Annotated in this window: 201 protein-coding genes, 1 tRNA gene and 9 pseudogenes (1 of these 211 running past the window's edge); 91 read left to right on the top strand and 120 right to left on the bottom strand. The window is 70.8% G+C overall.

What is annotated here, in order from left to right; genetic code table 11:
• Positions 1 to 303: the start of an LLM class F420-dependent oxidoreductase gene (locus ACZ466_RS41980; protein ID WP_378291786.1), read on the bottom strand. 540 nt of this gene lie to the left of the window's left edge; 303 of the gene's 843 nt are visible here — the first part of the coding sequence; its start codon is at positions 301 to 303; its stop codon lies beyond the left edge, outside the window.
• A gap of 82 nt (positions 304 to 385) precedes the next feature.
• On the bottom strand, positions 386 to 817 hold the full coding sequence (gene paaI / locus ACZ466_RS41975) for a hydroxyphenylacetyl-CoA thioesterase PaaI (RefSeq protein ID WP_378291783.1): 432 nt from the start codon (positions 815 to 817) through the stop codon (positions 386 to 388).
• A 118-nt stretch (positions 818 to 935) separates the two neighbouring features.
• Here paaI and ACZ466_RS41970 point away from each other — a divergent pair, with 118 nt between their 5' ends.
• From ACZ466_RS41970 to ACZ466_RS41960, 3 genes are all read left to right on the top strand, one after another.
• Complete coding sequence (locus tag ACZ466_RS41970; RefSeq protein ID WP_378291781.1) at positions 936 to 1,337, top strand: nitroreductase family deazaflavin-dependent oxidoreductase; 402 nt, start codon at positions 936 to 938, stop codon at positions 1,335 to 1,337.
• 115 nt (positions 1,338 to 1,452) lie between these two features.
• The gene (locus tag ACZ466_RS41965; protein WP_378291779.1) at positions 1,453 to 2,514 is read left to right on the top strand and encodes a phosphotransferase enzyme family protein; all 1,062 of its coding nucleotides are present in this window, start codon (positions 1,453 to 1,455) and stop codon (positions 2,512 to 2,514) included.
• 114 nt (positions 2,515 to 2,628) lie between these two features.
• Positions 2,629 to 2,868: an NAD(P)-binding domain-containing protein gene (locus ACZ466_RS41960; protein WP_378291776.1), complete on the top strand. Its 240-nt coding sequence runs from the start codon at positions 2,629 to 2,631 to the stop codon at positions 2,866 to 2,868.
• Between the two features lie 160 nt (positions 2,869 to 3,028).
• Here the strand turns inward: ACZ466_RS41960 and ACZ466_RS41955 are convergent, their stop codons facing one another.
• Positions 3,029 to 3,172, bottom strand: coding sequence for a hypothetical protein (locus tag ACZ466_RS41955; RefSeq protein ID WP_378291774.1), 144 nt, complete (start codon positions 3,170 to 3,172; stop codon positions 3,029 to 3,031).
• 130 nt (positions 3,173 to 3,302) lie between these two features.
• Between ACZ466_RS41955 and ACZ466_RS41950 the strand changes: the two genes are divergently transcribed.
• Complete coding sequence (locus ACZ466_RS41950; RefSeq protein ID WP_378291772.1) at positions 3,303 to 3,536, top strand: NAD-binding protein; 234 nt, start codon at positions 3,303 to 3,305, stop codon at positions 3,534 to 3,536.
• 17 nt (positions 3,537 to 3,553) lie between these two features.
• On the opposite strand, the gene ACZ466_RS41945 is transcribed toward ACZ466_RS41950, so the two are convergent.
• On the bottom strand, positions 3,554 to 4,270 hold the full coding sequence (locus ACZ466_RS41945; RefSeq protein WP_378291770.1) for a histidine phosphatase family protein: 717 nt from the start codon (positions 4,268 to 4,270) through the stop codon (positions 3,554 to 3,556).
• 94 nt (positions 4,271 to 4,364) lie between these two features.
• On the opposite strand from ACZ466_RS41945, the gene ACZ466_RS41940 reads away from it, so the two are divergent.
• From ACZ466_RS41940 to ACZ466_RS41915, 6 genes are all read left to right on the top strand, one after another.
• Positions 4,365 to 4,751, top strand: a complete 387-nt coding sequence (locus ACZ466_RS41940) for a VOC family protein (protein ID WP_378291768.1) — start codon at positions 4,365 to 4,367, stop codon at positions 4,749 to 4,751.
• Between the two features lie 20 nt (positions 4,752 to 4,771).
• Positions 4,772 to 5,416, top strand: coding sequence for a class I SAM-dependent methyltransferase (locus ACZ466_RS41935; RefSeq protein WP_378291766.1), 645 nt, complete (start codon positions 4,772 to 4,774; stop codon positions 5,414 to 5,416).
• Positions 5,417 to 5,480: 64 nt separating this feature from the next.
• On the top strand, positions 5,481 to 6,716 hold the full coding sequence (locus tag ACZ466_RS41930; protein ID WP_464041890.1) for a hypothetical protein: 1,236 nt from the start codon (positions 5,481 to 5,483) through the stop codon (positions 6,714 to 6,716).
• A complete protein-coding gene (locus ACZ466_RS41925) occupies positions 6,713 to 7,819 on the top strand; it encodes a hypothetical protein (protein ID WP_378286789.1) in 1,107 nt (368 codons plus the stop codon). The genes ACZ466_RS41930 and ACZ466_RS41925 overlap by 4 nt, the downstream gene beginning before the upstream one ends.
• Positions 7,820 to 7,892: 73 nt before the next feature.
• Positions 7,893 to 9,371: a hypothetical protein gene (locus tag ACZ466_RS41920; protein ID WP_378286788.1), complete on the top strand. Its 1,479-nt coding sequence runs from the start codon at positions 7,893 to 7,895 to the stop codon at positions 9,369 to 9,371.
• Positions 9,368 to 10,729, top strand: a complete 1,362-nt coding sequence (locus ACZ466_RS41915) for an AAA family ATPase (protein WP_378286787.1) — start codon at positions 9,368 to 9,370, stop codon at positions 10,727 to 10,729. Before ACZ466_RS41920 ends, ACZ466_RS41915 begins: the two co-directional genes overlap by 4 nt.
• 9 nt (positions 10,730 to 10,738) lie before the next feature.
• On the opposite strand, the gene ACZ466_RS41910 is transcribed toward ACZ466_RS41915, so the two are convergent.
• Positions 10,739 to 11,554 (bottom strand): ABC transporter ATP-binding protein, encoded by an 816-nt coding sequence (locus ACZ466_RS41910; protein WP_378286786.1) that lies wholly within the window; start codon positions 11,552 to 11,554, stop codon positions 10,739 to 10,741.
• 154 nt (positions 11,555 to 11,708) lie between these two features.
• Here ACZ466_RS41910 and ACZ466_RS41905 point away from each other — a divergent pair, with 154 nt between their 5' ends.
• Positions 11,709 to 12,224: a hypothetical protein gene (locus ACZ466_RS41905; protein ID WP_378286785.1), complete on the top strand. Its 516-nt coding sequence runs from the start codon at positions 11,709 to 11,711 to the stop codon at positions 12,222 to 12,224.
• 208 nt (positions 12,225 to 12,432) lie between these two features.
• A complete protein-coding gene (locus ACZ466_RS41900; protein ID WP_378286784.1) occupies positions 12,433 to 13,122 on the top strand; it encodes a hypothetical protein in 690 nt (229 codons plus the stop codon).
• A 364-nt stretch (positions 13,123 to 13,486) separates the two neighbouring features.
• Here the strand turns inward: ACZ466_RS41900 and ACZ466_RS41895 are convergent, their stop codons facing one another.
• The 7 genes from ACZ466_RS41895 to hrpA form a co-directional block, all read right to left on the bottom strand.
• Positions 13,487 to 15,130 carry a coiled-coil domain-containing protein gene (locus tag ACZ466_RS41895; RefSeq protein ID WP_378286783.1) on the bottom strand — a complete coding sequence of 548 codons (1,644 nt, stop codon included), beginning with the start codon at positions 15,128 to 15,130 and terminating at the stop codon, positions 13,487 to 13,489.
• A 191-nt stretch (positions 15,131 to 15,321) separates the two neighbouring features.
• Positions 15,322 to 16,080, bottom strand: coding sequence for a sugar isomerase domain-containing protein (locus tag ACZ466_RS41890; protein WP_378286782.1), 759 nt, complete (start codon positions 16,078 to 16,080; stop codon positions 15,322 to 15,324).
• Positions 16,073 to 16,552, bottom strand: coding sequence for a PTS sugar transporter subunit IIA (locus ACZ466_RS41885; protein ID WP_378286781.1), 480 nt, complete (start codon positions 16,550 to 16,552; stop codon positions 16,073 to 16,075). Before ACZ466_RS41885 ends, ACZ466_RS41890 begins: the two co-directional genes overlap by 8 nt.
• A complete protein-coding gene (locus ACZ466_RS41880) occupies positions 16,549 to 16,851 on the bottom strand; it encodes a PTS sugar transporter subunit IIB (RefSeq protein ID WP_378286780.1) in 303 nt (100 codons plus the stop codon). The genes ACZ466_RS41885 and ACZ466_RS41880 overlap by 4 nt, the downstream gene beginning before the upstream one ends.
• An 87-nt stretch (positions 16,852 to 16,938) precedes the next feature.
• Complete coding sequence (locus tag ACZ466_RS41875; protein WP_378286779.1) at positions 16,939 to 18,384, bottom strand: PTS ascorbate transporter subunit IIC; 1,446 nt, start codon at positions 18,382 to 18,384, stop codon at positions 16,939 to 16,941.
• Positions 18,385 to 18,532: 148 nt separating this feature from the next.
• A complete protein-coding gene (locus ACZ466_RS41870) occupies positions 18,533 to 19,273 on the bottom strand; it encodes a GntR family transcriptional regulator (RefSeq protein ID WP_464041889.1) in 741 nt (246 codons plus the stop codon).
• Positions 19,274 to 19,419: 146 nt separating this feature from the next.
• The gene (gene hrpA, locus ACZ466_RS41865) at positions 19,420 to 23,382 is read right to left on the bottom strand and encodes an ATP-dependent RNA helicase HrpA (protein WP_378286777.1); all 3,963 of its coding nucleotides are present in this window, start codon (positions 23,380 to 23,382) and stop codon (positions 19,420 to 19,422) included.
• 225 nt (positions 23,383 to 23,607) lie between these two features.
• Between hrpA and ACZ466_RS41860 the strand changes: the two genes are divergently transcribed.
• Positions 23,608 to 25,059, top strand: coding sequence for a serine/threonine-protein kinase (locus tag ACZ466_RS41860; RefSeq protein WP_378286776.1), 1,452 nt, complete (start codon positions 23,608 to 23,610; stop codon positions 25,057 to 25,059).
• Here the strand turns inward: ACZ466_RS41860 and ACZ466_RS41855 are convergent.
• Positions 25,044 to 26,507, bottom strand: coding sequence for an NADH-ubiquinone oxidoreductase-F iron-sulfur binding region domain-containing protein (locus ACZ466_RS41855; protein WP_378286775.1), 1,464 nt, complete (start codon positions 26,505 to 26,507; stop codon positions 25,044 to 25,046). The genes ACZ466_RS41860 and ACZ466_RS41855 overlap by 16 nt on opposite strands.
• Entirely contained in the window at positions 26,504 to 27,226 is a 723-nt protein-coding gene (locus tag ACZ466_RS41850; protein WP_378286773.1) for a hypothetical protein, read from the bottom strand. Before ACZ466_RS41850 ends, ACZ466_RS41855 begins: the two co-directional genes overlap by 4 nt.
• A 200-nt stretch (positions 27,227 to 27,426) precedes the next feature.
• Between ACZ466_RS41850 and ACZ466_RS41845 the strand changes: the two genes are divergently transcribed.
• A complete protein-coding gene (locus ACZ466_RS41845; protein WP_378286772.1) occupies positions 27,427 to 28,899 on the top strand; it encodes a serine/threonine-protein kinase in 1,473 nt (490 codons plus the stop codon).
• Here the strand turns inward: ACZ466_RS41845 and ACZ466_RS41840 are convergent.
• The 7 genes from ACZ466_RS41840 to ACZ466_RS41810 all read right to left on the bottom strand — a co-directional run bounded on the left by ACZ466_RS41840 (position 28,853) and on the right by ACZ466_RS41810 (position 33,959).
• Positions 28,853 to 29,071 carry a DUF397 domain-containing protein gene (locus tag ACZ466_RS41840; protein WP_378286771.1) on the bottom strand — a complete coding sequence of 73 codons (219 nt, stop codon included), beginning with the start codon at positions 29,069 to 29,071 and terminating at the stop codon, positions 28,853 to 28,855. The genes ACZ466_RS41845 and ACZ466_RS41840 overlap by 47 nt on opposite strands.
• Positions 29,068 to 29,256, bottom strand: coding sequence for a DUF397 domain-containing protein (locus tag ACZ466_RS41835; protein ID WP_378286770.1), 189 nt, complete (start codon positions 29,254 to 29,256; stop codon positions 29,068 to 29,070). Before ACZ466_RS41835 ends, ACZ466_RS41840 begins: the two co-directional genes overlap by 4 nt.
• Positions 29,253 to 30,059, bottom strand: a complete 807-nt coding sequence (locus ACZ466_RS41830; protein WP_378286769.1) for a helix-turn-helix domain-containing protein — start codon at positions 30,057 to 30,059, stop codon at positions 29,253 to 29,255. Before ACZ466_RS41830 ends, ACZ466_RS41835 begins: the two co-directional genes overlap by 4 nt.
• Before the next feature lie 152 nt (positions 30,060 to 30,211).
• Positions 30,212 to 31,324 carry a hypothetical protein gene (locus tag ACZ466_RS41825; protein ID WP_378286768.1) on the bottom strand — a complete coding sequence of 371 codons (1,113 nt, stop codon included), beginning with the start codon at positions 31,322 to 31,324 and terminating at the stop codon, positions 30,212 to 30,214.
• A 48-nt stretch (positions 31,325 to 31,372) separates the two neighbouring features.
• Positions 31,373 to 32,212 carry an NAD(P)H-binding protein gene (locus tag ACZ466_RS41820; protein ID WP_378286767.1) on the bottom strand — a complete coding sequence of 280 codons (840 nt, stop codon included), beginning with the start codon at positions 32,210 to 32,212 and terminating at the stop codon, positions 31,373 to 31,375.
• A 74-nt stretch (positions 32,213 to 32,286) separates the two neighbouring features.
• Positions 32,287 to 33,195 (bottom strand): SDR family oxidoreductase, encoded by a 909-nt coding sequence (locus tag ACZ466_RS41815; protein ID WP_378286766.1) that lies wholly within the window; start codon positions 33,193 to 33,195, stop codon positions 32,287 to 32,289.
• Positions 33,192 to 33,959, bottom strand: coding sequence for an SDR family oxidoreductase (locus ACZ466_RS41810; protein WP_378286765.1), 768 nt, complete (start codon positions 33,957 to 33,959; stop codon positions 33,192 to 33,194). Before ACZ466_RS41810 ends, ACZ466_RS41815 begins: the two co-directional genes overlap by 4 nt.
• A gap of 67 nt (positions 33,960 to 34,026) precedes the next feature.
• On the opposite strand from ACZ466_RS41810, the gene ACZ466_RS41805 reads away from it, so the two are divergent.
• Genes ACZ466_RS41805 through ACZ466_RS41790 form a run of 4 tightly spaced genes read left to right on the top strand, consistent with a single transcriptional unit; the run spans position 34,027 to position 37,470 of the window.
• Positions 34,027 to 34,785, top strand: coding sequence for an enoyl-CoA hydratase family protein (locus ACZ466_RS41805; protein WP_378286764.1), 759 nt, complete (start codon positions 34,027 to 34,029; stop codon positions 34,783 to 34,785).
• A gap of 11 nt (positions 34,786 to 34,796) precedes the next feature.
• Complete coding sequence (locus tag ACZ466_RS41800; protein ID WP_378286792.1) at positions 34,797 to 35,672, top strand: CoA transferase subunit A; 876 nt, start codon at positions 34,797 to 34,799, stop codon at positions 35,670 to 35,672.
• Positions 35,669 to 36,409 carry a CoA-transferase subunit beta gene (locus ACZ466_RS41795; protein WP_378286763.1) on the top strand — a complete coding sequence of 247 codons (741 nt, stop codon included), beginning with the start codon at positions 35,669 to 35,671 and terminating at the stop codon, positions 36,407 to 36,409. Before ACZ466_RS41800 ends, ACZ466_RS41795 begins: the two co-directional genes overlap by 4 nt.
• Entirely contained in the window at positions 36,406 to 37,470 is a 1,065-nt protein-coding gene (locus ACZ466_RS41790) for an NAD(P)H-dependent flavin oxidoreductase (protein ID WP_378286762.1), read from the top strand. The genes ACZ466_RS41795 and ACZ466_RS41790 overlap by 4 nt, the downstream gene beginning before the upstream one ends.
• Here the strand turns inward: ACZ466_RS41790 and ACZ466_RS41785 are convergent.
• From ACZ466_RS41785 to ACZ466_RS41700, 18 genes are all read right to left on the bottom strand, one after another.
• On the bottom strand, positions 37,467 to 38,120 hold the full coding sequence (locus ACZ466_RS41785) for an SDR family NAD(P)-dependent oxidoreductase (RefSeq protein ID WP_378286761.1): 654 nt from the start codon (positions 38,118 to 38,120) through the stop codon (positions 37,467 to 37,469). The genes ACZ466_RS41790 and ACZ466_RS41785 overlap by 4 nt on opposite strands.
• A gap of 78 nt (positions 38,121 to 38,198) precedes the next feature.
• Complete coding sequence (locus ACZ466_RS41780) at positions 38,199 to 39,173, bottom strand: quinone oxidoreductase family protein (protein ID WP_378286760.1); 975 nt, start codon at positions 39,171 to 39,173, stop codon at positions 38,199 to 38,201.
• Positions 39,173 to 40,192: an aldo/keto reductase gene (locus ACZ466_RS41775; protein WP_378286791.1), complete on the bottom strand. Its 1,020-nt coding sequence runs from the start codon at positions 40,190 to 40,192 to the stop codon at positions 39,173 to 39,175. The genes ACZ466_RS41780 and ACZ466_RS41775 overlap by 1 nt, the downstream gene beginning before the upstream one ends.
• Before the next feature lie 106 nt (positions 40,193 to 40,298).
• Positions 40,299 to 41,162, bottom strand: coding sequence for a helix-turn-helix transcriptional regulator (locus ACZ466_RS41770; protein WP_378286759.1), 864 nt, complete (start codon positions 41,160 to 41,162; stop codon positions 40,299 to 40,301).
• Positions 41,163 to 41,185: 23 nt separating this feature from the next.
• Positions 41,186 to 42,076 carry an oxygenase MpaB family protein gene (locus ACZ466_RS41765; RefSeq protein WP_378286757.1) on the bottom strand — a complete coding sequence of 297 codons (891 nt, stop codon included), beginning with the start codon at positions 42,074 to 42,076 and terminating at the stop codon, positions 41,186 to 41,188.
• A gap of 134 nt (positions 42,077 to 42,210) precedes the next feature.
• On the bottom strand, positions 42,211 to 43,395 hold the full coding sequence (locus tag ACZ466_RS41760; protein ID WP_378286755.1) for a CaiB/BaiF CoA transferase family protein: 1,185 nt from the start codon (positions 43,393 to 43,395) through the stop codon (positions 42,211 to 42,213).
• A gap of 11 nt (positions 43,396 to 43,406) precedes the next feature.
• Positions 43,407 to 44,588 (bottom strand): acyl-CoA dehydrogenase family protein, encoded by a 1,182-nt coding sequence (locus tag ACZ466_RS41755; RefSeq protein WP_378286754.1) that lies wholly within the window; start codon positions 44,586 to 44,588, stop codon positions 43,407 to 43,409.
• A 66-nt stretch (positions 44,589 to 44,654) separates the two neighbouring features.
• A complete protein-coding gene (locus tag ACZ466_RS41750; protein ID WP_378286752.1) occupies positions 44,655 to 45,431 on the bottom strand; it encodes an enoyl-CoA hydratase/isomerase family protein in 777 nt (258 codons plus the stop codon).
• Positions 45,432 to 45,518: 87 nt separating this feature from the next.
• A complete protein-coding gene (locus ACZ466_RS41745) occupies positions 45,519 to 46,232 on the bottom strand; it encodes a GntR family transcriptional regulator (RefSeq protein ID WP_378286750.1) in 714 nt (237 codons plus the stop codon).
• Positions 46,233 to 46,296: 64 nt separating this feature from the next.
• Positions 46,297 to 47,124 carry an HTD2 family dehydratase gene (locus ACZ466_RS41740; protein WP_378286748.1) on the bottom strand — a complete coding sequence of 276 codons (828 nt, stop codon included), beginning with the start codon at positions 47,122 to 47,124 and terminating at the stop codon, positions 46,297 to 46,299.
• Positions 47,121 to 48,284, bottom strand: a complete 1,164-nt coding sequence (locus tag ACZ466_RS41735) for a CoA transferase (protein WP_378286746.1) — start codon at positions 48,282 to 48,284, stop codon at positions 47,121 to 47,123. The genes ACZ466_RS41740 and ACZ466_RS41735 overlap by 4 nt, the downstream gene beginning before the upstream one ends.
• A 42-nt stretch (positions 48,285 to 48,326) precedes the next feature.
• On the bottom strand, positions 48,327 to 49,490 hold the full coding sequence (locus tag ACZ466_RS41730; RefSeq protein ID WP_378286744.1) for an NADH:flavin oxidoreductase: 1,164 nt from the start codon (positions 49,488 to 49,490) through the stop codon (positions 48,327 to 48,329).
• Positions 49,491 to 49,497: 7 nt separating this feature from the next.
• Entirely contained in the window at positions 49,498 to 50,652 is a 1,155-nt protein-coding gene (locus ACZ466_RS41725) for an acetyl-CoA C-acetyltransferase (protein ID WP_378286742.1), read from the bottom strand.
• 31 nt (positions 50,653 to 50,683) lie between these two features.
• Entirely contained in the window at positions 50,684 to 51,310 is a 627-nt protein-coding gene (locus ACZ466_RS41720) for a TetR/AcrR family transcriptional regulator (protein WP_378286740.1), read from the bottom strand.
• 23 nt (positions 51,311 to 51,333) lie between these two features.
• Positions 51,334 to 52,110, bottom strand: coding sequence for an SDR family oxidoreductase (locus ACZ466_RS41715; protein ID WP_378286738.1), 777 nt, complete (start codon positions 52,108 to 52,110; stop codon positions 51,334 to 51,336).
• The gene (locus ACZ466_RS41710) at positions 52,107 to 53,288 is read right to left on the bottom strand and encodes an acyl-CoA dehydrogenase family protein (protein ID WP_378286736.1); all 1,182 of its coding nucleotides are present in this window, start codon (positions 53,286 to 53,288) and stop codon (positions 52,107 to 52,109) included. Before ACZ466_RS41710 ends, ACZ466_RS41715 begins: the two co-directional genes overlap by 4 nt.
• A gap of 33 nt (positions 53,289 to 53,321) precedes the next feature.
• Positions 53,322 to 55,130: a PP2C family protein-serine/threonine phosphatase gene (locus ACZ466_RS41705; protein ID WP_378286734.1), complete on the bottom strand. Its 1,809-nt coding sequence runs from the start codon at positions 55,128 to 55,130 to the stop codon at positions 53,322 to 53,324.
• Between the two features lie 169 nt (positions 55,131 to 55,299).
• Positions 55,300 to 56,061, bottom strand: a complete 762-nt coding sequence (locus ACZ466_RS41700; protein WP_378286732.1) for a serine hydrolase — start codon at positions 56,059 to 56,061, stop codon at positions 55,300 to 55,302.
• Positions 56,062 to 56,276: 215 nt separating this feature from the next.
• On the opposite strand from ACZ466_RS41700, the gene ACZ466_RS41695 reads away from it, so the two are divergent.
• Positions 56,277 to 56,350 (top strand) — tRNA-Pro (locus ACZ466_RS41695).
• Positions 56,351 to 56,447: 97 nt separating this feature from the next.
• Here ACZ466_RS41695 and ACZ466_RS41690 read toward each other — a convergent pair.
• On the bottom strand, positions 56,448 to 57,635 hold the full coding sequence (locus ACZ466_RS41690) for a tyrosine-type recombinase/integrase (RefSeq protein ID WP_378286730.1): 1,188 nt from the start codon (positions 57,633 to 57,635) through the stop codon (positions 56,448 to 56,450).
• Positions 57,636 to 58,230: 595 nt separating this feature from the next.
• Here ACZ466_RS41690 and ACZ466_RS41685 point away from each other — a divergent pair.
• Positions 58,231 to 58,447: pseudogene (locus ACZ466_RS41685) on the top strand (transposase); the annotation flags it as partial.
• A 212-nt stretch (positions 58,448 to 58,659) separates the two neighbouring features.
• Here the strand turns inward: ACZ466_RS41685 and ACZ466_RS41680 are convergent.
• From ACZ466_RS41680 to ACZ466_RS41655, 6 genes are all read right to left on the bottom strand, one after another.
• Entirely contained in the window at positions 58,660 to 60,495 is a 1,836-nt protein-coding gene (locus tag ACZ466_RS41680; protein WP_378286728.1) for an acyl-CoA dehydrogenase, read from the bottom strand.
• A gap of 13 nt (positions 60,496 to 60,508) precedes the next feature.
• Complete coding sequence (locus tag ACZ466_RS41675; RefSeq protein WP_378286726.1) at positions 60,509 to 60,904, bottom strand: Zn-ribbon domain-containing OB-fold protein; 396 nt, start codon at positions 60,902 to 60,904, stop codon at positions 60,509 to 60,511.
• Complete coding sequence (locus tag ACZ466_RS41670; protein WP_378286724.1) at positions 60,904 to 62,061, bottom strand: acetyl-CoA acetyltransferase; 1,158 nt, start codon at positions 62,059 to 62,061, stop codon at positions 60,904 to 60,906. Before ACZ466_RS41670 ends, ACZ466_RS41675 begins: the two co-directional genes overlap by 1 nt.
• Entirely contained in the window at positions 62,054 to 62,998 is a 945-nt protein-coding gene (locus tag ACZ466_RS41665; RefSeq protein ID WP_378286722.1) for an SDR family oxidoreductase, read from the bottom strand. The genes ACZ466_RS41670 and ACZ466_RS41665 overlap by 8 nt, the downstream gene beginning before the upstream one ends.
• Positions 62,995 to 64,818, bottom strand: a complete 1,824-nt coding sequence (locus ACZ466_RS41660) for an AMP-dependent synthetase/ligase (RefSeq protein ID WP_378286720.1) — start codon at positions 64,816 to 64,818, stop codon at positions 62,995 to 62,997. Before ACZ466_RS41660 ends, ACZ466_RS41665 begins: the two co-directional genes overlap by 4 nt.
• A gap of 278 nt (positions 64,819 to 65,096) precedes the next feature.
• Entirely contained in the window at positions 65,097 to 66,023 is a 927-nt protein-coding gene (locus tag ACZ466_RS41655; RefSeq protein ID WP_378286718.1) for a LysR substrate-binding domain-containing protein, read from the bottom strand.
• 325 nt (positions 66,024 to 66,348) lie between these two features.
• On the opposite strand from ACZ466_RS41655, the gene ACZ466_RS41650 reads away from it, so the two are divergent.
• The 10 genes from ACZ466_RS41650 to ACZ466_RS41605 all read left to right on the top strand — a co-directional run bounded on the left by ACZ466_RS41650 (position 66,349) and on the right by ACZ466_RS41605 (position 76,997).
• Positions 66,349 to 67,671 (top strand): MFS transporter, encoded by a 1,323-nt coding sequence (locus ACZ466_RS41650; protein ID WP_378286716.1) that lies wholly within the window; start codon positions 66,349 to 66,351, stop codon positions 67,669 to 67,671.
• A gap of 33 nt (positions 67,672 to 67,704) precedes the next feature.
• Positions 67,705 to 68,763, top strand: a complete 1,059-nt coding sequence (locus ACZ466_RS41645) for an LLM class flavin-dependent oxidoreductase (protein ID WP_378286714.1) — start codon at positions 67,705 to 67,707, stop codon at positions 68,761 to 68,763.
• Positions 68,760 to 69,776 (top strand): amidohydrolase family protein, encoded by a 1,017-nt coding sequence (locus tag ACZ466_RS41640; RefSeq protein ID WP_378286712.1) that lies wholly within the window; start codon positions 68,760 to 68,762, stop codon positions 69,774 to 69,776. The genes ACZ466_RS41645 and ACZ466_RS41640 overlap by 4 nt, the downstream gene beginning before the upstream one ends.
• Complete coding sequence (locus ACZ466_RS41635; protein WP_378286710.1) at positions 69,773 to 71,878, top strand: acetate--CoA ligase family protein; 2,106 nt, start codon at positions 69,773 to 69,775, stop codon at positions 71,876 to 71,878. Before ACZ466_RS41640 ends, ACZ466_RS41635 begins: the two co-directional genes overlap by 4 nt.
• A 19-nt stretch (positions 71,879 to 71,897) precedes the next feature.
• A complete protein-coding gene (locus ACZ466_RS41630) occupies positions 71,898 to 72,857 on the top strand; it encodes an acyl-CoA dehydrogenase family protein (protein WP_378286709.1) in 960 nt (319 codons plus the stop codon).
• A complete protein-coding gene (locus ACZ466_RS41625) occupies positions 72,854 to 73,984 on the top strand; it encodes an acyl-CoA dehydrogenase family protein (protein ID WP_378286706.1) in 1,131 nt (376 codons plus the stop codon). Before ACZ466_RS41630 ends, ACZ466_RS41625 begins: the two co-directional genes overlap by 4 nt.
• 15 nt (positions 73,985 to 73,999) lie before the next feature.
• Positions 74,000 to 74,788 (top strand): enoyl-CoA hydratase-related protein, encoded by a 789-nt coding sequence (locus ACZ466_RS41620; protein WP_378286704.1) that lies wholly within the window; start codon positions 74,000 to 74,002, stop codon positions 74,786 to 74,788.
• 90 nt (positions 74,789 to 74,878) lie between these two features.
• Complete coding sequence (locus ACZ466_RS41615; RefSeq protein WP_378286702.1) at positions 74,879 to 75,091, top strand: hypothetical protein; 213 nt, start codon at positions 74,879 to 74,881, stop codon at positions 75,089 to 75,091.
• A gap of 330 nt (positions 75,092 to 75,421) precedes the next feature.
• Complete coding sequence (locus ACZ466_RS41610; protein WP_464041888.1) at positions 75,422 to 76,519, top strand: integrase core domain-containing protein; 1,098 nt, start codon at positions 75,422 to 75,424, stop codon at positions 76,517 to 76,519.
• A complete protein-coding gene (locus ACZ466_RS41605) occupies positions 76,509 to 76,997 on the top strand; it encodes a hypothetical protein (RefSeq protein ID WP_378286700.1) in 489 nt (162 codons plus the stop codon). Before ACZ466_RS41610 ends, ACZ466_RS41605 begins: the two co-directional genes overlap by 11 nt.
• A 164-nt stretch (positions 76,998 to 77,161) precedes the next feature.
• Here ACZ466_RS41605 and ACZ466_RS41600 read toward each other — a convergent pair whose 3' ends face one another.
• A complete protein-coding gene (locus ACZ466_RS41600; protein ID WP_464041887.1) occupies positions 77,162 to 77,434 on the bottom strand; it encodes a hypothetical protein in 273 nt (90 codons plus the stop codon).
• 222 nt (positions 77,435 to 77,656) lie between these two features.
• Here ACZ466_RS41600 and lanKC (ACZ466_RS41595) point away from each other — a divergent pair, with 222 nt between their 5' ends.
• From lanKC (ACZ466_RS41595) to ACZ466_RS41575, 5 genes are all read left to right on the top strand, one after another.
• A complete protein-coding gene (lanKC, locus tag ACZ466_RS41595; RefSeq protein WP_464041886.1) occupies positions 77,657 to 80,197 on the top strand; it encodes a class III lanthionine synthetase LanKC in 2,541 nt (846 codons plus the stop codon).
• A 127-nt stretch (positions 80,198 to 80,324) separates the two neighbouring features.
• The gene (gene lanKC, locus ACZ466_RS41590; RefSeq protein WP_378286693.1) at positions 80,325 to 82,778 is read left to right on the top strand and encodes a class III lanthionine synthetase LanKC; all 2,454 of its coding nucleotides are present in this window, start codon (positions 80,325 to 80,327) and stop codon (positions 82,776 to 82,778) included.
• The gene (locus tag ACZ466_RS41585; RefSeq protein ID WP_378286691.1) at positions 82,775 to 84,013 is read left to right on the top strand and encodes an MFS transporter; all 1,239 of its coding nucleotides are present in this window, start codon (positions 82,775 to 82,777) and stop codon (positions 84,011 to 84,013) included. Before lanKC (ACZ466_RS41590) ends, ACZ466_RS41585 begins: the two co-directional genes overlap by 4 nt.
• A 25-nt stretch (positions 84,014 to 84,038) precedes the next feature.
• On the top strand, positions 84,039 to 85,073 hold the full coding sequence (locus ACZ466_RS41580) for a radical SAM protein (RefSeq protein ID WP_378286689.1): 1,035 nt from the start codon (positions 84,039 to 84,041) through the stop codon (positions 85,071 to 85,073).
• A 17-nt stretch (positions 85,074 to 85,090) separates the two neighbouring features.
• Complete coding sequence (locus tag ACZ466_RS41575; RefSeq protein WP_378286686.1) at positions 85,091 to 86,410, top strand: JmjC domain-containing protein; 1,320 nt, start codon at positions 85,091 to 85,093, stop codon at positions 86,408 to 86,410.
• Positions 86,411 to 86,974: 564 nt separating this feature from the next.
• Here the strand turns inward: ACZ466_RS41575 and ACZ466_RS41570 are convergent.
• Positions 86,975 to 87,700, bottom strand: coding sequence for an IclR family transcriptional regulator (locus ACZ466_RS41570; RefSeq protein ID WP_378286684.1), 726 nt, complete (start codon positions 87,698 to 87,700; stop codon positions 86,975 to 86,977).
• A 342-nt stretch (positions 87,701 to 88,042) separates the two neighbouring features.
• On the opposite strand from ACZ466_RS41570, the gene ACZ466_RS41565 reads away from it, so the two are divergent.
• Entirely contained in the window at positions 88,043 to 88,333 is a 291-nt protein-coding gene (locus ACZ466_RS41565; RefSeq protein ID WP_378286682.1) for a hypothetical protein, read from the top strand.
• 100 nt (positions 88,334 to 88,433) lie between these two features.
• Positions 88,434 to 89,222, top strand: coding sequence for a transposase family protein (locus ACZ466_RS41560; RefSeq protein ID WP_464044044.1), 789 nt, complete (start codon positions 88,434 to 88,436; stop codon positions 89,220 to 89,222).
• Between the two features lie 257 nt (positions 89,223 to 89,479).
• Here the strand turns inward: ACZ466_RS41560 and ACZ466_RS41555 are convergent.
• From ACZ466_RS41555 to ACZ466_RS41540, 4 genes and pseudogenes are all read right to left on the bottom strand, one after another.
• A pseudogene (locus ACZ466_RS41555) lies at positions 89,480 to 90,725 on the bottom strand (IS701 family transposase).
• A gap of 145 nt (positions 90,726 to 90,870) precedes the next feature.
• Positions 90,871 to 91,230 carry a hypothetical protein gene (locus tag ACZ466_RS41550; protein WP_378284096.1) on the bottom strand — a complete coding sequence of 120 codons (360 nt, stop codon included), beginning with the start codon at positions 91,228 to 91,230 and terminating at the stop codon, positions 90,871 to 90,873.
• Between the two features lie 65 nt (positions 91,231 to 91,295).
• A complete protein-coding gene (locus ACZ466_RS41545) occupies positions 91,296 to 91,622 on the bottom strand; it encodes a hypothetical protein (RefSeq protein ID WP_378284097.1) in 327 nt (108 codons plus the stop codon).
• A 48-nt stretch (positions 91,623 to 91,670) separates the two neighbouring features.
• Positions 91,671 to 96,803 carry an RHS repeat-associated core domain-containing protein gene (locus tag ACZ466_RS41540; protein WP_378284099.1) on the bottom strand — a complete coding sequence of 1,711 codons (5,133 nt, stop codon included), beginning with the start codon at positions 96,801 to 96,803 and terminating at the stop codon, positions 91,671 to 91,673.
• Between ACZ466_RS41540 and ACZ466_RS41535 the strand changes: the two genes are divergently transcribed.
• The gene (locus ACZ466_RS41535) at positions 96,759 to 96,869 is read left to right on the top strand and encodes a hypothetical protein (RefSeq protein ID WP_464044043.1); all 111 of its coding nucleotides are present in this window, start codon (positions 96,759 to 96,761) and stop codon (positions 96,867 to 96,869) included. The two genes, ACZ466_RS41540 and ACZ466_RS41535, sit on opposite strands and share 45 nt — an antisense overlap.
• A gap of 42 nt (positions 96,870 to 96,911) precedes the next feature.
• On the opposite strand, the gene ACZ466_RS41530 is transcribed toward ACZ466_RS41535, so the two are convergent.
• The 4 genes from ACZ466_RS41530 to ACZ466_RS41515 all read right to left on the bottom strand — a co-directional run bounded on the left by ACZ466_RS41530 (position 96,912) and on the right by ACZ466_RS41515 (position 100,949).
• The gene (locus ACZ466_RS41530) at positions 96,912 to 97,307 is read right to left on the bottom strand and encodes an IS3 family transposase (protein ID WP_464041885.1); all 396 of its coding nucleotides are present in this window, start codon (positions 97,305 to 97,307) and stop codon (positions 96,912 to 96,914) included.
• Positions 97,308 to 98,468: 1,161 nt separating this feature from the next.
• Entirely contained in the window at positions 98,469 to 98,669 is a 201-nt protein-coding gene (locus ACZ466_RS41525) for a hypothetical protein (RefSeq protein WP_378284102.1), read from the bottom strand.
• A 140-nt stretch (positions 98,670 to 98,809) separates the two neighbouring features.
• Positions 98,810 to 100,054 (bottom strand): MFS transporter, encoded by a 1,245-nt coding sequence (locus ACZ466_RS41520; protein WP_378284103.1) that lies wholly within the window; start codon positions 100,052 to 100,054, stop codon positions 98,810 to 98,812.
• Between the two features lie 103 nt (positions 100,055 to 100,157).
• A complete protein-coding gene (locus ACZ466_RS41515; protein WP_378284104.1) occupies positions 100,158 to 100,949 on the bottom strand; it encodes an alpha/beta fold hydrolase in 792 nt (263 codons plus the stop codon).
• A 149-nt stretch (positions 100,950 to 101,098) separates the two neighbouring features.
• On the opposite strand from ACZ466_RS41515, the gene ACZ466_RS41510 reads away from it, so the two are divergent.
• Complete coding sequence (locus tag ACZ466_RS41510; RefSeq protein WP_464041884.1) at positions 101,099 to 101,305, top strand: 2TM domain-containing protein; 207 nt, start codon at positions 101,099 to 101,101, stop codon at positions 101,303 to 101,305.
• A gap of 42 nt (positions 101,306 to 101,347) precedes the next feature.
• On the opposite strand, the gene ACZ466_RS41505 is transcribed toward ACZ466_RS41510, so the two are convergent.
• Both ACZ466_RS41505 and ACZ466_RS41500 read right to left on the bottom strand, forming a co-directional pair.
• Complete coding sequence (locus tag ACZ466_RS41505; RefSeq protein ID WP_378284106.1) at positions 101,348 to 104,527, bottom strand: BTAD domain-containing putative transcriptional regulator; 3,180 nt, start codon at positions 104,525 to 104,527, stop codon at positions 101,348 to 101,350.
• Positions 104,528 to 104,702: 175 nt separating this feature from the next.
• Positions 104,703 to 105,608, bottom strand: a complete 906-nt coding sequence (locus ACZ466_RS41500; RefSeq protein WP_378284107.1) for a bile acid:sodium symporter family protein — start codon at positions 105,606 to 105,608, stop codon at positions 104,703 to 104,705.
• 458 nt (positions 105,609 to 106,066) lie between these two features.
• On the opposite strand from ACZ466_RS41500, the gene ACZ466_RS41495 reads away from it, so the two are divergent.
• From ACZ466_RS41495 to ACZ466_RS41480, 4 genes and pseudogenes are all read left to right on the top strand, one after another.
• A complete protein-coding gene (locus ACZ466_RS41495) occupies positions 106,067 to 106,798 on the top strand; it encodes a hypothetical protein (RefSeq protein ID WP_378284108.1) in 732 nt (243 codons plus the stop codon).
• A pseudogene (locus ACZ466_RS41490) lies at positions 106,719 to 107,018 on the top strand (integrase core domain-containing protein); the annotation flags it as partial. The gene ACZ466_RS41495 and the pseudogene ACZ466_RS41490, both read left to right, overlap by 80 nt.
• 53 nt (positions 107,019 to 107,071) lie before the next feature.
• A complete protein-coding gene (locus ACZ466_RS41485) occupies positions 107,072 to 107,716 on the top strand; it encodes a substrate-binding domain-containing protein (protein ID WP_378284183.1) in 645 nt (214 codons plus the stop codon).
• Positions 107,717 to 108,989: 1,273 nt separating this feature from the next.
• Positions 108,990 to 109,943, top strand: coding sequence for a serine hydrolase (locus ACZ466_RS41480; protein WP_378284109.1), 954 nt, complete (start codon positions 108,990 to 108,992; stop codon positions 109,941 to 109,943).
• An 87-nt stretch (positions 109,944 to 110,030) separates the two neighbouring features.
• Here ACZ466_RS41480 and ACZ466_RS41475 read toward each other — a convergent pair.
• Both ACZ466_RS41475 and ACZ466_RS41470 read right to left on the bottom strand, forming a co-directional pair.
• A protein-coding gene (locus ACZ466_RS41475; protein WP_378284110.1) for an IS5 family transposase occupies positions 110,031 to 110,848 on the bottom strand; the annotation gives its coding sequence in 2 pieces (ribosomal slippage) (positions 110,031 to 110,498 and positions 110,501 to 110,848; 816 coding nt in all).
• A 221-nt stretch (positions 110,849 to 111,069) separates the two neighbouring features.
• A pseudogene (locus ACZ466_RS41470) lies at positions 111,070 to 112,173 on the bottom strand (IS701 family transposase).
• Between the two features lie 180 nt (positions 112,174 to 112,353).
• On the opposite strand from ACZ466_RS41470, the gene ACZ466_RS41465 reads away from it, so the two are divergent.
• From ACZ466_RS41465 to ACZ466_RS41445, 5 genes are all read left to right on the top strand, one after another.
• Entirely contained in the window at positions 112,354 to 112,689 is a 336-nt protein-coding gene (locus ACZ466_RS41465) for a YciI family protein (protein ID WP_378284111.1), read from the top strand.
• The gene (locus tag ACZ466_RS41460; RefSeq protein ID WP_378284112.1) at positions 112,686 to 113,903 is read left to right on the top strand and encodes an RNA polymerase sigma factor; all 1,218 of its coding nucleotides are present in this window, start codon (positions 112,686 to 112,688) and stop codon (positions 113,901 to 113,903) included. The genes ACZ466_RS41465 and ACZ466_RS41460 overlap by 4 nt, the downstream gene beginning before the upstream one ends.
• 115 nt (positions 113,904 to 114,018) lie before the next feature.
• Complete coding sequence (locus tag ACZ466_RS41455; protein ID WP_378284113.1) at positions 114,019 to 114,516, top strand: SRPBCC family protein; 498 nt, start codon at positions 114,019 to 114,021, stop codon at positions 114,514 to 114,516.
• Between the two features lie 30 nt (positions 114,517 to 114,546).
• Positions 114,547 to 115,941 (top strand): MFS transporter, encoded by a 1,395-nt coding sequence (locus tag ACZ466_RS41450; RefSeq protein ID WP_378284114.1) that lies wholly within the window; start codon positions 114,547 to 114,549, stop codon positions 115,939 to 115,941.
• Between the two features lie 29 nt (positions 115,942 to 115,970).
• On the top strand, positions 115,971 to 116,210 hold the full coding sequence (locus ACZ466_RS41445; protein WP_464041883.1) for a hypothetical protein: 240 nt from the start codon (positions 115,971 to 115,973) through the stop codon (positions 116,208 to 116,210).
• 502 nt (positions 116,211 to 116,712) lie between these two features.
• Here the strand turns inward: ACZ466_RS41445 and ACZ466_RS41440 are convergent.
• Positions 116,713 to 116,894: pseudogene (locus ACZ466_RS41440) on the bottom strand (hypothetical protein); the annotation flags it as partial.
• Between the two features lie 23 nt (positions 116,895 to 116,917).
• Between ACZ466_RS41440 and ACZ466_RS41435 the strand changes: the two are divergent.
• The 4 genes and pseudogenes from ACZ466_RS41435 to ACZ466_RS41420 all read left to right on the top strand — a co-directional run bounded on the left by ACZ466_RS41435 (position 116,918) and on the right by ACZ466_RS41420 (position 120,725).
• A complete protein-coding gene (locus ACZ466_RS41435) occupies positions 116,918 to 117,382 on the top strand; it encodes a hypothetical protein (protein WP_378284116.1) in 465 nt (154 codons plus the stop codon).
• Positions 117,383 to 117,567: 185 nt separating this feature from the next.
• Positions 117,568 to 118,427: pseudogene (locus ACZ466_RS41430) on the top strand (transposase); the annotation flags it as partial.
• A 535-nt stretch (positions 118,428 to 118,962) separates the two neighbouring features.
• A complete protein-coding gene (locus tag ACZ466_RS41425; RefSeq protein WP_378284117.1) occupies positions 118,963 to 119,382 on the top strand; it encodes a hypothetical protein in 420 nt (139 codons plus the stop codon).
• 5 nt (positions 119,383 to 119,387) lie between these two features.
• Positions 119,388 to 120,725: a reverse transcriptase/maturase family protein gene (locus ACZ466_RS41420; protein ID WP_378284118.1), complete on the top strand. Its 1,338-nt coding sequence runs from the start codon at positions 119,388 to 119,390 to the stop codon at positions 120,723 to 120,725.
• 402 nt (positions 120,726 to 121,127) lie between these two features.
• Here ACZ466_RS41420 and ACZ466_RS41415 read toward each other — a convergent pair whose 3' ends face one another.
• From ACZ466_RS41415 to ACZ466_RS41385, 7 genes are all read right to left on the bottom strand, one after another.
• Complete coding sequence (locus tag ACZ466_RS41415; protein ID WP_378284119.1) at positions 121,128 to 121,466, bottom strand: glycoside hydrolase family protein; 339 nt, start codon at positions 121,464 to 121,466, stop codon at positions 121,128 to 121,130.
• Positions 121,467 to 121,499: 33 nt separating this feature from the next.
• Positions 121,500 to 123,155, bottom strand: coding sequence for an AMP-binding protein (locus ACZ466_RS41410; RefSeq protein ID WP_378284120.1), 1,656 nt, complete (start codon positions 123,153 to 123,155; stop codon positions 121,500 to 121,502).
• A 91-nt stretch (positions 123,156 to 123,246) separates the two neighbouring features.
• A complete protein-coding gene (locus ACZ466_RS41405; protein ID WP_378284121.1) occupies positions 123,247 to 124,086 on the bottom strand; it encodes an LLM class flavin-dependent oxidoreductase in 840 nt (279 codons plus the stop codon).
• Between the two features lie 28 nt (positions 124,087 to 124,114).
• Positions 124,115 to 125,008 carry an LLM class flavin-dependent oxidoreductase gene (locus ACZ466_RS41400; RefSeq protein ID WP_378284122.1) on the bottom strand — a complete coding sequence of 298 codons (894 nt, stop codon included), beginning with the start codon at positions 125,006 to 125,008 and terminating at the stop codon, positions 124,115 to 124,117.
• Positions 125,009 to 125,087: 79 nt separating this feature from the next.
• Positions 125,088 to 125,867 carry an ester cyclase gene (locus ACZ466_RS41395; RefSeq protein WP_378284184.1) on the bottom strand — a complete coding sequence of 260 codons (780 nt, stop codon included), beginning with the start codon at positions 125,865 to 125,867 and terminating at the stop codon, positions 125,088 to 125,090.
• Between the two features lie 92 nt (positions 125,868 to 125,959).
• Complete coding sequence (locus ACZ466_RS41390) at positions 125,960 to 127,363, bottom strand: aldehyde dehydrogenase (protein ID WP_378284185.1); 1,404 nt, start codon at positions 127,361 to 127,363, stop codon at positions 125,960 to 125,962.
• A 148-nt stretch (positions 127,364 to 127,511) separates the two neighbouring features.
• Complete coding sequence (locus tag ACZ466_RS41385; protein ID WP_378284123.1) at positions 127,512 to 128,513, bottom strand: helix-turn-helix domain-containing protein; 1,002 nt, start codon at positions 128,511 to 128,513, stop codon at positions 127,512 to 127,514.
• Positions 128,514 to 128,679: 166 nt separating this feature from the next.
• Here ACZ466_RS41385 and ACZ466_RS41380 point away from each other — a divergent pair, with 166 nt between their 5' ends.
• Positions 128,680 to 129,495: a mycofactocin-coupled SDR family oxidoreductase gene (locus ACZ466_RS41380; RefSeq protein WP_378284124.1), complete on the top strand. Its 816-nt coding sequence runs from the start codon at positions 128,680 to 128,682 to the stop codon at positions 129,493 to 129,495.
• Between the two features lie 156 nt (positions 129,496 to 129,651).
• Here the strand turns inward: ACZ466_RS41380 and ACZ466_RS41375 are convergent, their stop codons facing one another.
• On the bottom strand, positions 129,652 to 130,461 hold the full coding sequence (locus ACZ466_RS41375; protein WP_378284125.1) for a nuclear transport factor 2 family protein: 810 nt from the start codon (positions 130,459 to 130,461) through the stop codon (positions 129,652 to 129,654).
• 450 nt (positions 130,462 to 130,911) lie between these two features.
• Between ACZ466_RS41375 and ACZ466_RS41370 the strand changes: the two genes are divergently transcribed.
• The 4 genes from ACZ466_RS41370 to ACZ466_RS41355 are packed head-to-tail and all read left to right on the top strand — an operon-like array spanning position 130,912 to position 136,055.
• The gene (locus ACZ466_RS41370) at positions 130,912 to 132,099 is read left to right on the top strand and encodes a thiolase family protein (RefSeq protein WP_378284127.1); all 1,188 of its coding nucleotides are present in this window, start codon (positions 130,912 to 130,914) and stop codon (positions 132,097 to 132,099) included.
• Complete coding sequence (locus ACZ466_RS41365; RefSeq protein WP_378284128.1) at positions 132,096 to 132,860, top strand: SDR family oxidoreductase; 765 nt, start codon at positions 132,096 to 132,098, stop codon at positions 132,858 to 132,860. Before ACZ466_RS41370 ends, ACZ466_RS41365 begins: the two co-directional genes overlap by 4 nt.
• Entirely contained in the window at positions 132,857 to 134,023 is a 1,167-nt protein-coding gene (locus tag ACZ466_RS41360) for an acyl-CoA dehydrogenase family protein (RefSeq protein WP_378284129.1), read from the top strand. The genes ACZ466_RS41365 and ACZ466_RS41360 overlap by 4 nt, the downstream gene beginning before the upstream one ends.
• Positions 134,016 to 136,055 (top strand): 3-hydroxyacyl-CoA dehydrogenase NAD-binding domain-containing protein, encoded by a 2,040-nt coding sequence (locus ACZ466_RS41355; protein ID WP_378284130.1) that lies wholly within the window; start codon positions 134,016 to 134,018, stop codon positions 136,053 to 136,055. Before ACZ466_RS41360 ends, ACZ466_RS41355 begins: the two co-directional genes overlap by 8 nt.
• Positions 136,056 to 136,150: 95 nt before the next feature.
• Here ACZ466_RS41355 and ACZ466_RS41350 read toward each other — a convergent pair whose 3' ends face one another.
• Entirely contained in the window at positions 136,151 to 136,696 is a 546-nt protein-coding gene (locus ACZ466_RS41350; RefSeq protein WP_464041882.1) for a MarR family winged helix-turn-helix transcriptional regulator, read from the bottom strand.
• Between the two features lie 484 nt (positions 136,697 to 137,180).
• Between ACZ466_RS41350 and ACZ466_RS41345 the strand changes: the two genes are divergently transcribed.
• The 8 genes from ACZ466_RS41345 (at position 137,181) to ACZ466_RS41310 (ending at position 144,530) form a co-directional block, all read left to right on the top strand.
• Positions 137,181 to 138,344: an ABC transporter substrate-binding protein gene (locus ACZ466_RS41345; protein WP_378284133.1), complete on the top strand. Its 1,164-nt coding sequence runs from the start codon at positions 137,181 to 137,183 to the stop codon at positions 138,342 to 138,344.
• 1 nt (position 138,345) lies between these two features.
• Complete coding sequence (locus tag ACZ466_RS41340) at positions 138,346 to 139,245, top strand: branched-chain amino acid ABC transporter permease (RefSeq protein WP_378284135.1); 900 nt, start codon at positions 138,346 to 138,348, stop codon at positions 139,243 to 139,245.
• On the top strand, positions 139,245 to 140,102 hold the full coding sequence (locus ACZ466_RS41335; RefSeq protein ID WP_378284136.1) for a branched-chain amino acid ABC transporter permease: 858 nt from the start codon (positions 139,245 to 139,247) through the stop codon (positions 140,100 to 140,102). Before ACZ466_RS41340 ends, ACZ466_RS41335 begins: the two co-directional genes overlap by 1 nt.
• A complete protein-coding gene (locus ACZ466_RS41330; RefSeq protein WP_378284138.1) occupies positions 140,099 to 140,908 on the top strand; it encodes an ABC transporter ATP-binding protein in 810 nt (269 codons plus the stop codon). The genes ACZ466_RS41335 and ACZ466_RS41330 overlap by 4 nt, the downstream gene beginning before the upstream one ends.
• Entirely contained in the window at positions 140,838 to 141,581 is a 744-nt protein-coding gene (locus ACZ466_RS41325) for an ABC transporter ATP-binding protein (protein ID WP_378284139.1), read from the top strand. The genes ACZ466_RS41330 and ACZ466_RS41325 overlap by 71 nt, the downstream gene beginning before the upstream one ends.
• Positions 141,582 to 141,911: 330 nt before the next feature.
• On the top strand, positions 141,912 to 142,571 hold the full coding sequence (locus ACZ466_RS41320) for a TetR/AcrR family transcriptional regulator (protein ID WP_378284140.1): 660 nt from the start codon (positions 141,912 to 141,914) through the stop codon (positions 142,569 to 142,571).
• 255 nt (positions 142,572 to 142,826) lie between these two features.
• Positions 142,827 to 143,795: a zinc-binding dehydrogenase gene (locus ACZ466_RS41315; protein ID WP_378284141.1), complete on the top strand. Its 969-nt coding sequence runs from the start codon at positions 142,827 to 142,829 to the stop codon at positions 143,793 to 143,795.
• Positions 143,796 to 144,293: 498 nt separating this feature from the next.
• Positions 144,294 to 144,530: a TetR/AcrR family transcriptional regulator C-terminal ligand-binding domain-containing protein gene (locus ACZ466_RS41310; RefSeq protein WP_464044042.1), complete on the top strand. Its 237-nt coding sequence runs from the start codon at positions 144,294 to 144,296 to the stop codon at positions 144,528 to 144,530.
• Between the two features lie 95 nt (positions 144,531 to 144,625).
• Here the strand turns inward: ACZ466_RS41310 and ACZ466_RS41305 are convergent, their stop codons facing one another.
• Positions 144,626 to 145,351 (bottom strand): TetR/AcrR family transcriptional regulator, encoded by a 726-nt coding sequence (locus ACZ466_RS41305; RefSeq protein ID WP_378284142.1) that lies wholly within the window; start codon positions 145,349 to 145,351, stop codon positions 144,626 to 144,628.
• Positions 145,352 to 145,781: 430 nt separating this feature from the next.
• Positions 145,782 to 145,955 (bottom strand): hypothetical protein, encoded by a 174-nt coding sequence (locus ACZ466_RS41300; protein ID WP_464041881.1) that lies wholly within the window; start codon positions 145,953 to 145,955, stop codon positions 145,782 to 145,784.
• On the opposite strand from ACZ466_RS41300, the gene ACZ466_RS41295 reads away from it, so the two are divergent.
• Complete coding sequence (locus tag ACZ466_RS41295; protein WP_378284143.1) at positions 145,884 to 146,096, top strand: hypothetical protein; 213 nt, start codon at positions 145,884 to 145,886, stop codon at positions 146,094 to 146,096. The genes ACZ466_RS41300 and ACZ466_RS41295 overlap by 72 nt on opposite strands.
• A gap of 446 nt (positions 146,097 to 146,542) precedes the next feature.
• On the opposite strand, the gene ACZ466_RS41290 is transcribed toward ACZ466_RS41295, so the two are convergent.
• From ACZ466_RS41290 to ACZ466_RS41255, 8 genes are all read right to left on the bottom strand, one after another.
• A complete protein-coding gene (locus ACZ466_RS41290; RefSeq protein WP_378284144.1) occupies positions 146,543 to 147,667 on the bottom strand; it encodes an NDMA-dependent alcohol dehydrogenase in 1,125 nt (374 codons plus the stop codon).
• The gene (locus tag ACZ466_RS41285; RefSeq protein ID WP_464041880.1) at positions 147,658 to 147,834 is read right to left on the bottom strand and encodes an aldehyde dehydrogenase family protein; all 177 of its coding nucleotides are present in this window, start codon (positions 147,832 to 147,834) and stop codon (positions 147,658 to 147,660) included. The genes ACZ466_RS41290 and ACZ466_RS41285 overlap by 10 nt, the downstream gene beginning before the upstream one ends.
• Positions 147,798 to 148,070 (bottom strand): aldehyde dehydrogenase family protein, encoded by a 273-nt coding sequence (locus ACZ466_RS41280; protein WP_464044041.1) that lies wholly within the window; start codon positions 148,068 to 148,070, stop codon positions 147,798 to 147,800. Before ACZ466_RS41280 ends, ACZ466_RS41285 begins: the two co-directional genes overlap by 37 nt.
• A gap of 89 nt (positions 148,071 to 148,159) precedes the next feature.
• Complete coding sequence (locus ACZ466_RS41275; RefSeq protein ID WP_378284147.1) at positions 148,160 to 148,612, bottom strand: hypothetical protein; 453 nt, start codon at positions 148,610 to 148,612, stop codon at positions 148,160 to 148,162.
• A 138-nt stretch (positions 148,613 to 148,750) separates the two neighbouring features.
• Positions 148,751 to 150,409 (bottom strand): class I adenylate-forming enzyme family protein, encoded by a 1,659-nt coding sequence (locus tag ACZ466_RS41270; protein WP_378284187.1) that lies wholly within the window; start codon positions 150,407 to 150,409, stop codon positions 148,751 to 148,753.
• A gap of 38 nt (positions 150,410 to 150,447) precedes the next feature.
• On the bottom strand, positions 150,448 to 150,849 hold the full coding sequence (locus ACZ466_RS41265) for a MaoC family dehydratase (protein ID WP_378284148.1): 402 nt from the start codon (positions 150,847 to 150,849) through the stop codon (positions 150,448 to 150,450).
• The gene (locus ACZ466_RS41260) at positions 150,846 to 151,295 is read right to left on the bottom strand and encodes a hypothetical protein (RefSeq protein ID WP_378284149.1); all 450 of its coding nucleotides are present in this window, start codon (positions 151,293 to 151,295) and stop codon (positions 150,846 to 150,848) included. The genes ACZ466_RS41265 and ACZ466_RS41260 overlap by 4 nt, the downstream gene beginning before the upstream one ends.
• Positions 151,292 to 152,458 (bottom strand): acyl-CoA dehydrogenase family protein, encoded by a 1,167-nt coding sequence (locus ACZ466_RS41255; protein WP_378284150.1) that lies wholly within the window; start codon positions 152,456 to 152,458, stop codon positions 151,292 to 151,294. Before ACZ466_RS41255 ends, ACZ466_RS41260 begins: the two co-directional genes overlap by 4 nt.
• 784 nt (positions 152,459 to 153,242) lie before the next feature.
• Here ACZ466_RS41255 and ACZ466_RS41250 point away from each other — a divergent pair.
• Positions 153,243 to 153,770: pseudogene (locus tag ACZ466_RS41250) on the top strand (TerD family protein); the annotation flags it as partial.
• 1,476 nt (positions 153,771 to 155,246) lie between these two features.
• Here the strand turns inward: ACZ466_RS41250 and ACZ466_RS41245 are convergent.
• Both ACZ466_RS41245 and ACZ466_RS41240 read right to left on the bottom strand, forming a co-directional pair.
• Positions 155,247 to 155,612, bottom strand: a pseudogene (locus tag ACZ466_RS41245) (ISAzo13-like element transposase-related protein); the annotation flags it as partial.
• 653 nt (positions 155,613 to 156,265) lie between these two features.
• A complete protein-coding gene (locus ACZ466_RS41240; protein ID WP_378284151.1) occupies positions 156,266 to 157,363 on the bottom strand; it encodes a serine hydrolase domain-containing protein in 1,098 nt (365 codons plus the stop codon).
• A gap of 484 nt (positions 157,364 to 157,847) precedes the next feature.
• Here ACZ466_RS41240 and mhpA point away from each other — a divergent pair, with 484 nt between their 5' ends.
• The gene (mhpA, locus tag ACZ466_RS41235) at positions 157,848 to 159,395 is read left to right on the top strand and encodes a bifunctional 3-(3-hydroxy-phenyl)propionate/3-hydroxycinnamic acid hydroxylase MhpA (RefSeq protein ID WP_378284152.1); all 1,548 of its coding nucleotides are present in this window, start codon (positions 157,848 to 157,850) and stop codon (positions 159,393 to 159,395) included.
• Positions 159,396 to 159,483: 88 nt separating this feature from the next.
• On the opposite strand, the gene ACZ466_RS41230 is transcribed toward mhpA, so the two are convergent.
• Positions 159,484 to 160,242, bottom strand: coding sequence for an IclR family transcriptional regulator (locus ACZ466_RS41230; RefSeq protein ID WP_378284153.1), 759 nt, complete (start codon positions 160,240 to 160,242; stop codon positions 159,484 to 159,486).
• A gap of 465 nt (positions 160,243 to 160,707) precedes the next feature.
• Between ACZ466_RS41230 and ACZ466_RS41225 the strand changes: the two genes are divergently transcribed.
• The gene (locus ACZ466_RS41225; protein WP_378284154.1) at positions 160,708 to 161,298 is read left to right on the top strand and encodes a VOC family protein; all 591 of its coding nucleotides are present in this window, start codon (positions 160,708 to 160,710) and stop codon (positions 161,296 to 161,298) included.
• Positions 161,295 to 162,224, top strand: a complete 930-nt coding sequence (locus ACZ466_RS41220; RefSeq protein WP_378284155.1) for a fumarylacetoacetate hydrolase family protein — start codon at positions 161,295 to 161,297, stop codon at positions 162,222 to 162,224. Before ACZ466_RS41225 ends, ACZ466_RS41220 begins: the two co-directional genes overlap by 4 nt.
• On the opposite strand, the gene ACZ466_RS41215 is transcribed toward ACZ466_RS41220, so the two are convergent.
• Positions 162,221 to 162,622, bottom strand: a complete 402-nt coding sequence (locus tag ACZ466_RS41215) for a carboxymuconolactone decarboxylase family protein (RefSeq protein WP_464041879.1) — start codon at positions 162,620 to 162,622, stop codon at positions 162,221 to 162,223. The two genes, ACZ466_RS41220 and ACZ466_RS41215, sit on opposite strands and share 4 nt — an antisense overlap.
• A 241-nt stretch (positions 162,623 to 162,863) precedes the next feature.
• Here ACZ466_RS41215 and ACZ466_RS41210 point away from each other — a divergent pair, with 241 nt between their 5' ends.
• A complete protein-coding gene (locus tag ACZ466_RS41210) occupies positions 162,864 to 163,976 on the top strand; it encodes an alpha/beta hydrolase family protein (RefSeq protein ID WP_378284157.1) in 1,113 nt (370 codons plus the stop codon).
• A 78-nt stretch (positions 163,977 to 164,054) separates the two neighbouring features.
• Here ACZ466_RS41210 and ACZ466_RS41205 read toward each other — a convergent pair whose 3' ends face one another.
• The 4 genes from ACZ466_RS41205 to ACZ466_RS41190 form a co-directional block, all read right to left on the bottom strand.
• Complete coding sequence (locus tag ACZ466_RS41205; RefSeq protein ID WP_378284158.1) at positions 164,055 to 164,456, bottom strand: hypothetical protein; 402 nt, start codon at positions 164,454 to 164,456, stop codon at positions 164,055 to 164,057.
• Positions 164,457 to 164,795: 339 nt separating this feature from the next.
• On the bottom strand, positions 164,796 to 165,920 hold the full coding sequence (locus ACZ466_RS41200; protein ID WP_378284189.1) for an AbrB family transcriptional regulator: 1,125 nt from the start codon (positions 165,918 to 165,920) through the stop codon (positions 164,796 to 164,798).
• A gap of 201 nt (positions 165,921 to 166,121) precedes the next feature.
• Complete coding sequence (locus tag ACZ466_RS41195) at positions 166,122 to 166,757, bottom strand: DedA family protein (protein WP_378284159.1); 636 nt, start codon at positions 166,755 to 166,757, stop codon at positions 166,122 to 166,124.
• A 327-nt stretch (positions 166,758 to 167,084) separates the two neighbouring features.
• Positions 167,085 to 167,777, bottom strand: coding sequence for a response regulator transcription factor (locus ACZ466_RS41190; protein WP_378284160.1), 693 nt, complete (start codon positions 167,775 to 167,777; stop codon positions 167,085 to 167,087).
• A 67-nt stretch (positions 167,778 to 167,844) separates the two neighbouring features.
• Between ACZ466_RS41190 and ACZ466_RS41185 the strand changes: the two genes are divergently transcribed.
• The 5 genes from ACZ466_RS41185 (at position 167,845) to ACZ466_RS41165 (ending at position 174,048) form a co-directional block, all read left to right on the top strand.
• A complete protein-coding gene (locus tag ACZ466_RS41185; RefSeq protein ID WP_378284161.1) occupies positions 167,845 to 169,155 on the top strand; it encodes a HAMP domain-containing sensor histidine kinase in 1,311 nt (436 codons plus the stop codon).
• Positions 169,156 to 169,527: 372 nt separating this feature from the next.
• Entirely contained in the window at positions 169,528 to 170,007 is a 480-nt protein-coding gene (locus tag ACZ466_RS41180; RefSeq protein ID WP_378284162.1) for a hypothetical protein, read from the top strand.
• Positions 170,004 to 170,699, top strand: a complete 696-nt coding sequence (locus ACZ466_RS41175; RefSeq protein ID WP_378284163.1) for an ABC transporter ATP-binding protein — start codon at positions 170,004 to 170,006, stop codon at positions 170,697 to 170,699. Before ACZ466_RS41180 ends, ACZ466_RS41175 begins: the two co-directional genes overlap by 4 nt.
• Positions 170,696 to 171,388: an ABC transporter ATP-binding protein gene (locus tag ACZ466_RS41170; protein ID WP_378284164.1), complete on the top strand. Its 693-nt coding sequence runs from the start codon at positions 170,696 to 170,698 to the stop codon at positions 171,386 to 171,388. Before ACZ466_RS41175 ends, ACZ466_RS41170 begins: the two co-directional genes overlap by 4 nt.
• Positions 171,385 to 174,048 (top strand): FtsX-like permease family protein, encoded by a 2,664-nt coding sequence (locus tag ACZ466_RS41165; RefSeq protein ID WP_378284165.1) that lies wholly within the window; start codon positions 171,385 to 171,387, stop codon positions 174,046 to 174,048. The genes ACZ466_RS41170 and ACZ466_RS41165 overlap by 4 nt, the downstream gene beginning before the upstream one ends.
• 295 nt (positions 174,049 to 174,343) lie before the next feature.
• On the opposite strand, the gene ACZ466_RS41160 is transcribed toward ACZ466_RS41165, so the two are convergent.
• Genes ACZ466_RS41160 through ACZ466_RS41145 form a run of 4 tightly spaced genes read right to left on the bottom strand, consistent with a single transcriptional unit; the run spans position 174,344 to position 179,170 of the window.
• A complete protein-coding gene (locus ACZ466_RS41160; protein WP_378284166.1) occupies positions 174,344 to 175,789 on the bottom strand; it encodes an ABC transporter ATP-binding protein in 1,446 nt (481 codons plus the stop codon).
• Positions 175,786 to 176,613, bottom strand: coding sequence for an ABC transporter permease (locus ACZ466_RS41155; protein ID WP_378284167.1), 828 nt, complete (start codon positions 176,611 to 176,613; stop codon positions 175,786 to 175,788). The genes ACZ466_RS41160 and ACZ466_RS41155 overlap by 4 nt, the downstream gene beginning before the upstream one ends.
• Positions 176,610 to 177,590, bottom strand: coding sequence for an ABC transporter permease (locus tag ACZ466_RS41150; protein ID WP_378284168.1), 981 nt, complete (start codon positions 177,588 to 177,590; stop codon positions 176,610 to 176,612). Before ACZ466_RS41150 ends, ACZ466_RS41155 begins: the two co-directional genes overlap by 4 nt.
• Before the next feature lie 38 nt (positions 177,591 to 177,628).
• Positions 177,629 to 179,170: an ABC transporter substrate-binding protein gene (locus ACZ466_RS41145; RefSeq protein WP_378284169.1), complete on the bottom strand. Its 1,542-nt coding sequence runs from the start codon at positions 179,168 to 179,170 to the stop codon at positions 177,629 to 177,631.
• 346 nt (positions 179,171 to 179,516) lie between these two features.
• Here ACZ466_RS41145 and ACZ466_RS41140 point away from each other — a divergent pair, with 346 nt between their 5' ends.
• The 5 genes from ACZ466_RS41140 to ACZ466_RS41120 are packed head-to-tail and all read left to right on the top strand — an operon-like array spanning position 179,517 to position 185,415.
• A complete protein-coding gene (locus ACZ466_RS41140) occupies positions 179,517 to 180,533 on the top strand; it encodes a TauD/TfdA family dioxygenase (RefSeq protein WP_378284170.1) in 1,017 nt (338 codons plus the stop codon).
• A 9-nt stretch (positions 180,534 to 180,542) separates the two neighbouring features.
• On the top strand, positions 180,543 to 181,559 hold the full coding sequence (locus ACZ466_RS41135) for an ornithine cyclodeaminase family protein (RefSeq protein ID WP_378284171.1): 1,017 nt from the start codon (positions 180,543 to 180,545) through the stop codon (positions 181,557 to 181,559).
• A complete protein-coding gene (locus tag ACZ466_RS41130; protein ID WP_378284172.1) occupies positions 181,556 to 182,920 on the top strand; it encodes a Y4yA family PLP-dependent enzyme in 1,365 nt (454 codons plus the stop codon). Before ACZ466_RS41135 ends, ACZ466_RS41130 begins: the two co-directional genes overlap by 4 nt.
• Before the next feature lie 30 nt (positions 182,921 to 182,950).
• On the top strand, positions 182,951 to 183,979 hold the full coding sequence (locus tag ACZ466_RS41125; protein ID WP_378284174.1) for a cysteine synthase family protein: 1,029 nt from the start codon (positions 182,951 to 182,953) through the stop codon (positions 183,977 to 183,979).
• A 5-nt stretch (positions 183,980 to 183,984) separates the two neighbouring features.
• Positions 183,985 to 185,415, top strand: a complete 1,431-nt coding sequence (locus ACZ466_RS41120; RefSeq protein WP_378284175.1) for an MATE family efflux transporter — start codon at positions 183,985 to 183,987, stop codon at positions 185,413 to 185,415.
• Between the two features lie 504 nt (positions 185,416 to 185,919).
• On the opposite strand, the gene ACZ466_RS41115 is transcribed toward ACZ466_RS41120, so the two are convergent.
• Entirely contained in the window at positions 185,920 to 186,243 is a 324-nt protein-coding gene (locus ACZ466_RS41115; RefSeq protein ID WP_378284176.1) for a hypothetical protein, read from the bottom strand.
• A 758-nt stretch (positions 186,244 to 187,001) separates the two neighbouring features.
• Here ACZ466_RS41115 and ACZ466_RS41110 point away from each other — a divergent pair.
• From ACZ466_RS41110 to ACZ466_RS41100, 3 genes are all read left to right on the top strand, one after another.
• Complete coding sequence (locus ACZ466_RS41110; protein ID WP_378284177.1) at positions 187,002 to 187,667, top strand: DUF6461 domain-containing protein; 666 nt, start codon at positions 187,002 to 187,004, stop codon at positions 187,665 to 187,667.
• Between the two features lie 887 nt (positions 187,668 to 188,554).
• Positions 188,555 to 188,926, top strand: a complete 372-nt coding sequence (locus ACZ466_RS41105; protein ID WP_378284178.1) for a hypothetical protein — start codon at positions 188,555 to 188,557, stop codon at positions 188,924 to 188,926.
• A 443-nt stretch (positions 188,927 to 189,369) separates the two neighbouring features.
• Entirely contained in the window at positions 189,370 to 190,098 is a 729-nt protein-coding gene (locus tag ACZ466_RS41100) for a D-Ala-D-Ala carboxypeptidase family metallohydrolase (RefSeq protein WP_378284179.1), read from the top strand.
• 391 nt (positions 190,099 to 190,489) lie between these two features.
• Here the strand turns inward: ACZ466_RS41100 and ACZ466_RS41095 are convergent, their stop codons facing one another.
• The 4 genes from ACZ466_RS41095 to ACZ466_RS41080 all read right to left on the bottom strand — a co-directional run bounded on the left by ACZ466_RS41095 (position 190,490) and on the right by ACZ466_RS41080 (position 197,187).
• Positions 190,490 to 193,774, bottom strand: coding sequence for an AfsR/SARP family transcriptional regulator (locus ACZ466_RS41095; protein WP_378284180.1), 3,285 nt, complete (start codon positions 193,772 to 193,774; stop codon positions 190,490 to 190,492).
• Positions 193,775 to 194,105: 331 nt separating this feature from the next.
• Positions 194,106 to 194,999, bottom strand: a complete 894-nt coding sequence (locus ACZ466_RS41090; protein WP_378284181.1) for a transposase — start codon at positions 194,997 to 194,999, stop codon at positions 194,106 to 194,108.
• Between the two features lie 170 nt (positions 195,000 to 195,169).
• Positions 195,170 to 196,429: an IS701 family transposase gene (locus tag ACZ466_RS41085; RefSeq protein WP_378293577.1), complete on the bottom strand. Its 1,260-nt coding sequence runs from the start codon at positions 196,427 to 196,429 to the stop codon at positions 195,170 to 195,172.
• A gap of 41 nt (positions 196,430 to 196,470) precedes the next feature.
• Positions 196,471 to 197,187 carry a hypothetical protein gene (locus tag ACZ466_RS41080; protein ID WP_378293361.1) on the bottom strand — a complete coding sequence of 239 codons (717 nt, stop codon included), beginning with the start codon at positions 197,185 to 197,187 and terminating at the stop codon, positions 196,471 to 196,473.
• A gap of 1,792 nt (positions 197,188 to 198,979) precedes the next feature.
• Between ACZ466_RS41080 and ACZ466_RS41075 the strand changes: the two genes are divergently transcribed.
• The 3 genes from ACZ466_RS41075 (at position 198,980) to asnB (ending at position 202,411) form a co-directional block, all read left to right on the top strand.
• Positions 198,980 to 200,194 carry a cytochrome P450 gene (locus ACZ466_RS41075; protein ID WP_378293363.1) on the top strand — a complete coding sequence of 405 codons (1,215 nt, stop codon included), beginning with the start codon at positions 198,980 to 198,982 and terminating at the stop codon, positions 200,192 to 200,194.
• Positions 200,191 to 200,391 carry a ferredoxin gene (locus ACZ466_RS41070; protein WP_378293365.1) on the top strand — a complete coding sequence of 67 codons (201 nt, stop codon included), beginning with the start codon at positions 200,191 to 200,193 and terminating at the stop codon, positions 200,389 to 200,391. Before ACZ466_RS41075 ends, ACZ466_RS41070 begins: the two co-directional genes overlap by 4 nt.
• 178 nt (positions 200,392 to 200,569) lie before the next feature.
• Complete coding sequence (gene asnB, locus ACZ466_RS41065; RefSeq protein WP_378293367.1) at positions 200,570 to 202,411, top strand: asparagine synthase (glutamine-hydrolyzing); 1,842 nt, start codon at positions 200,570 to 200,572, stop codon at positions 202,409 to 202,411.
• Between the two features lie 1,231 nt (positions 202,412 to 203,642).
• On the opposite strand, the gene ACZ466_RS41060 is transcribed toward asnB, so the two are convergent.
• The 14 genes from ACZ466_RS41060 to ACZ466_RS40995 form a co-directional block, all read right to left on the bottom strand.
• Entirely contained in the window at positions 203,643 to 204,701 is a 1,059-nt protein-coding gene (locus ACZ466_RS41060) for a serine/threonine-protein kinase (RefSeq protein ID WP_464041878.1), read from the bottom strand.
• Positions 204,702 to 205,304: 603 nt separating this feature from the next.
• Positions 205,305 to 205,604 (bottom strand): hypothetical protein, encoded by a 300-nt coding sequence (locus ACZ466_RS41055; protein WP_464041877.1) that lies wholly within the window; start codon positions 205,602 to 205,604, stop codon positions 205,305 to 205,307.
• Positions 205,605 to 205,999: 395 nt separating this feature from the next.
• Complete coding sequence (locus tag ACZ466_RS41050; RefSeq protein WP_378285926.1) at positions 206,000 to 206,686, bottom strand: class II aldolase/adducin family protein; 687 nt, start codon at positions 206,684 to 206,686, stop codon at positions 206,000 to 206,002.
• A complete protein-coding gene (locus ACZ466_RS41045; RefSeq protein ID WP_378285925.1) occupies positions 206,683 to 207,558 on the bottom strand; it encodes an alpha/beta fold hydrolase in 876 nt (291 codons plus the stop codon). Before ACZ466_RS41045 ends, ACZ466_RS41050 begins: the two co-directional genes overlap by 4 nt.
• Positions 207,558 to 208,406: an alpha/beta fold hydrolase gene (locus ACZ466_RS41040; protein ID WP_378285924.1), complete on the bottom strand. Its 849-nt coding sequence runs from the start codon at positions 208,404 to 208,406 to the stop codon at positions 207,558 to 207,560. Before ACZ466_RS41040 ends, ACZ466_RS41045 begins: the two co-directional genes overlap by 1 nt.
• A complete protein-coding gene (locus ACZ466_RS41035; protein ID WP_378285923.1) occupies positions 208,403 to 209,158 on the bottom strand; it encodes a dienelactone hydrolase family protein in 756 nt (251 codons plus the stop codon). The genes ACZ466_RS41040 and ACZ466_RS41035 overlap by 4 nt, the downstream gene beginning before the upstream one ends.
• A 16-nt stretch (positions 209,159 to 209,174) precedes the next feature.
• Positions 209,175 to 210,002, bottom strand: coding sequence for an IclR family transcriptional regulator (locus ACZ466_RS41030; protein WP_378285922.1), 828 nt, complete (start codon positions 210,000 to 210,002; stop codon positions 209,175 to 209,177).
• 7 nt (positions 210,003 to 210,009) lie between these two features.
• On the bottom strand, positions 210,010 to 210,993 hold the full coding sequence (locus ACZ466_RS41025; RefSeq protein WP_378285921.1) for a sugar ABC transporter substrate-binding protein: 984 nt from the start codon (positions 210,991 to 210,993) through the stop codon (positions 210,010 to 210,012).
• 66 nt (positions 210,994 to 211,059) lie between these two features.
• Positions 211,060 to 212,034 (bottom strand): ABC transporter permease, encoded by a 975-nt coding sequence (locus ACZ466_RS41020; RefSeq protein ID WP_378285920.1) that lies wholly within the window; start codon positions 212,032 to 212,034, stop codon positions 211,060 to 211,062.
• A complete protein-coding gene (locus ACZ466_RS41015) occupies positions 212,031 to 213,584 on the bottom strand; it encodes a sugar ABC transporter ATP-binding protein (RefSeq protein WP_378285919.1) in 1,554 nt (517 codons plus the stop codon). Before ACZ466_RS41015 ends, ACZ466_RS41020 begins: the two co-directional genes overlap by 4 nt.
• A gap of 1 nt (position 213,585) precedes the next feature.
• Entirely contained in the window at positions 213,586 to 213,837 is a 252-nt protein-coding gene (locus ACZ466_RS41010; protein WP_378285918.1) for a hypothetical protein, read from the bottom strand.
• A complete protein-coding gene (locus ACZ466_RS41005) occupies positions 213,834 to 214,652 on the bottom strand; it encodes a DODA-type extradiol aromatic ring-opening family dioxygenase (RefSeq protein WP_378285917.1) in 819 nt (272 codons plus the stop codon). The genes ACZ466_RS41010 and ACZ466_RS41005 overlap by 4 nt, the downstream gene beginning before the upstream one ends.
• On the bottom strand, positions 214,652 to 216,865 hold the full coding sequence (locus ACZ466_RS41000) for a hydantoinase B/oxoprolinase family protein (RefSeq protein WP_378285916.1): 2,214 nt from the start codon (positions 216,863 to 216,865) through the stop codon (positions 214,652 to 214,654). Before ACZ466_RS41000 ends, ACZ466_RS41005 begins: the two co-directional genes overlap by 1 nt.
• On the bottom strand, positions 216,862 to 218,991 hold the full coding sequence (locus tag ACZ466_RS40995) for a hydantoinase/oxoprolinase family protein (protein ID WP_378285915.1): 2,130 nt from the start codon (positions 218,989 to 218,991) through the stop codon (positions 216,862 to 216,864). Before ACZ466_RS40995 ends, ACZ466_RS41000 begins: the two co-directional genes overlap by 4 nt.
• Before the next feature lie 86 nt (positions 218,992 to 219,077).
• Here ACZ466_RS40995 and ACZ466_RS40990 point away from each other — a divergent pair, with 86 nt between their 5' ends.
• Positions 219,078 to 219,650 carry a cytochrome P450 gene (locus tag ACZ466_RS40990; protein ID WP_378285929.1) on the top strand — a complete coding sequence of 191 codons (573 nt, stop codon included), beginning with the start codon at positions 219,078 to 219,080 and terminating at the stop codon, positions 219,648 to 219,650.
• Positions 219,651 to 219,743: 93 nt separating this feature from the next.
• Here the strand turns inward: ACZ466_RS40990 and ACZ466_RS40985 are convergent, their stop codons facing one another.
• Genes ACZ466_RS40985 through ACZ466_RS40975 form a run of 3 tightly spaced genes read right to left on the bottom strand, consistent with a single transcriptional unit; the run spans position 219,744 to position 222,959 of the window.
• A complete protein-coding gene (locus ACZ466_RS40985; protein WP_378285914.1) occupies positions 219,744 to 221,369 on the bottom strand; it encodes an ABC transporter permease in 1,626 nt (541 codons plus the stop codon).
• Entirely contained in the window at positions 221,366 to 222,277 is a 912-nt protein-coding gene (locus tag ACZ466_RS40980; protein ID WP_378285912.1) for an ABC transporter ATP-binding protein, read from the bottom strand. Before ACZ466_RS40980 ends, ACZ466_RS40985 begins: the two co-directional genes overlap by 4 nt.
• The gene (locus ACZ466_RS40975) at positions 222,270 to 222,959 is read right to left on the bottom strand and encodes a TetR/AcrR family transcriptional regulator (RefSeq protein ID WP_378285910.1); all 690 of its coding nucleotides are present in this window, start codon (positions 222,957 to 222,959) and stop codon (positions 222,270 to 222,272) included. Before ACZ466_RS40975 ends, ACZ466_RS40980 begins: the two co-directional genes overlap by 8 nt.
• A 14-nt stretch (positions 222,960 to 222,973) precedes the next feature.
• On the opposite strand from ACZ466_RS40975, the gene ACZ466_RS40970 reads away from it, so the two are divergent.
• Positions 222,974 to 223,252 (top strand): hypothetical protein, encoded by a 279-nt coding sequence (locus tag ACZ466_RS40970; protein WP_378285909.1) that lies wholly within the window; start codon positions 222,974 to 222,976, stop codon positions 223,250 to 223,252.
• A gap of 506 nt (positions 223,253 to 223,758) precedes the next feature.
• Here ACZ466_RS40970 and ACZ466_RS40965 read toward each other — a convergent pair.
• The 5 genes from ACZ466_RS40965 to ACZ466_RS40945 all read right to left on the bottom strand — a co-directional run bounded on the left by ACZ466_RS40965 (position 223,759) and on the right by ACZ466_RS40945 (position 228,662).
• A complete protein-coding gene (locus tag ACZ466_RS40965) occupies positions 223,759 to 225,021 on the bottom strand; it encodes a cation:proton antiporter (protein ID WP_378285908.1) in 1,263 nt (420 codons plus the stop codon).
• 206 nt (positions 225,022 to 225,227) lie between these two features.
• Positions 225,228 to 225,779 carry a hypothetical protein gene (locus ACZ466_RS40960; protein WP_378285907.1) on the bottom strand — a complete coding sequence of 184 codons (552 nt, stop codon included), beginning with the start codon at positions 225,777 to 225,779 and terminating at the stop codon, positions 225,228 to 225,230.
• A 143-nt stretch (positions 225,780 to 225,922) separates the two neighbouring features.
• On the bottom strand, positions 225,923 to 226,699 hold the full coding sequence (locus ACZ466_RS40955; RefSeq protein ID WP_378285906.1) for an ATP-binding cassette domain-containing protein: 777 nt from the start codon (positions 226,697 to 226,699) through the stop codon (positions 225,923 to 225,925).
• 468 nt (positions 226,700 to 227,167) lie between these two features.
• Positions 227,168 to 227,377 carry a hypothetical protein gene (locus ACZ466_RS40950; RefSeq protein WP_378285905.1) on the bottom strand — a complete coding sequence of 70 codons (210 nt, stop codon included), beginning with the start codon at positions 227,375 to 227,377 and terminating at the stop codon, positions 227,168 to 227,170.
• Positions 227,378 to 227,732: 355 nt separating this feature from the next.
• The gene (locus tag ACZ466_RS40945) at positions 227,733 to 228,662 is read right to left on the bottom strand and encodes an SDR family NAD(P)-dependent oxidoreductase (protein ID WP_378285904.1); all 930 of its coding nucleotides are present in this window, start codon (positions 228,660 to 228,662) and stop codon (positions 227,733 to 227,735) included.
• A gap of 113 nt (positions 228,663 to 228,775) precedes the next feature.
• Between ACZ466_RS40945 and ACZ466_RS40940 the strand changes: the two genes are divergently transcribed.
• The gene (locus ACZ466_RS40940) at positions 228,776 to 229,240 is read left to right on the top strand and encodes a GbsR/MarR family transcriptional regulator (protein WP_378285903.1); all 465 of its coding nucleotides are present in this window, start codon (positions 228,776 to 228,778) and stop codon (positions 229,238 to 229,240) included.
• Positions 229,241 to 229,382: 142 nt separating this feature from the next.
• On the opposite strand, the gene ACZ466_RS40935 is transcribed toward ACZ466_RS40940, so the two are convergent.
• Positions 229,383 to 230,279: an alpha/beta fold hydrolase gene (locus tag ACZ466_RS40935; protein ID WP_378285902.1), complete on the bottom strand. Its 897-nt coding sequence runs from the start codon at positions 230,277 to 230,279 to the stop codon at positions 229,383 to 229,385.
• A 106-nt stretch (positions 230,280 to 230,385) separates the two neighbouring features.
• Here ACZ466_RS40935 and ACZ466_RS40930 point away from each other — a divergent pair.
• A pseudogene (locus ACZ466_RS40930) lies at positions 230,386 to 230,676 on the top strand (transposase); the annotation flags it as partial.
• Positions 230,677 to 230,686: the final 10 nt, after the last annotated feature.

Here is a 230,686-nt window from a genome sequence, read left to right as displayed (position 1 = left end):
CACCAGCGCCCCGTGGCTGGCGCCGAGGCCGAGGACGAACCGGCCAGGATGGGCCTTCTCCAGCGCGGCGGTCTGCTCGGCGACCGCCTCGGGCTCGTGGTCCCAGATGCTGAGGATGCCGGTGGCCACGGCCAGCCGCGAGGTCGCCTCCAGCAGCGGGGCCGCCTCCTGGACGGCCGGGCTGCCGCCCAGCCACACCGCGCCGTAGCCGAGTTCCTCCAGTTCGGCGGCCGCCTCCCTGTTGCGCCCGGCGTCCCCCGCGCGGATGCCGATGTTCCACACGCCCAACCGGCCGAGATCCATGCGTGCCTCCTGTTGATCGATTTCCGTCCCCCGCGACAACCCGGCGGCTCCCGCGCGTCATTCCCTTCCCCGGGGGGCGGGTTCAATCCGGCAGGACGCGACGGTCGCGGCTGCGGCCGGTGCCTCGGAACTCGGCGATGACGGTGCCGTCGGAGACTCTCCGCACCGTGACGTCGTAGACGCCTCCGCGGCCGAAGCGGAGGCGTTCGGCGGCGGAGGCCTCCAGTACGTCGCCGTCGTGGGCGGGGGCGGCGAAGACGATGTCGGCGGCCGCGGCGACGGTGACGCGGTCGTGGGTGTTGCAGGCGTAGGCGAAGGCGGAGTCGGCCAGCAGGAACAGGTAGCCGCCGTGGGCGAGGCCGTGGCCGTTGACCATCGCGGGGGTGACGGTCATGCGGACCCGCGCCCGTCCCGGGGCCACGCCGGTGACCTCCATGCCGAGGTCGGCCGCCACCCGGTCGCGTTCGCGCAGGGTCTCGGCGCAGCGTCGCGCCACCTCGTCGGCAGAGCTCATCGGTTCAGCGTAGTGATCGTTCCGTATTGATCGTTGCGAACGCGGGAAGGTCCTCGCAGGGGCCGCGGTTGATGTGGAGACCCGTGGACGTTTGATACATCGGAGAAGAGGGATCTCGATGCTGTTTGGGCAAGAGCACGTCAAGCGCTACCGCGAGACGGACGGAGCGGAGGGCCACGACTGGCAGGGCACCACGACGCTGCTGCTCACGACGACGGGCCGGCGCAGCGGCAAGCAGTACACCATGCCGCTCATCTACCAGTGGGACGACGAGAACCCCGTCGTGGTGGCGTCCAAGGGGGGCGATGACGCGCACCCCGACTGGTACCTCAACCTGCAGGCGAGCCCGGATGTCGAGGTGCAGGTGCGCGCCGAGAAGTTCCGCGCCCGCGCGCGCACGGCGACCCCGGAGGAGAAGGCGCGCCTCTGGCAGAAGATGACCGCGACCTGGCCGGCGTACGACGAGTACCAGACCAAGACCGAGCGGGAGATCCCGGTCGTCATCCTCGAGCGGGTCTGACCGCCCGCGGCGCTCCCGCCTCTGTTCGCGTGGTTCTCTTTCACGGGAAGGGCGGGGGCGTGTAGCGTCGGTGGGAACACGCGTTCGACCGTCCAGAAGCCACCGGGGTGCTGAGGTGCCGACGTCACGGAGCGCCGACGGCGGGGATCCGCCGCCGCGCCTGCTGAAGCGCTGGGGTATCGCCGATCCGGCGCCGCCGGCGCCGATCGCGCCCCGCCGCTGGCGGGCCGACACCGGTTCGGGGTCGTTCTTCCTGAAGGAGTACGGGGAGGGCGGCCGCCGCCGCGCGGCGTTCCAGCACGAGGTGACCGCGGCGCTGGACGCGGCGGGGCTTCCGGTGCTGGCGCCCGTTCCGGCGGTGCGCGGGGGCCGGACGCTGGTCACGGCGGGCGGGCGCGGGTTCGCGCTGTTCCCGTGGGTGGAGGGACGGCGGCGCGGCGGCCTGGAGCTCACCTTCGGCCAGTGCGAACGGCTCGGCGGGCTCCTCGGTGAGCTGCACGCGGCGATGGACCGGCTGACCGCGCCCGTCCAGCAGAGCCTGCTGGTGCCGACGCCGCGCGCCGCCGACGCGGTGGCGGCGATCGACGGGATGCTCGCCGGGCTGCCCGGCGACGGCAACGACTTCGCCGCGCTCTCCGAGCGGCGCCTGCGCGAGCGGCGGGCGCTGCTCACCGAGCTGGCCGACCACCAGCCGCCGGAGATCGAGGTGAGCACGGTCGGCCATCTGCACGGCGCGTTCCACGAGGGCAACCTGCGGTACGGGGGTTCGGGGAACGTGACGGCGGTGCTCGGCTGGGGCGCGATGACGACGGGTCCGGTGGCCGGGGAACTGGTGCGCTCGGCGGCGGCGCTGTTCGCGTGCGAGGACGAGCCCGGCCTCGACCTCGACCGGGTGATGGCGTTCATCCGGGGGCATCGCGCGGCGTTCCCGCTGGACGCGGGGCAGATCCAGGCCGCGGTGCATCGGGAGTGGTGGGAGCGGCTCTGCGACGTCGCTCCGCTGCGGCACCGCTACGTGGGCGACGAGGGCTCGGGCGAGGAGCCGGCGACGGGCGTCCGGGCGGCGGCCCTGGTGGGCTGGTGGTCGGCGAATCTGGAGCGCACGCTGGACGTGTTCGCCGCGCCGTACACCGAGGCGCCGGTCGAGGCGCCCGAGGAGAGCCCCGCCTACGGCTGACGGTCCTCGCCGGCGCGTTTCGCCTCCTCTTCAAGGGAGCACGACCGGAGGAGCAGGTTCGTTCCGCAATTTGGACTAATCAGTACATAACCGTTCTGCACGGAAGGACCGATCATGACCGCAGTCGCGCTGCTGGGAACCGGGATCATGGGCACGGCGATGGCCCGCAACCTGCTCCGGCACGGGTTCGAGCTCCGGGTCTGGAACCGTACGCGCTCGCGCGCCGAGCCGCTCGCGGCCGACGGCGCCACGGTGGCGGGGTCACCGGCCGAGGCCGCCGACGACCCCGAGGTGGTCTCCGGCGGCCCAGGACAGCGTCTACCTGCAGGCCAAGTTGACCTCCTCCCCTCGTGAACGAGGGGATTCCAACCCGTGACCTCAGGGGAGGACAACAGGTTGAGGTTCGCGGTTCGTCCGCCCCGGCAACCCGGAGCGTCCCCGCGCAGCAACGGCCGGTCCGGCCGCCGTGCACACGAGCCCAGGCCCGCGTGCGATCTTGCGTGCCGCGTTCACATCAGCATTGCAGGCGAAACCGCAGGACCCGCACCCGGAAACGCGCTTGGCTCTCGCGCGCCTCCACGTCCCGGGTCCCGCACGCCAAGCAGCGCTGCAAGGTGAACGCGGGATCGATCTTGTACTCCAGCCGCTCGACCAGCATGACCCGGCCAGCTCGGTCTCCACCGGCCAGGCATCACAGACGGTAGCACCGAGACCGCAGACCGCGCCCGGGGTTCCTGAAATCCGCCGTGGGCGGCAGATTGAAGCCGGGGGTTTCGTCGGAGTACCCGATGAAGGCGATCCGGGACGGCGACTTCGAGCCGAGTTTCACCCTGCGCAACGCGGAGAAGGACACCCGCCTCATCGGTGAGGCGGCGCGTTCGGCGGGGATCCGGGTGGACATGACCGACGCCGCGAACCAACGCTTCCGCCGCGCGATCGACCAGGGGCACGGCGACGAGGACATGGCCGCCACCTACTTCGCCGGCTTCTCCGCCCAGGCCACCGCGCCCGGCTCGTCTTGAGGCGCGGTCGACGGGGTTCAGCCGACGGCTTCGGTGGACGGCGCGTCGGCGGGTGGGGTGTCGGTGAGGGGGGCTTCGAGCAGGTGGGTGAAGGAGCCCGCGAGCTGGCGGAGTCCGTCCGGGGCGGAGGGGTCCGCGCGGAGTTCGACGATGGCGCCGTTGGGGACGGAGCAGCCCCTCAGGAAATGGCGGAACATGCCCATCGCCGCGGCGTCCGGGGCGGTGACGCCCGTGGACAGCGACCAGATGAGCGCGCGCATGTAGAGGCCGTGCGTGAAGACCGCCACGAGACCGTCGCCGGTCCGGCGGTTGAGGCGTTCGACGAGGTCGCGCGTGCGGGCGATGAGGTCCTTGAACGACTCGCCGTCGCCGCCGTTGACGTATCCGGGGTCGCAGCGCTCCCAGTAGGCGAGGCTGTGGGGACGGCGTTCGGCGTTGGTCGTGCGCGGGCCGTGCAGGCTTCCCAGGAACGTGAACTCCTGGACGGGCCACTCCTCGTAGGGCACCTCGGGGAAGCGTTCCCTGGTGAGCCGCGCGGTCTCGCGGGCCCGGACGAACGAGGAGCTCACGATCAGCGCGGGCGGTTCGGTGAAGGCGGCGGCGACGCGCTCGGCCTGGGCGCGGCCGAGTGGGGTGAGCGGCGCGGCGCCGGGTCCGTCGGTGGGCAGTCCCGCGTTCGACTCGCTCTGCCCGTGCCTGATCAGCCATGTCCTCGCGCCCGCCGTTTCGATCATGGGCACCAGGCTGGCACGTGCGGGCCGTCCCGCGGAACCCCCGGTCCGCACCGCGCGGGAGGGCGGGGCCGGACGCCGTAGAAAGATGGGGCGCATGGAGATTCTGAGCAGCCGGATCCTGCTGCGGCCCGCCGACGCGGGCCGCGCCCAACGCTTCTACCGCGACGTGCTGGGCCTGGCGGTGTACCGGGAGTTCGGCCCGGAGGACGCCCCGGGCATGGTGTTCTTCATCGGCACGGGGTTCCTGGAGGTCTCCGGTCACGGTTCGGGCGAGACCGGCGGGACGATGATCTGGCTGCAGGTGCGCGATGTCCGGGCCGAGCACGACCGGCTGTCGGCGGCGGGCGTCACCGTCCTGCGGGAGCCGCGGGTGGAGCCGTGGGGGCTGGTGGAGATGTGGATCGAGGACCCGGACGGCGTGAAGATCGTTATCGTGGAGATCCCGGTGGACCACCCCCTCCGCCGCGACCGGCGCCGGTGACGGCGCAGAGGAGGGACCCCATGGCGGCGACGGCCTCCGATCCCGCGGCCGGCGGCTACTGGAACCACAACACGCACTACCACGGCCTGGTGCTGCGGGCCGTGCCGCGCGGTTGCCGGGACGCGCTGGACGCCGGGTGCGGCGACGGGCTGCTCGTGCGGCGGCTGGCGGCGCGGTCCGGGCAGGTCACGGGGCTGGACAGGTCCGCCGGGATGGTCGCCGCGGCGCGGGAGGCGAGCGGGCACCTGGCGAACGTCGGCTTCGTCGAGGCCGACCTGCTCTCGCACGATCTGCCGCGGGAGGGGTACGACTTCGTCTGCAGCGTCGCGACGGTCCATCACATGGATTTCGGCGCGGCGCTCACCAGGATGCGCGAACTGCTGCGTCCACGTGGGACCCTGGTCGTCATCGGCCTGGCCCGGACGGGGTCGGCGGGTGACCTGCTGTACTCGCTCGCGGGCGTGCCGGTGCACCACTACCACCGGCTTCGCCATCGCAGGCGCGCGGGCGAGCCGGGTGCGCCGCTGGCCGAGCCGGGCATGACGTGGGGGCAGGTCCGGCAGGAGTCCCAGCGCCTGCTTCCGGGCGCGCGTTTCCAACGGCACGCGCTCTGGCGCTACTCGGTCACCTGGCGCAAGCCGCCGGGCGAGGATCCCGCGGCCTGACACGCGCCACGCGCGAAACTGGAAAACACTGGAAGTGTCTGGAAGCTCCTGTACTCTCACCCGCATGTCCCCGTCACCCGGCGTACCGAGCCCCGAGGCGCTGGAGGCGCGCATCGCGGAACTGCGCGCCTCGGTACGCCGGGCGATGGCGCGGGGCGACCGCGCCGCCGCCCGGACGCTGCGCGCCGAGCTGCGCCGCGCCGAGGACGCCTGGGACGACGCGGTCCTCGGCGAGGGCCCCGCGCAGCCCGCCGAGGCCGATGACGAGCCCGCAGCGGATCGACCCGCCGCGGAGCGCCGCGCCGCTGAGCGCGCCGTCACGGGACGGGGCGCCGAGCGCGAACGCGGGCTGGTCCCCGTTCGCGAGCAGGTGCACCAGGCGCTGACGCTGCTGAGCGTCCCGGCCGCGCCGAAGCTGATCGGGTCGGTGTACGCGGCGTTCTTCCCCGGCGAGATCGCGGGGAGCCGGCTCACCAGCCTGCGCCGCGACGAGGAGCGCTCGTTCCGCACCTCGCCCTACTCGCGCCCCTACTACCTGTGCGCGGCCCTTACCGCCGACATGCTCGCGCCCGCCCGCGGCCTGATCACCGTGAGCACCTGGCCGCTGGAGCAGCGGGTGGTCGGGCCGCTGAGCGCGCGCACCGACTTCCTCACCGCCGCGCTCCGGATCGCCGAGCACGCCGGTCGCGGCGGCGCCTCGCCCTCGCCCGCCGTGCAGCGGCTGCTGTGGCGGTTCGCCGCCAACATCCCGGGCACGACCGGGGGCTCGGTGGGCACCGTCGAGCCGGCCGCGCTGGCCGAGGCCGCCGCGGCGGAGCTGGAGGTGCACCGCGCGGCCGACGGCGGGCAGCGGCGCGAGGCCGCCGAGCGTGCGCTGAGCCGCCTGGACGACGCCGAACGCCTCTTCGGCAGCCGGCTGCGCGCCATGCGCACCGCCGCCGCCACGGGCACCAACGGACCGGCGGGCCCGACGGGCGCCGTCCCGGGCGCCACCGCGCGAGGGTCCGCCTCACCGGCGAGCGCGCAGCCCGCGGCCCCGGCGCGCATCCGCCCGGCCGGCACGCCCGGTGCGGGCGCCGGTGGCGGCGGCCCGCGCTCGCGCGCCCCGCGCGGCACCGCGAAGGGCTCCCGCGCGTCCGAGAACACGCGCGCCGCCGAGGAGAAGCCGCCGGCCCCGCCGGCGCTCCGGCAGCGCCGCGCGAAGGGCGGGGGCACCGCCTCCCGCAAACCCCGCAGGCCCGAGTCGCCGGCCTCCTCGGCGCTCCGGCCGCACCGCGCCACCCACGAGGACGACCGATGAGCGATACCGATACCGCACTGGACTTCGACCTGGACCGGCTGCGCGGCGGCACCCCGCCCCGCAACCACGACGCCCGCACCATCGCCGCGCTGACCGCCAATCCCGGTTGCGCGCGCCGCGGGGTGATGGACGCCGCCGGGGTCGACAAGGACTTCCTCGCGCGGGAGCTCGGGTTCCCCTCGCCGTTCGGCCAGTCGCAGTTCGCCATCACGCGCGGGAACGTGTTCGAGGCCCAGGTCAAGGCGGACGGCTGCGCCGAGCTGCTCACCCTGCTGCGCGAGCGGCTCGGCCTGGAGGTGCCCGAGGTCGCCTACGACGACCTGGAGGTCGTCGCCGGGAACGAGGGCCGCGAGCTGCGGCACGCCCGCACCCGGCGGCTGCTGGCGCGGGCGCTGGAGTCGGGCGAGGGCACGCTGTTCGACCATCCGCTGCTGCGGCTGGAGATCGCGGGCCAGGTCGCCTATCTGGAGCCCGACGTCATCGCCTTCCAGCTGCGCGGCCGGCTGCACGTCATCGAGATCAAGTCGTTCGCGGTGGTGGACGGGCAGGCCGAGCCCGAGCAGGTGGCCGCCGCCGCCCGCCAGTCCGCCGTGTACGTGCTGGCGCTGCGCCGCCTGGTGGCCGAGCTGGGCCACCGGCCCGACCGGGTCTCGCACGAGGTGTTCCTGGTCTGCCCGGAGAACTTCTCCAACCGGCCCACCGCCACGCCGCTGGACGTGCGCCCGCAGCTGGCGGTGCTGGAGCGGCAGCTGGCCAGGCTCACCAAGATCGACCGGATCGTCGGCGAGCTGCCGCCGGACCTGACGTTCGCGCCGGGCGACGCGCTGCCCGAGGCGGTGCGCGCGGTGGAGGCTCGGTACGCGCCCGACTGCATGTCGAGCTGCGAGATGGCCTTCTTCTGCCGGGACGAGGCGCGGGCCTGCGGCGCCACCGGAACGCTCGGCCGCTCGGTCCGGGACGACCTGGGCGGGGTCGACTCGATCGGCACGGCGCTGGGGCTGGCCGAGGGCACGCTCGAGCCGTCCGACGACCTGGCCGAGACGGCGGTGCAGCTGCGCACCGCCGCGCGGCTGCGCCGCGAGGTCCTGGGCGGGGCGGCATGACGGGCTCGCCCCGGGCCCCGCTCCGCGCCCCCGTCGTCCCGTCCCACGGCGAGAGGGCGGAGGTCCCCGCGACGTGAGCGTGCTCACCTCGCTCGCCCAGCTGGAGGCGGCCGCGACCGGCCGCGCCCAGCCCCTGGCGACGGTCCGGCACTGCCACGTGTCGGACGCGCCGCTCGTCCTGATCCCGCTGAAGCTGGCCGGTGAGGCGGCCGCGCCGCTGGCGGTGATGCTGGGCGCCGACCGCGCCGATCCGACGCTGCTGGTCGTCCCGCAGCCGCGCAACCGCGACCTGCGGTTCGCGTTCGCCGCCGACCTGGCCAAGCTGGTCCTCAACCACGTGGAGACCAGCCGCGGCGGCGTGGAGGAGCTGCCGGCGGGCAAGGAGGGCGAGGAGCGGATCCGGTACGCCGACGCCCCGCAGCTGCTGGTGCCGAACCGGGGCGGGGTCGGGTTCCTGCGGCTGCTGGGCCGCTCGACGCGGTTCCGGCGCACCGAGGGGCCGTACGCGGTCGACGCCGCCGTGCCGGTGCTGGGCCGCTGGCTGACGTGGTTCGCCGACCGCAACGACCACCCCGGCTCGTCGCTGCTGCTGGCGATGACCGAGACGCTGCGGCTGCACTGGGCGACCGGGCAGAGCGCCCTGGAGGACGGCAACCTCGCCGCGCTGCTGGGCTGGATCGCCCCGCCCGACGGCCTGGACGGCCCGGCCGCCGCCGCGCTGGCCGAGGACCCGGTCGCCTGGCCCCCGGCCGGTCCGACGACCGACCCGTCGTTCGACAACGAGGTGCTCGCCCCGGCCATCGCCGCCTACGACCACGCGGGCCGCGACCCGCGCGCCGAGGAGCGGGTCCGCAACGTCATCGCCGAGCAGCTCACCCCCACCTGGGAGGTGATGTGGCGGGCGGTGGACGTGCTGCGCGCGCTGCCGCCGGGCGCGAGCGTGGCCTCCCGCTGGGAACGCGACCGCGACTCCTTCACCTACTACCACCAGACGTTCGGCGAGGCGTACCCGCAGGCCCGGCGCGATCCGCCGGTGCGCGCCGCCCGCCGCCTGCACGACCTGGAGCGCGCCCAGGACGCCTACGACGCCCAGCGCGCCTTCGACGACCCGCTCGTCATGGCCGAGCACCGGCTCACCGGCCAGGCGTTCGGCGGCACGGTCGTCGCCAGCGACCCGACCCGGCTGGACGAGACGGGCAAGCGCCCCAAGCTCCGCCCGCACGTGGTCGTCGCGACGGAGGACCCGGTGCGGCTCGACACGGGCGCCACGGTGTGCGACGCGTCCCGGCCGGCGCTCAAGGGCCGCGTGGTGGAGATCGACGCCGCGGCGGGCGAGGTGCTGCTGGAGCTGACCGGGGGCATGGGCCGCAAGCTGGTGCCCGAACCCGGCGTCGTCCCGGAGGCCGGCGCCCGGGTGGTGTTCACCTCGCGCACCGCCGACTCGTGGGGCGCGGCGAAGTTCCCCGACCGCGAGGACACGCCGTGGACGCACGGCGGCCCGCCCGACGAGTACGTCCCCAGCGACGAGGACGCGGCGGAGGAGTGGTCATGAGCGAGCCGGACGGACGGGGGAGGAACGCCATGGGCGAGGCGGAGGAGTTCGGGCTCGATCCCTCCGTGGCGGCGACCAAGGTGGTCGAGGAGGTGCTGGCCGACCTCGACGGCGGGCATCGCGGCGTGGTGGTCGACTCCCCGCCCGGCGCGGGCAAGTCGACGCTGGTGGTGCGGGCGGCCGCGCACCTGGCCGCCGCCGGTGAGCGGCTGATGATCGTCGCGCAGACCAACGAGCAGGTCGACGACCTCATCGACCGGATCGCCGGGAAGCATCCCGACGTCACGCTCGGACGGCTGTCGGCCTCCACCTACACCATCTCCGATCGCGTCGCGGCGTACCCGGGCGTGAAGGTGGCGACGAAGGCCGACCAGTTCGCCGACCGCATGGTCGTCATCGCGACCGCCGCCAAGTGGGCGACGCTGACCGACGGCTCGTGGCCGTGGGCGATCGTGGACGAGGCGTACCAGATGCGCTCGGACATGCTGCTGCGGATCGCCGGGCGGTTCGAGCGGGCGCTGTTCGTGGGCGACCCTGGTCAGCTCGACCCGTTCTCGACCGTCGAGGTGGAGCGCTGGGCGGGCCTGTCGTGGGACCCGATGCGCAGCGCCGTGTCGGTCCTGCTCGCGCACAACCCGGATCTGCCGCTGCACCGCCTTCCGGTGTCCTGGCGGCTGCCCGCCTCGGCGGCGCCGGTGGTGTCGGAGGCGTTCTACCCGTTCACCGGGTTCCGTTCGGGGACGGGTCCGGGTGACCGCCGCCTGGAGTACGGCGCGCAGGGCATGGGCACCAGTTACGACCGCGCGCTGGACGAGGCGGCGGCGTCCGGCTGGGCGTTGTACGAGCTGCCCGCGCGGCACACGCTCCGTACCGACTCCGAGGCCGTGAACGCGACGGCGGCGCTCGCCGTGCGGCTGCTGCAGCGGGGGCCGGTCGCCCATTCCGAGCAGGGCTCCGCGCCCGTCACCGCGGAGCGCGTGGCGATCGGCGCGGCGCACCGCGACCAGGTGACCGCGATCCGGGCGGCGCTGGGCGAGCACGGCGAGGGCATCACGGTCGACACCGCCAACCGGCTCCAGGGCCGCGAGTACGACGTCACCGTCGTCCTGCACCCGTTGTCAGGGCGGCGCGACGCGACCGCGTTCCATCTGGAGTCGGGCCGGCTGTGCGTGCTGGCGTCCCGGCACCGGCACGCGTGCATCGTCGTCGCCAGGGCGGGGATCCCCGAACTCCTGGACGCGCACCCGTCCACCGAGCCCGTGCATCTGGGCGTGCCGGTCAAGTTCCCCGACGGGTGGGAGGCCAATCAGGCCGTGCTCGCCCATCTGTCCCGGCACCGGGTGCAGGCCCACGCCTGAACGGCCGGGTCAGCGCCGGGCGGTCGCGGCCCAGCGGCCGTTGTGGCGGGCGATCTCGATCGGGTGGTCGAAGCAGGCGCTGACGAGCTCGGTGGTGAGGACCTCTCCGGCGGGGCCGGAGGCCAGGACGGCGCCGTCGCGCAGCAGCAGCGCGTGGCTGGTGCTGCTCGGCAGTTCCTCCAGGTGGTGGGTGACCAGGACGCTGGTGAGGTCGGGGCGGCCTTCGCGGAGTTCGTCGATGGCCGACAGCAGGCGTTCGCGGGCGGCGACGTCCAGGCCGGTGGCGGGCTCGTCCAGGAGGAGCAGCCTGGGCTCGGGCATCAGCGCGCGGGCGATCAGCGCCCGGCCCCGCTCGCCCTGGGACAGGTTGGGCCAGCGCGCGCCGGTGCGGGGGGTGAGGCCCATCAGCTCGATGAGCTCGTCGGCGCGGCGCAGCTCGTCCTCGGTGGGCGTCCAGCGGGGCACCAGCTCGATGGTGCCGGTCGCCCCGGTCAGGACGATCTCCCGTACGGTGCGCGCGGACTCCAGCGGGTGGCGCGGGTTGACCTGGCCGATCAGCTTGCGCAGCGCGTGCACGTCGACGCGGCCGAGCCGGTGGCCGAGGACCTCGGCGGCGCCTCGGGTGGGGTGGGTGTAGGCGCCGAGGATGCCCAGGAGGGTGCTCTTGCCGGCGCCGTTGGGACCGAGGAGGGCCCAGTGCTCGCCGGTGAGGACGGTCAGGGTGACCTGGTCGAGCAGGGTCCGGCCCTCGCGGACCAGATCCACCTTGTCGGCGTTGAGGACGATGTCGGCGCCGCCTCCGTGCGCCGGGTTCCGGTCGGTCACGGCGGACCACGCTAGCGGACAGGGGAGGCCGCGGGGCCTGCGGGGTAAGGAGATCGGCGGTGCCCGGCTCGGGTGCGGGGTTCGCGTCCATGGTTCGATGCTGGGGGCCGGACGGATACTGTGAGAGCCGGTGCCCGGCGATCAGGGGAGGGACATGGAGGACATCGGCTTCATGTGCGCCCGCTGCGGCGGCGAGGTGCACGACGTGACCCACAACCGCGAAGGCTCCCTGGACGGCGTGGGCTACCGCCACAACCGGCGCGTCGAGCCCTGGGACCACGAACTGGAGCTGGCCGTCGGCACGCCGACGCCGCGCGCCCGCGCGTGCGACTTCTGCGGGGTGCCCGGGCCGAGCTGGCTCTACTACCCCACGCTGGACCCCGAGGACACCGACATGTTCGAGGTGGAGCTCGACACCACCCACCTGTCGGACGACGACACCGCGGTGGCGGTGCTCAACATGCTGTACCCGTGGTACGCGTGCGACACGTGCTCGGTGCTGGTGGCCGACCGCAACATCGAGCGGCTGATCGTCCGGGCGCTCGACCGCACACCGGTGCGGGACGACGGGCCGGTCGACGAGGAGACCGTCCGGGCCCGGCTGACCGGTTCGCTGTCGGTGTTCTTCACGACGCGTCCCGGGCGCCCGCAGCCGTCGCGGGCTCTCTGAACGGTAAAGCCGACCTCTCCTTTCCGCCAGACCTCCCTTTCCTCACCTGCCCCTTGCCCGGTGTTTCCCATGCCGTCCCGGAGCCTCCGCCGGACGGGCGGCGGCGGGCGCGCGACCCTGGACGCCGGGGTGGCGCGAACGGTTGTCCGAGCGGCTCATTAAGATTCCGTCAGTTTGGGCACGACAGATGAACGTCCGGGGGAAGAAAGTGATCATTGAGACGCGCTACCGCGGTCCCGAGGGATCGGGCAACGGGGGGTATGTCGCGGGGCTGCTGGCCGGGCACGTGTCGTCGGACACGGTGACCGTGGCGTTGCGGCACCCGCCGCCGCTGGAGACCGAGCTGCTGGTGACGGCCGACGACGAGCGGGGGCTGGGCGCGCGGCTGTGGGACGGCGACCGGCTGGTCGCCGAGGCGCTGGCGGGGGCGATCGTGGTGCCGGCGGTGCCGCAGGTGCCGTTCGAGGAGGCGCTGGACGCGGCGGAGAAGTACCGGGCCGCCGAGCGGCACCCGTTCCCGGGGTGCTTCGTGTGCGGGCCCGACCGCGAGCCGGGCGACGGGCTGTGCCTGGAGCCGGGGCCGGTCGGTGAGGGGACCGTCGCGACGCCGTGGGTGCCCGAAGAGGTCCCCGCCCCGGAGATCATGTGGGCGGTGCTGGACTGCCCCGGCGGGCTGGCGTCCGGCCAGGACGACCCGCCGGTGGTGCTGGGCACCATGACGGCCCGGGTCACGGCGCTGCCCGAGGCGGGTGAGCGGTGCGTGGTGATGGGCCTGGCGCGCAGCCGGGAGGGGCGCAAGCTGCACGCGGCGGCGGCCGCCTACGGCGAGGACGGCCGGCTCCTCGGCCGCGCCGAGCAGATCTGGATCGAGGTCGACCCGGACCGTCTCACCGGCTGACCCCAACCGAACCGGCCCGGCCTTCGCGAAGCGCCGCGCCCACCCGCCCCGACAGGCGTAGCCGCTGCCGCGACCCGGCGGCGGCCTACACGCGACCGGATGTCGCGCGCGGCGCGCCGAAGCACGGCCAGTGCGCAGGCAGGCGACCCCGCCACGCGCCTTCCGTGCCACGGGCCGGCCCCCCAACCACGAGCCTCCGGCTGCGGGCGGACCTCCCGGCCACGAGGCTTCCTTGCCACGGGCCTCTTGGGCTCGGGCGGGAGGTCGGCGGCGCGCCCCCGCAGCGCGGCCCGGAGTGGGGCCTCGGGCCGTGAGGGCGCGCGGCGCATCCTGACCGCCACCGACTGCGGTCAGGGACGGACGGTCACGGGCCGGTGTAGAGCGGGTCGTTCGGCTCGCCGGCGCCGTTCATCTGCCTGCCGCTGGGCACGGGGGCGCCCCCGCCCTGTGCGGGCCCTCTCTGCCCCTGCGGCCCGCCCTGCGGCTGGGCGCCCTGTCCGGCGACCGGAACGCCCGGTTGGCCGGGCTGGCTCGGCTGCCCCTGGCCCTGGCCCGGCTGGCCGTGGGCCGGGCCCATCTGCGGGACGCCGGACGCGCCGTAGCGCCCGCCGGGCGGAATGTTGGACGACAGCGTGTTGTGGGTGAACTGGTCGATCTGGCGGCGGGCCCGGTCGGCCTCGGCGCGCGCGGCGTCGCGCTCCTCGGCGAGGGCGGCCAGCGCGGCCTGCTGCTCGGCGACCGACTGCGACAGCTGGCGCAGCTGGAGGGCCTGGTCGCTGACCTTGGTCTGCAGCTCGTCGCGCTCGGTGACGGCCTGCTGGGCCTGGGTCAGGGAGGCGTCGCGCTCCTTGGCGGCCTCCTCGGCGCGGGCGTTGGCCCGTACGGTCTCGGCCTCGGCCTCCGACTGGGCGCGCAGCGCGGTGGCGCGCTCGGCCTCGGCCTTGCTGGCGGCCTGCATGGCCCGCTGGCGCTGCGCCTCGGTGTCGCGCATGGCGTTGCGGAGGTCCTCGGCGCCCTGCTTGGCCACGGCGGACTCGACCCGCTGCGACTCGACGGCGCCCTCGGCCTCGGCGACCTTGGCGTGCAGCGTGACCAGTTCGGCGCGCGCGGCCTCCAGCGCGGCCAGCAGCTCGGTCTCGCGGGCGGCGATGCGGTCGCGCTCGCTCTCGGCGGCCAGCTTGGCGGAGACCGCCTGCTGGGCGATCTGGTGGGCCTCTTCCCAGGCCTGCTGGGCGGCGTCGCGCTTGGCGGTGGCGAGCTTGGACTCCTCGCGGGCGCGGGCGGACTCCCCTTCGGCGGCCTCGGCGCGCTGGCGGGCGGAGGCGGCCTCCTGCCAGGCATCCTCGGCCTGGCGGTGGGAGGCGTCGCGCTCGTTCTGCGCGATGGACAGCTCGCGGGCGGCCTCGGCGCGCACCTCGGCGACGCGGCGCTCGACCCCGGCGACGCTCAGCTCGGAGGTGAGGGAGTCGGCGAGCAGGTCGGCGGTCTTCTCCAGGCGCTCCACCATCTCCCAGGTGGAGGCGACCTGGCCGGTCAGGCCGGGGGCGTCGCGGCCGCGCTCGCGGCGGTTGCGGGCCTCGCGGGCGCAGGCGCCGTCGTTGTCCTGGCAGTAGCGGACGGCGCGCACGGCCCCGACGGGCTGCGGGACGGGCCGCCCGCAGTTGGCGCAGGGCCAGACGGCGACGGGCTCCCCCATGCGGGCCACGGCGGTCTCGGTCCTGGTCTCGGGGACGCGCGACGCGCTCTCGTCGCCGGAGCCGGAGGGCGACGCGGAGGCGGAGCCGGAGCCGGCGGCGGTCCCCTTGCCGGCGGGCTTGGTCCCGGGTCTCGGGGCGTCGACGACGGTCCGGTCGGCGGGATCCTCGGTCGGGGAGCCGGCGGGCTCGGGGGAAGCGGCGGGGGTGGCGGGGGTGGCATCTTTGGTCGTTCCAGCCTCGGAGACCGCGCCTTCGGAAGTCCCGGCCTGCCCCCTGGGGCCGCTATTGTCGCGCTCATCACTCGTAGGCATGGAATGAACCATACGCACTAGTACGCGTGGCTGCAGTTACTTGGGTGCCATGTGGTACCCCGCACTTCCTCGAAGGGCGCCGCGGGCCCCGGACCACGGGATATCGATGGTGACGTTGGGTGCCGCCACAATCACCCCGAGGCGCCACTGCGCCCTTTTCACGCTGTGCGCCGTCCACCCCGCCCGACCCGTCACGCCTGCGGGTCGGGAAGGCCGCCCAGTTCGGGGACGCGGTGGCCGTAGCGCGCCAGGAGCGCCCGGTTGCTCTCGTCGCCGCCGGGGACGTTCGCGCTGGTCCAGCAGGGCAGCTCGACGCCGCGGGCGGCGGCGAGGTCGTCCAGCTCGGCCAGCACCCGCGACCAGGCGTAGGCGGCCATGATCGTGGAGACGGCGGCGGTCCGCGGCGCCTGGGGCGGGTGCAGCACGTCCCCCGGCGGCACGGCGGTGTCCAGCACGATCGTGGCGTGGTCGGCCAGCGTGGTCTCGGCACGGGCGGCGGCGGCCCGCGACGCCTCCGGGGAGGTCACGGCGATCACCGGCACGCCGCGGCCGGCGCACTCGGCGGCGACCTCGACCGGGTAGGGGTTGCGGCCGCTGGTGGAGAAGACCACGGCCACGTCCGGCGGGGCGGGCTCGGCGTCCAGGACGACCGAGCGGCCCAGGCCCTCGGTGCGCTCGGCGCGGGTGCTGCGCAGGGCGTCGTCGAGGGGCAGCACCGAGGGGTCCCAGATCGGCTTGACCGCGGCCAGGCCGCCGGCCCGGTAGAACGTCTCGAAGACCAGGGCGAGCGAGTGGCCGGCGCCGGCGACGTGCACGATGCCGCCGGCCTCGATCGCCGGAAGGAGCAGCGCGGCGGCGTCGGCGATCGCCGTCCCGGATCGGGCGTCGACCTCGTCCAGCAGCGATCGGACGCGATCAGGGTAGGAGGTCCTCCGGAGGGCCTCAGGCATCGGAGCGCGCCTCCTCCCCCGGGGCCTCGGCACGCAGTGCCCGCTCCAGCTCGGCGGCCATCTCGGCGCGGCCGGGCGCCGCGCGCAGCCGGTCGGCCAGCCCCGCCGACAGCGCCCGTGCCAGCGCGGACAGGGACGCGACGTGCGCGTCGGCGTCCGGGGTGCAGAAGGCAAGGAGGAGGTCGACCGGGTCGTTGTCGGGGTGGCCGAACTCGACCGGCTCGGCGAGCCGGGCGGCGGCCACGCCGACGCCCAGGCCGCCGTCCTCGGGACGGGCGTGCGCCAGCGCCAGGCCCTTGGTCAGCACGATGTAGGGGCCGTTCTCCTCCACCACCCGGACGCAGGCGGCGGGGTAGCCCTCCCCCGCGGCGCCCATCTCGACCAGGATCGCGGCCGCCGCCTCGACGGCCTCCTTCCAGCCGGCCGCGGGCACGCCGTCGCGGGCCCCGACCGCCGCAGTGGACTCCGTCACGCGAGCCAGCCCTTCTCGGTCAGCCGCTCGAGCAGGCGGGCCTGCAGGCCCTCCTTGTCGAGGAAGTCGGTCACCGTGATCACCACCGGGGCCAGGTCCTCGATCTCGCTGGTGTGCATGCCCTGCCCGATGATCACGTCCGGGGTCATGCCGCGGGCGGTGGAGATGTCGGTGTTCTCCACGCGGGCGTCCACGTCCAGGGCGCGCAGCGCGTCCTCGGCGGTCATCTTGAGCATCAGGCTGGATCCCATGCCCACGCCGCAGACGGCGAGCACCTCCAGCGTGCGGTCCAATGCCATGTCGTCGTGTCTCCTTCTTCCTTCTGGACGCCGGATGGGGCGGGCGTCGCGGCCCGGGCGGCGGGCCGGGCCGGGACGCCCGTTCTGTCAGGCCTTCTTGCCGCCCTCGGTGGCGGGCTCGGTTCCGGCCGGGACGGCGTCCTTGGCCGCGGCCTCGCGCCGCTCGCGGCGGCCCAGGATCAGCAGTGTCCCCGCGGTGACGGCCAGGGCCACCACCGGGACGGCCCAGATCGAGGCGTCGCCGACCACCGGGTCGATCGCCTTGAGCAGCCACGCGATGGCGTACCAGTCGGGGTCGGCCAGGGTGGCCAGCTCGGGCGCGGTCCGCTCGAACAGGCCCCAGGTGACGGCCTGCCCGATCGCCAGGATCAGACCCGTGATGACGCCGCCGATCACCGCGCCGCGCCAGCCGGCCACCACGTTGCCGAACAGCGCCGCCGCGCCGCCCACGAAGAACAGCATGATCATGGGCGGGGCCAGGGTGAACCAGCCGGCCGTGGCGAAGACGCCCAGGCAGGCCAGGAACACCGTGGTGGACGCCACAAAGCCGATCATCACGGCGGTGGGCGCCACCGGGAACACCGTCGGGGCGTCCAGCGCGGGCCGGGTGCCCGGGATCACCTTGTCGCTGAAGCCCTTGAACGCGGGCACGATCTCGGCCAGGAACATCCGCACGCCGAACAGCAGGATCGCGATGCCGCCCGCGAAGCGCAGGCCGACCAGCAGCGCCCACACCCAGGGCGAGAGCTTCTCGTCCATCTCGGCGGCCAGCTTGGCCACCACCTGGTCGTCGGCGAAGGCCACCGCCACCAGCATGATGACGGAGATGACCAGGGCGGTGCTGACGTTGACGTCCTTGAAGAACGACAGCTGGCGGGGCAGCTTCACCTTCTCGGTGTCGTGCCGCTCGCGGTCGCCGAACGGGCGGGCGAGGTATCCGGTGGCCAGCGCGGCCAGGGAGCTGGTGTGCGCGAACCCGAACCGGTCGTCGGGCATCACCCGGCGCATCAGCGGCCGCATCCACAGCGGCTGCAGCGTCCAGTACGCGGCCACGAACCCGGCCCCGCACAGCACGAGGGTCAGCTGGTCGGCGCCGGGCGCGATGGTGACCAGCCCGGCGACCACCACGGTGCTGATCCAGAACATCAGGTGCCCGGTCAGGTAGAGGTACCGGGCCGCGGGGAAGATCCGCACGATCGCCACGTGCAGCAGGAACGCCACCGTGATGACCAGCGCGATCGTGCCGCCCTCGCGGCCGAGGAAGTCGGTCAGGCTGTTGTCGGCCTTGGGCGGCGTGGTGCCCATCGCGTCGGCCAGCACGGTCTGGAAGCTGGTCAGCCCGCCGGTGAAGATCTCCACGCCGATGAACAGGATGACCACGCCGATGGTGGCGCGCAGCGCGCCGGCGAGGGTGTCCTCGAAGCGCTTGCGCTGCAGCAGCAGCCCGATCAGCGTGATCAGGCCGATGAGGATGGGGACCTGGCCGAACACGTTGTCGGCCAGGAAGGTGAGGGTGTCCTTGAAGATGTCCACGGTCTGGTCTCCGTTCCTGCGGGGCACCGAATCCCCGGCCGGCGGCGCGGCCGGCCGGGCGGGGGTTCGGGTCTGTCGGTGCGCCGGTGCCCCCGCCGGCGCGGGTGAAGCGGTGGGGCCTGCCGCGGCCCGTTCCTGCCGCGGCCGGTCAGCGCGGGACCGGTTTCAGCTCCAGTTCGAGCCGGTAGCGGTCACCCCGGTAGAGGGAGCGGACGTACTCGACCGGCCGCCCCTCCTCGGTGTGGCTGACCCGCTCGAACAGGAACGCCGGCGCGTGCACCGGAACGCCCAGCACCTCGGCCTCCTCGGCCGTGGTGACGGTGGGCTCGATCGTCTCCCGGCCGGAGGCGAGGACGATGCCGTGTTCCCGCAGCAGGGTGTAGAAGGACCGTCCTTCCAGATCCTCGCGGCGCAGCTCCGGCACCAGCGCCCTGGGGAGGTAGAGGGTCTCGATCGCCATGGTGGCGCCGTCCGCCAGCCGGAGCCGGCGAATGGTAAATACCTCTTCCATCGGGGAGATGGACAGCCTGCGGCCGATCTTCGCCCCGGCGGTCTCGGTCCGGAACGACAGCACCCGGCCCCCCGGGCGCATGCCGCGCCGGATCATGTCCTCGGTGAACGACGACATGGTCAGCGCCACCGCGATCTTGCGTTCGGCCACGTAGGTGCCGCTGCCCTGGCGCCGGTCCAGCAGCCCCTGGGCGGCCAGCTCGTCGATCGCGGCCCGGAGGGTGGGCCGCGACACGCCCAGCTCGGCGGCCAGCCGGCGCTCGGACGGCAGCGCGTCGCCGACCTCCAGGCCCTCCAGCATGGCCAGCAGTTCGCGGCGCACCGCCCGCCGTTTCGTGGTCGCGGGTTCCGGCTCACCGACGGATCGCACGCCGCTCACCTCCCCTTCCCTTCGTACCGTCGGTCCTCAGGTTAGGCTGCGGTCAGCAATTGGTCAATACCACTTTGGAACGGTCTGAGAAAACGCCGAGCACCCGCCCGGAGGACGGGTGCTCGGGGGGAACCCGGGGTGCTCGGGGGTGAACGTCAGCGGGCGCCGTGCTGCGCCATGGCCTTGCGGATCCGCTTGTCGGAGACCGGGTAGCGGGTGCCGAGCTGCTGGGCGAACAGGCTCACCCGCAGTTCCTCCAGCATCCACCGGATCTGCCGCACGGACTCCTCGTCGCGCCGGGCCGGGTGCAGCCGCTGCACGAACAGCCCGTACTCGGCCTCCAGCGCCCCGGCCTGGTTCATGAGCAGCCGGTCGCGGTTCGGGTTCTCGGGCAGCTTGTCGAGCCGGACCTGCAGCGCCCGCAGGTAGCGCGGCAGATCGGGCAGCCGCTGCCGGCCCGTCTCGGTCACGAACCCCGCGTGCACCAGCCCGGTCAGCCGCTCCCGGATGTCGGTCAGCGACGGGACCAGGACGAGGCTGGCCGTGCCGCGCAGCCGCCGGTCGATCTCGTGCGACTCGGCCAGGATCCGCTCCACCTGCGCCACGATCGCGGCGGTGGCGTCGTGCAGGTCGGCGCGGACCCGGTCGTACAGCGCGCGGAAGCCCGCCTCGTCCCAGGCCGGGCCCCCGGCCTCGGCGATGAGCCGGTCGGCGGCGGCCGTCACGCAGTCGTCGAACAGGGCCGCCACCGAACCGTGCGGGTTGTGGCTGAGCGCCAGCTTGCCCTGGTTGGTGAGGCGGCCCTGGATGAGCTTGACCGGGGACGGGGCGTTGAGGAGGATCAGCCGCCGCGTCCCCCGCCACATCGCCGAGCGCTGCTCGGCCTCGGTCTCGTACATGCGGACCGCGACGCTGTCGCCCTCGTCGGTCAGCGCCGGGAACGCCTTGACCTCGTACCCGGCCTGCTTGCGCTCGTAGGTGCGGGGCAGCTCGCCGATCGTCCACTCGCGCAGGCCGGTGCGCTCCACTCCCCCGGCCGTCGCCGCCTTCGACAGGGTGCCGCGCACCTTGCCCTTGAGCCGGCGTTTGAGGGCGTCGAGGTCGGTGTCCTCGGCGAGGGTGCGCTTGCGGTCGTCCACCACCCGGAAGGTGATCCGCAGGTGCGCGGGCAGGCGGCCCAGGTCCCAGGCCTCGCGGGCGATCTGGACGCCGGTCATGTCGCGCAGTTCGCGTTCGAGGGCGTCCAGGAGGGGCTCGGTACGCGGCGTGAGCCGCTCCAGCGCCTTGCGCGCGTAGTCGGGCGCCGGGACGAAGTTGACCCGCAGCTGCTTGGGCAGCGACCGGATCAGCTCGGTGACCAGCTCGCCGCGCAGCCCCGGCACCTGCCATTCGAAGCCGTCCGGGCGCACCTGGTTGAGCACCTGCACCGGGATGTGGACGGTCACGCCGTCGGCGTCGGCGCCGGGCTCGAACTGGTAGGTCAACCGCAGCCCCAGCGGGCCCTGCCGCCAGGAGTCGGGGTAGTCGGCCTCGCTGACGTCCCCGGCGTTCTGGTTGATGAGCATCGACTTCTCGAAGCTCAGCAGGTCGGGCTCGTCGCGCCGGGTCCGCTTCCACCAGGTGTCGAAGTGCCGCCCGGAGACCACGTCCTCGGGGACGCGCTCGTCGTAGAAGTCGAAGAGGGTCTCGTCGTCGACGAGGATGTCGCGGCGCCGGGCGCGGTGCTCCAGCTCCTCGACCTCCTCCAGCAGCGCCCGGTTGTCGTGGAAGAACCGGTGGTGGGTCTCCCAGTCGCCCTCGACGAGCGCGTGCCGGATGAACAGCTCCCGCGACAGCGCGGGGTCGATCGAGCCGTAGTTGACGCGGCGCTGCGCCACGATCGGGACGCCGTAGAGGGTGACCTTCTCGTAGGCCATGACGGCGGCCTGCTTCTTGGACCAGTGCGGCTCGCTGTAGTTGCGCTTGACCAGGTGCCCGGCCAGCGGCTCGACCCACTCGGGCTCGATCTTGGCGTTGATCCGCCCCCAGAGCCGGGAGGTCTCGACCAGCTCGGCCGCCATCACCCAGCGCGGCGGCTTCTTGAACAGCGCCGATCCGGGGAAGACGGCGAACTTGGCGCCGCGCGCCCCCACGTACTCGTTCAGCTGGCGGCGCCGCTGACCGCCGCCACCGCCGCCCTCGTCCTTCTTGTCGGCGTCCATCAGGCCGATGTGCGACAGCAGGCCCGACAGCAGCGCGACGTGGACGCGGTCGGGCGGCGCGTCGGCGGTGTTGGGCGTGACGCCCAGGGACTTGGCGACCTGCTTGAGCTGGGAGTGCAGGTCCTGCCATTCGCGGACGCGCAGGAAGTGCAGGAACTCGTTCTTGCACATCCGCCGGAACTGGCTGCCCGACAGCTCCCGCTGCTGCTCCCGCAGGTAGTTCCACAGGTTCAGGTAGGCCAGGAAGTCGGAGGTGGGGTCGGCGAAGCGGCGGTGCTTCTCGTCGGCGGCCTGCTGGTGCTCGGCGGGACGCTCGCGCGGGTCCTGGATCGACAGCGCCGCCGCGATGATCAGCACCTCGCGGACGCAGCCGTTGGCCTCGGCCTCCAGCACCATCCGGCCCAGCCGCGGGTCGATCGGCAGCTGAGCCAGCCGCCGCCCCCGCTCGGTGAGGCGCTTGCGCGGGTCCTTCTCGGCCGGGTCGAGCGCGCCCAGCTCGTGCAGCAGGTCGACGCCCGCCTTGACGTTGCGGCGGTCCGGCGGCTCCACGAACGGGAACGCGGCGATGTCGCCCAGCCCCAGCGCGGTCATCTGCAGGATGACCGAGGCCAGGTTGGTCCGCAGGATCTCCGGGTCGGTGAACTCGGGCCGGGTCTCGAAGTCCTCCTCCGAGTACAGCCGGACGCAGATGCCCTCCGACACGCGCCCGCAGCGGCCCTTGCGCTGGTTGGCCGACGCCTGCGACACCGGCTCGATCGGCAGCCGCTGCACCTTGAGCCGGTGGCTGTAGCGGGAGATGCGGGCGGTGCCGGGGTCGACGACGTACTTGATGCCCGGGACGGTCAGGGACGTCTCGGCGACGTTGGTGGCCAGCACGATCCGCCGCCCCCGGTGGGCCTGGAAGACCCGGTGCTGCTCGGCCGACGACAGCCGCGCGTACAGCGGCAGCACCTCGGTGGCCTCGCCGCGCCGCCCCCGCAGGTGCTTGGTGAGGGCGTCGGCGGTGTCGCGGATCTCGCGCTCGCCGCTGAGGAACACCAGGACGTCGCCGGGGGCCTCCAGCGCCAGCTCGTCCACCGCGTCGAGGATGCCCTGGATCTGGTCGCGGTCGGGGTCGGCCTTGGCGTCCTCGGGGTCCGACAGCGGCCGGTAGCGCACCTCCACCGGATACGTGCGGCCGGAGACCTCCACGATCGGGGCGTCGTCGAAGTGCCGGGAGAACCGCTCGGGGTCGATGGTGGCCGAGGTAATGATGATCTTGAGGTCGGGCCGGCGCGGCAGGATCTCCCTGAGGTACCCGAGCAGGAAGTCGATATTGAGGCTGCGCTCGTGCGCCTCGTCGATGATCAGCGTGTCGTAGCGGCGCAGCAGCCGGTCGGTCTGGATCTCGGCCAGCAGGATGCCGTCGGTCATCAGCTTGACCAGCGTGTCGTCGCTCGACCGGTCGGTGAAGCGGACCTTGTAGCCGACCGCCTCGCCCAGCTCGGTGCCCAGCTCCTCGGCGATCCGGTCGGCGACGGTGCGGGCGGCCAGCCGGCGCGGCTGGGTGTGCCCGATCGAGCCGAGCACGCCGCGGCCCAGCTCCAGGCAGATCTTGGGCAGCTGGGTGGTCTTGCCGGAGCCGGTCTCACCGGCGACGATCACGACCTGGTGGTCGCGGATCGCCGCCGCGATGTCGTCCTTCTTCTGGCTGACCGGCAGCTGCTCCGGGTAGGTGATCGCGGGCACGGCGGCGCGGCGCCGGGCGACCCGGCGCTCGGCGGCCTCCACGTCGGCGGCGATCTCCCGGGCCACCTGCTCGCGCCGGGACGCGTCGCGCATGTTCTGCGTTCCGTCGATACGCCGGCGGAGCCGGTGCCGGTCCAGCGGCATCAGCTCGGGCAGTCGCGCGCGCAGATCGGCGAGCGGCGCTTTCACAGGAGTCCTCATAAGCTTCGACAAGGATAGGTCGCGGGCCGGAGTGATCTTGCAGGGCGGCCGGGCCGCGCGGCCGCGACCTACGCACGGTAGCCGCCGGGGGCGGGCGGGGGCGATCGATTTTTCCGCCGCACGTGCAACGCGCGCCGGGGGCCGGTCATTCCATCTCCTGCGACAGCTCGGTTACCGTGCGAAGTCGCCGTGCATCGTTCAGGATGGTCGAACATGGGGACTCCACGTGGCGCCGGGCGCTACCGGATCGACAGGCTGCTGGGTTCGGGGGGATTCGCGGCGGTCTGGCTGGGTCATGACGAGGACCTGGACGCCCCGGTCGCGATCAAGATCCTGGCCGATCACTGGACGCTGCGCGAGGACGTCCGGGAGCGGTTCGTCCAGGAGGCCCGGCTGCTGCGGCAGGTCGACTCGCACCGGCTCGTCCAGGTGTACGACATCGGCGAGCTGGACGACGGCCGCCCCTACTTCGTGATGACCTACGCCGACCGCGGCACCATGGAGGAGCGCCTGGACGGCGGGGCGCTGCCGCTGAACGAGGCGCTGCGGGCGGCCCGGGAGATCGCCGAGGGCGTGCAGGCGCTGCACGAGCGAGGGATCGTGCACCGCGACCTCAAGCCGTCCAACGTGCTCATCCGCTCCGCCCAGGGCGAGGGCCCCGGCGAGCGGATCATGCTGTCCGACCTGGGCATCGCCCGCACCGGCGACCGGCTGTCCAGCCTCACGCTGCCCGCCGGCTCCCCCGGCTACATGGCGCCCGAGCAGACCCAGATCGACGGCGCGCCGGACCAGCGGTCGGACGTGTACGGGCTGGGCGCGCTGACCTACCACCTGCTGACCGGGGAGCCGCCGGGCGAGGACCGGCGCCCGCCCAGCGAGGTCGAGCCCGCGATCCCGCCCGCGGTGGACCGGGTCGTGCTGCGCGCGCTGGAGCACGATCGGGACGCGCGCTGGCCGACCGCGGCGGCGTTCGCGAACGCCCTCGACCGCATCACCAGCAGGATCGACACCGACCCCCTGGCGGCGGCCGCCGTGGCCCGCGACCGCCCGGCGAGGCGCCGGGCGCCGGGCCGCCGGACACTGGCGGTGGCCGGAAGCGCGGTCGCCGTCGCGGCCGTGGCGATCGGCGCGGCCTTCCTCGTCCTGGACGACGGCGGGGGACGGGCCGCTGACGCGACCGCCAAGAGAGCCGACCCGCAGGGCCGCTGGCTGCGCACCGATGCCGGGATCCCCTCGCAGTACCGAGCCCTGATCGTCCGGGCGGGCACGTGGTGCGAGATGAAGGGCCTGTCCCCCGCGCTGATCGCGGCGATGCTCAAGGTGGAGAGCGACTTCGACCCAAAGCTGTCGGACCCGCAGATGGACGAGTACGGCATCGCCCGCTGGACGCCGCGCGTGCTCGTCCACTGGCAGCCGGGCGGGCTCAACAACCCGGAGCCGCGCCCGGCCCAGATCACGCCCGAGCTGTCGATCCCCGCGATGGGCCGCTACCTGTGCTTCTGGGGCAAGGACCTGGTCAACGTCCAGGGCGACCCCGCGCTCAACCTCGCCGCCGCGTACCGCACCTCGTCCAAGACCGTGGTGAAGGAGAACGGCGTCCCGGACAAGTACCAGCAGTACACCGCCCGGGTCGCCACCCTCATCGACGCCTACGAACCTCGCTGAGCACGCGGCACGAGGCGCAGCGCGAGCCCGGGGCACCTGGCCACGGCCCGGCGGGCGTCGTCCTCCAGCCGGGCGGGGACCGGCTCGCCGGGGATGACCGGATAGCCGTACTCGTCCATGCGCACCAGCCCGCGCAACACGTCGGCGCAGAGCCCGTGGCCGTCGCAGCGGCTCCAGTCGACCTCCAGGCGCAGCCGCGCGTCGGTGTCGGCGGGCAGCACGCCGAGCACCGGCCGCCCGCAGCCACCGCCGTCGACGTGCCGGGCGGCGTCGGCCGCGAAGACCTCCAGCGCCGACAGGACGAACCGGGCCGTCCCGTCGGGGTGGGCGCACGCGCCGCGCCGCTCGGCCATCCGGGCCGACCGCCGGACGGTCTCGCACGCGGCCGCGGCGTCCCGGCCCTCGGCGAGCGCGGCCAGCGCCCCGGCGAGGTCGGGAAGGCCGAGCCGGCAGGGGCCGCACTGCCCTGCCGACTCGGCCGCCAGATAGCGCACGACCCGCGCGCACTCCCCCAGCGGGCAGGTGCCGCGGCCGAGCGGCATCACGATGCCCGCGCCGAGGGTGCCGCCCACCGCCGCCAGGCCCTCCCGCGACAGCCGCGTGCCGACCGCCGCGTCCCCCGGGATCCAGGCGCCGTGGTAGCCGCCGACCAGGACGCCCTCCCCGGCACGGGTCCCGCACAGGTCCAGCAGGTGGCCGAGGGGCGCCCCGGCCGGGGTCTCCACGACGGCCGGGAAGCGGGCCGAGCCGGTCACGGTCAGCAGCACGGTGCCGGGCTCGCCGGGCGTGCCGACCGATCCATACCGGCGCGGCCCGAGCCCGGCGAGGACGGCCAGCTGGGCGTAGGTCTCGGCGTTGGACAGCAGTGTGGGCATCCCGCCGACGCCCTTGGTGGACGCGCGGACCTTGCGGCCGGGCGGCACCGGCCGCCTGCCGTTGATACCGCGGATCAGCGCGCCGCTCTCCCCGGTGATGAACCGCTCGGGGAGCCGCACGACCCGGGCCCGCCCGTCCAAGCCCCGCTCGGCGAGGGCGCGCTCCATCGACTCGGCGGCGGTCTCGTCGGTCACGCCGAGGACGATCTCGGTGGCGCCGAGCGCGGTCGCGGCCAGGGTGGCGCCGTCCAGGACCAGGTGCGGGGCGCGGCACAGCAGCACCTTGTCCTTGGCGCTCCCGGGCTCGCCCTCGGTGCCGTTGACGACCACGACGGGCCGCCCGCGCCGCCGTGCGGCGTCGAGGACCGCGCGCGCCTTGCGAGCGAACGGGAACGCGGCGCCGCCCCGGCCGTGCAGCCGCCCCTCCTCGGCGAGCGCGACCAGCCGGGCGGCGGTCAGCGGCCGCGGCTCGGGGTGGACGCGGCGGTGCGCGTCCCAGTCCAGACGGGCGGCGCCGTCCAGGCCGGCGGTGAGGCGGGGCGGGCCGAGGTGCCGCACTGCTATCCGGGTCACGGCGCCCGCCTCGCCGCCCGCGCCCGCAGGATCGGCCGGGCGGCCAGCGCGGCCGCGACGCCGCCGAGGCAGCACAGGTAGGCCGCCGTCACCCAGGGGGCGGGGTCGCGCCCGGCGGTGAGGCCGTGGCCGATGGCCAGCGGCCAGGCGGCGTAGGCGGTGAGGTGCAGCGCCCGCCAGGTCCAGGGCCTTCGGGACGCGGCGAACCGTCCTCGCGCGATCCCGCTGGCGACCGCGACGATCAGCAGGTAGAACGCCACGGTGCCCAGGCCGGATTCGCGCGTCGGCAGGAACATCTGGGCGGCGCCGACCCGGTGACGCAGCAGCTGGGTGGCCAGGTGGAGCAGCAGCATGGCGACGGCGGTGAACGCGGCGGCGCGGTGCAGCGCCTGGGCCCGCACCCGGTTGCCCGGGGACAGCAGGGTCTGCTCGGCGGCCAGAACTCCGATCATGACCGAGATCGACAGCGCCACCAGCGCGAAGACGCCGCAGTAGAAGTCGAGGAAGTCACCCACCGCCGCGACCGCCGGGGTGGACCAGCCGAGCGAGATCGCCAGGCCGAGGAGGAGACCGGCGGCGGCAGGCACGGCGAAGGCCCGCAGCACAACGCCCCGCGCCGCGGTCGCGGGCCCTCGCGCACGCCCGGCCCCACGGCCTTCCGGGGCGCCGCCCAGGCCGAAGCCCAGGGTCATCTCGTGCGGCGGGCGGTCGGGATCCATCGCTCGTCAGCACCGGCCTCTCGGAATCGTCCCCTCACGAATCCTGACGGCCTCTACGATGCCCGCTCCGGGCGTCCGGTTCGGTGATTTTCCCGTAACCATGCGTGATCAACGACCAGAAGGCGGCAGGTCAAAGCGACGCCGTGCGATGCCGTGCGATGCCGTGCGAACGGGCCGCGGATCGTCCAAGATGGTCGAACATGGGGACTCCGAGCCGCGCCGGACGCTATCGAATCGACAGGCTGCTGGGTTCGGGGGGATTCGCGGCGGTCTGGCTGGGCCATGACGAGGATCTCGACGCCCCCGTCGCCGTCAAGATCCTCGCCGAACACTGGACCCAGCGCGAGGACGTGCGGGAACGCTTCGTCCAGGAGGCCCGGCTGCTGCGGCGGGTCGACTCGCACCGGCTCGTCCAGGTGCACGACATCGGCGAACTCGACGACGGCCGCCCCTACTTCGTGATGACCTACGCCGACCGCGGCAACCTGGAGGAGCGCCTGGCCTCCGGGGCGCTGCCGCTGGACGAGGCGCTGCGGTTGGCCGGGGAGATCGCCCAGGGCGTGCAGGACCTGCACGAACGCGGCATCGTGCACCGCGACCTCAAGCCGTCCAACGTCCTGATCCGCGCAACCTCCGCCAAGGGCGGCACGGGCGAGCGGATCATGCTGTCCGACCTGGGCATCGCGCGCACCGAGGACCGGCTGTCGAGCCTGACACTGCCCGCGGGCTCGCCCGGCTACATGGCGCCGGAACAGACTCAGATCGACGGCGCACCAGATCAGCGGTCCGACGTCTACGGGCTGGGCGCGCTGACCTACCACCTGCTGACCGGGGAGCCGCCGGGCGAGGAACGGTGCCCGCCCAGCGAGGTCGAGCCCGCGATCCCGCCGGCGGTGGACCGGGTCGTGCTGCGCGCCCTGGAACATGATCGGGACGCGCGCTGGCCGACGGCGGCGGCGTTCGCAGCGGCCCTCGACCGCCTGAACAGCAAGATCGACACCGATCCGCCGACCGGTGCCGCCGCGGCCCCCGATCGCCGTCGGCGGCCAGGCCGGCGGACCCTGCTGGCCGCCGGGAGCGCGGTGGCCGCCGCAGGGGTGGCGGCGGTCGCGGCCTTCCCGACCCTGGGCGACGGGGACGGGGAGGGACGGGCCTCCGACGCGGCCAACGCGGGCACCGACCCGCGAGGCCGCTGGCTGCGCACCGACGCCGACATACCGGCCCAGTACCGGACCCTGATCGTCCAGGCGGGCACGTCGTGCAAGGTGGAGGGCCTGTCCCCGGCGCTGATCGCGGCAATTCTCAAGGTGGAGAGCGGCTTCGATCCGAAGCTGTCCGATCCGGGCATGAACGAGTACGGCATCGCCCGCTGGACACCGCGCATGCTCATGCACTGGCAGCCGGGCGGGCTCGGCAACCCCGAGCCGCGCCCGGCCCAGATCACGCCAGAGCTGTCGATCCCCGCGATCGGCCGCTACCTGTGTTACTGGGGCAAGGACCTGGCCGACGCGCCCGGCGACCCCGCGCTCAACCTGGCCGCCGCGTACCGCACCTCGGCCAAGATGGTCCGGGAGTCGCTCGGCGTACCGGAGAAGCACCAGGCGTACATGGCGAGGGTCGCCAATCTCATCGAGATGTACGAACCCGCTGACCGGTCAGGCGACCCGCCCTGATCCCGGCGACGACGTCCGCGAACACGTCCCGCCGCAAGATCAGCCTCGGCCCGTCCGGATCCCTGGAGTCCCGCACACCGACCCCCAAACCAAGATCCGCCGGCTCGACGCACTCGCTCTCACCCGCGCCAGCACTGCGGCTGGACTTGCGCCAGTGGGGGGCGCTTTTCAATAGCTCGCCTTGATCGCGCGGACGAGCTCCCCGAACTCGCGCCGCTCCAAGACCAACTTCGACCCCTCCGGGTCCTTCGAGTCACGCACACCAATCGCGGCAGCAAGATCCACCAGCTCGACACAGTGGCTTTCTCCAGAACCAGCACTGTGGCTGGACTTGCGCCATTGGGGGGTGGTGTTCACAGGCCCTCCATGATCGTTCTAATGAGTTCCCTGCTCTCACCGACAGGAAGGGCGTTTCCCGAGATGCGGCCGAACTGTATCGAGAGCCAGTTCACCTGGTCAGTTGGTTCGATGATGTGGCCGCCGACTTCGGTTTCCACATACCCGAGGTCCGCCTCCTCGTCGTAGGTGAGCAACACGAACATACCCCGCGGGAAGACTGCCCTACCCGTTGGCACGACGTTGATTACCACGTTGAGCAGTTCGGACAACTCAAGCAGCTGAGCGAGCTGCTCCTTCATCACCTGAGGGCCGCCGACCACTTCACGCAGCACCGACTCACGGAACACGGACACTACGTGGGGCGGGCTCTCTCGCGTAAGGACATCCTGACGGCTCATCCGTACCGCAACGTATTCCTCGATCTTGCCCGGCGGCTCATAGCTACTGATCAGGTACCGCGCGTAAGACTCGGTCTGGAAGAGCCCGTCGATGTGCAGCGGGTGGTAGGCGCGGATCGCGCGTGCGAGGGACTCCAGATCGGTGTACTTGCGGAACGGGGACCGTTCGACCTCGCGGCTGATGTCGTGGTAGCAGTCCTCGAAGTAGGCGATTTCGGTGAGGTCGAAGAGTTTGTCGAGGCGTTGGGCGGTGTCCAGGCGGGGCGGGAGGCGGAGCGTCTCGATGGCTGTGATGCTCTCGCGCGAGATGTAGCAGGCGGCGCCGACCTGCTGGGCGGACATGCCGCGCTCGTTGCGGAGTTTCCGGAGGCGGTAGGCGAACTTGGCGGCGGCGGACTCGTGGGGCGTCTCGGGTACGGACATCGGATCCTCCCGGCTCGACGGTCGTCTTGGTAATGCCTTGACAACCGAACGTAACGGGGTTTTCTCCATGGTCAAGGGCGAAGAGGACGGGAAATCACCGTTTCGTCGCACGCATCCCTGTTATTGGTTCCGATACCGCGGCGGGACGATCATCACGACAGGTCGTCGTGCAGCGCGCGCATGAACTTCTCCCGGCGCCGCTTGTCGGTGTCCCGCCATTCGTGCGCGCAGGAGGTGCACCGCCAGTTGGGGTCGTTCGGGCGGACCTCGCTGCTGGTCCTGAGCCGCGCGACGAGGCCCTGCTCCTCTGCGCGCATCATCGGGGTTCCGGGGAAGTGCAGGCCGCCGACCAGCGGGATCGGCGTTCCGGCGCACTGCGGGCACGGTGGCGCGGTGGCGGGTGGGACCAGGGCGGGGAGCCTCCGGCCGGGCAGGGCGAACGCGTGGACACGCTGCGCGGCGCAGCCCTGGCAGGTGCCGAGGTACTGGGAGACCAGGTGATCGTCCGCCTCGGTCACGATGTTGCGCCACCACCAGCGGAATTCACCGCAGGGGCAGGTCCGGTGGGCGGCCTCGGTGAGGGCGCTGATGTTGGAGTCGTGGCCGTGTTCGACCGGCGGCTGCCGGAAGGCGTCGATCGTTTCGGCGGGATCGGCGAGCCCGTACCGCTTTCGCTTCCATGCCATGTCCTCGGGGCCCCGGTAGCCCTTTCCGGCGCATTCGAGGCATGTGCCCGGACCGGCGTTGGCCGCGGCGCATTCGCACCGTCCGTAGCCGCGGCGGCTGCGGCTGCGGGCGGTGCCTTCGCATTCCAGGCACACGGTCCAGCCGTGGCAGTATTCGCACACCACGCCGACGCCGCCGACCGTGCTGGCGGTGAAGTGGGGCTGCCGGAGATCCCGTTCGGTGAACACGACCGGGGTCCAGCCGGTGAACGTCACCATCCCGGCCCCCTGCCCCGCGTACACCATGACACTGAAGTCGTCGCCCGTGGCCGACGCGCGGATCTCTCCGGGGTGGGCCTTCCAGTGGTGTCCGGGCCATCCCGCCGCCTCGAAGGCGTTCAGGGCGGCGTCGACGACGGGTTCGGCGGGGCGGTCGTCCGCGCCGGTGGCGACCAGGAACAGGGCGCGGTGGCCGACCGGTTCGGGCCCGTGCAGCAGTACCGGGTCGGTCCACTCGCGCACGATCACCGGGGGACGCTCCGGGTAGGCCGCGGCGGCGGCCTCCAGCATCCGTTCGCGGAGGAACGCCTCAGCGGACATCACCGGCGCCTCCCTGCAAAATGATCTCTGTTCGCAGGCTACGCCCGTTCAGGACGCCGGCGGGTTCCAGACGCCTGTGGCGGCCGTCTCCTTGACGTAGTCGGCGAAGGGGCGCGGGTCGCGGCCGAGGGCGCGGCGGACGCCGTCGCCCACCCGGTCGCCCGCTCCCTGGCGGAGGGTGTCCATGAGGTCGGCGACCTCGTCGCTCAGGTCATCGGGGAATCCCCCGGAGCGGAGCAGTTCGGCGTAGGCGGTCTTCTCCAGGGGCGTGTAGCGGATCTCCCGGCCGGACGCGGCGGCGATCATCTCGGCCACGGTGCGGAACGACAGCGGCTCGGGGCCGCTCAGCTCGTAGGTCTCCCCCGCGTGGCCGTCGCGGGTGAGGGCGGCCACGGCGACGTCGGCGATGTCCTCGGCGTCCACGAACGCCTCGCGGCCCTCGCCGGTGGGCACCGCCAAGTCGCCCGCCAGGATGGGCGGGAGGAGGTAGTCCTCGCTGAAGTTCTGCGAGAACCAGGCGGGCCGCAGGATCGTCCATTCGGCGCCGGAGGCGCGCACGGCCTCCTCGGCGGGTTCCTGGCCGTGCACGACGTCGCCGTCCTTCGTGCGCGCCGACAGCAGGACGAGCCGCCGGACGCCCCTGTCCACGGCCTGGCCCACGAAGGCGGCCACGGCGGCCATGTCGACGTACTCGGCCATCGGCACGAGGTAGACGGCCCCGGCGCCGTCCAGCGCGGGGCCCCAGGTGGCGCGGTCGTCCCAGTCGAAGCGGGTTCCCGTGGTGCGGGAGGCGGCCCGGACGGGGGCGCCGAGGGTCTCAAGGCGGGCGGCGACGCGGCGGCCGGTCTTGCCGCGGGCGCCGATGACGAGGATCGGTGAGTCGTTCATGGGATCGATCCCACCGCCGCGGGACGCGTTCCTCCATGGGCGTCCGTCCCGCGGGCATGCGTGATCGTCCCCGGTCAGGTGGCGCCGTAGACGGGTTCGGGCTCGGGGGTCTGGGCCAGGAGGTCGCGGACGGCGGCGCCGACGTCGGCGGGGTCCCAGCGGGCGCCCTTGTCGATCACGGGGCCGTGGCGGAAGGCGTCCATCACGCAGATCCGGCCGCCGTCGGTCTCGAAGATCCGGCCGGTGACGGCGCGGGAGTCCGCCGAGCCGAGCCACACGACCAGCGGCGAGACGTTCTCGGGGGCCATCGCGTCGAACTCGCCCTGGGCCGGGCGGGCCATGGTCTCGCCGAACACGTCCTCGGTCATGCGGGTGCGGGCGGAGGGCGCGATCGCGTTGACGGTGACCCCGTACCGGCCGAGTTCGGCGGAGGCCACGAGGGTCAGCCCGACGATCCCGGCCTTGGCGGCGGAGTAGTTGCCCTGGCCGACGCTGCCGAGCAGCCCGGCGCCCGAGGAGGTGTTGATCACGCGGGCGTCGACCGGGCGGCCGGCCTTGCTCTCGGCGCGCCAGTGGCGTCCGGCGTGCTTGAGCGGCAGGAAGTGGCCCTTGAGGTGGACGCGCATGACGGCGTCCCACTCGTCCTCGGAGAGGTTGATCAGCATCCGGTCGCGCAGGAACCCGGCGTTGTTGACCAGGACGTCCAGCCGTCCGAACGCCTCCAGCGCGGTGGCGATCAGCCCTTCGGCGCCGTCCTCGGTGGCGATGTCGTGGGGGCTGGCGACGGCCCGGCCGCCCAGGGCCTCGATCTCCTTGACGACCTCCTCGGCCGGGCTGGCGGTGGCCTCGCCGGTGCCGTCCCGGGCGATGCCGAGGTCGTTGACGACGACGAGGGCGCCCTGGCGGGCGAACTTCAGCGCGTGGGCGCGGCCCAGGCCGCGCCCGGATCCGGTGACGGCGACGACGCGGTCCTTGCAGATCACTTGGGGTCCTCCTTGTTCGCGGTGGCGGCGTCCAGGAAGGCGGGGCGCTCTCCCCCGCCGTGCATGGTGAGGGTGGCCCCGGTGATGTAGGCGGCCAGGGGGGAGGCGAGGAAGGCGCAGACGCGGCCGACCTCGTCAGGGAAGGCCATCCGCTGGACGGGGATGGTGCGCTCGATCGCCTCGACCCCGCCCTCGTCGCCGTAGTGCAGGTGGGACTGCTCGGTGCGGACCATGCCGAGCTTGAGGGCGTTGACCCGGACGCGCGGGGCCCACTCGACGGCCAGCGAGGCGGCCATGCTCTCCAGGCCGGCCTTGGCGGCCCCGTAGGCGGCGCTGCCGGGCGAGGGGCGGGTGGCGCTGACGCTGCTGATCATGATGACCGCGCCCCCGGCCGGGGGCATCCGCTCGTACATGACCTTGGACATGATCAGCGGGGCGGTCAGGTTCAGCTCGATGATCTTGGCGTGGGTGCGCGGGTCGCCCTCGGCCAGCGGCAGGAACGGGGTGCCGCCCGCGTTGTTGACCAGGACGTCCACCCTGTCGAGGCTCTCGGCGAAGGCGCGGGCGGCGGACGCGTCCCGCACGTCCAGGGAGGCGAAGCGGGCGGTGCGCCCGGCGGCCTCGGGGAGCCGGTCGGGCTCGCGGCGGGCGACGGCCACCACCTCCGCCCCGGCCTCCAGGAACGCCCGGCTGATGCCGAGGCCGACACCGCGCACGCCCCCGGTCACCACCGCCACCTTGCCCGTCAGTTCCGGTACCGGCACGTCGCTCCCCTCTCCAGGTCGCTCTGCTACCTTCTGTTCTAACAAATGTTTGGTGGAAAGGTAGCGCATGGGAATCTCCACCACGAGCCGTCCCGGCGGGGTCGCCGAGATCGTCGTCGACGCGCCGCCGGTCAACGCGCTGACCGTCCAGGGCTGGTACGACCTGGCCGACGCGGTCACCGCCGCCGGGCGCGACCCCGCCACCGGCGCCGTCGTGCTCCGCGCGGAGGGGCGCGGCTTCAACGCGGGCGTCGACATCAAGGAGATGCAGTCCACCGAGGGCCACACCGCGCTGGTCGGCGCCAACCGCGGCTGCCACGCCGCCTTCGCCGCCGTCTACGACTGCGAGGTCCCCGTGGTCGCCGCCGTGCACGGCTTCTGCCTGGGCGGCGGCGTCGGCCTGGTCGGCAACGCCGACATCGTGGTGGCCTCCGACGACGCCTTCTTCGGGCTGCCCGAGGTCGACCGGGGCGCGCTGGGCGCCGCCACCCACCTGGCGCGGCTCGTCCCGCAGCACCTGATGCGCGCGATGGTCTACACCTGCCGCACCGTCACCGCCGCCGAGCTGCACCACCACGGCTCGGTGCTGGAGGTCGTCGCGGCCGAGAAGCTGCTGGCCACGGCCCTGGAGGTCGCCGGGACGATCGCCGCCAAGGACCGCTACGTGATCCGGCGGGCCAAGGAGTCGCTGAACGGCATCGATCCGGTCGACGTCAAGCGCAGCTACCGCTACGAGCAGGGCTTCACCTACGAGCTCAACCTGGTGGGCGCGGGCGACGCGCACCGCGAGGCGTTCGTCCGGCGAGGACGGGAGGACGGCCGGTGACCGGCACCGCGATGGACAAGGTCATGAGCGTCGAGGAGATCGCCGGAACGCTGGAGAGCGGGATGACGATCGGGATCGGCGGCTGGGGCTCGCGGCGCAAGCCGATGGCGCTGGTCCGCGCGATCTGCCGCTCGGACGTCACCGATCTGACCGTGGTCTCCTACGGCGGGCCCGACGTGGGGCTGCTGTGCGCGTACGGCAAGGTCCGCGCCGTCGTCGCCCCGTTCGTCACGCTGGACTCGGTGCCGCTGGAGCCGCACTTCCGGATCGCCCGGCAACGCGGCACGGTCGCCTTCACCGAGTACGACGAGGGCATGTTCATGTTCGGCCTGTACGCGGCGGCGCACAGACTGCCGTTCCTGCCCACCCCGGCCGGGCTCGGCTCGGACGTCCTGAGGGTCAACCCGGGCCTGCGTACGGTGTGGTCGCCGTATCCGGACGAGGACGGGAACGTCCAGGAGCTCATCGCCGTCCCGCCGCTGAAGATGGACGTCGCGCTCGTCCACATGAACCGGGCGGACGCCCGCGGCAACGCCCAGTACCTCGGGCCCGACCCCTACATGGACGACCTGTTCGCCAAGGCGGCCGGGCGCACCTACGTCTCGTGCGAGCGGCTCGTGGAGGAGCCCGGCGCGCTGCTGAAGGAGGGCCCGGTGCAGTCGCTGCTGATCAGCCGCTCGCACGTGGCGGGCGTGGCAGAGACCCCGAACGGCGCCCATTTCACCCTCGGCGAGCCCGACCACGGCCGCGACGAGGCGTTCCAGCGCCTCTATGTGGAGTCGGCCACCGATCCGGAGAAGTGGGCGGCGTTCCGCGACCGCTTCCTGTCCGGCGACGAGGCCGCCTACCAGGACGCCGTCCGGACCTGGCGAGAGGAGCGCTCATGAGCGTGACGAGGGCGGAGGTGTGCGCGGTGGCGTGCGCCGAGCTGTTCCGCGGCGACGGCGAGATCGTGGCGGCGGCGGTCAGCGGGACGGTGCCGATGCTCGGCTCCCGGCTGGCGCGCAGCACGTTCGAGCCGGGGCTGCTGACCACCGACGGCGGCCCGGCGCTGACCGCCGAGCCCGTCCCGCTGGGCGCGACGGCGGACGGCTCGGCCGCCGGAACCGAGGGCTGGCTGCCGTTCCGCGACCACCTGTGGCTGGTGCTGAACGGGCGGCGGCACGTCATCCTGGGCGCCAGCCAGATCGACCCGTACGGCAACTCCAACATCTCCTGCATCGGCGACTGGGAGCGGCCCAGGTCGCAGCTGCTCGGCATGCGCGGCGCCCCCGGCAACACGCGTGTCAACACCACCAGCTACTGGATCCCCAAGCACTCGCCGCGCGTGTTCGTGGAGAAGGTCGACTTCGTGAGCGGCATCGGCTGGGACCGCGGCGCGTACGAGATCCGCGCGGTGGTGACGAACCTGGCGGTGCTCGACTTCGCCACGCCCGACCGGAGGATGCGGCTGCGGTCCGTCCATCCGGGGGTGGAGGTGGAGGACGTCGTGGCCGCGACCGGGTTCGAGCCGGCGATCCCCGACGAGGTTCCCCAGACACGGCTCCCCACGGACGAGGAACTGCGGATCATGCGGGACGTCCTCGACCCGCGCGGCCTGCGCGAACGCGAGGTCGCGTCATGACCGAGGCGGTCCTGGACACCCCGCTGACGCGCCTGGCAGGCGTGCGGCATCCGGTCGTCCAGACCGGGATGGGCTGGGTGGCCGGGCCGCGGCTGGTGTCGGCGGTGGCGAACGCGGGCGGCCTGGGGATCCTGGCGTCGGCGACGATGACGCTCGACCAGCTGGGCGCGGCGATCCGCGAGGTCAAGGAGCGGACCGGGGAGCCGTTCGGGGTCAACCTGCGGGCCGACGCCTCCGACGCGGGCGAGCGGATCGACCTGCTGGTCAGGGAGGGCGTGAAGGTCGCCTCGTTCGCGCTGGCGCCCAAGGCGGAGCTGATCGCCCGGCTGAAGGACGCCGGCGTGGTGGTGGTCCCGTCGGTGGGCGCCCGGCGGCACGCCGAGAAGGTCGCGGCCTGGGGCGCCGATGCCGTGCTGGTGCAGGGCGGCGAGGGCGGCGGGCACACCGGCCCGGTCGCCACCACCCTGCTGCTGCCCCAGGTCGTGGACGCGGTCGACATCCCGGTGATCGCGGCGGGCGGGTTCTTCGACGGGCGCGGGCTGGCCGCGGCGCTGGCGTACGGGGCGGCGGGCGTCGCGATGGGCACCCGGTTCCTGCTGACCGCCGACAGCTCGGTGCCGGAGGAGGTCAAGCAGGTCTACCTCGGCACCCGCGAGACGGTGGTGACGCGGCAGGTCGACGGGATGCCGCACCGGGTGCTGCGCAGTGACCTGGTGGACGCGCTGGAGCGGTCGGGCCGGGCGGGCGGCCTGGTGCGGGCCGTCCGCAACGCGGCCCGGTTCCGGAGGCTGTCGGGCATGTCGTGGCGGGCGATGATCGCCGACGGGCGGGCGATGAAGCACGGCAAGGACCTGTCGTGGTCGCAGGTGCTCATGGCCGCCAACACCCCGATGCTGCTGAAGGCCGCGATGGTGGACGGCCGGCCCGACCTCGGGGTGATGGCGTCCGGGCAGGTGGTGGCGGTGATCGACGATCTGCCGACGTGCGAGGAGCTGATCGGCTCGATTGTCGGCGGAGCGGTGCGGGCGATCGAGGGGCAGCGCTCCCACCTGGCGGGTTAGCGGCCGGTGTGCACGATCTCCCGCTGCCACGCGTCGCGCGGCTGGACGTGCAGGCGCCAGTAGTGCTCGGCGATGTCGTCCGGGTCGAACGCGGTCCCGGTGGCGACGGGCCCGTCCACGGTCACCGTGGCGACGTGCACTCCGGACGGGCCGTACTCGGCGTCCAGGAGCCCGACCAGCGCCCGCACCCCGGCCTTGCCGAGGGAGAGGCTGACGTAGCGCGGGTCGGGCTCGGGCATCCCGCCGGTGACGATGTAGGTGCCGTGCCCGCGTCCGGCCATGCCGGGCGCGACGTGCGCGGCCGCGTTGACGGCGCCGACGACGTTGACCGCCCAGGCGGCCTGGTGCTCGCGGACCGACAGCTCGCCGGGCGCGTCGGGCCGGATCACGGCGGCGTTGTAGACCACGGCCTCGGGCGGGCCGAACGCGCTCGCGGCGGCGTCGAGCGCGGCCCGGAGCCCGGCCTCGTCGGTCACGTCGGCCGTCAGCGCCAGGGCCCGGCCCCCGGCCCGCTCGATGTCGGCGGCGACCGCCTCCACGGTCGCGGCGCTCCGGGCGACGACCGCGACCGGCAGCCTCTCCCGCGCGAACCGCAGCGCCACCGACCGGCCGATCCCCGGCCCCGCCCCGATCACCACCGCACCCGCCATCTCCGGCCTCCTCGCCTGGTCCTACTGGGTGTCCGGGCCGACGTTAGGGCTTCACACCGATGTGAGGGTCAAGCGCTGTCACACCTTGAGCACGAGCTTGCCCGTCGTGCCGCCCGACTCGATCCGGCGGTGCGCCTCGGCGGCCGACTCCAGGGGCAGTTCCTCCACGTTGACGTGCAGGTCGCCGAACGCCGCCGCGGCAACCGCCCGCCGCAGCGCCCGTCCGATCTCGTCCGGGCGGACGGCCGTGAAGGCGCCCAGGTTGAACCCGGCGACGGTCTTGGTCGACAGCCACAGCTCGTTGGGCGAGAGCGGCACGTCCGCGGCCGCCGAGGCGTTGCCCAGGACGATCATGCGCCCGAGCGGGGCCAGGGCGTCCAGGCTCGCCCGGCGCGCGGGCCCGCCGACCATGTCGACCACGATGTCGAAGCCCTTCCCGCCGGTCAGCCCGGCGACCCGGGAGGGCAGCTCGTCGCGCAGCACCACCTCGTCGTAGCCGAAGCCCCGCGCGACCGCCGTCTTGGCCGCGCCGCCGACCGTCCCGACGACCTGCCCGGCCCCCAGCAGGCGGGCCGCCTGGCCCAGCTGGCTGCCCAGGCCCCCGGCGGCGGCGTGCACGAGCACGCTCTCGCCCGGCTCGATCCGCGCCACCCGGTCCAGCGCGAAGAACGCCGTCGTGCTGTTGGACGGGACCGCCGCGGCCACCTCCGGCGACAGGCCGAACCCGTCGATCGGGGCCACGAGGTCCGCCGAGGTGACCACGACCTCGGCGTACCCGCCGCTGTCGACGACCGTCAGCGCCGCGACCGGCTGCCCGGGGCTCAGCCCGTCCACGTCGGCGCCGAGGGCGCGGACCCGCCCGGAGACCTCGATGCCGGGCACGAACGGCAGCGGCACGTCCGCGATGCCCTGCCGGTAGAGGATCTCGGCGAAGTTGGCCCCGGCGTACTCGACGTCGATGGAGACCTGGCCGGGGCCCGGCTCGGGGACGGGCCGCTCGTCCAGGCGCAGCACCTCGGCCCCGCCGAACTCGGGGATCGTGATCGCGCGCATCAGTAGCGGCTCCCCACGGGGGCGGGGAGGCCGTCCAGCTCGGCCAGGTCGGCCGCGGTCAGCTCCAGGGAGGCGGCCCCGGCGTTGTCGCGCAGGTAGCGGCGCTTCTTGGTGCCGGGGATGGGGATGACGTGGTCGCCCTGCGCCAGGGTCCACGCGATCGCGACCTGGGCGGGGGTGGCGCCGTGCCGGCCGGCCACCTCCCGGACGACGTCCACGATCGCGAGGTTGGCCTTCAGCGCCTCGTCCTGGAAGCGCGGGTTGCCGCCGCGGAAGTCGTCGTCCTCGAAGTCGGCGCCGGTCACGGTGCCGGTGAGGAAGCCGCGGCCCAGCGGAGAGAACGGCACGAACGCCGCGCCGTTGGCCGCGCACCAACCGACCACGTCGCCGGGCCCCTCGCCCGCCTCGCCGAAGTCGGGGTCGCCGGAGAACGCGCCCGCCGTGCCGCCGGGGACGCCCATCGGGTCCCGCGTCCACAGCGACAGCTCGGACTGGATCGCGGCCACGGGGTGGATCGCGTGCGCCTCCTCCGCCTGCGCCGCCGTGACCTCCGACAGCCCCAGGTGGCGGACCTTGCCCTCGGCCACCAGCTCGGCCATGGCGCCCCAGGTCTCGGCCAGCGGGACCTCCGGGTCGACGCGGTGCAGGTAGTACAGGTCGGCGGTGTCGGTGCCCAGGCGCCGCAGGCTCTCCTCGGCGGAGCCCTTGACGTGCTCGGGCGTGCCGTCGCGGCCCATCCCGTTCGGACGGCCCGGGGCGGCGACCAGGCCGGTCTTGGTGGCGACGAAGGCCCGGTCCCGGAACCCTCCGGCCAGCGCCCGGCCGAGCAGGCTCTCGTTGTGGCCCTGGCCGTACTGCTGGGCGGTGTCCAGGAACGTGACGCCCAGGTCGAGGGCCTCGCGGATCAGCGCGACCGAGGCGTCGTCGTCGCGTTCGGAGGAGCTGTAGGCCCAGCTCATGCCCATCAGGCCCAGGCCCACCGCGCCGACCGGGGCACCGGCGAACGCGCGGGTGGGGATGGGGCCGTTCTTCGTGGTCTCGTCCGTCATGCCCACGATCCTGGACGGCCCCGGCGGCGTCCGACAGAGTCGGCTTATCGTGGGTCTGCCACCACCACCCTCGGGATCATCCGGTCTCGGCCAGGCGGGGTCCGCTCATGAGCCGCTCCAGCCTGGACTCGGTGTCGCCGCCCGGCTTGGGGTTGTGCAGGACGAGGTGGTGCCCGGGACGGTCGGGCAGCGGCAGCACCGTCGACTCGAAGACCAGCTCGCCCACGTCCGGGTGCCGCACCGCCTTGATCGCCTGGCCGCCGGACGACACGTCGTGCCGCGCCCACAGCGCGGCGAACTCGGGGCTGGCGACCAGCATGCCCTCGATCAGGTCGGTGAACCCCTCGTCGTCGGGGTAGCGGGCCACGTCGGCGCGGAACCGGGCGACCACGCCGGGCGCCGCCTGCTCCCACTGCGTGTGCAGGGCGCGGTAGCGGGCGCTGGTGAAGAACGTCACCAGGCAGTTGTGGTCGGTGTCGCCGTACCCGAACACCGCGCGGGCCGCGGCGTTGATCGCGATGAAGTTCCAGCGCCGGTCGCGGACGTAGCCGGGACGCGGCGCCCAGGCGTCCAGCACGCGCTGCAGTTCGGGCGTGACGGGGACGGCGGGCTCGGCCTCGGCGCGCGGCGGGTTGAGCCCGGCCAGCAGGTAGAGGTGCTCGCGCTCGGCCCCGTCCAGGTGCAGGGCGCGGGCGACGGCGTCCAGGACGCTCCCGGAGACCTTGATGTCGCGGCCCTGCTCCAGCCACGTGTACCAGGACACCCCCACGCCGGCGAGCACCGCGACCTCCTCGCGCCGCAGGCCGGGCGTGCGGCGGCGGCCCGCGGAGGGCATGCCGACGTCGGCGGGGCTCAGCCGGCCGCGGCGGTTGCGCAGGAAGTCGCGCAACTCGTCGCGGCGGCGTCCGGCGGCGGAGGCGGAGTGGATCTCGCTGGTCATGCCGCCACGATAACCCCGGGCCGTCAGACGAAGGGGCGGCCCGTGTCGAGGCGGCGGCGCGCGTCGCGCAGGTACAGGTTCCACGGGAAGGCCCGCATCCGCCGCGGCATGACCCGGTTGATCCGGGCCGCCCGGCGCGTGAAGTGCGCGAACCGCGCCTGGTCGCGCTCGCTCCACGGCAGGCCCAGTTCCTCCCGGAACTCGGGCGGCAGGAAGCCCAGGGTGACGAAGCGGCTGAACCGGCCGAGCGTCCACCGCGCCGGGGCGGGCAGGAACGACAGGTCGGTCAGCGCCTGCAGGTAGGCGCGGGTCACCCGGTCCATCTCCAGCTTGCCGAGCTCCTCCTTCCAGTACTCGGCGAACGCCTCCCGGTCGGCGGGCCACAGGTCCGCGGGCACCTGCAGGGTGGTGCCGAAGCGGGCGGCGTGCGTGTAGAGGTCGTCCAGCGCCTTGTCACCGAGCGGCCCGTACAGCGCCTGGAGGACGTCCTCGGTGCCCTTGTACAGGCAGGCGGCGACCCACAGCTGCAGCTCGCGGTCGAAGGCGTTGTACTTGACGGGGCTGGAGGCGTCGGAGCGGACGAACCGGTGCGACCGGTTGACCTCCTTGCGCATCCACTCCCGCTCCTCGTCGGTGCCGTGCCAGGCGACGGCGACGTAGCTGAGCGTGGTGCGCCCCCGCTTGATCGGGTGCTTGTCGATGCGGCCGCTCTCGACCTTGCTCTCGGCGACGCCCCGGCCGACCGGGAGCCGCGACAGCTGCATGACGACGTTGGCCGACGCGGCGCTGAGCGCGAACCAGTGCAGCGCGTTGCGGACGACGTACGGGGTGTCGCCGGCGGCTCCCGCGCTCTCGTCGGCGGGCAGCGGTCGCCCGCCTGGGAGGTCGAGACGATCGGCTGCTCCGGCGGTCATGTGACCTCACTCTCGGGAAGGCGTCACGGAAGGCGAACCGGCACGCCCACCGTGACACCTGTAAGTGGTCACTTGCAACGTGATCTGGGCCACCGTCCAGCCCCCGTCTCAGCCCCGCGTCTCACCCCGCCGTCTCAGCCGGCCGCGCCCCGCTCCCGCAGCCGCGCGATCGCCGCCTCGTCGTAGCCCAGCTCGGCCAGCAGCGCCCCGGTGTGCTCCCCCAGCTCGGGGATCGGGCCCATCCGCGCCTCGGCGTCCCCGAACGTGATCGGCGGCAGGATCGCCCGCAGGTCCCCGACCGGCGACCCCACCTCCCGCCAGCGGTCGCGCTCGGCCAGCTGCGGATGCGCGACCAGTCCGTGGCCGTCGTTCAGCGTGGCGCTGGGCACCCCCGCCTCGTCCAGGCGGCGCAGCAGCTCCTCGCGCGGCATCCGCGAGGTGGTCTCGGCGACCAGCGCGTCCACCTTCCCGCGGTTGCGGACCCGGGCCTGGTTGGTCGCGTAGTCCGGGTCGGTCACCAGGTCGGGACGGTCCAGCACGCCGGTCGCCAGCGCCGCCCAGCCGCGGTCGTTCTGCACGCCGATGACCACGTCCGCGCCGTCGGCCGTCGGGTACGCGTCGTACGGCGTGATCACCGGATGCCCCAGCGTGGTCCGCCGCGGCGGCTCCCCGGTGTACATCGTGGTGTAGAGCGCCTGGCCCATCCACTCGGCGACCGCGTCGAACATCGACACCTCGATCGCCGCCCCCTCCCCCGTCGTGCCGCGCCGCACCAGCGCGGCCAGCGTGCCGGAGAAGGCGTACATGCCGGCGGCGATGTCGGCCAGCGGCGAACCCGCCTTGACCGGCGTCTCGGGGGTGCCGGTGACCGAGATCAGGCCCGCCTCGGCCTGCACGAGCATGTCGTAGGCGCGCTTGTCGCGGTACGGGCCGCGCGAGCCGTACCCGGACATGTCGACCACGATCAGCCGGGGACGCCCGGCGCGCAGCTCGCCCGCCGACAGGCCCATCCGCGCCGCCGCGCCGGGGGCGAGGTTCTGCAGGAAGACGTCGGCGCCCTCGATGAGCCGCGCCAGCACCTCGCGGCCCTCCGCGCTCTTGAGGTCGAGGGCGATCGACTCCTTGGACCGGTTGAGCCAGGCGAAGTGCGTGCCCAGCCCGCCCCGCACGTTCGAGTCGTAGGCGCGGGCGAAGTCGCCGCCGTCCACCCGCTCCACCTTGATGACGCGCGCGCCCAGGTCGGCGAGCTGGCGGGTGGCGAACGGCGCCGCCACCGCCTGCTCCAGCGCGACGACGGTGATGCCTTCGAGGGGAAGCACGACCTGGTCCCTCAGCCTTCCAGCAGCCGGCGGCCGATGATCATCTTCTGGATGTCCGCGGTGCCCTCGCCGATCAGCAGCATCGGCGCCTCCCGGTAGAGCCGCTCGATCTCGTACTCCTTGGAGTAGGCGTAGCCGCCGTGGATCCGGAAGGAGTCCTCCACGACCTCCTTGCAGTACTCGCTGGCCAGGTACTTGGCCATCCCGGCCTCGAGGTCGTTGCGCTCGCCCGAGTCCTTGCGGCGCGCGGCCATCACCATCATCTGGTGCGCGGCCTCCACCTTGGTCGCCATCTCCGCCAGCCGGAACATGACCGCCTGGTGCTCGGAGATCGGCTTGCCGAACGTCTCGCGCTGCCGGGAGTAGTCCAGGGCCAGCTCGTAGGCGCGCCGCGCCACCCCGCAGCCGCGCGCGGCCACGTTCACCCGGCCCACCTCGACGCCGTCCATCATGTGGTAGAAACCGCGGCCCGGCGTGCCGCCCAGGATCTGCCCGGCCGGGACCCGGTGGCCGTCGAACACCATCTCGGTCGTGTCGACGCCCTTGTACCCCATCTTCTCGATCTTGCCGGGGATCGTCAGGCCCGGCGCGACCTCACCGAAGCCCGGTGTCTTGTCGACCAGGAAGGTGGTCATCCCCTTGTGCCCGCCGTCCGGGTCGGTCCGCACCAGCGTCGCGACCAGGTGGGACGTGCCGCCGTTGGTCAGCCACATCTTCTGCCCGGTGATCACGTAGGAGTCGCCCTCCGGCACCGCCCGGGTGCGGATCGCCGACACGTCCGACCCGCAGTGCGGCTCCGACATCGAGAACGCGCCGCGGATCTCGCCCGCCGCCATCTTCGGCAGGTAGTGCGCCTTCTGCTCGGGCGTACCGTGCTGGGTGATCATCCAGGCCACGATGAAGTGGGTGTTGACGATCCCCGACACGCTCATCCAGCCGCGCGACAGCTCCTCCACCACCAGCGCGTAGGTCAGCAGCGACTCGCCGAGCCCGCCGTGCTCCTCGCCGATCATCAACCCGAACAGGCCCAGCTCCGCCATGCCGTCCACGATCCGCTGCGGGTAGGCGTCGGCGTGCTCCAGTTCCGTGGCGACGGGCAGGATCTCCTTGTCGACGAACGCCCGCACCGTCGCCAGGATCTCCCGCTGCTCGTCGCTCAGCCCGTACGTCTGCTGCAGCCTTCCGCCGCTCACGATCGATCGCCCTCCCTGGCTCGCCATGGTCATGTCACGCAGTGGTCGTTGTTCTCTGGGCCGTGGTCATCGGCCCTGGAATCGGGGGCGGCGGCGCTCGGCGAACGCGGCCCGGCCCTCGGCGAAGTCCGCCGAGCCGAACAGCGCCGCCTGCTCCTCGCGCTCGGCCTCCAGCATGCGCTTGAGGCTGTGGTCGGCGCGCGACAGCACCCGCTTGGTCGCGGCGATGCTCAGCGGCGCCAGCGCCGCGGCCTCGGCGGCCCGCTCCAGCGCGGCGTCCAGGGCCTTGCCGGGCGAGGCGAGGGAGTCGGCGAGCCCGATCTCGTACGCGCGCGACGCCGGGACGGTCCGCCCGAACACCAGCATCTCCTTGGCCCGGCCGAGGCCGACGCGCTGTGGCAGCGTCCACAGCAGCCCGCCGTCGGGGATCAGCCCGACCCGGCCGAACGCGGCGACGAACCGGGCGTCCTCGGCCGCGACCACGTGATCGCAGACGGCCGCCAGGGACACCCCCGCCCCCGCGGCCGCGCCCTCCACCGCCGCCACCACGGGGGTGGGGCAGGTCGCGATGAGCCGGACGGCGCGGTGCAGCGGCAGCAGCCGGGCCCGCGCGCCCTCGGCGTCGACGCCCTCGGTGTCGCGGAGATCGCCGCCGGCCGAGAAGACACCGCCCGCGCCGGTGAGCACGATGGCCCGCACGGCGGCGTCCGCGGCCGCGGCGGTCAGCTCGGTCAGCAGCCGCTCGCGGGTGGGCAGGTCGATCGCGTTGCGCGCCTCGGGACGGTCGAGCGTGAGCACGCGGATCGTCCCCTGCTCGGCGTCGTGGTCGGCGGTACGGATCACGCTGCTCCTCCCCGTCGCGGGCCAGAATTTTTTATACGATATGGCCCCGGCTCGGGGCAACGGAAGGCGACCCTGGGGCAAGGGCCCTCAGCCCTCGCGGCGGCCCCCGCCGGTTCCCTCGTCCCAGAAGCCCTGGCCCTCCAGGTGCACGACCAGCAATGTGCCCGCGTGCCGGATGTGGGTGCGCATCGCCTGCCGGGCGGCCTCCGCGTCGCCCGCCCGCAGCGCCGCGAGCACCAGCTGGTGGTCGTCGACCGACGCCTGGCTCCACCCCTGGATGCTGGAGTAGAACCGGCGCGGCGCGTACCGCACCACCAGCTGGAGCAGCCAGGCGGTCTTGGGCGAGTGCGCCGACAGGTTGACCACCCGGTGGAAGTGGTGGTTCGCGCGCTCGATGCCCTCGGAGTCGCGGGTCTTGGAGGCCCGCTCCAGCTCCTCCTGGGTGCGGTCGAGGACGGCCAGCTCCTCCTCGCCGATGGTGCCCGCGGCGCGGGCCGCCAGCTCCCCCGCGAAGTACGCCTGGGCCTCGAAGAGGTCCTGGACGTCCTGGCGGGTGAGCGGGGCCGGCATGAACCCGCGCCGCGGCTCCAGCTGGACGAAGCCCTCGCCGCGCAGCGACAGCAGCGCCTCGCGGACCGGGGTGACGCTGACGCCCAGGTCCTCGGCGATCCGCTCCAGGCGCAGGAACTCGCCGTGCCTGACCTGCCCGGCCATGATCAGATCGCGGACGTAGGCGGCCACCTCGTCGCTGAGCTGGCGGCGCCTGCCGGGCGCCTGGTCACCTGGAAGGGCCACCGTCATCGTCTCCCGCGCGCTCCCTGTGTGATGTGACCAACAAAATATAGGAAGAGCGGGCGCAGGGTGTTCACGCGAAGGTCGCGGACATGGCGGTGACGCCGCCCGGGGCGGTGATCGCCAGTTCCCCTCCGCCCTCGCCTCCGCCGTCGCCGGGCGAGCCGGTGGCGGCGAACGGCTGGCCCGCGTACACGGGGCTGCGGGCCCGGAACGACAGCTCCCGCACCTCCCGTCCCGCGCGCCGGGGCAGCTCCAGGCAGAGGATCGCCAGCAGCGGCCCGTGCACGACCAGGCCCGGGTGCCCTTCGACCTGCGTCGCGTACGCCTCGTCGTAGTGGATGCGGTGTGCGTTGTAGGTGAGCGCGCTGAACCGGAAGAGCAGCGTCGGATCGGCCGTCATCCGCAGCGTCCAGGGGGCGTCGGCCTCGGGTTCCTCGAACGAGGGCGGGGCGGGCCGGTTCGCGGGGTCCCCGCTGCGGTAGACCAGGTCCTGCTCCTCGACCGCGAGCTCCTCACCCTGCTCGGCGAAGGTGTGGCGGACGGTCACGAAGAGCATCTCGCCGCTGCGGCCCTGCTTGAGCGCCGTGGACGCCAGCTCCGACCGGCGCGTGACGGTGGAGCCGATGCGCAGCGGACGGCGGACGGTGAAGCGGCCCCCGGCGAACATGCGCCGGCGTTCGGGGATGGGCGGCAGGAAGCGCCCGGCGAGCGGATGGCCGTCGGGCCCGAGGTCCCTCTGCGCGGGACGGTCCAGGAAGTGGAGCCACTGCCACAGCGGGGGCAGGTCGCGTTCCGGAGGGGCGGTGTCCAGGACCCCGGCCAGCGCGAGCGCGGGGCCCGGCTCGATCGTCTCGGTCGTCTCGTACGGCTCCGGCGCCCAGCCCTCGACGTCGATCACGCCACCGCCCCCTTCTCGCGGAGCGCGGCCGGGTCGAGGCCGAGTTCGCCCACGATCTCGTCGGTGTGCTCGCCCAGGCGCGGAGCCGGCACGGGTTCGCGCGGCGCGGGGGCGGCGGTGTCGAGCGGGGAGGCCGGCGCGAAGATCTCACCGACGCCGGGCTGCTCGATCCGCCCCATCATCGGGTTGCCCTCCAGATCGATCTCGGAGAAGCGGCGGTAGGGCGCCCACAGCACCGAGGAGCCCTCCAGGGCCTGCGTCACCTGGGCGAGCGTGCGCGCCTCGAACCAGGGCGCCAGGAGCGCGGCGAGCGTCTCGCGGTGGGTGTAGCGGTCGCCGTCGGTGGAGAAGTCGGCCTTGAGCAGGCGCTCCAGCTCGGTGACGGTCGCGGTGAGGCCGGTGGTCTCGCAGAGGTCGGTGAAGTGCCGCGCGGTGAGGGCGACCACCATCACCCGGGCGCCGTCGGCGAGCGCGAAGTCCCGGCCGAGGCCGCCGAAGAGGTGGTTGCCGATCCGGGGGCGCTCCTGGCCGAGCTGGGCCTCGGCGAGCAGGCCCAGGTTGCCCGCCATGGCGAGGGCGACGTCGTACAGGGGCAGCCTGATCCGAGCGCCCTCGCCGGTGCGGGAGCGGCGGCGCTCGGCGGCCAGGATCCCGGTGGCGGCGTAGAGCCCGCAGGCCACGTCCCAGGCGGGGAGCACGTGGTTCACCGGCGCCGCGTGCTCGGACGGGCCGGTGACCAGCGGGAACCCGATCTCGGCGTTGACGGTGTAGTCGACGGCGGCGCTCCCGTCGGGATGCCCCTCGATCTGCACGTGGATCAGGTCGGGCCGGGTCCGCGCGAGCGCCTCGTACGACAGCCAGCGGCGCCCGACCGCGTTGGTCAGCACGATCCCCGCCCGGGACGCCAGCCGGGTGACGACCTCGCGGCCCTCCTGGCCGCGGAAGTCGACGGTGACCGACCGCTTGCCCTTGTTCATCCCGGTCCACATCAGGCTGGTGCCCGACGGGGCGAGCGGCCAGCGCCCGATGTCGGCGGCGCCGCCGAGCGGGTCGACCCGGACGACGTCGGCGCCGAGCTGGGCCAGCGTCATGCCGCCCAGCGGGGCGGCGACGAAGCTGGAGATCTCGACGACCCGCAGCCCTTCCAGCAGTGCTCCCATCCTCACCCCTTGTCATATATTTCATATGACTATAGGGGCGCGTCACGGGACGAGCGGGCAGTGGGTCCCGGTGTAGATCGTGGGCATGCAGCGGTTGCAGTGGATGCACAGCGACGGCGTGGACGCGTCCGCCGCGATCCGCGCGACCAGGTCCGGCTCGCGCAGCAGCGCCCGCGCCATCGCCACGAACGCGAACCCCTCCTCCATGGCCAGGTCCATCGTCTCCCGGCCGGTGATGCCGCCCAGCAGGATCAGCGGCAGGTCGAGCGCGTCACGGAAACGCCTGGCGTGCTCCAGCAGGAAGGCGTCCCGGTACGGGTAGGCGCGCAGGAACCGCTTGCCCGACAGCCGGACGCCCAGCCGCAGCGGCTGCCGGAAGTTGGCCGCGAACTCCGGGATCGGCGCGTCCCCGCGGAACAGGTACATCGGGTTGAGCAGCGAGCTTCCGGCGGTCAGCTCCAGGGCGTCGACCGACCCGTCCTCCTGGAGCCAGCGCGCGACCTGCACGCTGTCGTCCACCTCCAGCCCGCCCCGCACGCCGTCGCGCATGTTGAGCTTGGCGGTGATCGCGATCTCGTCGCCGACCTCGTCGCGGACGGCGCGGGCGATGCCCCGGGCGACCCTGGCGCGGCCGGCCAGGCTCCCGCCGTACTCGTCGTCGCGCCCGTTGAGCCGCGGGCTGAGGAACGAGCTGGCCAGGTAGTTGTGCCCGAAGTGGATCTCGACCGCGTCGAAGCCGGACTCGACCGCCAGCCGGGCCGCGGTGGCGTGCGCCCGCGTCACCCGCTCGATGTCGGCGGCGGTCGCGGGACGGGTGAAGCGCATGCCGAGCGGGTTGAAGAAGCGCCCCGCCGACAGCGCGGGCAGCCGGTTTGAGCTCGCGTCGGCCACCGGCCCGGCGTGCCCGATCTGGGCGCACACGGCGGCGCCCTCGGCGTGCACCGCGTCGGTGAGCCGCCGCAGGCCCGGCACCGCCTCGGGCCGCATCCAGATCTGCCGCCGCTCGGTCCGCCCCTCGGGCGCCACCGCGCAGTAGGCCACCGTCGTCATGCCCACCCCGCCCGCGGCGGGCCTGCGGTGGTACTCGATCAGCTCGTCGGTGACCAGCGCGTCGGGGGTCGCGCCCTCGAACGTCGCGGCCTTGATCACGCGGTTGCGCAGCCGGACCGGGCCCAGCCGGGCCGGCGCCAGCACATCGGGTGCCATGGCGCGGTCAGAGCCGTTCGATGATCGTGACGTTGGCCTGGCCGCCGCCCTCGCACATCGTCTGGAGGCCGTACCGGCCGCCGGTCCGCTCCAGCTCGTGCAGCAGCGTGGTCATCAGCCGGGCGCCGGTCGCGCCCAGCGGGTGGCCCAGCGCGATCGCGCCGCCGTTGGGGTTGGTCCGGCCGGGGTCGGCGCCGGTCTCCTTCAGCCAGGCCAGCACGACCGACGCGAACGCCTCGTTGATCTCGACGGCGTCGATGTCGCCGATCGTCATCCCGGTCTTCTTCAGCGCGTGCGCGGTCGCCGGGATCGGCGCCGTCAGCATCCGGATCGGGTCCTCGCCGCGCGCGGACAAGTGGTGGATCCGGGCCCGCGGCGTGAACCCGTGGTCGCGGACAGCCCGCTCGGAGGCGATCAGCAGCGCCGCGGAGCCGTCGGAGATCTGCGAGGACAGCGCGGCGGTCAGCCGGCCGCCCTCGACCAGGGTCCTGAGGCCCGCCATCTTCTCCAGGGTGGTGTCGCGGCGCGGCCCCTCGTCGGCGGCCGCGTCCCCGTACGGGGCGATCTCGCGGACGAACCGGCCCTCGTCGATGGCGCGGATCGCCTTCCGGTGCGAGTCGTAGGCGAACTCCTCCATCTCCTCCCGCGAGATGTCCCAGTCGCGGGCGATCATCTCCGCGCCGGCATACTGCGACACCTCCCGGTCGCCGTACCGCCGCGTCCAGCCCGCCGACCCGGCGAACGGCCCGTCGGTGAAGCCCAGCGGCTCGGCGGCGGTCATCGCGTACCCGATCGGGACCTGCGACATGTTCTGCACGCCGCCCGCCACCACCAGGTCGGAGGTGCCCGACAGCACCGCCTGCGCGGCGAAGTGCACCGCCTGCTGGGACGAGCCGCACTGCCGGTCCACGGTCACGCCCGGGACCTCCTCCGGCAGGCCCGCGGCCAGCCAGCAGGTGCGGGCGATGTCGCCCGCCTGCGGGCCGACCGTGTCGACGCAGCCGAAGAGCACGTCCTCGACCGCGGCCGGGTCGGCCTGCGAGCGGTCCATGAGCGCCGTCAGCACGTGCGCGCCCAGATCCGCGGGATGCACCGCGGCCAGGGAGCCGCCGCGGCGCCCTACCGGCGCGCGGACCGCCTCGACAATGAACGCCTCGGGCATGGGGGTCTCCTTCGCAGGGGGGGGTGAACTGCTAGGTCGCCTCGGTCACCTGGATGCCCTCCAGGACCATGGCGAGGTACTGCTTGGCGATGTCGTCGGCGGACAGCCGCCCGCCCGTCCTGTACCAGCCGGCGGCCACCCACACCGTGTCCCGGACGAACCGGTAGATCAGGCCCCGGTCGAGGTCGGCGCGGAAGGCGCCCTCGGCGACCCCGCGTTCGAGCAGGGCCGTCCACATCGACTCGAAGCGGCGGTGCGAGTCGAGCAGGTAGGCGAAGCGCTCGCCGGCCGCCAGGTGCTTGGACTCGTTCTGGTAGATCACCACGGCCGGGCGGTGCCGGTCGATGCAGCGGAACGACTCCACGACGATGGCCTCCATCGTCTCCCGCGCGCCCAGACCGGCCTGCAGGACGCGGTCGTAGGCGGCCCACATCTCGTCCAGGAACGTGGACAGGATCTCGTCGGCCATCGACTCCTTGGAGTCGAAGTGGTAGTAGAGGCTGCCGCCCAGGATCCCGGCGGCGTCGGCCACCTTCCGGATCGTGGTCGCGGCGTACCCCTGGGAGGCGAACACCTCCGCCGCCGTGGCGAGCAGTTCGGCCCGCCGCTCCGCGCGCGCGGCGGCGGTGCCCTCGGTGTCACGCCGGCGTGGACTCATGTGGCTGGTTTCCTTCGGACGCTCTAGGGATGCTGGCTCGAGACGGACACGACCTCGCCCGTCATGTACGACGAGTAGTCGCTGGCCAGGAAGACTATGACGTTCGCGACCTCCCAGGGCTCGGCGTAGCGCCCGAACGCCTCCCGTGCCGTCAGCTCCTCCAGCAGCTCCTGCGAGGTCACCTTGACCAGATGCGGGTGCATGGCCAGCGACGGCGACACCGCGTTGATCCGCACCCCGTGCTCGGCGGCCTCCAGCGCGGCGCAGCGGGTGAGGGCCATGACCCCGGCCTTGGCGGCGGCGTAGTGCGACTGGCCCTTCTGCGCCCGCCAGCCGACCACAGAGGCGTTGTTGACGATGACGCCGCCGGAGTGCTGGCCGCGCATGATCTGGAGCACGGCGCGGGTGCAGCGCATCGTGCCGTTGAGGGTGACGTCCAGGACCTTGCCCCACTCGCCGTCGGTCATGTCGGCCAGCTCGGCGGTGCCGCCCAGGCCCGCGTTGTTGACGGCGACGTCGATCCGGCCGTGGCGCTCCACGGCCAGCGCGTACAGCGCCCGGACCTGTTCCTCCGAGGTGACGTCGCAGGGCAGCGCCGCGACCCTGTCCTCGCCGAACTCCTTGGCCAGCTCGGCGCGGGTGCTCTCCAGCCGCCGCTCGTGCGCGTCGGACACCACCACGCGGGCGCCCTCCTCCAGGCACCGCCGCGCGGTCGCGCCGCCGATCCCGGCCCCGGCCGCGGCGGTGATCACCACGACCCGGTCGCGAAGCAGGTCGTGCGGGGCGGGGGGCATCGTCATGGGCGTGTCTCCCTGGGGAGGCCGAGCACCCGCTCGGCGATGATGTTGCGCTGGATCTCGTTGGAACCCGCGTAGATCGTGTCGGCGCGGGAGAACAGGAACAGCCGCTGCCAGTCGTCCAGGTCGTAGGGCTCGCCCTGCGCGACCAGCCCGGCGGCGCCCAGCACGTCCATGGCGAGCTCCCCCAGCTCGCGGTGCCAGGTGCCCCAGACCAGCTTGGAGATCGACGACTCGGGGCCGGGCGCGCCCGCGGCCACCCCCGCCATGGTGCGGGTCGCGTTCAGCCGCATGATCTCCAGGCCCATCCAGGCCCTGACCAGCCGGTCGCGCAGCAGCGGGTCGGCGGCGGCGCCCGTGCGGCGAGCCAGCTCGATCACGCCCTCCAGCTCGCGGCGGAACCCGACCTGCTGGCCCAGGGTGGCGACGCCGCGCTCGAAGCCCAGCGTGGCCATCGCGATCCGCCAGCCGTCCCCGGGCTCGCCGACGACGCAGGACGCGTCGGTGCGGGCGCCGTCGAAGAACACCTCGTTGAACTCCGAGGTCCCGGTCGGCTGCACGATCGGGCGGATCTCCACGCCGTCCTGCCGCATCGGGACCAGCAGGTACGACAGGCCGCGGTGGCGCTCGGAACCGGGCTCGGTGCGGCACAGCACGAAGCACCAGTCGGACTCCAGGGCCAGCGACGTCCAGACCTTCTGGCCGGTGATCCGCCAGCCGTCCCCGTCCCGCTCCGCGCGGGTCTGCACGCCGGCCAGGTCGGACCCGGCGCCCGGCTCGGAGTAGCCCTGGCACCACAGCTCCCGCACGGCCACGATCGGCGGCAGGAAGCGCTCGCGCTGCTCGTCCGTGCCGAAGGCGATCACGGTCGGGCCGAGCAGGTTCTCACCGATGTGGCCCACCCGGGCGGGGGCTCCGGCCAGCGCGTACTCCTCGTTGAAGATCACCTGCTGGCGGAGGCTCGCGCCGCGCCCCCCGTGCTCCTTCGGCCAGCCCACGCAGGTCCAGCCGGCGGCGGCCATGTGCCGCTCCCAGGCCAGCCGGGTCTCGAACGCCTCGTGCTCGCGGCCGGGGCCGCCCAGCCCGCGGGCGTGCGCGTAGTCGCCCGACAGGTGGGTCTCCAGCCACGCGCGGACCTCGGCCCGGAAGGCCCGGTCCGCGGGCGTCTCGTTGCGCTGCACGCGCGCAGCCTATCAAACGGTTGTTAGAAAGAATCACTCGATCCGGACCGCGAACAGCGTCGTGTCGTCGGCCGCCCGGTCATGCCCCATCCGCGCCAGCACCCGGTCCAGCACCGGCTCCGGGCTGCTCGACCGGTCCCGGAGGATCTCCATCAGCCGGGCGATCTGCTCGTCCAGATCCACGTCCCGCCGCTCCACCAGCCCGTCGGTGTACAGGAACACCAGATCACCGGGCTCCACCCGCGTCGTGACCGTCGGATACCCCAGGGACGGCACCGCCCCCAGCATCGGCCCCGGATCCACCTCCAGCTGCCAGGCCCGCCCGTCCCGCACCAGGATCGGCGGGAGATGCCCCGCACAGCTCCACTGCATCTCCCGGGCGCGCGGATCGTACCGGGCGATCAGCGCCGTCCCCGTCGCCGCCGGCTCCGGCTCCATCTGGCCCACCATCTCGTTCAGCCAGCCCATCAGCCGCCCCGGCGGCTGATTCGTGTAGGCCAGGCCCATCAGCCCGTTGCGGGTCCGCGCCATCGCCGCCGCCGCCGGAAGCCCGTGCCCCGCCGCGTCACCGATCGCGAACAGCGACCGGCCGTCCGGCAGCGGACGGGTCGCGAACCAGTCCCCGCCGATCCGCGCCGCGCTCTCCGCCGCCAGGCTCCGGATCGCGACCCGCAACCCCGGCAGCGGCATCACCTCGTCCGAATCGGGCAGGATCGCCCGCCGCAGCGTCACCGCCACCCGCCGCTCCTGCGCGGTCCGCGCCTGCTGCCGCAGCATCTCCCGCCGCGTCTCCGCCAGCGCCCGCTCGATCCCCCGCCGCCGGGTGATGTCCTGCGACACGATGTTGACCGACACCGGACGGCCCGCCCTGTCCAGCACCGGCTCGGCGAAGATCCACAGATGCCGGTACTCGCCGTCCGGCGTCATCACCCGATGCTCCATCTCCACCGGGGCGCGGCGGCTCAGCATCGTCTGGACCCGCTCCTCGACCAGCGGGCGGTCCTCGTCCACCACCAGCTTGGTCAGCTCGTCCAGCATGGGCGCCGTATGCACCGGATCCAGCCCGAAGTTGTGGGCCATCTGCTCCGACCACTCCAGCTCGTCGGTCGCCAGATCCCACTCCCCGAACCCCATCAGCGCCAGCCGCCCCACCCGCTCCAGCCTGCGCCGCATCCGCTCCTCGTCGTCGTGGTAGCGCCAGCTCACGCAGATGCCCGTCGGGACCTGGACGCAGTGCACCGACATCCGCGACGTGCGCGTCACGCCCTCCTGGGCCGTCGAGAACTCGAACGGGCCCCGCTTGAACACCTTCCCCGTCTCCAGCGTCTCCACGTACGAGGTGAACAGCCCCAGCAGGGCCGACCCCGGATCCATGCGAAGCAACCGCTTGCCCATGAGCTCCGCGACCCCGCGGCCGAACAGGTCCTTGGTGAACTCGTTGGCCCCCGCGTACAGGAAGTCCAGCACCGTGCCCTCGACCCCGCGCACCGGCACCAGGTGCACGGCCGCGTCGATGGACGCGTCCAGCACCGCCCGCGCCGCCGGATCGTCCTCCACCTCTGCCAGCCGCCCCTCGTCAGCGGCCAGATCCGCCTCCGCGGCCCGTCCCGCCTCCACCAGCGGCATCACCGTCGGCGGCGGCAGGGGCTCGCCCTCGCCCCCCTCCCTGCGGGCCCCGATGACCAGGGCCGCGGCCTCCTCCATTTCCAGGTCCAGGTCGCGCGCCAGCCAGATCAGCTGCTGCAGCGCCTCACCCGGCTGGACCCCCAGTCTGGCGGCGAGCACCACCCGAGCCTCGGCGATGACCGCCCGGCCCCGCGCGGCGCCCCGTAGATCCGCCAACTCCGGTATGAGCGGCGTACTCTCCGCTTCTCCCACCCCGAAGCCCCCGTTCGACGCGATACGGCGTTACGAGAGAAGAACCGTACATAAGGCTATGAGGAGCCCTATTCATAACCTTCGTCCCTGAGCGCGTATTTTGCCGCTCACTGACCGTGTTGGCGCCGCCGCTTTACGAATCCGCCGCCCGATAGACCTGCTTGGTCAGCGTCGTGACCCGCTGGGCCGCCACCTGGAACGACGAACCGGCCGGATGCAGCGTCAGCACCACCACGATCCGGTGGCCCACGACCCCCGTCGTGTGCAGAACGGGCCGCCCCAGCCCCAGATCCGGCGCCGCCGCGGGCCTGACCAGCCCCGCCTTGCACGGCACCGCGGGCACGTCCCCGAACCCCGACCACCCCTGCTTGACCGCCCACGGCCGCGGCAGCGCCCGCGGTATCCCGAAGTACTGGTCGTACTTGTCGAGCCCGCACGGGGTCGCCTTCCGCAACTCCCCCATGATCAGCTCCCGATGCGCCGCGGGCGCCTTCTCCAACAGGAACCGGTACGTCCTGGCCACGTCCATGGCGCTCAGCGCCGTGTACCCCCAGAACCCCGGCTTGTCCGCCGGCGGCGGCCGCGTGTCGCGCAACCCGATCACCCTCGCGGACCGCTCGATGATCGCGCCCTTGCCGCCCCGGGCCCAGAACCGCGTCGCCGCCCCGTCGTCACTCGACCTGAGCATCGGCCGCAACATCGCCAGGTCCCCCGCGGGCACCTCGGTCTTCCCCCGCAGATAGTCCAGCGCAATAAGGATCTTCACCACCGACGCCGACCGGAACGTCCGCCGCGCCCCCTCGTGCAGCAGAACCTTCCCGCTCTCCCGGTCGTAGACCACGTACCCGGCCCGCACCCCCGCCGGCACCGTGACATGCGGCTTCTTCCGAGCCACCGAGGGCCGCTCCGCCGCCGTGCTCACCGGCCGCGCCGCCGGAGTCTTCCCATCCGCACCACAACCACCCAACACCAGCACCCCGGCGACGACCAGCCCCGCACGCCCCACCAACGAGATCACCCGGCCATGCCTACCAGATCGGCCCCACCGCAACCGAGTACGCACCCACGCCCAGACTGCGCTACAGTAATCACGCCCGCTCAACCGGGCACCGGGACGTAGCGCAGTTTGGCAGCGCACTTGACTGGGGGTCAAGGGGTCGTGGGTTCAAATCCCGCCGTCCCGACAGAGTTAACGCAGGTCAGGGCCCTAGTTCTCACTTGTGAGACGGGGCCCTTTTCGCGTCCTAAGGCCGTTCGTTCGTCTCACAATCTCTCACACGCCTAGCTGATCTTGTAAATCTGGCCCAGCGCCTCGGCGCCGGTCTTCAGGTCCTCATCGTTCGCGTGGACGTAGGTCTTCTGCGTGAACGCCGAGTCGAAGTGCCCCGCCCATTTGGAGATCACGGAGATGGGCACGCCCGCCTTCTCCATGAGGCTCAGCGTCGTGTGCCGCGAGTCGTGAAGCGCGATCCGCTTCAGGCCCGCCCGCTTCAGCAGCCGGCCAAACTCATCGGAGTACCACTCCGGGTGAACCGGCATCCCCAACTCGTCCGTCACGAGGTACTGGCCACCCTCGTACCACTCCAGGGCGGCCACGCCGTCCCGGTACGCCTGGCCAGCTTCCTCGCTCTCGGCCAGCTGTGCCTTACGCAGGCGCTCCAGCGCCTCGGCCAGCGCGTCGTCGAGCGGCAGTTCCCGCAAGCCGTTCCGCGACTTCGGCGGCTCGATGATGACCTTGGACTCGCACATCACGCGTGTCTGCTCAACCTTCAGCGTCCGCGCCTTCAGGTCGACGTCCTCCCACCGCAGGCCGAGCACCTCGCCCCGGCGCAGACCGTACAGCGACAGGCGCCAGGCGACCTCCAGCCGGATCCCAGCGATCGCACGGAGGAAGGTGTGCACCTCGGCCTTGGTCCACGTCTCCCGCTCGGCCTGCTGGTAGCTGACGTTCTCGACCAGCGCCACGACGTTCCGCACGAGCTTGCCCTCACGTACGGGCAGCTCGAACGCCGCGCGCAGGCGGCCGAGGGTGAGGTTCACCAACCGGCCCGACAAGCCCGTCCCGGGCTTCCCGCCGCGCTTGCGGCCCTCGGTGAGCATGTAGTCCACCAGGTCCTCGATGTCGTCCTTGCTCACGCTCTGGGCGGGGCGGGCGCCGAGCTGCTCGCGCACGCAGCGGAACGCGTGCCCGTAGTTGGCCTTGGTGTTGCGGCGCTTCCCACGCGTGGCACCCTTCAGGTACGAGTCAATGACCTGGTTGACCGTGACCTTGGACGGCGCGACGTACGTACCCTCGCCGGTCTGGTGGCGGATCTTGTTGAGTTCCTTCTCCGCGTCCTTCTTCAGGTCGAACGTGAAGGTCTTCTGCCTGCGCTTGCCCGTCTTCGGGTCCGGGCCGATGTCGACCACGAAGCGGTACCGCTTCCGGCCGGTTTTCAGCATGATCGTCTTGATCGGGTCTCCTGCCATCTACTCCTCTTCCGCCTGGGGGGTGGGTCGCGGCGTACCGGCGGCAGAACGCCACGGCGGCGCGCCTCTTTGACCCATTGGTGCACGGTGGTGACCGGCACGTTGTTGGCCGTGGCCAGCTTGGCCGCGGGGCGGCTGCCTCGCTCGGTCAGCCACAGGAAGCGTTCGGCGACCTGCTCGTAGAACTTTCTTGCGCCCGCTCGGCACCTGCAACGTGCGGGACAGTTCAGGCTCTCTCTCGTCCGCAGGCGGGCGTTGGGCCCACGCGTTGAGCACGCTCTGCGCTCGGGTTTGCTCATCGAAGTTGACGAACGGGTGATCGCCCTTCCCTGGGCGCTGCGGGAGGCTTGAGACACGGCGGTTCACGGCTGCTTCGATTCGCGCGAATGGCAGGTTCCGGACCAGGACCGCAGTGACCGCACCCGTCCCCCTGACCAGGGTCTCGCGGACCACCAAGGGGGAACTGCGGGCCGGGCTGGGTTCCGACTTCGACGAGCAATTCACCAACGGCGGCGATCATCGCTCCTTCGTCGGTGCAATGGCGCGGGGCGGTACGCGCACGGCAAGTCCGGCGGCGGCGCCGGCGTTCGCCCGCCAACTCTCAGGTCTGCTGCACCGCCTGGTCCGCGTCCAGGAGGGCCGTGACACCGAGCCTTCCGCCTGCGTGATCGACGCCCAGCATCAAGACCTCCACCAACGTCCCGGCCGCCGACCAGGGCATCGACGCCGCCAAGAAGATCGCCGGCCGCAAACGCAGCACCGTGGTCGACACCGCCGGGCTGATCCTGGCCGTGCTGGTCACCCGACCCGGGCACCGTGACGGGCGAGCGCGCGGGCAGTCTCGCACCCCAGGCCGCTGTTCGTACCGGTGACGACGAACGTGCGCCCGCTCTGGTCTGGGATGTCCCTGCTGCTCCAGCGCCCCATGGCGACTCGTTCCGACGATCGTGCGCACTGCCGGACGTGTACTAAGTACATATTTACTTATTATCCCCGCCTTCGCCTGGAGCGATGGGCAGCCCGCTCAGAACGCCGTGTCGGGGGTTCGCATCAGGTCGAGTGTGGTGGCCTCGACGGTGATCCTTTCGGCGGTGAGGTGCGGTAGCACGGTGATGGCGAAGAACCGGGCGGCTGTGATCTTTCCTGTGTAGAAGTCGTGGTCGGCCGACGTGAGGCCGTCACCGGCGAGCCTGGTCAGGGCGATATCGGCCTGACGGCAGAGAAGCCAGCCGATGACGAGTTCGCCGAGCGCGTACAGAAGGCGGGTGGTGTTGAGTCCGGCCTTGTAGATCTCCTCCGGGTCGTCGGCGGCAGCGGACGTCCAGCCGGTCATGACGTCGACCATCGCCGAGACGTCCTTGAGCGCTCCGCCGAGCAGTCGGCGTTCGTTGCGCAGGGGGTCGTCCGCGCCGCCGCTGTCGGTGAAGTCTCTGATCAGGCCGGCCAGCTGCCGCCATGTCCCGCCCTGGTCTCGGACGATTTTGCGGAAGAACAGGTCCAGGCCCTGGATCGCCGTCGTCCCCTCGTACAACGTGTCGATCTTGGAGTCGCGGACGTACTGTTCCAGCGGGTAGTCCTTGAGGAAGCCGGATCCACCGAGGGTCTGCAGCGACTCGGCGCCCAGCAGGGCGTAGGCGCGCTCGGAGGAGAAGCCCTTCACCAGCGGGAGCACCAGCTCGTTGAGGCGTTCCGCCGTGTCGTCCCGCCCGCCGGACTGCTCGGCGACCCGAGCGGCGTCGCGGTAGGACGCGGCCAGCAGGTACAGGGCGCGCAGACCCTCGGCGTAGGCCTTCTGAGTCATCAGGCTGCGGCGCACGTCGGGGTGCCGGAAGATCGCGACCCGCGGCGCGGTGGCGTCGCCCATGCGAGTGAGGTCGGGGCCCTGGATGCGTTCCGAGGCGAAGTCGCGTGCGCTGAGGTAGCCGGTCGACAGTGTGCCCGCCGCCTTGACGCCCACCGTCATTCGGGCACCTTCGATGACCATGAACATCTGCTTGATGCCCTCGTGCACATCGCCGACGAGGTAGCCGACGGCCGGGTGCTTGGCGCCGAATGTCAGTTCGCAGGTCGTCGAGGAGGTCAGACCCATCTTCTTCTCGAGGTTGGTGACGTAGACCCCGTTGCGTTCTCCCAGCTCGCCGGTCTCGAGGTCGACCAGGTACTTGGGAACGAGGAACATCGACAGCCCCCTGCTGCCCGGTCCGGCTCCCAGAGGCCGGGCCAGCACAAGATGGAAGATGTTTTCCGACAGGTCGTGATCGGCCCCGGTGATGAAGCGTTTGACGCCTTGGATGTGCCAGGTGCCGTCGCGCTGCTCGATGGCCCTGGTCCGGCCCGCGCCCACGTCGGATCCGGCGTCGGCCTCGGTCAGGACCATGGTCGCCATCCATCGGCGTTCCAGCGCCAGGTCGGCGAAGCGCTTCTGTTCCGGCGTGCCGATCTGCCACAGGATCTGGGCGAACGTCGGCCCGGTCACCATGAGGTAGGTGCTGGGATTGGCCGCCATGGCCAGTTCCCCCACCGCCCAGGCCAGGCTGGACGGGGCGGACTGGCCGCCGAAGCCGGGATCGAGGAACAGGCGGTAGAACTCCGAGTCCATCCACGCGTGGAACGACTTCTTGATCCCACCTGCCATGGTCACCGCCCCGGTCTTCGCGTCGAAGACCGGCGCGACGCGGTCTCCCTCGGAGAAGGAGTCCGCGAGGACGCCGGTGGCCAGCCTGTCCACCTCGGCCAGCAGGCTGCGCGCGGTGTCCTCGTCGAGGTCCGCGAACGGCGCCTTGCCCAGCAGTTCCCTCAGCCCGAGCACCTCGAAGAGATTGAACTCCAGGTCACGGAGATTGCTCCTGTAATGGCCCACGGGGGTCGTCCTCTCAGGCGGTGGTCACACGGAAGCAGGGCAGTTCAGGAGACGACTCCCCCTCCAGCCGGGCGATCTCCAGATGAACGCGATCTCCGATGCGCACCGGCGCGTCACCGATGACCCGCGACAGCATGCGGGGGCCCTCATCGAGATCGATCAGCGCGATCGTGTACGGGACCTGCGCGGAGAACCCTCCGGCGACGCGGTGCGCCACGGTGTAGGAGTAGACCGTCCCCTTGCCCGAGGCCGTCCGCCAGCTCAGCCGGTCGCAGTGGCAGTGCGGGCAGATCGCCCGCGGATAGAACACTGACCGCAGGCACTCGTCGCATCGCTGCAGCCGCAGTTCCCCTGCGGCGATGCCGTCCCAGAACGGCCGGGTCTCCGGGGTCGACGCGATCTCGGGCATCAGAACCTTCCCAGGACGACGGTGGAGGTGGTGGAGAGCATGCCGCCGGTGCCGTGGACCAGGGCCAGTTCCGCCCCGGGCACCTGCCTGCCGGGCTCTTCCGCGTAGTCGCCGCGCAACTGCCGGGTCGCCTCGATCAGCAGGAAGATCCCGTACATGCCGGGGTGGGTGTAGGACAGGCCGCCGCCGTCGGTGTTCATGGGCAGCGCGCCGCCCGGGGCGGTGCACCCGCCTGCCAGGAGATCGGCGGCCTCGCCCGGCTTGCAGAAGCCGAGGGACTCGAGAGTGAGGAGCACGGTGATGGTGAACGAGTCGTAGATCTCCAGCAGGTCGATCGCGTCGTGACTGACGCCGGCCATCCGCATCGCGGCGAGGCCGGACCGGGCCGCGGCGGTGACAGTCAGGTCGGGCATGCCGGCGATCGAACAGTGGGTGACGGCGTCGCCGTGGCCGAGAATCTCGACCGGGTGCGTGGCGACGTGGGGCCAGCGGTCCTGGGCCGCCACCACGACCGCGCCTCCCCCGTCGGTGAACAGGCAGCAGTCCAGCTTGCGCAGCGGCTCGCAGATCATCGGCGACGCCATGACGTCCTGCACAGTGATCGGCTCACGGTTGGGGGCCTTGGGATTGAGGGCGGCCCATCTGCGGGCGCTCACCGCGACCTCGGCCATCTGCTCACTGGTCACGCCGTACCGGTGGAGGTAGCGGGCGGCGGCGAGCCCGTAGGCGGCGATCGGGAGCGGAACCCCGAACGGTGCCTCGAACTGAGCCGCCATCACGTCGGTGATGTCGGCGGTGCCGTTGCCGACGGGGTCGGTCCGCTGCGTGCTGCCATAGGTGATCAGCGCGACGTCGATGACCCCGGCCTCGATCGCCGCGGCGGCGTGGCCGACGTGCGCCTCGAATGAGGACCCGCCGATGTTGGAGCCGTCGAGGTAGCCGGGCCGGATGCCGAGATACTCGGCCAGCGTCGCCGACGGGCTCCACGACCAGCGGCCCGCCGTGAACAGGGCGTCGACGTCGGAGAAGCTCAGCCCTGCCTCGGCCAGCGCCGCCTTGGCCGCACTGGCCTGGTGCGACATAACGCTCAGGTGCGGCGTCCTGCCGACCTCGGATTCGGCGACACCGACGATCGCCGCGCGCCTCTTGCTAGCCACGAACGGCTCCCTTCCGGTCGGTGCGCCCGGCCGGCGCGTGGCCGGTCATGTCCGCGTTCGGTCGGGCCTTGTCCACCAGGGCCGGGATGGCCACGTCCAGTTCCTCGTAGCCCCACAGCGCCCTGTTGTCGGCGACGGGACCGGCATGCCAGCCCTCGGCGACGCTGATCTGGCCGCCCATCACGTTGAAGATCCGCCCGGTGATGCCCCGTGCGGCCGGCCCCGCGAGCCACACGACCAGCGGCGGGACGTTCTCAGGGGCCCGCGGGTCGAACCCGTCGGGGCCCGCGCCGGGGTCGGCCATGATCCCTTCGGTCATCCGGGTCAGCGCGCCCGGGGCGATGGCGTTGACCGTGATGCCGTAACGCTCCAGTTCCATGGCGGCGATCAGGGTCAGCCCGGCGATGCCCGCCTTGGCGGCGCCATAGTTGGACTGGCCGGGGTTGCCGTAGATACCGGAGGAGGATGTGGTGTTGATGACGCGTGCGTCGACCTCTCGGCCCGCCTTCGCCCCATCCCGCCAGTAGGCGGCGGCGTGGCGCAGCGGGGCGAACGTGCCGCGCAGGTGCACCCTGACCACTGAGTCCCACTCCTGCACCGTCATGTTGACCAGCATCCGGTCACGCAGGATGCCGGCGTTGTTCACTAGCACGTGCAGGTCACCGAAACGGTCGATCGCCGACTCGACCAGCCTGCGCGCGCCGTCGAAGTCGGCGACGTCCTCACCGTTGGCGATGGCCTGCCCGCCCGCCGCGCGGATCCGCTCGACCACCTCGCCCGCGGGGCCGCTGGACGAACCGCTGCCGTCGACGTCCGCGCCGAGGTCGTTGACCACGACCTTGGCGCCCTGGCGGGCGAATTCGATGGCGTGGGCGCGGCCGATGCCGCGCGCGGCACCGGTGACGATGACAACACGTCCTTCCACCACTCCGCTCATTCGGACCTTCCTTCCTGTCGGGGGTACATGTCGTCGATCTGTGCCGCGTAGCGCTCGGTGACGGCGCTGCGGCGGACCTTCAGGGTGGGTGTGAGCTCACCGGTCCGCGTGGTCCACGGCGCGGCCAGGACGCGGAACGCCTTGACCTGCTCGACCCTGCTCAGCTCCGTGTTGGCGGCGGCGACCAGCCGGTCGATCTCGGCGAGCACGACGGGATGCGCCGCCAGCTCGGCCAGGTCGGCGGTGCCGACGTCGTGTGCCCTGGCCCAGTCGGGTGCGGTCTGCTCATCGAGCGTCAGCAGCGCGGTCACGTACTTGCGCCGGTCTCCGACCACCAGGGCGTGCCCGATCAGGGGATGTGTCCGCAGCGGCGCCTCGATCTTGGCCGGGGCGATGTTCTTGCCTCCGGAGGTGATCAGGATGTCTTTCTTGCGGCCGGTGATGTACAGCAGGCCGTCATCGTCGACGCGGCCGAGGTCTCCTGTGGCGAGCCAGCCGTCGGTATCGGTGTCGGGCTCAACGGTCCCGTCGGCGCGCAGGTAGCCGAGGAATACCACGGGGCCGCGCACGCGGATCTCACCGTCGTCGGCGATGCGTACCTCCGTTCCGGGAATGGGTGCGCCGACGGCGCCGGTGGCGAAGCGGTCCGGCGTGCTCAAGGAGACCACTCCGGAGGTCTCGCTGAGCCCGTACAGTTCCAGGACGGGCAGGCCGACGCTCGCGAGGAACTCCAGCACCTTGGTCGGGATGGGTGCGGCGCCGACGGTCAGACGGCGGGCGTTCTCCAGGCCGACCGCGGCCCTCAGCGCACGCAGGCGGGAGACGTCGAGTTCGGCGAGGCGAGCGGACTCCTCGGGAGGGATCTGTTGCCGGGCGGCCCGCCGCCGGTGGACGTCGAGGCAGAACCGCCGGGCCTCGTCCACCGCGACACGCTCGGTTGCCGGAAGGCCGTCGAGCGTGCTCCGCAGGGCGGCGGCGAGCTTCTCCCAGGTGCGGGGCACGGCTCCGAAGGTGTCGGGACGCACGATGCGCAGCGCGGTCGGCAGTTCGGCAGGGTCGGGGCACATGACCGCCTGGCCGGCGGTCAGCAACGGGAGGTAGATGCCGAAGAGCCGCTCCGCGATGTGGGCCAGCGGAAGGTAGGAGATCGACCGTGGCTGCTCGGGAACCGGGCTACTCGCGTGCAGGGCCGCCGACGCCTCCAGGACGTTCCGGTGGCTCAGGACCACGCCCTTGGCCGCGCCCGTGGTGCCCGAGGTGTAGATCATGCACAGCGGATCGTCCGGCCGAACCGCCTCCTCCAGGACTGCGGCACTCTCCGGATCGGCGACGCCGCGCCCGTGGACCTCGGTGTAACCGACGAACCGGTCGTCGTCGGGGACGGCGGTCGGGTCCACGACGACGACGCTGACCGACCGTGGCAGCTCGTCGAGGACGGGCATCCACCGGGTCACTTGTTCGGCGCCTTCGAGGACGATCACGTGGGCGGCGCTGTGCCGGGCGGCGTGACGGATGTCGGCGGTGCTGAGCGTGTCATAGGCGGAGCAGGAGATGGCGCCGAGGTGGGCCGCCGCGAGATCGGCCACCCAGTGCTCCGGCCGTTTGCTCATCATGATCAGCATCCGGTCGCCCCGGCGCAGGCCGAGCGCCCGGAGACCGAGGGCGAACGCGGCCACGTCGTCGCGCAGCCTCGCCCAGGTCACCGTGTGCGTGCCCGGTCCGACGCCGGTGGTCAGCGCCGTTGACTCACCGAAGTGGCGGGCGTTGTAGTGCAGCAGGGCCGGAACGGTCCGTTCACAGCCGTCGGGCAGAGGGCTCACAGGGGCCTCCTCGCATACGGGAGACGATCGGCCGCGACGCGCGGTCTGCGGGATCGGAGTGCTGCCCGGAGTGCCGTGGGCACACCGGGGCCCGGCATCGCCTCTCTCCACCCCGCCGCCGTGGCGAATTCAGGGGATCAGCAGTTTTCGAGGAGGCCGACGAATGAGCCGGACGCAGCTCCCGGGTCCGTACCGAATGGACACTGCCGCGACGCCGGTCGATTTTCGCACGGCCCCGGGGAACTCGATCGGAGTTTGTCCCCGGGGAACAACGAATGTCAAGTGCCGGCTTCGGCCGATTCCGCGCCGGGCCAGCGGTGGCATTCGGCCGACACCTCGTCGAGAAGGCTTATCAGTGCGTGCAGTACGGGATTGTCGTCGCCCTCCCGCCAGGCGAGGGCGAGCGGCAGGGCGGGCATGTCGCTGACCGGGACCAGCACGACGCCGGGGACCTTCAGGTGACTCGCGGACATCGGCACGAAGCCGATGCCGGCGCCCACCGCGGCCAGCAGCATGATCGTGTGGGTGTCGGGGGCCTCCTGCACGATGTTCGGGCTGAACCCCTGAGCGAGGAAGGCGCTGTGCAGCAGGGTCACCGTGCCCGAAGCCCGCTTGCTCGGATAGCTGATCACGGGTTCCCCGCGCAGTTCGGCCAGGCGGACCCGGTCACGGTGCGCCAGGGGGTGGCCGACCGGGAGGACCGCACCGAACGGGTGCTCGGTGATCTTGCGGACCACGATTCCCGACCCGGGGACCGGCAGCCTGATCAGGCACGCGTCGATCTCGTCCCGATCGAGCCGCTCGATCAACTCTCCGGCGAAGGCCGGCCCCGTGATCTCCAGCCTGACGTTGGGCCTGTGCCGACCGAACTTGCCCGCCATCAGGACGAGCACCTCGTAGAACGTCGGCCCGCTGACTCCCAGCCGCAGCACCCCGGTGTCTCCCCCAGCGGCCAGCCGCGCCGTGCGCACCGCTGCCTGAGCGGCCTCGACACACCGTCTGGCCTCGTCGAGGAAGGCCTGGCCGGCGGGGGTGAGGGTCACCTGCCGGGTCGTGCGGCGCAACAGTGTCACACCGACCTCGTGCTCCAGCCGCTTGATCTGCTGGGACAGCGGGGGCTGGGCCATGTGCAGCCGCTCGGCGGCCCGGCGGAAGTTCAGCTCCTCCGCGACGACGATGAAGGCGCGCAGGTGCCGGAGCTCCATCCTCGCACCTCCGTTCCCGCGATTATGTAGCCGGGACGTATCAATCCTACTCGCCTTTGGTGTTGGACTGTACGTGACCGGGGTCATAGCGTGGACATGCCCAAACCACCGACCGGGCGAATTCGCCTCCCCACGGCTCCGCGCGGAGCGGCCCGCCCGCAGAACGTCATCTTCACCGCTGGATTTTCTGTTCGGGAGAATCGCAGCACACAAATCTCAGCAACGAATGATGTCGTGCCCTGGCACGCATTCTTTTGGGGAACCGCGACGCCCCCGAATGCGGGCCACGTTCAATCCACCCCGACAGGCAAAGGAACGACACGACATGGCAGTGACGGAATCGGGTGCCGGAGAGGCCGTTCCGACGGCCGGCCCGGCCCCCGCCCAGATCCGGCGCGTGGCGCTGGGCTCCGCCGCGGGCACCGCGGTCGAATACTACGACTTCACCATCTACGGGCTGCTCTCGGTGGCGCTGGCCGCCCACTTCTTCAAGTCCACCGACCCGACCGCGGCCCTGCTGGCGACGTTCGCGGTGTTCGGGGTGGCGTTCGTGCTGCGGCCGCTGGGCGGCCTGATGTTCGGTCACCTCGGTGACAGGCTCGGGCGTCAGCGCGTCCTGACGGTGACGATCCTGATGATGACCTTCAGCACGTTCGTCATCGGCGTCCTGCCCACCTACTCCTCGATCGGCGTCCTGGCGCCGGTCCTGCTCCTGGCCGCGCGCGTGGTGCAGGGCCTGTCGGCGGGCGGCGAGGCCACCGGCGCGGGCGTCTATGTGGCCGAGAGCGCTCCGGCGAACCGCCGGGCCTTCTTCGTCAGCGGGATCTCCGGAGGCGCGCTGTTCGGCGCACTGGTCGCCTCGGCCCTCATCGTGGGCCTGCGGTACGCGCTGCCAGCGGACGCGATGGCCGAGTGGGGCTGGCGCATCCCCTTCCTGATCAGTCTGCCCATCGGGGTCGTCGGCTTCTGGATCCGCCGCCGCCTGGAGGAGTCCCCCCAGTTCATCGAGATGCGGAACGAAGGCCGGCTGGAGGGCGCCCCGGTCGTCGCGGCGGTGCGGGGCTTCAGCCGGCCGATCCTGGTGGCCGCGCTTCTGACGATGTTCCCGATGGCGGGCTACTACCTGATCTACATCTACATGCCCACGTACATGAACAAGGTCGCCGGGTTCGACGCCATGGTCGGATTCTGGTCCTCCACCGTCACTCTGGTGGTGGCCTGCGCGGCGACGCCGATGTTCGCGGCCCTGTCCGACCGGATCGGCCGTAAACCGATGTTCCTCGTCTCGAGCGTCGCGACGTGCGTCCTGATCATCCCCGCGCTGGTGGTGATGAACTCCGACAGTGTGCCGCGGGCGATCCTGGCCCATGTGCTGATCGCCCTGCCGCACGCGGCGGCGCAGTCGGTCCTGATGGTGACGCTCACCGAGCAGTTCCCGGCCGTGGTCCGCTACTCCGGGTTGGGGCTGGGGTACAACCTCTCGGCCGCGGCGGCCGGCGGCAGCGCCCCGTTCGTGGCGACGTGGCTGGTCGACCGGACCGGCAGCGTCACCTCACCCGCCTGGTTCGTGATCGCCCTGACGGTGCTCACCCTGGCCGCCGCCATCAGCCTGCGTGAGACCGCCGGCAAACAGCTCCAGGCAGCCTGATCTCATCCCACCCACGTGCAAGGAGTGACCACCGTGCCCGAAGACCTCACCCCAGCGACCACGACGTCCGGGGCGCTGCCCCGCCGGGGTCTCGTCATCTACCCGAACGAGCCCGCTCCCCAGGCCGTCGAACTCGCCCGGTCGGCAGACGCGCTCGGCTACTCCAACGTGTGGTTCGGTGACTCGCAGAACAACTGGCGGGAGGTCGCGTCCCTCATGGGGGCGACCGCGGTCAGCACCCAGAGCGTGATCATCGGCACCGGGGTGACCAACGCGGTCACCCGGCACCCGTCGGTGTTCGCGTCCATGTGGGCGACCGTCGCGGAGTTGTCGGAGGGACGGGCGGCGGTAGGGATCGGGACCGGCTTCACGGCGCTGGGCACCATCGGCCACAAGCCGATCTCGCTCGGCGCGCTGGAGACCAGGATCAGCGAGTTCCGCGAGCTCATCGGGGGGCGGTCGGTCGTCGAGGAGACCACCAAGGCGGAGTACCGCCTGGACTACCTCACCGACCGGCCCCGGAACGTCCCCGTTTACATCGCCGCCTCCGGCCCATCCGCGCTACGGATGGCCGGGCGGGTCGGGGACGGCGTCATTCTGCTGCTCGGCACCGCCACGGAGTTCATCACCGAGGCCCTGGGCCACGTCCGGGAGGGCGCCGAGCAGGCCGGACGGACACTCGCGGACATCGACGTCGTGCTCTGGAGCGAGATCGCCATCGGCGACGACCCCACCGAGGCACGGGACCGCGTCCGCGGCCCGATCGCGCGCCTGGTGATGCGCTGGCTGCCGATGACGCTGCCGGAGCGCATCGTCCCGGCGATCGAGCACTTGCGCACGTACGCGCCGGAGTACGAGGGCGACTACTACGGCCACAAGGTGGCCAAGCCCGAGCACGCCAAGGAGGTCCCCGACGAGGTCGTCGACATGTTCGCCCTGGCCGGGACCACCGAAGAGATCGAAGGCCGGCTGGCCGAGATCTCCGCGGCCGGGGTGAACCAGGTCGCCGTGGTACCCGCCTACGGCACGACCCGGGAGCAGCGCATGGCCACGGTCCGGGCGTTCGCGGCCATCGGCCAGGGGACCCGGTGACCGTGCACTCCGGTCTCGAGCACCGGGAAACGGCGCTCGAACCGGCGCTCCCGATCATCGACCCCCACCACCACCTGTGGCCCCGCCCCGTCATCTCGTACGGACCGCAACAGCTCTACCTGATCGATGCGTTGCTCGCCGACACGACCGCAGGTCATGACATCCGCGCGACCGTCCATGTCGAATGCTCCTCCGGCTACCGCACCACGGGGCCGCAGGTACTCCGGCCGGTGGGTGAGACCGCCTGGGTCATCGGCCAGCGCAGACCCGGCCGTGGTGAGCTGGCGGGCATCGTCGGGTACGCCGACCTGCGTCTTGGCGATCGGATCGGTGCCGTACTCGACGCCCATCAGGAGATCGCCGGACACGCCTTTCGGGGCATCCGGACCCGCGCCACCTGGAACCCGTCCCACGACGTGTCCAGCGCGGCCGAGGACGGCCTGCTGCTGTCCTCGGCCGCCGGGCCGTCCCTGCGGCAGCTCCAGCGGCGCGGGCTGCTCTTCGAGGTGTGGGTGTACTTCAACCAACTCGACGACGTCGCGCGGGTGGCCGAGGACAACCCCGACCTGCCGATCGTCGTGGACCACCTCGGCAGCCCGCTCGCGACCGGGGCCGCCTACCGCGGGCAGCGCGACGGCGTCCTGGCACGCTGGCGGCGGTCGCTGCGGCGGCTGGCGGGGCTCGGCAACGTTCACCTCAAGATCGGTGGTATCGGCATCCCGTCCGTCGTCGACCCCCGGCTGACCCAGGCGCCGGTGACCTCGGCCGCCCTCGCGGACTTCTGGGGTCCCGAGATCGGCTTCTGCATCGACGCCTTCGGGCCTGCTCGCTGCATGTTCGAGAGCAACTTCCCTGTCGACGCCTACCTGTGCGACTACGTCACCCTGTGGAACACCTACAAGCGCGTCAGCGCCGACCTGTCGGCCTTCGAACGCGACGCGCTGTTCCGCACGACCGCCCTCACCGTGTACGGCCTCGACCTCCCGACATCGCACCCGGAGGTGCCGGCATGAGAGAACTCCTGTACCCCCGCTCGATCGCGGTCCTCGGCGCCTCGAACGACCCCGTGAAGCTGTCCGGGCGGCCGGTCGACTACATGAAAAGGTTCGGCTACCGCGGCCGGCTGCTGCCGATCAACCCCACCCGGCGCACCGTTCAGGGCCTGCCCGCCTACCGGAGCCTGGACGAGGTCGACGGTGACATCGACCTGGTGATGATCATGCTCCCGGCCGAGCGGGTCAGCGAGGCGGTACGGACCTGCGGCAAACGCGGCGTCAAGGCCGCCATCGTGGGAGCGGCCGGTTTCGCCGAGACCGACGCCGCCGGCGCCGCGATGCAGGAGGAGCTGCGCACGGCCGCCGCCGAATCGGGAGTGCGGGTGCTCGGCCCGAACTGCCTGGGCATGATGAGCGTCGCGGACCGCGCTCTGCCCACCTTCTCCTCCTCCCTCGACGAGCACGTCGAGTTGCGCAGCGGCCCGGTGGCTTTCGTCAGCCAGAGCGGCGCGTTCGGTTCGTGGATGTTCAGCGAGGCCCAGCGGACCGGCATCGGCATCTCCCACTACATCAACACGGGCAACGAGGTCGACCTGACGGTGCCGGAGCTTCTCGACGCGCTTCTCGACAGCGAGCAGACCCGCGTCCTGCTCGCCTATCTGGAGGGCGTCAACGACGGCGAGCGCCTACTGACGGCCGCGCGGCGGGCGAGCCTCCTCGACAAGCCGATCATCGCGGTCAAGGTCGGCAGGTCGGTGGCCGGGGCGCGGGCCGCGCAGTCGCACACCGCGTCGCTGGCGGGTGAGGACGCGGTGTTCGACGGGATCGCCCGGCAGCACGGCATCGTCCGCGTCGACGGCACCGAGGCCATGCTGGACGCCGCCCAGATCTTCGCGGCAGGGCGGCGCAGCGCGGGGCGCAGGCTGACAGCGCTGACCGGATCGGGCGGCGCGGGCATCCTGATGGCCGACGCGGCGACGGCCGCCGGCCTGATCGTCGAGTCCTGGGACGAGCCGTGGCAGGCGAAGATGGCCGCTGTCATCCCCGCGTACGGGACCGCGCGCAACCCGGTCGACCTCACCGGCATGCTGGTGGTCGAACCTGACCTGCTGCGCCGCAGCCTGGAGGTCGCGCTCGACCACCCGGGCACCGACATGATCGTGGTCCTGCTCGGCAACTCCGACGGGTGTGCGGACGAGTTCGTCGCCGCGGTCGCCGACGCCCACGAGACCACCGATCGTCCGATCGTCGTGGTGTGGACCGGCGGCAGCGGCATACCCCGCCGGCGACTGCGCGATCTGGGGATCCCGTGCTACACCGATCCGGGCCGCGCCGCCGCCGCGCTGGGGCTCCTCGCCGACTACAGCCTGCGTCCCGCCATGAGGCAGCCGGAACGGCCCCCGCGCATCGACCCCGGCGCCGCCCGGGAGGTCATCCGGCAGGCACGGGCGGCCGGACGATCCCAGCTCGACGAGGAGGAGTCGAGTCGCCTGATCGCCGCCTACGGCGTCCGGTGCGCGGAGTCACGCGCGGTCGCCGACGCCGACGCCGCCGTCGCGGCGTTCGCTGAACTCGGCGGCCCGGTGGCGGTGAAGCTGCTGTCGGACCGGATCGGCCACAAGAGCGACATCGGCGGAGTGCGCCTGGGCCTGTCCGACACCGAAGAGATCCGCGCCGCGGCGGGTGACCTGCTGGCCCTCGCCCGGTGCGAGGGAGTCCCCGAGGCTCGGCTGCTCGTGCAGCGGATGGCCGAGCCCGGCACCGAACTGATCATCGGGATCAAGCGCGACCCCGCCTTCGGCCCGGTCGTCGTGGCGGGTCTGGGCGGAGTACTGGTCGAGGTCCTGGCCGACAGCGCGTCCGCCGCCGCACCGGTCGGCCCGGAGACCGCGCGGCATCTGCTGACCGGCCTGCGTGGCGGCGGGTTGCTGGGCGCCGTTCGCGGACGACCGCCCCGCGACGTCGACGCCGCGGCCGACGCGGTCGCCCGGGTGTCCTGGCTGGCGGCCGATCTGGCCGACGAGATCGCCGAACTCGACGTGAACCCGCTCATGGTCGCCGAGGCGGGAGCCGGGGCGGTCGCCGTCGACTGTCTCGCCGTGCTGACCAAGAAGAACTGAGAACGCGAGGGGCAACGCCATGGATTTCCGATTCGACCAGGATGAACAGCAGCTCCTCGATCAGGCGGGCGCGACGTTCCGCCGATGGCTGCCGCCCGAACGGCTGCTCACCGGCTCGTCGACCGCCGCCGCGTGGGACATCATCGCGGCCGACGGCTGGCTCGCGGCCGGGTCCACCGGGGACGACGACGCCTTGTCCCTGGCCCTGGTCGCCGGCATCGGCCGGGAGGCCGGCCGGGTGCTGGCGGGAGAGGGCTTCGTCACCAACGCGGTCCTGCTCGCCGCCGCCGAGGAACCGGTCGCGCCCGGCTTCCTGATCGCCGACGGCCGGAGCGAGCCGGTCACCGGCCCGACCGGGGAGACACCGGTGCCCTGGTGCTTCGGCGTGGAGACCGGGCTCGTCGCGTACCGCATCGACGACGCCGGGACTCTTCACCGGTGCGAAGGCGACGCATGGGACTTCCAGCCCGCCGGACGCCTCGCCCTGGGTGTCGGCACCATCACCCCCACGCCGATGTCACCGGTGTCCCGGATCTCCGTTACCGACGAACTGCTGACGTCGGCCCAGATCGTGCACGCCGCGACCCTGGTCGGCCTCGGCGAGACGGTCATCGGCGACGCGGTGGATTACGCCAAGCAGCGGATGCAGTTCGACCGGCCCATCGGCGGGTTCCAGGCCGTCAAGCATCCCCTCGCCGACGCGACCATCGCTCTGGAGGTCGCCTGGAATGCCGTGCTGTACGCGGCGCTGCGGCCCGCAGATACCACGGCCGCGATCGCCCGGCTCCAGGCCAAGAACGCCGCCGACCTCGCCACCCGCGTGGCCGCGCAGACCTTCGGCGGCATCGCCATGACCTGGGAGCACTCCATGCACCTGTATCTGAAGACCGCTCAGGCGAGCCTGTACCGGTTCGGCGCCCCTGACGACCACGCGCTGCGGCTGGCCGAGTACCTGATGAAGGAGGGTGAGGCGGCGTGAACCTTGATGAGACCCCCGCTGAGGCGGCCTTCCGCGCCGAGGTCCGCGACCGGCTGATGGCCGAAATCGTCCCCCTGGTGAGCGGCCGGCCGGTCGGCTTCGCAGAACGGCTGGAGGCCGACCGCAGGCTCGCCGCCGCGGGCTACCTGGGATATTCCTGGCCGACGCGGTTCGGCGGAGCCGGCGGCGACCCGATCATGGCCGGGATCCTCGACGAGGAGTGCTCGCGGGCCGGCGTCCCCAGGTCGCTGTCGCCGTCCCGGTTCGGGGCGGATCTCCTGGCCCCGGCCCTGATGGCGCACGGCACCGATGACCAGCTGGCGGAGCTCCTGCCCGGCATCCGCGACTGCCGGACCATCTGGTGTCAGGGCTTCTCCGAGACCGAGGCCGGATCCGACCTGGCCAACGTGCAGAGCTTCGCCACCGACGCCGGCGACCATCTGGTCCTGAACGGGAGCAAGGTCTGGACGACCCAGGCCCACGAGGCCGACTGGTGCTTCGCCCTGGTGCGGACCAGCCGGGACAGGCCGCGCCACCGGAACCTGTCGTTCGTGTTGTTCGACATGAAGCAGCCCGGAGCGTCCATCCGCCCGATCACCCAGCTAACCGGAGAGGCGGAGTTCAACGAGCTGCACTTCGACGGCGTGCGCGTCGAGCACCGGCACGTGATCGGCGGCATCGACGACGGCTGGCGCGTCGCCATGACAGTGGTCGGCGCGGAACGGTCCTACGGCCAGCTCAGCCGTTACCGCAACTACCTCGGCCAGTTGAAGGCCGTCGCGGCGATGATCCAGCGGGCCGAGGCCGGGCCGCGGTCCACCTGGCTGCGCGAACTCGGCGAGCTCACCGCCGACGTGACCGGCATCCGCAACAGCTCGTACAAGATCACCTCCCTGGCGGCGGCCCGGGAGCCGCTCGGAGTGCTGCCCTCGATGACCAAGCTCTGGTGGAGCTCGACCCACCAGCGGCTGATGGACCTCGGTCAGGAGGTCGCCGTCGCCACCGGCACCGACCTCGACCACTGGCAGACCGAATGGCTGCGCTCCCGCGGCGAGTCGATCTACGCCGGGACCTCGCAGGTGCAACGCAACATCGTCGCCGAACGCATGCTCGGCCTCCCCAAATAGGAAGAGGGCACGTCAATGGATCACGGGATCACCGTGCGGGCCTCGGGCAAGGTCGCCGAGGTCGTCATGGATCGCCCGCCGGTCAACGCGGTCGCCGCCGAGACCTACGAGGCTCTCACCGCCGCGTTCCGGGAGCTGTCGGACCGCACCGACGCCCACGCCGTCATCCTGCGCTCGGCCGGGCGGCTGTACTCGGCCGGCGCGGACCTCAAGCAGCCGGCGGAGTCCGACAGCCTCGCCGAGCGCGGCCCCGAACGGCGCCAGCGCCTCGCCCGCACCTGCTACGAGGCCATCCTGGACTGCACCCTGCCGACCATCGCCGCCGTCAACGGCGCCGCCCTGGGCGCCGGCGCGGTCCTCGCCGCCTGCTGCGACATCCGCCTCGCCGCCACCGACGCCAGGATCGGCCTCCCCGAGATCAAGGCAGGACGCTGCGGCGGCGGCAGCCACCTGATGCGGATCCTGTCCCAGGGGCAGGTCCGGCTGATGTACTTCACCGGCGACCCGATCAGCGCCGAGGACGCCTACCGCCTCGGCCTGGTCCAGCAGGTCTGTGAACCCGACCGGTTGCTCACCGAGACGCGCGATCTGGCCGCCCGGATCGCTGAACAGAGCCCTCTCGGCCTGCGGCTCGCCAAGCAGGCCCTCAACGAGGCCGAGAAGCACCACGTCAGGTCCGGCTACCCGGCCGAGCAGGTTTACACCCTCCGGCTGGGCACGCATCCCGACGCCGCCGAAGCCGCCGGGGCGATCCTGGAGAAGCGCGCCCCCGTGTGGTCGTGGCCCGCCGTACAGGAGGTCTGACCCGGTGACTGCGCCGCCCCGCGTCCGGGGCGGCGCGAACCCTCCGCAACCTGCTGATGGAGATGGGCGAGCAGGCAGACCAGATTTCTCGTGCGTGATCGCGACGCCAAGTTCACCGCGGTGATCGACCGGGTGTTCACCTCCGCCGGCTTGCAGGTCATCACCACGCCGCCGCGGGCACCGCAGGCCAACGCGATCGCAGCGCTGCGCTTGCCGGAAACCTCATCCGTGCAGGTAAAAGGCATGAAAGCTGGTGGCCCTGTGTCCCGGGCTTGGTCGCCTGGCCGAGCACGGGAACGGTGACGGCAAAGCGGTCGCCACGGCAGGATGAGCGGCTGTGCTCTTGCGACTGGCCTACTTGACCGTGACGAACACGTCCGCGCTGTTGCGTCTTCTTCCGGTAAGCGACCGGGACAAGGACACCGAGATCTTGGTTCTGCTTCATCAAATCGCGGTGCTGGAACGCCAACTGAACGGCAGGAAGGTGCGGTTCACCCGGCCCGACCGCTGTGCTTGCCGAAAAGTACGTCCGTGCAGGTGAGAGGCGTGATGGCCGGGGATTGCGGCGTAGGGCCGGGAACTGTCGCGGGACAGGCCAGGACACCGGCCTCGCCATCGGGATGATGGGCGGTTGTGCTGTTGCGACTGGTCTACTTGACCGTGGCGAACACGTTCGCGGTGCTGCGTCTGCTTCCTATGACCGATCGGGAGAAGGACGCCGAGATCTTGGTGCCGCGGCATCAGATCATGGTGCTGGAGCGCCAACTGGACGGGGCGAGGGTGCGGTTCGTCGGTCCGGATCGAGCACTGCTCGCGGCGCTGCTGCACCGGTTGCCTCGTGGTGTACTGCTCCGGATACGGCTGCTCGTGCGGCCGGACACGGTCTTGCGCCGGCACCGGGACATGATCGCGGGTCGGCACGCCGCTCGCTCCAGACCCAAGCGGCCGGGCCGCCCACCGACCGTCCGCTCCATCCGGGCTCTCGTCCTTCGCCTGGTGCGGGAGAACCCGAGCTGGGGGTACCGGCGGGTGCACGGCGAGTTGCTGGTGCTCGGCGTCACGGTGGCCGCCTTCACGGTCTGGGAGATCCTCAAGAACGCCGGAGTCGATCCGGCACCCGAGCGTGCATCGACCACGTGGGCCGACTTCCTGCGCTCCCAGGCCGGGGCACTCCTGGCGTGCGACTTCCTGGAGACCGTCACGCTCACGGGTGCGCGGATGTACGTGCCGGCGGTCATCGAGCACCACAGCCGCCGGATCCGCGTTCTGGGCGCCACCGCCCATCCGACCGCGTCGTGGGTGACGCAGGCGGCCAGGAACCTGGCCATGGACCTGGAGGACGCCGGCTGCCGGGCACGGTTCCTGATCCGTGACCGGGACGGCAAGTTCCCTGACCTCTTCGACATCGTTCTGGCCGATGCCGGCATCCAGACGGTGCTGACCGGGGTGCGGATGCCGAGGATGAACGCGGTGATGGAGCGGTGGGTGCAGACCTGCCGCCGCGAACTCCTCGACCGGACTCTGATCTGGAACCAGCGGCACCTGCTCTACGCCCTCCGCGAGTTCGAGACCTTCTACAACGAGCATCGGCCTCACCACGGCATCGCCAACGCCCGCCCGTTGAAGTCGCTGCCTTCACCGATCACCGAACCCGACGAGATCGCCCAGCTGAACATCCGAAGAAGTCAACGTCTGGGCGGCATCCTCAACGAGTACCGGCATGCGGCTTGACCTGCGCGGACGAGGTTTTCGGCAAGCACAACGTCTGGTCGAACTCGGAATCGACCTGGTCGGCATCGCCGAATTCATGGACTACCCGACGATGATCCCCGGGGTCACCCTCGTCGACTGGGAGACCGGCGCGCCCAACGCCCGCTACCGCGCCCTGGACCCCCTGATGCGGCATTTCGGTGCCGGTGACACCATGGTCTCCACCGGCACCGGTGTCCCCGGAATCCCCGACCCGCGACTTCACGCCCAAGCGTTCATCACGAAGGCGGGGACGCCGAAGCCGCTCATCGTCAATAAGACCGGCAAGACCGTGACGGTCGCACTGGAACAGACCAACGAGCCCACCGGAGTCACGGACGAACTCCGGATCGAGCAGGTGAGCGCCCGCACCGGTGCGGGTCGCGCGGTCTCCACAACGGTCAATGAAGGCCACATCGTCCTGGACCCCTATGCCACGGCGGTACTCTCACCGATGTAGTGCGCACCGCACTGCCAGCGCATTCCAGAAAACCGCAGGACTGGATTCCGTCGGTACCGAACCGCGGTAATGGCGCTGCGTTTCTTTACTGATCAGCCTGCCGAAAATTCTGACTCGACAGTCGTCGACGGCCATTCCTGCCACGTGCCAGGCGGCTGGGGCTGCTACCCACGATGGCATGGATCTGACATGAAGCCTCGCCCGGGCAGCACCCCAGCCGCTTGACCATTCCGGACGGCTGCCAGGCAATCCCACCAAAACTCGGTGATCGCCACCGGCTTGCCCTGCGCGACGAGCGTACGCACGCCCTCGGCGAACCGGCCGGCGATCTCCGCCGACCGGTAGAGATCCACGGACACGATGTCGAAGGGTGCCCAGTCCACGCGGTCGATCGGTATGGCGGCGTAGGTGACCTTGCCGTGGAACCGCTCGCGCACGACAGCGACGGCCTTGCCGAGGAGCTCGTTGACACGTGCGCTGACCTCGGCGATCTGCTCGCGCAGGCGATGCGGCTGTAGCGGCTTCGGGCGGTTGTGACCTGCGGAGATGCGTGGCGCTCCGCTACCCGGCGACCCGGCGCGCGTGGGAGGGGCACCGCAATGGTCCGCTGAGCGGAACGATGTTCGACCGGGATTCGGGGACAACGCAAGCTGTCGTTCGTGCGAACGCCGACCACACTGAAGCGCTACGAGCCGTTCTGCCTGGCCGATCCGGACTTCTTCGACACGCCGGAGCGGGTGGCCGACGCGGCCAGCCGCTTCGCCCAAGCCGACGAGCCCGCCCCGAAGGGCTGGAGCCGGAGCGAGATCGGCTGGTGGGTCGTGCTCACGCCCGGCGCGTACGGCGAGCAGGGGTGGCGGATCGACGTTTCCAGCACGCTGCCCACCGCCGCCGAAACCGTCGAACGGGTCTGGGCCTACTGTGTCGGCGCGGGGATCGCGTTCCGGTTCCTGCGCAGCGGGGCGGCCGTCCGGTCGCAGAACGCCGACGCCGCCGACCGTCTGCACAGTGGTGTGCTGGCACGGCTCCACCCGGTGAGTGAAGACGGACTCGGCGCGGCTCTCCGGCAGCTTTCCGAGCGGCTCGCGGGCATCCGGGGCCCGGCCCCGCTGGGCGCCAGGCGGGTCGGCGCGGGTCCGCTCTACGTTCGCTATGACTCCGATCTGACCTGCGCGGACGCCAATGGAGAACCGGTGCGGGCGTTCCGTCATCCGGCTGGGCACCTGAAGCCCGCGCCCCGGCGCGCGGTGTTCACGGTGCCGGACTGGGTGAGGGTGCCCGATACGGTGCGGCCGCATCTGACGCAGTCCAAGGGCCGGTTCCCGTACCGGATCGACGAGGTCCTCAACGTCTCCAACGGCGGCGGCACGTACCGGTCCGGTCAGTTGGTGCTGCGGGAGGCCCGGCCGTACTGCGGGCTCGACGAGCGCGGTGGCGACGCGGTCGAGCGGCTCGGTCGCCACCGCCGAACGCTGCAGCGGCTCGCCGGGCTGGACTGCGTTCCCGAGCTGGTCGGCTACCGCATCGTCTGGGAGCACCACTACCTGATCGAGGAGTACATCGCCGGGAGGAGTCTCTTTCATGAGGCCCTCGCGCGTTATCCGCTGGGCCACGAGGGGGTCCCGGCGGCGCGGCTCCAGGCGTACGCCGAGTGGGCAACCGAGGTCCTGGCGAAGGTCGAACGGGCGCTGGACGCGATCGGCGACCGGGCCGTCCGGCTGACCGAGCTGCACCCCAAGAACGTCATCCTGCGCCCCGGCGGCGGCGTCGCGCTCGTCGGCCTGGAGCACACCGGTCCCGGCGGATCTCCCGCCTTCGCGGTGCCGTCAGGGCACCGCGAAGGCGGGCACCGGTACCTGCTCGCCTGCCTGCGGTTGTGGACGTTCCTGCCGATCAACCCGCTGCCCCAGCGAGACCCCGGCAAGCTGCCCGCGCTGGCGGCGGTTATCGACGGCGAGTTCCCGCTGCCGCCCGGGTTCGGCGCCGGGTTGGTGCGCGCCCTGGGCGGAGAAGAGGGACGGGACGCCGCCACCGAGATGCTGGAGCGGGCGGACTGGCCGACGCTCCGGGACTCACTGGTGGCAGGCATTCACGCGAGCGCCACGCCCGGGCGCCCCGACCGGCTCGTTCCGGGAAGCCCGGGGCCCTGGGGCATCGGCGGGCACGCGTACGACCACGGCGCCGCCGGAGTGCTGCACGCGCTCCACCTGGTCGGCGCCGAGGTCCCGGACGCGTACGTGGACTGGCTGGTCGCCGCCGTGCGACGCGATCCGCGTCCCCGTCCCGGGCTGTACGACGGACTGCACGGGGTGGCCGCCGTGCTGGCGGAACTCGGCCGTACGGACCGCGCGCTGGAAGTCCTCACCCGCGCCGACCGGGACGGCGATGATCTCCCCGCGGGCCTGTCGAGCGGCCTGGCCGGGATCGCGCTGAACTGGCTGCACTTCGCCGAGCTGACCAGTGACGGCTCGTACCGCGACCGGGCGTTGCGCGCCGGGCACCGGCTTGCCGGGCCGCCCGCGGCCCCGGCCGGTGCGGGGGGCCTGCTCACCGGATCCAGCGGGCCGGCCCTGCTGTTCGTCCGGCTGTACGAGACGACCGGTGACCCGTTCTGGCTGACCCAGGCGGAGTCCGCGCTCGGGCGGGACCTCGGCCGGTGCCGGCCCGACAGGGACGGCGCGCTGCTGCTGTTCAACGGCAGGCAGAACCTGCCGTACGTACGAGACGGAAGCGGGGGCGTCGCGCTGGTCCTGCACCGTTATCTCCAGCACCGTCCAGCGGCTGCGGAGAGCGTCGCGCTGGACGGCATCCGGCGGGCCTGCAAACCGGTCTTCGTCCGGCTCCCGGGTCTGTTCGACGGCCGCGCCGGGTTCGTCACCACGCTGATGCGGTCCGGCTCGGCGGAGGACGAGCGGGCCGCCCGCTCCCAGGTGCGGCGTCTGGCCGTGCACGCTCGGCTCCACGGCGGGCGGCTGGCGTTCCCAGGCACCGGCCTGCTGCGCCTTTCCATGGATCTGGCCACCGGGTCGGCCGGGATCCTCCTTGCGCTCCGGTGCGTGTTCGAGCGGGGGCCCTCGGGGCTCCTGCACGTGGACGCGCCCGGTCATCACCGCACCGTGAGAGGAGGTGACACGCATGGACGAGATCTACGAGCTCCAGGACCTGGAGACCGAGAGCCAGGAAGAGGCCTGGCCGTGTAACAACAGCCACAACTCGAGCTGGCTGGGCGCCTCCTGAGGCCGGCCTGGCTGAGCCGCTCTTGAAAGAGCCGGTCGGTCGCCCCCGGGCGACCGACCGGCCCCATCCGACATGCCACTGGAGACGTGTGTGATCGCGCAGACCTTCCTGGCGGCCGACCCCGTCTTCGTCGACCTGCTCGCCAACGTGGACGACGCGGCCGACCGCTTCGCGGTCGCGACGCGGCCGCTGCCGGACGGGTGGCGGCGCTCGCTGGACGGCGGCTGGGTGTACCTGAGCCCGCCCGGCGCCCGGCTGCCGGAGCAGGGCTGGAAGGTCCACATCTCGGTGGCCCGCGACGAGGCCAGGGACACCGTGGAGACGGTGGCGGACTACTGCCTGCGGCAGCGGATCGCGGCGAAGTTCCTGCGCAGCGATCTCGTGGTGCACATCGTCAACGGCAAGCAGGCGCCGCGTACCTCCAGCGGCAAGCTCATCACGCTCTATCCGGTGGACGACGCGCAGCTTCAGCGGGTGCTGAACGACCTTTCCGCCGCACTCGCGGGCCGCTGCGGGCCGCGCGTGCTCAGCGACCTGCGCTGGGGACAGAGCCCGCTCTACCTGCGTTATGGCGGCTTCCGGGAGCGCTACTGCCTGTCCGCCGAGGGGCAGCACGTCCCCGCGATCCGGGATCCCGACGGCCGCCTGGTGCCGGATCGGCGGGCTCCGGTCTTCAGGGTGCCGCCCTGGGTTCGCGTCCCCGACTTCGTCACGGCCGGAACGGGACCCGCCGAAACCACGGACTTCCCGTACCGGGTGGAGAAGGCCCTGCACTTCTCCAACGGCGGTGGGATCTACCGCGCGGTCGACCATGTGACCGGACGGACGGTCGTCCTGCGCGAGGCCCGCCCGCATGCGGGGCTGGACGAGGAGGGCGCCGACGCGGTCGCCCGGCTCGTCCGGGAACGCGCGATGCTGGAACGTGCCGCCGACCTCGCCGTCGCCCCGAGGGTCCTCGGCGGTGGAGTCTGGGCCGGGCACCACTTCCTGGCCACGGAGTTCATCGACGGAGAGCGGCTCGCCGACGCCGTGGCGGCCCGCAACCCGCTGCTGCGCGCCGGCTCCGGGCCGAAGCGCCGCGTCGCCTACACCTCGTGGGCGCTCGGCGTGCTGGACGGTGTGGCGGCCGCGCTCGCGAAGCTGCACGGCAGGGGCATCGTCTTCGGCGATCTCCAGCCCGGCAACATCCTGCTCCGGTCCGGCGGCGGCGTCGCCCTGGTGGACTTCGAGACGGCCTTCGACGTGGCCGAGGACCATCGGCCGGGCCTGGCCACCCCGGGCTTCGCGGCGAGCTGGGCGAGGACCGGGTTCACGATCGACGAGTACGCCCTGGACTGCCTGCGGCTGTCGGTGTTCGTACCGCTCACGCCGCTGATGGGCCTGTCCCCCGGCAAGGCGGGCGAGCTCATCGACCTCGCCGGGGAGTCCTTCCCGCTGCCGCCGGGCTTCGCGGACCGCCTGCGCGAACGGCTCGCGCGCCCGGCCGCGAACACCGAGGGCGCCCGGCCCGCGCGCCCAGTCCGGAAGGCCGACTGCGATCGGCCGGGTGCCTCGTCCGGTCTCGACGCGCTGCGGGACGCGATCGTCCGCTCCGCGACACCCGAACGGCGCGATCGGCTGTTCCCCGGGGATGCCCGGCAGTTCGACCGGCAGGGCACCACCCTGGCGTTCGGCGCGGCCGGCGTGCTCCACGCGCTGCACGCCACCGGCCGCAGCGACCACCCCGAGTTCCCCGAGCACGTGGCCTGGCTGATCCGCGAGAGCCCGCGGCTTCGCTGGCCCCGCCCCGGGCTGTACGACGGGCTGTCGGGAGTGGCCTGCGTTCTCGACGAACTGGGGCACGGGCGGGAGGCGCGCAACCTGCTCGACCGCGCCCTGACGTTGCCTGCCGGCGGTCCCGGGCTGTTCGGCGGGCTCGCCGGCGTCGGTATCGCGCTGCTGCGTTTCGGCGAGACCGGCCGGGCGGCCGAGATCGCGAACCGGCTGCTCGCGCTGCCGTCCGAGGGCGTACGGACCGGCCTCATGCACGGGTGGTCCGGCGCCGCGCTGCTGTTCGTCCGCCTCTACGAGGTGACGGGTTCGGCGGATCACCTGACGGCCGCGCGGACCCTGCTGACCCGAGACGACTCCCCCGGGGCGGGACTCGACCTGGAAAGCGGCGCGGCGGGTCGCGCGCTGGCTCTGCACGAATATCTGGCCCATCGGGACCACCCGTACTTCGCTGGGGTCCGCGACCGGCTGCTCGGCGACCTGGCGGTGGAGCTGACGCCCGCCGCGGGGCTGCTCAACGGCCGGGCCGGGCTGCTGGCCTGCGTGACCCGGCTGGGCGGCGACCCCCGGACCCGGGACCTGCACCTGCGGCGCTTCGCCGTGCACGAGGTCCCCTACCACGGGCACCGCGCCTTCCCAGGGGCCGTGCCCCAGCGCCTGTCCATGGACCTCGGCACGGGAACGGCCGGTGTCCTCCTCGCGGCGCACGCGGCGCACGCGGCGCTCAAGGGCGTCCCCTGCCCGCTGCCGCTGATCGGCGGGAGGACGGGATGAGCGGCCTGTGGCGAAACCGGGACTTCCAGCTCCTGTGCGCCGGACAGGGACTGTCGCAGCTCGGCTCCCAAACGTCGAGCCTCGCGATCCCGCTGCTGGTGCTGCACGAGACGGGATCGCCGCTGGCGGTCGGGATCGTGGAGGCCGTCTGGACGACGGTGCAGGTGGCCGCCTTCGTGCCCGCCGGGATCATCGTCGACCGGTACAACCGGCGCGCCGTCATGGTGATCTGCGACCTGGGCCGGCTGGCCGCCAGCGCGGCGCTCGCCGGGGCACTGCTCACCGGCTCCGCCTCGCTCCCGCTGTTCCTCGGCTACTGCACGATCATGGGGCTGCTCGGCGCCCCGTTCACGGCCGCCGGGCCCGCGGCCCTGCGAGAGATCGTGCCCGGGGACGGCATGGTCGCGGCCGTGTCCGTGCTCCAGGCGCGCAGCCAGGTGACCTACATCCTCGGGCCGATGCTCGGCGGCCTGCTGTACATGCTGTCGCCGAGCCTGCCGCTCCTCTTCGACGTCTTCTCCTTCGCGGTCTCGGCGCTCAGCATCCTGGCGCTGCGCGCCTCGCTCCGGGTGACGGCACCGGCCGCCGAGCGACGCGGAATCGTCGGCGACCTCGCCACCGCCGCGAGATTCCTGCGGTCCGCCCGCTACCTGCGGCGCCAGATCCTGATCGGGGCGCTGCTGAAACTGGCGTTCGACGGGCTCTTCCTGGCCATCATCATCGTCAGCTCTATGCGGTCGGCGTCCGGCCTGTCGGTCGGCGTGATCATGGGGCTGACCGCGGTCGGCGCCCTGGCGGGCTCCCTGCTGGCGCCCCGGCTGGACAAGCGCTTCGCGATCCGGCCCATGGTCATCGTCGCGACGCTGACCTGCGCGTGCCTGGTTCCGGCGATGGCCCTCACCGGCAACGGCCTGGTGCTGGCGGGACTGCTGGCGGCGTGCTCGGTGCTGGTGACCGCCGCGAGCGTGCTGCTGGCCGCACAGCAGGTCCTGCTGACCCCCGCCGAACTCCAGGGCCGGGTGCACAGCGCCGCCAACCTGGTGAACTTCGCCTTCGCGCCGGTCGGCACGGTGCTGGCGGGCTGGCTGCTCGGCGTGCTGCCGCACGCGGGCGTCTTCCTGGTCTTCGGCGCCTTCCTATGGGTCGTGGCGCTGTCCGACCTCGCGATCCCCGCCACGCCCAAGCCCGCCGCCCAGCCGGAGACGCGGGAGCCGACCGGGCTCGCCGCGACCTGACAACCACTTCCGAAAGGATCTTCCGATGGACACCTCGAACGGCCCCGACGACGTCGTCTGGGACGTCACCTACGCGTGTCCGCTGCGCTGCACGCACTGCTACTCCGAGTCCGGCCGCCGCCCGTCCCGGCAGCTCGGACACCAGGACATGCTGCGGGTGAGCGACGCGATCATCTCGCTGCGGCCGAAGATGGTCTCGCTCGCCGGCGGCGAGCCGCTGATCGTGCGCGGCATCTTCGAGATCGCCGAACGGATCTCGCAGGCCGGCATCGCGGTGGTCGTCTACACCGGCGGCTGGACCCTCAGGCAGGACATGCTGGACGAGCGGATCGACCCGCTGCGCGGCATCGCCGTCAGCCTGGACGGGGCCACGGCGCGGACCCACGACCGCATCCGTGGCCGTGCCGGCTCGTTCGACCGCGCCCTCAACGCACTCGGCCTCCTGGACCGTGCCGCGGCGGAACGCGCGGCGCGCGGCGCCAAACCGGTCAAGTTCGGGCTGGAGACGGTCGTCGTGCGCAGCAACTTCGACCACCTCCCGGAGATCTGCGCGACCATCGCGCCGCGCTTCCCCCGGCTGAGCCTGATCACGTTCGGCGCGTGCGTGCCGACGGGACTGGCCACCCGCGAGGGATTCGCCGAGCACGAGCTGCTCACCGATGAGCAGGTCGCGCGGCTCGCCGACCCCGAGTACGCCGGGTGGCTGCAGTCCAAGGCCCCCTCCTCGGTGGAGGTGTCCACGACCGACAACCACCTCGAGATGCTGCACCCCGACCACGTCCGCGACGGGATCGCCCCGCTGACCCTGGTGGTCGAACCCGACGGGGAGGTGCGGGGCATGCCGACCTACGAGGGCACGGTGGGCAACCTGCTGGACGAGCCGGCGTACGTGCTCTGGGAACGCTCGGTCGCCCGATGGACCGACCCGTTCGTGACCGAGACCCTCGAACCCGTGCGGACCATGGCGCAGTGGGCCGCCGCGGCCCGGCGGATCGACTACCACTTCGGCTCCGCCGAGGTACAGGCCCGCATCGACCGCCGCCCGGCCTTCGCCGGATGAACCCGTAAGGAGCACCCATGACAAGGAGGATCGTGGAAGTCCTCTCCGTCGAGACGTCCGAAGCCGGACGCCTCAATGGCAAGGACGTCGTATCGCCGGGTCGGGCACCGGCCCCCCAGGAGCCGCCGTCTCGGACCACCCCACGCCCGGCCGCGGACGCACCCTCGTCGGACCTCGGGCTTGAGGACTGGTTCGCGCCGCACGGGCTCGCCGAGTTCACCGACACCGTTCTCGGCCACCGGCCGTTGTGCACGGGCCCGCGCCCAGAGCTCGCGGCCCGGCTCGCCGACGCGTTCGGCCTCCACTCGGCCGGGGACGTCCTCGCGCTCCGCGACGCGGAGATGTACGCCTGGTTCCCCACGCTCGACGGCGGAACGGCGAGCGCGCCCATCGCCGGCCGGACCGCGCCCCTGTTCCATGCGGGCGGCACGACGATCTACGTCAGGAACATCGCCAGGTTCGCCGCACACGAACGTGCGATGGCGGCGGCGTTCGACATCCCGCGCACCGGCGTGCACTGCCAGCTGTACTGCAACCGGCCCGGTGCCGTCACCACCATGCACTTCGACCCGTCGAGCGTCATCACGGTCCAGCTCTCCGGCCGGAAGACCTGGCGCCTGGCGCCCAACCGGTTCGCGTTGAGCCCGCTCGACGGGTGGGCGCCCGGCAAACCCGTCCATCCGGGCCTGCGCGCGTACACCCATGACGTACCGCCCGCCGAGATGCCCGCCGACGCGGTCACCTACGACCTCGAACCCGGAGCCGTCCTGCACGTTCCGCGCGGCTACTGGCACGAGACGGTCTCCGACCAGGACTCCCTGTCGGTGCACTTCATCATCCACACGCCCGCGCGCCTCCAGGCGATGCTCGCCATCCTGCGCAATGAGCTGATGCAGGACGAGCGGTGGCGCCGCTCGGCCCGCCGCTTCGACGCGCCGGACTCGATCGACCTGCTCGCCGACGACTACGCCGCCCTGCGCGACCTGGTGTCCCGGCTCGACCCGCGCGACGTCGTCCGCGGCCCCGCCCCTACGACCCCATTCGAGGACGAAACGTCCTTCGTCCGGTGCGGTCAGGCAACTCTCGGCGTGGACGGCATCGACGAATCGACGGCACGCGTGACGGTCACCGCCTACGGATTCGGCGACACCGAGGCCACCACCCTCAACGTCGGCACCGACTTCCTCCCGGCCTGCCGCTGGATCGGCGGCCTGCCCATCGGCGCCGCGTTCACCCCGCCGGACCTGCCCGGCCTCTCCACACCCGAGGCGCGGTCGCTCCTGCCCCTCCTCGAACGCGCCCACCTGATCCGCCGCCCCGACGAGCCGAGCCGCTAGATCGAGTGCGCCGGAACTGCGGCCCGTCCGGCGTCTTGGAGATCAACGACGTACAACTCGACCACGTCTGCCTTGGAGCGCGACACCTGGCTCGCGCTCCGTTCCGCCGCGCCCAGGCCGGCGCCGCACCGGCGGGAGCGAGCCCTCGAGCCCGCCCTTGCCGGCCAGCGGGCGCGGCAAAGGGCGCGGTGTCTTCGTGCCGCGTCCAGCTGCATCCGGATGACGCCCAGAACGCGACGACCCGTTTCGGGGTTCAGCTCTGAGGTCCTCCGCATGCTGGGCGTTCGGCGCGGCGACGCCAGTGGACGACGGCCGGAGGATCGCACCCCGCGGGAAGCACACCTTGGGCACCGGCGAGGCCCCGGCCGCCCCGCCCCGGCTCATGCCGTCGCGTCGCACCATTGACCTCACCGCGTCCGGGCTGTGCGTGCCCGCCTGTACCTCCGGTAGGTGCGCCTCGTCACCCGCCCCTCATCCGGAACCGACAAGGGTGCGGCCCGCATGCGGCGGGCTCGCGGCCGGCGCGTCGCCTGCCTGCGGGACGAGGGGTGAGCGCAAGGACGGTCAGCAGTTCTCCATGCCTGCCAGCGGCGCCAGCACGCGCCCGGCGCCGGGAACGCGGCCCAGGTTGGCGCTGATCTTGTCGGCGGTGTCCCGGACGGGAGCGGCCAGCTCCCGCAGCCTCCGCGGCTCCAGGACCACCACTCCGACCGCCGCCACCACCGTCCCGCCCGGCGCGCGCACCGGCGCGGCGACGCACGCCACCGGCACCGCGGTCGTCTCCAGGTCGAAGGCGTACCCGTGATCGCGGGCGTACCGGACGCGCCGGCCCCACTCGGCCCGAGAAGAGCCGCGCGGAACGGTCAATGCGGGCCGGGCGGCGCTGATGACCGCCTCGGTGGCGGTCGCGGGCGGCAGCACCTCTCCAGGACGCAGCGAGATCACCTCATCGGCCCGCCCGAACATCCCGGCCACGGTCACCGCGTCGGCGGACTCCATCACCGCCAGGCAGACGCTGTCACCGGTCGCGGCCGCCAGCCGCCGCACCGGAGCGGCGGCGGCCGAACGCAGCACGGGCGCCGGATCCCACGCCTGCCCCAGGCAGAACGCCCGCACCCCCACCCGATACCGGCCGCCGGGGCCCCGGTGCACGATCCCCAGTCCCACCAGTTGATCCAGCAGCCGGTGCACCGTCGCCTTGGGCACTCCGGTGGCGGCCGCCAGTTCGCTCAGGCCCGCCTCACCGCGCGTCGCCACCTGCTGCAACACCGCGAAAGCGCCCTGCAGCACTCCTCGGCCTCCACCGGAACCCGGCCTGAGGCGCGCACCACCACCGGCTTCATCACCGTGCGGACCGCGGTGGCAACGACGGTTCTCCTCGAGCGCGTCCGACGGTGTCATTGGCCGACCTCCTGGCAAGACGAAAGCTGGCGAACACCAGCGGTTGCACAAGCCTGGGAGCCCTAGAACGATGTCATCTGCGGCAGTCGGCGGACATCGGGGAAATTTCGTATCGTCCCCACAGTTCGAGTGCGGGATTCGCGATGCGACCCCAGAGTCACTCGCCGTGACGAATCCTCAACCGTTCCCACGGGCGGGGAGGGCGCCGTCGCCACTACCGCAGACCGCCTGGTGCCCCATCACGCGACCTTCACAACGTTCGGCAACCCCGACGGGGGGCGGGAAGGGCGAGGCGAACTGCCAGGCGGCGCGAGCTGGGCGTGGCAGGCGAAGTACCTGTTCACCCTCGACAACGATGCGTTCAAGCAGATCGACAAGTCCTGGACCGCCCTGGCGATGTTGGAGGCCGGATCGGTTGGCTCTCAGCCGGCAGCGGCAGCAGAGCCGCGTGACCGGTGGAACGCTTCCTCGTACTCGCGCGGGGGAATGAGCCTTTTTCAGCAGCGGTTTGAGGTGGGCTGATCACAGCATGATCGCGGGCGGCTTGTGGCCCCAAGAAGAGAAGAAGCCCCTGGTAGGACGGTTGATCTCTCACAACCGGCCGTCCACACCAGAGGCTTCCATGCTTTTCTACCGTGCTTCGCTGCCGTTGTCGCGCCGAACCCTGACCTACGCCACCGGCGTGGTCCGCCGCCACCGCAAGGCGATCGGCAGCAAGGGCCGGGCGCTGCCGCCCGACGCCCAAGCCCTGATGACCCTGGTCCACCTGCACAAAGGCGACACCTACGCCGAATTGGCCGCCGGGTTCGGCGTATCGGTCGCCACCGCCTGGCGCTACGTCAACGAAGCCATCGACCTGCTCGCGGCCCGGGCCCCCACGTTGCCCGCCGCGCTGCGCAAAGCGCGCCGCGACGCGCTGCCCTACCTGGTGCTGGACGGCGTCCTGATCGCGATCGACCGGGTCGCCGCCGACCGCCCCTTCTACTCGGGCAAGCACCGCCGACACGGGATGAACCTCCAGGTCATCGCAGGACCGGACGGAACATGGCTGTGGGTGTCGGGGGAACTGCGCGGCGCCGTCCACGATCTGAGGGCCGCGCGGATCTGGGGCATCATCCGGGCGCTGGCCTCCGCCGGGCTGCTCACCCTGGCCGACAAGGCCTACCAGGGAGCCGGTGAACACGTCCTGACGCCCTACAAAGGGCGCGGCAAGCCAGAGTCCCAGAAGGAGGCCAACCGCGCCCACGCACGACTCCGCGGACCGGGAGAGCGAGCAAACGCCCAGCTCAAAGCCTGGAGGATCCTGCGCAAACTCCGGTGCTGCCCCCTCCGCACCGGCCGCATCGCCAAGGCAGTCCACACCTTCACCTCCGCGAGACCGCATCACGTTGAAAATAGCCTCGTTATTTAGCCCATCGGACCCCGGATGACGATGATGCGGAGGGATCGGTGATCGCGTCCAGGTCGGCGAGTCAAGGGCGCGCGGGGTCAAATCCCGCCGTCCCAACCAGCCTTTTCACAGGCCAGAAGGGCTTCAGAGCTTGATTCCGAGGCCTTTTTCGCTCCCGAACCGTATTCGGGAGCCAATTGGGGAGCCACTCGGGACCGCTTGACGGCGTCAAGAGGTCCTGACCTGCCGCCTAGTACTCCAGCCGTAGAAGGTGATCTTTATCGTTTCCGGGTGGATTGTCGCTGGTAGTGGCAGGTGCGGGCGCGGGCTTGGTGGCGTCGCCGCCAGTGCGACCAGTGCAGGCAGTGCGCGGGATCAGGGGCCGTGCGTGAGGTCATGCGGGTCAGTAGCCGCTGGACCCTCGGCCAAAGTGATCGGAGCCAGGTCGGGTTGGTCGCCGAGGCGGGCGCGTTCGGCTGTGGTCACGGCGGCCAGGAAGGCGTGCGCGAGCATGGCGAGGGTGGTCCACCGGTACCAGGATCTCCAGGTGCGGACCTGGTGCTGGTCCAGACCGCACAGGCCCTTGCCGGCCTGGAATGCCTCCTCGATGGTCCAGCGCCGTCCGGTAACCTTCACCAGCGCCGCGACCGGCACCGGGCCGGGCGCGTAGCAGCGGTAGAACGCCAGTTCCCGTGTGCGGCGGTTGCGCCGGATCAGCAGCCACCGGCATCCCGGCCGGTCGGTCCGCCGGTCGGTGTCGACCAGCGCCCAGTCATAAAGACGATGGCCCTTGGCGCCTGCCCCGGCCGACAGTCGCTGCCAGGCCCGCTGGGGAAGGGCGGCGGCCACCTGGTCGGCACGGCGGGCGCCGATGGGCAGGGCGACCCGGTGGGAGGCCGCCACCGCCAGCACATATCCCACGCCGCGTTCCTCCAGCTCATGGCGCAGGGCAGGGTACTGGCCGTAGACCTCGTCGGCGGCCACCCACTCGGCCTGCGTTCCGGCGTCCAGCGCGCGGGCGATCATGCGGCGGGCCAGCTCGCCCTTGGTGGCGAAGGCTCGGTCGGCGGGCACTCGGGCGTCATGGCGTCGCTGGTCGTCGCCGGCCCAGACGTGGGGCAGATACAGCTCCCGGTCGATGAAGGCGTGCCCGGCGTCGGCCGCGTAGGCCAGGAACACCGCGACCTGGCTGTTCTCGATGCGGCCGGCGGTGCCGGTGTACTGGCGTTGCACCCCGGCCGTGCGGGTGCCCTTCTTCAGGTCGCCGGTCTCGTCCACCACCAGCACCGCCCCGGCGCCGGCGAGGCGGGCGGTCACGTACCGGCGCAGATCATCGCGTACGGCGTCGGCATCCCAACTCGCCCGCGACAGCAGATGCTGCATCGCGTCCGGGGTGGCGTGACCGGCGTGCTCAGCCAGCGTCCAGCAGTTCTTGCGCGGCAGCTCGGCCAGCAGCCCCAGCAGCATCGCCCGGGCCGTGCGTCGTGGCTCCACCCGGGTGAATCTGCAGGCCAGATGGCCCATCAGGTCATCGAACATGCTCTGCCAGCGGCCAGGGTCTACGCTGTGGCCAGCGGCCACCGCCCGGTTTTCGTTTGTCCTCACAAACAACGATGATCACGCGGTGGCCGTCCTGCTTCCAAACGCCCTTAACCAGCAAGATCGCGATCTACATCTGGAGCACCAGGAGGCGCCTGTGCAGTGACGTCGAGACCTTTGGCACCCGTAACCCCTCCAACCGCCGTTCCAGGAGCGCGACCTCAAGCAGATCGAAGCTGTCGATGCTCCCCTGGGCCAAGTCTCTCTCGTCCAGGTTCAGCGAGATGCCGCTGAGCTGCAGCACCGTCTCCGGCCGTTCCAGGAGGCGCATCCGCCGCAGTGAAGCGGGAAACGACCGGTACAGCAGCGCCGCGAGCAGTGCCCGGTCCGGACCGGTGAACCGCACCCCCGCCGTGTCCAGTTGGCGCTCCAGCGCCGTGACTTGATGCCGCAATACCGGAATCTCAGCGTCCTTCACCCGATCGGTCAACCGAACACCCGGACGACCGCGAGATTACTGGCGCATTCTGCGCAAACTCCGCAGGACGAGGAGACTCAATCGCCCGTACGCGAAGAGACGAAGAACAGTGCATTATTGACGTCTCCATCAACAGCAATGCCGCCACCATAAAAGCGCCGGAGGGAATTAACGACGAGCGACGCGTAGATCAGTCCTGCTGGAGAGATGACGTCGCCCGGCTCCAGCACTTCAAGCCTGAGCCCGCCATCCGTTCCGATCAGCGAAACGAAAACCGGCTCAAAGAACTCCACAGCAGGCACAGGTAGCCTGAAACCTAGAAGATCGACCGCCCGAGGGGCCGAGATATTCCACGAGAACGACCAGTACCCACCTCTACTCTCCGCCGTAGGCAGCAAGCTCACAGGTATATCGTCCGGCGAATACTTCCGCCCCGATCTCCCATTGCTCAACTACTTATCCCATCTAATATATTCCCAGTCATCTCGGTATCGATTGATAACGTCGAACGCCCCGGGCTTGAACACCCATTCGCCTTCTATGCCTCCCGGCAACAGCAGGCGCCCCTCCTCCAACTCATCGACGACAGAGCGCGGCAGTCTACAAACGATAACACAAACCTCGCCTTGCCCCACGTTCACCCGCTGACCCCAGAAGTGTGCCTGCTGGATGTTTGCTACTGGCTCCGCCGGATCCAACTTGAACGTATGAAAACTTCCAGACCTGCGCGACCCTTTATCATTCTTCCTGAGCGCCGCTTCCGTGACCCCATTGACTTCGATGTCGTCCGCGAACCGTGCACGCGTACCGTGCACGAATTCAACTATATCGTCTGCACAATTGTGTACTAGAACACTTCTCTCACCGCCCTGGACATGGTAGGTGTGATCGATCTCGACGGTGAGGTTGTGGACACGACGCGATTGCTTCCAGGTCTTGGTGGCGGTGATCTGGACGTGGGTGCCGGCGCTGGTGCGAAGCCACATGCCGGGCTTGAGGTCTATTGCCTTGGTCCAGCCGCGGTTGCCTTCGACCCAGAAGGGGTGCTCGTCGGTGGCGGTGATGGTGCCGGTCTTGTCGCCACGGGTGCCGTCGGTGTCGATGGTGATCTTGACGAGGTTCTTCGTGCCTTCGCCCGGGATGAGGGCGGTGACGCGCCGGCCTTGTTCCTTGCCGGTCTCGGGGTCGGCGGCCAGGACCTCGTCACCGACGTCGACGTCTTCGATGGATTTGTAGTTGCCGTCGGCCATGAGTACGGGGGTGCCGGTGACGAAGCTGTTCTTGGTGGTGCATGGACGCAGGCCTCCTGCCAGGAAGTCGCCGGCCTTGCCGGCGAGCTTCCCGCCGACCTTCACCGCGCCGGTACCGCCGCCTGCGACGAGGCTGACGGCGTCGAAGGCGTATTCGCCTGCCTTGAAGGCTCCGGAGTCGGCGTCCAGGCCCACGGGCTTCATGAGGGCGTCCTTGACCCCCGGAATCATCAGGATGGGGCCCAGCGGCGTGGTGGCTCCCATCAAGGCCAGCGACAAACCGGTGGTGAACTCGGTCACCTGTTTGAGCGTCTTCTCCCAGGAGTGCTTGCCTTGGCCGTCGGTGGAGCCCCAGCCGAAGAAGCCGTGGGTGCCTCCACCGCCACCTTCGCCCCCTGAGCCGGATGCCCCCGATCCCCCGGCGGCGGGCGGCCCCTGTGCGGCGGGGCCTTGCGTGCCCACGGGGTCGCCGACCGCGGCCACGGCCTGCTTCCGCAGGTCGGTGAGCGAGCCCTCGGTGTCGCGGACGACATGGTGGGAGGCGCCCGTCCTGCCGGGTGCACGGCCCGGCCCCGTACTGATCCGCTGGCGCTGGTCGGCGTAGCCAGGCCCGCGGACCTTCTGCGGGATGGGAACCGAGACGCGCTGCGCCTTCCGGCGTTCCCGACCCTTGGCAGCGTCGGTACGTGCTTGCTGGGCGCGGTGGCGCGCCGCCGCTACCGCCGCCGCAGACGAGCCACTCCGGGACGGTCCGTGGCCGACACCGCCGCCTCCGCCTCCGCCACCCGAGTTGCCCCCTCCACTGCCACGACGGTCGTTGCAGTTTCCTCCGCACCCGTCGGGCGGATAGTTCGGCGGTTCGGGCTTGACGATCCATCTGTCCGGGCCCGGCCGGAAATGCTGGACGATCCTCTTGATGGCCCTGCCGACGCGGCGTACCAGTCCCCCCAGCGGGATGCCCCAGTGGCCAGTGGGGTCGGTGATGTTCAGCGGGTCGCCGTTGGCGTAGGTGTAGCGGTTGGCGCCGATCGAGCCGCCTGCGGGATCGAGTGTCCAGTCGTCGCGGCTGGTGAAGGCTCCGCTCTTGGGTTCGTACCAGCGGGCGTGCATGTTGACCTGGCCGGTGCCGGGGTCGGTCCAGTCGCCCTGGTAGCCGATCCCCAGTGCCCCGCCCGATCTCGCCATGGGCTGCCCGAATGGTTCGTAGGCGGTGGATTCGGTCACCGAGCCGAGTGTGTTGTCGGGGGCGAAGCCGCCGATCACGTCGCCACGCCGGTCGGAGAGCGTGATGCGCGGGCCGGCGACGCCGCCGGTGGCCAGCAGTCCGCCGGAAGGCCCGCGGGCATAACCGTTGACGCCGTCCCGTACGGGGTCCTTCTCCAGGCCCGCGTAGGAGAGGGCGATGTCGTTGCGCGTGGCGACCCGGTCGAGGGCGTCGTAGGTGTAGGTGGTGTTCCCCGCCGCAAGAAGCCGGTCGAAGGCGTCGAATGTGTAGTCGGTGCCGGTGCCGGTGGCCAGGGTTCCGCGTGGGGTGTAGGCGAAGGTGGCGTTTCCGTCGGTGAGGCGGCGGTTGCGCTCGTCATAGGTGGCGCTGGCAGCGCCGGCTTTGGTGCGGTTTCCGGCGGCGTCCCATTGGCAAAGGGTCTCGGTGCCGTTGTAGGACCAGGAGGTCAGGCGGCCGGCATGGTCGTAGCCATAAGTGTTCTCTCCTGCTCCGGCCAGTCCGGCAGTGGTCTTGCCGGTGAGGCGATCGTTGTCGTCGTAGTTGTAGGTGATCGAGGCGGCGACGCTCCCCTGGCCGTTCTCGAGGGTGTCGGTGACGGGGCGGCCGAGGTCGTCGTAACCGGCGGTACGGAGTCGGCCCGCACCATAATCGATCTTGTTGGGCTGTCCGGCGGGGTTGTATCCGATCGTCTGGGTCGTTCCGGTGATGCCGTCCTGGACGGTCCTGAGGCGGCCGCCGGCATAGCCGAACGTCGCCGCGCCGGACGCGTCGGTTCGGGTGGTCATCTGGCCGTCGCCGTTGTAATCCCAACTCGCCGATCCGGACGGTCCGTCGGCCGACAAGAGCAGGCCCCGGTCGCTATAGCTGTAGAGATTGGTCCCCGTCCCTGAACCGACCTTGGTGAGGCGGCCGGCAGCATCGTAGGCGAGGGTTCGCTCGGCGGTCGGCGACGCTGTGCCGGAGCCAGTCTCGGTGAGCAGCCGCTGGGCCGGGTCGAAAGTGCGCCGCCGGATGATTCCGCCCGGGGCTGTGATCTTGACTGGGTTGCCGGCCTCGTCGTACGAGGTGGTCCAGGTACGGTCGGACGGCTGCGGATGAGCGGCGGTGGCCGGCTCGGTGATCGACTCGGCCAGGCCCAGAGAATTGACCGTGTAGACGGTGGAGTTGCCGCGGCCGTCGGTGAACCTGGTTCGGTTCCCGGCAGCGTCGTAACCGAACGTCGTGGTGATCGACTCGGTGTCGCCAACGGGTTCGACCTGTTTCACCAACCGGCTCAGCGAGTCGTACTGGAAGGTCGTCGAGCGGCCGAACGCATCGGTCGTCCTGGTGGGATTGCCCGACAGGTCGTAGGCGGAGGAACGCTCGCGGAGTCCGGTGCCGTCCGGTTTCAGGTCGGTGGTGCGGACCAGGTCACCGAACGGGTCGTAGGTCAGCCTTGTCGTGCGGTTGAGGGCATCGCTGCTACGGACCTGGCGGCCCGCGTGGTCGTAACCGACCTGGCTCGTGACTCCCGCGCCGTCAACGGTTTTGGTCAGCTGACCCAGGGTGTCGTAAGTGCTGGTGGTGGTGACACCGGTCGGGCTGGTGGTGGTCAGCAGGTTGCCCACGTCGTCATAGCCCGCTCGGCTCGTGTACGCGGCCGGCGTCGGGCGTCGCTCGATGCGAGTGCTGGTCACAGGACGCCCGAGGTCGTCATAGGTCGCTTCGGTGCGGGCGCCGGTGGGGTCGATGGTGGACAGGACCTCGCCGGTGCGGGTGTAGGTGTACCTCCACTGAACGCGATCGTCGTTGGACGTGTGCGGCTCGTCCACGGTGTTGACGCGTCCGAGCCGGTCATAGCTGTAGCGGACGTCGTTCTGCCGGGGATCGACGACCTTGCTGACGCGCCCCAGCGGGTCGTAGTGCGTGACCGTCGTCGGAGTGAGTTGGGTCGTGGATCCCGGTGGGCTGTAGGCGGGGGCGATCTGCTTGACCGGTTGACCAAGGCGGTCGTACTCGGTGCGACTGGTATTGCCGTTGGGGTCCTTGACCTCGGTCTGCTCGTCGAAGGCGTTGTAGCCGGCGACCGTTTCGGGGCGGGCGGTGGCGGGCTGGCCGCCGTTGTTCTCCACCGCGACGGGTGGGGAGGTCGTCTTGATGAGACGGCCGAGTTCGTCGTTGGTGTAGGTGGTGGTGAAGGCGGTCTTGTCAGCACCCGGGGCGTTGCCGCGGGGGTCGGTGACGGCGGTGAGCAGGTCGCGTTGGTCGTAGGCGTAGCCGGTGACCCTGCTGGTGGTGCCGTCGGTGACGGTGGCGGTGGTCATGCGGCCGGGGCCGTCGTAGGTGTAGTCGACGCTGTCGCCGACGGCGGGGGTCGCCCAGGTCACGTTGGACGCGTTGCCGGAGCGGGTCTCCTTGGTGACGTTGCCGGCCGCGTCGTACCGGTAGGCGAGCCGGCGGTTCAGTCTTCCCGGGTCGAGTGTGGCCGACTCCAGGCGGCCGACCCTGTCGTACACGTTCTCGACGACCGTCATACCGTTGGCGCTGGTCTGCCTGGTGGGGTTAACGGCGCCGTCGTGCTCGATGGTGGCCTGGATGTAGTCGCGCTTGGTTTCGTCGGGGTTGCGGAAGTCGCGCAGGATCGTGCTCTTGGGCAGGCCGTCGCCGTAGTAGGTGTAGTCGACCTTGCGGCCCATGGCGTCGATGTCACTGGCCAGGCGGCCGGCGTAGTCGTAGAGGTAGCGGTTGACGACCAGGTAGTCACCGGTGCCGGGGGCGCCTTCGGGGTCTCCGTCGAAGTCGCGCAGCCGAACTTCGGCGAGGGAGTTGCGCGAGGTGTAGGCGTATTCGTAGCGGTTGTCGGCGGCGTCGACCATCGCGACCACGTTGCCGAAGCGGTCGTAGTCGTAGGCGGTCTCGTGGTCGTGGGCGTCGGTGACCTTCTCGACCCGGTTGTAGAGGTCGTAGTCGTAGGTGGTGACGCGGGGTTCGCCGTCGGCGACGGTGTCGGAGACCTGGTCCTTGACCACATTGCCGTCGGCGTCAACCGGCAGCGCTGGAAGACCCGCATCGAGCTCGCGAATGCGATCTTCGAATACCTGGAGATCTTCCACAACCGCCGACGCCGCCACAGCGCGCTCGGGATGCTCAGCCCGGTGGAGTACGAAAGACTCCACTCAGCCCAGCAACTGGCATGAGATTCCGGTAACGCGACACCACGGAACTCGGGGCACATCACTCTAGGTTGTGACTGGACCTGCGGTTCTGTGTGGTTGTTGAAGTAGTCGGCCTCGTATTCGTCGGGTGGGGCGTAGCCGCGCGTAGGTGCCTGTCGTCGCGCACGGTGGTCCCGACCTTGCGGCCGCGGCGGGCGCCATGCAGGCCAAGTTCGCGCACCAGGCGTTCCACCGTGCAGCGCGCCACCCGGTGGCCTTGCGTTGCAGCTGCCGCCAGACCTTGCGGGCGCCGTAGACCCGGTAGTTGTCCTGGTGGATGCGTGTGATCTCGGTCTTGAGCCGCTCGTCGCGGACCGCCCGGGCCGAGGCCGGACGCGACTTGGCGGCGTAGTAGGTGGAGGGGGCGATCTTGGTGCCGTGCGCGCTGAGGACACGGCAGATCGGCTCGACCCCGAACACCTTCCTGAACGCGATCAGTACTTGTGTGGCCGGTCGAGCTCGGCCGCGAAGAAACCCTCCGCGGCCTTGAGGATCTCGTTCGCCCGCTTCAGCTCGGCGTTCTCGCGCTGAGCCGCTTGAGCTCCGCTGATTCCCCGGTCGTGGTCCCCGGCCGGGCGCTGGCGTCGACCTCGGCTTTACGCACCCAGCTGCGCACCGTGCTTGACGCCCAGCCTGGCCGCGACGGCCTTCATCGCCGACCACTCGGTCGGATAGTCCGGCCGAACCTCGGAAACCATACGGACCGCACGATTGCGCAGCTCAGGGGGATAACGGGACGGACGGCCATGACTCGATCCTCTCAGGGAATCGAGCCTCCACCCGACCCTGTGCGCAGCCGGATCCGGGGGCCCGGATCCGGTCGACCAGGTAGGACGACATCCCGGGGGCGAGGGAGAGCGCCGCCTGCCCGGCCGAGTTGGCGCCGCCGACGACCGCGACCGGATGGTCTCCGTATCCGCGGACGTCCAGATCGGTCGCCGCGTGGTGGATGCAGCCCCGTTTCTCGAAGGCCGCCCAGCGGGGCACGTCGAGGCGCCGGTAGCGGCGATCACCGCGCGGGCCTCGATCCGGGTGCCGTCGTCCAGCAGGACGGCCGGCCGGCGCCCGTCGGCGAGGTCGAGGCCCGCGGCCTCGCTGGATCCGCACGCCGGACTTGAGCGCCTGCACCATGGCCGGCCGGGCCAGGGCCTCCCCGCTGATCCCGTGCGGGAAGCCGAGGTAGTTCTCGATCCGGGCGCTCTTGGCGGCCTGCCCGCCGCGGCCTAGCAGCACGGTGGCGGGGCCTCGGAGGCGCCGTAGACGGCGGTGGCCAGCGCGGCGGGCTGGGGCCTCCGGAACGGCAGGTGAGACCGAGGGCCTGCGCGATCGTCCCGGGCGTCGCGCGGCGCAGCACCGCGCCGTGCAGGACGGCGGCTGGTAGATCGTCTTCGTCGAGCCCCTCGGTCCGCATCAGGGCGAGGCCGGAGACCGAGGTGGCGTCGAGCCAGAAGATCGGCAGGAGCAACTGCTCCAGGTACGCGCGCAGTTCCAACGAAGTGCCCGTACCGGGTGAGCCGACGATCTCCAGGGCGCTGCCGCCCGCGGACCGGATGGTCTCGCGCCGTTCCCGGAATACCTCGATCAGGGTGTCGGCGTGCTCGGCGAGGGCACGGCGCAGCGTCGCCGGTCTGATCCGGACGACCGTCCCGGCGGATTCCCCCGCGCGGTCAGATAGACGTTCTGGCCGGTGAGGAGGTTGAGCTCGCCGAGGATGTCGCCGGGGCCTCCCTGGTAGATCGGGCGCTCCGGCTCGATCGCGGTCGCGTCCCTGACCAGATCCACGACCACTGTCCAGAGCAGGAAGAAGTCGTAGGAGGCGTACTGGTTCCGGCCGGACTCGGCCCGCCCGCCAGCGGAACTGCTCCTCGTCCAGGACGGGCCCGCCCTGCGTGTCGTCGTTCATGAGCGCTCCCTTCCTCGGGTCAGGCCGCGACGGCGAGCCGCGACGTCCGCCGCGTGCGTACGGCGGTCATGGTGTAGAGGAGCAGGCCGGCGGCGGTGAGGACGAACCCCGCCCAGACCGTCGAGAGGGTTCCCCAGCCGGCGGCGAGGGTGACCGCCCCGCCGATGGCGCCGAGGGAGTTGGCCAGGTTGAGTGCGGCGAGGTTGAGCGCCCCCATCAGGGTCGGAGCGTCCGGTGCGGCGGCCGTCAGCCGGACCTGGATGGTGGGGATCGCGAACATCATGGTGGCGCCGACCCCGAACAGGCATGGCATCAGGACGAGCAGATGCGTCCCGGCGGCTCCGATGAGCACCAGGAGGGCCAGGGCACCGCCGTAACCCCAGATCAGGCCACGGTGTTCGAAACGGTCGGCCACCTGCCCGCCGAGCTGGTTGCCGGCCGCCATGCCGAGGCCGAAGACGGCCAGGGCGATCGGGATCAGCGCGGGATCACGCTTGGCCGCGTCGGTGACGAAGGGGCCGATGAAGGTGTAGACGGCGAAGATGCTGGAGATCCCGAGCGACGCGACGGCGACCATCAGCCAGACGTTGAGCCGGCGGAGCCCGTCCAGCTCGTTCCGGACGGAGCCGCCGCGGAGATCGTCGGTGCGGGGCAGCCAGGCCACCAGTGCCGCGCCGGCGGCCAGGCCGACGGCGACCACGGTCCAGTACATCGCGCGCCAGCCGGCCTGCTGGCCGATGAAGGTGCCGAGCGGCGATCCGACGATGGTGGCGATGGTGAGTCCGCCCATCACGGTGGCGAACGCCTTGCCGCCCCGGCCGGGGCCGTACACGTAGGCGGCGACGACGGCGCCGGCGCCGAAGAAGGCGCCCTGCACGCCGCCGGTGACGAACCGGAAGACGATGAGCAGCGCGACGTTCGGCGCGAGCGCCGACAGCGCGTTGCCGGCGAGAAAGAGGCCGATCAGGCCGAGCAGCAGCGTGCGCCGGTTGACCCGGGCGGCGAGCAGGGTGATCGCCGGCGAGCCGACCACCACACCGATGGCGTAGGCGGTGATGGCGTAGGTGGCGACGGGGAGTGACACGTCCAGGTCGGAGGCGAACAGCTGGATGATCCCGTTGCTGCCGAACTCACCGGTGCCGATCGCGAAGGTGCCCAGCGCCAGAGCGGCCAGCGCCGCCTTGGGACTTCCCTTGGGTTTCGCGTCCGCGCGGTGCCGTTTCTCCTCCAGGACGCACTGTCCTCCGTACGCTTGTTCATGCACGTCGTCTCCTTCAGCGTCATCCGGCCGCCGGTATTCCAGTAGCCGACGGCCCGGGTCACCATGTCGGCGACGGCCCGTTCGGACGTCGCCGACTGCGCGCGGGTCAGCGCGCCGCGCGCCGGATCAGGTCGGCGGCGGCCTCGGGCTGGGAGATCATCGCAACGTGCGAGGCGGTGACCTCGACGCTCTTGGCCCCTGCCCGCTCTGCCATGAACCGCTGTGCGGCGGCGGGGAGCACCTGGTCCTTACGGGCGACGAGGTAGTAGGACGGGATCGTCTTCCACGCCGGAGCACCGGACGGCTCCCCGAGCGTCCGGGTGTCGGCGGGACGCTGGCCGGCCTGCATCAGCTCCGCGGTCCGCCGCGGCACGTCGCCGGCGAAGACGTCGCGGAAGAACTCCTTCTTGATGTAGCCGTCGACCAGGCCGCCGCCGTGGGGGCGGAAGTCCAGCGCCTCCTCGTTGAGCCTGCTCCCGGGGAACTTGGTCTGCAGGCCCAGGAGCGTCTCCCCTTCGTCGGGCATGAACGCCGCCACGTAGACCAGCGCCTTCACGTTGGGGTTCCCGGCGGCGGCGTTGGTGATGACGATCCCGCCGTAGGAGTGCGCGGCCAGGACGATCGGGCCGCTGAGCGTCGCCAGGACGCTGGCGAGGTAGGCCGAGTCGGAGGACACGCCGCGCAGCGGGTTCGCGGGCGCGATGACCGGATGGCCATCGTGGATGAGGCGGGCCGCGACGTCGTTCCAGCCCGACGCGTCGGCGAACGCGCCGTGGACGAGGACCACGGTCGGCTTGGGCTTGCCGGCCGGGCGGGCCTGCGCCGGGGCCGCGGCCGCGAGCAGGGCTCCGGTGGCGGCGACGGTGGATCCGGCGAGTACCGATCTGCGAGTGGGCATCGAGGTGCCTTTCAGGAACGACGCGTTCGTCTCTCGGACGCAGGACGATCGTCGGTCCGCGGACTTGACGATCGCTGAACGGCCGGTTCACTCGTCGTCCAGTGCCGTTCCCTAGCGTGCGGGCCATGCGAACCACGGAACCTGCGGGCATGCGAACGCCGAGCAAGAACGCTCAGAAATGGGGCTTCCGGGCCGACTTCATCGCCTACGTCGTGGGCGTCGCGGCCCAGATCGTGGTGTGGTGGCTCGTCACCCCGGAACACTTCTTCTGGCCGCTGTGGTCGATGATCGGCTGGGGCGTCGGGCTGGGCTTCCATGCCTGGGCGGTGTACCGGCCGTCCCGACCCGGGATCTGACCTCAGGCCGCCCTGATCGTGCCGGCCGCGCCGTCCTGTTCGCTACCCGTGGTTCTCGCTGGGCGCCGAAGCCGCCGCCGTGGTGAGACGGCCAGGAACCGGGTCGAGACCGTCCAGGAGTTCCTGGGCGCGCCGGGCGAAGAGGTGGGTCTCGTGCTCGGCCGACCAGTCGCGGGCGGCTTCGGTGGCGGCCCTCACCACGTGGACGGGTTCGCCGCGGGCCTGGAGCAGGCGTGCCCGCAGCAGCCGGACCAGGCCCTCCGCGTAGCGCTGGCCGTGGGCCTCCAGAGCCCGGTCCGCCCGGTCGAGGGCGTTCTCGGCCCGGTCCGGCACGCCGGCGGCCAGCCACATCTCGGCGATCAGCGCGAGGTGGTAAGCGATGCCGAAGCGCGGCGGGTCGGTCAGGGTCGAGGCCAGGAGCAGTTCGGCCTCCTCCGAGATCCCGATCGGGTCGTCGCCGGTGAGGGCACGCGCCCAGTACCAGTCCAGCCTGACATAGTGCTCCTGCTGGATGGCGAGGCGGCCGGTGCCCACGGCGATCCATCGGTCGACCACCCGGATCACCCAGGCGGCATCACCCGCCATGGAAGCGATCATGGTCATGTAGTAGGCCCACGTCGCGACGGCATACCCGTCGGCCGGGCCGTTCCATCTGTCGATCATGGCGGCGGCGGCTTCGACGTCGCCGTGCAGCGCGGTCACGACGGCTTGCCAACCCGGCCACTCGCCCGAGACGTCGCGCCGGATCGGGGTGTCGTCCCGCTCGGGGGAAGCCGCCCCCTCGCGGATGGCGCGGTCGTTGTCGCCGAAGGACCGGTAGGCCGCGCCGATGTCGCCGACGTCCCACTGGTGCAGGCCCAGGGCCTGCCGACCGTACACCTGGACGACCGGATCGCTGGACGCCCTGCCCTGCTCGGACAGCCGGCGGACCAGGTCCTCCCGGTTCCACTCCAAGAAGGTGTAGGCCCCGAAGAGGCGGGCGAACAGGAGGCCCGCGGCCTCGGCGTCCCGGCCGAGCCGGCGGGCCAGCTGTTCCGCCCGCTCCAGCAGGTCGAACGTCGTCCCGCCGTATCCGGCCTGCCGCCGCGGGGCGATGGCGAGCAGCGAGAGCGCCGACAGCTCCAGTTCCGGGAGCCCCGCCGTCCGGGCGATCTGGGCGGCCTCCTGCAGGTACCGGTCGGCGGCGGCGAAGGCGAACTTGGCCGTCGCCCGCCGGCCCGCACGCTTCATCGCCTCCGCCGCGCGGACCGGGTCGGCGAGAGGACCCGCCGCTCCCAGGTGGTGGGCGAGCCGTTCGGTGACGGCCTCATCGTCGACGTCGCCGTCCTCGAGCGCGTCCGCGATGCGCAGGTGCAGCCTGATGGCCTGCTGGTGCGCCATCGTCTCGGTGACGGACTCGCGGACCAGGTCGTGCGAGAAGCGCAAGGAGAACGGGTCATCCGGCCTCGGCTCCAGCATGCCGAGCGCACGCAACGGATCGAGGAGTTCGAGGCATGTCGCGACGTCGATCCCGGCCACGCTCGCGAGCAGCCGGAGCTCGGCGTCGCGGCCGATGAGCGCGGCGATCCGCAGCAGCTCACCCGCGTCGGGGTCGAGGTCGGCCATCCGATCGCGAACGACGTCGCGGACCGTGGACGGCACCCCGATCCGGGACGTGCCATCGCCGAGCCCGCCGCCGTCGTCGTGGAGAAGCCGTGACAGTTCGCGGACGAAGAACGGGTTGCCGGCGGTACGGGCATGGATGTCGCGGGCGACGTCCGCGTCCGGTTCACGGCCGGTCTCGCGGCGGATCAGCTCGGCGACGTCGTCCGGGCCGAGCGGGCCGAGCCCGATCCTGCGGTGGCCGGGCAGCCGGCTGACGGCCGCCAGGACCCGGGAGAGGTCGGAGCCCGGTACGGGCGCCCGGTCGCGGAGCGAGCCGATCATCGCGGAACGGGCCGGCAAACGGCCGGCCAGATGGCCGAACAGCTGGAGCGAGGTGGCGTCGGCCCACTGGAGGTCATCGACGATGAGCAGCAGAGGCTGCTGGGCGGCGGCCTGACCGATGACGCCGACGACCTGCTCGAACAGGCGGAACTGACCGCGGCTGCCGGTGAGCACGGGCGGGGTGCCGTCGGGTGAGCCCAGCAGGACGCCGAGATCGCTGCTCCTCCACTTCTCGCGTGCCTGCGCCGGCAGGATGTCGAGCACGAGGGTGAGCGTCTGTTCCCACGGCCACATCGCGGGCGCTCCGTCGCCTTCCAGACACGCGGCCCAGACGACGAGCGCGCCGCGCCGTCCGGCGTCGGCGGCGGCCTCCTCCAGGAGGCTGCTCTTGCCGACACCCGGTTCGCCTTCGACGATGCCGAGCCCGGTACGGCCGTTCAGGGCGTCCTGCACGGCCTGCCGCAGCACCGCGAGCTCCTCGGTCCGCCCGACCAGACCGGAACCTCCGCTCTCGGGAGCCCGGTTCATCGCCGGGGAGGACGTCGAGGCCTGTGTGAGCACGCGCAGGTGCGCGGCTCGCAGCGCCGGACCCGGTTCGATGCCGAGTTCCTCGCTGAGGCGGTCCCGGAACGCGCCGAAGGCCGACAGCGCCTCGGCCTGACGGCCCGCCGCGCCGAGCGTCGAGACGAGTGCGGCCTGGACGGGTTCGTGGAACGGCTCCATCCGCGCGGCAAGGTGCAGCGCGGGGAGCACTCGGTCCGGTCGGCCCAGCGACACGGCCAGATCCGCGGCGGCGGTGCAGGCCGAAAAGAACTCCTCGTCGATGGCCGAGAAGACTGCCATCGCGGCCGTTGCGTGGGCGAATCCGTCCCCCGCAGGCCCCCGCCAGAGTCCGAGCGCCTCGACGTAGTGGTCGAGCGCCCGCTCGTCCTGCCCGTGGGCCAGGCTCGCCGCCGCGGCCTTGAGGAGTTCTCTGAAAGCGACCAGATCCAGGGCGCCGGGACCGGCGCTGAGCACATACGCGTTGCCCCTGCGCTGCAGGTAGGAGCTGGTTCCCCGGGCGCCGATCGCGGGTTCGAGCAGACGGCGCAGGCCGCCGACGTACTTGTGGATGACGTTGAGCGCGCTGGCGGGCGGGTCGTCACCCCAGATCAGATCGATCAGTTCACTCGTCGTGACCGGCTGGCCGACGCCGGCGAGGAGCAGCGCCAGCAGATAGGCCTGTTGCCGTGGGCCGACGTCCTGCTCGGCTCCGTCGCGCCATACGCGCAGCGGGCCGAGGATCCGCAGCCGCACCGGACCGGCCCCCGACGACGCATCAACGTGGGCTCGGATCGGTGGGTTGGGCACGACCACGCCGTTCGACCCCCGGATGGACGACAGATCACTCATTATGGGCCGACCGTCACAACCGGGTCCAGCCTGACCGTACGGCCGGGTCAGCCGTACGGCGAGTGATCGTCCGAGGGGGTCAGCCGGCTTCCTCCACCGGAGTGCGCCCGACAAGAACGGGCTCGCGGACATCACGGCGCGTGATCAGACGTCCGAACCCGGCCGCTGTGAAGAACATGACAATGCCGTAGACCACGGCCGGGAGAGCCATCTCCGCGTTGTTCAACAGCGTCGGGCCGAGCGCGATCGTCATGGCGAAGCCGGTGTTGTGAATGCCGATCTCGAACCCGGCCGCGGCGGCGTCCCGGTGACCGGCTCCGACGAAGCGGGGCACACCATAGCCGACCAGCAGGCTCACGACGTTGAAGGCCAGCACGGCCGGGCCGACCGAACCGAAGGAATCGGCGAGGCCGTTCCGCTGGCCGTACAGGACCGTGGAGATGACCACGACCAGGACCAGGATGGACAGCACCCGCGCCGGGCGGTCCAGCCATCGCGCCACCCGGGGAGCCCGCGCGCGCACGAGCATCCCGATCGCGACCGGCACGAGCACGATCGTCAGAACCTGGATCACCTTGCCGGTCTGGAGCCCGACCTCGGCGCCGCCGGCCAGGAAGTACGCCGTCGACAGGTTGACCACAATCGGCAAGGTGATCACGACCAGCACCGAGTTGATCGCGGTGAGCGTGACGTTCAGCGCGACGTGCCCGCCGAACAGATGGCTGTACAGGTTCGCCGTGGGGCCGCCCGGCGACGCGGCCACCAGCATCAGACCCACCGCCAGTTCGGGAGGAAGCCGGAACGCCAGGACCAGGCCGAAGCAGATCACCGGCAGGACGACGATCTGGCACAACAGCGCGGCAGCGGCCGCGCGCGGATGGCGCCCCACCCGCAGAAAGTCATCAACGGTCAACCCGAGGCCCAGGCCCAGCATGACGACGCCGAGGGCGTAGGGCAGACCTGCCGCGACCAGCTCGGAGACCATGTACATCGCCCCAATCAGCCCATGATGATTCAACTCCCGCGCGAACACTAGGCCTCATGAGTTGACGCCCACTGGATTCGGCGATCCAGTGAACGTCAAGAAGGGCACGATCCGCACCCGGTTTCCCATGGGCCCCGCGTCGGCGTCTCCCCCTAATGAACGCCCATCATGCCACCGCCCACAGCAAGGACCGAGCCCGGCGGCCGCGGCCCACCCGGGCGGCAACGCTCGAGCCCCTGCCCGCGAGCCGCCCGCTGAGTCTTCGGCCGCCTCAGAGGCTGCCGATCCGGCGAAAACCGCGCAGAAGCCATCAACCTCGTCGAACACGCTCCTTCACCAGCAGCCGCACAGGTCGCCCCTCCTCCAACACAGAAGAGGACGACGTTGCTGTTCCCCGGCCCGGACCGGGGAACAGCAAGTCCGAGTCGGCGGCGTAATCGCCGTCAACTCTGCTCACGATGGGTGCCGTCCCTCGCAAGATTCCGGTCCCCAGCCTTGTCGGTGCCGAAAACTCGGCCATGGCGGTTGAGCTGGGGTTTCACGGTTCGCCGGACATGGTCACCAGGAGCGTTCAGCATCGGGGTTGTGAGATTCTCGTGCCGCGCCACCGACTGGCGGTGCTGCAACGACAGACGCCCCGACCTCGCTTCTCCTGGGCCGACCGTGCGCTGATCTCGGCATTGGTCCGGCCGCTGCCCTCGCGGCGGCGCACCGGAATGCTCATCACGCCCGGCACCCTGCCGCACTGGCACGCGGATCTGGTGAAACGACGCTGGACCTACAAACGCAGACGGCCGAGACGCCCCCCTGCCTCCCCGACCATCCGGGATCCGGTGGTCCGGATGGCCGCCGAGAATCCGACGCGGGGATACCGTCGCATCGCCGGAGAGCCAGCCAAGCTCGGCCGTCGCATCGCCCCGGCGACGGTGTGGGCGATCCTCAAGAAGACCGACATCGACCCCGCACCGCGCGGCAGCGGACCGACCCGGGGTCAGTTCCCGCGCTCGCAGGCAGAGAGGATGCTGGCCTGCGACTTCTTCACGGTCGAGACCATCACCTTGACTCGCCTGTACTGGCTCACCGTGGTCGAGCACGCCGCCCGCCGGCTTCATGTCCTGGGCGTCACCGCGCACCCGACCCGACCGTGGATCACGCAGCAACCCCCGCAACCTCATGCTCGACCTGGGTGAACGCGTCGGCGGGTTCAAGTTCTTGATCAGGGACCGCGACCGTAGGTTCACCGGCATGTTCGACGAGGTGTTCCGCTCCGAAGGCATGCGCATCGTGCTCACGGCGCCGCAGGCACCGCGTATGAACGCGATCATGGAACGGTGCGTCGGCAGCGTACGTCACGAGGTACTCGATCGGACGCTCATCCTCAACGCCGCGCACCTGCGCAAGGTCCTGGCCGAGCACGAAGCCCACTTCAACGAGCATCGCCCACACCGGACCCTGAACCAGGCATGCCCGCTGCGGGCGCTCCCCGAGCCCACCGACTCCGAGACCAAGGTCATCCGACACGATCGCCTCGGCGGCCTCCTCCACGAATATCTGTCCAGATCTCCGGAGTCGAGCCTGATTCCGCTGAGGAGGTCGGCCGCTGGCGCGGAGGGCGGTGCGGATCGCGGCGCGAACGCCGTCGAGAGTGTCATAGGTACTGGTGCCCGCCCACCCCCAACAACGCCACCGCAAGCCACGACATCGCTGCCCGCCTGCTCACCACAGGCCACGAAATGCCCGACGGCGTCCTGTGTCACAGCGACGCGATCGCGTTCGGCCTCATGCGAGCCCTGCGCGAAATCGGGCTCCGCCCACCCCAGGACATGCGCATCATCGGCGGCGTCGACGTCGAAGTCGCCGCCATGTGGGAACCCCCGCTCACCAGCATCTCCATCCGCGCCGAAGACATGGGCCGCGCCGCCGCCCTCCTCCGACGCATCATGACCGGCGAGGCCCCAGACGGCCCACACCTGTTCCCATCCAACCTCATAGTCCGAGAAGGCTGTGGATGCCATTCTCCGCGCCCGGGCACCGCAGGAAATTCGCGGCGCACCACAACATCGGGCGTGGTGCTGCGCCCAGGCTTCACAGTGATCAGTCCTTTGTGAACAGCTCGACACCACGGACCGGCAGGACACCAGGTCAGCGAGTCTGCTCCCCGCGCACGTGGGGATGGTCCCATCGAGACCCTGAACATGGACTGCCTGCGCGCTGTGGGATGCGGGAACTGTCGAGGTCACCAACCACACCACCCGGGCCGACCTGCGCGCACGCCTCACCCAGATCAAGGAGGCGTCCCCCGGTGATGACCAGACCCGGCAGTGCTGGTGTCTGATCAGGGACCAGCAGACCCCGGAGGAACGCGCCGAAGTCGTCGCGTCCCTGAAGTAGGCGCGCCGGATCGGCGACTTCTCCGCCGCCATTCTCTACATGGCCTGCTCATTGCCCGTGTCCCGCGTGGCCAGCGCCTCGCGCCAACGAGGAGCCCTAGAAACAGACCGATCAAGAACGCGCTGCGCGCTGGCCGGGCACCGCCCTGGAACCAGGGCCGGACGGTGTCGGATTCCTGGTGTACCTGGCAGCGGAAGGCCGGCAGCAGGGCGATGGCGGCGCCTGCTCCGGCGCCGGCGGTCAAGCCGGTGCACACCGCCTCCACGCGCACCCGTGCTCGGCCGGTCCCGGGCCAGGCGGCATCGGCGGCGCCCAACAGGCATGCCGTGGTGATCCAGATGGCCGCCGCGGCGGCCGGCATCCAGGGCACGGCCGTCGGCGACCGCCCTGCAGACGGTCAGCCGTCGCAGCACTGCCGCCGACCGAGCTCGGACGCCTGCCCACGTCCCCCCCTGCGCCACGCATTCGAACCCCTTGGTGGGACGCACAGGCGGCCACGTGTGATTCAGCCTGAGGGCAGTACCGGCGGTTGGCCAGCGCTGGGACGCGACGCGACATGCGCTCCTCCGTTCCTAGAGCCGGACTTCCTTCCCGCCGTTCTGGGCTCGTTGAGGAGAGTTGCCGACGGTTGGTCGCCGGGCCGAGCGGATGGAACCGTGGCAGTTTGAGCCGGCTCGGCGGAGTGCTGGTGTCGTGGCAGACGAGCGGCACGACCTTGAACTCCACCTTGGGCGCCCCGATCCCGCTGTCATGGCCGGGCGCGGGTGAGCACGAGCTCACCGTGACCATCACCGACCGCGCCGGTCACACCGTGACCGGAAGCGTGCGGTTCACGGTCGCGACGTCAAGGGCCCGTCCCCCGGCGAGACCCCTCCGTATCGCCTGGACATGGTGAAACTGAGCAGGTCATCCCTGGAAACACGGCGGTAACCCCGAAGCGATGAAGTGCCCTCGTAGACCTCACATTTCCGTCACGAGAGCAGGAATCGCATGCGCCACAGCCTCGCCGTCGCCGCCCTCGCCGGGACGCTCGTCATCTCCTTCGCGGCACCGGCCGCCGCCGACCCGCCGCAGGAAGGTGCCTGGCAGCGGTTGCGCAGCAACCTGGAGGCCGTTGTCGACGCCGCCGCCGACACGGGGATCACGTTGTCGGTCGCGGCCACCGACCTGTCCGGACGCTACTGCGGCGCGAGCCTGAAGGTGGGCGGCGACGAGCGGGTCAAGGCCGCCAGCGTCATCAAGCTGGGGCTGCTGGCCACGCTGATGGACACGGTCGACCGCGGTTCACTCGATCTGAACACGTCCGTGCACATTCCGGAGGGGTCGAGCAACATCGTGGGCGGCTCGGGCACCCTGCGCAACCGCGAGTTCCCGCTCGACATCACCGTCGACGAGCTGATGCGGCTGATGGTGCAGGTTTCCGATAACACCGCCACGAACGTCCTGATCGACGTGGCCGGAGGGTTCGGCGTCGTCAACTCGTTCCTGGCCGCCGCCGGTTACGAGAGCCTGTGGCTGGGCCGCAAGATGATCCACCCCGCCACGCCGCCGCTGCAGGAGAACTACATCACCGCCGGCGAGGTCACCGAACTCATCGTGGAGTTGTGGGACGGAACGCTGGTGTCCCGATCGTCCAGCGACTACATCCTGGACCTGATGCATGGCCAACTCGTCAACACCAAGTACGGGGCTGTGATCCCGCGCGAGCACCTGGCGAACAAGACCGGTGAACTCGCCGACGTCTCCCACGACTCGGGGGTCATCACCCTGCCTGGCCGGGAAATCGCGCTCACCACCACGACCGCCTACTCCGGCCTTTCCCAGGCCCAGGTCAACCAGTACGTCCAGGAGACCGCGCGGATCGCTTATCGATTCACCCAGGCCGCACTGCCCGGCGACAAGGGCAAGCGTCCCGCTAACTCCTACTGCCGGGGATCACACTGATCGGCGTCCCAGGCCCCGCATTGATACCGGACTGTCTGAGGCGGGGGTATCCGCTCAGTGCGAAAAATGATCTTGTAAGAGCGTGTCTCATGTGGCCAACCTGGCGAGTCTCTTGTAGCAGGTAAGGGTGGCGGCGAGGACGAGGAATGCGTTGAACAGATGGCCGTGGCGTTCGTAGCGGACGGTCAGCCGCCGGTATCCGAACAGCCAGGACAGGGTGCGTTCGATCTTCCAGCGGTGGCGTCCCAGACGTTCGCTGGATTCGACGCCGGCCCTGGCGATGCGGGGCACGATCCCTCGTTCACGCAGCCAGGCCCGATACTCGGCTGAGTTGTAGGCCTTGTCGGCACGGACCTTCTCCGGCCGCCGCCGGCGCGGTCCGCGCCGTGAACGCAGCGCGGGTAAGGCCATCAGCAGCGGCTTGAGCACCTGGCTGTCGTGCACGTTGGCCGCCGAGACCGCGACCACCAGCGGCAGCCCGGCGGCATCGGTCAACACGTGCACTTTGCTGCCCTTCTTGCCCCGATCGACCGGATTCGGGCCGGTCAGCGTGCCCTCTTTTCCACGCGGACGGCGGCGGCGTCCACGATCGCCGAAGCCCAGTCCAGTTGCCCACGCGCACCCAGCTCGTCCAGCACCGCATGGTGCAGCCGGGGCCACAGCCCGGCCTTGGTCCAGGCGGTGAAGCGACGATGCGCGGTCGGCACACTCACCCCGAACTCCGCAGGCAGATGCCGCCACGCGCACCCGCTGGCCAGCACGTACACGATCGCCGTGAACACCGCACGATCATCGACTCCCACCGTCCCACCACCCTGCCGACGCGGCACGAACTTCGGGATCAACGGCTCGGCAAGCTCCCACAACTCATCAGGCACCAGCCGCCGCGCGAGATCAGAGGCCACAAGCACCGATTGTGCCGCAGGCCAGCCTCACTCCATATGAGAGACGCTCTAATACGACAACGACAGGTTGTTATGTGCAGCGTCTCTTGTAGTGGCTGACCTGGGCGCATCTGACTATGTCGCCGCCAGGTCGACCAATGGGGGGGTGTGTTCGAGGGTGTGGGTGATCGGTGCGGTAATGCGGTTGAACAGTCGGCGTATCTCGTTCAGGCTCAATGCGATCAATGAGGGCTGTGCCGTGTGGTCCGAGCCCTCTTTTTGGCGGCGTCGCGGACGATGACAAGGAAAGCGGCGGCGGCCATGGACAGGGTGATGTGCCGATACCAGGCCAGATATCCGCGGACCTGGTAGTGGTCCAGTCCGGTCTCGTTCTTAGTGGCCTGGAAGCATTCCTCGATCGGGGTGTCGGCGCCTGCGAAGCAGATGCAGTAGGCCAGGTCGGAAGGATCGCTGATGCTGCGACGGGCCAGCGCCAATGGCCCCAGCCGGTCCGCCGCAAGGGGCGGATCTCGGTCGCCGCCCAGTCCGACACTCGTGGCCCCGCGCTCCATCACCGCAGTTCAGACGTTTCCACGCCGCCTCTGGCAGGTCGGCGATGACGTGGTGGCTCCGCACCTTGGTCAAATTCATCGCCACCACCATCGCCGACTTGGGAACCGCCACAACGTGCGGAATATCGCACGCCTCCAGCCACAGCCGGAACTTGGCGTCCTGCCCATAGGCCTCATCCGCGGTCACCCACCCGAACGGAACATCGCCCAGCACCACCCGTTCGATCATCTGTTGCGCCAGGGCCGGCTTGGTCGCGAACGCCACCTCGTCGGGCACACCGGCCTCCCGGCACCGTTCACGGTCCCCGGTCCATCCCTTGGGAAGGTACGACTCGCGGTCGATCAGCGCCCGCCCCTCGGGCGAGGCACACGCCAGGAACACGCCGATCTGAGAGTTCTCGATCCGACCCGCGGTACCGGAGTATTGACGGGCAACACCCGCCGATTTCGCGCCCTTCTTCAGAAAGCCGGTCTCGTCCACGATCAGCACGCCCTGCCGCGCGTCACCCAGGAATTCGACCACCACGTCACGCACATCGTCGCGCAGACCACTGGTGTCCCACGCATAGAAGTTCAGCAGCCCTGCATACCCACCGGGCCGGGCTCGCCGGCGGCCTCCGCCAGCGTCCACCCGTTCTTGCGCTCGGTCTCGCTCAGCAGTCCGCGCACGCAGGAGGCCATGCGACGACGTGCCTCCACCCGCGGGAACCGGCCGGCGAACCGGCCCACGGACGCCTCGAACCCCGTCGACCACCCCAACGCCACATCCGCCATCACACCATGATCAACGCTGAATCAGGCGCTGATGCTACGACCTGTCGTTGTCGTACTACATACACCGTTAACTGGACAGGCCTTGAACCTCCTGAGTCCGGAGATTACAGAGCACCGGAGCGGCGCCGATCCATCGGGGTTCCTGTCCCCCGCGCCCCGACGCTAGGCCATAGTGGGGTCATGAAGTATGTGTTGCTGATCTGCGACGATGAGAAGGTGTCGCCGTCCATGGAGGAGATCGCGGCGGACCCGGCGTATCAGGCGTATGCGGCGGAGGTGGATCGGCTGGGAGGCGACCTCGGGGGCGCGCGGCTGCGTCCGGTGGCGGATGCGACGACGGTCCGCGTCCGCGACGGAGAGACGCTGGTGTCCGATGGCCCGTTCGCGGAGACGAAGGACTTCATCGGCGGTGTTGACATCGTCGAGTGTGCCGATCTGGACGAGGCGATCGCGCTCGCGGCGAAGCATCCGTACGCGAGATGGGGCTGCATCGAAGTCCGCCCCGTGTGGGAATGACCGCGCCGGAGGCGGTTCGTGCCGCTGTTGATGCGGCGTATCGGGACGAGTGGGGCCAGGTGGTCGCCACGCTGATCGGGCTGACCGGAGACTGGGACCTGGCGGAGGACTGCGCGCAGGACGCGTTCGCCGCCGCGCTGGCGACGTGGGCGCGCGATGGAGTTCCAGCTCGGCCGGGTGCGTGGCTCACGACGACGGCACGTCACCGGGCGATTGATCGGCTGCGGCGTGACTCGATAGGGGCGGCGAAAGTGCGGCAGGTCGCTGTGCTGGAGCGTGATCCGATTGTGCCGTCGGCGGAGGAAATTCCTGACGAGCGGTTGCGGCTGATCTTCACGTGCTGCCATCCGGCGCTGCCGTTCCCTGCCCGGGTCGCCCTGACGTTGCGCACGTTGGCGGGGTTGACCACGGGTGAGATCGCCAAGGCGTTCCTGACCGCCGAGCCGGCGATGGCGCAACGCCTGGTACGCGCCAAGCGCAAGATCGTCGAGGCCGGGATACCGTACCGGGTTCCACCGGCGGAGCTCTTGCCGCAACGGCTGACCGCCGTACTCGCGGTGCTGTACCTGATCTTCAACGAGGGCTATGACGAGAACGACGGGCGCAGGGGCCTGGCGGCTGAGGGGATTCACCTGGCCCGCGTGCTCGTCCGCCTGATGCCGCGGGAGCCCGAGACGCGTGGCCTGTTGGCGTTGATGCTGCTGCTCGAGGCCCGCCGCGCGAGTCGCACCGACGACGGTGTGCTGGTCACGTTGGAGCACCAGGACCGATCCCGGTGGGATCGCGCGCTGATCGCCGAAGGCGTCGCGACGCTTGACGAAGCGTTGGCCATGCGGCGCTCCGGGCCCTATCAGGTGCAGGCAGCGATTGCCGCCTGTCATGCCACGGCGTCCGATGCCGCGGCTACCGACTGGCCACAGATCGCCGCCCTCTACACGGAGCTCGCGCGGTTGGCGCCATCTCCCGTGGTGGATCTCAACCGCGCCGTGGCGATCGCGATGGCCGACGGCATCTCCGCCGGACTCGCTCTCGTCGACGAGCTCGCCGAGTCCGGAAAGCTCGATGGTTACTACCTGCTTCCCGCGACACGAGCCGACCTCCTGCGCCGGGCCGGCCGCCTCGCCGAGGCCGCCACGTCGTACGAAGAGGCGCTGAAGCTGGCGCCGACCGATGCCGAACGCCGCTATCTGAAGGATCGCGTTTCCGGGCTCTGACCAGCATAAGGACCATCGCGGCCCAGTTTTTCGAAGTTTCTTCTCGTTCGGTGTCGATCCCGGGCGGCCTCCTTCGTCGGTGGGGCAAAGATCCCAGCGAAGAGAGGCGAGAACGATGCCGAACACCGAGTACCTGACCGCCACCATGACCGTCGACCGGACGCCGGAAGAGGTCTTCGAGGCCATCACCAATGTCCGCGGATGGTGGAACCAGAATCTCATCGGTCACTCCACCGCCCCGGGCGATGAGTTCGTCTTCACCGACGACACCGCGTACGCCGGCGAGACGGCCCAGGAAGCCAAGCAGGGCATCCGCTTCGCCCGGTTCCAGGTCAGCGAGGTCGTACCCGGCCAGCGGGTGGTCTGGCACGTCGTGGACTCCTACCTCAGCTTCATCGACGACCATGACGAGTGGACCGGCACCAAGGTCGTCTTCGATATCGCCGCCGATGGGCAGGGCACGACGCTGCACTTCACGCACGAAGGTCTCACCGCGGAGGAGTCCGCCTGCTTCGAGGCGTGCTCGCGCGGGTGGACCTACTACATCACCCAGAGCCTGCCGCAGCTGATCAACACCGGCGCCGGCCAGCCCTTCGCGAGGTACGACTACTGAGCCGCCGCGAGCTGAAGGAGCACCGAACCCATGTCTGTCACCGAAACCCCCGCGGCTCTGCCGGTCCTCAAGCGGGTACGCCCACGTCAGGGGCTCGTGCTGGTACTGGTGTGCGCCGCCCAGGCAATGGTCGGCCTCGACGTCGCCATCGTGAACGTGGCCCTGCCCTCAATGCAGCGAGACCTCGGCGTCGGCCAAGGCAGCTTGCAGTGGGTCGTCGTCGCGTACGGCCTCCTGCTCGGCGGATTCCTCCTCGCCGGTGGCCGGACGGCCGACCTGCTGGGACGGCGCCGCGTCCTGCTCGCCGGCCTCGGCTTGTTCACTGTCGCATCACTGCTGGCGGGCGTGGCGCAGAACGCCGGCCTGCTGATCACGGCGCGCGGGCTCCAGGGACTGGGGGGCGCGCTCATCACCCCGGCGGCCTTGTCGCTGCTGGCCGTCACCTTCCGCGAAGGGCCGCAGCGCAATCGGGCTCTCGGCATCTTCGGAGCCGTTGGCGGAGTGGCCGGAACGGCCGGCGTTGTCGCGAGCGGGCTCATGGCCGATGGTCCGGGCTGGCGGTGGTCGTTCTTCATCAACGTTCCCGCGGGCCTTGTGCTCATCGCACTCGCCGCCGCCTGCCTCGCGGCCGATAAGCCCGGTGACCGCTCCGAGCGACCCGACGTCGCGGCAGCCGGCACGGTGACCGGCGGACTGCTGGCATTCGTCTACGCACTCCACCATGGCTCCACCCACGGCTGGACCTCCGCCATGACCCTGGTGTGGTTCCTCGCGGCCGGCGCGCTGATGACCGTGTTCGTGTGGATCGAGACGCGTTCACCAGCCCCGCTCGTGCCGGCCAGCGCGCTGCGGAACCGTACACTCGCCGCGGCCAACCTCACCGCCCTGTTCGCGTTCGGCGCGTTCTTCTCGTTCATCTTCCTCGCATCGCTGCTGATGCAGCAGGAACTCGGCTACTCGCCAACGAAGACGGGGCTGGCATGGCTGGCCACGACGCTGACGGTCTTCGTCGCGCCGTTCGCCGCGGGCGGCATCGCAGCCGCTGTGGGCGTACGGCGCCTGCTGGTAGCCGGTTTGCTGCTCTTGGCCGGTGGAATGGTGTGGCTTGTGCGGGTCCCCGCCGACGCCGGCTATCTCACCGACCTGCTTCCGGCGTTCCTGCTCGCCGGACTCGGCTTCGGGCTCTGCGTGCCCTCTCTGCACATCGGCGCGCTGTCCGGCGTCACCGAGTCGGAATCGGGACTCGCCTCGGGTTTGATCGAGACGGTGAGCGAGATCGGCGGTGCGGCAGGCGTCGCCGCGGTATCAACGGTCCTCGTGGCGGGAACCGGCCTCGACGGCTTCCAAACCGCATTCGCCGCCATCGGTATCCTCGCCGGCCTCGCAGCCATCACCGCGGCAACCGGGTTCCGGCGCGATGCCTAACTCGAACCGAGTCGAAGATGTTCTTCAACATGCTCGCCGTGTTCGAAGCCGATCTGCTGAAGATCAGCACCCGCGAGGGCATGGCCATCGCCCGCTCCCGCGGCGGCCGTCCACCCGCCTTCGACCCGGTTGACCACCGCAGCCGCCACGCTGCGGAGTACGGCATCAACCGCCTCAAACGCCACCGCGCGGTCGCGGCCCGGTTCGACAAGCTCGCGGTCCGTTACCAGGCCACCATCCACATCGCCGCCATCAATGAACGGCTGTGATCCCTTCTGGAACAGGCCCTAGCTTGATCTTTAACCCGTCCGGCGTGGTGCCTGCGGGCCGTCCTGGGCCGGGCCGGGAGGGTTTGGGTGCACCGGCCGGACAGGACAGTTGCGGGCGCAGGCGCCGAAACCCGCGGCGGACCCGGGCAGGGGTCAGGCGCTGTGGTGGTGCCGGGCGTTCCCAGGGGCGGCGCAGGTCGGCGGCCAGGGGACGGCCAGGCGCAGCTGGGTGTAGGCGGCCGGCACGATCCAGGTCCACCGGTCGGCCGCCTGCGGGGTGCGGACCTTCGGGCAGATCCATCCAAGTGGTCTGTTTGAGCAGGCGGAAGGTGTGCTCGATGTCGAAACGGCGCAAGAACGCCTGCCAGAGACGATCGACGTCGGCCGGTGTGGCGCCGGTGCCCGACCACCACAGCCACACCGGCTTGGGGATCGCGCCGCTGGGCAGGTGCTCGATGTCCAGCCGGACGACCGTGCCTTTGATGTTCCCCCAGTTCTACGGTCACGTGCGCGAGGAGACGGTGGCCTGGAGCTGGTGGTGTTGTTCGAACTCTTGTGGCGTCTTCCATTCGAGGGCGGAGTGGCAGCGGGTGCGGTGGTAGAAGCCTTCGATGTATTCGAAGATCGCGTTGGCGAGTTCGAGGCGGATATTCCAGCCCGACGGTTGAGCAGTTCGGTCTGCATCAGGAAGCAAAGAGAAAGTGACCATGATCCAGCCGACCGGCAACCGGGACCCGGACGAGACGCACGAGGCCGTACAACGCGGCCGCGCCCGGCAGTACACCCTGTGCGCCATCGCCCTGCAGCACGACCGGCTCAGCGTTGGGGCCGAAGGCGTCTTCGACCAGGCCCTCACCAACGGCCTCGCAGCGGTAGTCGCGCATACCTGGCCCAGCAAGGAGGCCGACCGCAAGGGCCGGGTGCTATCGGCCGACTCGCTCCTGACGGTCATCGAGAACCACGGCACGGCCGCCGAGGATGGCGTGATGTGGGTGCCACACGATCCGGAGGGCCCGCTCTACGACGAGCCGTTCTACGAGGAGCCGCATGAGGCAACCGAGGACCAGGTCCAACCCTTCGATGACGAACCCGGCGAGTGGTGGCTGAAGCAGAGTTGGGACGGGCCGATCTTCGCCGCCCACCACCATCGGCTGCCGACTTCACCACGGTGAAAGTCACCACGCTCCGCGCCGCGATCGTGGCCACCCAGGCGATCCGACACGCGCGCGACGCCGGCACCGAGGACGAGGAGCACCAAGTGCTCACCGAGGATCATCTAGGCCCTGTTCGTAGTTCGGATCACCACAATCGGGTTACGTGCTCTGCGCAGGGTGGTGGCGGGCGGTAGCACGGTCGCATGACGCGTGGTGATCTGACCGATGCCGAGTGGGAGCTGGTCGAGCCGCATCTGCCGCTGGGGGGTGTCCGGGCCGATCCCTGACCTGCGCAGCTACTTCAACGCGGTGATGTGGAGGTTTCGGACCGGTAGCCCCTGGCGGGACGTTCCGGAGGACTACGGGGGCTGGTCAACGATCTACGACCGGTTCCGGTTGTGGGCGCGCGCCGGGGTCTTCCAGGCGCTGATGGAGGCGATGATCGCTGAGGCGGCGGCCCGCGGGGATGTCGATCTCGGCCTGGTCGGTGTGGACTCCACCGTCGCCCGCGCGCACCACCACGCCGCCGGGATGGCGGTCGACCCCGAGCTGCCGGCGGACCTGGAGAAGGCCGTGGCGGAGGAAAAGGGGCTGCGGCACAGGAACAGAACGACCCCATAGAGCACGGGCCACAGGACGGGCCGGACCCCCGAGCGAGAACAGCGCCGCGCGGTTCGCCGACGCCGCCGGGCCCGTCTGAAAGCGGCTGCACTGGGCCGGTCCCGGGGCGGGCTGACCAGCAAGGTCCACCTGGCCGCCGACCGGCGCTGCCGGCCGCTGTCGATCATCCTGACTCCCGGGCAGGCCGCCGACAACCCCCGCTTCATCCCCGTCATGGACAAGATCAAGATGCTGCCGGCCCCGCACCCGGCCCGGCGCAGCCGCCGGCGACAAGGCCTACTCCTCCCGCGCCAACCGCGCCTACCTGCGCAGACGCGGTATCAAGGCGGTGATCCCACAGAAGGCGGATCAGGCCGCCAACCGCAAGAAGAGGGGGCGCCGTGGCGGCCGCCCTGTCCAGCACGACGCCACGCTCTACACCGACCGCAACACCGTCGAACGCTGCATGTGCGCCACGAGGCGCCTTGCTGTATCCCCGGTTCAACCGGGAGGAATTGGAGGGAGATTCCTGGGCCTGATGGCTCACCTGGATCCAAAAGGTGATGGGGACCAGAGCATGCCAGACAATCAGTGACCGGGCTCAGTTGCCAGGGACGGTGCGCTGAGGGGCCCGCGTGATATGGCGAAAGCTTGATTGCCTGAACCCCAATCTCCAGTCGATGAAAGTTCGCATCCATCGGAAAGGCCACTGAAACCGATGCCATGTCCTGTGACGGCTTTGATGCATGGTCGACACACCCTCGATGACATGGGCGATGTCCAGTGAGGACATTGAAGGAGATGAGTGGGGCGCCTACGTCACGCTAGGACGTACAGCAAGGACGAACGTGGGATCGCCTACGGGGTGCGAACCCTAAGGCGACGGAGTGCCCGTAGTAGTCGCAGGAGTAACGACCTGCCAAGGAGAGCGGGAAAACCGCTCGCAGGGCGAAGGGGCACAGGTGACCGGGTGCGAACGAGACCGGAAGGTATGCGAAATGCAGAACGCCGACACGGTATTAGGCATCCTTCGTGAGCGCGGCAGACGAGAACTGCCGTGCAACGAACTGTATCGACAAATGTTCAACCCGCAGTTGTACTTGGTGGCTTACGGACGCATCTACTCCAACAAAGGGGCGATGACGCCGGGAGCCACGCAAGAAACCGTGGACGGCATGTCGCTGGACAAGATCGGCCGCATCATCGATGCGATGCGTCACGAGCGCTACCGATTCAGTCCCGTCAAGCGGGTCAGCATTCCCAAAAAGAACGGGAAGTCTCGACCTCTCGGACTGCCGACGTGGACAGACAAACTGGTCGGTGAAGTGATGCGTCTTCTTCTGGAGGCGTACTACGAACCGCAGTTCTCCGACCGCTCCCACGGGTTCCGGCCTCGAAAGGTTGCCACACCGCTTTGACGGAGGTGTGCAACACCTGGACGGGGACGACCTGGTTCATCGAAGGCGATATCTCTGACTGCTTCGGATCGATCGACCATCAAGTCGTCATCGACACGTTGGCAGAGAAAATTCACGATGGCCGGTTTCTGCGGCTGGTGCGCAACATGCTTGAGGCCGGGTACATGGAGGACTGGACCTGGGGCGCCACGCTCAGTGGGGCACCCCAGGGCGGCGTGCTCTCTCCGCTTCTGTCCAACATCTACCTGCATCGGCTGGACAGTTTCGTCGAGAAGGTTCTGATTCCGCAGTACACCCGGGGGCGGAGCAGGGTGCGGAACCCTGCCTACCTGGAGGTGGTCAACGCGATCGCGCGTGCCCGCAGGCGCGGCGACCGGGCCGAAGTCCGGTCACTTCGCAAGCGGCAGCGCAGTATCCCGAGCGTGGATCCAAACGATCCAGGCTTCCGAAGGCTGCGCTACGTGCGGTACGCGGACGACACCCTTCTCGGGTTCATCGGGCCGAAATCCGAGGCCGAGGAGATCAAACGGCTTCTCGCGTTATTCCTTCGTGAAGACCTCAGGTTGGAATTCTCGCCGGAGAAGACTCTGATCACCCACGCTCGTAAGGGTGCGGCATCGTTCCTCGGATACGAGATCATCGTGCAGCACAATGACAGGCAGGCAACTCGTGGTCGCAGAACCGCAAACGGGTCGATTGCTCTACGTGTGCCAGCAAAGGTGATCCGGGAGAAGGCAGCCCTATATTTCAGTCGCGGAAAACCCGCGCACCGGTCCCAACTTCTCAACGAGGACGACTACACCATCGTCAACGTCTACGGGGCCGAATACCGGGGCATCGTCCAGTACTACCTACTGGCCGGCAACGTATGCCGACTACATCGGCTGCGTTGGGCCATGGAGACCTCGTTGCTCAAGACATTGGCAGCGAAGCACCGCTCCACAGTGTCGAAGATGGCGGCCCGCTACAAAGCCAAAGTCGAGACACCATACGGGCCTCGCACGTGCTTCGAAGCCAGCGTCCTCCGCGGCGGAGGCGGGAAGCCACTGGTCGCGCGATTCGGCGGAATCTCACTCACGCGACAGAAGGCGGCGGTCCTCATGGACCGTCAAGTGGCCAATCCTCACCCCCGAAAAGAGCTGATTGCCCGGCTCTTGCAGGGTAAATGCGAGCTATGCGGGACATCGGAAGACGTGCGAGTGCACCACATCCGAAAACTCGCTGACCTCGACAGGGAAGGGTCATCTGCTGAGTGGCGTGCGGTCATGGCGAAAAAGCGGCGCAAGACTCTGGTGGTCTGCACTGCCTGCCACGACACGATCCACTCAGGAAAGCCAACCTGAAGCGACACGAAATAGGTTACTGGAGAGCCCGTTACGGGGAAACTCGTACGGCGGGTTCGGAGGGGGCCGTGCGGAAAAGGACCTGCCCAGAACAGGTACCTCGCCGCGCGGCCTACCCAACCAACCAGACCAAGGAGTGGCGCGGCCTGGCCTTCCGCTTCGACAAGACCCCGGAAAGCCATCTGGCCGGTCTCCATCTTCGCGGAACCATCTTGTGGATCCGGAGCCTGCCCGCCCACATGAAGATCCGAACTCCATACAGGCCCTTCGAGGAGGCCATGCCCTGCAGGCCCAGCACGTAGTCCGACGTTGGTTGTCACCTCCTCTCCATCGACGGGGCGGTCAGGAACGGCACGATCTCCAGGTGCGGCCGGTTGCCAGATCCGCGGACGCGCGCAGGTTCTACTCACCGGGAAAGGTGAGGCCGGGCTCATCCGCCAGGCAGAACAGGTTGAGCGCCTGGACGCCCCGGTCGAGCTGCTGGTCCATGTCGGACCAGTCCAGTCGGGGCGCCATATGGCGAAGGGTGTAGATCAGGCCGGCCATTCCGTTGAACAGCCCGCTGCCGATGCACAACTCGGTAGCGCTGGCGCGGCAGAGCGCCGGAACGGCGTTGGCGAGCCGGTCGTCCGCCGCGTGACGCAGGAACCGGTCGCCCACGATCGCCACTCCGGCGCTGCCGGTCGCCAGGTACGGAAGGACGTGACCGCCGTTGCGCAGCTGCAGCGTCCCGTCGGACATCTCCTTGGAGTGGCCCGGCCGCCGACGCTTCGGTCAGCGGCCGAGTTTGGATGCGGTCGGGGCTTCGGTGATGCCGAGCTCCTCGAGCTCCTTCGTGATGCGGTCGCGCAGGACGAACTTCTGGATCTTGGTCCCGGACATCGGCCATTCCGTAACGAACCGCACGTAACGGGGAATCTTGTAGGACGCGATCGAGCCGCGGCAGAACCGCACGATCTCGGTCTCGGTCAGACTCGCGCCCGGCACCGGTTGGATGAAGGCGGCGGGCACCTCCTGGTAGCGCGCGTCCGGCGCACCGACGACCTGCGCGATGCCCACCGCAGGATGGCTGACGAGGTAGTCCTCGATCTCGACCGCCGCGACATTCTCGCCGCCGACCTTGAGCATGTCCTTGATGCGGCCCCCGTAGACGAGGTTGCCGCCGTCGACGAGCATCGCGCGATCACCGGTGTGGAACCAGCCCTCCGCGTCGATCGCGGCGGCGGTCTGCTCCGGATCCTTGTAGTACCCGTCGAACATCGAGTAGCCGCGGAAGCACAGTTCGCCCATCGCGCCCTCGGGAAGATCTCGGTGTGACTCCGGGTCGACGATCTTGATCTCCATGCCGCCGACCGGCCGTCCCAGCGTCCGCATGCGGATCTCGTAAGGATCGTCGGGCAAGGTGAGCGTCAGGTTGGTGGCGCACTCGGTGGAGCCGTAGGACGAGACCTGACGTGCCTGCGGCATCCTCGCCTCGAACTGGGCGAGCCGTTCGGGGGTGGCGATGTTCTGGATCAGGCGGACCGCGCTCAGGTCGGTCGACGGGAAGTCCGGGTGATCGAGGACCGCCAGCCAGATCGTCTCGAAGGCCGGGTAGAGCACGGTGCACCGCTCGGTCTGGATGCTCTTCAGGGTTTCGGCTGGCGTGAAGAACCCGGGGTGACAGTACTTCGCCCCGGTGGAGAAGCAACCGAGCATGGGGACGATCCCACCGCAGTGGAACATCGGCAGGGGATCCCAGAGGGCGTCGTCCGGTGTCAGCATGAACCGTGTTCTGGCCACGGCCTCGGCCTGCCTGACCACGGCCTCATGGCTGAGGAGGCAGCCCTTCGGCCGCGCCGTCGTGCCAGAGGTGTACATGAGCAGTGCCGCATCGCGCACCCGCACCCGCTGCTGGAGAAGCTTGACCTCTTCGCGGGTCACCGAGGCCGCCGCCGCGTCGAATTCCGGACGGCCGAGCGAGCCGGGCATGGACCCTTGAAGATCCACGACGACTCGTAGCGCGGGTACTTCCGGCAGCGTCAGCCGGCCGGGTTCGCCGTCGGCAAGGCCGGGGAGGACCTCGCTCACCAGGGCGGTGTAGTCCACGCCATCCGGGTCGGAGGAGACGACCAGCAGCGCCAGGTCCGCGTGGCTGATCACGTGTGCCAGCTCGTGCACCTTGAAACGGCCGTTGATCGGGACGGCGACCGCGCCCAGTTTCGCGGCGCCGACGAGGGCCGCGACGTAGTCCGGGGAGTTCGGCATGAGGATGCCGACCTTGTCGCCGTACCTGATGCCGAGGGCGTGCAGGCCGGCGGCGAAGCGGTCGGTCTCGGCGGCCAGCTCCGGGTACGTGAGGCGGTCTTCCCGGATGACGAGGGCGTCCCCGTCCGTCCGCTCTGCCTGCTCGTCCACAAGATCGCCGAGTGTTGTCACGCGGATGGCCATGGGCGTGCCGCCTCTCTCAAACGATTGGTAGATTCCTCCGCACCACCCTGCCGGAGGCCCGCTGGACGCGCGGTTCTGGTGACCGGACCGGTTACCAGTCGTCCTGCCGGCCGGCCGCCGACACCGTCTCGTCCCAGAACGACTGGAGCCCCGGGGGAAGCGCGCCGATCTGCACGGTCGCGCGCAACCTCGCGGCGGCCTCCGGCACGCCCACGTTCCACCGCAGGAGAGCGCTGTCCATGCCCCACGCCGCTTGCTGCTGGAGAACGTGCTCCGCCTGTTCTCCCACGTCGGGCGGCGAGCCTTCTTCGAGGGGAGGGGCGAGAAGCGGCCGGGACAGCCGCGCCGCCGCGGGCCCCCAGCGCTGGTCGACGGCCGCCCACCACGATGCGAGCCGGCCGGCGTCGACGTCCTCAGGGGGCAGATACGACAGCGCGAACTCGGCGGCGACATCGCCCGCACCCTCTCCGGACAACCAGATCGGGACCAGGGGCTGCACCGGCGCCGGGGTGACACGCACCTGCTGCCAGTTCGCGTCGCCGTTCTCCGGCAGGTCGGCCGGAACCCGCCATCGGGCGCCCCGATGACGGAACGGACGTGCGGCCAGCGCCTTGTCCAGCACTTCGAGTGTCTCGGAAAGCTCGTCGCGGTCTCCGGACGACCGCAGCACGACGGTCAGCCGTCCTCCGAGTACTTGGTCGGCCACGCCGATTCGTTCCGCGAGGTGAACGGGATGCATGCCCACGGGGACGACGGCGACCAGCCGCGCCCAGCGGACGGTGTCGGCCAGAGACGACACCGTCAGCAGGGCGTCCGCCTCCTCGCTGCTTTCGATCACCACCATGTCCAGCCCGACGTCGTCGGCGATCGCGGCCGCGCGGGTGCGTTCGTCCGGGTCCGCCTCCGTGGGCAGAACGACTCCGATCCTCATCGACCTCAGCTCCTTGGGTGTGCCCCTGTCATGCCTTCCGCAGTTCAGGGATCACCGTGTTCGCCAGCTCGTTCATGACCCGCCGGTAGGCGGGCCGCGGGAAGTCACCGCGCACCTGCATGAGAAAGGTGTCGACACCTGCGGCGCGCAGTGCGAGGAGGCTCTCGGTCACCTGCTCCGGGTCCCCCACCACGGCGGCTCGCCGGGTTCGGCGCGACTGCCTGTCCAGCAGGTCGGGCCTTGTGAAGCCGGGACTGCCCTGGAGACGGAACCAGGCTCCGGCGTACTCGCGGTAGTGGGTCACCAGCCGGTCGAGCACACGGTCCCTGCTCTCCTGTGTGCCGTCACTCGTCACCCATACGTCGACCAGCATCCCTGTCCGGCCGGGAGTGAGGCCGGCCGCGGCCGCCTCCTGCGATGCGAGGGTCCGGCGCAGGTCGATCTCATCAGGGGTGAGCGAGTTCGGAAGCAGCAGGCCGGCACCGTGCCGTCCGGCGCGTCTGATCGCCGCCTCCGCCAGGCCTCCGACGTAGACGGGTGGAGGGCCGGACCAGGTACCGGCATGGTCTTTGAGAAGAGTGGTGAGCGCCGCCTCCATGCGGCGGCCGCGTTCGGAGCGGCGAACGCCCACCCCGTCGAACTCCTCGTCGCGGTAGCCGAGCCCGACCCCGAGGTCGAGCCGGTCGCCGTAGGCGGCCACCAGCGTACCGACGTCGCGGCTGACCACCGACACGTCATGTTGCGGCAGGAGCAGCATCGCCGTTCCCACCCGGAGCGACGAGGTCGCGGCGAGCGCCGACGCGACCGCGATGAGAGGCTGCGGACACCAGCCGTCGTACCAGAAGTGGTGTTCGGCCACCCAGAGGGTGTCGTACCCGAGTTCCTCGGCCAGCCGCGCGTCGTCGCGCAGGTCCGCGTACAACCGTGGCCACGGTGACGGGGCGTAGACCGTCGAACGCATGGACCACAGGCCGAGGCCCACGCGCACATCCCGCCGGCGCTCAGCCACGTGCCGGCCCTCGCAGCTGGCGCAGGAGGGCGACCCGGTTGCTGACGCCGGTCAGCGCGACGAGCCGACCGTCCTCGACCGTCGCGAAGGCCGCGAGGTGTCCCTCGACGACCTGGTCATCGGTCTGCGAACCGGGCAGGCCGCCGAGATAGCGACCGCGGACGGTCGCGTGGAACGCGGCCCGATCACCGCTGGTCACCATGTGGTCGATCCGGCTGTCGTGCAGTCGCATCCGTGGTTGCTCGGCCGACCACGGGCCGGGATCGATCCGGATGGCCGTGTCCGGGCTCTCGGGCGGCCAGGCCCGCAGGCCCTCGATCCAGGCGGTGACGGTCTCGGCGGTCGCCGGTCGGGGATCGATCACCGCGGCCGACCAGGGGTCCACGGCGATGGGGGGCACGGCTTGCCCCTCGCCGGCGACCTGACGGCGGCGGGAGTAATGGTCCTGCTCGACCCAGCACTCGGTCAGCCTCCGCCCGTCGAACCGGTAGATGCTGACGCCGAGCCATGAGGCCGTGCGTCGCGGGTCACCGGCTTCGGCTCCGTGCTCGCTGAAGAGCAGCGCGGTCCACTCGCCGTCCGTCACCAGGTCGTGCAGGGCGAAGCCCAGGTTGGGGAATCGGTCCATCTGATGCCGTACCGCGGGCACGTAGTTCTCGTCCCGGCCCCGGACGACGTCCCTGCCCATGTGCAGGACGTAGTCCTCGCTCATGAGTCGCCGGCAGACATCGAAGTCATGGCTGTTCACGAATCCAAACACATAGCGGCGCATCGCACCCAGGGCGTCCACGGTGTTCCTTTCGTCATGAGAGGAGACGGACCCGGCGCTCGGGCGCTGGGCGGCGGGCGGCCACCGATGGCCTCCTAGCCGAAGTTGATCATCTTGGTCTCGAGATAGGCCGCGATTCCCTCGGGACCGCCTTCACGCCCGATCCCCGACTGCTTGAAGCCGCCGAAGGGCTGGGTGACGCACATGCCCGCGTTGTTGACGAAGATCTGACCGGCCCGTACCTCCCGGACCACGCGCTCGGCGATGTCGGGATCGTTCGTGTAGACCGCGCCGGCCAGTCCGTACTGCGAGTCGTTGGCGATCCGGATCGCGTCGTCGAGCCCGTCGTAGGGGATGAGGGAGATCACCGGGCCGAAGATCTCCTCCTGAGCGATGCGCATCTCGTTGCGCACCCCGGTGAACAGGGTCGGCTCGACGTACCAGCCCTTGTCGAGCCCTGCCGGGCGGCCGCCGCCGCTCGCGACGCGCGCCCCTTCCCGCCTGCCGATGGCGATGTAGCCCTCCACGCGCTCGCGCTGGCGCTCGGCGGCGAGCGGACCGAGAGCGGTCGCGGGATCGAAGGGATCCCCCACCACGACCGAGCCGAGCGCGGCCGCCATGGCGTCGGCCCACTCCGCTTCCCGCGCCCTCGGCACCAGCACGCGTGTGATCGCGGCGCACACCTGGCCTGTGTGCCCGATCCCGGCGGGGACGAGCGAGGGGAGCACCTCGGACAGGTCGGCGTCCTCGGCGACCAGCCCGGCGGACTTGCCACCCAGTTCCAGGGTGAACCGGGCGATCCGCTGGCCGCACAGAGAGGCGATCCGCCGGCCCGCGGCGGTGCTGCCGGTAAAGGCGATCTTGTCCACGTCCGGATGCCGGACCAGGTGCTCGCCGATCTCCCGGCCGCCGGGCAGGATGCCGATGACCCCCTCGGGGACGCCGGCCGCCTCAAGGCACTCCGCGAACAGGTAGTTGGTCAACGGGCCCTCGGGCGCCGGCTTGAGGACCACGGTGCACCCGGCGGCCAAGGCCGGCCCGACCTTGAAGGCCGCGGCGGCCACCGGACCGTTCCACGGGATGATCGCACCGACGACGCCGACCGGCTCGCGGACGATCCGCATCTTCGCACCGCCGTCCAAGCGCTCCTCGGTGAACCGCATGCTCTCGTGCAGCGTCGCGAACTGGCGCAGCATGGCCGTGGCCAGGCCGTGGAATGTCTCGCCGACGGCGACCGGGGCTCCGACCTCGGCCGCGAAGACCCGGGCGAACTCGGGAATCCTCTTCTCGACCTCGTCGGCGATGCGCGCGAGCAGGGCCCCGCGCTCGGCCGGGGTGGTGTTCCGCCACGGCCCTTCGAACGCCCGGCGCGCCATCGCCACCGCCGCGTCGACATCGGCGGTGGTCGGCTCGGGAACCTGAGCGATCACTTCTTCTGTGCTGGGGGAAATGACATCGATACGGCCGGTGCCCTGGGGAGCGACCCACTCGCCCCCCATGTAGAACCGATCGAAACCACGGATGGCCGGTGCCGTTGGCGTGGACGTCACGACATCACTCCTTGTGCAGCTCAGAGCCAAGTAGGAGGCGGTGGTGGAGGCGCCCTCTGGGCTGGAAGGGCTCCTTCCGGAAAGTTAGGGCACGCCCTCATCGACCGGTTGGATCCGCGCGCACGAGCTCTTGCGCACCCGGGAACTCGGCCCCGGCCTCGCATCGGTCCGGGGCCTGCGGGAGCGCGGCATGCCGGACATCACTGGGCGTCAGGCCGAACTCCACGCGGAACAGACGGGAGAGATGGGCGGGATCGGAGAAACCCCAGCACGCCCCGATCGCGGCGATGGTGCGGTCACGGTTGCCGGGATCGGTCAGGTCCCGCCGGACCTGACGAAGCCGCTGGCCGCGGATATAGCCCGAGACGCTGGTTCCAGTGCCCTCGAAGAGCCGGTGCAGGTAGCGGACCGATATGCCGTACACCGCCGCGATCGTGGCGGGCCGGAGGTCCTCGTCGCCGAGATGCCGGTTGATCCAGTTCAGAATCGACAGCCGCAGCGCGGAACCTGATCGGGCCGGAGGCGGCGTATCGGCCAGCACCACCTCCAGGAGCTCAAGCAGCAGGTTCACACACCGCGAGGCGCTTTCCTCGGAACACTCTCCGAGGCGCACCGGCAGATCGGCCAGGTACGAGGAGAAGAGGGCACCGGCTCCGCGGTCCACCGACAGTGGATGGCGCTGCAAGGAGTCCAGCACGTCGTCGCCCATCGGCAGGCGGCTCCGCGGAATCAGCACCGCGTCCGCGACGAAGTCGGAGAGCTGGGCGACCCGGTAAGGCGCTCCGGTGTGGTACACGGTGACCATGCGCGGCGCGAGGAACGACCTCCGGTCCTGTTGCTCGAGACTCGACCGGCCGCTTCGCTGGACGAGGATCTTGAACAGATCGGCGGGATCGGAGCGGCATCCCGTCGGAGTCCGGCGCACCAGCTGCTCCACCGACGCGACACGCATCACCGTGACCTCGTCGACTTCGCACGCCTCGACGGCGGCGCGGAAGGACTCCGGCCGGTTCACCTCTGCCTGCAGCGGTACGGCGGCTTTCCCGATGAGCTCGCGATACTGGTCGACATCCGCGGTGACAGTACTGACCTTCAACATGTGCCGACCCTCCTCGCACCCGGCCAACCTCGGCCCGGCGGATCGCCACGTCACGCTGGCATCGCATGGCGGTACCCGGACACTAGCAGACAAATGTCTGGCGCCCAACCATACGTCTGGTAGTTTCCTTGCGTCGGGAGAGAAGACCGCTTCTGAGGAGGCCTGGATGACCAACGGCAAGCTGGCGGGCAGGGTGGCCCTCGTGACCGGCGCCGCCCGCGGACAGGGGCGCAGCCACGCGGTGCGCTTCGCCCGCGAGGGAGCGGACGTGATCCTCGTGGACGTGTGCGCACCGGTCACCGACCTCGGCTACCCGCCGGCGAGCCCGGACGATCTCGACGAGACCGCCGGCGCCGCGGAGAAGGCGGGTGCCCGCGTCGTCACGGCCGTCGCCGACGTGCGTGATCTGGACGCGCTCCAGCAGGCGGTCGAGCGGGGCGCCGCCGAGCTGGGACGGTTGGACGTCGTCGTCGCCAACGCGGGGATCAGCGCGTGGGGACGGCTCTGGGAGATCACACCCGACCAGTGGCGCGCGGTACTGGACACCAACCTCACCGGGACCTGGCACACCCTGAAGGCGGCCGCGCCGTTGATGATCAAGGCGGGCAACGGAGGATCGATCATCACGATCAGCTCGATGGCGGCGCTCAAGCCGCTGCCCGCGCAGGCCCACTACGGCGCCTCCAAGCACGGTGTGGTCGGCCTGACCAGGGCCGCCGCCCTGGAACTGGGCGAGTACGGCATCCGTGCGAACTCAGTCCATCCCTGGACCGTGGAGACCGACATGGCCACCGATACGGCGCTGGGCGAACTGCTGAGAAACAACGAGAGCTACCTGAAGTCCTTCGGCCAGGTGCTCACCGAGCCGCCGATGGCCGCGCCTTCGGACATCACCGACGCGGTGCTGTGGCTTGCTTCGGACGATTCCCGCACGGTCACCGGTATCGCATTGCCGGTCGCGCTGGGAGCGACGCTCGTCTGAACGTCGCTCCACCCACCACGCCCGGCCGTCCGCATCGGGACTCCCGCGGTCACCGGTCCGCGATCGCGTCGTCACCGCGGCGTTCGATCACGAGTCCAAGGCCGCGGTCGTTACGGGCGACGGTGCCCTGGCGTCAGTGCCGGCGGACGGATCGGGTCAGGACGCCCCGGCGGTGAGCCTGCGCTCGGCGGCGAGCCGATCCGTGATGGCCCGCACCTCGCTCACCACCCCGTCGCGGACCGTGAGCAGGCCGGACACGTACAGGCTGGCGGGGCGGTCCAGCAGGCGGTCGCACTCGTCGAGCCCGCCTGCGTACGACCCTTGAACCACGACGTGGAAGGCAACGCGCTCGCCCGCGGTGAACAGACTGAGAACCCGCGTGCGGGGCGCGTTCAGCATCACGCGCTGCGGGGCGGCGTCGTGTTCGTCGTCCAGGCTCCCTACCGGGGCGTCGAGCACGCCTCCGCCGGTGAGCCACCGCCTGGCGATCGTCTCGGCATCGGTGTCCGGCGCCGCGGGTCGTCCCGTCCACGGGTCCAGCCCTGCCGGGCGGACGGGATAGGCCTCCCCACGACGTTGCTGTGTGCGCCGGCCGTGGTAGTCCTGCTCGACACGGCACTCCCGCAGGCGCTTTCCGTCCCACCGGTAAAGACTGACTCCCTGCCACGACGCGTAGCCTCCGTGCAGCGCGGACCACCCGTGCTCGGTGAAGTGGAGCGCTGCGCGGTCCTCGCCGAGTACGAGTTCGTGCACGGTGAATCCGAGGCCGGGGTACTGGCGGTACTGCCTCTGCGTCGCGGGGATGTACTGGTCGTCCCGGCCCCGAATCTCGAATTCGCCCATGCGCAGCAGGTAGTCGTCGACCATGATCTCCTTGCACACCGAGAAGTCGTGCGCGGCGGTGTACGCGAAGGCATACCGGCGCAGCAGCGCGGCTAGCGGGTGCAGACCGTCGACTGATTTCATGACCGGCAACGCTATCGCGCCCAACCAATCGTTGGGTAGCCTCTGTGCACGGGATCACGGAGCCGGCGTTAGCCCTGCGCACCTCTACGGCGGGGTGCGGCCCGCATCGCATGGGGGCGACCGCGGGCTCTCTGTCGTGAACCGCCGTCAGGTCGGCGCGCGGCGAACTCATGCGCTTCGCCTCCCGCCGAGCACCCGGCCAGGCCGCAGATCGGCGGGAAAGCGCTCCACCCTGCGGCCCGCTCGCGCGACGCACGTGGCCACTCCGCCACAGCCCGTCCTGAGGCACGGCTCGACCTTGAGCGGCAGGCGCAGGGCATGCCGCCCCCTGAGCCGGTAGACGTCATGCCTCGTCCAGGGCCCGATCGCGTTCGCGACGTGAGGGGGGCGGTTGTATATACATGGACATCAATGTAATTTACGGCGCATCAACATGACGGAGGGTTCAAGGTGCGTGAAGCAGTACTCGTCGACGCTGTGCGTACACCGTTCGGCCGCGGCCGGCCGGGGGGAATCTTGTCCGGTTGGCATCCGGTCGACCTGCTCGCCACGACCCTTGCCGCGGTCGTCGACCGGCAGGGCATCGATCCGGCGACCGTGGACGACGTCATCGTGGGATGCGTGTCGCAGGTGGGCGAGCAGTCGTTCAACATCGCCAGGGGCGGTGTGCTGGGCGCGGGGTTCCCCGTGTCGGTGCCCGCGACCACGGTCGATCGACAGTGCGGATCGTCGCAGCAGGCACTGCACTTCGCGGCCCAGGGCGTGATCGCCGGAGCCTACGACGTGGTCATCGCCGCTGGTGTGGAGTCGATGTCGCGGGTGCCGATGTTCTCCTCGCGCGGCGACGCCGACCCCAACGGGACCATGGTGGCCGCCCGCTTCGGCGACAGCCTCGTCCAGCAGGGGGTGTCGGCGGAACTGATCGCGCAACGCTGGGGACTGAGCCGGGGCGCTCTGGACGCGTTCGCCGAACGCTCTCACCGGCTGGCGGCCAAGGCCGGACCGTCCGGTGAGGTCCTGCCCGTCGAGATGGACCGCGGGGACGGTCGTCACGGCGAGTTCACCACCCTCGACGAGGGTGTCCGGCCGGAGACCACCGCCGAGGGCATCTCCCGTCTGCGTCCGGCGTTCCGGACCGACGAACTCGCCCGGCGCTTCCCCGAACTCGACTGGAAGATCACGGCGGCCACCTCATCGCAGATCTCCGACGGCGCGGCCGCGCTGCTGGTCATGGAGCGGGCGACGGCGGAGCGGCTCGGAGTCCCGGTTCGAGCGATCGTCCGCGCGTTCTCGGTCGTCGGGGACGACCCGACCCTGATGCTCACCGGAGTGATCCCGGCGACCAGGAAGGTCCTCGCCTCCGCCGGTCTCACCATCGACGACATCGACGTGTTCGAGGTGAACGAGGCTTTCGCGCCTGTCGTCCTGGCCTGGCAGCAGGAGACCGGGGCCGACCTGGAGCGCGTCAACGTCCACGGCGGCGCGATCGCCAACGGCCATCCTCTCGGCGCCTCCGGGGCCAAGCTGATGTCCTCCTTGCTCGCGGCTCTGGACGAGCGCGGCGGGCGGTGGGGGTTGCAGACGATCTGCGAGGGCGGCGGCATGGCGAACGCGACCATCGTGGAGCGCGTCGCGTGAGCCGGGACCTGTTCGACGTCGCGGGGCTGCACGTCCTGGTGACCGGCGCCACCCAGGGAATCGGGCGGATGATCGCCGAGGGGTTCGCCGGGAGGGGCGCCGCCGTGACGGTGACCAGCCGCACGGAGAGCGACTGCACGGCCCTGGCCGAAGCGCTCGGTGAAGGAGCCGAGGCGGTCGCGGTCGATCTCTCCGCCGACGACGGGGCCGACGCCCTCGCCGCCCGGATCGCCGAACGCCCGCTCGACGTCCTCGTGAACAACGCGGGTGTCACCTGGGGCGCCCCGCTCGAGGAGTATCCGGATCACGCCTGGGACCGGGTGATCGGCCTGAACCTGAAGGCCCCCTTCAAGCTCACGGTCGCGTGCCTGCCCGCGTTGCGCCGCGCCGTGCGGCGGCGCGGCCGGGCGAGCGTGATCAACATCGGTTCCGTCGACGGACTGCTCGTACCGCGCTGGGAGTCCTACGCCTACTCCAGCTCCAAGGCGGCGATGCACCACCTGACCCGGCATCTGGCGAAGCGGCTGGCCCCGGAACAGATCACCGTCAACGCCGTGGCGCCCGGTGTGTTCCCCAGCAGGATGACCGGCCGCGCCTTCACCGACGGTGAGAGCGCCGAAATCGTCGGCGCGACCCCGCTCGGAAGGCTCGGCGAGGCCGACGACATCGCCGGGGCGGCACTGTATCTCGCCTCACCCGCCGCGGGCTGGGTCACGGGGGTCGTGCTGCCCGTCGACGGAGGATGGGGGACCCTGCGATGAGCGCGGATCTGCGCGAACCGCTCAGCCCGGAGCACCTGCACTACCGTGACTCGGCGCGACGGTTCGTCGCCGCCCACATCGTCCCCCACCGCGAGCGCTGGGAGGAGCAGCACCGCCCGGACCGGTCGCTCTTCGAGAAGGCCGGGACGCTCGGCGTGTTCGGGTTCGGAGCGCCGGAGGAGTTCGGAGGCGCCGGTTTCACGGACTTCAGGTTCAACGCCATCTTCTCGGAGTGCCTCGCCGAGCAGGACGCCCTGGCCGCCGGGCTCTGCCTGAGCATGCAGGCGGACATCGCCATGCCCTACCTCGTCCACTCCACATCCGACGAGCAGCGGGCTCGGTGGCTGCCCGGCGCGATCGCCGGAACCTCGATCGTCGCGATCGCCATGACGGAACCGGGTGGCGGATCCGACGTCGGCGCGGTGCAGACCAGCGCCGTGCGGGACGGCGACGACTACGTCGTCAACGGTTCCAAGACCTTCATCACCAACGCCGGCAACGCCGACCTGATCGTCACCGCGGTGCGGACGGGCCCGGGGAAGCACCTCAGCCTGCTCGCCGTCCCGGGATCGGCGCCCGGCCTCACCAAGGGCGGCCCGCTGCCGAAGGTGGGCCAGTCCGGGGCCGACACCTGCGAGATCTTCTTCGAGGACGTGCGCGTCCCGGTCGCCGACCGCCTCGGAGAGGAGGGCGGGGGCCTGCGGATCATCAAGCGGCATCTGACCCAGGAGCGTCTGATCGTCGCCGTCCACGGCCTGGCGCAGGCCGAGCGCGCGTTCCAGCTGGCGCTCGAGCACGCCCGCGAGCGGCGCGCGTTCGGCAGGTCGATCGGCGCGTTCCAGCACAACAAGTTCGTCCTCGCCGAGATCAAGACCGAGCTCGACATCGCGCGCGCCTACCTGGAACGCCTGATCCCGCAGCACACCTCGGGCCGGCTCGACCACATCGACGCGGCGCAGGCCAAGTGGTGGATGACGGAGCTGTGCAAGCGCGTCGTCGACCGCGCCGTCCAGCTCTTCGGGGGCTACGGCTACATGCGGGAGTACCCGGTCGCGCGGGCCTGGGTCGACAGCCGGGTGCAGACCATCTACGCCGGCACGACCGAGATCCTCAAGGACATGATCGGCACCTCGCTCGGGCTCAGGGAGGACCCCCGTGGCTGACTTGATCAAGATTCGGCGGCACGACGGCATCGTCGTCGCCGTCGTCGACGATCCCGACCGGCCGGTCAATGTCGTCGGCGAGGAACTACTGGAGAGTTTCGCCGAATGCCTTCGCACCTTCGAGGCCGACCGGCGCGCGGTGGGCATGGTGATCGCGTCGGGGAAGCCCGGGAGCTTCGGCACCGGCGCCGACATCGACTGGCTGCCGCAGCTCGCGCGGCGCCCTGACGTGGAGGCGTTCCTGGCCCGCAACCACGCGGCCATGACGGCGATGGCGCGGTCGGGCAAGCCGATCGTCGCCGCCCTGAACGGCCCCGCCCTCGGCGGAGCCTTCGAACTGGCGCTCGGCGCGACCGCCATCGTCGCGCACCCCGGCGTCAGAGTCGGCCTGCCGGAGACCGGCCTCGGGCTCATCCCCGGGGGAGGCGGAACCCAGCTGCTGCGACGCTTCGTCTCCACGGCGGAGGCCGAGCGGATGCTCGTCGGCGGGCGCGTCCTGCGCGCCGAGCAGGCGCTCGAGATCGGGCTGCTGGCCGCGCTCAGTACGTCCGAGGACGATCTGATCGACCGCGCCACCGATCTCGCGCGCTCTCTCGCAGGCGCCGCCCCAAGGCCGGTGGAAGGCGACAGGACGCCGCTCCCCGCCGACCGGGCCGCCGGTCACCTCGGCGAGGCCCGGCGCGGGGCGCGTGCCGCGCTGGTGGCCGGCATTGACGGCGGCCTGGAGGCGGGGCTCCAGGAGGAGCGCCGCGTCTTCATCGAACTCCTCTCCGGGCCCGAATTCCGAGCGGCGCGACATCTCCGGTCGGCCGAACGCGCCATCCGCTCGGCGGCGAAACAGGGTTCCGCGAGCCCGCCGGTGGCCGCTCTGGGCGTCGTCGGCGCCGGGCAGATGGGAGCGGGAATCGCGGCGGTCGCCTCGGCACGCGGCCTGGGCGTCGTGCTCCGCGACGTCGACGAGAGCCGTCTGCGGGCCGCCGCCGAACGGCGCGACCGGCTCACCGGCGGCCCGAACGGCAGTCCCGGGACGTTCACCGTCACGACCGCCTGGGACGGCTTCGATTCCGCCGACGCCGTGATCGAGGCCGTGTTCGAACTCGAATCGCTGAAGCACGAGATCCTCGCCGGAATCGAGCAGGCCGTCACCCCGCGGGCGCTGGTGGCCACCAACACCTCCGCCCTGAGCGTGACCGGACTCGCCCAGGCGGCCCGGGAACCGCACCGATTCCTGGGGATGCACTTCTTCAGCCCGGTCGAGCGGATGCCGCTCGTCGAACTCGTGGCGCACCCCGGAACCTCCGCCGACACGCTCGCCCGCGCCCGCGCACTCGCCGGCGTCCTCGGCAAGACGCCGATCGTGGTCACCGACAGTCCAGGGTTCTACACCTCCCGCGTTTACGCTCGCTGGCTGGTGGAGGGCGTCCGGCTCGTCCTGGAGGGCATGCCGGTCGAGGCCGTGGACGCCGCGGCCGTGGAGGCCGGGTTCCCGGTCGGCCCGCTGCGCGCCATCGACCAGGCCGGCCTGCGCCTCGTTCTCCAGGCCAGCATCGGGCAGGTGGCACGCAAGCTGTTCGCCGACCGTCTCGACGTCGAAGCGATCGAGGTGTTCCTGCGGCGAATGGTCGAGGACGGTGCCGGAGGGCGCGCGGAACGGAAGGGCTTCTATGCCTACGATGCCGACGGCCGCCGCGGTGCCCCCGGTGCCTTCGGTGCCCCCGGTGTCCCACCTGAGCCGCCGGACGGCGCCGCCGAGCGGATGCTGTTCGCCTTCCTCACCGAGGCATGGCTGTGCTGGGACGACCAGATCATCGAGCATCCCGACGAAGGCGACGTCGGGGCGGTCCTCGGCATCGGGTTCCCGCGCCTGCTCGGCGGCCCCTTCCACTGGGCCGACTCACGAGGCGCCGGCGTCGTCCTCGACGCCATGCGCGGACTCGATCCACGCGCCTTCCCCCCGGGCGGGCAACTACCCGAGCTCGAGCGCCGCGGCGGGACGTTCTCCGAGCTGCCACGCCATCGAACGGGACTCTGAGCGCTCCCGGAATCTCTGGAGGGCGTCGATCTCGTCATCTGAGCGGGACACCCGCTGACGAGCACCGTTTCGCGCGGCCGCGGTCGTCGCTCGCCTCAGCCTCCGGGGCGGCGGCGGTCCGCGACCGCCGACCGACGGAGCATGCGGAGGTCGTTGACCTGCTCGGCCGGGAACAGGTCACGGCTGAACACGGTGGAATTGAGACGGGCGGTGGCGGTCAGGACGGCACGGGACCCCTCGTCGGTGAGCAGGATCAGCCACGACCGGCCATCGTCCGGATTGCGTTCGCGTGTGACGAACCCCTGCTGTTCGAGACGTGTGACCACGGCGCTCGCGGTGGTCTGGTGCACCTCGAGTTGCGTGCAGATCGTCGAGATCGAGAGACGCCCGGAGCGGGCGAAGTAGAGCAGCACGAGAATCTCGTACCGCGCGAAGGTCAGGTCGAGATCCCTGATCTGCTCGTCGATCAGTGCGAGGACCATGCGATGCGCGCGGATGAGCGAGGTGACCGCCGACATTCCCGGCGCGGCGTCGGCCCATCCGTGCGCGACCCATTGCTCGTACGCGTCGGCGACCGGATCCCGGGCATCGCCGGCACCGTCCGCGGGCTCCGCATCCGACCCCATCACCGACCCCGCCACCCGAGAGACGACCACCAAGATACATTGACGTCAATGCATTATGCCACACGCTCCGCCTGACGACCTCGCGCACGATCGCGGTGGCGGCTCGGTCGCCGGGGCTCGACCAGGGCCGTGCCAGGCGACTCCGCCGGGACGGCGCGAAGCCGGGCTCTCAACCGATCATCCGCACCCCCGCCTTCTCGCGAGCACCGCCGTCTCCCGCAGGTCGTCGGGGGCCGCCAGGGGATGGCCGAACCCGGCCGGCAAGGCGTCCCAGGCGTTGCGAGGTTCCGTCGTCCAACGTTCGCATCATCCCGACGCCGCCTTCAGGCGCGCGGCCATGCCCGCAGAGAAGATCCTTCAGCTCGTCGCCGTCTCCGGCCGCGGCCCCACTTTGAAGTCGAAACCATTTTATTAAATTGACCAGCGCATTGACGGTGACAGGCGCTCCTGCCATGCTTAACGCGCCCAAACCAACGTATGGTTGCTTGAAGGGATCGTCGTGAGCCAGACCAGGAGCAAAATCGCGCTCGCCACCCTGATCGCACTCGTCGCGACGGGTTGCAGCGGCCAGAGCGAAGGCGACGCCGGCGGCGGCAAGCGCCCGTCCACGGTGAAGATCGCCATGCTGGCCGACCTCACAGGTGGGGCGTCCTTCTGCGGCAAGGCCGCCCGGACGGGCGCCGAGACCGCCGTCAAGAAGATCAACAACGACGGGCTCGCGGGTCCCGGCACCAAGCTCGCGCTCACGGTCAAGGACACGGCGACCAACCCGCGCCAGGCGGCGTCGGCGATGAGCCGGATAGCGGGTGATGACGCGGTCGCGGTCACCTTCGGCTGCGCCAGCCAGGTGGCCCTCGCCGTGGCGCCGGTGGCGCAGCAGTCGAAGATCCCGTTCGTCGCGATGCAGTCCGGGGCTCCAGGTGTGCTCGAGGCGGGAGACTACGTCTTCCGCTCGACGGCGCCGCAGTCGAGCTACCAGAAGCTGGTCGTGGACAAGCTCGTCCCCCGGGGCGTGAAGTCGGCCGCGATCGTGTACCAGAGCGACAACGCCACACTGGTGACGATGGGCGAGAAGATCTACCCCTCGCTCCTGGCGAACGCGGGCATCTCGGTCATCGCACGGGAGAAGTTCCAGGGTGCCGGGTTCGACTTCGCGGCCTTGGCGTCGAGGGTCGCGGGCCGGTCGCCCGACGCGGTGATCATGCTCGGCCAGGGCACGCCCAACGTCACGGTGATCACCCAGCTGCGCCAGGCCGGCTTCCGCGGCACCGTCGTCGGCTCGCAGAGCTTCGAGGGCGGCGTTCTCGCGCCGCTCGGCGGGCTCGCCGACGGCGCGCTGTGGGCGTCGGACTTCAACACCGCCGGGAAGTCGCCGTCCACCCGGGCCTTCGTCGACTACTACCGTTCGGTCAACCGCGCCGAGCCGTCGACCTTCGCGGCCCAGGCATGGGACTCGATGATGCTGCTCGCCGCCGGAGTCAAAGCGGCGCCGAAGGTGGACCGGGCGGGAGTGCGCACCGGGCTGCAGACCGCCGCGGGCGCCGGGGTCGAGGGCGCCGTCGGACGGATCCGGTTCGAGGGCCGCGACGCGCGGGTGCCCGGCCTGGTGATCACCTGGCGGAACGGGCGCGAGCAGCTCGCGGACGCCGCGAACGGGTCCTGACATGCTGCTCTCCCAAGTGGTCAACGCCGTCGTGCTCGGGGGCATCTACCTGCTCTTCTCCGCGGGGCTGACCCTGTCGTGGGGCGTCCTGGACATCCTCAACCTGGCCCACGGTTCGATCTTCATGTTCGGCGCGTTCAGCGCCTACGTCCTGATCCGCGACAGCGGGATGGTGCTCGCGCTGCCGGTGCTGGCACTTTTCGCGGCGGCGGTGGGCGCGCTGCTGTCCGCCGTCCTGCAGCTCCTCGTCTTCGGGCCGCTGAGACGCCGCGCGGACTCGCGCGGGCAGGCCGAGCTCGGCGTGCTGATCGCCAGCATCGGGGCCAGCCTGATCCCGGTCGCCGTCGCGCTGAACCTGGCCGACGCCGAGGTGGTGAACCTGCCCGGGGACGTCGCCCGCACCGCGGTGCACACTCTGGGCCCGATCAGGATCACGACGCTGCAGATCGGAATCGTCGTCCTCGCGGTGCTCCTCGCGGGCGCCCTGGCCTGGTGGATCGCGCGGACGAGATCCGGCCGGGCGCTCCGGACGATCGCCTTCGATCCCCCGACGGCCGACCTGCTGGGGATCCCCGTCGAGCGGCTGTCGCTTCTCACGATGGCGATCAGCGGGGCGCTGGCCGGCGGCGGCGGGCTGCTGCTCGCGGCCAACGCCAACGCCATCGAGCCGCACATGGGCGACGGGCTGCTGCTCAAGGCATTCGCCGTGATCGTCCTCGGCGGGGTGGGGAGCATCGCCGGGGCGGCGGTCGGGGCGTTCGTCCTGGCGTTCGCCGAGACGTTCGCCGTCGCCTACGTGTCCGGCGACGCCCGCGACATCATCGCGTTCGCCCTCATCCTGCTCGTCCTGGTCCTGCGCCCAGAGGGCCTGGTCTCACGCACCGCCTGGCAGCGTGCCTGATGGACGAGACGCTGCTGATGACCGGACTGATCTACTACATCGTGGGCCTGGCGTTCCAGGTGGTGCTGCGCAGCGGGGTGTTCTCCCTGGCCGCGGCCGGATTCTGGGGCATCGGCGCCTACACGACCGCGCTGACCGTCCAGGACCTCGGCTGGCCCGTCGCCGTCCTGCTCGCCCTGCTCCTGGCCGCCGTGCTGGCCCTGGTCCTGGCCGTGGCGCTGGGCCGGCTGCGCGGACTGTACCTGGGCATGGCCACCATCGCGTTCGACCTGCTCGTGGTGTCCCTGGCGTTCGGATGGGACTCACTCACCGGCGGTGCGCTCGGGCTCTACGGGATCCCGCGCGCCACCACCCCATGGCTGATCGGTGCTTTCGCCGGGCTCGCGACACTGGCCGTCGCCCTCGTGCAGTCATGGGCCGGCGGCCGCTTCGTCGACGCGCTCCGCACAGACGAACCGCTCGCCCGATCACTCGGCATCGAAACCGGGCGGCTGCGGGTCTCGATGAGCGTGCTCAGCGCCGTCCTCGGGGCCCTGGCGGGCGCGCTCATCCCGCTGACCTTCGGCATTCTGGGCCCCGGTGACAGCGGCTTCTCGCTGGTCGTGCTGGGCCTGACCATCGTGGTGATCGGCGGATCCGGGTCCTGGGTCGGGCCCGCCGTCGGCGCGCTGGTCGTGACGGTGCTGCCCGAGCTGCTGCGCTTCGTGGAGGAGTGGCGCGACGTCGTCTACGGCGCCCTGGTCATCCTCATGGCGCTGTTCGCCCCGTCCGGACTGATCGGGATGGCAGGGCGGTGGCGGACCAGGGGCCGGCGCCCGGGGAACGCTCCGGCATCGACTTCGGAAGGTGTGGCATGACGGCGCTGCGATGCGAGGACGTCGCCGTGCACTTCGGCGGGGTCAAGGCCGTCGACGGCGTCGAGTTCACCGTCCGGGCGGGAAGTCTCTGCGGGCTCGTCGGCCCGAACGGCTCCGGCAAGACCACGCTGCTCAACGCGATCTCCGGCCTCGTCCCGCTGACCCGCGGCCGGATCACCGCCGGCGGCGAGGCCGTCTCCGGCCGCGCGGTCCCGCACATCGCCAGGTCGGGGATCCGCCGCACCTACCAGGCGATCCGGCTGGTCCCCGGACTGACCGTGCTGCAGAACGTGATGCTCGGTGCCGACGACGGGCGCCGGTTGCTCGACGGGCTCGTCCGCCCGCGGCGAGCGGCGCGGGCCGACCGCGAGTCCCGGGACCGCGCCCGGGAGGCGCTGGCCCGGGTCGGCCTGACGGGGCTGGAGAAGAGCCTGCCCGGCGCACTGCCCTACGGCCACCAGCGCCGGGTGGAGATCGCGCGGGCGCTGGCCGCCCGGCCGCGCCTGCTCCTGCTCGACGAGCCCGTCGCGGGGATGTCGCCCGTCGAGCGCACCGAGATCGGTGATCTTCTCACGAGCCTCCGCGACGACGGGATGACCCAGCTCCTCGTCGAGCACGACCTGGAGATGGTCACCCGTCTCACCGACCACCTCGTGGTGGTGGACTTCGGCCGCGTCATCGCTGACGGCGACCCCGCCACCACGGTTCGCGACGACCGAGTGAGGGAGGCCTACCTTGGCCGACGACACGATCCGGCTGCAGATCACGGAGCTGGTGGTGCGCTACGGGGGCGTGACGGCGGTTGACGGGATCGGCCTGACCGCACGATCCGGCCGCGTGCACGTGGTGCTCGGCTCGAACGGCGCCGGCAAGAGTTCGGCGATGCTCGCGACGTGCGGCAGCGTGCGCCCGGCGGGCGGGCGCGTGCTGCTCGACGGGAAGGACGTCACGGGACGCCCGGCCTGGCGCATCGCCCGGGCGGGGATGGTCCTGGTGCCGGAGGGGCGCCGGATCGTGGCACCGCTGTCGGTCGAGGAGAACCTGCTGCTGGGCGGGTACCCGAACCGCTCGGCCGCGCACCGCGCCCGCACCCTGGCCGAGGTCTACGAGATGTTCCCGGTGCTCGCGACCCGCCGGAGCTCCCCTGGCGGCCTGCTCAGCGGCGGAGAGCAGCAGATGCTGGCGTTCGGCCGGGCCCTGATGGCCGACCCGCGCGTCATCCTCCTCGACGAGCCGTCCATGGGTCTGGCCCCGATCATGGTGGACACCGTGATGGACGCGGTGCGCCGGATCGCCGACCGGGGCATCGCGGTGGCGATGGTGGAGCAGAACGCGACGGCGCTGGAGATCGCCGACGAGGCGTCCGTCCTGGAGCGGAGCCGGGTGGTCTTGTCCGGTCCCGCCGCGGACCTCAAAGCCGACCCCCGGCTCGAGCGGGCCTTCCTCGGCCTGTCGGGGCGCGGCCGGGACGACGCGTGACCGGCAGGATGGCCCCGCCGCTCGGCGTCCCGGCACGGGTGGAGCCGCGCGCGTCGGCGATCGACGGCCGGCACGACGCGGACTTCCCGAGCCTGTCGCGCCGAATGCGGTCCTGAAGGTCGGAGGACAAGCGCCGGTCAGTGCCCGTGGCCGGCCCGGAGGCCCGCGCGGCCTCCGGGCCGGCCGGTACCACGACCTGCGCAACCCGGGCGGCGCGCGCCCCTGGCCTGCGGATGGACGGCCGCGCCGGCCCGGATCCGCCGGCTCGCCCGCCACCACCGCCCGGGCCGGTCGCATCACCCGAGGGCAACCGAATGTAAGGTTGGGCGCGTGGTGAACAGGAGGCGAGCCCCGCGTACGGACACCGCCCCGCCGTTCCGGGCGGACGACGGGCGCTGGCAGGAACTGCTGGAGATATCCGCCCGCATCTTCGCACGCAAGGGGTACCGGTCAACGACGCTGCAGGACATCGCCGACGAGTTCGGCGTGCTCAAGGGCAGTCTCTACCACTACATCCGCAGCAAGGACGACCTGCTGTTCGAGGTCATCAAGTCGGTGTTCGGCGACGGGCTGCAGAACCTGCGGACGCTCGCCGAAGCGGATCTCGATCCCGTCGAGCGACTGCGTGAGGCCGTGCGGGGCCACGTCCTGCACCTGGTCGACAACCTGGACGAGACCACCGTCCTGCTCCACGAGTTCGACCAGCTCTCCGACGCTCGGCAGACCAAGCTGGCGATCCGCGAATACCAAACGATCTTCGCGCACCTGATCGCCGAGGCGAAATCCGACCCCCGGGTCAAGCCCGACATCGATCCCGAGCTCACCGCGCTCGCGGTGCTCGGCACGGCCAACTGGATCTATCGCTGGTTCCGGCCGGACGGCAGGCACACGGCGGTCGAGATCGCCGATTTCTACGCGGAGTTCCTGGTCGACGGGATGCTGGTCTGCAACGAGCACCCGCCGCCCGCAGCGCACGGCGTCCGCCGCTGAACGTCCGCCGTCAACCGATCCGCATTCTTCCGGTCCGAGCCGCGGCGGCCCGGACCTGAGCCCCGGCGCAACGCGCTCATGACCTTTGGGGACACCACGTGACGCCTCTGGCCAGAGCGCCCAAACTACCGTATGGTTGTTATCGTGGGATGATCTACCTGGGCGAAGGCGTTGACGGTGCGTACGGACGCCCCGCCAGCCCTCCCCCTCGCCGTCCACACCGCTGACACACCCGACCGAGAGGGGACCGCCTCCGTGCGTGCCGCAGTCGCCACCAAGTTCTCCCAGGACGCCTCCGCATCCGCGGTGGAGGTCGTCGACCTCGACGAGCCGACGCCCGCGACCGGGCAGGTGCTCGTCACGGTGAAGGCCGCCTCGTTGAACCACCACGACCTGTGGAGCCTGCGCGGGGTCGGAGTACGTGAGGACCGGTTGCCGATGATCCTCGGTTCGGACGTCGCCGGCGTCACCGACGATGGCCGGGAGGTGATCGTGCACGCGCTCGTGGCCGACCCCGCTCGGGGCGGTGGCGATGAGCTGCTCGATCCGCGGCGGGGCATGCTCGCCGACGCCCTGCGGGGCGGGCTGGCGGAGCGAGTCGCGGTGCCCGAGCGCAACCTCGTCGACAAGCCCGCATCACTGAGCTTCGAGGAGGCGGCCTGCCTGCCCACCGCCTGGCTGACCGCCTACCGCATGCTGTTCGTCCGGGGCGCCGGGCGTCCGGGACGGACAGTGCTGGTGCAGGGGGCGAGCGGAGGCGTCGCGACCGCCGCGATCGCTCTCGCCCGGGCCTCGGGGTTGCGGGTATGGGTCACCGGCCGTACCCCCGAGAAGCTCGAGAAGGCCCGTGCCCTCGGCGCCGACGCCGGCTTCGCCACCGGCGCGCGCCTCCCGGAGCGGGTCGATCTCGTCGTCGACACCGTCGGCGAGGCGACCTGGGAGCACTCCCTGCGCTCGGTGCGGCCGGGCGGTACCGTCGTGGTCGCCGGAGCGACGGCAGGCGCCTCCGTCACCACCGACCTCTTCAAGGTGTTCCTGCAGCACATCACCATCCACGGCTCCTCCATGGGCAGGCGCGAGGAACTCGTCGACCTCCTCGCCCTTTGCGACGCCCGAGGCGTCCGGCCGCACATCGACTCGGTGTTCCCGCTGGAGCAGGCACCCGCCGCGTTCACGAGACTGACGTCGGGCAGCACGTTCGGCAAGATCGTCGTCGTGCCCTGACAGCCGCTGGTCTCCGCCGACGCGCTTCGAGAACGGCGGACAGGCGGATGTCGAGGGACGGCAACCGCGATCAGTGCGGCCCTTGCGACTCGGTCGCCTGTACTTCGCGGCAGCCCCCTCCCCCGGCGTCAGTTCCCGATCGTTCAGAGGGCGCCTGGCCCGCGAGCGAGCCTGCGCGCCGGCCGAACCCGACGCCCAGCCGACCTGGTACTGGCAAGACCATGGCGGGTGACCCGGCCAGTCTCATCGCAAGCCCGCGGGCCCAGATCCCCGAGCGGCACAGGGGGGGGCCTGGCGGAACCGTTGCGCCGCCACGGTATGCCCAGACGCCGAGGGCGCGATGATGACCGAGTTCGCGGCGAACGTCGCCCGCCGGGGTTCCGGCGCTGCTGGACGTCGAACCCGCCATCCACACCGCCGCTTCGATAGCGTCGACGCGGTCGCCCGCGCCTCCGGCGTCGGGAAGCAGTCGATCTACCTGCGCCGGCGGAGGAGCCGCTGGCCGACGTTCTGGAGGCCCGGGCAGCGACGATCGCCGACGCGGGATCTTTGCGCGGGGACCTCGTCCGGCTCGCCCGCCAGATCATGGACCTCTACCTCGGGGACCGGCATGAGGCCGTGCTGCGCCTGGATGTGGAGGCGCGGCGCATTCCGGAGATCCGGCGGCACTGGGAACAGCTGAGAGAGTCGCAGGTGCCGGCCGCGCGAGCCATGGTGCGGCGGGGCATGGGGTGAGGTGCCGAAGGACACCTCGGTCACGCTCCTGTCCGACGCCCGCTGCGGAGGCGTCGTGACGATCCCCCAGGCACTCGAGCCCAGAATGCGGGCGCCTACGCCGAGGAGTCGGTGGACTTCCTCCTCACCCCGCCCCGCGAGGAAACCTGAGCCGAGCGTTCGGTGCACGCGAGCATTCCGCCGACCAGCAGGTCTGCATACTGGTCCGCGACCTCCTCCGGCGCCCGGACGCCAGGGCGGTACCAGCGGTGCACCCAGTTCGCCGCGCCGAGCACCGCGAGGGCGGCGAGCTTGGGGTCGACCTCCGGCTTGACCCGTGCGTCGGCCTTCGCATCGGCGATCAGGTCGGCAATGATCGTCTGGTACTCGCGGATCGGCAGAGCGGCGCGGTGCTCGTCGGAGAGCTGGTCGAACTCGTGCAGGAGCACCGTGGTCTCCGCCAGGTTGTCGATCAGGTAGAGCACGTGCCCGCGCACCACGGCGCGCAACCGGTCGAGGGGATCGAGGTCCGCTTCGGCGAGACCGCCGAGGCTGCCCAGCCCCTGGACGAAGACGGAGCGGATGACCTCGAAGAGAAGATCGTCCTTGCTGCGTATGTAGTGGTAGAGGCTGCCCTTGAGCACGCCGAATTCGTCGGCGATGTCCTGAAGCCGGGTGGACTTGTAGCCCTTGCGGGCGAAGATGCACGCGGCGATCTCAAGCAGTTCGGGCCAGCGTCCGCCGTCCGCCCGGAAGGGCGGGGCAGTGTCCGTGCGTGGAGTCCGCCTCCTGTTCACCACGTGCCCCGCCTCAGTATCGTCGCGCATCGCCGAGGTCTCCACACCGTGTAGATTACCCAACGATTGGTTGGGCGCCTGCCAGGAGCGGAGGAGGACACCCATGAAATCGGTCGACGGCCTGCACCCGTTCGCCGCATTGCTGCGCCGCCATGTCTTCGCATGGCGGGCCATCACCGACCGGCTCGCCGCCAAGCCCGCGTGAAGGTCAGGGGCAGAGGCCCGGGTGTCCCCCCGGGTGCGCCGACCAGGTGGGCGGCGTGCCGAAGCCGCGATCGGCGCGCCTGTCCACCAGTTCGGCGTCGAGACCGCCGATGTCTCCGAAGTCGGGTGTCAGGTCTGACCCGCGTGGTGGCCGCCGAGGGCCGCCACCCCTCCCCCTCCGTCGATCCGGGTCAGGGCGACACGGCGCCGTGAGGGACATCGCGATACTCCCTTCTCAAGGGGCACGGGGCATGCGGCAGACACGATCCGGTCAGGGGCTCCTGCGTCGCCGCCCGCGTCCGGAGCCACTCGCGCTCCATTCCGTTGCCCAGACCGGTGCCGCCCCGCCGTCGAGCGTGATGAGCGCAACGACGTGGGGCCGTTTGTCCCCGTACGCCAGGGCCTGCCCGACCAGTGGACGCTCCTTCAGCAGGTTCTCGATCATCGAGCGGGCGACGTTCTCGCCACCCGCGGTGATGATGATCTCCTTCTTGCGGTCGACGATCTTCAGGAAGCCGTCCGGGTCCAGTTCGCCGATGTCGCCGGTGTGCAGCCATCCGTCGGCGTCGATCAGGCCGGCGGTTAAGGTAGCCGTTCACCCGACCACCGGCCGTGGAGACGGACCAGCACACCGCGTGGCCGCTCGTCGGGCACCAGGAGCCTCACCGTGGCCGCGTGCCCGCCCGGCGCCGGCACGCATCCCCGCGAGTGCGGCGGTGAGCCCGCGAGCCTCCTGCGGAGTCATCTCATGGATCGGCTTCGTTCCGCTCTGAGCCGGCTCGGTCAACAGTGCGGTGGTCGCTTCGTCAGGGCCATGGGCCGCCTTTCGATCACGGGGCCGAGGGGAAGGCATGAATGGTGCGAGCAGGGCGGAACAGCCGCCCGCCAACGCCCAAGGGTCGGCCTCGTGGTGCGGTCATAGGGAGCGCGGCCGGGTCCCGGCGGTGGGGGGCGGCTGACCGGTACGGCGCACGCGGAGCGCCTCATCACTGGGGTGCCCGGGCGGCGCGCCCGGAGACCGAGGACGAGCGGTCAGTCGTAGATGATGACGCCGCGGATGTTGCGGCCCGCGTCCATGTCCGCGAATCCCTGGTTGATCTCTTCCAGGGCGTAGGTGCGGGTGAGGAGTTCGTCGAGACGCAGATCGCCCCGCTTGTACAGTCCGAGCAGCTTGGGCACATCCACCCGGGCGTTGCAGGTGCCGTAGAGGGAGCCCTGCAACCGCTTGCCGGACATCACGAAGTCGAGCAGGTTCAGATCGATGTGCTCCTGAAGCGCGGGCGCCGCCGAGGTGACCACGAGCGTGCCGCCTTTGCGGGTGAGCACCCCGCAGGGGCCGACGAGGTTCCCGTACCCCACCCCGGCGGTGAGGATGACCCGGTCGGCCATGACGCCTTTGGTCAAGGTGCGGACGAGTTCCGTGGCCTCGTCGAAGTCCTTCGCGGAGTGGGTGGCTCCGAGCCGCTCGGCGGTCTCTCGCTTGAACGGCACCGGGTCCACCGCCACGATCACACTGGCCCCGGCCAGGCGAGCACCCTGCACCGCGTTGACCCCGACACCGCCGGTACCCACGACCACGACGGTGTCCCCGACCTCGGTCCCGGCGGCGTGCACCGCCGAGCCCCACCCGGTCGGGACGCCGCAGCCGATCAGCGCCGCCTTCTCCAGCGGGATGTCCCTGTCGATCTTGATCACGGCCGTGCGCGGCGCGACCACGTAGGGGGCGAAGGTACCCAGGAAGGACATGGCGCCCACCGGCTTGCCCCGCGCGTGGATCCGGTTGGTGCCATCGGGCGCCTTGCCCCCGAGCACGCCCGCACCCACATCGCACAGGCTGCACATCCCGGCCGAGCACCAGCGGCAGGTGCCGCACGAGGGCAGGAAGGTCGTGACCACGTGGTCGCCGACCTCCAGCCCGTGGACCTCGGAGCCGACCTCCTGGATCACCCCCGCGCCCTCATGACCGCCCAGGACCGGAGCCCAGGGCAGCGGGATGTCGCCGGTGTCGAGGTGGGCATCGGAATGACACAGACCCGAGGCCGCGAGTTTGATCAAGACCTCCTCCGGCTTCGGCGGATCGAGCTCGATCTCCTCCACGGTCCATCCCGACCGGGTCCCGGGCTCCCACAGCAGAGCCCCCTTGGTCTTCAGCGCCATCGTCGACTCCTCACCGAACGTGACCATCTTGGTCTCGAAGTAGCCCGCGATCCCTCGGGGCCGCCCTCACGCCCCATCCCGGGCTGACTGAACCCACCGAAGGGCTGGGTGACGCACATCGAGGCGTCGTTCACGAAGATCTGACCCGTCCGGACCTCCCGGACCACGCGCTCGGCCACCCCGGGATCGCGGGTGTAGACCGCGCCCGACGTGTGGTGGACCTCCGTGGCCCCTCGAACGCTCTGCGGGCCGCCGCGACGGCCGCGTCGATGTCGGCGGTCGTGGGAGCGGGGACCTGCGCGACGACCTCTTCGGTGCTGGGGGACACGACGTCGATCCGACCGTCGCCACGTGGAGCGGCCCACTCCCCTCCAAGGTGGAAACGGTTGAGTCTCCGAATCACGGGTTCCAGTGAGCTCGCCGTCACGGATACGCTCCTCTGCGCCGTCTATGTACGTCGATATGCCTCGCAACGGGACGTTGTTACCGATGCTATGAGAGCTGACTCACAGAACAGTTGGATTTGCGCGTCCGATATCTTGCCTTTCCGGGCATGGCCGCACCGGCGCGGCAGGCACGCACGTACCGCGGGTGGCGGTCCCGGTCCCCTGGTTCGGCACCGGGCACGCTCGGCGTCGGCCTGAACTCCGCTCGGAACAGTGCGCCCGGCCCCCGTTCGATGCTCACCGGGCTCGGCGCGACCTCCTCTGCGCCGAGCGGCGGCCGCTCGCGTGGCACGAGACCCACGTCCGCCATGAAGTCCCCGTGCTCGATCACGCCGTAGGGCCGGGCGGTGCCGTAGACGGTCAGGGCACGTGGTGGAAGGATCGTGCGTCCGTCCTGCTGATCGATGGTGGCGCGTCCGCTGTGCTGGACAAGAATTCGATCACGCCGGAGCGCGCCTGCCGGCAGCCGTACCCGCTCTGCAACCGACACGATCCGCATGAGGGGATGTCGTCCACCGCGCTCGCACCGATCGCGGCGCCTCCCGATCGGCGTTGATCTCCAGGGGCGCGACCAGGCGCCCGACGAGCTCCCGCCACCGGTCGCGGTCGGAGCGGACGCCGCTGACGGCCGCCATGGTCAACCCACGGTCGTGACAGCCGGTCCCGAACTTCCGGCGGTCCCCAGTTCCTCCATCAACCGGTCTCTGAGCCGGAACTTCTGGATCTTCGTGGCGGACATCGGCCACTCTTCGATGAAGCGCACATGCCGGGGCACCTTGTATTTGGCCAGGCCCTGGCCGCAGAACTCGATGACCGCTTCCTCGGTCAGGCTCGCCCCCGTGCGCACCTCCACGAAGGCCGCCGGCACCTCGTCGTACTTCGGATCCGGCACACCGACGACCGAAGCGACCTGGATGTCGGGGTGCGTGGTCAGATATGCCTCCACCTCCAGGCAGCCCACGTTCTCCCCGCCGACCTTCAGCATGTCCTTCGTCCGTCCGCGGAAGGTCAGATTGCCGTTGTGATCGATGGAGGCGAGGTCGCCGGTGTTGAACCAGCCTTCGCCGTCAATGCTCGCGGCGGTCTTCTCGGGGTCGTTGTGATAGCCCTGGAAGAGGTTGAACCCGCGTACGTGAATCACACCCACGTCCCCTGGCGGGACTTCCCGGTCGGTGAGCGGGTCGCGGACCTGGGCCTCGACACCGGTGAACGGCTTGCCCGAGGTGATCCGTTCCTCCAGCGGGTCGTCAAGGCGGCCCATGATGGCGACACCGCCCAACTCCGTGGAGCCGTAGCAGCTGACATGGGTGGTGTGGGGCAGCTTCTCCTGGAAGACGCGCAGCTGGTCAGGCGGGCCGACCGTGAGCATGGCGCGTACCCGGCGGAAGGTGTCCGGAGTGTAGCGGGGGTGGTTGAGCAGCGGGCCGGTCAGCGTGGGATAGGCCGGGTAGAGGAGGGTGACCTTCTCCCGCTCGATCATGTCCAGCGCCGCATCCGGCTCGAAGTGGGTCATCGACACCCATGCCGCGGCCGCGTTGAAGACTCCGATCATGGGCGCCTGCGCGCTCACGTGGAACATCGGCAGCGGATTCCACATCCGGTCGGCCTCGGTGACCTGGAAGACCTCCTCGCCGACCGCCTTCCCCAGGCGCACCACGGATTCATGTGTGAGCGGGCAGCCCTTGGGGGCCGTCGTGGTGCCCGACGTGTACATCATGATGTAAGGCATGTCCGGGGTCACCGACCTGGCGGCCGCCCGCACCGACTCGGCGTCGACGTCACGGCCGAGGGCCAGGAACGACTCGCGGGTCAGGAAACCGCGCGCCGAGCGCGTTCCGAGCACGACGGCGCACCGCAACTGAGGCGCGCCGTCGAGCCGTGGCGTACGGCCCGCTTCACCCGCCGCGAGTCCGGCGAACGCCTGATGGAGCCGACCCACGTAATCGACGTGCTCGTCCACCGCATCCGTGGTGAACAGCACCTTCATCCCCGAGTCCGGAACCACGCGCGCGATCTCCCGTGGCGCCAGCCGCGCGTTGATCGGCACGAACAGCGCGCCGACCATGGCGGTACCGAGCATCGTGTGGACGAAGTCCAGGCCGTTGGGCATCAGGGTGCCGACCGCGTCACCCCGCCCGATCCCGAGCGCGGTGAGCGCGCGGGCCACCATGGTGGCCGACTCCTCAAGCCCGCGATAGTCCTGCCGAGCTTCCGGGAATATCAAGCTGTCGTTGTCCGGGTGCTCCCGTGCCGCTCGCTCGATGAGCCCCGGAACCGTCAGAACGGTGTCCTGCATGATCACGTCTCCCGCTCAAACCTTGTCGAGTCGCCCGCTCAGGCCGACAAGAGGACCTCTGCGTCGCCCTCCACGACGACGCGCCCCTCCGCCTCCAGGGTGACCTCGCACCGGACCTTCTCCCCCGCCGCGCCACGTTCCCGTCCGGTGACCCGCCCGTGTGCGCGGACGCTCTGCCCTGCGACGACGCTTCCACTCAGCCGCACGTACAGCCGGATCAGCCGTCCATCGGGAAACGCGGTCCGCACGAGATTCGCCAGCATCGCCATCGTCGACGGCCCCTGGTTGACCTGGCGCTGTGCGATGCCCAGCCGCGGCGCGACCTCCGGATCGAAGTGCAGCGGATTCGGGTCGGCCAGCAGCAGGGCCAGGACCTTCATCTTCTCCGCGTCGACCTCGGCAAGCACCCAGTCCGGCAGCTCTTCGGTCTCTGGAGTCATCCACCCTCTCCTCGCCTCGGCAAGGCGTAGACGTTGCGGACCACCGCATCCGTGCCGCCCCCCGGCCGAACGAGTTCGAACCGCGCGGTGAGCAGGTCGAACTCCCCCATCGTCCTCCCCGACTTGCGCACCACCGATTCGACCGTGCCGGTCACCCGGTACTCCAGCTCGGCCTCGAACTCGCCCGGGAACTCCAGAGTCGACTCGGTGAGCATCGGTCCGTCGGACATCTCCGTCCCCCACATCCGGAACAGCTCGGCGACGCTCACCCCCAGTCCACGCTGGGCCGCGACGAATGCCATCACCGGGTGCGGCGCCTCCTCCGGCGTCGAATAGAGCGCATCGTGCCCCAGCCAGTTCTCGTAGTCGGCGAGGCGCCACACACCGTCCGGGATCGTTTTCCCCACAAGGTGCGCCAGGGGATGCGCGGCGGCGGGAGCGCTCATGAGAACGACCGGGGCAGGCCGAGGCCCTCGGCAATGCCATTACGGGCCATCTCGTTCGTGACCGGCCCGATCCGGAACAGGCGGACATCCCGCCAGTAGCGCTGCATGTCCGTCTCCGCCGAGTACCCCATGCCGCCGAGGATCTGCAGGCCGAGATCCGCCGCCTGCCCGCCGAGCTCGGAGGCCACCACCTTGGCCATGTTCGCCTCCTGCCCGCAGTCCCGGCCCAGCGACTGCAGCCAGGCAGCACGGTTGACCATCAGTTCGGCCTGGTCACGCCACATGGCTATGTCGGCGATGTGGTGCTGCAACGCCTGGAACCGGCCGATCGGGCCTCCGAAGGCCTCACGTTCCATCACATAGCGCAGCGCGTCCTCCAGGACGCCGTCCATGATCCCGACGCAGAAGGAAGAGAGCATGATCCGTTCGTTGTTCAGCGTCGGCAGCAGCATGTACCAGGCTTTGTTCTCCTCCCCCAGCAGGTTCTCCTCCGGGATGAAGACGTCGTCGAGATACACGTCGCACGAGCCCAGGGCCCGCATGCCGACCTTGGGGATCTCCCGGATCGTCACGCCCTCGCTCTTCGCGGGAAGGATGAAGAGCGAAACGCCCTGGTGACGTTTCGCGGTGTACTCGTCGGTCCGGGCCAGCAGCAGAATGTAGTCGGCGACGTGAGACATCGAACTCCACGTCTTCTGTCCGTTGACCACCCAGCCGCCCTCGACCTTCTTCGCACGGGTGCGCATCCCGCCGAGCAGGTCCGTCCCACCGCCGGGCTCGGTGAACCCGATCGCCCATTTCTCTCGCCCCTCGGCGATGGCGGTGAGATGCGTGCGCTTCTGCTCATCGGTGCCATAGATGCCGACGGACTTGCCACCGGCGAACGAGGTGATCCCCCAGACCCAGGTCAGACCGGCCAGCGACCGGGCCAGCCCCCTCGCCAGGATCATCTGCGTCAGGATGTCACCCCCCTGGCCTCCATACTCCTCCGGCAGCCCGATGCCGTGGAAGCCCGCCTGGGTGAACTTGTCCCACAGGGCGTGAGGGAAATTGTGCTCGTCCTTCTCCAACTCCCGCGCCCACTCCTTGGGGACCTCCTGGTCGACCCACTCGTCCACGGTCTTGCGAAAGAGCTGTTGCTGCTCACTGAGCTCGAAGTCCACTGCCAACGCCTCTCATCCGATCGCGCTCCGGTCCTGCCGGCTCGGAGTCTACCCGCCCAGACAACCGTTTGGTAGGGCAGATCGCTCGCCCTGCTCGGCACATGGCAGGTGAAACGTCTCCCACGCCGGACTCTCCAGTGCGCCTTCGGGCCGATTGCACGAAGAAAACGCTGGTCAAGAAGGAGACGGCCGCCGTTGGACGCCGCTACCCGGCGGTGAGCCGCGCTGAGGCGGCCGACACCACCGGGACCGGAACCCGCCCCTCTCACGGCACGACGGCGACCTTGCCGGAGGTTCGCTCGAGTGCACCGAATCGACCCGCGGGTGGAGGGACCGGGCGGACCAGGTCCGGCGCGCCAGTTCGCCCGGGACCCGGCCCATCGCCGAGCCACAGATCGCCCGGTGCCGCACGAACACCCGGGCCTGGTCGGCCTTCATCGCCGGGGTGACTTCCAGCGGCGACGGACACGGCGCCACGCTCGATCCGGATGCCGTACCCGGGAAAGTTGCCGGGAGCGGCGGAAGGAACACGGCGTCTGCAACTGATCCGGCACCACCAGGCCCGCGATACGGCTCGGCTCCCTCGTGGCCGGTGGCCGAGTGTGGCCCCTCGCATACGAACGGTCCCCTACAGGAGGTGCTCATCGTACGCTGGCATTCCGCGTTCAGATGATCGCTGTCCGTCGCTCGGCACCACCTGCCGTGAACGTGCGGTCCTGTGGCTGGTCATCGCTCCCCCTGTGCGTGAGGTCGTCACGAGCCGAGGAGCCTGGTAGTGCAGCAGATGTCCAAGGGCGCCAACATCGACCTGTCCGGCCTGACCACGGCTTCAGGACCGTTCACCGTGGCGTTGAGCTGGACCGATCCTTCCGGTGAGGGCGAGGCCGATGTGTCGGTGCTGCTGGTCGGCGCCGACGGCAGGGTCGGCAGCGACGCCGACTTCGTCTTCTACAACCAGCCGGCGACCCTCGATGAGTCGGTGCGGCTGCTGGGCAAGACGCCTACTGCCACCGGCAGTGAGGATCGCATCCTGGTCGACCTGACCAGTGTGCGGCCCGAGGTGCAGCGCGTGGTCATCGCCGCAAGCCGCTACGCCGCAGCGACCTTCGGCGGCCTCGACGATCTGCGCCTGGCCGTCTCCGACAGCACCGGAGAAGCGCTGCTGGCCTTCGATATCAAGGACGCCGACGCCGAGACCGCATTCATCTTCGGGGAGTTGTACCGCCGGGGCGAGCGCTGGAAGTTCCGGGCGATCGGCCAGGGCTACGGGTCCGGCCTGGCCGGCCTGGCCGGCGACTTCGGCATCAACGTCGACGACAGCGACGAGGAAGACGCACCCCAGGCACAGCCCCGGCCACCCGCCACACCCGACACCGACCAGCCTCAGCCCCCGACTCCTACGGCAGAAGCGGCCGCGCCCATCCCTCAAGCGCCGGTCACGGTCGAGCAGCGCCCCCAGCGGGTGCGGACGACCAAGAAAAGGAAGACCACCGTCCCCAAGGCCGCCAAAGTCAACCTGGCCGAGCACCCTTCCTGGCAGCACGCCCGTCTGTTCCCGGTCACCGGGCTGCGCAACGATCAGGAACGCGAGGCGCGCGCCACCGCAACGCTGCTGGCGGTGATGGCACAGGTGCCCGAGTTCGGCCGCCGTCTCACCGCCCGCTTCAACGCTCCCGCCGGGACGATCCAAACCTTCGCCGAAGCCTCCTTCAAGCACGGCGATGGCAAGGTACGGCCCGACGGCGTGCTGCGCGTGGCACGGGCCGGCCGGATCTGGACCGCGCTGATCGAGACCAAGACCGGTGGCAACCCCCTCAAGGCCGACCAGGTCGAGGCGTATCTGGAGGTGGCGGCCCGGCACGGCTACGAGACCGTGATCACCCTGTCCAACGACCTGGCCCTGGACAACGAGCACCCGCTCAAGGTCGACAAGAAGCTGCTGCGCAAGGTGTCCCTACGCCACCTGTCGTGGGCCGAGGTCGCCCACGAGGCCGAGATGCTCTGCCTCCACGACGGCGTCGCCAACCCCGTCCACGCCTGGCTGCTGAGCGAACTGCTGTACTACCTGCGCCAGGACAACGCCGGCTGTCAGGGCTTCCGCGACATGGGCGCCGCCTGGGTCCCGGTCCGCAACGCCGTCACCTCCAACACCCTACGGCTGGGTGACCGGCGCGCCCTGCACGTGGCCGAGAGCTGGGAGAAGCTGATCCGCCAGCTGTGCCTGCGCCTCAGCGGGCAGACCGGCCTGGCCATCGCCCCGGTCCTGCGCAAACGACGCGATGGAGACGCCTCGGTCCGCCGTCTGCAGACCGTCACCTCCCTGGTGGAGAACGGGAGGATGAGCGCCGAGATTCGCATCCCCAACGCCGGCGGCCCCGTCCTGTTGGAAGCCGACCTGCGCACCGGTCATATCGAGACCACCGTCGAGATCCCCGCGGCTGAACGCGCCCGCTCCCTCACCCGCGTCCAGTGGCTGCTACGTCAGCTGAACGACGCCCCACCCGAGCTCCGCGTCGAAGCCCTCACCCCTGGTCACAGAACCGGCCCCTGCGACCTGCTGAAGAACCTCATCGCCGAACCAGGCCTGCTCGTCCCCGAAGACGCCGAACAGATCGATTCCTTCCGGTTGACTCTCGCAACCGGCATGGGCACCAAGCGCGGCATCGAAGAGACCGGCTTCGTCCGCAGCGTCGACACCGCCATGGACCGCTTCCACCAAGAGATTCTCCACGTCATCAAACTTGAGACCACGACTGCCGATCCCAAACCAGCCGGCTGATCTCTTCGCCCGACCCGCAGGACGCCACTGGCGGCCCGCGGTCGTGAACACCTCGACCAGTTCCTTCTTCTGGGTGTCCACGCTGATGACCGGCTGCCCCGCCCTCTGGTGGTCGTTGACCTGCTCGTTGAGGTAACGGAACTGAGCGTCCCGGTCCGGGTTCTGCTTGCCCTCCAAGGTCTTGACGCTGCTCTGGAGACTGAACCCCTCTTCCCGCAGCAGGTCAACGACCCTGTCCGCGCAGACCTGGTGGCCTTGGTCGGTCAATGCCCTGGCCAACGACAGCGTCGTCCAGCGAAGCGGCGACATCGGGTCCCCGCGCATGTCCAGTTCCACCCGGGCCGGCAACGCCGGTCGCGGCCCCGGGTCGATCTCGACCAAGCCCGATGGCACGCGCGGCGGTCTCGAGGCTGATCGTGGTGGGAAGGGCGAGAAGCTCCTCCTGGCTCATCTGCTTCATGGCTCAGACCCCCTTCCTTAGGCTGTTGAACCATCTCGCCCTCTGCCCGAGGCCGTGGGTGCCGTTTCGCCGGCGATGTTGCGGGACGGCGGTGCACCGGCCGCCAGCGGCAGGCCCGCGCCGCGGACATGGTCGATCGCGCTTCGCGCTTGGTTGACCGCTTCGCCACAGACGAGCGTGAAGGATGCAGCGGCTGAAGGCGCCGAGCGACTCCTCGAGATTCGCGCCAGGGTCATGGACGAGGCGCCCGTCCGCGTGCTGGCACGCCAGGAAGCGCTCGATTTGCGTAGGGTTGATCAAGGCCGGAGGCGGCTGCCGAGACGGCGTCCAACACCGGGTGGACGGTCGCCACCGGTGAAGCCGCCTGGTTCACCGACGGCCCGGTTCAGCGACCGGACGGCTCTTTTCAGTTCGTGGGCGATTGCTCGGTCTCGAAATCCTTTTGGGTGTTACTACCGCTGTTGGCTCGGTCGTTGGTCATGAGTGCGCTCCTTGAGGTGCAGGCCCTCCTTCGCTGGTCCGCAGGGACCTTGAGGAGCCATCGTCACGATTCGCCTCGACGCAGCCGTCACCCGGCGACATCGGCATAGACCGCACGGACGAGCGGCGCGAACGGGTGCTGGCTGTGGTGGCGTTCGTCGAAGAACTCGTTGTGGCAGATCATGACGGCGAGTTCCGCGTCCAGGTCGGCGAAGCCGAGAGCTCCCCCGGCTCCGGGGTGCCAAAGGACGCGGCCGCCTCCGAACCCCAGGACCTCGCGGTAGGCGGGAACCGATCCGCCCACCATGAGTCCGCCGGCCCCGATCACCGCTCGCGGACCGGCGATCGATCCGGCTTCGAAGGTACACGCCCGACGATCGAGGAACGTCGCAATGCGGTCGGCGGCCAGCAGACGCGTTCCGGCGAGCTCACCGCCCTGGGCGTACGCGGCCCACAATCGCGCAGCCTCTCGTGCGGTCACCCACGCACCGCTCGGGTCGATCCGATCCCGGTACTCGGGGGTATTGATCTCGTGATCCGCCGTGACCGTGAACGTCATCGGCTCGCCGCTGAGAATGTCGCCCCGCATGACGGCGAGGCGATGCTCCACACCGCCGGGAAGCCGGTGCCACACCCCCGAGACGCCAAGGGGCTCGTGGACCTCGTCGCGCACGAGATCTTCGAACGACCGGCCCGCCGGGTCCACCCGGCGGGCGATCTCTCCGACGACGTAGCCCCACGTTCGTGCGTGATAAGTGCTGCGCTGGGCCGGATCGTCGCTCGGCGCTGAGCGCGCCAACCGGTCCGCCATCCACTCCCAGTCACCCAAGAGCTCAGGAGTGGCGTCGCCGGGGAGCCCGGCCAGACCGACGCGATGCGTAAGGGCGTCGCGAACCGTGAACGAATCCTTGCCCTGCGCGCCGAACTCCGGCCAGATCGACGCGATGGTCTGGTCGTAGTCGATCAGGCCGCGCTCGACCTGCACATGGAGCGCGGTGGCCGTCGACACCTTGCCCGCGGACGCGACCCAGAAGATCGTGTCGGAGTCGACCTTTCGCCCGCCCACCGACATCTCACCGACACTGACATCGAGGACCAGTTCACCGCGGTGATACACGGCGACCTGCAAACCCACCTCGCCGCTGGAGAGCGCCTCGTCGATCGCGCTTCGCACTGCACTGCCCATCGTGGGCTCCATCCTGTTCATCGTCGCGGTCACGTGGCTGTATTCGTCGTAGCACTACTGGGTCGAGGTGGATCGGGATCGGACCAGGGTGGCCGACGCGACTTCAACGAGTCCGGCGCCGCAGAGGCCATCAGCACCGCCGGTTCCCGTAGCAGCGTCGTCGCTGCGTTCTCAGCGCCGCTCCTTGGTCCTCAGGGACGCGGAAGTCCCGCGACCGAGCACCGTTCGATGCACCCGAAATTGTGGGTCACCGGTCTGCTCTCCAGAACGTGATCTGTAACGTAGATCACTACCCTAGGATGACACAAGCCTTCCAGGTCGTTCACCCCTGGGCCGTGTGTCATGGCCGGGCGATCTGCTTGACAGAACAAAGTCTGTTGAACAGAATCAATGCTGCTTAGCCCGAGGACCTCGTGGCGCAAGCTCGCCGCGGCCCATCGGTTGCGGGTTCAGTCGATGGACGGCAAGGCGAAAGGCTGCGGACATGACCTTCCCCGGGGACTCCGGCACCCATGTGTCCCCCCACGCGGACGCCGACGTGCTCATCGTGGGGTTCGGCCCCGTGGGCCAGACACTGGCCGGCCTCCTTGGGACGTCCGGACATCGCGTCATCGTGTGCGAACGACGACAGGGCCGCTATGAGACCCCCCGCGCGGGCCACTTCGATCACGAGATCATGCGCATCTTCCAGTCCCTGCACATCGCCCACCAGGTCGAACGCATCGCCGACCCGGCGCGGCTGTATGAGTTCCTCGACCCCGGCGGAGAGGTGCTCGCGCGCCTGCCGCGCGAGTGGGACGCTCCGTCCGGATGGGACGCGTCATACCACTTCTACCAGCCGGAACTCGAGGAGATCCTGGATGCGGCCATCCGCGAGATTCCCACGGTGGACGTGCGTTTCGGTGCAGCGGTGGTCGATCTCCGCCAGGAGACCGACCACGTGGCAGCGACCCTGGAGGACGGTGCGGTCGTCACCGCGCGTTACGTCGTCGGCGCGGACGGCGCCAACAGCACGGTCCGCCGCCTTTGCGAGATCCGCACCGAGGACCTCGGCTTCCGGGGCGACTGGCTGGTCGTCGACGTCCGCCCGCGGCCGGGCGCCCGCCCACTGGACATCCCGCACACGGGCCAGGTTCTGAACCCGGCCAGGCCGAACCACATGGGCCGTGTCGCGCAGCGCTACTTCCGCTGGGAGTTCATGCTCGTCGACGGCGACGACCCCGCCGAGGTGGTGACGGCGCAGCACGTCTGGAAGCTGCTCGAACGGTGGATCGGTCCGGACGAGGGAGAGCTGATCCGCCAGACCGTCTACCAGTTCAGGTCCGTCGTGGCCGACACGTTCCGCGCCGGATCGGTACTGCTGGCCGGTGATGCCGCGCATGTCATGCCGCCCTTCCTCGGGCAGGGCATGAGTTCCGGCATCCGCGATGCCGCGGCCCTCGCGTGGATGTTCGATCTCGTGCTGAGCGGTTCCGCGGCCCCGCGGCTACTCGACCTGTACACGGCCTCCCGGCGGCCGCAGGTCACGGCCTACATCGAGGAGTCGGTGCGGATCGGGACGGTCGTCTGCGAGACGGACCCCGTCCGCGCGGCGGAGCGTCGCAAGTCCCTGCAGTCGGCCACCGAGCTCCCGCCCCCGTTCGAGCCGCCCGTCGGGGCGGGTTTCATCGCCGGGCAGGCGCTGGCGGGGCGCCTGGGCGTCCAGCCGCTCCTGCACACGGACGACGGTACGATCAAGCGGGCTGACGACGTCTTGGGGACTGGGTTCACCCTGTTCAGCCTCGTGGATCTCGACGAGGCAACGAGGGCCCTGGCCGCCGGGCTGGAAGACGCGATCGGGCTGCGGACGGCGGTCGTCGGCACCGTGCGGGGCCTTCAGGAGGAGGGCGAAGCGCTCAGCGGCTGGATGAAGGAGGCCGGCGTCGTGGCCGTGCTGGTCCGTCCGGACTTCTACGTCTACGGCACCGCGACCGAGGCCGATGAACTGCCCGACCTGCTCGCGTCTCTCCGTCCAGCGCTGTCACTGACCTGAGAATCCGCCGACCGGACTTCGCCACGGACCAGTTCGACCCATGGCCGGCACCGTCTGCTTCGACTCCGTGCCGGCGGCCTGCAACGATCTAACTCAGTGACGCGCCTAGCTGGTCGGCGGCCTGCAGCAGCACTGGCACATGCTCGGCGAGCTTGTCCTCTGTCAGGCGCACCGACGGTCCGGAGATGCTGACGGCGGCACGCGCGTTGCCGGCGGCATCGCGCACCGGAACGGCTAGGGCGTGCAATCCGATCTCGCTCTCGCCGAGGTTCATGGCATAACCCTGACTCCGGACGATCTCGAGCTCGTCCTCCAGCATGCGCCGGCTCTTTTTGGCCGCGGTCGTGCCTCCGCGGATCCGGCTGCTCGGGTAGCGCTCCCGTAGCTGCTCGCGGGTCAGCGCCGCGAGCAGAACCTTCCCGGCGGCGGACGGGTGCGCGGGCGCTCGATCACCAGTGCGTTCCGCGGCCCGGATGGCGAAGGTGCCCTCCACGCCGTCCAGGAACACAATCGTCGAGCCGTCCAGGATGATGAGGTGGATGGTCTCGCCCAGGTGCTGGCGGAGCCGCTCGAGCGTGGGTCGCGCAACGGCCCGCAGGTCGGTCGCGCCGATGACCGCCACGCCGATCTGGACGAGCTGCGGGCCCGCCGCGTAAACACGCGTGGGCTTCTGCTGCAGCAGTCCCTGGGACTGAAGCGTCGTCAACATGCGGTGGGCGCTGGATCGCGCGATGCCCAGTTCCACAGCGACCTCGGCCACCCGCAGGTCGCGCCTATCGCGAAGCATCAACAGAACACGTGCGGCGTTCTCGACCGACTCGATCGGATAGTTCGCCGGCGCCGACATGGGGCCCCCTGGTCGTGAAGAAGGAACGCCACGGACGCGGTGGCCGCACCAGAGTATCACGAGACGGCCGATTCGTTCCGCACTGCAGAACTTCGTCTGGCCGACCTGTCTATGGGGCAGACCTGACGGACGCTCGTGCCGACCTTTGAGGATATGCCTGAGGGGACGATCGGCTTCGGAATCTGACGCAGGCGCAGAGCGCTGTCCGGCCGGCGGAGACGGCCGTGGCGCCGAGCCCGTGGGTCTTTCGCGGCAGGACGACGCGGCCCGGCACCTGCGAAACGCGCGCAGGAAGTTCTGTTGCGAAGAACATAGACCGTAGGACAGAATATCGACAGAGCTCAGCCGTGGCGTACCGGCAATGCCGAGCCGCAGCGTTCTGAGGTTCAGCTCGCCAGCCCGACCGGCCCATCGCCGTAGCACCCAGCGCACCAGCAGGATCGATGGCGGAAGGACGCCAGTGGCATGAACAAGACCGCAAGCTCCGTCCGGCGGAAGGTCGCCGAACTCGGCCACGTCGGCCTTCGATGCTTCGACGTAGAGAAGCAACTCGAGTTCTACACCGAGGTCCTGGGACTGGTCGTCACCGATCGCGACCCCGCCCTCGGCAACTACTTCCTCTCCGCTCGTCCTGACGCCGAGCACCACGAACTCCTGCTGGCGAAGGGGCGTGACGTCGCTCCGGACGGCCTGCTTCTCCAGCAGATCTCCTTCCGCTGTGAGACCTTCGAGGACGTTGTCGGCCTGTACCGCCAGTTGAAGGAGTATGGGGCGACGTTCGACATGATCGTGTCTCACGGCAATGCCGTCGGGGTGTACTTCTTCGACCCGGAAGGCAACCGGGCCGAGGTCTACTGGCGGACAGGGCTCGTCGCGCGCCAGCCGTTCATCGAGAACATCGACATCGAGACCCCGGCAGACCAGCTGATGGACGCCATCCGTGCCTCGGTCGAGAAGTTCGGTGCGAGCGGCTTCACCGAGGAGAGCTACGTGCGTTGGACACGTGACCAGGCAGGCCAGATCGATGTCGTCACCACATTGGAGACAACCAAGTGAAGTTCGTCCGATTCTCCGGTCCTGACGACCGGATCCAGGTGGCAGTCGTTGTAAGGGACCGCTTCCGCGTCCTCGCCGGCGTCGAAGACCTGCTCCCGCTGATCGAGTCCGGCGAAAGCGCGCTCCTGGACGCAGGCCGCGCGGCCGAGAAGGCCGGTGAGGAGGTCGACCCGGCGGAGACGCAGATCCTCTCGCCGCTCGCAACCCCACCTACCTTCCGTGATTTCTATGCGTTCGAGCAGCACGTTCGCGCGGGCAGGGCCTGGCGCGGACTGGAGATGGACCCGACGTGGTACCAGATCCCCGTCTTCTACTTCTCGAACCCCTACGCCTTCCGGGCGGACGGTGACATTCCGATGCCCCCGGGAGCGTCGAAGTTCGACTTCGAACTGGAGGTGGCCGCCATCGTCGGCAAGGCTGGTTCGAATCTCACCGTCGAGGAGGCCGAGGACCACATCATCGGCTATTGCGTGCTGAACGACTGGAGCGGCCGTGACGTTCAGCATCGCGAGATGACGTTGTCACTGGGCCCGGTCAAGGGCAAGGACACCGCGACAGGCCTAGGCCCGTACCTGGTGACAAAGGACGAGCTCGCCCCGTACGCCACCGCCACCGGCTTCGACCGCGCCATGACCCTGACGGTCAACGGGCGTCTGTACGCCGAGGCGAACTGGTCCGATGTCCACTGGTCCTTCCCGCAGATGGTCGCGTACGCCGCACGCGGAACCGAGGTCCGGCCGGGGGATGTCATCGGCTCGGGCACGTGCGGCACAGGATGCATCCTCGAGCTGTCGCGGACGCACGGCGAGGAGAAGTACCCGTGGCTGAAGCCGGGTGACGAGGTGGTCGCGACCATCGAAGGACTCGGAAGCCTGCGCAACACGATCGTCGACGCCGACCCTGTGCATCCGCTGGACCGTCCCTAGTGGTGGCTCGGCTCGACCTGGCCGCGAGCGGGGGCTTGGAGGACGCGCAGTTGGAGCGCGAGGAGGATGTAGTGCCCCACCAAGGTGGTGAGCTCGAACAGCCGCGCGAGGCCGATGGTGCGGTGGAGCTCGTCGAATGTCAGGACCGGCAGGTCCCCGTCGTCCGCCCTGCGCACGGCGTCCGCCACAAGGGCCTCATGGGCGTTCAGAGAGCAATCGCCGACGCGGATGTCGAAGAGCTGCCCTCCGGTCAAGCCGACCGAACGGGCGATGGGCTCGTGAGCGAACCGCTCGAAGTCGGCGTCCCGCTGCGCCGCGACGGCCAGGATCGCATTCTCGCGCGCCCCGTCCGGCACTCCCGCTCGTAGTGCAGGGCGCACCAGCGGCCTGCAGCGCATGACCACGTTGGAGCGACTCCCAGGCAGCCTCGTCCCTCGACCGTCCGTGCCAGTCCCGCCTGCGAAGACCGGCGGCCGCCGACGATGGTTTCGTACAGGATCGAGCTCGGCTGGCAACAGCTTCGGCTAGTCGGCATAGGTCGCCGGCCCTTGGAGGTCGAGCGGAAGCGCAGCGCGTCGATGCGCTGCTCCGCCGATGCAACGGAGCACATGCTATTCCTCGCCAACCCTAGGAGTTTTCGTGCGTGTCACCGAGCCGGATGACGTCCTGATGGGCACCCCTGATGAGATGGAGGACGCGGCCAAGCAGCGCGCCGCTCTGCTCCGATCCATGCCCCTGACACGAATGCTGGACTACGGCATGGATCATTGGGACGCCACCGAGCTGACCGGCGCCCCGGCGTCCCAGGCCTGGGACGAGGCCGCGGCCCTGCTGGCCGACACCCAGCTCGAGCGGGCGCAAGCGGCCGCCGCGCGAGGCGACGTCGAAACCGCGGTCAGCTGCTACCGTCGGGCGACCGCAGCCCTGGTCTTCGCACAGATGGCCTACAACCACGACACTGCCGAGAAGCGTTCGCTGTACGAGCGACTCTCCCGCGCCTACCAGGACGCGGCCGAACTCGACACCGACCTGCGTGTCGAACGCCTAGCGGTGCCGTTCGGCACAAGCCACTGCAACGCCTGGCTCGTCCGCCCCAGGACGGAGGGTCCGGAACCCACGGTCGTCATCGTGGGAGGTCAGAGCGGATGGGGCCCGGCCTACCACCGCCAGGCCGAGGCGCTCGCCCGACGCGGAATGTCCACCGTGCTACTCGAGGCCCCCGGTCAGGGCGAGACGCGAATCGTCAACGGTCTTCATTTCGACAAGCACTCCGACGGTGCCTTCAGCGCAACGCTCGACCTCGTGCAGAAGCGCACCGGTTTCGATGGCCCGTTCGGCGTTTGGGGAAACAGCTTCGGAGGCCTGATGGCCGCGCGCGCCGCGGTTCACGACAGCCGCTTCGGTGCCTGCTGCGTCAACGGAGCGCCCGCACGACCGGTGCCGGCACCGTTCCGCACGGCCGGCGAGCAGTCGCGGGCGCTCCTGGGCGTCGGCAGCGACGAGGACGTCGCGACCATCTTTCGCACGCTCTGGCTCGACCCCTACGTCGACCGGATGTCAGCGGCCTTGCTGGTGCTGCATGGCGCCGACGACCCCCTGATCACGCTCGACCAGCAGAAGGCGTTCCTGGGGCTGTCGTCCCAGTCCTCGCTGCGCGTCTGGGACGACGGCGAGCACACCATCTACAACCATTCCGCCGAACGCACGGAGTTCGTCGGCGACTGGTTCCGTGCCCGGCTCAGTCGCAGCTGATTCAGACGCGACCGACGATCCTGCCCGGCATGGCAGGCCGAGCCACTGATGGCCACCGACAACGACATCAGCCACATCTCACGTGGTGAGGACAAGGCGCCGGCCGGGTCCGGTGGGCGCGGTCCAGCCCTGTTCGACCTTCGCCTGGGGCATTGGTAGTGGTTCGATGGTGAGGGCGCCGCTGGAGATCTGAGTGGCCAGGGCGGGGAGTTGGGCGAGGAACCCTGCGGTGGTGATCGATCCCTGCCCGCTGCCCATGATCTGCAGGTTCGCGGCTCGTAGCAGGTATGACGGAAGGTCGATGTCGGGGCCGGCGACGGAGCCGATCTGGATCCAGGTCAGGCGCCTGGCCCGGTCGGTGCCGGCTTTGGCCAGGGCGGGCATCGCCTGCTCGGCCGGACGCCCCCACAGGTAGTCGACGTCGAAGTCGGCTGCGGCCTTGCCGAGGCCGTGGGCGATGTCGGCGTCCTCTCCGTTCAAGGACACGACCTCGTCGGCGCCCAAGCCGGTGAACAGCCTCAGGCGGTCGGAGTCGCGGCCCGCGCCCAGGTGGCGGGCGGCTCGGTGCGGCGGGCGATTCGGCGGAGCCGCTGGCGTTCGGTGGCGACGGGCTTTGGCAGATGCGTCAGTTCGGGACAGGAAAGAGAGGGCAGGCAGGCGGCGCATCTACGTGTGGCGCAGGCAGGACCTCATCGACAGCGGCCGGCTTCCCGGCACCACTTCGCCGCCTGGCGCGTGGCCGGCGGCGATCTGGGCGATGATCGGGTCGTCCAAGGCCCACGTATGAGGCCGTTTCCGCTGAGATGGTCCGGGCCGCTGTCACGGCGTCGCCGACGGGTCGCGCGATGGTCTACCGAGCGTCAGTCGGATCAGCAGTGGGGCCAGGAAGGCCATCCCGAAGAGCCGAAGGCTCTGCACGCTTGAGATCAGGGGCAGGTTCGCATGTGTGGAGGTGGCCGTCGCCACCACCGCGTTGATCCCGCCGGGCGTCGTGGCCAGGTAGGTGTCAGCGAACGGTATGCGGGTGACGGCAGAGATGGCCCATGCCGACGCTCCACAGGCCGCACTGACGGTCACGCTGCCGACCAGGGCGAGCGGAAGGATCCGGCGCAGCCGCCACAGGGTCTGGCGGGAGAACCGCAGGCCGACATCGAGCCCGATCATCGTGAACAGCAGGGTCCGCAGCGTCCCGCTGGGGGCGAACCCGTGCACCGCGCCGGTCGCGGTGAGCGCTGCGGAGACCAGCATCGGGCCCATCATGGCCGGACTGGGCAGCCTCATTCGGGACCCCGCCATCAGGCCCGCCGATGCGACGATCGCGAGCGTGACCAGGCCGCCCGGCTGATCGTGACCGCTGACCAGATGCCAGGGACCGGCGGCGACCGAGGGGCCCGCGCCGTCCCGCGGCCGGGAAAGGACCCAGTTCAGCAGCAACGGCGTACTCGCCACGACCAGGCCCAACCTCAGGTACTGCATGAACGCCACCACGCGGCTGTCGGCGCCGAGATCTTCGGCGGAGGCCACCGCGGCGGCCGATCCTCCGGCGATCATGCCGAGGGTGGCGGTGGCCCGGTCCACACCGCTGAACCGGACCATGACCCAGGCGGCCCCTTGGCAGATGAGGAGCGTGGCCACGGTCACCACGATCAGAGGCGCGGCCGAACCGGCCACACCGCCCAGCGCGGACGTGCTCAGGTAGGTCCCCATCAGTACGCCCAGCAGCGACTGCGAACCACGGCTGAGCAGTGCCGGCGGACGTTGGCGCACCAGTCCCGTGGTCGCCGCCACCAGCCCGCCCAGCAACGGCACCAGCATGTGCGATGAGGGTATGGCCGACTCGCCCAGTTCCCCCGCCCCCACCATGACCGACAGAACCGCAGCCCAGGCCGGCGGTCCGAGGACCCGCCGCCATGCGCGACCGCCGAGACGTTGATGAAATCGCATGTCAAGAGGGTATGAAGGCCGGGTTAGCGGAAAACTAAACCGAGTAACCGTGTCGCAAACGCAGGGCGCGGAAGCGTAAATCGGGCCGATGAGGTCCTCAAGGGCGCCGGTACGTTTTCGCCGCCGAACTCGGTCGGCCCGGACGCGGTGGTCTGCCACCTTTAGGGCCGAACCGACCCGCCTTCCCGGCCCCTGGTGCTGTCACTGGTCTGAACTCGTTTGGCGCCGCAACCGAAGGGCCTTGGAGGCGAAGGGCAGGAGGGACAAAGCCACGATCACCGCTATGGCGGGCAGCAGGTAGTGGTCGATGTTCGGGACCGTGGAACCCAGGAGGTAGCCGGCGACCACCAGCCCCGTAGTCCAGATCAGGCCGCCTGCGATCTGCCAGATCGCGAACGTCCGGGCGGGCACTCCGACCGCCCCGGCGAGGGGGTTGAGGACGGTGCGGATGACCGGCACGAATCGCGCCAGAACGATGGCTTTGCCGTGGCCGTAGCGGGCGAGGATCTCTTCAGCTCGTACCGCGCCGCGCAGCAGGTGATCGTTCCGGGTGCGGGCGAGCAGGGCCGCGCCGCCACGGCGCCCCAGGAGGAAGCCGCACTGGGCTCCCACCAGTGCCCCGATGGCCGAGGCCAGCAGGACCCAGGGCAGCGAGAGCCGGTCGGCCCCGTGCACCGTGCACAGCAGGCCCGCGGTGAACAGCAGCGAGTCGCCTGGCAGGAAGAAGCCCACCAGGAGCCCGGTTTCGGCGAACAGCACCGCGGCGATTCCGACCGTGCCGAAGGTGGCCAGTAGCGAGCCGGCGTCCAGCGGGTTCACGGCTGCGAGCACGGACATGGACGGCTCCTCGGGTCAGCGGTCGGTGTCGGCGGGCGGGTCAGGGTTCATGGCTGGGGCCACCGGGAGTGCACCGGAAGTCCGGGAAGGCGCCGCAGGCCCGTCGGCGAGGAGCAGCGACCAATGTGCCGGCCCCCTTTGGCGCAGAGCGCGATCCGGGGCCGGCTGCTGAGGACCAGAACGGTGACCGCCGACGGCGCCCCGGCGCGGGGCCCGCACAACTCCCGGTTCACCTTCCTTCCAGCGATGGTCTTGACCTTGGGTTCTCCGGAAGGCTATGGACGAATGCCTTAACGCCGGCTAAGCGAAGGTAAGCATGAGGTTTACCTACGGTTCGATCTCGTAGCGGTAGCCGCGGCCGCGCAGCGTGGTGATGCGGCGGGGGTTGTCACCGTGCTGGGCGAGTTTCCGGCGCAGTGCCGAGACGTGCACGTCGAGGGTCTTGGTGGGGCCGAACCAGTTGATGTCCCAGACTTCGTCGATCAGGTCTTCGCGCGTCACGACCTGTCCGGCGCGGCCGGCCAGGTAGGCGAGCAGATCGAACTCTTTGGGACGCAGGGAGATTTCGGTGTCGGCGATCGTCGCGCGCCGGGCGGCCAGGTCCAAGCGCAGGCGGCCGACCGTCAGGTAGCGGTCTTCATCGGGCTGGGCGGCGCTGCGCCGCAGGTGGGCGCGCAGCCGGGCCATCAGTTCGGTGAGCCGGAAGGGTTTGGTGAGGTAGTCGTCGGCGCCCGCGTCCAGCGCGACGATCACTTCGAACTCCCGGGTGCGTGCGGTCAGGACGACGATCACCGTCTCGCGGGAGATCGAGCGCAGGCGTCGGCACAGCACCACGCCGTCCATGTCGGGCAGGCCGAGGTCGAGCAGGACCAGGTCGGGTGCTCTCTCCTGCACGTACTCCAGGGCCTGGGCTCCGGTGGTAGCCCATTCCGATTGGTAGCCCTGCCCGGTCAACGCCTCGACGAGCTCCTCCCCGATGGTCGGGTCGTCCTCGATGACCAGCACGAATGCCGTCAGCATGCCCTCGATCGTAGACGGCACCGGGTCAACGCCGGGTTCGGTGCGAAGGCGGTGGAAGGCTGGGGAGATGGAGTCCACGCCCCTGAGGCGGCGGTTGCTCGTGGCGATCGCGGGCATCGCCGCCGTGACGATCATGTTGTTCGCCTTGCCGCTGGGCGTCGCCGTGCAGCGGCTCTACCGCAACGAGGCGGTCACCGAGTTGGAGCGCGACGCGACCGTGGTCGCAGCGGCGACGCCCGATGACGTGCTGAGCCGGCCCCGTTCCGTGCGGCCGCCCGCAGGGCTGCGATCGGGACTGGATGTGGGGGTCTACCGCACGGGCGGGCAGCGGCTGGCCGGAAGCGGCCCGGTGGGCTCAGCGCTGGCCACTCACGCCGCCGACGGCCGGCTGCATGAAGCCGTCGAGGGCGTGGACCTGGCGGTGGTGGCACCGGTCCCCTCCGACCAAGGGGTGGCGCTGGCCGTGCGGGTGAGCATGCCCGTCGACAAGGTCCACGACCGCGTCGAACGCGCCTGGCTGACCATGGCCGGCCTGGCCGTTGCGGTGCTGGCCCTGGCGGTGGGGCTGGCACGACGCCAGGCCAGCCGGCTCGCCACTCCACTGGAGCGTCTCACCCAGGCGGCGCAGGCGCTCGGCGAGGGCGATTTCAGCGTCCGGACCCGGCATTCGGGGATCCGGGAGGCCGACACGGCCGGCGTGGCGCTGGAGGCGACCGGGCGGCGGCTCGGGCAGATGCTCGACCGGGAACGGGCGTTCAGCGCCGACGTCTCACACCAGTTGCGGACGCCGCTGACGGGTTTGCTGCTGGGGCTGGAGGGCGCCCTGCAGCGGCCCGGCGCGGACCACTCGGCCGCCCTGCGCACCGCGCTGGAGCGCGGCCGGCGCCTGGAGGAGATCATCGACGATCTGCTGCTGCTGGCCCGCGACGCCGGTCCCGAGCGCGGCCCTCTCGATGTCGCGGGATTGCTGGCCGACCTTGAGGCGCAATGGCACGGACGCTTGGCGGCCGAGGGGCGTCCGCTGACGGTCGAGGCCGAGGAGCCGCTACCGGAGGTCGCGGCCGCCGCGTCGGCGGTCCAGCACATCCTGGAGGTGCTGGTGGACAACGCCACCCGGCACGGCCGAGGCCGGATCACCGTGCTGGCCTCCGACATCGGCGGGGCCCTGGCCATCGACGTCACCGACGAGGGCACCGGCCCCCTCGACGCCGAGTCGGTCTTCGAACGGCGCTCCGCCGGAGGCGAAGGGCACGGCATCGGCCTCGCCCTGGCCAGGTCGCTGGCCGAGGCCGAGGGAGGACGGCTGGTACTGCGCGGCTCGGCGCCCACCACCTTCACCCTGCTGCTGCCCGGCTCCGCGAGCGAGGCGTACACATGATCCCGGTGCCAGGCGGGTGATGCGTGGCCGACTGTCCAGGCCGAGTGCCGGGTGGGCCCACTCGATCGCGAGGGTGCGGGTGAACTTGTGGCGGGCTCCCAGACAAATGGACGAGACAGGAAGGAGGTAAGCGGGGCGGTAACCCGCCACTAATCCATCGCTCACCAGGGGCTTTCTACGGTGGGCATTCACTGGCGCCTAAGGAGAGCAGGAGGCAGGCGCATGAATGTCCTCCCCTACACCCTGGCGGTTGTCGGGGCACTCACCCTCAGTGGGGCCGTCGTCGGCGGGTGTGGGTCGTCGCCCCAGTCCGCGCCGTCCGGGGGCGGGGCCGCGCCACCGTCGGCCTCGTCCGGGTCGCGTCCGGGACCGGTGCCGACCGAGTCCAACCCGCCGGGCGACATCCCCGACAACACCCAGTTCGTGGCCTACCGGGCGCACGGTTACCAGGTGAAGGTTCCCGAGGGGTGGGCCCGGTCGGATCTGCCGACGGGGGCGAGCCTGACCGACAAGCTCAACACCATCCGCGTCGAGGTGGTTCCGGCGCGCACCGCCCCCACGATCGCCTCGACCCGCGCCACAGAGGTGCCCGCGCTCCAGTCCACGACGGCCAAGTTCGCCTTGCGCGGCGTGGAGATGATCTCGCGGGGCGGCGGCCAGGCCGTCCGGATCGTCTACGACGCCGACAGCCCGGCCGATCCCGTCACCGGCAAGGTCGTCCGCGACCGGTTCGAGCGGTATGAGTTCTACCGGGCCGGGCACGAGGCCGTCCTGACGCTGGGCGGGCCGGTGGGAGCCGACAACGTCGACCCCTGGCACACCGTGTCGGACTCGTTCCGGTGGCTGCCATGACTCCAGTGGCCGCCACGGTCCTGGAGGCCGACGAGCTCTACCGCTTCTACCGGGCCGCCGAGGGCGAGGAGACGATCGCCCTGCGCGGCGTCTCCCTGACGCTGGAGGCCGGAGGGTTCATCGCCGTCACCGGCCCCTCGGGCTCCGGCAAGTCCACCCTGATGTCGTGCCTGGCGGGGCTGGACGAGCCCGACGGTGGCACGGTCCGGCTCGACGGCACCCCGATCAGCCACCGGCCCGAACGGGAACGGGCGCGACTGCGCGCACGCCTGGTCGGGGTCGTGACGCAGACCGGGAACCTCATCGACCACCTCACCGTCCGGCGCAACATCGACCTGGCCCAGCGCATCGGCGCCAGGCCCGACCGGGCCTGGCGCGAGGAACTGCTGAGAGAGCTGGGGCTGACGGCCCGGGGCGGGGCCGAGCCCGCCGCGCTGTCGGGTGGGGAGGCCGCCCGCGCCGCGCTGGCCGTCGCGCTGGCCACCCGTCCCCCGGTGGTGCTGGCCGACGAGCCCACAGGGGAACTGGACGCGCACACCGAGAGCGAGGTCCTGGCCCTGCTGAGCGGCTTGGCCGAGTCGGGCGTCGGCGTGGTCGTCGCCTCCCACAGCCCGGCCGTGGCCCTGGCCGCCGACCGCACCGTCCACCTGCGCGATGGCCGGATCATGACCTCCGGGGAGCCGCGGCGATGACGCACCTGGCGGGAAGGCAGCCGGTCGAAACGCCCTTGGTGGAGTTGCGCCAGGTCGCCCGAACGTTCGGGCGCGGGCGGGCCGCCATGGTCGCCCTCCACGAGGTCGGCTGCACGGTCCTGCAGGGCGACCGGATCGCGATCACCGGGCCCTCCGGATCGGGCAAGACCACCCTGCTGCATCTGATCGCCGGCCTCGACAAGCCGACCGCGGGCGAGGTCCGCTGGCCCGAGTTCGGCGGGAACCCCCTCGACCATCCAGGCGAGGTGGGCCTGGTGTTCCAAGGGGCGAGCCTGCTGCCCGCGCTGGACGTGCTGGAGAACGTCGCGCTCCCCCTGCTGCTGGCCGACCGCCCCTACGGCGAGGCCGTCACGCGGGCCCGCGCCGCACTGGAGCAGGCGGAGATCGCCGAGCTGGCCCAGCGGCTCCCCGAGGAGCTGTCGGGCGGCCAGGCGCAGCGCGTCGCCGTGGCCCGGGCGCTGGCGCCCGCACCGCGGCTGATCGCCGCCGACGAACCGACCGGGCGGCTGGACACCCGCCACGCCCTGGCCGTGGTCGACCTGCTCGTCCGCGCCGCCGGCGAACTCGGCGCCACCCTGCTGCTGGCCACCCACGACCCCCGGATGGCCGAGCGCCTCGACCGGTGCTGGGAGATGCGGGACGGCACCCTGAACGAGGTGACAGCATGATCACCCTGCTCTGGTCGCGCGGGCTCGTGGCGCGCCGTACCGCCAGGCTCGCGGCGACCGCGGCCGCCATCGCCGCGGCGGTCGCGCTGCTGGCGTCCCTCGGCACGTTCCTGGCAGCGGCCAAGTCGACCATGACGCACCGCTCCATCGACCGGGTCCCGGTGGACTGGCAGGTGCAGGGCGACCCGGGCATCGCCGGGACGCTGCGCACCGACCCGCGCGTCAAGCAGTGGCAGCGGGTCGACTTCGCCGCCACCCCCGGGTTCCAGGTGCGGGCCTCCGGCCAGACCCTGACCACAGGCGCCGGGCAGGTGCTCGGGCTGCCCTCCGGCTACGCCGCCACCTTCCCCGGCGAGCTGCGGCCCCTGCTGGGCGCGGGCGGGACCGACGGCGTCCTGCTGGCGCAGCAGACCGCGGCCAACCTGCACGCCGCCCCCGGCTCCAGCGTGACCGTCCACCGGGCGGGCCGGCCCGACGCCAAGGTCACCGTGGCGGGTGTGGTCGACCTCCCGGCCGCCGACTCGCTGTTCCAGACGGTCGGCGCCCCGCCCGGCGCCCAGCCCTCGGCTCCCCCCGACAACGTGCTGCTGCTGCCGTCGGCCCAATGGCACCGGCTGTTCAACCCGGTCGCGGCAGCCCGGCCCGACCAGGTCCGCACCCAGTTCCACGTACGGCTGGACCACCGCCTGCCCGCCGACCCCGCCGCCGCCTACAGCTCCGTCACCGGTCACGCCCGCAATCTGGAGGTTCGCCTCGCGGGCGTCGGCCGGGTGGGCGACAACCTCGGCGCCGCTCTGGGCGCGGCACGCGAGGACGCCCTCTACGCCCAGGCGCTCTTCCTCTTCCTGGGCGCGCCGGGAGCCATCCTCGCCGGACTGATCACCGCCTTCGTCAGCGCGTCCGGCGCCCCCCGCCGCCGCGCCGAACAGGCCCTGCTGCGCACCCGCGGCGCGACGCTGCGCCACCTGCTCACCCTGGCCGGCGCCGAAGCCGCCATCGTCGGCGCCGCCGGGGCCCTGGCCGGGCTCGGGCTCGCCGCGCTCACCGGCTGGATCACCTTCGGCACGGCGGGCTTCGGCGCCGCCCCGACGGCCACCGCCCTGTGGTGGGGCGGCGCCGCCGCGACAGGGCTGGCCATCGCCGCCGCCGCGGTCCTGGCCCCGGCCGCCCGCGACGCCCGGCAGCTCACCGTCACCACCGCGAGCCGCGCCGTCGGGCCCGCCCGCAGCGCGCCCCTGTGGATGCGCTGGTGGCTGGACGCCTGGTTCGCCCTCGCCGCGGCCTTGGTGTTCTGGGCCGCCGGCAGGAACGGGTACAAGATCGTGCTGGTACCCGAAGGACTGCCCACCCTCTCGGTCAGCTACTGGGCCTTCGCCGCCCCCGCCCTGGCCTGGATCGCCGCCGGGCTGCTGTGCCTGCGGCTCACCCACGCCCTGCTGGGACGCGGACGGCCCCTCGTCCGCCGCCTCGCCCGGCCGTTCGCCGGAAGCCTGTCCGACACCGTCGCCGCCTCCCTGTCGCGGCAGCGCGGGCCGATCGCCCGCACCGTGGCGCTGGCCGCGCTCACCATGATGTTCGCCGTCTCCACCTCGGTCTTCGCCGCCACCTACCGCACCCAGGCGTCCGTGGACGCCCAGCTCACCAACGGCGCCGACGTGACCGTCACCGAATCCCCCGGCGCCTACGTACCGCCCTCCGAGCAGCACCGGATCGCCGCCGTGCCCGGCGCCTCACGCGTGGAGCCGCTCCAGCACCGCTTCGCCTACGTGGGCGCCGACCTGCAGGACCTGTACGGGATTCACCCGTCGAGCATGCGCACGGCCGTCAACCTGCCCGACGCCTACTTCAGCGGCGGCACCGCCCGCTCGCTGCTCGCAAGGCTCGCCAGGACACCCGACGCGGTCCTGGTCAGCCAGGAAACCGTCCACGACTTCCAACTGCACCCAGGAGACCTGCTCCGCCTGCGCCTCCAGAACGGCCGCACCAAGCAGTACCGCACGGTCGCCTTCCACTACGCGGGCATCGTCAAGGAGTTCCCCACCGCCCCCCGCGACAGCTTCATCGTCGCCAACGCCGACTACATCGCCTCCCAGACCGGCAGCGACACCGTGGGCTCGTTCCTGGTCTCCACCCCCGGGCACTCCCCGGGCCAGGTCGCGTCGGCACTGCGGAAGAATCTGGGCCCAGGGGCACAGGTGACCGACATCAACTCCGCCCGGCACGTGGTGGGCACCAGCCTGACCGCCGTGGACCTGAACGGCCTGACCCGCATCGAACTCGGCTACGCCCTGGCCCTCACCATCGCCTCGACCGGGCTGCTGCTCGGCCTCGGCTTCACCGAGCGCCGCCGCACCTTCGCCCTGATCCGGGCCCTCGGCGCCCGGCCCCGACAGCTCGGAGCCTTCGTCTGGCCCGAGATCACCGCCCTCGCCCTCGGCGCCGCCGCCCTCGGCGCCTCATTCGGATGGCTCCTGTCCACCATGCTGATCAAGCTGCTGACCGGGGTGTTCGACCCGCCACCCGCCGCCCCCGCCATCCCCTGGGGCTACCTGACCGCCCTCGGGGCCCTGGCCCTGGCCGCGCTGATCGGCGCCGGAGCCCTCACCCTGCACGCCGCCCGCCGCCTCTCCTCCACCGAGGACCTGCGAAGGTACTCCTGAATCACGCGAGCAGATCGGCAAGCGTGCTGATCTTCGACCAGCAACCCGAACCGCTCGTTCAACAGCTCGACGACGCCAGCCGCCAGGCAACGGTGTTGTCTCCCGCCGTGGGGCGCCGTCCAAGGCGGCGGCGTAGGCCCTCCACGATCCGCCGGGCCGGATCCCCTTCGTCCTCGGCCCCGCCCCGCCCCGCGCTCCGGGTGAACACAGGAGGTCGGCGAAGGGGCGGGGAACGGTGTGGCCGGGTCGCCGAGACCCAAGCCAACGTGGCCGTCAACACCGTTGTACGCCGGGCTCAGATCCGTGCGGGAACTCCGCCGTGGTCGATGATTCTGCCTTCGTCGAGCAGGTGCACCGTGTCGGTATGGGCGCGGATCAGGTGAGTCTCGTGGCTGACCACGACCAGTGCCATTTCACGTTCGGTGCGCAGCCGGTCCAGCATGGCCATGATGTCCGCGGTGGTGCCGGGGTCCAAGGCCGAGGTGATCTCGTCACAGAGCAGGAAGTCGGGGTCCGCCGCCAAGGCACGGGCTATGGAGATGCGCTGCCGCTGACCTCCGGAGAGTTCGGCGGGGTAACGGCCCGTGAGATCGGCCGGTAGGCCGACCTCTTCCAGGAGTTCAATGATTCGTGCGTCGAGTTCCTCCTTGCTCAGCTTGCTCAGCCGGAGGAGAGGCCGGCGGAGGGCCGCCCCCACCGTTCGCATGGGGTTCAGTGCGTCGAGCGGATTCTGTGGCACGAGCTGTATGCGTCGCTGTGCCTCATGCGGGCGGCGGCGGGCGCGGGGTGCGAGGGGCGCGCCATCGAGGGTGAGGAAGCCCGTCGAAGGGGGTTGCAGGCCGGCCAGGACTCTCAGCAGAGTGGTCTTGCCCGAGCCGGACGGGCCGACCAGGCCGACGGCCGAGCCCGGCGGCGCGGTGATGTCCACGGCTTCGAGGGCCCGTTGGGTGGTCGATCCGTTGGGGAAGGTGACACTGATTCCCTGCGCCACCAGTCCCGGCCTCGTCGGCTCCACGGACACGCGCGGCGGCGGGGCGGACCGCGGCCTTGGGGCCTTGCCCTTGGCCGCAGGAGTGGTGAGGCCGATGGTGGTGTCGGCGCAGGCGTGCACCAGTTCGGGGTCGTGGCAGGCCATCACGATGGCCAGATTCCGTTTGGCCGCGAGGTTGCGCAGCAGGTCGGCGATGTCGTCCCGGAGGGCGCGGTCGAGTCCGGCGGTGGGCTCATCCAGGAGCAGGATCTGGGGTTTGCGGGCGAGCGCGCGGGCGAGGGCGACACGGCGTTGCTGGCCACCGGACACGGCGGTGGGGCGCCGGTCGGGCAGGCCGTCACCACAGGGCAGGCGGCATTCCTCCAGCAGGCCCTCGATCGCCTCGCGGCTCCTGTCGACCGCGGTCTCGGCGATGAGGCGGCCGATCTTCATGCGGGGATTGAGGGCCGATCCCGGGTCCTGGCCGACATAGCCGATGCGGGTACGGCGCAGTTCCCGCAGTGCCCGGGGTGGCAGGGCCAGGATGTCCTGGCCCAGCACGTCAAGGGTGCCACCGGTGACCTGGGCACCGGCGGGCAGGTGGCCGAGGAACGCGCGCAGCAGTGTGGTCTTGCCCGAGCCGGAGGCACCGGTGAGGGCGGTGATCTGCCCGGCGTGCACGGTCAGGCTCGTCTTGGGCAGCAGAATCGGCCCGCTGGGAAGGGACACCTCGAGGCCGGTGCAGGTCAGCAGCGCGGTGGTGGAGGTCATGGGCGTACCGCCCCCTGTCGTCGGGCGAGGGAACCGGAGGCGAGATTGACGCTGATGGCCAGGACGGCGATGGCCACGCTCGGTGCGAGGACGGCCCACGGGTTGAGCAGGATGCCGCCGGCGTTCTCGCGGATCATCAGGGCCCAGTCCGCCGCCGGGGGCTGCGGCCCGATCTGCAGGAAGCCGGCCATCGAGATGATGTAGACGGCTTCGACGAAGCGCAGCCCGAACAGTGCCAGGAGCGTGGAGCGCAGGTTCGGGAGCAGTTCGCGCGCCGTCACGTAGGTGAGTCTCTCCCCGCTGGCGATGGCGGCCTCGATGTACCCGGCCGTCACCAGCGGCGCCGCCGCGCCGGCGACGACGCGGGTGGTGTAGGGGACGCCCAGGACGATGGTGGCGAGGATGACCGCGAACCGCCCGCCGCCGGGCCAGGCGAGGGCTATCAGCATGATGCCCAGGACGGGCGGCAGGAGGACGGCGATGTCGGCGGCGCGTTCGACGAACCGTCCCGCGACGGGGCTCAGAGCGGCCAGGCAGCCGAGCCACACGGCGACAGTGGTGACGATCACGGCGACGGTCAGGGCGCTGCCGATGAGGGCGACGCCGCCGCTCATCAGGCGGCTGAGGACGTCGCGTCCCAGTTGGTCCCCGCCGAGCAGGGCGTCCCCGCCGGGTGGCGCGAAGGGGATGGCGACCGGGGTGTCGATGGGGTGGGGGGCCAGGAAGGGCCCGGCCAGGGCCGCCAGGATCAGGAGCAGGCCGGGGGCGATCCGCCGGAGGGCACGGGCTTGCGGCCGCCTGCGGGACGCCGCCGCGGAGGTCACGGGCGCCGTCCCAGGACGCGGGCGCGGATGAGGTCGGAGCCGAGGAGCACCATGCTGATCGCGGCGCCGGCGCAGGTGACGACCCCGGCGATGAGCGAGGTGTCGCGGTCGGCGACGGCACCGGCCAGGAGGTTGCCGATACCGGGGTAGTTGAACAGCGCCTCCACCACCACGGCGCCGCCCAGCAGCATGCCGGTGGAGGTCGCGACGCCGGCGGCGATGGCGGGGACCGCGCCCGGCAGGGCGTGGCGGAGCACCACTCTGCGGGTGGGCAGACCGTCCAGGCGGGCGGCTTCGACGTGCGGTGCCGCGTCCTGGTCGGCGAGTGCGCCGCGCACGATCCGGGTGTTCCAGCCCGTCTGCGGTATGGCCAGCGCCAGCACCGGCATGATCAGCATCGTCCACGAGGCGGGGGCGCCGTCGGCGCCGGTGACGGTGACGGCGGGCAGCCAGCCGGTCCACAGCGACAGCAGCAACAGCAGGGCGACCGCGACCACGAACTCGGGCAGCGCGAACGCCGAGGTGGCGGTGTGCCCGATGATCCGGTCGGTCAGGCGGCCGGGGCGGGCGGCGGCCCAGCAACCCAGGGCCAGCGAGGCGGCCACGGTCAGGACGAACGCGCTCAGACCGAGGAGCAGGGTGTTGGGAAACGGGTCGGCCAGCATGCCGGTGACGGGCTGCCCGTGGGCCGAGGTACCCAGGTCGCCGGTGGGAAGCGCCGTCATCCAGTCCCAGAAGCGCTCCCACACCGGGCGGTCCAGGCCCAGCAGGTGCCGTCGGGCCTGCAGGTCAGCGGCGCTCTCTCCGCGTTCGGCGGTCGCGGTGGCGGCGTCGCCCGGCAGTAGTTCCACGGCGCCGAACACCAGGGCGAGCAGCACGGCGAGCATCAACGCACGGCGCGCGAGCGCACCGGCCACGGCCACGGCCGCCGCCGCGGCCCGCCCGCGCACGGTGAGCGCTCCCTTCTCGGCGGTCACCGTACGCTCTGTGACTTTGTGGTCCTGGGCGGTCGGGCTCAAGTGAGCCACACGTTCTCGAGCTGGACCCGGCCGTAGCCGGGGAGCGTGGGCAGTCCCTGCACCTTGGACTGGGCCAGGTCGATGCCGTCGGCCATGCCCCACAGCAGGTAACCGGAGCGCTCGTGCTGGAGCCGCTGCACCTCCCGCAGCGCCTGTGCGCGCGCCTTCTCGTCGGCGGTGCCCAGGACCTTGCGGTACGCGGCGTCGAAGTCCTTGTCGGACCAGCCCGACTCGTTCTGGCCGCCCTCGCTCACCATCGTCTTGGAGGCGAAGAACACCACCGAGTCGTTGGTGCCCCAGTAGTTGGTGTAGAGGTCGCCCTTGAGCCAGGTCTTCTCATAGAAGAGGCCCGACTCCTGCTTCACGACCTTGATCTTGATCCCGGCCTCCTGGGCCTGGGAGGCGAACAGGGTCGCGGACTCGGCGAGGCCGGAGATGTCCTCGGTGGTGATGAGCTCGTAGGTCTTGGACAGGTCGAACCGGGCCTCGGCCAGCAACTGCCTGGCCCTGGCGAGGTCGCGAGCGCGCTGCGGGATGTCCTTGGCGTAGGCGGGGTCACCGGTGCCCATGATGTCGTTGGCGACGGTCCCGTACCCCGACAGGACCTGCCTGACCATCGCCTGGCGGTCCACGGCCAGGCGCATCGCCTCCCGTACACGGACGTCGGCGAACGGCCCGCTCGCGGTGCGCATGACGATGGGCATGGACATGTCGTTGGGGCGGCGCAGGACTTTCAGGCCCTTGCGGGCACCGGCGGTGCGGGCGGCGATTGCGCCGACGTTGGAGGCCACGTCGATCTGCCCGGCGAGCACGGCGTTGGCCATCGCCTGCGGCGTTTCGAACATGGTCACCTCGATCGCGTCGAGGTGCGCCGCCCCGCCGTACCACTTCTCGTTGCGCACCAGGCGGGCGTTGCCGCCGCGGTACCACTCGAGCTTGAACGGGCCGGTGCCCGGAGCCTTCTCCAGCGCCTGGTCGGGGGTGTCCTTCTTCAGGACGAACGTCGTCAGGCGGGTGAGGAGGGGGAGTTCGGCGTTGGCGTAGTCGGAGGCGAGGACGACGGTGCGGGTGCCGTCGGCGGTGATGTTGCGCGCCTGGATTCCCGGCAGCCGGGCCTCGCCCGACGGGGTGCCCCGCAGCCTCCGCAGGGACCAGACCACGTCCTCGGGGGTGACGGGCGTGCCGTCGTGGAAGGTCGCGTTCTCGGCGAGCGTGAAACGCCAGGTCTTGAGGTCGCTGGAAGGTTCCCAGGACGCCGCCAGCCGCCCGACGGTGTTCTTGTCGGCGCCGGGCCTGGTGAGCGTGTCGTAGATCAGGGCGAGGATGAGGTAGTCGCTCTCGTTGCCCTGGGTGCCGTGCGGGTCGCGGGTGATGGCGTTGGCCCGGCCGAGGGCGCCGATCCGCAGCGTCCCGCCCTTCTTGGGCTTGGTACCCGCTCCGGCCGTCTGATCGTCGATACCTCCGCCTGAGCATGCCGCCGACACCGCGACGGCGGCCAGCGCGGTTCCGCCGGCTGCCAGAACTTGACGCCTTCTCACGTGCACGCGCCCTTCAATAGGCCAGATATCGGATATTTATTTAGGTTTGCCTACCCTAACGGAACCCCGTTCCGCAAGGTGCTCGCGATTCCGCTGCGTTTCCGCTGCGCCATCGCGCCGCGCACCTGCCTTCCGGATCGGCCGCCAACGGATGATCTAGATGGTTAGGCAAGGCTATGCTAACTTCTACAAGCGTGTAAATGCATTGGCGCCACCGCCCTCCCTCCGATCGGACGTCGGCGCGGCCCGCAGCCGCATGACCTGGCCTTTCGACCCGCCGCGACCCTCTCGGCGCGGCCCGCACCACGCCTGTCTCCCGCCCCCCCACGGAACGGAGCTCTTCGCCATGCCCACGGCACCCGTACCGGTCCGCCACCTCGATGACGCCTCCGTCCGCTGGCTCCGGCGGTCGGCAGAGCAGATCCTCAACGCGTGCGGAACCTCGGCCGCGTCACCGCGGCTGTTCGACAACCTCGCCCGCGCCGCAGGCGAGTCCAGCGGCCGCCTGCGTCACCACTGCCGCCCCATCGACACCGCGGACGGACTGTTCGTCCTGCGAGGTCTGCGGGTCGACGCCGACGACCTCGGCGCGACGCCCACCGGCTGGGCCACCGCCGGAGACAACGGAGCCGTCCACGACATCATGCTGCTGCTCCTGGCGAGCGTGATGGGCCACCCCATCGCTTGGGAAGGCCAGCAGGAAGGCCGGTTCGTGCACAACATCGTGCCCTCGCCGGGGCACGAGACCGAGCAGACCGGCGCGAGCAGCACCGTCCTGCTCAGCCCGCACACCGAAGACGCCTTCCACCCTGGCCGGGCCCATCTGCTGATGCTCGGCTGCATGCGCAATCACGACCGGATCGCCACCACGGCGGCCAGCGTCCGCAAAACGCACCTGGCCGAACAGGACGTCCAGGCCCTGACGCGGGCCACCGTGCCGATCCTCCCCGACGACGCCTACACCCAGGCGCAGGGCTACGCCCGGCAGCCGTCCCCGGCCGTGCCCACCTTGTTCGCCGCCGAGGACGGCCTGACACTACGGTTCGACCCGGCCTACACCCCGCTGCGTGACGCCGACGTCCCCTACCAGCACGCCTACCGGCGCCTCCATGCCGAGCTCGCCCGCGTCTCGGTCGCGGTGATCCTGGAGCCCGGCGAGACCCTCGTCGTCGACAACGACCTGGCCGTGCATGGACGGGTGCCGTTCCAGCCCCGCTACGACGGCACCGACCGCTGGCTCAAGCGCGCCTCGATCCGTGTCCCCGGCCGCCGCACGCGCCCGCCGTCCGAAGCCGGCGAACACGGATACGGGCAGGCCGTCCTCACTGCCCGCCCCGGTCGCGCACGAACCCCCAAGCTCTGAGGAGTCCCCATGACCTCCCCCCTTCCCGGCGGCCCGGTGACCGGCGACGGCAAGCACCTGCGGATCCTGTCCACCAGCGACCTGGCCGGACTCGACATCTCCCTGGACCAGGTCGTCGCCACAGTGGAGGGCGCCTACCGCACCCTGCACGCAGGCCGGTCCGACAACCCCCGCAAGCTGACCGTCAAGCCACCGGACGGGCACTCGGTGGCCTACGCGATGCTGGGCCGCGACGGCTCCCGCGAGGTCGTCGCGATCAAGACCTCCTACAAGCACGGCGTGGACCGGGGCCGTGACGACCAGCACTACTACACGGCCCTGACCATCTATGACGACGTCACCGGCCTGCCGGTCGCGATGATGGACTGCTCGCGCATCGGCTCCCTGCGCACCCCGGCCGTCTCGGCGCTGCTGGCGCGCGAGTGCGCCGCACCCGCGGCCCGCACCGCCCTGGTCGTCGGCACCGGGACGCAGGGCCGCCTCGCGCTGCCGTTCCTGCTCACCACACTGCCGCGGCTGGATCGGCTCATGCTCTTCGGCACCCATCCCGACGGCGTCGCCGCGGTCCGCGCGCGGCTGGCCGAGCACTTCCCTGACCGGGACGTCGACATCGTCACCGATTGGCGGGCCGCCGCCGGCGACGCCGACGTCGTCATCGCCACCGCCGGCCCCCGCACACCCGCCGCGATCGAGGCCGCCCACCTCAAACCCGGCGCGCTGTCGATCCTGGTCGGGCACGGGCTGGCGCCCTCCGCACTGGGCGCGGCCGACCGGGTCGTGGCCACCAGCGAGGCGCAGATGAACATCACCGGGACCGACATGGCCGACGCGGACGGCAACCTCCGGCCCGTCGACGCCGAGCTGGCGCCCGTGATCGCCGGCACCGCAGCCGGGCGCCGCTCCCCCGAGGAACGGGTGTTCGCCTACAACAGCGGCCTGGTCGTCACCGACATCGCCCTGGGACACCATTTCGCGCAGCTGGCCATCGCCCAGGGCCTGGGCACCGAGGTCGCGCTATGGCGGTGAGCGCACCGGCATGGCCGACCCTGCCCGTCCTGCCCGACCCCGCAACGGACGCGATCCTCGGCAGCGGCCTGCTGGAGGAACTCGCCTACGCGTTCGGAGGGCCCTTCCATTTCCTGCTTCCCGACGCCTTCGACGCCAACCTGCGGGCGCTGCGCGCCGCGCTGACCCGGGCGGGCGTGGACGGGTCGGTGTACTTCGCCAAGAAGGCCAACAAGGCGGCGGTGTGGGTCGAGCGATGCGCCGCCGGTGGCGCCGGCGTCGACGTGTCCTCGGCCGGTGAACTCCGTGAAGCACTGGGGCACGGCGTCCGCGGCGAGGACCTCATGGTCACCGGACCGGCCAAGAGCCGTGCCCTGCTCGGCCTGGCGGTCCGGCAGGGCGCCCTGATCGCCGTCGACGAACTCGGCGAACTCGACGCGCTGATCACCGTGGCGGCGACCGGACCCGGGCGCCCGGCCCGGCTGCTGCTGCGCTGCCTGCCACCCGGCCAGCCCCACAGCCGCTTCGGCATGGACGACGCCGAACTGGCCACCGCGCTCGAACGCTGCGTCCAGGCCGGCGTCACCGTCCGGATGGAGGGGTTCAGCTTCCACCTGGCGGGCTATGCCGTCCAGCCCCGCACCGACCTCGCCGGACGGCTCGTCGCCCGATGTCTCAAGGCCCGCGCCGCGGGACTGCACGCCCGGCGGATCAGCGTCGGCGGCGGCCTGGCCGTCAGCTACACCGACGCCGCCAGCTGGCGGACCTTCCTCGCCGAGCAGAGAGGCGACCACTACCACGCCGGCCGGACCTTCACCGCCGACGACTTCTACCCCTACCACTCCCCCGCCGCCGGGGGCGGGGCACTGCGCGCCCTGCTGGAGGCCCGGCCCTCGGGAGGCGACCGGCCCCTCCGCGAAGTGCTCCGGGACTCCGGTACCGAACTGGTGCTGGAGCCCGGACGGGCGCTGCTGGACAAGGCCGGCGCGACCGTGTTCGCCGTCCAGGGCGTCAAGGACCGCCAGGGCTACCAGATCGTCACGGTCGACGGCACCAGCCTGAGCCTGTCCGAGCAGTGGTTCGGCAGCGAGTACCTGCCCGACCCCTTCCTACTGCCCCGGGACCCTCGAAGTCGCGGCGGCGTCCATCCGGCCAGCATCGGAGCGGCGACCTGCCTGGAATCGGACATGCTCACCTGGCGGAAGATCCCCTTCACTCGCCGTCCCCGTCCCGGCGACCTGCTGGTCTACCCCAACACCGCCGGCTACCAGATGGACTCCAACGAATCCTCCTTCCACGACCTGCCCCTCCCCCCGAAGGTCGTCATCGACGGCACCGGGCGCCCGCGTCCGCGCTGGCGGCTGGACCGCCACTTCACCTGACCCGCCCCGGCGCCCCCTCAGGAGTCACCGATGCCCGGATCACCCCAGCGGCCCGCCGTGGTCACCCGCGTCTCCGATCTCATCGGCCACACGCCCCTCCTGGAGCTGGCCACCACCGAAACCGGCGGCCGGCTGCTGCTGAAGCTGGAGATGTTCAACCCCACCGGCACCGCCAAGATCCGCATGGCCCGGCAGATGGTCGCCGACGCCGAAGCCCAGGGACGGCTGCGCCCCGGCGGGCGCATCGTCGAATCCACCTCCGGCAACACCGGTCTGGGGCTGGCGGTCATCGCCGCCGAACGCGGCTACACCTTCACCGCCGTCGTCGACGGCCACTCCTGCCCGGACAAGCTGCGCGGCATGAAGGCCCTCGGCGCCGAACTGGTGTACGTCACCGACGACGGCACCGGAAGCCTGGCCACCGCCGCACGCGAGGAACTCGCCGAGCGGATGGCCCGCGGCCAGGACAACACCGTCTTCACCGAGCAGCACAACAACCCCAGCAACGGCGTCGGCTACGTCCCCCTCGCCCACGAGCTCGCCGACGCCCTCGACGAGGACATCGACGTGCTCATCGGCGCCGTCGGCACCGGCGGCGCGCTCTGCGGCACCACCCGCGAGCTGCGCAGACGCGTCCCCCGTCTCACCACCATCGGGGTGGAGCCCAAGGGGTCCACCGCCTTCGGCGGGCCCGCCCACGACTACCACCAGTCCGGCACCGGCACTCCCGAAGGAGCCGAGATCGGCGCCCTGGTCGACTTCGACCTCATCGACGAGGGCGTCAAGGTCGGCGACGTCGAGGCCTTCGCGACCTGCCGCGCCCTCGCCCGAACGGGGCTGCTCATCGGCGGCTCCGCCGGCGGGGTCGTCCACCAGGCGCTGACCCGCCTGCCCGGGCTCCCGCCGCGGACCACTATGGTCGCCCTGGTCAACGACGGCGGAGAGAAGTACATGGACACGGTCTTCAACGACGACTGGATGCGGGCCCGCGATCTCCTCTCGCCCGAAACCGAGGAAGAGATCGAAGAACTGCTCGCCAAACTGCGCGGGAGCCGGTGACCCACATGCCCACCCCCCTGCCCACCGCCAAGGCGGCCCTGCTGCTGAGCGACGGCCGCGCCCTCGCCGCCCTGGCGGTCCCGCTCATCCTCACCCAACTCGCCCAGGTCGCCCTGACCACGACCGACACCGTGATGATGGGGCTGCTCGGAACCCAGGAGCTGGCCGCGGGCGGCCTGGCCATCGTCATCTTCAACCAGCTGCGCACCATGGGGGTCGGCCTGGTCACGGCGGTCGGCAACCAGATCGCCGCCGCCGCGGCCCGGGTCGAGCAGGCCGCCGGCGGGGAGGGAGAGGGCTCGCGGGAGAGCTCGGCGGAGGTCCGCGCGATCGTCCGCGCGAGCCTGGCCGTGGCGACGCTGGCCGGCATCGCCGGAGCCGTGCTGATGATCGGCATCGGCCAGGCGCTGACCTGGCTCGGCCAGGACGCCGCCGTCGTGGAATCCACCCAGACCATGCTGCTCGCCCTGGCCCCCGGGCTGCTGCCCTGCCTGTGGTTCCAGGCCGTCCGGCAGTTCACCGTCGGGATGCGCCGCCCCCAGGCGCTGCTACAGATCACCATCGTCTCGGTCGCCGTCAACGCCGGCCTGAACTGGGTTCTCGTCCACGGCACCTGGGGGCTGCCCCAACTGGGCCTGACCGGCATCGGCGTCGCCACCTCCACCGTGTATCTCCTGTCCTTCCTCGCCCTGTACGTGTCGGCGAAGAGGGACTCACGGCTGGCGCCGCTGCTGTCGCTGAACATCGCCAAGGCCGACCCCGCCACCGTCAGGCGCATCATCGCGCTCGGCGTGCCGATCGCGGCGACCTACGGCTCGGAGGCGGGGTTCTTCTCCGTCACCGCGCTGATGGCCGGGTCGTTCGGCCCCGCAGCCTTGGCTGCGCACACCGCCGTCAACCAGCTCGTCTACATCGTCTTCCAGGTCGCCGTGGGCCTGTCCCACGCCGCGTCCATCAACGTCAGCCGCGAGCTGGCCCTGGGCCGGACCGATCGCGCCCTGCGCATCAAGAACACCGCGCTCGCCTGCGCCGCCGCCGTCATGACCTGCGTCGGGATCCTCTACCTGACGGTGCCGCACCTCGTCCTGCGCCCGTTCCTGGACGCCGGCGCCCCCCAGTCCGAGCAGGCCCTCAGCATCGCCACCCACCTGCTCATGGTCACCGCCGTCCTGCAGTTCTTCGACTGCTCGCAGAACATCGGCGTCGGGCTGCTGCGCGGCCTGGAGGACACCAAGAGCGGATTCCGGATCACCCTGATCGGTTACTGGGCCGTCGGCCTCCCCACCGCCTGGCTCCTTGCCTACGCGCTCCAACTGGAGACACTCGGCATCTGGCTCGGCCTGCTCATCGGCCTGGCCACCACCGCCCTACTCCTCCTCAGGCGTTACAGCTTCGCCCTCCGTGCGCACACGGCGGCCGTCTCCGCCGCCGCCTAGATCGTGTCCCGAAGTGAGCTGAACAGCGGCGTGTCTGAGCCGAAACAGAGAGGTCTCGGGCAGAGGGTTCATCGACCAAGAAGAACCGGACACCGGAGACCTCGTGGCCACCCTCGCGGTGACGAGGCGGTTCGCCCTGACCGACGCTCAATGGGTGGTGCTGGAAACACCGTTGCCGCTGCCCAGGCGGCCGGGTCGACCCTCGAAGTGGACCAAGCGGCAGTTCATCGATGGCGGGTGCGAGTAGGGGCGCCCTGGCGGAATGTGCCCGAGTGCCACGGCTCCTGGCATGCGGTGTAGTTGTTGTTTCGCCGCTGGCAACGGGAGGGAGTGTGGGCTCGGGTCCTCACCACCCTGCAGGCTCGGGCCGATGCGGCCGGGCTGATCGGCTGGCAGGTGAACGTTGACTCCACGATCGCTCAAGCCCATGAGCACGCCGCCGGGGCCCGCACCCGGCCGAATGAGCAGCCGAGCCGCGCGCGGAGCCGGCGTCGAGTCAGGCAATCATGCTGAGGCGCTCGCGGGCAGGCTGGCCATCAGCCCCTGGGGAGGGCGGAACGGCAGTAGCGACTTGCTTGCGAGGGTGGCGCCGGTGCCGTTGGGGTTTGCGGGAGCGACTTTCTGGAGGGGTCTTAGGGACGGCATCGCCGCAGGTTGCTGCTGTATCCCAGCACCACGTAGTAATAGGCGCGCTAGCTGGAGACGTCGATCCCACTGGAAGGACGCGGCGGTGTAGCCCTCGCCCTGGAAGATATCGCGGCCGTACAGGTACGGCTCGCACGCGATACCAAAGGCAAAGGTGCTGACCGCGAGCAGCAGGCCGCGCACGCGCAGCGGTGAACAGCGTCGCGACAAGGACCGACACCGGGAACGCCAGCCCCTGGAAGCCGTATGTCGTGTCGCCGATGTCGACGCGCAGACGCGCGATCCTCGACTCGGCACACGTGCGAGCCAAAACGGGGGCGAGCACACCGGCCCCAGTCCCGTGGACCGGGGTAAACCCGGTTCCAAGCTGCACATCCCGTCCGACCGCAACGGCCTGCCCCTTCTGGTCGCCGTCTCGGCCGGGAACGGCCACGACAGCCACGCCTCAAGCCGAGGATCGGAGCCCAAATGAGACGGGCCAATGAGAAGGGCCGAGCCCGACGCATCGGCAAACTCCATGCCGACAAGGCCTACGACATACCTGAGCTGCGCCGATGGCTGGTCCGACAGCACATCTTCGCAGCCGCATTGCCGATCGACCCCACCGGCACGCCTCGCTCTACCCATGAGCTCATCTGTGCGCAACAAAACGCCGCCGCCATGTTCAAAGCACCACAGAACCGAGCCCGCTGAGGCCGAGGGACTCCGGCGTCTCAGTAACGCAAAAAGCCTGGCTTGAAGTCCCTCCTCGAACCCGGGGCAGCTCACCTGCGCGGAGTCGGCGCCGCCGGATGGCCTAGGTGCGGCGCAGCCGGTGCGGGCGAAGTCCCGGCAGTATCGTAGGGCCGCCCTTCCTGCTTCGTGGGCTTGGCGGCGAGTCGCTGCCGGCCGTTCCGATCCTCCTCGCAGGCCTGTCCGAGTCGGCGGGCACAATTCCCACCATGACCGACGCGATATCCCCCTTCCGCTGGCTCAGCGGGCGCTCCGCCCTGGGAGAGATCTTCTGTGTCTCGTTGTTCCGTGGCCTGTCACCTGTCGAGGTCTTGCGGCGCTTCGGGCCCGAGGACGCGACGAGCCGGGCTATGAGCATGCGGGAACTCTGGGACCTGGTTGCAGAGTTCACCCACCTCACCCGAGCGGGCAACGGCGGCGGGTACGTCGGGGCCCTTCAAGCCGACGGGTGGAGCGTGGCCGTCGAGCCGCTGGGCTGGTACGCCTCGCTGACCGAGTTCGGGGCCAAGCTCTCCCGCGGGTGCGAGATGGTTGCGGTTTCGCGGCACGACTACGCCGAGGACCACTTCGTGCACGCGATCGACGGCGAACTCCTCACCGGCTTCATTCCGAACAAATCAACCCGCCGATGGGGCCGTGCCCCGGACGCGCTCAACGAGGCGCTGAACAAGTTCGGATTTCCGACCGAGGATCTGGACGATGCGGCACGGGAGGCGTCCTGGCGCCGAATCTACGAGGATCGGGTCGCGCGCGCTTTCGCGGTGGCGGCCGAGGTCACGGGCGTGGCGTTCACACGGGACCTCATCGACGGGCTGCTCCTTGCCGGTGCGGTCGACCAGTCTCCGCTTTCGGGACCGCAGCCCAAGAACGTGTGACCGGACCGTCCCAGGGCCGACACCCTCCTGGACGACGTCACCGACGGCGACGCCTCGGGCGCGCAGGCGTGCGTGCGGCCGCCGGTACACCCGACCGAACCCATTGCCTCCTGGCTTGCGATCATCTGGGTCACCCCGTCAGCCGACAGCTACGGGGTTAAGACGAATACCCGATTCCCTAGACCATCCCTGGAAGCTCACCGCTCCCTCTCGCCCGTTTCGCATCAGAAGGACGGGGCCATGGCCGAGCTCGGCCTTGCAGGCGAGTCCGGACTGATCGGCTTCCTCCGCGGCATCGGTGTGACCCAAGCGCAGCGGGAAGCCCGCCTCGTCTGCATCCTCAAAGGATGAGCGAGGCTCAGTGGTGATCAGCAGCGTGCATCCGGAGGGCCGGCCGTCGCCATCCAGGCGGAGTATGCCGATCATTACAGCGCCCGCCGGCCCCACCGCAGCCTGAACCGGCAACCGCCCAACGGACGCGGACAACCGCCTCCGCCCGGCGACATTCGAGTCCTACGCCGTGATCGAGTCGGTGAACTCATCCATGAGTACTCGCAGGTCGCATGAGGTGACACACTTCCGGCACGGACACCCTCAGAGACCGGGAAGGCTCAGCGACCACGGGGTATTCCCGGCATATTCCACGCTTCCACCGGCGCATGCAAGGATCCAGTTGCGAGAAACGGCCGCGCGAGCGAGGTGATCCGCGACGGCGGAGAGCGTGTTATCGCGACGGCTGGCATTGCCGCTCGCATCAGAACTCGCACTCGGCTTTAGAGCAATCCACCAGCGGAAAGATCCGGTCCGAAAGGGACGGAAAGTCCCTGAACAAGCCATCCTATACCGAGCGGTGTACGGGGAACCGTTCTCTTTCCAGATGAGGAGCAATGAAGAACCTGACCAAAGCGGTCACCATCGGCATTGGCGTTGCAGCGGCGAGTGTCGTTCTCGCGCCACCGGCCTTCGCTGTTAATTTTATCCGAGACATCGGCGACGGGACAGTTCGCTACACCGACGACACCAATCAGATGTGCCTCCAGGCGGACAACACCCTGGGGACAGCCTGGGTGGAAGTGGCCATGTCCCGCCAGGGCGGAGGCGGAGTGCCCGTCATCATCAGGGACCACAACGTCGATCACCCGGGCGCCACCTGCAGGCTCCTCGACATTCCCGAGAACGTCACCTACCAGGCCGAATACCGGAGCTATTGGGAAGGGCGAGGAACCCCGATACGTGGGGTGTTCCTCTTCACCACCTGACTGACCCCGACAAGGCGGGCTCCCCGGCCACCACCCGCGCGGCATTACGGGGAGCCGGCATCCGACAAGCATGCCGGCCGACAGCAGATCCAGGAAGATCTCGGGCTTGCAGCCTTTGTGATCGCATTGGTGATCATCGGGTGATGTGGGACGGATGCGAGGCGAAGCAACCGGGCATGGCACCCAACTCGAGGTCACGGCTCCTGATCGGAGGCACCTTGGTTGTGGTGGTCGGGTGCGATGACACGCCACTCGGACGCGAACGGCGGCCGAGCCCCTCATGTTCCCGAGATCCATGTCGATAAATGACAGCAAGCTTTTGGCTTATTCGATGATTGCCGAGTCTGGGCGGCGCCGATAGGGCTTGCCCGGCACTCGGCAACCACGCGGGAGGCCTCAGCGACCAGGCACCCGCTGCGGAACAAATTCAATGAAAGGCAATTATGTCGCGCCTACTTGCACGTGCTCTCGCCACCCTCATGCTCGCCGTCGCCGCAACCGGCGTCACCGTGCTGACCACGGCCGCTCCCGCCTCGGCCGATGGCTGCTACACGTGGAGCGGCGAACTCCGCAACGGCAGCCGTGGCGCTGCCGTGACCCAACTCCAGATCCGGGTGGCCGGTTATCCCGGCTACAACTCCAACCTCGTCATCGACGGCGTCTTCGGCGACGCGACCGAGGCGGCTGTACGGCGCTTCCAGTCCGCCTATGGGCTCACCGCCAACGGCGTCGCCGGGTCGCAGACCTTCAACCGCATCTACGCCCTCCAGGACGACGACTGCACCCCGATCCACTTCACCTACGGCGAGATGAACCAGTGCAACAGCACGTGGTCGGGCGGGCTGGTCTCCGCCGCCCAGGCCCGGTCGAACGCGCTGCGGGTCATGTGGCAGTTGGAGGCGCTGCGCCACGCCCTCGGCGACCGGCGGATGGTCGTCTCCAGCGCCTTCCGGAGCGTCGCCTGCAACCCTGATGCAAGTGACACCTACAGTCGGCACCTGTACGGCGACGCCGCCGACTTCACCGGCACCCCATCGCTCTGCGCGATCGTGCGGCAAGCGCGATACCACGGGTTCGAGGAGATCCTCGGCCCTGGCTACCCCGGGCACGGCGATCACGCCCACGTGGCCAACGACCCGAGCAGGACCTGGTCCGCCAGCCAGTGCTTCTGACGCCGTAGACCGACCCCGCCACCCACGTGCCGGCCCCGCGCACCCGCGCGGGGCTCCGGCGGCGCAGACCTGGGTGTGGTGCCGGTTGCACATCCTCTCGAGTCTGCCCAACCTACGGCTTTTCCGCTTGTAAGGCGTGCCGATCGCGCCCCGCGCCGATCGCCGTAACAGGCGATCGCCCGCAGGGCCCTCGGCTTCTGCCCGGGTACCTCATCAAGGCCGGGTGCGAGATTTCGTCGAAGCAGGCGGTGATGTCGCCCCGCACGACTCACTCATACTTTGCTGCCCGAGCCGGCGTTGTACGGCGTGCTGGTATTCGTGATCGCGCCTGCGGCCACGGGTCTTCGCCGGATGGATCGCAGGCCGGCACGTTCGAGCATCGGGTGCGGAACTATGACCGCCGGCCGTCAGATGGCGGTCGTCCACGGCGACGTGTCGCCGAAGAGCCTGGCCGCCCTGCGCGCGCGAACCGGGCGTCCAGCGTTCGCGTGCCGTTCTCGTCCGCGATCCCGCGGAACAGTTCGCGGGCCTCTTCCCAGACGTCCCTGGCCGCGCGGTGGTCGCCGGCGCCCTCGTGGGCGTCGCCGAGGGAGCGGAGCGTCCGCGCGAGGTAAGGGATCCAGCCGCGGGTTCGCCAGACCTGGACTGAGCGTTCGAGGGCGGCGATGGCGGCGGGCAGATCTCCTTCGGCCAGGTTCAACTGCCCGAGAACGCTGAGCGCGTCGGCGAGATGATGGCCGAAGTTGCCGTTCTCGCTGTGGGCCAGCGTCAGTTCGACGGTCGCCCTGGCCCGCTCGTCCCCGACCGCGACGAACAGCTTCGAGAGGTAGAGCAGTGAGAACGTCTCCAGATAGCGGTCGTTCAACCGCCGTGCCATTCCCAGAGACCTCTCCAGCAGTTCCCGGCCGCCCGTGATGTCACCGCAGAACGATTTCGCCGCGCCGAGGAACTGGGTGATCGTCGTGGTGTAGTGAGCGTTCCCGAGCGCCTCGGCGACCTGCATCGCCCGCTCCAGGACGGTGACCGCCCCCTGAGGGTCGTCCTCGCCGTGGATGATCGCCATCACGTGTAAGGCCCGCGCCTGGCCGCCGAGGTAGTCCGCGTCGGCGGCCATCCGCAGGGCGCGCTCCGCCAGGGCGAGCGCTTGCGAACCGTTCCCGTCCGCCGTCGTGCCCCAGGCCAGGGTCGCCAGAGCGTCGGCCATTCCGACCGGATCGTCCAGCGTGGTGAACAGGTCGAGGAGCTGCGAAGCGCCGGCCCGCATCCGTGTCATCGCCGGTCCGGGGCCCGCCGGTGAAGTCCAGGTGGTGACCTCCAAGAGGCCGCGCATCAGCACGGCCTCGCCCCGCTTGTCGCCGGTCTCACGGCAGAGCGCGAGCGCCTGCTCGTGCATGCGCTGCCAGCCGTCGTACAAACCGCGCACGTTGAGGTACGTCTCGGTGGACCCCGCAAGATCCCATGCGAATTGGGTCAGGCGCGCCTCGCACGCTTGCGCGACCCCCGCCATCAGCGCGGCGTGCTCCGCGCCGAACCAGGCCATCGGGTCGGCCAGCAGCCGGTCGGAGACCGCCGCGGGCAGCCACCGGCGCGGCGCACAGCTGTGCATGGGTGCGTAGCAGGGCCCCGGGACGTGTTCCGCCGCGACCTCCGCCAGCGCCAGCCACGCACCCAGGGCCCGCTCGAGCGCGGCCTGGCGCTCGGGTTCGGAATCCTCGCGCAGGGCGCGCTCACGCGCGTACAACCGGATCAGATCGTGGAACCGATATCTGAGCGCGCCCGTCTCGTCCGTCCCGGTGGGGTTCAGCAGATGAGCGTCGACCAGGATCTCGATCTCGCGTTCCGCCTGCCGCACCGGCACATCCAGCAGGGCCGCCACAGGCCAGGACGCGAAATCGGGCGCGTCCAGCAGCCCGGCCAGCCGGAACGCCCGCTGTGCGCCGGCGGGAAGCGTCCGGTAGCTCATCTCGAATCCCGCGCGGACGTCGAGGTCGCCCGCCACGAGTTCGTCCAGCCGGTGCCGTTCCTCCCCGAGGACGCCGGCGAGATGGGACAGACTCCAGTGCCGTCTGCCGAGCAGCCTGGCCGCCGCGATGCGCACCGCCAGCGGGACCCGGCCGCACAGCCGGACGATCTCCAGAGCCGTGTCCGGGTCGTCCTGGACGCGTTCGTCGCCGACGATCCTTCTCAACAGGTCCATCGCCTGGGCCGACGACAGGACGTCGAGTTCCAGCAGGCTCGCGCCCTCCAGACCGATCAGGCGGACGCGTCCGGTGAGGATCACGGCCGTGCCGGGGGCCCCGGGCAGGAGCGGCCGCACCTGCTCCTCCCCGGCGACGTTGTCGAGCAGAACGAGGATTCTGCGTCCGGCCACACAGCTCCGGTAAAGCGCCACGCGCTCTTCCAGGGATTCGGGTATGCCGGTGCCGCTGATGCCCAGTGCGAACAGGAACCGGCTGAGCACGTCCTCTGGGCGGGTGGGGTCGGCGGAGGCGCCGCGCAGGTCCGCATAGAGCTGGCCGTCGGGAAAGGAACCCGCGATCCGGTGCGCGACGTGCACGGCGAGCGTGGTCTTACCCAGGCCGCCCAGACCAGCGATGCCGGCCATGGCGACAGTGGCCGGCCGTGGCTCGGTAAGGACCTCGGTGAGGTGCGCCACCTCGCCGTCCCGGCCCGTGAAATCCGCGATATCCGGCGGCAGTTCGGCCGGGGTCGGAGCCGCCCGGCTTTCAGGCATCGGCGGCGCCGTGGCAAGCACCGGACGGTCGGCCGCCAGGACATGGACATGCGCAAGGTGCACATTCTCGCTCGGCTCGATGCCCAGCTCGTCCGACATGCGCGCAGCGAGTGCATGGTAGGCCCGTCGGGTTTCCGCCGCGCTGTACGGGCCCGATCCCCCAGCGGGGCCCGTGATCGTCGCCCTGACGGGAAGAACGAGGTCGAGTGAGGGGTCCTGAGTGAGGATGCTCCGATGCATGTCCTGCAGTTCTTCGGTCGGGTCCAGCCCGGTCTCTTCGATCAGAGTCATGCGGGCACGCGTGTATTCAGCAAGCGCATCCGCCCGCCGGCCGCAGCGGTACAGCGCCAACATCAGCTGCGCCCGCAGCCGCTCCAGCAATGGGTACTCGTTGGTGAGCGCGGTCAGCTCGCCCAGCAGCCCGGCGTGGCGCCCGAGTCTCAGGTCCACGGCGATCCGCGACTGCAAGACCGACAGGCGGACCTCGTCCAGCCGCGCGGCCTCCGCGGCCAGCATCGCGACGTCGGTCATGCCGGCGAACACGGCCCCGCGCCAGAGACTCAGCGCCTCGTGCAGGCGGTGGCCGGCCTCCGCCTGGTCACCGGCGGCCTCCGCCGCCTGCCCTGAGGCGGCCAGGTGCTCGAACCTCGCCGCATCCAGCTCGTCCCGGACCACCGGCATCAGATAGCCGGAGCCCTGCCGCACCACGCGAGCCGGGTCGCCCAGGTGCCGCCGGAGCCGGTGCGCGTAGGTCTGCACATTCTTGGTGGCGCTCTTCGGTGGGGTGCTCCCCCACAGGGCCACGGCCAGTTGATCCTCAGAAACAGGGTTACCCGCTCGGCACAGCAGAACCGCCAGCAGCACACGCTCCTTGGGCGTGCCGAGATCGAGCTGTTCACCCTCGCGCCACACCGTCAGCGGACCCAGTATCCCAAATTTCACCGCGCCTCCTTGGCTGGACGCACAATAGACCTGGACGGCCACCTGGTCCGCCGCGCGTTTGGGAGCACAATGTCAGCTCCCATGCCTCAGAGACATCCTGAGCCCCCTCTGGTTACGAAGACGCAGCAAAAGCGGCCCGGTCGAAGCCGCCGGCCGATCCGGCCATTTGCGCGTAGCAACAGTCGCTGGGTGCGGGAGTTCCCCGCGGGTAGCCCGGACGCGACGGGCGGGACTACGCCCAGTCGGCGATGCCCGCCGTAGTTCGGGACCGAGCCCGGTTACGGCCAGGCACGGCGGGTCCTAGATCGTTGATGGGAAATGTGTGTGCTGGTCAGTGGTCGTAGGCGGTCAGTGAGCGTTTCACCGGTGCGCCGATGAGCCAGTTGTGCCAGATGGCGGCGTTGAGCGCGAGAACGCGCTGGCCGACGCGGGCCCACAGCCCTTCGGTGGTGCGCGCGTTGTGGCGTTCCAGTCCGAGCTGGTTCTTCAGGGTCCAGATGATGCCCTCGATCCGCTGGCGCAGCCAGGGCGGGAACACCTTCACCGCCGGTTCGGGCTCGTCATCGCGCACCGGACGGATCAGCACATGCCCCAGGTCGGCGGCGGCCTTCTCGATCCCGGCTCCGGCGAAGCCCTTGTCGCACACGATGGGGCAGGGGCCGTCGGCGATCGGGCGGACGTGCAGCAGGTGCAGGGCCTGCTTGCGCTCGTCGAGTTCTTTGGGGTGAGCCAGGCTGAAGGACGAGACCGTTCCCTCGGCGGTGGTGATGAGCATCAGCTTGGCACCCCGGTAGAAGGCGTGGTGGGAGGTGTCGCGGCCGTAGCCGGCGATCTCCCCCAGCGCCGAGCGGTTCACCGTGACTCGGGAGGCGCCGCACGGCACCGGGGTGCCGTCCATCAGCCGCAGGTTGTCGTACCAGGTCGGGACCGCGCGGGCCAGCCACAGCGCCACCACCTGCAGCACCGGGCCCAGATCCCGCAACTGTCGGTTGTACTGCGACTGACGCGGCAGCCGCGGGAACAGGTGCCCGATCCGGGCGGGGGCCAGCCGCAGCCAGTGGCGTTCGTCATCACAGCGCAGCAGGACCTGGGCGGTGGCCACACAGATCAGCTCGGCGTCGGTCAGCAGGCGGGGCCTGCCCGGCCCGAGCCGCCGCGATGGCAGGACATCGTCGTCCAGGTGCACGTAGAGTGCGGTCAGAAGGGCGTCTAGATCTGTCTTCACACACCGATCCTGGGCGCCCTTCACCATGCTTGCGGCCGGTTCAGCAATAACCCATCAACGATCTAGTAGGGCTTTGTTAGTTCGTCATGGTGGGTGCTGGTGGCATGTGGGGCATCGGCCGCTCCAGGTGGCGAGCAGCACTTGGAGCTGTTTGAGAATCTTGTAGAGACTCAGGCCGCCCCGGCCGCTTTTGGGCTGGCCAGGCGTAGTTCGGTGAGGAAGAGGTGTGCGGCCGAGGCCAGGGTGACGTGGCGGTGCCAGCCGGTCCAGGAGCGGCCCTCGAAATGGGTGAGGCCGAGGCCGGTCTTGAGTTCGCGGTAGTCGTGTTCGATCCGCCAGCGGATCTTGGCCAGGCGTACGAGGGTCTTGATCGGGGTGTTTTCGGGCAGCGTGGAAAGCCAGTAGTCGGTGGGCTCGGGCTCACCGGGCGGCCACTCGGCCAGCAGCCAGCACGCGGGCACACTGCCGTCGGCGGCTTTGGGGATGTCCCGGTTGGCGGGACGTACCCGGATCGCGGTGAAGCGTGAACGCAGTTTGGCGGTGGGGTTGGCCGCGGTCTTCCTGGTGCCCTGGCGCCAGGTCACCCGCCGCAGGCTCGCGCGGCCGGCGGCCAGCACCAGGTCACGGAGGTTGGAGGCATCCCCGGCGTAGCGTGGCCCGGGCGGGCGGCCGCGTCCGCAATAGGCCGGCGTGACCGGCACCGCGTCGCCGTCGTAGGCGCTGGTGGCGGCCTTGACAGCCATCACATAGCCGATGCCGCGCTCGGTCAGTCCCAGCCGGAAGGTGGTGTTGTCGCCGTATCCGGCGTCACCGACGACCAGCGGCGGCATGTGCCCCCAGGCGGCCAGTTCGTCGATCATGTCCAGGACGAGCCGCCATTTGGGACGATGCCGTACCTGATCGCCGATGCCGCAGCGCCTGCGCCGCTCGGCGATCCGCCCCGCCTCCTGCGGATCGGCGGCCAGCGTGTCATCCCACCGCTCGGGCATGAACAAACGCCAGTTCAGCGGGGCCGAGCAGGCGTCGGTGACCGCATGCACGCTCACCGCGATCTGGCAGTTGGTCACCTTGCCCGCCGTCCCGGTGTACTGCCGGGCCACACACGGCGACCCGTCCCCGTCCTTGAGGTGTCCGGTGTCGTCCAGAAGCCACGCCTCCGGCTCCACCACCCGCAGCGACCGATCCGCCAACCTCCGCCGCACCGCCACGAAATCCCACGTCGAGGACGTGATGAACTGCTGCAGCCGCTGATGATCGACCCCCAGGCGCTCGGCCATCGGCTGCATCGACTTACGCCGCCCGTCCAGCATCAGCCCCCGCAGATACAGCCCGCCGTTCAAGCGCTGCTCACGACGCGCGAACGGCGTGAAAATCTCACCCGCGAAGTCCTCAAGACGGCCACGAACCTCAGCCAGCTCAGCCGGAGTCACACCAAGATCATCCCATATGATACCGAACTAACAAAGTCCTACTAGGAGGTCTCCGCGGACAGGTGTTCTCCGCAGCCCCGCTCCTGGGGGGCTGCGCTGGTCAGATGGATCTGCGAGTTGTCGCAGACCCAGGGGCCGTAGGTCTTGCCCGTCCCGATGTCCCCGCCGCGCACGGTAAGCCCGATCTGCGCCACAGTGTTCTTCAGCTTCTCAGGATCGCCCTCGGGGTGATTCGGCGTGATCGCGTCGAGCACTGGATACCACAACTGCAGGGCATGCCCGGCCCCAGGGTTGACCTGCACGGTGACAGCGAGGCCACTGATCTCGCTGACGCAGGTGTTCTCGCTGTTCAACTTGACGACATAGGCCGTTGAGCCGTAGCCACTTATCCGGAGTGCCAGCTTGAGCGGCAGCGAGGATTTGAGCGTGGTGCGAATCTGGATGGGAATCAGGATCAGGCGCGACTGGTCCAGCGACGGCGCCGCGCACGAGGTCAGTGGTCGGCTCACTTCTGGTAGCCGGGAGGCGGGCACCGGCGGGGCGACGAGGACCTGCGAGGAGTAGCTGTCGCCTCCCTGGTTCTGAGTGTCGACGGTCGCGGCGGTCCTGTAGTCGCCGGAATGAGGCGAGGCGGTCTGCGGTGAAGTCGGCGTCACCGGCTGCGTGGCGGTGACGGAACCGTCCGAGGAGCTGCTCCCGCACCCGACAGCGAAGGCGCACAGCGACGTGAGTACCAGCGTTGTCATGGTTCTGTGCATTACTTCTCCCTGGCCTTTAGAGATCTACACAGCGGACCGCCATACCTTCGGGCGTTGTCACCTCGAGCGAGGCGTCCTTCTTCTCCGGCACGCCGATCGACGCGGTTGGTGCGAGATCCAGTCGCAGACTCGAGGCGAGCATCAACCCGCTCGACGACTGGCCGGGCCGTCCCGGCTCCGAGGCGGCGTTCGCCTCTCGCGCGACTGCCGATCCTCGTCAAGATCTTGGTCGTCCCGGCACAGCTGAAGCGCGGCAGCACGTTGCTCACCGGGCCGGCGAGCGCCATGAGATGGCGCGGGGGAATTTCGATCGCTTGTTCCAGACGGGTGAAAGTCTCTTCTGCCTCATCCAGGTCAGATCGCTCGCCGGACCGCTCATACCCAGCAGACAACGTTTGTCCCAGTAGGAGTGAACAGACCTCGCGGACAAGCCTCACGGCGTCCGACAGATCACGGAGGCCCCCGGGAAGCGAAGTACCGTCCTGCCAGGGCGTGCGCCTGCCGCAGACGTTCGTCGAGAGGCGCTCGCGTCAGTTCCACGGCGTCACTCACCGGCGCCACTCCGTCCATCGGACAATACCTGCGGCGCGTCTCGACGGGAGCGGCCTTCTGCGCCGGGAATCAGCGTAAGGCGCGGAGGGGCCGGATGCGCAGGAATTGGCCGACCCGGGCCTGGGGCTTTTGTGCTGCCCTGACGACGTGTTGCGCCCACGCTTCCGGCCGGGTGCAGGAACCGCCATCTCCCCGAAACGAATTCCTGATGATCCAATGACCTCGTCCACGTTTGTGATCACGCAAGTCCACTCCAAACCAAATGAACCTGGGCGAACTCGCGTTCGGGCTGGTGGGAAGGGGCGGGTCGCGTGGGACTCGAACCCACAACCTACGGATTAAAGCCGCTGGGCTCTTGTCAGCCCGGCTCCTTCGAGGTTGCGCTGTGCCAGGCTGTCCGCGTCCAGCCCCATTTCGTGCCGGGCCGTGTCGCCCGAGGTTCTGGCCGCGGCGCAGGCGGCCACGGCTGTCGGCGTCCGGGCCGGACTGTCTAACCGTCACAAGCCGAGGACCTCGCCCGGGAAGCGGGCGTCGCGTCATTGTTCCTCAACAAGCTCGCGTGGCTCGGTTCGTTGGACTCGGTTGTGTGTTCGCGGGGACGGGTCCTGATCTGGCCAGGCGCGGAAGCGAGATCGAGCTGGTTGCGAGCGCATCCTTACGGCGTGGGTTGATGATGGTCGGTATGGCCGGGAGTCGATGGGTTTGGGTCGGGTTGGGGTCACGGTCGTGACGGTGACCAGGCTGGGCGGCTATTTCGTGGCAGTGGGTTTGGATAAGGCTGACAGGCGGCCAGCGTGGTCGCAGCCCTGACCGCGCTGGTGGGGCTGACGGTAGCGGTGTACGGGCTCGTCGGAGCACCAAGTCCGGGGCTGGGGCGGCTGGTGTCGCAGCGGGGCCGGGCGTCGGGCCGGGGACAGGTGACCCTGGTCGGCGGGAGCCAGACCACCGCTGGTGGCCTGGGCGCCGGTAGTGCCGGTTCTGGGAGTGGGGGTGGTGCCGACCGGGTGCGGCAGGACGCTCAGGGAGATGCCGTTGGCGCTGGTGTTGATGCATGTGCTCATCGAAGGTGAGGCACCTGATCGTGCGCTCGTCGACCGGATCGTGGACCGGGTGTTGGCCCCGTTGCTCGGCACGAGGCCGTCCGGACGCTCTGCGAGGTGACCGGCACTGTCCGTATAGAACGGGTTCGTACTAACGTGGGTGGTGAGCCCAGAACGGCCCGATGAAGGGAGCGGTTCTCATGAACGCGCCCCAGTCGCCCGTGGTCTTGCCGGGGCCTCGCAGCTGCCCGTTCGATCCGCCGCCGGGGTATCGGCGACTGCGTGAACAGCGGCCGGTCGCCCCGTTGGCGTTCCCTGACGGCGCGGTGGGCTGGCTGGTGACCCGGTATGAGGATGTGCGCGCGTTGCTGGCCGATGACCGGTTCAGCTCTGACAGGGAAAGGGCCTCCTCCCCGGTGCGCCGCAACGTGTTCCATAGTGAGGATCGTCCCGGAATGCTGCTGAACATGGATCCTCCGGAGCACACCCGGTATCGGCGGATGCTCACCCGCCATTTCACGGTGCGGCGGATGCGTGCCCTGGCTCCGAGGATCGAGCAGATCGTCACCGAGCATCTCGACGCGATGGAGGCGGCCGGTCCGCCGGTGGATCTGGTGACGGCCTTCGCGCGGCCGATCCCCTCGCTGGTCATCTGTGAGCTGCTCGGCGTGCCCTACGCCGATCGGGAGGACTTCCAGCGGTGGACGGCCACCGTGCTGAAGCTCGACGCCGACGAGCAGGAGGCGTGGCACGCCCGCGACGCGTTGCGTCGGTACATGCGCGACCTGGTGGCCGTCAAACGCGCCCATCCGGACGACGCCCTGATCAGCACCCTGATCACCGAGCAGCGACCGCAGATGGCACTGACCGATGAGGAAGTGGCGGGCATCGGCCTCCTGCTGCTGGTCGCCGGGCACGAGACCACCGCCAACATGCTGGCGCTGGGCACCTTTGCCCTGCTGCGCCATCCTGAGCAGCTGGATGTGCTGCGCGCACATCCCGAAGGGGTGGATCATGCGGTCGAGGAGCTGCTGCGTTACCTGACCATCGTGCAGTTCGGCACCGTCAGGGTCGCCCGCCAGAACGTCGAGTTCGGCGGTCGGCGCATCCGCGCCGGGCAGACCGTGGTGGCCTCGCTGCCGGCCGCCAACCGTGATCCCGGCGAGTTCCCCGACCCCGACGATCTCGATCTGGCCCGTGACCCCTGCCGGCATGTCTCTTTCGGACACGGCGTCCACCAGTGCCTGGGGCAGCAACTGGCCCGCGTCGAGATGCAGATCGCCTTCCCCGCCCTGTTCCGGCGTTTCCCCACGCTCGGCGTGGCGGTGCCGCCCGAGCGGGTCCCCATGCGCGATGACATGTTCATCTACGGTGTCCACACGCTTCCCCTCACCTGGGAGGTGGCCACGCCATGAAGATCCACATCGACCACGACCGCTGCCGCGGCGCCGGTCAATGCGCCTTGACCGCGCCCGAACTGTTCGACCAGTCCGACGACGACGGCACCGTCGTCGTCCTCGACGACCGGCCTCCGCCTGAACTGCGCATCCCTGCCCGGCGTGCCGCGAGCCTGTGCCCCAACGCGGTCATCCGCATCATCGACGAGCCGTGAGAACGGCCGTCATCCGCAGGAGACGGCGCCGAACGCGCGTGGGCGCACAACCGCAGGTGACCACGCACGGCCACGGGGCCGGGGGCGAGGCCCTCCGGCGGTCCGGCACAGCGTGGACCAGGTCTTCGCGGACTGCCGGCCGTTCATCGACCCACCGGTGACCGGAAGGGGGACGATCATGTGTGGTATCGCGGGCTGGGTCTCTTTCCAGCGGGACCTGGGCGCCGAGCGGGCGGCCGTGGACGCGATGACCGAGACGATGGCCTGCCGTGGTCCGGACGACCGCGGTACCTGGATCCAGGGTCCCGCCGCGCTCGGTCATCGCAGGCTGGCCGTCATTGACCTGCCGGGCGGCCGGCAGCCGATGAGCGTCCAGGACGCGGAGCACACGGTGGTCCTGGTCTACTCCGGCGAGGTCTACAACTTCATGGGGCTGCGGACACAGCTGGCCTCGCGGGGGCACCGCTTCACCACCGATTCCGACACCGAGGTGGTGCTGCACGGCTATCTGGAGTGGGGCCGGGCCGTCGCCGAACGGCTCAACGGCATGTACGCCTTGGCGATCTGGGACGCCCGCGAGCAGGAACTCGTCATGATCCGTGACCGGATGGGCATCAAGCCTCTGTACTTCTACCCCACTCCTGACGGGGTGCTGTTCGGGTCCGAGCCCAAGGCGATCCTGGCCAATCCCTTGGCCTCGCCGACCGTGACGCTGGACGGCCTGCGGGAGGCGTTCGCGTTCGTCAAAACCCCCGGTCACGCCATCTGGCAGGGGATGCGGGAGGTCGAGCCGGGGACGGTGGTGACCGTCGGCCGGGAGGGCATCGGCGTCCGCGTCTACTGGTCGCTGCGGCCCCGGCCGCACCCCGACGACCGGGACGACTCCATCACCCGGGTGCGGGACCTGCTGGAGGACATCGTCGGCCGCCAACTCGTCGCGGACGTGCCGCGCTGCACCCTGCTGTCCGGCGGTCTGGACTCCTCCGCCATGACCGCTCTGGCCGCGCGCCGGCTCGCCGCCGCCGGGGAGAAGGTCCGCAGCTTCGCCGTCGACTTCGTCGGCCAGAGCGACCACTTCGTCCCCGACGACCTGCGTGCCACCCCGGACGGCCCCTACGTGCACGATCTGGCCCGCGCATGCGAGACCGACCACCAGGACATCGTGCTCGGCTCCGACCAGCTGGCCGACCCCGCGGTGCGGGCCCGGGTGATCCAGGCCAGGGATCTCCCCATCGCCATGGGCGACATGGACGCTTCCCTGTTCCTGTTGTTCAAGGCCATCCGGCAGCATTCGACGGTGGCCCTGTCGGGAGAGTCCGCCGACGAGGTGTTCGGCGGCTACCAGCAGTTCTTCGACCCCGCGGCCCGCGCCGCCGACACCTTCCCCTGGCTGGTGCACTTCCGGCAGCACTTCGGCGGCGAGGAAAGCGTCCTGACCGAGGACTTCACCAAAGCACTCGATCTGCGCACTTACGTGCGCGACAGCTACCGCCAGGCGGTGGCCGCGATCCAACGCCTCGACGACGAAAGCGACTTCGATTACCGGATGCGGCAGATCGGCCATCTCCACCTCACCCGGTTCCTCCGTGTCCTGCTGGACCGCAAAGACCGCATGAGCATGGCGGTCGGCCTGGAGGTCCGCGTGCCGTTCTGCGACCACAGGCTCGTGGAGTACGTCTACAACACCCCCTGGGAGCTGAAGTCGTTCGACGGCCGGGAGAAGAGCCTGCTGCGCGAGGCCACCGCCGACCTGCTGCCCCGATCGGTGTACGAGAGGGTGAAGAGCCCCTATCCCTCCACCCAGGACCCCGCCTACGCCGTCGCATTGCAGAACCAGATCAAGGAGCTTCTAGCCGCCCCCTCACACCAGGTGTTCGACCTGGTCAGCCGCGACCGGCTCGCGCGCGCCGCCGCGACCCGGGCACCTCAGATCGGCCAAGCGTCCCGGCGCGGGCTGGAGACGGCCCTCAACCTCGCCATGTGGATCGATCTGTACTCCCCGCATCTCACGCTCAGCTGACAGTAGGTAGAGGGTGAGCGCGACGGCGCGAGAACGGCCAAGGCCAACAGAGCGTCGCGCATCCCGTCGACAAAGACATGGCGGACTCCTCGGCCAGCAGATCCGAGCTGCCCTGAGGGCGCCCTGGGGGCGGCGACATGCAGAGCACCCGACAGCCCGTCGGTGGCCTGCCAGCAGTCCTGCGGTGGCGGAGCCGATGCTGGTGCGGTCACCGCTGGTCGGCAGGCCGTCGGCCAGCGCCGCGTGGGTGTTCCTTCGCGTCCGCCCTGTGTCGTCCGCTGTGCGCCTACCGGTCGCGGACGGCGTGGGTCAGGTGCGTCACCCCTTTGAGAGGGCTCCGCGCGGACCGGCTCCAGGGCCACGCGGCCCGCGTCCACGCCCTCGAACAGGCGGATCCCGGAGCCGAACAGCACGGGTGAGAGCGCGAGCCTCAAGCCACACCGGGATCTCCGCCCGCTCGTCATCGGCAGCGACCTCCAGGCCCTCCTGCCAGCAGCGCGCCGCCCGCTCACTCTTCCCGGCGCCCATCGGAGCAACCAGAACCCGGAGTTGGCCTTCTGGGACGACCACCGCGGGCGGCGGCCGCTCCTGCATCCAGATCTGCGCGCATCCCTGCGGGACTCGGGCACAGCGGCCAATCGCCGGCGTGTGCGCGCCTGCGGTTGACGGACGCCGATGCCAGGGCCGACAGCGTGCTCGGCGTCACCAGCCGATGCGAGCGCAGCCACGGCGGAAGTCGACGCGCCAGAGCCGAGATCACCGCGCGGTCGGCCCAGTCCCGTCGGGGCCGCCCGACCTGCCGACGCAGCACCGCGACCTCATGCCGCAACACCGAGATCTCTGCCTCCTTCGAGGCATCACCGCGAACCAGCGGTACCGGCCACCCCGTAACGCGGATGAACATCAAGTACGGCAGCCGAAAGAGCACAAGAGCCGAGGGCAGAGCCCAGCCCATGTGCCATGGACGAGTTCTGGCACCTCACACGCGCTGGTGGACTGGTTCTGCGCTGGAGGCTGCCAGCTGCACCTGCCCATCCCCCTGGGGCGCTCTCCTGGCTACGCGGATTTCGTCTCGTGACCTTCGGTGCCGCCAGGCATGTCGACCTGGTCCTGACCGTTGATGCGGATCACGCAGCGGCTGAACCGGACGCCGTCGACGTCGCGGAGTTGGCCGAACTATGCAGTTACGACCAAGGGCAAGGCAGGCGGCCAGGCACCGCAGAACGACAGCTCATCTATATGAGGAATTTCCACCGATTAAGGGGATTGCCAGCCTTTCTCGACCATGTGGCGAGGTGTCGGGATGGTCGTCGCCCAGTACCCGCACATAGTCGGGCAGCAGACTCTGCAGGGCGGTGACGGCGGTGTCGCAGCGACCCTCCTGGCCGTTCCTGTGGGCTTGGTCGGCGCGTGCTCGCAGGGCCTCGAGGCGGTCGGGGTGGTGCGGGTCGGTGCGCCGGCGCCACAGGTCGTGCAGGCGGGCGGCCACCGCGGCGGCGTCGGGGGGCCGCTGGTCGGGCTCCTTGGCCAGCAGTTCCCGCAGGTACTCCTCCAGTTGGGGCGGGGTGTCGGGCCGCAGCGTGCGGGCGGGGGGCGGGGGTGCGGCCAGGTGCTGGGTGACCACCGCGCGGGCGTCGTCGCCGGTGAAGACGTGGCGGCCGGTCAGCAACTGGAACACGGTGGCGCCGAGGGCGTACAGGTCGGCGCGGTGGTCGACGGGCTGCCCCATGATCTGCTCGGGCGCCATGTAGGCCAGGGTGCCGATACTGGCATCGCCGGTCAGGCCGGTGGTGGCGCCGTGCAGCCGGGCGATGCCAAAGTCGCAGACCTTCACCGTCCCGTCGCCACTGAGCATGAGGTTGGCGGGCTTGACGTCGCGGTGAACGATCCCGGCCGCATGCGCGGCGGCCAAGCCCTCGGCGGCCTGCGCCCCGTACTCCAGCACATCCTCGATCGGCAGCCCGCCGGGATGGTCGCCCAGCAGGCTCTTCAGATCACGACCGTGCAGGAACTGCAGCACCAGATAGGACAGCCCGTCATGCTCCCCGACGTCGTGAACGGCGGCGATGTTGCGGTGCGACAACCGCGCCGCCGCCCGCCCCTCCCGCTCGAACCGGGCCAGCGCCTGCTCCCGCAGCGAACCGTGCATCAGATGCGGCTGCAGCACCTTGACCGCCACGGCCCGTTCCAGCCGCAGATCCTCACCTCGCCACACCTGGCCCATGGCGCCCTCACCCAGCAGCTCGACCACCCGGTACCGGCCCGCCACCACCACACCCTCAACCAGCAACCCGCCCCCAACATCCGCCGGCAATGGCTCCAACCCGCCAAAAGAACGACCCCAACCTACGGCCCAGAACCCCAAAAGCCACGGCGCGCCACAAAGTGGGCCGTCAGCCCATTCGGGCGGTGAGGAGAATCGGAAGGATGATCAGCTGCTGAGTCCGCCACCTGCGGTGATGCGAACAGTGGACCGGACACCACACCTCTGCCCTATTTCCCCCGGCATCTCCGCAGGTTGCGACGTCGAGATCGAGTCGAGCGGTGATCTGGGCCGTGCTCGGCGCAGCCGTCCACAGCCGCAACCCGGCCCCCGATACTTGGTTTGCCGAGGACCTGCAAATCTCAGCGAACGTGATCCCTGCCTGCCGCACTCCGGCCGTCTCCCTACCAGTCAGCGGAGCGGCGGGGTCCAGGGCCATGGCCGGCAGGCCGTCCGCCGCCGGGTGCTCGTCTCCAGCCGACTGTCCGCTCAAACACCCGCGGCGTCGAGCTTGCTGCCGGCCGAGGGCGCACCGGGCTGGGGCAGTTGGCCATCGCCAGGCGCGGTGGGCTTGTCGGAGTCGTCGCGGTCTTCCCAGCGGCGGCACATCCCGTCGCGGAGGTTCTCCGTTCAGTCGCGAAGCCGGGCGGAGCACTCAACGTCGGTGAGCTGGCAGCGTGGCTCACGGCTGGAGTAGCGCCATTCGTGGGTGAGGTACAGCCGGCCGTCTGCGCCGAGGCCGAGCATCTCGGCGGCGAAGGGGTTGCCGGTGCCGTAGTCGACGCCGAGCGCGAGCCAGTCAACGATCTCGGGGAGAGCCGCGACGACGTGGCGGCACGTCTCCTGCTCGCGAACGATGACTCCCCTCCGTAGTGGTGCGCCGCCCCGTCCTCCCCAGTGGCTGTGCTGCGTTTCCGCTTGCATACTCACCTGCGGAGACGCGGCATCCTGCCCGGATCATGGCGCCAGGTTCCTTCGCGGTCCTGAGGGGTGGAGACGGAACCATCGAGCAGCGTCGATCCCCCGGCCCGACGGCGGCCGCGTCCGCGGCAGCCGCACCTGCGACACCGCCACGACGACTAGATCATGATCGCCCGGCGTCGGATCGTGGCCGGAAGCATCGAGACCTCCGTGTTCATCCCCCTGCGCGCCCAGTGGCGAGCATCCCGACCCGATATGGCCGGGGCCGGTGAGCCGCGTGGACATGGATCGGGTCGCCACCGACTCGATGCTCGCGTCCGAGTGCTGGGGGGCGCCGGCCTGGTCCGGTATGGGCGGACGGGTGGCCCCGGCCGGACCAGGTCGGCGTCTGCGGGAGTCCTCCGTCAGGTCGTGGGGAGTGTTCGGAGCAGGTAGTTCCAGGCGGCGTCGAGTTGTTCGGGTGCGTAGCAGCGGGCGCGTTTGGCCAGGGCCTCGGCCTTGTCCGAGTGGTCGTAGGTGCCGGTGACCGCGGCGACCTGGAGTTGGGTGCGGCAGGCTTTCTCCAGGAAGATCGCCGTCATGACGGCGGTGGGGACGTCGGGGCCGGTGGTGACCAGGCCGTGGCGGTGCAGGAGGAGGGCGTTGCGGTCGCCGATCGCCTCGGCGACCGCCCGGCCCAGTGCGCGGTCGCGGATGAGGTCGCCGGTGGCGGTGAAGCGGGCGATGTCGGGTGGCCAGAACAGGGTGCCCTCGTGCCCGATCGGGTGGAGCGGCAGCCCGGTGGCGGCGAAGGCGACGGCCGACTCGGCGTGGCTGTGGACCACCGCGCCGACGTCGGGCCGGGCGGCCATGATCTCGGTGTGGATGGGGTACTCGAGGTGGACGCGCCCGTCGCCGGCGAGGAGCGTTCCGTCGCGGGCGATGAGCACCACGCGTTCGGCGGTGATCTCTTCCATTCCGTGGCCGGCGGCCTTGAGCCACGTGCCCGCGCCGCCGGGGTCGCGGAGGGAGAGGTGTCCCCAGATGAGGTCGGCGTTGCCGTGCGCGGCCAGCACACGGCAGCCGAGGGCGACCTGGTCGGCAGGGGTCACCGGGTGTCCTTGGTGAGGAAGTCGCCGACGATCCGGTTGAACTGGTCGGGCTGTTCGAACATCGGCCAGTGCCCGGCGCCGGTGATCATGTCGAAGGCGGCGCGGGGCAGGATCTCGGCGGCGCGGCGGCCGACCTCGGCGGGGGTGGTGGGGTTGTGGTCGGTCCACAGGACGAGGGTGTCGTGCTCGATGCGGGCGAGGTCGTTCTCGCCGAGCATGTGGACCCGGTTGGCCTGGCTGGGCTGCTCGGCGACGAGTTTGGCGAGCGCTTCCTCGGCTCCGGGCAGGGTGTAGTAGCGGTAGCGGCATTCGACGAGTTCGTCGGTGACGGTGGCCGGATCGACCATCAGCCATTCCAGCCGCTCGCGGACGCTCTGGCGGGTCGGTGCCGTGGCCGCCTTGGTGGTGACGGCCTTGACCTGGGCGTGCACCTTTTTGCTTTCGGTGACGCGATCGGGGTCTGACAGCAGCAGCCCGGCGCCGGTGACGGAGACGAGCTTGCCGACGCGGTCGGGGTGCTTGAGCGCGGTGTAGAGGGCGGTCCAGCCGCCCAGTGACTGGCCGACGAGGTGGGCGCGTTCGGCGCCGATGGCGTCCAGGAAGCCGATGAGGTGCCGGGTGAAGGCGGGGGCGTGGTAGGTGACGTCGGTGGGGCGGGCGGTGAGGCCGTGGCCGAGGGCGTCGATGGCGTAGATGCGCAGGCCGCGTTCGGACAGCGGGACGATGTTGCGCAGGAAGGCTTCGGCGTGGCCGGTGAGACCGCCCATGAGGATGACGGCGTCGCCGTCACCGGCCTCGATGGAGCGGGTGCGCCAACCCGCTGCGTCGCGGTAGCGGGTTTCGGCGCCGAGGCAGTCGGTCCAGAAGGACATCAGTTCTCCTTGCTGAGGAAGTCGATGAGAGCGGGGTTGAGGAGCTCGGGGTGTTCGTACTGCGGCCACTGCTTGGCGCCCTTGATAGTGAGAAGCCGGGCTTGGGCGATGGCGTCGCGTGCGGTCTCGATCACCACCTGCGGGGTGTGGCCGTGTTCGCCGCGCACCAGCATCACGGGCATGGCGAGTCCGGCCAGCCGTTGCGGCGTCAGCAGGGAGCGGTCGTTGTCGGCGGCGCGGACCAGGCGGTGCACCTGCCGGGCCTCCTCCGGCTGGTAGAGGAGGGTTCGGATCTCCACCAGTTCGGGGTCGAGGCGATCGGGGTCGGCGAGCAGCCCGGCCAGGCGGGTGCGTACGGCCTCGGGCGTGGGCTCGGCATAGGCCCGTCCGCCTCGCTCGTAGGCGCTGCGGGTCGTGGGGTCGGCGAGGCGTTCGGACTCGGTCTGCAGTCCGGCGGGCTCGATGAGCGCCAGCCGCCGGACCCGGTCGGGGGCGCCGAGGGCGATCAGTGCGGCCGTCCAGCCGCCCAGCGACTGGCCGACCAGGTCGGCTTCGTCGAGTGCGAGTGCGTCCAGGACGGCCAGCGCGTGGACGGCGAGTTCCTCGACGGTGTATCGGGCTGCGGGCGGGCGGCCGGTGAGACCGTGGCCCAGCAGGTCGAACGCGATCGCCCGTCGTCCGGCTTCGGCGAGTGCGGGCATGGTGCGGGCGAAGGTCTCCAGGTGTCCGCCGCGTCCGTGCAGCAGGACGATCGGAGGGCCGTCCCCCAGCGAGGCGATCCGGGTCGGCACTCCCCCGGCGACGATGTGCCGGATCTCGGCGCCCAGCAGGTCGGTCCACAGGCTCACAGGTGGGCCCGCAGGAACTCGAGGGTGCGTTCCCAGGTGAGGCGGGCGGCCTGGGGGTGGTGGTTGGGGTGGGTGTCGTCGTGGTAGGCGTGCCCGGCGCCCTGGTAGAGGTGTACCTCGATCGGCTGCTCGGACAGCTTGAGGGCCTCTTCCAGGCGGCCGACCTGGTCGAGAGGGATGACCTCGTCGGCTCCGCCGAAGTGGGCCTGCACCGGGCAGCGGACGGTCGCCGCGATGTCGATGCGGGATCGGATCCGGCCGGTCGGGCTGTAGGCGGGGGGCAGTTCGGGCAGTCCGTACAGCGGAACGGCGCAGGCCAGCCGGTCGGTGCCGGTCGCCCAGGCCAGGACGAGGCCGCCGCCGAGGCAGAAGCCGACGGCGGCGGCGCGGGAGGCGTCGAGGTCGCCGCGCCGGGCCAGGTAGTCCAGGCCGGCGTCGAGGTCGGGGATCGCCTGCTCGTCGCGGGCGGCGAAGAATGCCTTGGCGCGCCGCTCTTCGGGGGTGGTGTAGTCCTGCGGGGGGCGTCCGCCGATGCGGCTGTACAGGTCGACGGTCAGGCAGGCGAATCCCTCGGCGGCGAAGAGTTCGGTGACCCGTTCGCGGTGGGCGGTGACGCCCAGGTTCTCGTGGGCCATGATGACGACGGGCGGTGGGGCGCCGCCGGGTGTGCGGACGGGCAGGGCCAGGTAGCCGCGGATCTCGTCCCGGCCGCTGGGGAAGGTCACCCAGGCGGCGTCGGGTGGGGTCGGCATGGTCTCCTCCGTGAGGTCAGCCCGCTCGTGGGGATGCCGGCGGGTTGGTGGCCGCGGCGCGTCCGAGCAGGTACTTGATGTGGGTGCCGAGGGCTTCGAGGCGGCGCCGCGACATGCGCGCGGTGTGGCCGCAGACCGCGACCGCGCCGGCCGGGCGGCCGGCGACCATGACCGGGACGGCCACGCCGGCGATGCCGGCGATGAACTCGCCGATCTCGACGGCGTAGCCGTACCGGCGGCAGGTCCGCAGTTCGCGGCGGAATGCTTCGGGGTCGGTGATGCTGGCGGGGGTGCGCTGCGCCAGCCGCAGCGTCGCGACGATCTCCTCGCTGTCTTCCACGGGCAGGCCGCTGAGGATGGCGCGGCTGATGCAGCCGTTGCCCAGTGCCGAGCGCCGGCCGAGCGGTGACAGCGACTCCGGGGAGTGCGGTGCCTCGCGCTTGGCGGTGATGAGCAGGGACCGATCGCGCCAGTCGATCTCGGCGACGAGCACGGTCTCCCCGGTGGAGCGGATGAGCTCCTCGGCGACGCCTTGGGTCAGGTGGGCCAGCGCCGTGGTCGCCGAGACGAGGCTGCCCAGTTCCAGCAGCCGGTTGCCCAGCACGTAGGCGCCGTCGTCGGCCTGCCTGAGGAAACCTCGTTCCACCAGCGTCACCGCGAGGCGGTGGGTGCTGGCCTTGGGCAGCCCCGCGGCGGCGGCCAGCTCGGAGAGCTGGAGGCGGGGATGCGCGGCGCTGAACGCGCTGAGCACGTCCAGCGCCCGGTCGACCGAGCGGACTCCGCGGCGGCGCGGCCCGTCCTGCGCGGTGGGGCCGGAAGGAAGAGGGCCAGGAGTATCGGGCATCAGTACCTCACGAGCAGTAGGGCGGGGCCTGGCTCGTATTTTCCCTGGTCACCAGCGTCTCGGGCACGTTGGCGATCTTCTTGACGCCCGGTGTGCCGCGCAGCAGGCCCACGACGTTGTCGATCGCCATCTCGCCGACGCTCTTGGGCGTGTTGCTGACGGTGACCGCGATGTCGCCGGCGCCGATCGCCTTGACGCCCGCGGCGCTGCCGCCGTTGGTGAGGATCTTGATGTCGTCGCGTCCGGCGGCCTTGAGGGCGGCCAGCACGCCGAAGGCCATGTCCTCGTTGTGCACGAAGACGTAGGAGACCTTGGGCCGCGCCTGGAGCAGGTTCTCGGCGACGTCCTGGGCCTTGGCGCGCTGCCAGAGCGCGGGCTGGTCGAACACGACCTTGGCGGCGCCGCCGAGGCTCTGCTTGAAGGCGTTGTTCATCAGGTCGGCGGCCGCGCCGGGGGCGCCGCCGACGATGCCGACCTCGACGGGCCTGCCGCCGCTGTCCTTGACCAGCCAGGCTGCGAGTTCGCGGCCGACCTTCTGCACGTCGGTGACGACCGCGCCGAGGATCTTGCTCTGGTCGACCGAGGCGACCGAGGTCAGGAAGATCGGGATCCGGGCCCGGTTGGCGCGGTTGATGCCGCCCTCCAGCGAGTCGATGTTGACCGTCTGCACGACGATCGCGTCGACCCGCTTGACGATCATGTCGTCGATGTTGGACAGCTCCTTGGCCGGGTCCATCGCCGAGTTCGCGGTCAGCAGCGTGACTCCGGCCTTGTCGGCGCGTGCCTGCATGGAGCGCTGGAGGCAGGTGTGGAACTCGATGGAGTTGCCGTTGACGAAACCGACCGTCAGCTCCTTGCCGGAGGGGACGGTCGCGGTGGCCTCGCCTCCGTCCTCGACCGAGCAGCCGGTGAGGGCGATGCCGGCGGCCAGGGTGAGCGCCGTGGCCAGTCTTCTGGGTGAGCGGCCGGTGGTGCCCGGTGCGGCGAACATGTCGATCCTCCCGAATCGGTGCGGGGTGGTGGGGTGGGCGGCGGGGGGCCGAGTGTGCGTCGCCGGTCAGTGAGGTCGTCCGCGCAGGTGATTGGTGATCGCCGCGACGAGCAGGACCGCGCCGAGCGCCACGTTCTGGTAGTGGGAGTTGATCTGGAGCAGGTTGATGGAGTTGGCGACCACGCCGAGGAGCACGACTCCCAGGACGGTGCCGACGAGGGTGCCGCTGCCGCCGTGCAGGGCGGTGCCGCCGATGACGACCGCGGCGACCACGGTGAGTTCCAGATGAAGGCCGCCGGTGCCGGGGCTGGCCGCGCCCAGCCGGGAGACGAGCATGACGCCGCCGAGCCCGGCCAGCATGCCGCCGAGGGTGTAGAGCAGCAGCTTGGTCCGGACGACGGGGATGCCGGCCAGGCGGGCGGCGTCCTCGTTGCCGCCGATGGCGAAGGCGTTGCGGCCGAACGCCGTCCAGCGCAGTACCAGGGCGGCGACCGCGCAGACGATGACGGCGATGACCACGAGGGCGGGCACGGCGCCGGCGACTTCGCCGAAGCCCAGCGGCGCCAGGTGCTCGCCGATGGAGATGCTCTTACCGTCGATGATGAGCAGGGCCGCCCCGTCCAGGACGGTGGAGGTGGCCAGCGTCGCCACGAACGGCACGACCTTCAGGCGCGTCACCACGATCCCGTTGACCAGGCCGATCCCGGCACCGAGCGCGAGGGCCAGCGCGGCCGCCGTCCATTCGTCGAGGCCGCCGACGATGAGCTGGGCGACGACGCCGTGGGTCACGGCCGCGATCGCACCGAGCGAGAAGTCGATCCCGCCCGCGGTCATCAGCAGGGTCAGCCCCGCGGCGAGCACGGCCACCACGGCGATCTGCTGGGAGACGTTGAGGAGGTTGGGGCCGGTCAGGAACACCTCGCTGTTGACGGCGGTGAAGGCCCCGACGACCAGCAGTACCGTGAGCAGGCCGGCGTGCCGGGAGACCCCGGGAGGAAGAGCGAAGCCGGTTCGGCCTCGCAGCGCGGTGAGTGCGGTCATGACTGGTCTCCTCCAGCGGTCAGCGTTACCAGGTCGTCCCGGGTCACCTTCTCGATGGGCGAGTCGGCGACGATCCGCCCGGAGCGGACGACGACCACGCGGTCGGCCAGCCGCAGCACCTCGTCGACGTCGGAGGAGCCGAGCAGGACGGCCGTGCCCCGTTCGGCGAGGCCGTCGACGATGTGATGGATCTCGGCCTTGGCCGCCACGTCCACGCCGTTGGTCGGCTCCTCCAGCAGGCAGGCGGCCGGTTCGCCGTCCAGCCATGCCGACAGCAGCACTTTCTGCTGGTTGCCGCCTGACAGGGACGCCACGGGCGGGTCGGCGTGCAGGGTGGTGACGCCGTAGCGTTCGCGGGCCTGGCGTCCCTCGGCATGCAGCCGGCGCCAGCGCACCAGCCACGGCCGCAGCCGTCCCCTGCGGACCAGGGCGAGGTTCTCATCGACGCTGAGGACCGGCACCAGCCCGTAGGACAGGCGGTCGCCGGTGACGCAGCGCAGGCCGGCCGCCAGACCGGCACCGACGTCGCCGGGGGCGACCTTGGCGCCGTTCACCGTGAGATGCCCGCTCTTGGCCCGGCGGAGCCCGGTGAGCAGCCGGAACAGTTCGGACTGGCCGTCTCCGGCGGGGCCGAGGACGGCCACGACCTCCCCGGCGCGGACGGTCAGGTCGAAGGGGTGCAGGCGGCCTCCGGCCAGCCCGGTCAGCTCCAGCACCGCCTCGCCCGCCGACCGGTTCCTGCCGGGCCGGTCATGGACGAGCCGGTCTCCGACCATGGCGTTGATCAGTGCGGGCAGGTCGATCTCCGCGGCACGTGCGACGGCGGCCACGTGCCCGTCGCGCATCACGGTGACGCGGTCGGCCAGGTCGAGGACCTCGTCGAGGTGGTGGGAGATGTAGACGATCGCGGTTCCCCGGTCGCGCAGGGTGCGCACCAGGCGGTGGATCGTCTGGGCGTCCCGGCCGCCCAGGGAGGCCGTCGGCTCGTCCAGGATCAGTACCCGGCCGCCGAGATGGACCTCGCGGGCGATCTCCACGAGGGTCTGCTCGGCGGGGCCCAGGCTCCCGGCGACCGCTTCCGTCGCCACTTCGATGCCCAGTCCGTCCAGGGCGCGGGCCGCCTCCCGGTGGGCCTGCTTCCACCGGATCCGCCCGCCGCGGGCCGGAAGGCGGCCGAGCAGGATGTTCTCGGCGACCGTCAGGCCGTTCACCAGGGTGCGTTTCTGGTGGACGATGCTCACACCGGCCGCGTGGGCGCGGCGCGGCGTGAGCGCGGACCGGTGCTGCCCGTCGATGACGATGTCGCCGGCGTCCGGGGTGAACGCGCCGCAGATGAGCTCGACCAGGGTCGATTTGCCCGCCCCGTTCATCCCCACCAGGGCGTGCACCTCGCCCGGCAGCAGCGTGAAGTCGACGCCGGCGAGTGCCTGCGCGCCACCGAAGGCCTTGCGGACCTGGCGCAGCTGGAGCACCGGAGCCGCCTGCCGCTCGTGGAGGCCGATGTCGGCGTCCCCTTGCGGCACGCCGCCGCGGCCGTCGAGGGCGGCCATGTCAGGATCCCTCCGCGGCGGCGTACATGTCCTGGTGGGCCACGCCGAGGACGACCATGAGGTTGCGCAGCGCCACGGGGTTCATCCCGTGCGCCAGCAGCCAGGTCGCGTCCTTGGCGGCGACCGCGCGCCGCTCCTCGCCGGTGAGCCGGTAACCCGCCAGGACCGGCTCCGGCGCGGCGCGGAAGGATCGCAGGACGTCGGGATCGTGTTCCAGGTCCCGGGCGAGGTGGTTGAGGCCGACGATGCTCACGGCGTCACCTCGAACGCGCTGATGCCGATGCCGACCGTCCAGGCGGGCATGGGCCGGTAGGCGTGGACGCGGGCGGGGCCTCCGGCCGCGCCCGCGGCGATCAGCCAGGTGCGGATCTCCAGCGCGCCGTTGCCGGCCTCGTCCAGGATCCGGGCGTCGTCCCAGTCCGCGACGTCCGCCGCCCGGCCCTGTTCGAGGAGTTCCAGCAGCCGGGTGTCGAACTCTTCGTTGATCTCTCCGAAGCGGGGCAGCCCGACCCAGTGGGACAGCCCGCCGGTGCCGATGACACCGACCCGGGAGCCGTCGGGGAGCGCCCGGACGGTTTCGCGCAGTGCGGCGCCCAGGTCCAGGCAGCGGCGCAGCGACGGCAGCGGCGGGGTGTTGCAGTTGACGAACAGCGGGACGACACCGGCCGCCGCGGCCGCCGGCAGCTTGGCCAGCGGCACCGTGAAGCTGTGGTCCAGTGCCATGGTGTGGGAGCGCGCGAGGTCGAACCCGCGGGCGGTGAGCCCGTCCAGCAGTGCCGCCGCCAGCCGCGGCCGTCCCGGCACGGTGCCGCCGGGGTTGCCGAACTCCGCCCAGCCGTGGTGCTCCTCGGCCAGTCCGAGGCAGAAGGCGGGGTAGTTCTCCAGCCCGAACGTCTCGTAGTGGTCGGTGGCGACCAGGACGACGGCGTCCAGATCGGCCGCGGCGATCTCGGCGTCGAGGCGCCGCCAGGCCTGGTGCAGGATCGCGGAGACCTCGGGGTCGGCCTGCGCGTTCTTGACGATCGCGCCCACGTGGGAGGTGGCGGCGGCCAGAGCCAGGTGTCCCATCACCCCTCCCTCGCGGCCAGGAAGCGGATGTCGTCGGGGTGGGCGTCGCCTCGCCGGACGACGTCGGTCGCCTGGAGCCGGCCGCAGGCCGGGCAGGTGTAGCGGCGCAGTTCCAGGTCCGGGTCCAGCCGGGTGGCGTGGCCGAACTCGTGCACGTCGTGGCCGATCTCCACGGTGGCGTGCGCCCGCCACACCTCGTCGGCCGCGGACAGCACGCAGCCGCAGGCGCAGGCGACCCACCGCCGGCCTCCCGCCTGGACGATCTCCAGGCCGTCGCCCACCGGGTGGAGCCGGGTCCGCGGCCCCGCCGGCGGCTCGGGCAGCGGCTTGTCGGCGGGCAGCGCGCGCCGCGCGGCCCGCAGCCGTTCACGCCGGGCCGCGGTGGCGCCGGGATCGACGCGGCCGTCCTCCGACAGCACCGCCCCGTAGAGGCGCACGGCCGCCTGCGCGGTGATCGCCCCGAAATCCAGGTCGGCCTGGACGTGCTCGGCGGCCCGGTCCAGCGGGTCGCCCCAGCCGCCGCCCGCCTGCGGAACGGTCGCCAGGATGTCGTCCTCGCCCAGGTGGTAGAGGCCCTGCCGCCCGCGCATCACCGGACGCTCCCCCGACAGCTCCTCGACCGAGGGGATCCGCCCGGCGGCCAGCCGCGCCCTGACGTCACTGTGCTTGACGACCGTGCGGGTGTTCTGGGCACCGGGGTAGCCGCCGAAGATGCCGGTGGAGTTGGGCACCTCCCAGCCGTGCGCGGAGTTCAGCGCGGTGACGTCGCGCCCCCCGTGCACGGTGTAGACCGCGCCCATGCTCATGCCGCCGCGGTGCCGGCCGGCGCCGCCGGAGTCGGCGACCAGGCCGCGCCACAGGTACAGCAGGGGCGAATCCATCTCAACGGCCTCGACGTTGGAGATGCGCTGCCGCTCGATGTTGTGCTGGCCCTGGGTCCAGGCGCCGTCGCGGTGGGCGTAGGCCGCGCCGCCGGTGGCGAGGCAGTCCATGATCACATACGTCTGCCGGGCGCCGTTCTCGCCGGCTCCGGTGAGCACGAACTTGTCCGGCCCGCCGGCCGGGCCGGCCTGCGCCTCGCGCAGCAGCTCGTCCGAGCAGGCCGCCAGCTTCGACAGGCATTCGGTGGCCGTCATCTCGACCAGCCAGCCGGCCTCCAGCGCGCCGCCGCTGACCGCCGCGGGACGCGAGGCGTTGCAGATCAGCCCGTCGGGGCACTCCACCTCGACCGGCTTGAACAAGCCCTCGTTCCAGGGGGCGTCGAAGGCCAGCGTGGGCAGCAGGGCGGCGGCGATCCCGGCCATCATCCCGGAGTAGGCGCAGTTGATGTAGCCCTTGGCCTGCGGCGACGATCCGGAGAAGTCGAAGTGGAGCGTGTCGCCACGCTTGGTCAGCACCAGGTCGATCTCGTAGGTCGCGTTCTCCCGCGACTGGGCCAACCCCCCGTCGTTGTCAAGGTAGGCGCGCGAGTGCAGGCGGGCATCGGGCAGTTTGGCCAGCCGGTTGCGCAGCCGCTTCTCCGACAGGCCGATGAGGTTGGCCATGACCGTGCGGACGGTGGCGGCCCCGTACTTGTCGGCCAGCGCGGTCATCGCGCGGACCGCGGTGTTGTTCGCGCCGATGAGCGCCCGCAGGTCCAGGTTGACGGTCGGTGCCATCCGGGTGTGGGCGAGGATCAGGTTCCACACGTCGGTGCGGACCTTGCCGCCGTCGACCAGCTTGGTCGGCGGCATCTGCAGGCCCTCCTGGTAGGAGTCGGTCGCGTCGATGCAGAAGCTGCCGGGGGTCATGCCCCCGACGTCGACCATGTGGCACATGGCGCCGGTCCAGGCGAGCAGTTCACCGTCGAAGAAGATCGGCGCGATGAGGCCGACGTCCTGGGCGTGGACGGTGCCCTTCCACGGGTCGTTGACGATGAACATGTCGCCGGGGGCGATGCCGGGGTCCTCGGTGCAGTCCTCGATGACCGACCGGGTGATGGCGGCCATGGAGGAGGCGTGCGACAGGATCGTGCGGCCCATCGCGGCGACCGAGCCGTCGGGGAGGTAGAGCCCGACGTTGTAGTCGCTGGCCTCGACCACGTGGGTGGACCCGGAGATCGCCGCCAGGGTGGCGCCCTGCTCGTCGGTGATGGCCAGCAGTCGGTGCCGGATCACCTCGAAGGTGATCGGGTCGACCGTGTCGGTGGCGGTGTCGGTGGCGGTGGTGGTCACGCCTCCCCCTTGCAGTCGATGACGAGGTTGCTGTGCTGGTCGACCTGGAGCGCCTGGGACGGGCCGATGACCACGGTGGTGCCGGCGAACTCCAAGATCGCCGGGCCGCGCAGGGCCGCTCCCGCGCCCAGCCCCTCCCCCCGGTACACGCGGGTGGCGATGCGGCCGGTCTCGGGGAAGTGCACCTCCCGCTCGCCGATGAGCGCGGCGTCGGGGTCGGCCGACCCCGGGTAGGCGCCCTCCCGGACGTCGGTGACCTTCACCCGGCCCTCCACCCTCAGCGTGTGGATCTCCACGCCCGCCCCCAGCAGCGCGGTGCCGGCGCCGTAGATCCGCTCATAGGCGCTGCGGAACTCCTGGATCAGCTCACGCAGGACGCCGGTGGTCACCGGACCGTCCGGCACCGCGAGCGGGAGCTCGTGGGACTGGCGGCGGAACTTCAGGTAGGCCACACGCGACAGGCGGGCGCGCGGGTCGCCGTCCAGGTCGGCCCGGCACCGCTCGGCCAGCGCGTCGAAGGTCGCGGTGATTCGCTCGGCGTCCAGATGGGCGGCCGGGTCCCGCGCTCCCGGGGGCGTGCGGTTCACCTCGGTGGTCTGCACCGCCCGGTACCGGTCCGAGGTCACCGTGCCGTAGGCCGAATGCACGGTCGAGGTCGGCGGGACCACGAGCGTCGCGATGCCGGCGGCCTCGGTGTAGGCATAAGCGTGGGTCGGCCCGGCGCCGCCGTAGGCGTAGACCACGAAGTCGCGGGGGTCGTGGCCCTGCTCGACGGTCACCTTGCGCAGCAGGTCGGCCATCTGGTTGTCGGCGACCTTGCGGATGCCGGCCGCGGCCTCCTCCACGCTCAGATCGAGCGGATCGGCGATGTGGGCGCGGATGGCCTTCTCTGCCAGGGAACGCTCCAACGGCATGCGGCCGCCCAGGAACCGGGCGGGATCGATGATGCCCAGCACGACGTCGGCGTCGGTGACCGTCGGCCGGTCGCCGCCCCGGCCGTAGCAGGCCGGGCCGGGCACCGATCCGGCGCTCTCGGGGCCGACGACCAGTACGCCCGACTCGTCCACCGCCGCCAGGGACCCGCCGCCGGCGCCGATCGCGGTCACCTTGATCCGCGGCAGCGCCAGGTGCAGGTCTCCCACCTCGCTGATCCGCTCGACCAGCGGCTCGCCATCGATGATGAGACCGACGTCGAAGCTGGTGCCGCCCATGTCGGAGGTGATGACGTTCGGGTGCCCGAGCCGGGCGGCCAGCGCGGACGAGGCGAGCACACCGCCTGCCGGGCCGGAGGTGAGCATGGACGATGCGCGGCGGGCGGCGTCCTCGGCCCGCATGACTCCGCCACCGGAGTCCATGATGGAGAAGTCGCCGGTGAACCCGGTCGAGCGCAGTCGCCCCTCCAGGCCCGCGATGTAGTCGCGGATGACCGGCCCCAGGTAACTGTTGACCACGGTCGTGGCGGACCGCTCGTACTCCCCGATGACCGGCGCGACCTGGTGGGACAGGGTCAGATAGGCCTCGGGCCACTCCTCGGCGATGATCTGGGCGACCCGCTCCTCGTGCGTGCCGTTGACGAACGACCACAGGAACGACACCGCCAGGGCCCGCACGCCCTCCTCCCGCAGCCGCCGCAGGGTGCCGCGCACCTCCTCCTCGTCCAGCGCGACGATCTCTTCGCCCCGCGCGTCGGCGCGCTGGGTGATCTCCACGATCCGGGAGCGCGGAACGATCGGGTCGGGGTTGCGGCGCCGGCTGTAGTGCCCGGTCGCCGCGCCCATGCCCACCCACGACGTCATCGACCGCTGGATGAGCATCGTGTCGCTGAACCCCCGCGTGGTGAGCAGCGCGGTAGGGGCGCCTTTACGCTCGATCAGCGCGTTCGTCGCCGCCGTCGTGCCGTGCGCGAAGTAGCCGATCGCGGCGCAGAACCCCGCCAGGTCCGTCCCGTAGGACTCCGCGGCCAAGCGCAGGGCGTTGACCACGCCTTCGGACCGGTCGTGCGGGGTGGTCGGCGACTTGAACAACCGGGGAGGGCGCCCGTCGCGGAGAACGACGAGGTCGGTAAAGGTTCCACCGACGTCGGTTCCCACGAAGAACCGCGGCACCGGGTCCGATTCACTTTCCACGCTTGCCTCACCAGAGTCGACACGAAACCGTCAGCGCGTCCGGGGGTTCGTCACCGATGTGACGACCGTGTTGCGCTTGCGCCACTCTGGGCGGTGACCCAGATCACCAGCAATGCCCCGGTCCGCAGTGCGGAACGGCGCCGCTCGCCGGCAGGTGCGGTTCAACGTGCCGGGCCGGATGGCGCACGGCATCACCGGGGTGTTCCGCGGCGAAGGCAAAACCCGACGCCAAGGATGCAACGATCACCGTCGACCACTCGGCGCCGAGTCGCTGGTCCAGGTCGGCATCTCCGCCGGCCGCGCTCGTCGCCGCCTTCCCCCTGATCGAACGGCGGCGGGAGGATCCCGGCGACGACCTCCTCACCGCCCTGGTCCAGGCGCGGGACGAGGACGGCGGCCAGCTCACCGAGACCGAGCTGGTGACCGTGGTGCCGACGCTGACGATCGCCGGGCACGAGACGACCGCGCACCTCATCGGCAACGGCATCGCGGCCCTCGTGAGCCATCCCGACCAGCTCGCATCGCTGCGCGATGATGCGGAGCTGCTGCGCCGGTGCAGTCCCGTGGTCGATGCCAAGCTCCGGTACGGGCCGTGCCGCCCGAGCGGCTGGAATGGCAGCCGCTCCCCGGCGCGCGGCAACTCCTCCGCCTCCCGGTGAGACTCGGGCCATCCTGAAACCTGCCCGCGTAGAGAAGTGGCGGTCTCCTCTCCCGAGGAGGCCGCCACTTCTTCGTTCAGAGCCGGGCCGGCGTCATGCGGCGAGGTCTCGGCGCCGCACGCCGAACAGACCCGCGGCGGACAGGGCGGCCGCCATGAGGGTGAGGACGGCCAGCGTGAGGATGCTGGGACGTCCGAAGAAGGGCAGCACGTGGGCGAACGGGGACAACGCCTTGAAGGTCCACTCGGGCCATCCCAGGTGCTGCCCGAACTCGGCGACCAGCGCCACGACCAGCGCTCCCCACCCGATGACCGCGGCGCCCCGGCGGAGGAGGCCGTAGGCGGCCATGGCGATCCCGACCATCACCCACACGGCGGGGACCAGGCTCAGCGTGGTGATCAGCATGTCGCCCAGTTCACCGCTGCCCAGCCCGAAGCACAGCCCGAGGACGAACTGCAGCACGACCGGGATGGCCAGTGCGACGAGCAGGTGCCCGGCGGCCCAGCGCATACGGTCGACCGGCGTGGACAGCAGGAGCTCGGCGTGGCCGCTGTTCTCCTCCTGGCCGAGCCGCAGCAGGCTCATGATCGCGTACATCGTGATGAGGAAGCCGGTGGTGAAGGCGATGTAGGCGAAGAACGCATCGCCCGGAGAGGCGCCGCCGCCCATCGCGGCGGCCCATTCCTTCATGCGGGCGCTGTCGGCGTACTCCTCCATCGCCTCCGCCCCGGCGAATCCGGTGGGGAGCGCGATGGCGACCGCGGCGCACGTCCAGGCCACCGCCATCGGCCGGTGCAGGCGCCAGACCAGCGCGAACGGGCTGCGCAGCCCCGCGGGCGCTCTGGCCGGGCCGGGACGCGCGGTCATCAGACCGGCGCCGAGGTCGCGGCGGGAGGCCAGTGTGAACGCCAGCCGCACCAGCACGACCGTCAGGGCGAGGGCGAGCAGGAACGGCCACCAGCGTTCGTCGGCGTAGGGGCGGGTGCGCTGGAGCCAGGCGTTGGGGATCAGCCAGCCGAGCGATCGCACGGTGCCCTCGCCCATGTCGAAGACCCCGCGCAGGAAGTGCATGCCGATGAACAGCGAGATGGCGGTCGCGCCCGCCGCGCGGGAACTCTCGGTGATCTGGGCGGTCACCGCGGCCAGCCCGGCCGCGATCCACACCGCGCAGCCCACGGCCAGGCCCAGGGCGTAGGAGCCGCCGGTGGGCATCCCCGCGCTCGCCAGCCCGGCGGCCGAGATCACGGCCAGGATCGCGCCGGCGGCGAGCACGACGACCAGGGCCGCGGCGAGCTGGGCGTGCCGGCCGACCGCGGACGCCCCCACCAGTTCCCGACGGCCCGCCTGCTCCTCGCCGCGGGTGTGCCGCACCAGGAAGATCGCGGCACCCAGCGCCGCGATGATGGTGGCGCCGCCGAAGCTCTCCTGCGCGATGAGCGCGGGAGCGGTGTCGGCGTAGGCCGGCCCCTGGAACAGCTTGAACATCGGGACGTCCACCATGACGTCCTGGTAGCGCGCCTGGCGTGCGGCCGCGTCGGGATAGACGGTGTCCACGCTGTTGGCACGGCTGGTCACCACGCCCAGGGTGATCAGCATCCAGACCGGCAGCCACACACGGTCGCGCCGGAGGATCAGCCGGATCAGCGGGCGGGTCCCGGTCAGCGGCCCGCTGGAAGAGGTCGCCGGCGCGCGCCCGCGCCGTGTCGCCACCGAGGTCATCGCGTCACCGCCGCCTGCTCCTCCGCGCCTGTCCGGTAGTGGCGCATGAACAGCTCTTCCAAGGTGGCGGGCTGGACGGAGATGTCGCGCAGCCCGAGCGAGCCGAGATGGGTGACCACCGCGCCGATGTGCCTGGTGTCGACCTGGCAGCTCAGCCGGCGGTCGTCGATGTGCAGGTCGTGGACGCCGGGCAGGCTCTCCAGCCCGTCCGGCGGAACCGACAGCTCAGCCGTGACGGAGGTGCGGGTGAGGTGCCGCAGGTCGGCGAGCGTCCCGGTCTCGACGATCCGCCCGTCCCGGATGATGCTCACCCGTTCGCACAGGGCCTCCACCTCGGACAGGATGTGGCTGGAGAGCAGGACCGTGCGCCCGCGCTCTCGTTCCTCGCCGACGCACTCGCGGAACACCGCCTCCATCAGCGGGTCCAGGCCCGAGGTCGGCTCGTCCAGCAGCAGCACCTCCACGTCCGAGGCCAGCGCGGCGATCAGGGCGACCTTCTGCCGGTTGCCCTTGGAGTAGGTGCGGGCCTTCTTCCTGGGGTCGAGCTGGAACCGTTCGATGAGCTCGTCACGGCGGCTCCCGTCGGCCTGGCCGCGCAACCGCCCCAGCAGATCGATGACCTCGCCACCGGTCAGGCTCGGCCACAGGGTCACATCGCCCGGAACGTAGGCGAGCCTGCGGTGCAGTTCGACCGCCTTCTCCCAGGGGTCCTCCCCCAGGAGCCGGGCCGTGCCCGCGTCCGCTCGCAGGAGCCCGAGCAGGACCCGCAGGGTGGTGGTCTTCCCGGCCCCGTTCGGGCCCAGGAAGCCGTGCACCTCCCCCGCCTCGACGACCATGTCCAGACCGTCCAGCGCGCGCGTTCGCCCGAACGTCTTCACCAGGCCGGAGGTTCGGATGGCTTCACTCATCGTCCTGTCCCTTCATCGAGGGTGGGGACTGCTGCTTGACGACCGCGTCGCGGATCTCGTCGCCGACTCCGGAGGCGACGAACTCCGCCATGCAGGTGTAGATGTCGAACATCGCCATGGCGACGCGGGAGGAGTTCTCGGGCGCCAGCACGTCGCCCCCCATGCGCTGGGACAGCTGCTCGTGCAGCACCACCGTGGACAGGTGCATGGCCGCCATCACAGCGGCAGCGTCCCGCGCCCTGTCCGACCCGGCGGGGAAGCGCTCGGGCCACATCCGGCTGAGGAAGTCCTCCGACACCGCGGCGCCGGTCTCGAACAGCGCGGACGCCGTCGGTGACCCCTCGACCATCGCCCGGGCGACATAACGGGTGATCAGCGGACTCCTGGCGAACAGCTCGGCCATGAAGTCCGGGTTGCCGATCTCGCCGCTGGTGACGCCGAACTTGTCCAGTCCCCCGAAGGCCTCGACCACGTAGTCGTCACAGGCCTGGATCAGCTCCTGTTTGGAGCCGAAGTGATGCTGCAGGAGCCCGTGCGACACCCCCGCCGCCTCGGCGATCCCCTTGATCGTCGCGCCTTTGAACCCGCGCTCGGCGAACTGGGCGAGCGCGGCGTCCCTGATCCGGGCCCGCGCGGTCAGGTCCTCCGGCGGCCGGTCCCCCCGCCCCGTGACTGGATGCATATCCAGGACACTAGATGAACGTATTGGAACTTGGAAGTACGTATTGGCGACGGGATCGCCAGACCTGGCTTCCTTCATCGACGGAGAATCCGGCGATGGATCTGCCAGACGTCGGCCGGGTTCAGCGATGGGAAGGCAACGCCCAGTTCAGAGCGACTCGGCGGCCGCCAGATGCGTCGGCACTCAGTGGCGAAGCCTTCACGGGGCGCGTGGGGGCGGTGTTCGGCCTACCCCTGTTCCAGGCCACGCCGGCGTTCACGATCGTCGCCGCGGCGACCGTCACGGTCCGGTGACCGGGTACGCGGTACGGCCCCGTACGCGGCCGGCCGGGATGCGAACTCGCCCCTAGACCGTGATGAGTGTCCCGGCCCCGCGACATGCGGACCCCACGGCCTTGTTCCGTCCAGCCCGCCACGAATGTCGCCTGGTGCCGTAACCGCGACCTGCGCTGTTTCTCCGCGCACGGCTCGAGACGTCACCCCCCGCCACCGGGGCGGGCCGGCGAGGGGTGGGCTCTGGCACGCCGACGGAACAGGAGGAGTGCGGCCACGGTGGCCGTGAGAGAGGTGACGAGCACGGCGCGGAGGCGTGCTGGACGACGCCGGGGTCATCGGTGGCCGGCTGTGCGACCAGCAGGCTGACTTGGCCACCGCGGTATCCGGCGCGAGTCCTGGTGGCTGCTTCACCTTCGATGAGGCGATCGCCTCATCGAAGAACTGCTGGAACGTGGGATGCACCTGGAATGTCGGTTCCCATGACCTCCCACCCGCATGCCCACGCTGCCGTGATCAACTCCTTGTCAGGCCTGGCCGTCACCGGCCGGGGGCGGCTCCGAGCGCCCAGGGCGGCGGGCGAGAGTGCGCGCCCGCCCCAGCACCGGGCCGTGCCAAGCGGGGACCTCTCGCTCGTCGTCGAATCCGCGGGCCACCACGATGTCGGTGGAGGAGTGCGCCAGGATCGACAGGACGATGGTCGCCGCGACCAGATGGAAGATGTGGTCGGCGGCGGCGATGCCCGACTCCAGCACCAGCAGTCCGTACACCACAGAGGCGAAGCCCTTGGGGCCGAACCACATCACGGCTGCCTGCTCCCGAGTGGTCAGCCCCGATCTCAGGAACGAGACCCAGATGGCCACCGGACGGGCCAGCACGAGCGCCAGCACCGCGAACACCCACCCGGCCATCCCGACCTCGCCCAGGAAGGCCGGGGTCAGCAGCGCGCCGAACACCAGCAGCGCGGCCAGCTTGAGCAGTTCGGCGACCAGTTCGCCGAACTCCTCGAACGCCTCACGGTGCTGGTCGCCGATGGTGGCCACGGTGATCCCGGCGGCGAACGCGGCCAGGAAAAGGTTCCCGTGGGTGGCCTTCCCCAGTGCCAGCACCAGCAGCCCGATCGCCACCGCGTTCAGGGGTTCGTACTTGGGCGCGATCGCGAACAGCCGGGTCCGCTCCAGCATGATCGCCGCCCACGGCACGGCCACACCGATGACCAGGCCCAGTCCCAGCTCCGAGCCCAGTTCGGTCAGGTGCAGATCGTGCGATCCCTGGGCGATGGCCAGGAACAGCACCACGAACGGCAGGATCAGCCCGTCGTTGACGCCGGACTCCACGTTCAGCAGGTGCCGCAGGCGCGGCGGCACGCGATCGTTGCCCACCAGCGCCGCCGCGAACACCGGGTCGGTCGGGGTCAGCACCGCTGCCACCAGCAGGGACTCGACCCAGCCAAGGCCGGCGACGTAATACGCCAGCAGGGCGGTCACCAGCAGCGTCAGCGGCAGCCCCCACCCCAGGGCGCGCCCGGGCAGCCGCCAAGCGCTGCGCAGGTCGCGCCAGCCGGCGTGCATGCCGTCGGTGAACAACACCGCGAACAACGCCAACTCGGCCAGCCCGGCGACCAGCGGATCGCCCGCCTTGAGCGACACCACTCCGCTGGCACCGTCGCCCAGCAAGAAGCCGCCGACCAGGAACAACGCCGCCGTGGAAAGGATCGTGCGATTGGCCAGACTGGACACCAGTACGGCCAGCAGCAGCAAGGCCGCGAAGGCGGTGAGCAGGGCGATCATCGGTTGGCGCTCCTCGGGAACGATCGATCAAAACCGCCGACCAGACTTCCCGGCACACCGAACCACGACCTTAACGGGATTCAGCCGAGCAGACCACCTGTATATGCACCCGGTCCTGCCGATCCGCGTCCCGGTGAGCGAATTGCACGACGGTCGTCGGCTACCGGAAGATCCGGCCGACCGAGTCCGGTCAGTACCCACCCCCGTCACACCGATGACGGCGCCGGGTTGCTGAAGCGGGGCCTTGACCTGAGGCAGAGCGCGGCAGCGGCGCCGGTGGCCAGGCCCGCGACGAGCAGCAGCCATGGCACGCCCCGAGCGGTGACCGCGAGGTGCCCGCCGAGCCGGCCGGTATGGCTCACGGCGGTGGCCGGCACCGGCTCGGTGCGTCCGCCGGACTCCTCCCCGCGCACCGACTGGACGGCCAGGATCGCGAAGACGGTGACCATCAGTGCCATGGTCAGGCCCATCAGGCCGAGGTAGCCGTCGAGCATGTCATCGGCGCCGCCCATGACGGCGACGAAGTCCTCGGGAGCGTCGGCGAATCCGTCGACCAGCGGCCGGGTGAACGCGCCGTAGGCCGTTCCGGCGACCAGCAGGGCGATGCTCCAGCCGATGAGGTCGGCACGGTGGAGGCGAAACGCCAGGGTCCGCGCGTCGCGCAGCCAGCCGGCGGCACGGGACGCCCGGGGCGCGCGCCGCCACCGCCGGGGGGCGGTGAGTTGGGCGACGCGGCCGGCGACGTCGGCGCGGACCACCGCGCGGCCCGCACGCTCTGCGGGTGTGCCGGACGACGGTCAGCAGACCCATCAGCCCCGCACCGACCATGATGGAGAGGCCGTACTGCCCGGCGAGGAAGCGTTCGATGGTCAGGTCGTCGTAGCCACGGCGAACACGGTGCTCAGGGCGGTGCCGAAGTAACCCCGAGCGCTGTGAGACCGACGGTCCAGGCGGGGAATCGGAAGCGGTCGCGGCGCAGTATGAACCGCAGCAGCGTGCCCGTGCCCGTCAGCGTGCCGCCTGGCCTGATGCGGGTCGGCGCGTCGAGGGCACTCGCGGTCATGAGGTCCGCCCATCGTCGCGTCGCCCCGGTATGCCAGTTCGCCGCCGTAGTGGCGCAGCAGGAGCTGTTCGACGTGGTCAGCGCGCACAGGTCCAGTTCTCCGAGGCGGCGGACGGCGTCGGGCAGGCGGTCGCCGTCGACGTCGACGCGGACCTGGCCGTTCTCGGCGCGGTAGTCGTGCACGCGGGCAGCGTCGCCAGGTCCGCGGCGTCCCGGCCGGTGGTCGCGGTGACGGTGGTGCGGGTCAGGTGGCGCAGCTCGGCCAGCCTGCCGGACTCCACCACGCGGCCCTGCCGGACGATCGAGACACGGGTCGGCCAGCGCCTCCACCTGGGCGGGGATGTGGCTGGCCTCCTTCGCCTCACGGATGCATTCCTGGAACACCGCCTCCATCAGCGGGTCCAGGCCAGCGGTGGGCTCGTTGAGCAGCAGGTCGACATCGCCGCGAGCGCCGAGACCAGCGCGACCTTCTGCCGGTTGCCCTTGGAGCGGGTGCGGCCCTGCTGTGGGGTCGAGGTCGAACCGTTCGCACAGCGCGTCGCGGCAGGCCGGGTCGGTGCCGCCGCGCAGCCGCGCGAACAGGTCGATCGTCTCGCCCCGGTCAGGTTGAGCCACAGTCCACGTCGCCGGGAACGTAGGCGAGGCGGCGGTGCAGGCCGACCGCGTCGGCCCACGGGTCACCGCCCAGCAGCCTGACCTGTCCTGCGTAGGCCCGCAGGACGCCGAGCAGGATGCGAATCGTGGTGGATTTCCCAGCCGTTGGGACCGAGGAATCCGTGCACCTCCCCGGTCTCCGCGGACAGGTGGACCCCGTACGTCTTCGTCGCACTTGACGAAGAGCGCGATCACAAGGGTGTCCAGGTTGTTCTTCACACACGGTGATCTTGAACCCTCCTCCATGCCGCGACTGGTACACCACATCCCGATCCTCAAGGGATGGCCGACGGCCCCGGCACGGCCCTGGTCGGCGACATCGGCCCAGGCTTCACCGGCGAAACCGGGCACCACACCTTCGCCGCCAACGAGCTCTTGGCTGGCCCGACCTCCGCCGGCAACGGCGTCTGTCCTACAGGTCTCAGGTGTTCAGTCCGCCGGCTGAGCCGGATCGGCCTGCTCGCCGCAGAACACCTCGTTGACGAGCCGTTGCCGGGCGTTCTGGAACGCTGTCGCTATGGACAGGTCGGCGTCGCCCGCCCAGTTCAGGACGGCGGTCAGGGCCGTGCCGCCGTTGTGGGTGACGACGGTGCGGCCGCAGTCCGTTTTCTGCACGAACACCCCCAGCTCGTAGGCCATGTTCGGGATGCCCGTCGGGCCGGGGTGCACATCTCGGCCAAGAAGGGGGCGCGGCGGGTGATGTTGATCGTCTTCTGCCTGCCAGCTTCCTCATAGTGGGCGTGCAGTTTGGGGTGCTCCGGCGAGGCGTCCAGCACCACGGTGCCCCGGGCCGGCACGTAGTCGGTGTTGGGATAGCTCCAGCTCGTCCCCGGCTCGAACCGGGCCGGCTTGGACAGTGCCAGTCGTATCGGGGTGGGCCGGCCGGCGCGGCCTCTGATCGGGCATGGGCCGACACCGTTGTCAGCCCTCCTCCTCGGGTCGGTTCGACCCGAGGAGGAGCAGCCGTGCGTGACCACGGTCACGGATGCCGGTCTTAGGCACCTTCTAGGACGGCCCATCGCGGGTTGCCGGTGGCTTGCTGGGTCAGCGTCCACAGGCGAGCGCGGGCGGCCGCCTGGTAGGCGAACGCGGGCGCGTTGACGGGACGCAGGTTCTCGTCGATGTAGATGCCGCGGAGCCGGGCGCGCTCATCTCCGGCGGGGTCGGCGCAGGCGTCCCAGGTCTCATCCCGCCCGGCGACGGAGGCGTAGGTCTGGCCGAGCCGTTCTGGCGGCGCCGACATCACACGGGCAGATGCGTACAGCATGCGCAAGGGGCGCGGCATGGCCGCGACGCGTTCGGGGTCCAGGCGCACCTGCGGCACGCGCACGCATGCCACGTCCAGCCGCCCTTCGGTGTGAAGAGCGAGGTGGTACGTGGTCATGATCTGGGCGAGCTTGGCGTGGTAGTACGCCTTGGCCGGGCTGTACCAGGAGGGATCGTCCAACCGGTCGAATCGGATTTTGATACGGGGCATGGAGATCAGCCCCTTGCTGGCCACGGAGATGAGCCGCGGGCGTGGCGCGGCGGCCAGGAGCGGGCTGAGCGCGGCGGCGAGCCGATGCGGCCCCAGGTGGTTGGTCGCCCAGAACAGTTCATGGCCGGCGGATGTGAAGCGGGGTTCGCGGATGGCCTGGTCGAAGACGGCGGCATTGTTGATGAGGAGGTCCAGGTGCGTGACCTCCTCGGCCACCCGGGCGGCGGCGAGGTCGATGGCGCCGGAGTCCGCCATGTCGACGATCACAAGGCGCGCCCGGTGGCTCGCCGCGGTCCTGTTGATGGCCTCAAGCGCGGCCCGGCCGCGGCCGGGGTCGCGGCACAGCGCGTACACCCGGTGTCCTTCGCGCGCCAGCAGGACGGCCGCACGCAGACCGATCCCCGAGTTGGCGCCCGTGATGGCGATCGTGAGCGGACTGGTCGACATGGGCCCTCCCCGGCCATACGATCCGATCTGTTCGGATCGATCCGAACAGATCAAACCACGGTGGGACGGGCGCGAGAAACCATGAGAGCGAGCGCGGTGCAGTGAGCAGTGCCATGAGCAGCGAGGACTTCGTCGAAGAGGCCGGCCTGTACTTCGAACGGCTCGGCCTGAGCAGGACCGCCGGAAGGGTCATGGGCGTCCTGCTGCTCTCCGATGACGACGGCATGGACCTTCCGGAACTGCGTGAGGAGCTCGGCGCCGCCAAGAGCAGCATCAGCGTCGCGGTCGGCCGGCTGGCGCAGGCGGGCCTGGTCGAGCGGTTCCGCCGTCCCGGAGCCCGCCGCGACCGCTACCGGCTGACCCGGGACGTCTTCGGCCGCGCCTTCCGGTCGAAGATGGCCGAATTCCAGCGGTTCCAGGAACTGGCCGAGCACGGCCTGGCCGTCGTCGGGGACGACCCGCGACGGCGCGAGCGGCTGGAGAACATGCGCGACATGTACGCGTTCATGGCCGAAGGCTTCCCGCGCCTCCTGGCCGAATGGGAGCGGACCCGCCAAGCCCCGTCCCACCGGCCGTGACCAGGGCCAGCCGGCCACGGGCAGACGATCGGCCCGCGAGAAGGATCGGAACGGTGGTCCTGGAGCCGGCGATCCCGCTGGGGCCAGCGATGCAGTGGGGCGCGATGCAGTGGGGCGCGATGCCGACGGCCGCGCAGGTGAGTCAGGCGGGCTTGGTGAGGAAGCCGGTGATGTCGGCGGCGATGTCGGGGTAGTCCTCGGCAAGCCAGATCATGTGGCTGGGGGCGGTGCTGATGAGCAGGCGGGCGTGCGGGATCGTCTCGGCCAAGGATCCCGCGTGGGCGTAGGTGACCGATCCGTCGTCGCGGGAAGCGATCACCAGGGTCGGCTGCCGGAGCCGCGCCGCCTGCCGGGCCGCCTGGGCTGAGGTGGCGGGGGCGGCCATGATGCGCATGTCGTTGCGGAAGCCCGAGCCCGAGCGCATCTGGGTGAACAGCTCCAGCAGCGCCGTGCGGTGGGCGGCGGGAAGGCCGGTCAGCAGTTCGGCGACGGGACGCGAGGTCAGGTCGGGCAGCAGCACCCTCAGGGCGAGATCGGGGGCGCGGCGACTCAGGGCGCGGATCAGTGCCCAGGTGGCCGCTTGGGCGCGCGGGTGGAAGGCCACCCCGCCGGCCATGCGGGTACGGCGGTCGGGCCAGGGCAGCAGCCCGACGGCGCTTTGCAGGATGAGGCGCTCGACCAGGTCGGGGTGGCGGGCCGCCAGCGCGAGTGCGGTCGGGCCCCCGGCCGACTGGCCCACCGCGCCGGCCAGGGAACCGATACCCAGGTGGGCGCACAGGCCGGCGAGCACATCGGCGAACCGGTCCGGGGTGGTGCCGGTGCCCAGCGGGGTACGGCCGTAGCCGGGACGCGAGACCGCCAGGATGGTGTGACCGGCCTCGGCGAACACCTCCTCGCCCAGCGCGATTCCGGCGCGCATGTGCCCGCCGTGCAGCATCAGCACAGTGCGGGGGCCGCGCTCCTCCAGCCGGTACTCCACCGGCCCGGCGGACAGGTCCACCAGCCGTGTCGGCCGTTCGGCCCCTTGCTCACCGATCATCGCGCAGTTCCTCTTCTCCCCGGAGAACGGCAGAGATCTAGATGTTGCCCGAACTCCTCAACGCAGATCGGGTCGTTCCGGTGCCCGAGTGCGCTGTCAGCCCACGATGGAGCGTTGTCCGGAGGGTTTCGGAGCCCCAGACGCACATGCCCGACCGGCCATCCGCCTCCAGTTGCTCCGCGCCGAGGCCGAGGAACCGGAAACCGAGATGGTCGAAGCGATGGCGCCCGGACTTCTGCGGCCGGCCGGCGTCGGCTCGATGAGCGCCGCGCAGGTCCTGGTCAGCTGGTCACCCCCGGGCCGGTTCCGCTCCGAGGCCGCGTTCGCCGGCACCGCGCCGATCGCTGCATCCTCAGGTCTGACCACTCGCCACCGGCTCAACCGCTCCGGCGATCGGTATCTCAACG

This window comes from Actinomadura rugatobispora (assembly GCF_055379765.1).
Note: the sequence above shows the minus strand (reverse complement) of the source record. Positions and strands in the feature narration are given on the sequence as shown.

Coding starts and splice junctions, on each gene's coding strand:
- ACZ466_RS41950 (WP_378291772.1), top strand. CDS start 3,303: ATGAAGGCGATCCGGGACGGCGACTTCGAGCCGAGTTTCACCCTGCGC.
- ACZ466_RS41825 (WP_378286768.1), bottom strand. CDS start 31,324: ATGTCCGCTGAGGCGTTCCTCCGCGAACGGATGCTGGAGGCCGCCGCC.
- ACZ466_RS41800 (WP_378286792.1), top strand. CDS start 34,797: ATGGACAAGGTCATGAGCGTCGAGGAGATCGCCGGAACGCTGGAGAGC.
- ACZ466_RS40975 (WP_378285910.1), bottom strand. CDS start 222,959: ATGCATCCAGTCACGGGGCGGGGGGACCGGCCGCCGGAGGACCTGACC.
- ACZ466_RS41290 (WP_378284144.1), bottom strand. CDS start 147,667: ATGGCGCTGAAGACCAAGGGGGCTCTGCTGTGGGAGCCCGGGACCCGG.
- ACZ466_RS41970 (WP_378291781.1), top strand. CDS start 936: ATGCTGTTTGGGCAAGAGCACGTCAAGCGCTACCGCGAGACGGACGGA.
- mhpA (WP_378284152.1), top strand. CDS start 157,848: ATGACCTTCCCCGGGGACTCCGGCACCCATGTGTCCCCCCACGCGGAC.
- ACZ466_RS41425 (WP_378284117.1), top strand. CDS start 118,963: ATGCAGAACGCCGACACGGTATTAGGCATCCTTCGTGAGCGCGGCAGA.
- ACZ466_RS41260 (WP_378284149.1), bottom strand. CDS start 151,295: ATGAGCGCTCCCGCCGCCGCGCATCCCCTGGCGCACCTTGTGGGGAAA.
- ACZ466_RS41110 (WP_378284177.1), top strand. CDS start 187,002: ATGACCGACGCGATATCCCCCTTCCGCTGGCTCAGCGGGCGCTCCGCC.
- ACZ466_RS41720 (WP_378286740.1), bottom strand. CDS start 51,310: ATGAGTCCACGCCGGCGTGACACCGAGGGCACCGCCGCCGCGCGCGCG.
- paaI (WP_378291783.1), bottom strand. CDS start 817: ATGAGCTCTGCCGACGAGGTGGCGCGACGCTGCGCCGAGACCCTGCGC.
- ACZ466_RS40935 (WP_378285902.1), bottom strand. CDS start 230,279: ATGATCGGTGAGCAAGGGGCCGAACGGCCGACACGGCTGGTGGACCTG.
- ACZ466_RS41340 (WP_378284135.1), top strand. CDS start 138,346: ATGCTGCTCTCCCAAGTGGTCAACGCCGTCGTGCTCGGGGGCATCTAC.
- ACZ466_RS41160 (WP_378284166.1), bottom strand. CDS start 175,789: ATGACCTCCACCACCGCGCTGCTGACCTGCACCGGCCTCGAGGTGTCC.
- ACZ466_RS41915 (WP_378286787.1), top strand. CDS start 9,368: ATGAGCGAGCCGGACGGACGGGGGAGGAACGCCATGGGCGAGGCGGAG.
- ACZ466_RS41020 (WP_378285920.1), bottom strand. CDS start 212,034: ATGACCGCACTCACCGCGCTGCGAGGCCGAACCGGCTTCGCTCTTCCT.
- ACZ466_RS41435 (WP_378284116.1), top strand. CDS start 116,918: ATGATCCAGCCGACCGGCAACCGGGACCCGGACGAGACGCACGAGGCC.
- ACZ466_RS41380 (WP_378284124.1), top strand. CDS start 128,680: ATGACCAACGGCAAGCTGGCGGGCAGGGTGGCCCTCGTGACCGGCGCC.
- ACZ466_RS41955 (WP_378291774.1), bottom strand. CDS start 3,172: ATGCTGGTCGAGCGGCTGGAGTACAAGATCGATCCCGCGTTCACCTTG.
- ACZ466_RS41895 (WP_378286783.1), bottom strand. CDS start 15,130: ATGCCTACGAGTGATGAGCGCGACAATAGCGGCCCCAGGGGGCAGGCC.
- ACZ466_RS41820 (WP_378286767.1), bottom strand. CDS start 32,212: ATGAACGACTCACCGATCCTCGTCATCGGCGCCCGCGGCAAGACCGGC.
- ACZ466_RS41745 (WP_378286750.1), bottom strand. CDS start 46,232: ATGACGGTGGCCCTTCCAGGTGACCAGGCGCCCGGCAGGCGCCGCCAG.
- ACZ466_RS41460 (WP_378284112.1), top strand. CDS start 112,686: ATGACCGCGCCGGAGGCGGTTCGTGCCGCTGTTGATGCGGCGTATCGG.
- ACZ466_RS41880 (WP_378286780.1), bottom strand. CDS start 16,851: ATGGCATTGGACCGCACGCTGGAGGTGCTCGCCGTCTGCGGCGTGGGC.
- ACZ466_RS41385 (WP_378284123.1), bottom strand. CDS start 128,513: ATGTTGAAGGTCAGTACTGTCACCGCGGATGTCGACCAGTATCGCGAG.
- ACZ466_RS41270 (WP_378284187.1), bottom strand. CDS start 150,409: ATGCAGGACACCGTTCTGACGGTTCCGGGGCTCATCGAGCGAGCGGCA.
- ACZ466_RS41015 (WP_378285919.1), bottom strand. CDS start 213,584: ATGGCCGCCCTCGACGGCCGCGGCGGCGTGCCGCAAGGGGACGCCGAC.
- ACZ466_RS41195 (WP_378284159.1), bottom strand. CDS start 166,757: ATGTCCGTGCTCGCAGCCGTGAACCCGCTGGACGCCGGCTCGCTACTG.
- ACZ466_RS41785 (WP_378286761.1), bottom strand. CDS start 38,120: ATGGCGGGTGCGGTGGTGATCGGGGCGGGGCCGGGGATCGGCCGGTCG.
- ACZ466_RS41405 (WP_378284121.1), bottom strand. CDS start 124,086: ATGAGGATCGGAGTCGTTCTGCCCACGGAGGCGGACCCGGACGAACGC.
- ACZ466_RS41360 (WP_378284129.1), top strand. CDS start 132,857: ATGAGCGCGGATCTGCGCGAACCGCTCAGCCCGGAGCACCTGCACTAC.
- ACZ466_RS41410 (WP_378284120.1), bottom strand. CDS start 123,155: ATGGCCATCCGCGTGACAACACTCGGCGATCTTGTGGACGAGCAGGCA.
- ACZ466_RS41665 (WP_378286722.1), bottom strand. CDS start 62,998: ATGAGCGGAGTGGTGGAAGGACGTGTTGTCATCGTCACCGGTGCCGCG.
- ACZ466_RS41690 (WP_378286730.1), bottom strand. CDS start 57,635: ATGGCAGGAGACCCGATCAAGACGATCATGCTGAAAACCGGCCGGAAG.
- ACZ466_RS41165 (WP_378284165.1), top strand. CDS start 171,385: ATGATCACCCTGCTCTGGTCGCGCGGGCTCGTGGCGCGCCGTACCGCC.
- ACZ466_RS41330 (WP_378284138.1), top strand. CDS start 140,099: ATGACGGCGCTGCGATGCGAGGACGTCGCCGTGCACTTCGGCGGGGTC.
- ACZ466_RS41075 (WP_378293363.1), top strand. CDS start 198,980: ATGAACGCGCCCCAGTCGCCCGTGGTCTTGCCGGGGCCTCGCAGCTGC.
- ACZ466_RS41605 (WP_378286700.1), top strand. CDS start 76,509: ATGCGGCTTGACCTGCGCGGACGAGGTTTTCGGCAAGCACAACGTCTG.
- ACZ466_RS41070 (WP_378293365.1), top strand. CDS start 200,191: ATGAAGATCCACATCGACCACGACCGCTGCCGCGGCGCCGGTCAATGC.
- ACZ466_RS41735 (WP_378286746.1), bottom strand. CDS start 48,284: ATGGGAGCACTGCTGGAAGGGCTGCGGGTCGTCGAGATCTCCAGCTTC.
- ACZ466_RS41480 (WP_378284109.1), top strand. CDS start 108,990: ATGCGCCACAGCCTCGCCGTCGCCGCCCTCGCCGGGACGCTCGTCATC.
- ACZ466_RS41655 (WP_378286718.1), bottom strand. CDS start 66,023: ATGGAGCTCCGGCACCTGCGCGCCTTCATCGTCGTCGCGGAGGAGCTG.
- ACZ466_RS41100 (WP_378284179.1), top strand. CDS start 189,370: ATGTCGCGCCTACTTGCACGTGCTCTCGCCACCCTCATGCTCGCCGTC.
- ACZ466_RS41135 (WP_378284171.1), top strand. CDS start 180,543: ATGACCTCCCCCCTTCCCGGCGGCCCGGTGACCGGCGACGGCAAGCAC.
- ACZ466_RS41455 (WP_378284113.1), top strand. CDS start 114,019: ATGCCGAACACCGAGTACCTGACCGCCACCATGACCGTCGACCGGACG.
- ACZ466_RS41200 (WP_378284189.1), bottom strand. CDS start 165,920: ATGCGATTTCATCAACGTCTCGGCGGTCGCGCATGGCGGCGGGTCCTC.
- ACZ466_RS41170 (WP_378284164.1), top strand. CDS start 170,696: ATGACGCACCTGGCGGGAAGGCAGCCGGTCGAAACGCCCTTGGTGGAG.
- ACZ466_RS41620 (WP_378286704.1), top strand. CDS start 74,000: ATGGATCACGGGATCACCGTGCGGGCCTCGGGCAAGGTCGCCGAGGTC.
- ACZ466_RS41005 (WP_378285917.1), bottom strand. CDS start 214,652: ATGGGACACCTGGCTCTGGCCGCCGCCACCTCCCACGTGGGCGCGATC.
- ACZ466_RS41940 (WP_378291768.1), top strand. CDS start 4,365: ATGGAGATTCTGAGCAGCCGGATCCTGCTGCGGCCCGCCGACGCGGGC.
- ACZ466_RS41230 (WP_378284153.1), bottom strand. CDS start 160,242: ATGTCGGCGCCGGCGAACTATCCGATCGAGTCGGTCGAGAACGCCGCA.
- ACZ466_RS41240 (WP_378284151.1), bottom strand. CDS start 157,363: ATGGGCAGTGCAGTGCGAAGCGCGATCGACGAGGCGCTCTCCAGCGGC.
- ACZ466_RS41805 (WP_378286764.1), top strand. CDS start 34,027: ATGGGAATCTCCACCACGAGCCGTCCCGGCGGGGTCGCCGAGATCGTC.
- ACZ466_RS41830 (WP_378286769.1), bottom strand. CDS start 30,059: ATGTCCGTACCCGAGACGCCCCACGAGTCCGCCGCCGCCAAGTTCGCC.
- ACZ466_RS40985 (WP_378285914.1), bottom strand. CDS start 221,369: ATGACCTCGGTGGCGACACGGCGCGGGCGCGCGCCGGCGACCTCTTCC.
- ACZ466_RS41560 (WP_464044044.1), top strand. CDS start 88,434: ATGCTTTTCTACCGTGCTTCGCTGCCGTTGTCGCGCCGAACCCTGACC.
- ACZ466_RS41675 (WP_378286726.1), bottom strand. CDS start 60,904: ATGCCCGAGATCGCGTCGACCCCGGAGACCCGGCCGTTCTGGGACGGC.
- ACZ466_RS41650 (WP_378286716.1), top strand. CDS start 66,349: ATGGCAGTGACGGAATCGGGTGCCGGAGAGGCCGTTCCGACGGCCGGC.
- ACZ466_RS41850 (WP_378286773.1), bottom strand. CDS start 27,226: ATGGATCCCGACCGCCCGCCGCACGAGATGACCCTGGGCTTCGGCCTG.
- ACZ466_RS41515 (WP_378284104.1), bottom strand. CDS start 100,949: ATGCCCACTCGCAGATCGGTACTCGCCGGATCCACCGTCGCCGCCACC.
- ACZ466_RS41780 (WP_378286760.1), bottom strand. CDS start 39,173: ATGCGCGCGATCACGATCCCCGAGTTCGGCGGGGCCGAGGTGCTGCGC.
- ACZ466_RS41495 (WP_378284108.1), top strand. CDS start 106,067: ATGGGTGCCGTCCCTCGCAAGATTCCGGTCCCCAGCCTTGTCGGTGCC.
- ACZ466_RS41905 (WP_378286785.1), top strand. CDS start 11,709: ATGGAGGACATCGGCTTCATGTGCGCCCGCTGCGGCGGCGAGGTGCAC.
- ACZ466_RS41925 (WP_378286789.1), top strand. CDS start 6,713: ATGAGCGATACCGATACCGCACTGGACTTCGACCTGGACCGGCTGCGC.
- ACZ466_RS41300 (WP_464041881.1), bottom strand. CDS start 145,955: ATGATCGAGAACCTGCTGAAGGAGCGTCCACTGGTCGGGCAGGCCCTG.
- ACZ466_RS41375 (WP_378284125.1), bottom strand. CDS start 130,461: ATGAAATCAGTCGACGGTCTGCACCCGCTAGCCGCGCTGCTGCGCCGG.
- ACZ466_RS41510 (WP_464041884.1), top strand. CDS start 101,099: ATGCGAACGCCGAGCAAGAACGCTCAGAAATGGGGCTTCCGGGCCGAC.
- ACZ466_RS41930 (WP_464041890.1), top strand. CDS start 5,481: ATGTCCCCGTCACCCGGCGTACCGAGCCCCGAGGCGCTGGAGGCGCGC.
- ACZ466_RS41415 (WP_378284119.1), bottom strand. CDS start 121,466: ATGTCCGACGGGACGCTGCAGCTGCGCAACGGCGGTCACGTCCTTCCG.
- ACZ466_RS40980 (WP_378285912.1), bottom strand. CDS start 222,277: ATGAGTGAAGCCATCCGAACCTCCGGCCTGGTGAAGACGTTCGGGCGA.
- ACZ466_RS41105 (WP_378284178.1), top strand. CDS start 188,555: ATGAAGAACCTGACCAAAGCGGTCACCATCGGCATTGGCGTTGCAGCG.
- ACZ466_RS41390 (WP_378284185.1), bottom strand. CDS start 127,363: ATGGGGGGCGAGTGGGTCGCTCCCCAGGGCACCGGCCGTATCGATGTC.
- ACZ466_RS40970 (WP_378285909.1), top strand. CDS start 222,974: ATGAACGTATTGGAACTTGGAAGTACGTATTGGCGACGGGATCGCCAG.
- ACZ466_RS41190 (WP_378284160.1), bottom strand. CDS start 167,777: ATGCTGACGGCATTCGTGCTGGTCATCGAGGACGACCCGACCATCGGG.
- ACZ466_RS41445 (WP_464041883.1), top strand. CDS start 115,971: ATGCTCGCCGTGTTCGAAGCCGATCTGCTGAAGATCAGCACCCGCGAG.
- ACZ466_RS41580 (WP_378286689.1), top strand. CDS start 84,039: ATGGACACCTCGAACGGCCCCGACGACGTCGTCTGGGACGTCACCTAC.
- asnB (WP_378293367.1), top strand. CDS start 200,570: ATGTGTGGTATCGCGGGCTGGGTCTCTTTCCAGCGGGACCTGGGCGCC.
- ACZ466_RS41120 (WP_378284175.1), top strand. CDS start 183,985: ATGCCCACCCCCCTGCCCACCGCCAAGGCGGCCCTGCTGCTGAGCGAC.
- ACZ466_RS40965 (WP_378285908.1), bottom strand. CDS start 225,021: ATGATCGCCCTGCTCACCGCCTTCGCGGCCTTGCTGCTGCTGGCCGTA.
- ACZ466_RS41790 (WP_378286762.1), top strand. CDS start 36,406: ATGACCGAGGCGGTCCTGGACACCCCGCTGACGCGCCTGGCAGGCGTG.
- ACZ466_RS41045 (WP_378285925.1), bottom strand. CDS start 207,558: ATGTCCTTCTGGACCGACTGCCTCGGCGCCGAAACCCGCTACCGCGAC.
- ACZ466_RS41770 (WP_378286759.1), bottom strand. CDS start 41,162: ATGACCAGCGAGATCCACTCCGCCTCCGCCGCCGGACGCCGCCGCGAC.
- ACZ466_RS41795 (WP_378286763.1), top strand. CDS start 35,669: ATGAGCGTGACGAGGGCGGAGGTGTGCGCGGTGGCGTGCGCCGAGCTG.
- ACZ466_RS41960 (WP_378291776.1), top strand. CDS start 2,629: ATGACCGCAGTCGCGCTGCTGGGAACCGGGATCATGGGCACGGCGATG.
- ACZ466_RS41335 (WP_378284136.1), top strand. CDS start 139,245: ATGGACGAGACGCTGCTGATGACCGGACTGATCTACTACATCGTGGGC.
- ACZ466_RS41125 (WP_378284174.1), top strand. CDS start 182,951: ATGCCCGGATCACCCCAGCGGCCCGCCGTGGTCACCCGCGTCTCCGAT.
- ACZ466_RS41225 (WP_378284154.1), top strand. CDS start 160,708: ATGAACAAGACCGCAAGCTCCGTCCGGCGGAAGGTCGCCGAACTCGGC.
- ACZ466_RS41845 (WP_378286772.1), top strand. CDS start 27,427: ATGGGGACTCCGAGCCGCGCCGGACGCTATCGAATCGACAGGCTGCTG.
- ACZ466_RS41725 (WP_378286742.1), bottom strand. CDS start 50,652: ATGCCCGAGGCGTTCATTGTCGAGGCGGTCCGCGCGCCGGTAGGGCGC.
- ACZ466_RS41030 (WP_378285922.1), bottom strand. CDS start 210,002: ATGCCCGATACTCCTGGCCCTCTTCCTTCCGGCCCCACCGCGCAGGAC.
- ACZ466_RS41185 (WP_378284161.1), top strand. CDS start 167,845: ATGGAGTCCACGCCCCTGAGGCGGCGGTTGCTCGTGGCGATCGCGGGC.
- ACZ466_RS41485 (WP_378284183.1), top strand. CDS start 107,072: ATGCCCGCTGCGGGCGCTCCCCGAGCCCACCGACTCCGAGACCAAGGT.
- ACZ466_RS40950 (WP_378285905.1), bottom strand. CDS start 227,377: ATGGCCTACGAGCTGGGGGTGTTCGTGCAGAAAACGGACTGCGGCCGC.
- ACZ466_RS40940 (WP_378285903.1), top strand. CDS start 228,776: ATGAGCAGCGAGGACTTCGTCGAAGAGGCCGGCCTGTACTTCGAACGG.
- ACZ466_RS41035 (WP_378285923.1), bottom strand. CDS start 209,158: ATGCCGACCCCACCCGACGCCGCCTGGGTGACCTTCCCCAGCGGCCGG.
- ACZ466_RS41935 (WP_378291766.1), top strand. CDS start 4,772: ATGGCGGCGACGGCCTCCGATCCCGCGGCCGGCGGCTACTGGAACCAC.
- ACZ466_RS40945 (WP_378285904.1), bottom strand. CDS start 228,662: ATGTCGACCAGTCCGCTCACGATCGCCATCACGGGCGCCAACTCGGGG.
- ACZ466_RS41275 (WP_378284147.1), bottom strand. CDS start 148,612: ATGCGGATCGTGTCGGTTGCAGAGCGGGTACGGCTGCCGGCAGGCGCG.
- ACZ466_RS41450 (WP_378284114.1), top strand. CDS start 114,547: ATGTCTGTCACCGAAACCCCCGCGGCTCTGCCGGTCCTCAAGCGGGTA.
- ACZ466_RS41465 (WP_378284111.1), top strand. CDS start 112,354: ATGAAGTATGTGTTGCTGATCTGCGACGATGAGAAGGTGTCGCCGTCC.
- ACZ466_RS41215 (WP_464041879.1), bottom strand. CDS start 162,622: ATGCGCTGCAGGCCGCTGGTGCGCCCTGCACTACGAGCGGGAGTGCCG.
- ACZ466_RS41575 (WP_378286686.1), top strand. CDS start 85,091: ATGACAAGGAGGATCGTGGAAGTCCTCTCCGTCGAGACGTCCGAAGCC.
- ACZ466_RS41395 (WP_378284184.1), bottom strand. CDS start 125,867: ATGCGCCGCTATGTGTTTGGATTCGTGAACAGCCATGACTTCGATGTC.
- ACZ466_RS41730 (WP_378286744.1), bottom strand. CDS start 49,490: ATGGCACCCGATGTGCTGGCGCCGGCCCGGCTGGGCCCGGTCCGGCTG.
- ACZ466_RS41080 (WP_378293361.1), bottom strand. CDS start 197,187: ATGCACAGAACCATGACAACGCTGGTACTCACGTCGCTGTGCGCCTTC.
- ACZ466_RS41715 (WP_378286738.1), bottom strand. CDS start 52,110: ATGACGATGCCCCCCGCCCCGCACGACCTGCTTCGCGACCGGGTCGTG.
- ACZ466_RS41175 (WP_378284163.1), top strand. CDS start 170,004: ATGACTCCAGTGGCCGCCACGGTCCTGGAGGCCGACGAGCTCTACCGC.
- ACZ466_RS41265 (WP_378284148.1), bottom strand. CDS start 150,849: ATGACTCCAGAGACCGAAGAGCTGCCGGACTGGGTGCTTGCCGAGGTC.
- ACZ466_RS41500 (WP_378284107.1), bottom strand. CDS start 105,608: ATGGTCTCCGAGCTGGTCGCGGCAGGTCTGCCCTACGCCCTCGGCGTC.
- ACZ466_RS41890 (WP_378286782.1), bottom strand. CDS start 16,080: ATGCCTGAGGCCCTCCGGAGGACCTCCTACCCTGATCGCGTCCGATCG.
- ACZ466_RS41765 (WP_378286757.1), bottom strand. CDS start 42,076: ATGACCGCCGGAGCAGCCGATCGTCTCGACCTCCCAGGCGGGCGACCG.
- ACZ466_RS41635 (WP_378286710.1), top strand. CDS start 69,773: ATGAGAGAACTCCTGTACCCCCGCTCGATCGCGGTCCTCGGCGCCTCG.
- ACZ466_RS41585 (WP_378286691.1), top strand. CDS start 82,775: ATGAGCGGCCTGTGGCGAAACCGGGACTTCCAGCTCCTGTGCGCCGGA.
- ACZ466_RS41025 (WP_378285921.1), bottom strand. CDS start 210,993: ATGTTCGCCGCACCGGGCACCACCGGCCGCTCACCCAGAAGACTGGCC.
- ACZ466_RS41945 (WP_378291770.1), bottom strand. CDS start 4,270: ATGATCGAAACGGCGGGCGCGAGGACATGGCTGATCAGGCACGGGCAG.
- ACZ466_RS41860 (WP_378286776.1), top strand. CDS start 23,608: ATGGGGACTCCACGTGGCGCCGGGCGCTACCGGATCGACAGGCTGCTG.
- ACZ466_RS41630 (WP_378286709.1), top strand. CDS start 71,898: ATGGATTTCCGATTCGACCAGGATGAACAGCAGCTCCTCGATCAGGCG.
- ACZ466_RS41140 (WP_378284170.1), top strand. CDS start 179,517: ATGCCCACGGCACCCGTACCGGTCCGCCACCTCGATGACGCCTCCGTC.